The sequence below is a fragment of the Arthrobacter sp. AFG20 genome, from assembly GCF_002892795.1.
GTDB lineage: Bacteria > Actinomycetota > Actinomycetes > Actinomycetales > Micrococcaceae > Arthrobacter.
Window position 1 is genome coordinate 1 of the sequence record NZ_PJMC01000009.1, and the last position, 196,845, is coordinate 196,845.

Below are 196,845 nucleotides of genomic sequence, written 5' to 3' on the forward strand. Positions count from 1 at the left end.
ACCCCCGCATCCGCATGGCGCTGGATGCGGGGGTGTACTTCTGCGATCCGCACTCGCCCTGGCAGCGTGGAACCAACGAGAACACCAACCGACTGCTGCGCCACTGGTTCGAAAAAGGCACAGACCTCTCGGGCTACACCGCGGAGGACCTCGAAACCATCGCCGGGAAACTCAACAACCGGCCCCGCCCAACGCTGAACCTCGAAACACCCAAACAACGCATGCGCCAACTCATCGCCGCCGCAGCGTGACCATCATGTTGCAACGACCCATTGACTTTGAGGCTCCGGATTGGGCGATAAGTGACCCCGCGTTGCTGTGTCAGGCGGCAATCAGCGGGGAGAGCGCCAGCTCCAGGACGAAGGCGCCCGCGGCGGTGGCTGCCGGCGTCAGGACCCACAGGGACAGGATCCGCGTGACCAGCTTGCGGTGGCTGGTGGCAAACTGCTGGTTTTCCCCAGCGCCGAGCACGGCGGACGTGACCGTGTGGGTGGTGGAAACGGGCCAGTGCAGCCCGATGGCACCAATAAACAGCAAGAGCGCACTGAAGCCCTGGGCCACCACACCGCGCAGCGGATCTATCCGGGTGAGCCGGTAGCCAATGGTGTGCGAGATGCGCCAGCCGCCAAACAGCGTGCCCACCGTGATCATGACCGCGGACAGCAGCGCCACCCACATTGGAAGCGAGCCGCCGTCGGAATAGCCTGCGGCCAGCAGCGCCAGGATGAGCACTGCGCTGACCCGCTGGCCGTCCTGCAGCCCGTGGCCAAAGGCCACCGCGCCGGCGGCGATGGACTGGGCCGCCCGGAACCGCTTATTGACCACGCTCGGCTGGGTGTAGCGCGCAGCCCAGGTGACGGGAAACACCAGCAGGTACGCGGCGACGAAGGCGATGACAGGAGAGAGGGCCAGGGGGAGGACCACCTGAAAGAGGAGAGACTGGTCCACCCCGCCCACGGAGTTGCCGCCCACCACCGCGCTGGCGGTTCCGGCGCCCGCCAGTCCGCCCACCAGGGCATGGGTGGAGGAGGAGGGAACGCCCCGCCACCACAGGAAAATGCCCCAGGCGCACGCGCTTGCGAGGCCGGCGGCGATGATGGTCAGGCCGCTGTTCCCGGGAGGGAGGGCCACCCAGTTCTGGCTGATCGCTACGGCCAGCCCGGCGCTGAGAAAGGCGCCGATGAGGTTGAAGAGGGCGGCCAGCAGGACGGCGATGGTGGGGGTCAGGGCGCGCGTCCGCACGGCCAGGGCGACGGACGTGGACACATCCCGGAAGCCGTTGATGAAGGCAAATGCCGCACTGAGGAGCACCACCAGGGCGAAGATGAACAGCGTCACCTCAGGATTCCTTGACGATGATGCTGCCCACCTGGGTGGCGATGCGGCGCATGTCCTTGGTGACGTCGACCAGCTGGTTGGCGATGTCCCTGTTGCGGGCGTACTGGGCTGATTTCATTTCCGTGAGCATGTCCGCAACCCAGACGCGGTGCGTGCGTTCGGCCCGCTTGGCCAGGCGCAGCACCTCGATCCAGTAGTCCTCGAGGTCGTCGAGGTTGTTCAGCCGGCGCATCGCGTCAGCCGTCAGCTCCGCCTGGCGGCTGATGATCTCCAGCTGGTCGGCCGCGCGCTTCGGCAGCCGGTCCAGGTTATAGAGCGCCACCAGCTCGGCCGCGGCGTCCAGCTTCTCGATGGCTTCGTTCAGGCTCTGCGAGAGGGCATACATGTCCTCGCGGGGGAGTGGATTCACAAAGCTGGTGCGCATGTGCGTCAGGAGGGCGAAGTGCAGCTCGGCAGACTTCGCCTCATGGTTGTGCATATCCTCCACCAACCGGTGGTGCTCGGAGGACGGTGCCCCCAGGATTTCCGCCATGGTGGCGCTGGCAAAAACGATCTGCCGGGCCAGCTGCGAAAGAAGGTTCAGGCCTGCGGGCTCCTGGGGAAAAAGGCGCAGCTTCATGAGTACCGGTCTCCGGAGGATTTGTCAGGGCGGGACGCTGCGGGAGTTCTTGACTTGACGTCCGAGCCGCAGCTAGTCAGTACTTTACCGGCACCTGCGTTGGGGCATAAAAATGGTGCCGAACCGGATACGCCTCTCGGCGGTAGGCCGCTCTAGGCGGCTAAATGTTGAAGCCCGGGGGTTTCGCGGTTCGGCACCGATTTCAGTCTTCTACTTTGGCTGGGCCAAGTCAACATTGACAGATTGGGCCCGATGGGTCAGTCAAGCTCTCCCAGCCGCCAGGCGTTGGCGGCGTGTTCCAGGTCCTCTGCTGTCTTGACAAGCAGGTGGGAGTTGCGCGTCAGTTTGCGCGCGTGGCTCTCGTTCGAATGCTCCGCGCCGTCCGCGAGCGTGGCCTGGCCGAGCGCCACCACGCGGCAAAAAGCGGCAGAGCGCTCCAGCGCAACGTCGAACTCGCCGTCGAAGGCCCCGGACAGGATCGCGTCCGCCATGGTCTTCATTTCATCGGCGCCCGGCGGCTCAGCCGCTCCGGCCACCACATGGGAGACCTGGGCGGTGTCCTTGCCGGCCTTGAAATAAACGGAGATGCGCTCGGGATCCTGCACCGTTGCCGCGCGGAGGGCGTACAGCCGCCACAGCGCGCCGGGCAGCGAGCGGGCCGGGCTTTCCGCCCACATCTCCGCTATTGCCTCAAGGCCCTGCTCGTCGGCCAGCTTCACCAGCCGTTTGGTGATGACGGGATCATCGCTGTCCCGCCCGTGGCGCACCAGGGCCTGGGCGGCCAGGTGCGCAGCTTCCGAGACGCGCGCCGGATCGGCGCCGCCTGCGAAAGGTTCGAAATCAATGGGCGCAAAAGGCTTCGGTTTGTGGTGCCGCTCCGCCCCGCCCGGGCCGCTGGTTCCTGCGTTCTGGCTCATGGTCCCACGCTACTCCTGCAGGGAACCGGAATCGAGCGTCCGTTCAGCGCCTGCTTTTCCCGGAAACGGCATCCATCGGGCACCTGAAGCCCTTGCTGGCCGCCGGCAAAGACACGTTCGACGGCGGCGGCGGGGCGCCGTGCTGAAGTCGCCACCGTCTGGGGTACAGTATTAAACGTTCAGAAATGGACTGGAACTGTTTCGCGTTTGCAGGCTTTTGTGGCCCGCATTCCGGCAGGCAGTTTGGGCCTTTAGCTCAGTTGGTAGAGCATCGGACTTTTAATCCGTGGGTCGTGGGTTCGATCCCCACAGGGCCCACTCTTTTAGCGAAGAGTGGAAAATCCCCGGCTTCCTGGCAACAGGAATCCGGGGATTTTTTATTTGCGGGAGTCCATACGACAAACGGGGCCATGGGAGAAAAGGTGGCTAGCTCGCTGCCGGCAGGGCGTCCTCCGTGGCCACAATGCCTTGACCCTCCCGGGCAGGGCAGCCCAGGGGGCCGGTTGCCGCTTCCGGGCTGGCTCCGTTCGTGCCGGCCTGCGCTTCCGCGACTGCCGTCACGTCGAGCCCGAACAGTGTTTCAAGGGCCGAGGTGTACTCGTCCTGCCGGCCGGCCGCCGCCAGTTCGCGCCCCCGCGAGGTTGGCACATGCAGGAGCTGCCGCACCACCCGCCGCAGGGCGAATTCCACCGCTTCCGCCGTAGCCGTGCAGCCGTGCTGGTTCTTCACCCGCGTCACTTCTTCAGCCAGTACCGACTGCATGTGTCCACGCAGCGCTACAATCGCCGGATCCAGAAGCCGCGCCTGCCGGTCCTCCTCAAACCTCAGGGCGGCCCGCCGGACAAGCTCACCGGCCTGGCGGACGACGTCGGTTTGTTCATGCGGCGAGGCCAGCCGCACATGCTCCAGCGTGATGAGGTCAAGCCCCGGCAGTTCGCCTACTTCCGGTTCGAAGTCACGGCTGAGGGCGAGGTCGACGACGACGAGCGGGGCGGCAGCGCCCTGCCGGAAGCTCCAAAAGTCCTCGGAGCTGAGCCGGGGGCCGCGGCCGCTGCAGCCGATCACCACGTCCGCTCCGCGGACGGCAGCGGGCAGATCGTCGGCGGTCAGGCCCCTGGCGCCCCGGGCTGACGCGAAGGCCTCGGCCCGTCCGGACCAGGAAAACACGGACACCGCAGCACACGCCCTTGCCGCCAGGAGCGCAAGGGTAGAACCGGCGTAGGCCCCGGTGCCGATGACCACCACTGACAGTCCGGAGAGGTCCTGGCGTCGCAGCTTTGAGAGGGCCAGGTCCAGCGCAACGGACACCATGGAGCGGCCGGCGCCAGCCAGGGCCGTCAGTGATCCAACTTCGCGGGCGGCACGGGAGGCCGCCTGGAAAAGCCGGACCAGTGCTCCGCTGGCCGTTCCGTCATCCTGTGCGGAGGCCAGCGAGCGGCGCAGCTGGCCGGCGATTTCGCGTTCGCCCACCACTGCCGAGTCAAGGCCGGCGCCCACCGAGAAGAGATGTTCAGTCATGGCGGTGCCGGTCAGGCAGTCAAGGGCCCGGTCGAGTTCGTAAGGGGAAACACTTGAACATGCGCTGATGACACGCAGCACGCGCTTCCTGGTGATGTCCGGATCCGCGGCCGGAGCGACGTCGCAATACACTTCGAACCGGTTGCATGTGGCGAGCACGACTGCTCCGGCAACGCCGTCCACGTCCGCAATAACGCCCGAAGTAATACGGATGGGTCCCGAACCGAGCCGGGCCAGGAACTCCAGGCCGGATCCCCGGCCTTCCTCGCCACCAACCGGTTCGGTACCCCCGTCTCCGGACCGGGGAAATGAGCCCCGGGACGGTGTACGGGCATGATGGGAAACCACAAGAGCAAACTGCCGTTCTGTCGGGGGCAATCCTTCCATGGACCCCCCTGCACCCTGCAACAATTCGGCCCCCTTCTGCCGCAACGTTCCCCACCCTGTCCTGCCGCGCCACTTGGTTGCCGTCCCGGGTGGTGGCCGCCGCTTAGAGGACACCGCCGGTTGTCGCTGGGGCCAGGCGCCGTTGCCTGGCCCCAGAGCCAAGAGACCTTGCAGAAAGGGTGGGGTACCCACCTTGGGAAATTCTTGGCGGGCGGGGCGGCCCGCATTCTGAAACGATGTAGCTGAGAGGAATGTAGCCGAGAGATATACCAGGGGAAATGTGTGCCGTGAAAGGGGCTTTGCATGGCCGTGACTATGAACGATGTTGCCCGCGCAGCCGGAGTTTCCCTGAAAACCGTGTCGAACGTGCTCAACAACTATGAGTTCATCAAGCCGGCCACCCGGCAGAAAGTGCTGGACGCCATCGCCGAGCTGGGGTATGAGGCCAACCTGACGGCGCGGAGCTTGAGGTCCGGAAAGTCCCGCATGCTGGGCCTGGTGGTGTCGGACCTCTCCGTGCCGTATTACGCAGAGCTCGCTTCCCGGCTTATGACGGTGGCAGCCGCCCGGGATTACCGCGTCCTGGTGGAGCAGTCTGCGGCGACCAGGGCCAACGAGCTCACTGCTCTGCAGGGATCCCTCAGCCAGCTGACGGACGGGCTCCTGTTCACGCCGCTGGTGCTCGACGCGGACGCCATAGCCGCAGCCCGCCGCGGCACCAAGCCCCTCGTGATGCTGGGCGAGCACATCGACGACCCGCGGTTCGACCAGGTCACCATGAAGAATGTTGGCGCGGCCAAGGCCATGACGGCCCACCTGCTCGCGGGAGGCCGGCGTCGTATCGCGGTGATCGGTGCTTCCCCCGGGGACGGTGCCGGTTCGCCTGGCCTTCGGCTGGCCGGATACCGGGAGGCGCTGGCCGAGGCGGGAGTCGCCTTTGATCCGGCCCTGATTGTGCCGGCGGAATGGCGCCGTGACGGGGGCGCGTCGGCGGTGGCGAGGCTGCTCGACGGGGGCCAGCCGTTCGACGCCGTCTTTGGACTGAATGACGCCCTGGCCCTGGGCGCGATGCACGAACTGCTGCTCCGCGGGGTGAGGGTGCCCGAGGACGCAGCCGTGGCCGGGTTCGACGACATCGATGAGGCGCGGTTCTCGTCCCCGTCGCTGACAACTGTTGCTCCCGGCATGAACGAGATCGCCGAGCGGTGCGTGCAGCTGCTGATCGACCGGATCGAGGGGAGCGAGAAGGCCGATTCCGGTGTGCATGTGGAAGCACAATTTGAACTGCGGATCCGTGCCTCGGCCCCGGCAGACCGGGTTTCGCAGTTGCCGCAAACGGGTACCTCACCGGCATCGGCATCGGCAGCGGAAGGAAAGGTGGATCCATGATTGCCCTGCTCATCATCGACATGCAGAACGCATACTTCGAAGCGCCGGAACTGGCAGCCCAGCGGGAGCGGCTGGTCACCTCATGCAACAGGCTGCTGGAGGGCTTCACCTCCAGGGGACACAAGGCGCTGCTGGTTGGCACCGAGCACGAGCGGGATAAATCAACGTGGACGCTGAACATGCTGGATGACGACCAGGGCTTCATTTTCCGCGGCAGCGAGCAGGCGGAGGCGGTGCCCGGCCTCGCCACCGACGGCCTGCCGCAGCTGAACAAGACGCGGGACAGCGCCTTCATGGGCACCAACCTGCTGTCCCGGTTACGGAACTGGGGTGCCGACGAAGTGGTGCTGGCCGGCGTCTCCACGCACAACTGCATCGCCCAGACCGGAGCGGACGCTTTCGCGTACAACATCCGGGTTACGTATGCAGAGGACGCCATGGCGTCAGAGGACAGCCAGGACGCTGCGGACATGCTGCGCATCCTGTCCACCACGTACCGCCAGCCTGTCCAGACGAACGATGAGATCCTCGCCCGGCTCAGCCGAGACCATAGCGGAGGCCATTGAGAGGTGCGGCCGTTGAGGGCCCGGCCTGCCACTCCTGAAACGTGCTGGAAACGAACGGGGCCTAGTCTGGGTCCCACGCCGACCCGCGGCCGTTGAAGGGAACCTCATGCATCTGCTGCCTCGTGAGCAGGAAAAGCTCATGATCGTGGTCGCCGCCGACCTCGCCCGCAGGCGCCAGGGGCGCGGGCTCAAACTGAACTATCCGGAAGCCGTAGCGATCATCAGCTATGAGCTGATCGAGGGTGCCCGGGATGGCCGCACCGTGGCCGAGCTCATGAGCTACGGCACCACGCTGCTCGGCCGCGACGACGTCATGGAGGGCGTGCCGGAGATGATCCACGATGTCCAGATCGAGGCCACCTTTCCTGACGGCACCAAGCTCGTCACCGTCCACAATCCCATCCGATAGGGGCGCCATGATTCCCGGAGAGTACGTCCTGCGTCCCGGACCACTGGTCATTAACGCGGGCCGCGAGGCGGTCGACGTCGTTGTTCTCAACACCGGTGACCGTCCCGTACAGGTGGGCTCGCACTACCACTTCGCTGAGGCGAACCCGGCGCTGGAATTCGACCGCGACGCCGCCTATGGGCGGCGCCTGGACATTCCCGCCGGCACCGCAGCACGGTTCGAACCGGGTGACGGGAAGACTGTCCGGCTGATCAGGCTGGCCGGAAGCCGGGAGGTCTACGGACTGAGCAACGCGGTGAACGGCAGTCTCGGCGACGGCGCTGGCCAGGGCGGTACTTACCGGGACGGGGAAGACCTATGAGTTTCGAGTTATCCCGCAGGCAGTACGCGGACCTTTACGGCCCGACGACGGGCGACGCCATCCGTCTCGCCGACACCGATCTGTTCCTCGAGATCGAAAAGGACCTCACGAACTACGGCGAGGAAGTGGTCTTCGGCGGCGGCAAGGTTATCCGGGACGGCATGGGCCAGAATGGCCAAGCCACCCGGGACGGGGACGTCCACGGGGGAGCCGTTCCGGACACCGTCATCACCAACGTGGTGGTGCTGGACTACACCGGCATCTACAAGGCGGACGTGGCACTGAAGGACGGCCACATCTTTCGAATCGGCAAGGCCGGAAATCCACAGATCGCCGACGGCGTGGACATCATCATCGGTGCCAGCACCGAAATCATCGCAGGGGAGCGGAAGATCCTCACCGCAGGCGGTGTGGACACCCACATCCACTTCATCTCCCCGGACCAGGTGCCCACCGCCCTCACCAGCGGCGTGACCACCATGGTCGGCGGCGGCACCGGTCCGGCCGAAGGCACGAAGGCCACCACCGTCACACCCGGAAAGTGGCACATTCAGCGCATGCTGCAGGCAGCGGAGGGGCTGCCCATCAACATCGGGCTGTTCGGCAAGGGCCACGCTTCCGCCGTCGAGCCCCTCGCAGAGCAGATCCGTGCCGGTGCTATCGGGCTCAAGGTCCACGAGGACTGGGGCTCCACCACGTCCTCGATCGACACCTCACTGAAGGTGGCGGACCAGTATGACGTCCAGGTGGCCATCCACACGGACACGCTGAACGAGTGCGGCTTCGTGGAGGACACCATCCGCGCCATCGATGGGCGGGTCATCCACACGTTCCACACCGAAGGCGCCGGGGGAGGGCACGCACCGGACATCATCAAGATCGCCGGACTGCCGAACGTACTTCCCGCCTCAACAAACCCCACCCTGCCCTACACACAAAACACCATCGAAGAGCATCTGGACATGCTCATGGTGTGCCACCACCTCAACCCGGACATCCCCGAGGACGTGGCCTTCGCCGATTCCCGTATCCGGGCCGAAACCATTGCGGCGGAGGACGTCCTGCAGGACCTCGGCATCTTCGCTATCACGTCGTCGGACTCCCAGGCCATGGGGCGCGTCGGCGAGGTGATCACCCGCACCTGGCAGGTGGCGGACAAGATGAAGAAGCAGCGCGGCGTCCTGAAGGACCCTGCCGGCGCCGCCCACGGTGCTGACTCCGGCTCCGGCACGGAGAGCGACAACTTCCGGTTGAAGCGCTACGTGGCGAAGTACACCATCAACCCGGCCATCGCCCAGGGCATGGCTGATTCCATCGGCTCCGTCGAGGAGGGCAAGTTCGCCGACCTGGTGCTCTGGGATCCGGCATTCTTCGGCGTGAAGCCCGAACTGGTCCTCAAGGGGGGCCAGATCGCATACGCCCTGATGGGCGACGCCAACGCATCCATCCCCACACCGCAGCCGCGGACCATGCGGCCCATGTTCGCCGCGTTCGGCAAAGCCGTCCAGCAGTGTTCCATCACTTTCCTGTCGCAGGCGGCCATCGATGCCGGGGTGCCGGAAGAACTGGGGCTCCAAAAGAACATCCGTCCCGTGTCGGGGATCCGCACGCTGTCCAAGGCCGACCTCAAGTACAACGACGCCACGCCTGACATCCAGGTGGACCCGGAAACGTACGCGGTGACTGTGGACGGCGAAGAGGTCACCTGCGAACCGTCGGACGTGCTGCCCATGGCGCAGCGGTACTTCCTCTTCTAGGAGATTTAGATGATCATCGAGAAAGTCCTCGGCAACCTGCGCGACCAGCCTGCCGAATCCTTCTCCGGCCTGCACCGGGAGAAGGTGGTGCTGCCGAGCGCCCAACTGGTCAAACGGATTCAGCGCGTTACCACCGACCACGGCAACGAGATCGGCATCAGGCTCCCTGCGGGATCGGCCGACCTCCGCGACGGTGACGTGCTGCACGTGGCCGAAACCAACGTGATCGTGGTCTCCGTGCTGCCCACCGACGTCCTGGTGATCGCACCACGGACCATCCACGAGATGGGTGTGGTGGCGCACTCTCTCGGCAACCGGCACCTGCAGGCGCAGTTTTTCGACGCGTCGTCCGAGTACGGCGCCGAGGTCATGGTGTGCCAGTACGACCACACCGTCGAGGACTATCTCAAACACGTTGGAGCACCCTACGACCGTCAGGAACGCGTCATGCCAGTACCTTTCCGTCATGCTGAACACACGCACTAGCTACCAGCTGGCGCTTCGGCAGCTTACTGATTCCGCGCTTCCTACGGGGGCTTTTGCTCACTCGTTGGGGTTTGAGACCTATATCGAGCGGGGGGTCGTTCATGATGAGGGCTCCTTTGGGGTGTGGCTGGCTGCGTTCCTTTCTCAGCAGCTGACCTATTCGGATGCCTTAGCTATCCGGTTTCTGTATGAGGGGCGCGATGTCCTGGAGCTCGATGGGTTGCTTTCCGCGCAGCTTTTGCCGCGGCAGATGCGGGAGGCCAGCGTCAAGATGGGGAGCCGGATGCTCGAAATAGGCACCGAGGTGTTTCCCTCGCGCGCGCTGTCGGATTACCGGGCGGTGGTGAGCGGAGGCCGGGCCGCCGGCCATCAGCCGCTGGCGTTCGCCGTCGTCGCCCGTTCACTGGGGGTTCCGCAGGCGGAGGCAACCGCCGCTTACCTATTCGCCGCCGTCACGTCGCTGACGCAGAACGCCGTCCGGGCCATCCCGCTCGGGCAGAACGCCGGCCAGCGGGTGCTGCGGAACGCGCACGACGGCGTTGCTGCCGCCGTCGAGCGGGCCGTCCGCCTCACGCCGGACGACTTCGGGGCCGTCAGCCCCGGACTGGAAATTTCGCAGATGAGGCACGAGCACCAACGTGCCCGCATGTTCATGAGCTAACAGGAGGACAGCGTGACTGAACCAATCAAGATCGGCATCGGCGGCCCCGTCGGCGCCGGAAAGACCCAGCTGGTGGAACGGATCACGCGCCACATGAGCGCGGAAATCTCCATGGCGGCCATCACCAACGACATCTACACGATCGAGGACGCCAAGATCCTTGCCGCCAACGGCATCCTGCCTGAGGACCGCATCATCGGCGTCGAAACCGGCGGCTGCCCGCACACCGCCATCCGCGAGGACACGTCCATGAACACGGCCGCTATCGAGGAGCTGAAGCAGCGGCACCCGGACCTGCAGGTGATCTTCGTGGAGTCCGGCGGCGACAACCTCTCCGCCACCTTCAGCCCCGAGCTGGTGGACTTCTCGATCTACATCATCGACGTCGCGCAGGGCGAGAAGATTCCCCGCAAGGCCGGCCAGGGCATGATCAAGTCCGACCTCTTCATCATCAACAAGACAGACCTCGCCCCGCACGTCGGCGCCGACCTCGCCGTCATGGAACGCGACTCCAAGGAATTCCGCGGTGCCAAGCCGTTCTGCTTCACCAACCTCAAAACCGACGAAGGCCTCGAGCACGTCATTGAATGGATCCGGCGCGATGTCCTGATGGTCGACTTGGCGACATGAGCACGACCCCGTTGGCGGTCCCTCAAGGTGACGTAACCGCTGAGGCGGCGAGGCCGGATTTTGGGGCCGCGGCGTGGTGGGCACCGCGAAGCGGGCACGGCCCCAAATCCGGCGAAGCCGCCGGACGCACCCCCGCACCGATGGGGGAGCTCGCCCTGCGCATCGAGCATCGCGGGGGCAGGTCCGTGGCCTCGCACCAGTTCCATCGGGGCGCCTTGCGGGTACTGCGGCCGCATTACCTGGATGACTCCGGCCAGGTTTGCTACGTCGTCGTCAATCCTGGCGGGGCTTATTTGGGGGCCGACCTTTACGTTCTGGACGTGGAGGTGGGTGACGGGGCCGACCTGCTGCTCAGTACGCAGTCCGCGACGAAGATCTACCGGACCCCGGAATCGTTTGCCGAGCAGCGCATGACAGTCCGGCTGGGGGAGGGCTCGCGGCTGGAGCTGGCGCCGGACCAAGTCATCGCCTACCGGGAGGCCAGCTACCGGCAGAACACCCACATCACTGTACGGCCGACGTCGAGCCTGGTGATGGCGGAGGTGATCACGCCGGGGTGGTCCCCGGACGGGGCCTCCTTCCGGTACGAGGAGCTGCGGCTCCGCAACGAGATCCACGTGGAGACGGGCGAGGGCACCCGGCTGCTGACCCTGGACAACCTGCTGATCCGCCCGCCCCTCGACGACATCACCGGCACGGGCTTCATGGAGGGGTACAGCCACCTGGGTTCGCTGGTGGTGGCGGACGCGCGGGTGGACCAGGCGCTCGCCGACGAGTTGCACCAGCTTACGGAAAAGTTCGACGCCTACACAGGGGTCTCGCTCAGTGCCACAATGGACGGCATCACGGCACTGGTGCTCCGGTCCCTGTCGAACAGCACCGAAAAACTCAATACGCTACTGGGTGGCTGCAGTGGCCTTCTCCGTCAACGCTGGTACGGCCAGGCGCCCCTGAACCTGAGGAAGTACTGATGACTACCTTGACCCAGTTCGCCGCCATGTACCGGGAGCGGGAGCAGTTGCCGCTCCGGACGCGGCTGCTGGCCACCTTTTCCGCGGTGGGCATCCTGCACCTTGCCGCCGCCGTTCTTCTGGTCGCCGGCACTGCAGCGTCGGGGCAGCCGCTGGCGCTCGGACTGGTGCTTACGGCGTACCTGGCCGGCATCAAGCACAGCTATGACTGGGACCATATCGCCGCGATCGACAACTCCACCCGGAAGTTCGTGGCCCAGCGGCAGGATCCCACCAGTGTGGGATTCGCCTTCAGCCTGGGCCACAGTTCAGTGGTGATCCTGGCCGGCGCCCTGGTGGTCTCCGGGGTGTCGCTGGTGGGCAGGTTCATGACCGAGGGCAGCACCGGAAACCTGGTCCTTGGGTTGATCGGCAGCGGGGTGTCCGGCCTCTTCCTGCTGGCCATGGGGCTCTTCAACGGGTCGGCGTTCCTCGGTGCCGCCCGGTCCTACCGCAGGGTCCGCGGCGGCGGTGCGGTGCTGCCGGAGGAGCTCGAAGCCAAGGGCTTTGTGGCCCGCCTTCTGGCCCGGCCGCTGTCAAAGGTGCGGCGGCCCAGGAACGTGTACGTGATCGGGTTCCTGTTCGGGCTCGGTTTTGATACCGCCACCACCATTGGGCTCCTGGTGATGACGACGGCGGCCTCCTTGGCGGGCGTGTCGCCCGTTGCGCTGCTGGCACTTCCGCTCGCGTTCACCGCCGCCATGACCCTGTGCGACACCACGAATGGCGTTGCCATGATGCGCATGTACAAGTCGGCCATCCACGATCCCCTGCGCAAACTTGGGTTCAACGCCGTCATCACCGGGCTCTCGGCCCTCTCAGCGCTTTTCGTTGCCTTGATAACCCTCGCCGGCTTCTGCAATGCGGCGTTCGCGCTGAAGGACCCGCTCACCGGTTGGCTCGGGACCATCGATCTGGGCGATGCCGGGCTGCTGCTCGTGGCTGCATTCCTGGCGCTGTGGGGCATGGCAACGCTGAGGGCACGCCGGCGTGCTGTTTCCCAGGTCGGGCCCTAGCCGCGCAAGTCTCGACTAGTTGCCGAGCCTGGCCCGAAGCCCGCCGATGACAACGTCCAGGCCGAAATCGAAGGCGTGCCCGCCCCGTTCCTCCGATGGCCCGGCATTGGCGAGCGCTCGCTTCAGCGTGGGATAGCCCTCCGCCGGCGGGTCCCACACCACTTCCGGCGCCGCCAGGTCCAGGGCCGCGCCGAGGGCGAAGCTGTCGATGGTGGAGATGGCGGCCACCACGTCACGCCCGCGGAATCCCGCGCCCTCCAAGGCCAGGGCCAGATCCTCGTAGAGGCCGATGACCGCCGGGTCCGTGATGGACTGCAGTACCAGCAGCGGCGCAAGCCGTGGATGGCGGGCAAAGGCGTCCCGGTACGCGCGGATGAGGACGCGCAGGGCGGCCTCCCAGTCGCTGTGGTCTACGGGAGAGTACGGCTCCTCCGTGATGATCCGGTGGCGAAGCAGTTCCAGGATCTCGTCCCGGCCACTGACGTGGTTGTAGATGGAGGACTGGCTCACGCCAATCTTTTTCGCCAGTTTCGGAAAGCTGAAGTCGCCGCCCTCATCGACCAGTTCCAGCGCGGCCGTGGTCAGGGCCTCCACGGATATCAGCGGGAGGAGCGGGCGCCCCATGGAATCTCCTGTCTGCAGCTCTGGAACATCGGAACCCAGCCTAGTCTCCGGTTCCCGTTGTGGCCGCTTTGAACAAACCTATTGTGCTCCGCGCCACACACCCTCATACTAAAACGAAAGCCTTTCGTTTAGTCGGGCTTCCCAGAAAGGACGGACCAGTGCCGGATATCCAAACCAGACCTCCGGCGTCGTCTGCGGACGGCGCCCTCAAGCGCAATGCCCTGGGCACGGGCGGCATTGCTTTCCTCGTCATTTCGGCGGCAGCGCCGCTGACCGTCATGGCGGGCGTTGCCCCGGTGGCCATCAACGTCGGCGGCATCGGCGCCCCGGCCGGCTACCTCCTGGCAGGCATCGTGCTCACCCTCTTCGCCGTCGGCTTCATGGCCATGACCCGGCACGTTAAGGCAGCAGGCGGCTTCTACACCTACATCTCGCTGGCCATGGGCAAGACCATGGGTCTCGCCTCGGCCATCCTGGCGATCGTCTCCTACAACTGCCTCCAGATCGGCGTCTATGGCCTCTTCGCCGTCCAGACCCACGACATGCTCAAGGTGGTCTTCGGGCTCGAGGTGCCCTGGCCGGCGATAGCCCTGGCCGCCGTGGCCGCCGTCTGGTTCCTCGGCTACCGGGGCATCGACGTCGGCGCCAAGGTGCTGGGCGTGCTGCTCGTGGCCGAGACCGGCATCCTTGCCGTGATGGGGGCGGGCATCCTCGGCAGCGGCGGAGCGCACGGAATCAGCGTGGGCTCCTTCAGCCCCGAGAATGCCTTCGGGCCGGGCGTCCTGGCCATCCTCGGCATCTGCTTCGCTGCCTTCATGGGCTTCGAGTCCACCGTCCTGTACCGCTCCGAGGCCCGCGACCCGGACAGGTCGGTGCCGCGCGCCACGTACATCGCAGTCGGCTTCATGTCTGTGTTCTACGCCTTCATCGTGTGGGCCGTGGTACAGGCCTACGGCGAAGACCGTGCCGTGGAAGCGGCCGGGGAGCTGGCTGGCGGCATGTTCTTCCAGACCATCAACCACTATGTGGGTCCCTGGGCCGAGGTGGCGATGTACATGCTGATCGTCACCAGCGTCTACGCTTCCCAGTTGGCCTTCCACAACGCGATCAACCGCTACGTCTACATGCTGGCGCGCGACGGCGTGCTGCCGGCCTTCCTGGGGCGGACCCACTCGAAGTTCAAATCACCGCACCGGGCCGGACAGCTGCAGACGATCCTGGCCGCCGTGGTCATCACCATTTGTGCCATCCTGAACGCCGATCCGTACCAGCAGCTGCTGATCTGGGTGAACACTCCGGGGATCTTCGGCATCGTCGGGTTGCAGGGCTTGGTGTCGGTGGCCGCATTCCTCTATCTGCGCCGGAATCCCGACGCCGTCACGCACCGGCTGATGGTCCCGCTCACTTTGGCGTCGGCCATCCTGCTCTTCGGCGTGGTGCTGCTGATCGGGTTCAACATCGAACTGCTCACCTTCGCCGACGCACTGACCAACACCATCCTCATCCTGGTGACGCCCATCGTCTTTATCGCCGGACTCCTGGCCGCCCGCTGGGTGCGCCGCAACCGGCCGGAAACCTTCGCCCAGATTGGAAGCTTCGAAACCCATGAATCCTGATGTGATCATCCTTGCCGGCCGCATCCACACAATGGACGGCATGCCGTCAGGGAGCCCGCCGCAGGCCGTTGCCGTCCGGGACGGCGTCATCGCCGCCGTGGGAAGCCGTGCGGATGCGGCCGCGTGGACGGCAGCGGAGGTCATCGACTTCGGTGACGCCGTGCTGACCCCCGGCCTGGTGGACTGCCACGTCCATCCTGTTTTTGGACTGGAGCTGACCCGCGGCTGCGACCTGTCCGGCGCCGCGGACCTGGCAGCGGTGCGCGCACTTTTGCGTGCCGAGGCGGCGGAAACAGCGCCAGGGGAGTGGGTGCGGGCCTGGGGCCTGGACCCCAACGTGTTCGGATCCGCCGCCGCCCACCGCGGGCTCATTGACGACGCTGTCTCCGGACGGCCGTGCCTCATCCGGCTCTTCGACGGGCATTCCGCGCTGGCCAGTTCCCGCGCCCTCGACATCGCCGGGGTCACCGGTCCACGCTCCTTCGACCAGGCCGCCGAGGTGGTTTGCGACGGAAGCGGCAGGCCGACGGGGCTCCTGCTGGAGGCGGCCGCCGTCGACCTCGTTGCGCGGGTGATGCCTGCCGAGTCCTTCGCCGAACGGAAGGCGCGGCTGGCGGAACTGCTCACGCAGTTCTCACGGTCCGGGCTGACCGGGGCACACGTGATGGACTGCGGCGACGATTCGCTGGAGCTTTACCGGGCGCTCGAAGAAGAGACCGACGGTGGCCTACCGCTGCGCCTGCGGATCTCGCCGTGGTGCATGCCCGGCTCCGGTGAGCCGGACTGGCGCGGCCTGGCCGAGCAGATCGGCGTCGGCGGGCGGCGCTGGCAGGTGGCCGGCATCAAGCTGTTCGTCGACGGCACGATAGACAACGGCACGGCCTGGCTGTTTGAACCCGATGCTTACGGTGAATCGATGGCGCCGTTCTGGCCCCGGCCCGAGGAATATGCCGAGGCCGTGCGCTATTTCGCCGGCCGCGGTATTCCCACGGCCACGCACGCAATCGGCGACGCCGGGGTGGCCGCGGTCCTAGACGCCTTCGAGTCCCTGCCTCCGGGCACAGGGGCTAGTCCGGCGTTGCCGGGAGTGCACCGGATCGAACACCTCGAGACCGTTCCGGATGAGCTGATCGGAAGGTTCTCCCGCTCCGGCCTCATCGCGAGCATGCAGCCGACCCATTGCACGCACTACTCCCGCGCCGACCACTCGGACAACTGGTCCACCCGGCTCGGCACGGAAAGGGCCAACAACGCTTGGCGGTGTGCGGACCTCCGTGCTGCGGGTACCGTCCTGGGGCTCGGCTCCGACTGGCCGATCGCCCCCTTCGAACCGCTGCCCATCCTGGCGGACGCGCAATTACGACGGCGGTCGGGCCGCCCGGGTGAACAGCCCATTGTTCCCGGCCAGGCCCTCACCGCCCGTCAGGCGCTCGAAGGCTACACCTCGCACGCCGCCCGGGCCGCGGGGGAGTGGGACGTCTCCGGCTCCATTACGGTGGGAAAACGGGCGGACTTCACGGTGTTCGATGTGGATCCGCTGGCGGCTGCTCCTGATGACCTCGCATCGGCCCGGGTCCTGGCGACATTCGTGGACGGGCAGGCGCAGCACTCGGCGGTAGGGACGGGAATGGTACAGCTGTCCTAAGCCACGGCTGTCATAGGCCAGGGCTGTCTCAGGAGGTGATGGGCTCAAGCCGCTTGCGCAGCAGGCAGAACTCATTGCCCTCAGGATCGGCCAGGACGTGCCATTGCTCGTCGCCGGTCTGCCCGACGTCGGCGGGACGGGCGCCGAGGGCGAGCAATCGCTCCAGCTCGGCGTCCTGGTCCCGGTCGACAGGGTTAACGTCGATGTGCAGGGGCAGCTTTCCGGTTCGCGGGTCGCTGCTGGGGCTCAGGATGATGGTGGGCTGCAGGCCGCCGAACCCGGCGTCGGGCGGGCCGATCTCTATCGCACCATCCTCCCGGTCGAGCTCGACGTAGCCGAGGACCTCACTCCAGAACCGCGCGAGCAGTTCGGGGTCGGCGCAGTTGAGGACAAGTTCGCTGATACGGCATGCCATGAACCTCAGTGTACGGAGACGCTCGGCGCGGATGCGGTAATTTCCGGACCCGCGTGTGGCGGCGCGGGACTGGGCCAGCCTTGTAGCCACGGCATTCGCAGGACTGGCCCTGGGCTACCCGCGCGGTCCCTTAGGCGACGGCGGCGGGCGCTACCTCCGCGTGTGCCGCCGCCTCCTCAGGCAGGTCCGCAAGGAGCTCGGCCGCCGTGGGCGGATTGGCTCCGGGGCGGCGCACGGTGATCGCGGCGGCCTTCGAGGCGGTGCGTCCCAGTGTTTCCAGTACGGCAGGTGCCAGGCCGTCGGTTCCGCGCGCCAGCAGTCCGTAAATCAGCGCCGCCATGTAGGAGTCGCCGGCGCCGATGGTGTCGGCCACTGCGGACCGGACGGCCGGCACCACCAGCTGCAGCTCCGGAGTGGCAAGCAGCGACCCCTCGGAACCGCGCGTGACCACCGCCAGCCCGGCACCCAGCGCCAGGATCCGTGCTGCGGTGTCCTCGAGCTGGAGGTCAGGGTACAACCAGTGGGCGTCCTCGTCGCTGAGCTTGACCACGTCGGTGAGCGGGACCAGCTCTTCGAAGATGGTCCGGGCCTCAGCCTGGCTGCCGAGGAGTGCGGGGCGGATGTTGGGGTCGTAGGTGATCACGCATTCGCGGTGTGCCTGCTCCAGGAGGGTCCTGACTGCTGCCGCCCCCGGAGCCAGGAAGGTCGCGATTGAGCCGGTGTGGAGCACCTTTGGAAGGGACGGCGGGGCCACCGGCGGCAGTTCCCAGTGGATGTCGAAGTCGTAGGTTGCGGAGCCGTCTGCGGCCAGCGTCGCGGTGGCGCTGGCCGTCCGTCCCGGTGTCCTGGAGCCGGGCAGGAGCGTAACGCCGGCGCGCTGCAGGTGCGCTTCGATGGCCCGCCCGCGGTCGTCGTCGCCGATGGAGGTGAGCAGCGCGGTCCGGATGCCGAGCAGGCCCAGCCCATAGGCAACGTTCGACGGCGATCCGCCCGGGTGCTCAACCGCACCTTCGGCAGAGGCGACGACGTCCACCAGTGCTTCACCGATGACGATGACTTCCGGCGTTGCTGCGCGGGGGGCTGCGTCAGCAGTTCCTGCGTTGGCGGTTCCGGGGTTGGAGGTTGGGATCACGGTGGGCCTTTCATGGGGCCGTCCGCGGGCCGAAGCCGGCCCGCGGACGGAGGTGGTGACGTGCTGGTTCTGTGGTGGCGCTGTTTTGGTGAGGCGGGGTTATGGGTAGAGCTGCTGGTCAGGCTGTGGCGGCGCCGGTCATGATGGCCACGGCGTCGGTCATGCTGTGTGACTGCGGGGTGATGGTGGCTGCGCACTTGCCGAGCCGCTGGATGTGGATGCGGTCCGCGACATCGAAGACGTGGGGCATGTTGTGGCTGATCAGGATGACCGGCAGGCCGCGGTCCCGGAGATCGCGGACCAGCTGCAGGACTTGGTTCGACTCCCGGACACCGAGGGCGGCAGTGGGCTCGTCGAGGACAACCACCTTGGAGCCGAACGCGGCGGCGCGGGCCACGGCGACCGCCTGGCGCTGGCCGCCGGAGAGGTTTTCCACGGGGACTGTCACGTCCTGGAGTGTGGAGATGCCGAGCCGGGTCAGTTCCTCCTTGGCCTTGCGGCGCATGCCCTTGGTGTCCAGGACGCGGAAGATCTTTCCCAGCGGGCCGGGCAGCCGTTCTTCGCGGCCCAGGAAGAGGTTGGAGGCAACATCGAGCGCGGGGGAGACGGCGAGGTTCTGGTAGACGGTTTCGATGCCGTGTACCCGTGCGTCCTGGGGACGTTTGAAATGGACGGTCTGTCCGGAGACCTTCAGTTCGCCGGAGTCCGGGACCTCGGCGCCGGTGAGGCACTTGATGAGCGTGGACTTTCCTGCGCCGTTGTCGCCGATGATCGCCAGGACTTCGCCCGGGTACAGGTCGAGGCTGACGCCGTCCAGGCCCACGACGCGTCCGAAGGTCTTGACGAGGTTCCTGGCCTGCAGGATCGGCTGGCGGACTTCGGTCTTGGCCGGCTGGAATTCTGTGGCGGTCATGATTTCACCTTTCGGATCCACTGGTCGATGGACACAGCGAGGATGATGAGGACGCCCACGGCGAGGGTCTGGTAGAGCACGTCGAGGCCGGCGAGGGACAGGCCGTTGCGGAACACCCCGACGATCAGTGCGCCGAGGAGGGAGCCCCAGATGGAGCCGCGTCCGCCGAAGAGGCTGGTTCCGCCGATGACGACGGCGGTGATGGAGTCGAGGTTCAGGTCCACGCCGGCGTTGGGGCTGGCTGCGTTCGTGCGGCCGATCTGGATCCACGCACCAATGGCCAGCACGGCCCCGGCTGCGAGGTAAACGCTCATCAGGACCCGGTTCACCGGGATGCCGGCCAGGCGGGCGGCTTCCTTGTCATCGCCCACCGCGTAGACGTGACGGCCCCAGGCGGTCTTGCCGAGGATGAACGCGACCGCGATGTAGAGCAGGAGCATCATGACCACGCCGGTGGAGATCCGTACGGGTCCGACCGGGAACGTGCTGCCCATCCACGTCAGCAGGCCGGGCATGGCCGAGCCGCGGACAGTGGAGCCGCCGGAGTAGAGAAGCGTCACGGCAATGAAGATGTTCAGCGTTCCGAGCGTGACGATGAACGGGGGGAGTCGGAACCTGGTGACCAGGAAACCGTTCAGCGCCCCCGCTGCCAGACCCACGATGAGGCCGAGGAGGAGAGCGAGCGGAGCGGGTGTCCCGCTGCCGACGGCCAGCTGTGCCACCACCATGGAGGCGAGAATCATGACAGCACCCACGGAGAGGTCGATGCCGGCGGTGAGGATGATGAGGGTCTGGGCGATTGCGAGGGTTCCCACCACCGAGACCTGCTGGGTGATCAGGGACAGGTTCTCGACCCTCAGGAACCTCTCATTGAGGAGCCCGAAGACTACCACCGCAACAAGCAGGACAATGGCCGGGCTGAGTGCGGGATAGCGGTGGAGGATGTTGCGGATTCGGCTGAGCGGGGTCTGACGGTCGAGGAATTCCTCGGCCGGGTCGGCATGCCCTGCGGCGGGCGGTCCGGCGGTCTGTTGCTGGGTCACTGTTGCTCCTGAACTTCAAGGTCCTGCTGGGGCTGGTTCGGCTGGGGCTGGTGCGGCGGCTGCTGCTTCTGCAGCTAATTCTCCTGCTGTGAACCGCGGGAGAGTACTGAATTTTCAGCGCCCTCCCGCGGTGCGTGGTCCATGCTGGTTACTTGCCCCAGCAGATCTTGGAGGCCTCGGACGTCGTGATGCTCTTGACGCCGTCGGCGGCCTTATCCGTGACGAGCTCGACGCCGGTGTTGTAGAAGTCCAGGCCTTCGGAGTTGGCAGGCTTCTTGCCGGTCTTGGCCAGCTCAACGATGGCCTTGACGCCCAGTTCCGCCATCTTCACGGGGTACTGCTGGGCAGTGGCGCCGATGACGCCGGCCTTGACGTTGTTGACGCCCGAGCAGCCGCCGTCCACCGAGACCACCAGAACGTCCTTTTCCTTGCCCGCGGACTTCAGGGCTTCGAAGGCGCCGGCCGCGGCAGGTTCGTTGATGGTGTAAACAACGTTGACGTTCGGGTTCTTGGCCAGGAGGGTCTCCATGGCGGTCCGGCCGCCGTCCTCGGCGCCCTGGGTGGCTTGGCTGCCCACGATTTCGTAGTCGCCGCCCTTGCCGCCGGTGTACTTGCCGGTCTTGGCCTCATCACCGTTCTTCTTCTTGTCCGCGGTGTCGATGCCGAGGCCGGTGAGGAAGCCCTGGTCCCGGTTGTAGTCGACCGATACGACCTTGTCGTCGAACAGGTCCAGCAGCGCGATGGTGGCCTTCTTTCCGGCAAGCTGCACGGCGGTCCACTTGCCAATCAGCTCACCGGCGGCGAAGTTGTCGGTGGCGAAAGTGATGTCGGCGGCGTCAGCGGGGTCCGGCGGGGTGTCCAGGGCGATGACGAACAGTCCGGCGTCCTTGGCCTTCTTCAGCGCATCGACGACCGAAGGGCCGTTGGGCGTGATGAGGATGCCCTTGTCGCCCTTGGAGATGGCGTTTTCGATCGCCTGGATCTGCGTCTCTTCGTCGCCGTCGGCCTTGCCTGCCGCGAGCTTCAGGTCCACGCCATCGGTTTCGGCGGCCTTCTTGGCGCCGTCCTGCATGGAAACGAAGAACGGGTTCGAGGTGGTCTTGACGATCAGGGACACACCGACCTTCTCCGCCGAAGAGCTTCCGGCTGACGATGTAGTCGGCGAACTGCCGCCGCAAGCGGTGAGGCTGAGCGTGCCGAGGGTCAGGACTGCACCGATGGCAAGCAAGCGGTGGGTGACTGTCCGCGGGGCTTTGGAACTCAACATTGAATCTCCTGGTTTCGTGGCACTTCTGGTGCCTGACAACGATGTCATGCATCATGTAATCAAGATCACAAGGTACAGTCAAGAGAAATTCGATGATGAAGGACCAATTAATGACAACGATGTCTAATCGTTACCAGCCTGATGCGACAAAGAACCGGCCCACGATGCGCCACGTAGCGGCACTGGCCGGCGTCGGCATCAAGACCGTCTCCCGGGTGATGAACGATGAACCGGGGGTGTCAGAGGCGACCCGCCAGCGCGTACTGGGCGCCTCGCAGCAGCTCAACTACCAGCTGGACATGGCAGCGGGGAGCCTTCGCCGGGCCGGCCGCCGGACCCTTTCCATCGGCCTCCTGCTGCCAAGCGTGTCCAACCCCTTCAGTGGTGAGATTCACCGCGCCCTGGAGGACTCCCTGGCCGCCCGAGGCATTGCGGTCTTCGCCGCCAGCCTCGATGACGACCCCGAAAGGGAGAAAGCCCTGGTTGCCGCCTTCCTGGGCAGGCGCGTGGACGGCCTGGTCCTGACCCCTATCGCGAAGAGCCAGTCCTATGTCATCCCGGAGCACTCACGCGATCTGCCCATGGTCTTCATCGACCGCGAACCCGTGGGCATCGAGGCGGACGCAGTGGTGACGGATAACGCGGTCGGATCGGCCCTGGCCGCCAGTCACCTGATTGCACAGGGCCACACGAAGCTCGCCTATCTCGGTGACCGCACAGATATCCAGACCGCCCGCGAACGCCGGCGCGGCTTCATCGAAGAAGTCGGCAGGGAAGGCATCGCGACCTCCTCAGTTCCGGTGCTCGAAGGCCTCCACGACGAGGATTCGGCGAGGCGGGCCGCCCTTCAGTTGTTGACGTCGGAGGACCCGCCCACGGCCATCTTCTCCAGCCAGAACCTCGTCACGTTCGGCGTTATGCGGGCGCTGAAAGAGCTTGGCGCCAGCAAGCGCGTTGCCCTCGTCGGCTTCGACGACTTCACTTTGGCCGACATGATGGAGCCAGGTGTGACCGTAATTGCCCAGCACCCCGAGCGGATCGGAAAGCTCGCCGCCGAACGCCTGCTGGCGCGGATCGACGGCGACCACAGCGCGGCGCAGACCTACGTCGTCCCCTCAGAGCTCATAACCCGCGGGTCCGGCGAGCTGCGCCCGCCGGACTGAACAGCCCGCCGGAATGAACCAAACCACCAAACCCTCAAAACCCACCCCGACAGGAGAACCATGACCAAGACGCTCTACGCCGAATTCACCGTCAAGCCCGGCAGCGAAGCCCGGGTTGCCGAAATGATGCGCGAACTCACCGAGCAGGTGCGCCGTGAGCCCGGCAACCAGCTGTTCCTGCCGTACACCCGGGAAAGCAACCCCCGGGAGTACTTCGTTTTCGAGGTGTATCGCGACGATGCAGCCTTCCAGGAACACATCACCGCGGACTACGGCGCCCGGTTCAACGGGGAGCTCGCGGACCATATTGAGGAGGACGGTTCGGTGCTGACCTGGCTGCAGCCGGTCCACTAAACCGGCGCCGCCCACGAATAAGGCCGGTGTCCGCAGGTTCTGCGGACACCGGCCTTCCGTTTACCCGCCGTTACTTCCCGTTCTTGGTGGGCACTTGCGCTGCCTGGAACATGGACTGGCTGAGCGGTGTGACGGTCAGCGACTTCAGCCGGGCGGTGCCGCCTTCGGCGAAGAGCGCCACCTGGTTGGCACCCTGTTCGGGGAAGACCTGGTCCGTGATGGTCCGCAGGCCGTTCTGGGCGAACACCTCCACAGAGGACCGGTCCACATAGATGCGCAGCGTCACGTTGCCGCTGGCGTCCACGGTCACGGGGGCGGAGTCAACTGAGGCGAAGAGCGGGTGGAAGTCAGTGCTGCCGGAGTTGCTTCGGTCTACGTACAGCTCTCCGGAGGCCTTGTCGTACCCGATGACTGTCGACTTGCTGCCGTTCCCCAGCACGGTGATTCCGGCCTTGGTTGCTGAACCGGGGGCGAAGGTTACATCGATCCGCTGCACGTCACCTGCGGCCGCAGTCGGCAGCGTGTGGGTTCCCGCAGGAATGTTCCGCGCCCGCTTTTCGGCGTAGCTTTCCTTTGTGCCGAGGCTATTCACTTGCTGGACGGCCTTTTGCGTGAGGCGTGGACCGCTGGCCGTCTGCGTCAGCGCCACTTCGCGCGGCAAGGACATCGCGCTGCGCCAGGGTGAAGTAGGAATGTTGTTGGCGTAGTCCCAGTTGTTCATCCAGCCGAGCATGATCCGCTTGTTCTGCGGCATGTTGTTGAAGGACACGGACGCGTAGTAGTCCCGGCCGTAGTCGAGCCAGTCGTAGGTCTGGACCCGCGGCGTGGCTGGCCGCGGCGAGGCGACGAACTCGTCCGCCAGGATGTGGCCCCAGCCGAAGCGGTTGTTGTCCACCACCCGGATGCTGGCCTGCCGCCCCCTGAACTCGGAAACGTTCCACGACGCCCAGTCCAGGACCTCGCTGTTAGCCCCGGTGGCCGACCTGACCACCTTGCCGTCCACCACGAGGTTGACGGTGGTCTCATCGGAACGGGGCACTGCGGCCTGGTCCGTCAGCATGACGTGGTCCAGAGTGAGGTGTCCCCAGCCGCCAGTGGCCTGGTCCACGATCCGGAGCTGTGCCTGCTGCCCGGCGAACTCGGATACGTCCCAGCCCTTCCAGTTCAGGGCTCCAGCGTCATCGCCCGCGAGGCTGCGGACCACGTTGCCGTTCACTAGCAGCTGGGCTTCCAGCGTCTGCCCGGAGTCGGCCGTGCGGTGCCCGCCGCCCACCAGCATGCTCATGAAGTTCCGGTTTACCGTGAACGACGCCGACGTCAGGGTTCCCTGCCTGTCGTCGCTGGGCGCGCCCCCCGTATCGAACGTGTTGATCCGTTTGGTGCCGATATAGTAGTCGCCGCCGGAGGTTGCCGGCTGGAACGCCGGTGCCAGATCCCCGGTTCCTGTCCACCCCGCGTCGGCCAGCGTGGAGCCGTCCGGTACCTCAAAGCCGTTGAATAACAGGTCCCCGGGCGGCGGGGTGTTGTCCAGCTTGTCCGAGGCCCGGGGATGCTGTCCGCCGCCCACCAGGAAGTTGAGGTAATCGCTGTCCACGGTGAACTGCGGCGAGGTCATCGACCCCACCGGCCAGTCGCCGTCGTTGAATGAATTGATCAGGCCGGCGCCGGCAAAGCCGGTGACGCCGTTCTGCCCGGTGAGGGTGCCGGCCGCGGGCGCCCCGGCGAATGGCCCGTCCTTCCAGTTGCCGGGTTCGTTGTTCACCGTCCAGCCGTTGTACGTGCCGTCATTGAAGCCTGCCAGGGGAGTGCCTGCGGGCAGCGCGTCACTGGCCTTCGTGGTCTCCGAGGTGAAGTTGGTGCCGTCAAAATTGCCGACGAAGTACTGCCCGGCCGAGCCTCCGGCCACGCCTCCCGGGTTGATGTTGACCACCATCACCCACTTGACGTTCGCGGGGTCGCCGTCGACCGCAAGGGGGAACAGGTCGGGGCATTCCCAGAGGCCGCCCGTGGCGTTCGCCGGGCCGAACTCGCTGAGCTGCGCCCAGTCCTTGAGGTTGCCGGACTTGTACAGCACCACCTTGTGCTCGGTGGCCTCGACGGCGGTCATCACCCAGTAGCCGCCTCCGCCGGGGGAGGCGTACCAGAACACCTTCGGATCGCGGAAGTTCGCCGAATTGCGGTTGAGCACCGGGTTGCCGCTGTACTTGGTCCATGTCTTGCCCTCATCCAGGCTGTACGCAAGGGATTGGGCCTGCAGCCCCTTGTGCGGCGAAGCATCCTTGTAGGCGCTGGTGAAGATGGCCACCAGCGGAGGGTTCTCTGCCGTGCCGAGGCCGGAGCTGTTGTTCTTGTCTACCACCACGCTGCCGGAGAAGATGTCCTGCTGGTCGTCAGTGGCGATGGCCAGGGGCTGCTCCTTCCAGTGCACCAGGTCTGTTGACGTGGCGTGTCCCCAGGACATGTTGCCCCACTGGTTGCCGGACGGATTGTGCTGGTAATAGAGGTGGTAGACGCCCTTGTAGAACACCATCCCGTTGGGATCGTTCATCCAGTTCTGCTGCGGCGTGTAATGGTAGGCCGGCCGGAACTGCTCGTCGCCGGAGGTCCCGGCCGCCGCAGCTGTTCCCGTTCCGGCCAGTACCGCGGCCAGGCTGAGACCCGCCACGGTCAGTGCAGTACAAAGCTGGAGTCTGCCGAATTTTCTCTGGTGCATAGTGCTGGTATCGCCCTTCATCGCGCGTGCCTTCTGCCCTCCCCCCTAATGCTGGACAGGTAGACAACGTTGTCAGTGACTGGAACGCTAGGGGATGTCCACAGGACAAGTCAACGGATTCGACAGCCGCAAATCGGCCTGGTGTGCTGACCCCCTGTGAGCCTTGTAGTCCCTTTGGATCACTGGGCAAGGCGTGGCTGTCATGACCGGTCGAGGTGCGCCGCCCCGGCGCCGTTAGCGGTGATGCGCCGTGGCACAAGGCTGAGACACCGTTGTCAGTCGCTGTGAGGACTGCGTCGCAGGAGCCTAGGGCAGCCTTCGGCCCTCAGAGGTACTTGGGGCACCGTTGCTAGGGTGGGATCATGAAACGCAGCCACCTCGCCATGACCATGCTTCCTTTTGTTGTCCTGCTGGCGGGCTGCGCCCAGGCCGGGGAAGCAGCGCAGAATGCGGCGAGTTCGGCGGTCTCCCAGGCTGCGAACGCGGCCGCCGAGCAGGTGAAGGGACAGATCTGCACCATCATCGAGGACGGCCTGGTCAGCGCCTCGGACAAGGCGGCGCTCGCGGGCCTTGTGGCCGGCGCCGAGGCCGCTGGCGTGCCCGCCGAAATCACCGGGCCCCTCAATGCGATCGCGCAGGCCGGCGACCAGGTTCCCGGCGATTCTGTCCGCGAGCTTCAGAAGGCCTGCGCTGCCGCTTGAGGCGTGGCCGGGTTGAGGCTTTGCCGCGGGCTGAGCGGCGGTAACGACACGGCACCCCGCGAGGCTGATCCCGAGTAAGCCCCACGACACCCACCAGGCCCTCTGCCCGGGACCGCCAACGTAGCCTGCAATAATCGGAACCAGCAGTTGCGGGGGCGCTAGAAGTGGCCGGCCGCGACGGGCAGCAGCGTTAGTTTCGGGCCGATTACAGCAGACGAGGCGGATATATGAAGGCTCCCAGCCAGCAGCACGCGACTTCCCCTGAAACCTCCTCCCCTGAGCCCTCGCCACCCGAAGCGCCGGCGGGCAACGGAACACCGGTAACCAACACCGCGGTCAGTCCCGAGCTGCTGCGGTGGTTGGCGGAGGCGTACGGCGTTGGCACGTCCTACCAGGGGTGGGACGGGCAGCCGCATGACGTAGCGGCCGGCACCCTCGTCCGTGTCCTGGCGGCGCTGGGAGTCGATGCCCGCACCGACCAGCTGATCGAGCACGAACTGGCCGAGGCGGAACTGGCACCCTGGCGCCGGATGCTACCGCCCGCCGTCGTAATTCAGGAAGGCACGCCGGGGCAGGTGAGCGTCCATGTTCCGCACGGTTCGCCCGTCCGGATGTGGGCTGTCACCGAGGACGGGCGCGAGTTGGAGGCCGTCCAGGAGGACGTTTGGGTGGAACCCCGCGAGGTGGACGGCATTCTGACCGGCCGGGCCACCTTCGCCGTTCCTCAGAACACGGGCCTGGGGTGGCACACCCTGCGTGCCGAGGCGGCCGGAGTGGCTGCAGAGGCCACGCTGGTCGTGACTCCCGCCAGGCTGTCCACGGCGGCCGACCTTGAGCAGCGCCGGGGCTGGGGGCTGGCGACGCAGCTTTACTCCGTCCGTTCCAAGCGGTCGTGGGGTGTGGGCGATTTTGCCGACCTGGCCGAGCTCGCAGCGGTGGCCGGAGCGCGGGGCGCTGACTACATTCTGGTGAATCCGCTGCACGCGGCCGATCCCGTGCCTCCCCTGGAGCCGTCCCCGTACTCACCGTCGACCCGACGCTTCTTCAACCCGCTGTACCTGCGGATCGAGGCCATTCCGGAACTGGCGTACCTGAAGCCGAAGAAGCAGTCCCTCGTCCAGAGCCTCATGAAGCAGGCGCGGAAGCTGAACAAGGATGCCATCAGGCTTGACCGGGACAAGGTCTACTCGGCCAAGCTGGCCGCGCTGGAGCTGGTTTTTGGCGTCCGCCGGTCGCCGTCGCGGCAGCTCGCGTTTGAGGACTACTGCCGCCGGGCCGGCGCCGGCCTGGATGACTTCGCCCTCTGGTGCGCGATCCGTGAGGATCTCGACGCCGATGATCCGTTCTGGGCCGACCCAACGGCTGCGCTCGGCTCGCCGTTGGCGGAGAAGCTGCGGGGCGAGCTGGCCGAACGGATTGAGTTCCACCGCTGGCTGCAGTGGCTCTGCGACGAGCAGCTGGAATCCGCGCAGCAGGCAGCGCGCAACGCCGGCATGCGCCTGGGCGTGGTGAACGACCTTGCCGTCGGCGTGGACCTGCAGAGCTCCGATGCCTGGACGCTGCACGGCGTCCTCGCCCCCGGCGTCAGCGTCGGCGCACCGCCGGACATGTACAACCAGCTGGGGCAGGACTGGCACCAGCCGCCATGGCACCCCACCCGCCTCGCCGAGGCCGGCTACAAGCCGTTCCGGGAGATGCTCGCGACGGTGCTCCGGCATTCGGGCGGCATCCGGGTGGACCACATCCTCGGCTTCTTCCGGCTCTGGTGGGTGCCGGCAGGGAACTCGCCGGTGGACGGCGCCTACGTCCGTTTCGACCACGACGCCATGATCGGCATCCTCGCCCTGGAGGCGCACCGTGCCGGCGCTGTGGTGATCGGCGAGGACCTGGGCACCTTCGAGCCGTGGGTCCGTGATTACCTCGCGGCGCGGGGCATCCTGGGCACCTCGATCCTGTGGTTTGAGAACGACGGCGACGACCCGCTGCCGCCCGAAGAGTACCGGCTGCAGGCCCTTTCCAGCGTGAACACCCACGACCTGCCGCCCACCGCCGGCTACCTTGCCGGCGACCACGTGACATTGCGGAACGCGCTGGGGCTGCTGGAGCGTTCTGCGGAGGAGGAGCGCCTGGAGCACAATGCCAAGCTGGAGAAGATGATGGACCTGCTCCGGCAGCGCGGCCTCCTTTCGGCCAGCGACGCCGGCTCAGAACAGGAACGGATCGAGGCGCTGCACCGACTGCTCGCGCAGACCCCGTCCGTCCTTCTCGGGGTGGCCCTCGTGGACGCGGTCGGTGAACGCAGGGTGCAGAATCAGCCCGGAACGACCTCGGCCCAGTACCCCAACTGGCAGGTGCCCCTGGCCAACTCCGACGGCGACTCCGTGCTGATCGACAGCCTTGAGGCTGACGACAGGTTCAACTCCCTGCTCGCTGCGGTCGAGGAGGCCATGCGGGCCTGAGCCTGAGCCGCCCTGCGGGGCGGCCTAGCCGGCCGTGATGACGTGCGTGCTGTGGCTGTACCGGAAGGTGAGCGGGCCGCCGTCGTGATTCAGCACGATATTGGACCCGTTCGGCGCGCCGTCCTGGCCGTAGTTCTCATCCCAGGAGCCGTTGATGGCCGCCTTGAATTCGTACTGCCCGGCCGGAAGGTCTGCCGTGAGTTTCCACTGGCGGTCGGCCGGATCAAAGGCCATGAACGCCGCCTCGCACGCCGGCTGCCAGTCATCCGGGCAGCCCATCTCGCTGTTCAGGCTTCCCGCCACAGTGACCGAGTCGGGCTGCGGCACGGCGCCCACCGCGACCGTCCGGACATTACTCACCACGTTCGATCCGTCCAGCCTTGCCCGGTACCGCACCTCGGTGCCGTCGGCGAGGCCCAGGGCGGCCAGGTCGTCCATCACCGTGTACGCCGGGGACGAATCATCGCCGGCACCGATGGCTGTCCACGCCCCGCCCGCGACGCTGCGCTCAAACCGCACCACGTGGCTGGCCTTCTCCGGGTCCACTGTGGCACCCACTTCCACGTTCCCCTGGACGGTGCTGCCCTCGGCCGGCTGCTGGATGGTCAGCACCGGGTCCGGTACCACAGCGGACCGGGAGGCGCTGACAGACGTGCGGCCGGCGTTGTTCAGGACGACGGCACGGTACTCCACGGCAGTGCCGGCATTCAGCCCCGAAACGTCGTGGAAGACCCGGTAGGGTGCGGTGTCATCGGTGCCCACGCGCCCCCACTTGCCGCCCGGCGTCCTGGCCTCAAAGGTGACCTCGTAGAACGAGTTGCCGTCGACGTCGGCCGTCACCTGGATGCGGCCGTTATCCCCGGCGGACGTGGCGGTAGCGGCAGCCGAAACTGGAGCCTGCAGCGCGACGGCGGGCGCTGTCTTCTCGCGGGGGATCCGGCCTGAGGACTGGTAAACGACGGCGGAAAGCGGCGGTACCGTGACGGTCAACTTGCCGTCGGTTGAGGTCCTGGAGTTTCCGGCGGCGTCGCCGTAGATGAGGCTGTAATTGCGTTTGGCGATGTAGGTGGGAACAGCGGCGGTCTGCGGTTCCTCGCTGTTGTTCAGTGCCACCACGTACTCGCGCTGGTCCTTGGCGTCGGTGCGCGAAAACGCGTAGATGCCGGGGCCGTCCGAAGCGTACCGGTGCTGGTGGGCGCCGTCGCGCAGGGCGGGGTGCTCCTTGGTCAGCTCCGCAAGTTCGCGGATCTTGGCGTAGAGGGGATGCCCGGTGGTGAAGTTGTCGGTGGCGTGGGTGGCGTCCGTGCCGAGCAGGTCGTCGTCGAGATAGTCGGGCACTTTGCTGGCGAACAGGGTCTGGCGGGCGTCCTGGTCCCCGCCGGGCCCGGTGAAGCCCTGCTCGTCGCCGTAGTAGACCACCGGGTTTCCGCGGGAAAAGTACATGAGTTCGTGGGCGAGTTCGTCGCGGGCCACGCGTTCGGCGTCGTCCGCGTCCGGGTTGTCGGTGCTGATGAAGCTGCCGATCCGGCCCATGTCGTGGTTCCCCAGGAAGGTGGGCAGTTGGTAGACGTTGGAATCCGCATCCGTGTACCAGTCGTCAGCGGCGAAGAAGGTTTCCAGCTGTTTCGCGTTCTGGCTTTTAGAGGCGAAATTGCGTGCCGCATCCTGGAACGGGAAGTCGAGGACCGCCTGCATCCTGTTGCGGGTAGTGAACTGGCTCGTGTTGCTCTTGGAGGTGTCGAAGACCTCGCCGAACATGAAGAACTCGTCCTTGCCGTGCTCCTTGGCGTAGGCGAGGACGTCCGGCCCGAACTGCTGCCAGAATTCGTCATTGACGTGCTTCATCGTGTCGATGCGGAACCCGTCCACGCCGAAGTCCCGGATCCAGGTCTCGTAGATGTCCGTCATGCCGGCCACGACCGTCGGGTGTTCGGTGAACAGGTCGTCAAGGCCGAAGAAATCACCATAGAAGGAGTTCTCGCCGGTGAAGGTGGTGTCGCCGCGGTTGTGGTACAGCGTCGGGTCATTGAGCCAGGCCGGAACCTTGAGGTTCTGTTCCGCCGGATCAAGCACCGGCGTGTACGGGAAGGAGGTCCCGGCGTCGAGCTTCGGGAAGTCCGCGCGGCCGGCGAAGTCCCGGTCATCGAAGGCAACGCCTGAGGCGGTGCGGTACGGCTCCTTGTCCTTGGAGACGTAGCCGGTGCGGGCGCCCTCCTTGTAGCCGATCACGTCCGCGGTGTGGTTGGTGATGATGTCGAAGTACACCTTCATGCCGCGCGAGTGCGCCTCGTCGATCAGCGCTTTCAGCTCGCCGTTGGTACCCAGGTGCGGATCGATCTGGGTGAAGTCCGTGACCCAGTAGCCGTGGTATCCGGCGGAATTGTCTTCGGGCTGGACCGCCTTGTTCTTGAAGCTCGGTGTCAGCCAGATCGCCGTGGTCCCGAGCCCCCGGATGTAGTCGATCTTGTCCAACAGGCCGTTCAGGTCTCCGCCGTTGTAGAAGCCCTTGCGGGCGGGGTCGAAGCCGGAGACCATCGGATCCGGTCCCAGGCCGCCCTGGTCGTTGCCGGTGTCGCCATTGCTGAATCTGTCCGCCATGACGAAGTAGAAGTTTTCGCCGGTTACGGGAGTGCGGAGCGAATGGGCCGCTGTTCCCGGTTTGGTGCCCGACGGCGGACCCGGAGTTTTGGTGGCGGCTGCGGCTTGGGCGGGTGTTTGGGTGGGCAGGGCTGCTGTGGTTGGCATGGCGTGCGCGGGTACGGCCGACGCAGCCAGCAGGACGGCTGTGCCCGCTGCCGCCAGAGTTGTTCGGGCGAACTTGGTGGGAACGCCGGCGCGGCGCGGGGAATGCAGGCGAGGGACGGTGAGCATGTTGGACCTTCCGCGAAGCAACGCTGCTTGTCCGGGCGGGGATGCCCGGAATCCGTTAGGATGCCGACGCACCAAGGCAAGCTCATCCACCTGCCACAGCTCCTGTGATGAAGCCGTATTGGAAATGACTAATCTTGTATTGGTTTTGTCGATTGCCGTTTAGCTTGCCACAATCAGGGCCGTGGGGGAACCCGCAACGAGGCGGTCAGTGGGGCCGTGCGGAAGGCCGGTCTGGGGGTCCAGGCGGAAGGTGGTGATGTCGTGGGAGCGCTCGTGGGCTACGTGAAGCGATTCGCCGTGGACCAGGTGGTGACGGGGCCAGTCGCCGCCACTGGAGAAATCGCGGACCGGGCTAAGCAGGCTGCCCTCTGCCGACGGCGTCACCTCCAAGACGCTGATCCGGTTGGATCCCCGTACGCCTACATAGGCGAACCGCCCGTCCGCCGACAAGGCGATTTCGGCCGCAGAGTCACCGTCCTTGGCGCCGTCGGAGGTGGCGGGACCCTGGCCGGCCAGTTCGAACTTTCCTGATGACGAGGCGGCCCGGGCCGCAAAGACCTCGATGGAATACTCGGAGACCACGAAAACCGTTCCGTCGGAGTGCTGCACCAGGTGGCGGGGACCGCTGTCCTTCGGTAGCACCACCTCGTGGTCCAGCGCCAGACCGGTCGCGGGTACGTGGTTCCACACCCGGAGGAGGTCGTGGCCGAGGTCTGTGGTCATGATGCGGCCGTCTGCGAGTACCAGGCTGGCGTGGGCCCGGCTGGGGCGATCGTCCCGGTGCGGATCGCTGGATGGTGCCGCCGGAAGGCGGCGGGCGATGCCGCCGTCGTCCGCCAGTTCGTACAGCAACACCTGGCCGTCGCCCCAGCAGGCAACGATCAGGAACCTGCCCTGCGGATCGACGGTGACGTGGCAGGCCGCTTCGCCTGCCGGCCAGGGCTCGCCGACGGCTTCGAGGCCGAACTCTCCCCGCCGCCGGTATGCCTGAACGGTTTTGGCGTTCTCTCCGACGGCGTAAACCACTGGCAGTTGCCGGTGCACGGCAACGAACGACGGCGAGTCCGCCTTTGCCGCCGTACCTCGCCATGTGAGCGTCCCATCAGCGTTGGCCGATACGGCCCCGACCCCTGCCCCGTGGCCGCCGCTGTCCGCGGTGTACGAGCCGGTCCAGATGAGCGTGGGGGCTTCGCTGTGCGTCATTGTCCCATCCTGCCAATAATTGCCGATTGGGTGTCGGATAACATGGATTTTTGCAGAGCCAGTTCCAGGACTGGGAACGTTTGAAACTACGGGAGGTGAGAACAATTCACGCAATTCCAGCTTGGGTTCTTCCTGCCCGCCGCCGTACGGACCAACAAGGTTAGTCGGACATATGCACGGAGCGCCCATCATTCAGCCGAAGGACGCATCCATGCCTGTTCAATCATTGCTCTCCCGCTCCACCGTCGTCGGCAGGCTGCGCGCCGCCGGCTGTGTTTTTGCCGAAGATGAAGCGGACCTCCTCCTTTCCGCTGGCCTCACCCCCAACGAGCTGACTAACGCCGTGCAGCGGCGGGTCGAGGGGTTTCCGCTCGAGCATATTCTCGGCTGGGCAGAGTTTTGCAGTCTGCGGATCCGGGTCGGGGCCGGAGTATTTGTGCCGCGGCGCCGGACGGAACTGCTGGTCCGCGAGGCAGCTGCACTTCTAGGTGCCGCGGGGGTAGGGTCCGCGGAGAGATCGCCATCGACCGCGCCAGTTGTTGTTGACCTGTGCTGCGGCTCCGGAGCCGTAGGCGCCGCGTTGGCGGCACTGGTCCCGGGGATTGAGGTGCACGCTTCCGACGTCGACCCTGCCGCGGTGCGCTATGCCCGCCTCAACGTCCTGCCCGTGGGCGGTATGGTCCATGAGGGTGACCTGTACGCCGCGCTGCCTGCCCGGCTTCAAAGCATCGTTGACATTCTGGTGGTCAACGCGCCGTATGTACCCACTGCTTCCATCAGCAGCATGCCTCATGAGGCACGAGTTCACGAGCCACGGGCGTCGCTCGACGGAGGACCCGACGGCCTCGACATCCAGCGTCGAGTGATCGCGGAAGCGTCGGCCTGGCTTAAGCAGGGAGGGCACCTTCTTATCGAAACGAGCAGGCTGCAGGCTCCGCATACAGCCGCGGCCATGGTGAGTGCGGGCATGAGTCCTCGAATCTCCACGTCAGCCGAACTGGACGCGACAGCGGTGATTGGGAAGCTGCTCTAGGCCGCGAAGCGGTTGTAACTCGGGGAGGGGTGGAACAGTACCGCCACCATGGCAGGCCCCCGGTTGGACGCTGTACAGCAGGGGGGCCGCCTTCAGATTAGGCGTCGCCAGCACTGGGGACGCCAGCCCGGACCCAAACTTGTTGCCGGCATCGAAGCCGGCGGCAGCACCGCCGTCGGACGAAGATGTGTCCGCAACGGCGGCGCCGGATCCGGCAGAAGCCGGTCGCCCGGAAGCGGGGACGCTACCAAGCAGGGCAGCACGCAGGCCGGGCACTGCTGCCCGGCCTGGCATACCGTCCGCGCCTTCCCCGATGGCTTCCATAGGAAGACATTGTCAGAGGGCTCTGACATTTTTGGTTCTTACCCACACCGCCCAGGATGCAGGCTCAAGCGGTCAACCTGAAGCTACCGCTTGTCCGGATTGACATTCGTGGGAGCCCCGGCGGGAGTCGCTCCGCCTTCGTCGGACCAGTCCTGGCCGGTGCTGTCGTTGAGTGCCGGATCGGATTCAACATCGGAGGTTCCAAGGTTTACCGTTTCCGGGTGCGTGCTGTGGGCGGGCACGTGCCCGCTGTCTGCCGATGTGCCCGCTGCTGACGCAGTGCCGGCAGAAGCGGTGCCAGCGTCACCCGGCCTCGGCGCATCCCGGTGCATGGCCGAGCCGAGCACGGTTCCTGCCCGGCGCGCCGCTTCAGCCAGTTGGTCACCAACTTCTGGAGCCTTTTCCTTGACGGCTTCGGTTGCTGCCGTGACCTTGTCCTGGACCGGCTTGCTGTCCCAGATACCTGCGGCGCGTGCTTTGAGCTTGTCGTACGCTGCCCGGCCGGACCTGGATCCGAGCACATAGCCTGCAGCGATTCCGGCGCCGAAGAGAAGTTTGGATTTCATGGTGATCTCCTGCTCTTGAGGGGGATCTGTACGATTTGGTTCGGCCCGTAGGGCCTGGGGTAGGAAACCGGCCCCGGGAGGTTTCCCGGAGCCGGTTCCGGCGCTGCCCTGTCTAGCGGGCCGAGCGCTTGGTAATCATGCCGTAAACCAGCAGCACAATAAGTGCGCCTCCGATCGCCAGCAGCCAGGTGGACAGCGAGAAGAACTCGTTGATACCGACGTTAAAGAGCGCGCTGCCGATGAAGCCGCCGAGAATTGCGCCAACTACACCAAGCAGAAGCGTGATGAAAATGCCGCCGCCCTGCCGGCCGGGGAGGATGGCCTTAGCAATGGCTCCAGCAATGAGGCCAAGAATCAGAAATGCGAAAAAACCCATCTTTTATCGTTCCTTCTTCATCTAGAGGAGTTACCCGGATTGCCGGGTACGCTTCGTCCTTCTGCTCAATACTAATCATGCTTACTATTTGTTTGCCAGTCGCTATCCGGTGGAGGGCTGCCGGCAGTGCAGGACGGGGGCCGGGCGCTAGTGGCCCTGGACGTCGGAATTTACCCCCGACTCCGGGCCTTCGTCGAGGGTGCTTATGGCAGTCAGGTCCTCCTCATCCAGGGCGAAGCCGAAGACGTCGATGTTCTCCTTCATCCGCTGGGGATCGGAGGACTTGGGGATGGCCACCAACCCCTGCTGTACGTGCCAGCGCAACACCACCTGGCTCACCGTTTTGCCGTGTTTGCCGGCGATTCGCGTTAGGACGGGCGCCGACAGCAGCCCGGAGCCCGCACCTAGCGGGCTGTACGATTCTGTGGCGATCCCGTGCCGCTCGTTGTAGGCGCAGTCCGCGGAGCGGTTTACCGAGGGGTTGAGCTGAATCTGGTTGACGGCCGGCACCACGTCGGTCTCCCACATGAGCTGTTCAAGATGAGCGGGCTTGAAGTTCGATACGCCGATCGACCGGACTTTCCCTTCGCCCTGCAGCCGTTCAAAGGTCTTCCAGGTGGAGATGAATTCTCCGCGGCGGGGGAGCGGCCAGTGGATCAGCAGCAAGTCCACATAGTCCAGGTTGAGCCGCTTCAGCGAGCCCTCGAGGCCTGCCACAGCCAGATCCCCACCCTGGAATTCGCCGTCCAGCTTGGTGGTGATGAAAAACTCCGTCCGGTCCAAGCCGCTGTCACGGATCCCGGATCCGACGCCGGCCTCGTTCCCGTAGCGCACGGCGGTATCGATATGCCGGTACCCGGCTTCAGCAGCCCGTACGACGGCGTCACTGACCTCCCGGTCGTTCAGCGGCCAGGTGCCCAGGCCGATCTGAGGTATCCGGTTGCCGTCATTCAGCGTGATGACTGGTGCTTGTGCCATGCGGAAGAGTCTTTCCTATCGGGGGCAGTTTGCCCAGACCCCGGTGCTTCCTCGGGCTATCTTCCGAGGTCAGCCGGGAAATGCTCGTGGACCTCCTGTTGTTACGATGAGCGCAAGGAGGCATATGCAGGTCTTGCTCGCTAGGCGTGCTCTGGTGGACGTAGCCGTTGCCATGGCTGGTTTCGTTGTGTCCGGCAGCTGGATCCTGACCGCTGCAGGTGCTGAAGTGGCGTACTTCCTTGCCGCCATGGGTGCCGGACTGGCGGTGGTAGGAAATGCCGCAGCCTCTGTCCTCAGCCGCAAGCCCATGCTGACGACGGCCGCGGACCGCGTTACCCTGATTCGCGCTGTGTTGATTTCGTGTTGCGCGGGGATAACGGTTCCCGCGTTGTTCGGCGGAACCGGCCCCGGCCTGCCGGTGGTGGTGCTGGGTGCGGCGGCTTTCGTTCTTGACGCAGTGGACGGGGCCGTTGCGCGGCGATTTGCCTGCGAGAGCCCGGCGGGAGGCCGGCTGGATGTCCAGACCGATGCGGCGCTGGTCCTTGTACTGTCATGCGCGGCTGTACCCATCGTTGGTCCCTGGGTCCTGGCCATCGGACTCATGTGGTACGCCTTCGTAGCCGCCGGATGGTTCCGGCCGGAACTGAAGCGAACGCTGCCTGTTAAGAGGACGCGCAAGGTTATTGGTGCCTACCAGCCCTGCGCCTTGCTGCTGGCACTCACGCCGGGGGTGCCCGGTGGAATCAGTGCTGCTGCCGTTGTCCTGGCGCTTGTTGCGTTGCTGGCTTCGTTCGGCCGGGACGTCGTCGAACTGGAGCACGGCCACCGGAAGTGGACCGGCCGGCACTCCAGTACCGAACTGGTGAACTGACAGCGTCGGCTGAACTGACTCTTCCGCCACTTCTCGCAGGGCTTGGTTGCTCTGGACTAACCGCGGCCCCGCTGGTAATCCTTGGAGTGGCCCGGCAGGAGAATATCCTGGCCCTTCCAACAGCTAAGGATCCAGACCATGAGCGAAACGCCCGCAGATCCGGAGCAGAACCCGACTGACCAGAACGAGGACCAGGGCCAGCCCAAGGACGCTTCGCCCGAGGGCTTCCCCTTCGACCCCAACCAGGATCCGCCCCCGGAGGAACCCGCAGTTCCCCACCAGGACAACCCCGGACCGCCCACCGGCCCGGACGGCGAACCCGACGAGCCGGCTCTGGAGGATCCACAGCGTCCGCCCGCTCGGTAGCACCTGCTGACCCTAATGCCCAGCTCGCTCCGGGGGCCGGTCTGTGCTGATGCCCAGCCGGAGCTCGCAATTCTATTCATTCGCCCATTGGGCCGGTGTGGTGCGTTTCATAGCCTTGGGGGAGGAACTTTGACCAGCCCTCCGACCCAAGGATGACATTCAACGATGAAACGCATCGCACTGCTTCGGGAACGCCAGACACCCGCCGCTTCGACCGGAACCCACTGCCCGGCGTCGGGCATGTGGGCCCCTGCCGACTCGCCGGACGAGGCGCACGCCTTCTTTGAGGGACAGGTATTTCCCTCGTTCCACGGGACTCCCACCGTGTGGCACCGGAGAGCTGCCAGCCAGGATTAAGCAAGTAATGCGGCGCCGGCTGAACCTCAGCCGGCGCCGCATTACTGGTTCCGCTATCGCCCGGTCAGTTCCGCTACCCCTCAGTCAGTCCCGCTCCAGGCGGAACCCGAGCTTGAGGGTAACCTGCCAGTCCGCCACCTGGCCGTTCTCGAGGTGGCCGCGGACCTCCTTGACTTCGAACCAGTCCAGGTTGCGCAGCGTCTTCGCCGCGTCGGAAATGCCGTTGCGGACGGCCGCGTCGACGCCTTCGGTCGAGGTTCCGACAATTTCAGAAATGCTGTAGGTGTTATTAGACAACTTCGCTCCTCGTGATCGCCATCGATACCCGGCTGCGGGCCGTTCCTGCAGAGTATCGGACGCGGCGCCCCGGGACTAGGCTTCCAGCACGTAGCTTCTGAGGTCGCTAAGGGTCTGCTGCATGTGGGCGTCCATGGCATTGCGGGCCTGCTGCGGGTCGCGGGCGGCGAGTGCCTCGTAAATTTTCTGGTGGTGCCCGATCGCGTGCTCCTGGATGTCCGGCACCTTGGAAGTTTCGGTCCGCCCCTGCTCGAGGACGCGGTGCAGTGGTTCGAAGAGGACTGCCACAAAGACGTTCTCGGACGCTTGCAGTATCTGGTCGTGGAAAGCCAGGTCGGCGGCAACGAAGCTCACCACGTCATTGCCATGGTGTGCCTTCCGCATGTCCGCCACGCAGTCCCGAAGGCTATCAAGCTCGGTGTCGGTAATGCGCTGGGCTGCCAGCTCGCAGGCGCCAGTTTCCAGCATCCGGCGCAATTCAATCAGCTGAACCGCGGCGGCCGGCCCGTTCTGCCCCTCGGAAGCGGCCCGCAGCACAGCCTCGAGCGACGACCAGCGGTTCAACGGGTTCACGAACGTGCCGCGGCCCCGTTCCACGCTAAGGATGCGTTGCGCCTCCAAGGTCTTCATCGCCTCCCGCACCGTCATGCGGCTGACGTCATGCCGTGCACTGAGTTCAAGTTCTCCCGGCACGCTGCTGCCCGGGGGGAATTCTCCGGAGATAATGCGGTCAAGGAGTTCGTCGGCGACGACGCCCACCAATGATTTGCGTGCCATTTCTTCCGTTCAGCGTGTGGGCCTCTACGGCCGGAGATATCTGGACAAAGTGTACTTGCGTACGTGCTGTGCCTTATGCCACACTAGCATCAAACGACAGATGTCTGACATCTGACAAACTATCGTCCCCGCAGTTTCGACACAACGGAGTGCACAGTGCCCCTCGAATCCGACGTCCTGGCCGCCTTTCCAGCCGAGCTCCAGATCCCTGCCCGGCAGGTGGCCGACGCTGTTGCGGCCACGGCGGCCAGGTCCCCGCGCGTCCTCGTGGTGCTCGACGACGATCCCACCGGCACGCAGTCGGTGGCGGATCTTCCTGTGCTCACCCGCTGGGAAGTCGAGGACTTCCAGTGGGCTCTCCATCAGGGTAAGCCCGCAGTGTACGTGCTGACGAACACCCGCAGCCTCGACCCTGCAGAAGCGGCTGAACGCAACGAAGAGGTGGTGCGCAACGCCCTCGCCGCTGCCCGCAACAGTGAAGGTGAAGTAAAGCTCGGCTTCGTGAGCCGCAGCGACTCGACCCTCCGCGGACACTTCCCCCTGGAACCGGACGTCATTGCCGCGACGGTGGCGGCCGAAAGCGGCGACTCAACGGACGGCGTCGTGATGGTTCCGGCATTTCCCGACGCCGGCCGCGTCACCATTGGCGGTGTGCACTACACGCGCGGACCGGAGGCCGGCCACCTGACCCCGGTTGCGGAGACCGAATTCGCCAGGGACGCCACCTTCGGCTTCGTCAATTCCGAGATGGCCAGGTACGTGGAAGAGAAGTCGCAGGGCCGGTTTGCCGCAGACTCCGTGATTGTGTTGGACCTGAACATTATCCGCGCCGGTTCCGCTACCGGGCAGGCCGAGGTGTCGGCCAAGGCGATCGCTGACGCGATCGAGCCGGCCACCCAGTCCACGCCCATCGTGGTGGACATCGTCACGGAAAACGACATGCGAGCCCTGGCCCTGGGGCTGGAGGAGGCCGAGCGCCGCGGCAAGAAGCTGCTCTATCGGGTGGGCCCGCCGTTCATGCGCGCGCGGATCGGTCAAGACATCAGGCCTGAACTCAGCGGCGAGGAAGCGTACGCGGGCAACACCCCGTCCGAGGCCGGTGGCCTGATCGTCGTCGGCTCCCATGTGGGCGTGACCACCCGGCAGCTTAAGGTGCTCACGGACCGGCACAGCAGTGCGCGCATTGTGGAAATCGACGTCGAAAAGCTCCTCGGTGACGAGGCGGCCGCCTACCTCGACCAGACCGTGGACGCCGTTGTGGAGGCACTGCGGAGCGGCGACGTCATCGTCCACACGAGCCGACTGCTCATCAAGACCGACGACCCGGCCGAAAGCCTGCGGATCGCGCGTACCGTGTCCGCCGCCGTCGTCGCCGTGGTGAACCGGACGCTGAAAACCTTCCCGCCTCGGTTTGTCATCGCCAAGGGCGGCATCACGTCCTCGGATGTTGCCGCGCACGGGCTGGAGATCCGGCATGCGATCGTCCGCGGGCCCATGCTGCCGGGCATCGTGAGCCTGTGGGAACCGGTCGACGGCCCGGCCAAGGGCATCCCGTACATCGTTTTTGCCGGCAATGTCGGTGATGACGAGTCGCTCGCCCAGGTCACCAGCAAGCTCAGCAACACTTTCTAAACATTTCAACGGAGAAACAAAATGACCTCGAATTACACAGTCACCGTCCTCGGACTCGGTGCCATGGGACTGCCCATGGCCACCCGCCTCGCCAGCCAGCTGACCGTCCACGGCTTCGACATCGCCGAGCCGCGCCTGCGCCTCGCCGAGGAATCCGGCGTGAAAACCTTCGCTTCCGCCCGGGACGCAGCCCGGGACGCCGACGCCCTGCTGCTCGCCGTGCGCAACAGTGAACAGCTCGACGACGTCCTGTTCGGCGGGAACGGCGTCGCCTCGGTGCTGAAGCCGGGCGCCGTCGTCATCCTGACCAGCACCGTGGGCACGGAGGCCATCCCGTCCACCGTCGCCCGCCTGGCCGAGTTCGGCGTCGGGCTCGTGGACGCCCCTCTGTCCGGCGGCCCGAAGCGTGCGGGTGAAGGCGACCTGCTCATCGTCGTCGGAGCAGAACCCGCAGCGCGGGAATCAGCCCGGCCGGTTCTGGAGCTGCTCGCCTCCACGCTGACCGTCGTCGGCGACAAGCCCGGTGACGGGCAGGCGCTGAAGACCGTCAACCAGCTGCTGTGCGGTATCCACATCGCAGCCGCCGCTGAAGCTATGGCGCTGGCCGATGCCCTTGGCCTTGACCAGGCAAAGACTCTGGCCGCCCTCGAGGCCGGCGCTGCGGGCTCCTTCATGCTGTCCAACCGCGGCCCGCGCATCCTGGAGGCCTACACCGCGGAGGGTGCCGAGGTGCTCAGCCGCCTGGACATCTTCGTCAAGGACATGGGTATCGTGGGCAAGGCCACGCGCAGTGCTGGCCTGGCGACCCCCGTTGCCGCCGCCGCCGAGCAGCTGTACCTGCTGGGCCAGGCCCACGGGCTCGCCGCAGCGGACGACTCCGCCGTCATCAAGGTGGTCGCCCCCACCAAGCGCACCGCCGGGGAAGGCTGATGCGGGCACAGCTCGACGAGCTGGTGGTCTCCGCCCTCAAACGGGGGTCGGCCGTGCCGGCGTTCACCTGCTACGACTTCACCACGGCCCTGGCTGTGGTGAGCGCCGCGGAGGAAGCAAAGCGCGGGGTCATCCTGCTGGTGGCGCCCAAGACTGCCGGCACAGCCAATGGACTCCGGCTCATCTCCGCGCTCCGGGGCCTGGCCGACGCCGCATCCGTGCCGGTGGCCGTGCAGCTCGACCACGCCTCCGACCTTGAGGTCATCTCGGCCGCCGTCGCGTCCGGTGCGGACTCCGTCCTGGCGGACGGTTCGGCGCTTCCCTATGAAGAGAACATCGCCTTGGTGAATGCAGTGCGCTCCGCGCTGGAGGCGGAGGGCCATGCCGGCGTGGTCCTGGAAGCTGAACTCGGCGGCCTGGCCGGCGACGAGGACAAGGCCTTCGGCGCCGAGGGTGGTGGGGCCGGCAATGAGGTTGCCGGCCTCACCGACTCCGCCCGGGTGGAGGACTTCGTGGCACGGACAGGCGCGCAGCTGCTCGCCGTGGCCGTGGGCAACGTCCACGGCAAGTACAAGGGCGAGCCGCGGTTGCGCTGGGATGTCCTGCAGGATATTGCCGTGCGGACGCACATCCCGCTGGTGCTCCATGGCGCTTCCGGCATTCCGGCGGACGAACTGGCCAAGGCCCCGGCCATGAACGTGGGCAAGGTCAACTTCAACACCGAACTCCGCACCGGTGTCCTCGCCACGCTCGAGGAGCAGATTCCCGCGCACCGGGCCGACGGCGAGAACCTGCAGGGGCTGCTGGCCCGCTGGAACGCCGCCGCCAAGGACTTCAGTACCGGCACGTTCGCGACTCTTAGCCGCTGAGGTGGAGTTTTTGTCCACGTATCGCGAGTTCGGGAGCCTTTAGGGGCCGATACGTGGACAAAAACTCCAAGCCGTTACATGCAGGACTCGCTCAGTCGATCAGGAAGACGCGGATTACCACGCGGTCCGGATGACGTTCGCCGGTCCCGACGGCAAGCCGTGTATTGAGCCAGTCCCATTCCGGCGCGGCCGCGGTGAGGCGCGGCCAACAGCGAAAATAGATGCTGGCTGCGTCAACGGCCTCGCCGCGGTTGAGTCGCTCGATGTCCTGGGCGCTCCCGTGGCGCAGCGCTGAGTTGTGCACGAAGATGCGGTCTCCGTCCCCGGTTTCCAGGACGTAGCGCGCGTCCAGCTCCGTCAGTGTCGGGGTATGGAGAAGCTGGTAGTCGGCGCCGCCCGGCAGGACCCGCCCATTCAGGGTCGGGCCGCTCACTGTGCCGCCCGTGATGGGGATGACCCGTCGGTGGCCTTCCGGGGTGGGTCCGACGTCGATCGCGTCCCCGACGGCGACAGAGAGTTCGGCAAGGAAGGTCAGCCCCGGGGCTTCCGGTGTCTCCTGGGTGCCCTGTGCTTTCTGGGCATCCACCGGTGCGGTCACAGAATGCCTGCCGTCAGCCGGCTCGGATGATCATGGCCGAAGAGGATGGTTTGCCGGGCAACCATGGTCTCGGCGGAATCGTAGGCCAGCCTGCCGGTGTTGAGGTTCCGGTCCCAGCGCGGATGGCAGCTGGAGGTGACCTGGACGCGCAGTCTGTCCCCGGGACTGAAGGTATAGGCGGTCTGCCAGAGGCTGACCGTGTATTCGTAGGCCCTGCCGGGCTCGATCAGCGACGGCTCTTGACCCGGCTGGAACAGGCCGGTGCCGGCATGGCTGTCCCGCCAGGAGGCCCGCACAATTCCGTCGGCAAGGTTCAGTGAGGTTCCGTCGGGAGACACCCGGCACAGCCTCACCACAAAATCAGTATCGACGGCGGTGGAAGCGGCGAAGAACGTGGCGCTGACTTCGCCGAACACCGTAACCGGCTCGTCGAACTCCTCCGTCGTGAAGGTGAGGACGTCGGCCCGGGCCTCCACGGCGTGCTGCTTTGCCGGCCCGGCGGGAAACGCCCCGTGGATCATGGTGGCCCCGCCTACCGTGGGCACGGGATCCAGGGGATCGTAGTCGTACTCCACGGAACCGCTGGACGCGGGCGCGTTCAGGAGGGATCCTTCTGCACCCAGGAACCAATTGCGGTGGCTGCCAGGTGAGGGCATCTCCTCAAAGCCGCGCCACTGGTTCTCGCCCATGAAGTACAGCAGGACGGCGGGGATATGGCCGATGTGTTCCGGCTGGTCCTTGAGCACGGCATCGAACCATGCCCTCTGGAGCCCGGAAAGATCACCGAGGCCGTTCATCACGGCCGCTGCGGCGTTCAGGCCGAAGTTCACATCGGCATAGCCACCGGTGAAATTCGTGTGCGTCCACGGACCCATGATGAGTCGGGGCACAGGCGCGGCGCCAGTCCGGCTGTGCTCGAGCTGCATGGCGTATTGCGAGAGCGTGCTGGGGGAGAAGATGTCGAACCAGCCGCCGATGTGCAGGGTGGGCAGAGGTACCGGCTTTGCGGAAGTGTCGTCCCACAAGTGGGTGAAGCTGTTGCCCGGAGTTTCACCGGCAGACGGGAGGATATGGCGGTTCATGAAGGTGCCAAGCCTGGGTGAGAGGTCGCGCAGGGGGAGGACGTTGAAGGCGGTGCCGTCTGAAAAGGACCGGTCCAGGTCCAGCCAGGACTGGAATTCCTTGCCCTGCCGTTCAGGGTCGTCCGCAAATTCCCGGGCCAGCTCGTTGGCCGATGCGGAGGCGTGGCCCCAACTGAAGCGGCAGCCGAGTTCCACGGCGCCGCCACGGTACAGCGAACCGTTGTTGGCGTTGGCACCGGCCGAGATGCCCGGTGCAAGGGCGGCAAGGCCGGCAGGGGCCAGGGATGCGGCCCGCCACTGGGTTTCGGCGAAGTACGAACGGCCCCACATCCCGACGGACCCGTTGGAGTACGGCAGCCGTGCTGCCCACTCGACAGTCGCGGCGCCGTCGGACGCTTCATGGACTGACGGGTCAAATTCCCCGTCGGAGCCAAAGCGTCCGCGGCAGTCCTGCATGATCACCACGTAGCCGGCCGCCGCAACGGTGGTGGGGTTGAAGTAGGCGGAATTGACGGCGAGATCGCGCCCGTAGGGTGTCCTGGTGAGCAGGACCGGACAGGGCTCCCCGTCCGCAGGGCGATAGACCGTGGAACGCAGGACCGTGCCATCGGGCAGCAGGGTTTCGACGTCTTGTTCGATCAGTACGGGGCGGGCTGGCACGGAAGTGTTCCTCACTGTGGTTTGGTATGGCAATGCAGGAGAAGAGTGGCCGGGCGGGTGTCCGGCCACTCCCTTTCTGCCCCGGGATGGATCCCGGGATGGGATCTAGGCGTTGGCGGATGCTTTGGTTCCGGTTGCCTTGGTTCCAAGGTCTTCGGTGGATACGTTGTAGGTTTCCTTGACCCAGATGGCGGTCACGGCCGCCGAGGCAAGGCAGCACGCTGCGGTGAACGCGGCCACGGGAATCCAGCCGGTGGGGCCGGGCTGCACGATGGCGGCCGCGATGGCCGGTGCGAAGCCGGTGACAACGAGGCCCAGCTGCGAGGCTGTGGCGGCTCCGGAGTAGCGGATCTTCGTGGGGAACATTTCAGCCGTCATGGCAGGACCGAGCGGGTTGACCATGCCATACCCCACGGTCATGAAGAGGATGCCGCTCGCAAAGATCAGTGGCACCGACGTGGTGCTGATGGACCAGAAGAAGGCAAACGCCGCGGCGGCGCAGATCAGGTTTCCGGTGATGAAGACCGGCTTGCGTCCGATTCTGTCCGCGAGGATGCCGGCGGAGGGCTGGGCGATGACCGCCAGGCCTGCCGTGAGGATGGTGACCCCCAACATGGCCGGTGCCGGGATGCCGAACTTGCTGGTGGCGTAGGCCAGGCCAAATGCGGCGAAAACCGACGACACCACGCTCCAGAGCCCGAAAAAGATGACCTTGATGATGGTCGTCCAGTGGTCGCGGAGAACCACCTTGATGGGAAGCTCGGTTTCGGTTTCGGCTTCCTTCGCGGCCTCGAACACCTCGGATTCCGGAAGGCGCATGCGGATGTAAAGTCCGACGCCGACCACCAGGATGCTGGCGAGGAACGGCAGGCGCCAGCCCCAGCTGAGCAGGTCTTCCTGGGGCAACATCGAAACGGCAAGGAACGCCAGGGAAGCAAGCATGATCCCGGCAGCCGCGCCGGTGTTGACCCAGCTGCTGTAGAAAGCCCGCTTGTTGCTGGGGGCGTGTTCCATGGTCATGGTGACAGCGCCAACGGATTCACCGGCGGCGGAGGCTCCCTGCAGAGCCCTGAGGACCACAAGCAGGATGGGGGCTGCGGCGCCGATGGCAGCGGTGGGCGGCAGGCAGCCGATGAGGAAGGTGGCCACGCCCATCACCACGAGCGTCAGCACCAGCATCTGGCGGCGCCCGATGCGGTCACCGTAGTGCCCGATCACGCTGGCAGCCAGCGGGCGAACAACGTAGCCGATGCCGATGGTGGCCATGGACAGGATGGTGCCCAGGGCAGGGTCGATCCCCGGGAAGAAGATCTTGTTGAAGATCAGCGCGGACGCTGAACCGTAGATGAAGAAGTCGTAGTACTCAAGGGTGCTGCCGATGAAACTGGCAACGGCGGCACGGCGCGCGTGCTTGGTTCCATGGTGGGTGGGGCGGACCTGTTCCGCGGACGGCGTCAACGGCGTCGGCGGATCGATGGGACCAGCGGTCATTGCGGATCTCCTAGTGAGGCAGGAAGGAAAACTGGGGGTGGCTCGCATGCTGAGCAGGGCGACGGGGTCGGCTGTGGCCTCCGTCACGATCTGAATCAATGTTATGCACTCCGGCGCACGCTCGTCAATATAAGTGCATGATTAATATTCCGGCGGGTCTCGGCTGGCATGATGGAGGCGTGATGAGCGAACCCCAGATTGCCGGCCCCGGCATGGATCCGGACATGGCCATCGATTTTCCGCGGCCGCTGAAGGGGCCCTCGAGTCAGCATCAGCTGGTGACTTTGCTGGTTGACTACTGGTTCACTAGCGACGCATGGCTGCCGTCCCGGCTCATTGCCGCCTTGGCAGCGGATCTCGGCATCACCGCCTCCGCCACGGCCACGGCGCTGAGCCGGCTGGCTTCCCGGGGCGTTCTGGAGCAGTCGAGCGCAGGGCGCACGTCGCGTTACCGCATCACCGAAGGTGCGCGAAAGCGCGTTCGTGGCGGGCTGGAGCAGGTTTCGGTGTTCGGTGAGGAGTCCCGACACTGGGACGGCAGTTGGACGGTGATCGCCTTTTCCGTCCCCGAAGCGTCACGCGACGTCCGTGAGCTATTCCGGTCGCGGCTGCGGTGGCGCGGATTCGCGCCACTGTTCGGAGCCGTGTGGGTCTCGCCGCGGGACCATTCGGAAGAACTGGAGCGTACCTGCAAGGCTTTCGGCGTCGACGACTACGCCATTTTCCGGACGGCCGATTCCAGTCTCCGCGGCAAGCGGCTCATCGATGCCTGGTCGCCGCAGGAGTTCCGGGAACAGTATCAGCCCTTCATTGACAGGTTCGGGCCATGGCTCGAGCGTCTCAACGCCGGGACCGTAACCCCAGCCGAGGCCTTGAGGGTGAGGACAGAACTGATGGATGCCTGGCGGGCCTTCCCGTGGAGCGACCCCGACCTTCCTGCCGAACTGCTGCCTGCGGCGTGGCCTCGGACCGAAGCGCGCGAAATCCTGGTCCGCCTGTATGAGGGCCTGGCGCCGGCCGCACTCGCCTACGTCGAGGAGGCCGTGGCAAGCGAAGCCCCGGAGCTGGCAGGCTCGGCCAGGGTGATGCCTGTGCGCTCCGGCAGTTACTGAGCGCCTCCGCCCGCGTTTTTGCACACGTATCGTGACTTCGGAGGCCTTTAGGGGCCGATACGTGGACAAAAACTCCAAGCCGCCACATGAGGGCCAAGTTGGCGCACAATGGAAACTACAACGACGTAAGCGAGTTCCAGTGGTGGGGGCGCCATGAAGAATTCCACGGAGCCTGCAGCGGGGACGGACATTGCCGGGCCCGCCCGGGACCTGGCCATCGATTTCGCGCGCTTTGTCTGCCTCGCCCTCGTGGTGGTGGGGCACTGCATGATGACCAGTCCAGTGCTGCATCCCGACGGCACTGTGACCACGGAAAACACCCTGGCGGAGCAGGACTGGTTCGAGCCGGTCATCTGGATCTTCATGGTGATGCCGCTGTTCTTTGTGGCCGGCGGCATTACCGGGGCGCAGTCCTGGCGGCGCATGCAGGCGCGCGGCGGCAGCGGCTTTGAGTTCGTCCAGTCCCGGCTGCTGCGCCTGGTCCGCCCGGCGGCAGCCCTGCTGGCAGTCATGTTCGTCGGCCTGTCAGGGGCGCTGCTGGCCGGCGTGGACCCGCAGGTGGTGCAGCTGCTGGCCAGCGGGGCCGGCATGCCGCTGTGGTTCCTCGCGGCCTATTTGGCGGCCCAATTGAACATTCCGCTCCTGGTGGGGCTGCACCGGCGTGCCCCGTGGCTGACTCTGCTGGGCCTGGTGGCGCTGGTGGTGACGGTTGACTGCTTCCGCGGGGCTTTCCCGACGCTCGCCTACATCAACATGGTTTTCGTATGGTGCGCCGCGCAGCAACTCGGGTTCTTTATGGCGGACGGCTGGCTGGACCGGTGGAGCAGGTCGCAGCTGGCGGGGCTTATCGCCGCGAGCAACCTGCTGATGGTCGTCCTGGTAATGCTGGGCCTGTACCGGGACAACATGCTGGTGAACCTGAACCCGCCCAACCTCAGCCTGTTCCTGCTGGGTATCTCGCAGACGGCGGTGCTGCAGCTTTCCCGGCCGTTGCTGAACGCACTCGCCGAAGTGCGCTGGATCCGCGCCGTGATGGCCGTTGCCGGCCGGCACGCCATGACGGTCTATCTTTGGCACCTGCCGTTGCTGGCCGCCATGACCGGGCTGCTCCTGCTGACCGACTTTCCCAAGCCCGCCTCGGGCAGCGCGGAATGGTGGTGGTCGCGCCCGCTGGTTTTTGTAGGGGTGGTCCTCCTCCTGCTGCCGGCGGTCCTCCTGTTCGGGCGGCTTGAGGAACGGCCGACGCCGGCCATGCACTCGCGCGGCCGGGCACCGGCCGCCGTGGTGACCGCCGTCGTCGTCGTTTTTGTCCCGATGGCTGACGCCGCCGTCAACGGCCTGACGCTGGGACTCCTTGGCGGAGGTGCCGCCTGCTTTGCGATGGCGGTGCTGCTGCTGGGGCGCGTTCCCGCCCGCGGCACTCCACCATTGCCAGCACAGCCATTAAGTGCCAATGTCGAACCATGACGGAGAACACGGCAGCCACCGAGGACCATTTCACCGCGGACGTCACCACCTTCCGCAACGATGCGCTCCACCGCTACGAACTGCACGTGGGCGGGAAGCTGGCGGTGGAAGTCAGGTTCGAAGACAAGCCTGGGCACGTGGACTTCATCCACACCCAGACGTCCGAGCAGTTCCAGGGCCACGGCCTGGCCAAGGTGCTCATCCACTTTGCCCTCGACGATGTTGTGGCGTCGGGTAAACGGATCATTCCGCATTGCCCGTTTACAGCCCGCTACCTGCGCAAACACGAGATATACACGCAGTGCATCGACTGGCCCGAGGCGGCCGCGCCCAAGCTGCTGGGCACCTGAAGCGCCCCCACGCCGTAGGGTCCCCATGTGCCGTGAACCGCGGTACTTGTGACCGCGCGGACATTTCCGTACGATCGGGCAGGGCTATGCAGTTGGCCTTCAGGCTCTCTATTTTGGGGATCTCTTTGAACAACGACTGCGTGTATCGGGGCGATGACTGACGCCGCGATGAATGAAGAAGCTATGCCTGAAGACGTAGCCGCCGGTCCCATGGCGGACGAGGAACTGTGCCGTCTTCTGGACGGATGCCTGAACGAGGCCGTGGACCCGGCTGCAGCCTTCGCGCCGCTGCCGGATGCGGAATTAGCCCGGCTGGCGGACGGGCTGTACCGGCATTTGGACACGCCCAGCCCTGCTTTCGGCGCGCGCTTCTGGTACGTCCAGGTCACCGAGGAGCTCCGGCTGCGCCACCTTGGCTCGTCCCACTCGGCCACCATTGTTCCAGGCGCCACTGCTCCGGCCGGCCCCGTGGCAAGTGAGGTCCCCGCCGGGTAGGTGCGGGTGCTTAAGGGTCCGGTCGCGCTGGGTGGGAATTACGACGGCGGGGACTGCTTTGCGCCGGTCCGTTGCCAATGCGTCCGTTGCCATTGCCACGCGTGCCAGAAAAGCAGGCCCAGGGCTCCGACGAGCCCGGCGAAAAGTATCTGCGGCGCGAACGTGATCCACATGTAGCTGACGGGCATGACCTGCGGCTCGGTGCCTGAATTCAGTGATTCCTGCGCGAGCGTGAAGACTCCGAACGGCGACACCAGCAGGATCGCCACGAGAACCCACAGCGCCGCGATGAAGGGGTTCACGGCCAGGCGGCTCCGTTGCCCGAACTCCGCCGCCTCGTAGGCTCCAGCGCCCGGTTGTACCGGCCCGAAGCCCGGCTTTGCAAATTCTTGCCTGCCCTCGCCCGCCAGTGAAGGGGCCAGGCGGCCGTCGCCGGCAGGCCTCATGCGCCCGTATCCGGTGGGATTTCCCTGCGGATCGACTTCCCGAAAATTTATCGGATCATGCTCACTGCCGGACATGCCCCCTGCTTCCTGCTGCGGTCGGCGCCTCGTGCCAGAAACTCTACCCCGCCCGAACCGCCGTGAAATTACATCACGGAAGTTTGACTAAAAGGTTCACCTAAGTAAGGCTGTCCTTGCTTGGTGCCGTTGCTGGTGCCGGGTGCATATCCCACCGAAAAAAGGATGAACTATGACGCTGCTGCCCGACGTGGACGAGCCACGCACGGACTTCGAGGCCGGCACCGGAGTTGAGGCCCGAAACCCGTACGCCCAAGACGCCGGCCCGGCTGCTTCCAGCCTGGACTTCGGGGCCGGCATCGAACTCGCCCTTGCCGCCAGCAACCAGCTGTTCAACGCCCGGAATGCACCGCGCTACGTGGCCCAGGTGCTGCAGGGTGTCAACGCCGTGGCCACCAAACTCGAGCGGACCTCGCAGCCGTTCACCGGCGTCGGCCCGGCCGAGATGAAGCGCCGCGTGGAGGCAGTGGACCTGGAGCGGCCGCTGCCGGATACGGCGGCGGCCCTCGAGGAGCTGCAGCACACCTACCTGCGCGACGCCGTGTACTTCCACGACGCAAAGTACGCCGCCCACCTGAACTGCCCGGTGGTCATTCCCGCCCTCGTGGGCGAGGCGGTGCTCTCGGCAGTGAATTCGTCGATGGACACCTGGGACCAGAGCGCAGGCGCCACCATGATCGAGCGCCGCCTCATCGACTGGACGGCAGAGCGGTTCGGACTCGGGAACGAGGCCGACGGCGTGTTCACGTCCGGCGGCAGCCAGTCCAACCTGCAGGCACTGCTCATTGCCCGCAACCATGCGGTGGCCCGGCTGCGGCAGGACCCGGCCAACGAGGGGCTGCGCTTGCCGCTCCTGCTGGACAAACTGCGGATCTTCACGTCAGCGGACAGCCATTTCAGCATCCAGAAGTCTGCCTCCATGCTGGGACTGGGGTTTGATGCCGTCGTGTCCGTCGCCTGCGCCGCGGACCACCGGATGGATCCGGCCGCCCTCGCCGGCGCGCTGGCCACGGCCGACAATGACGGACTGGTTCCCATGGCGGTTGTGGGTACGGCCGGGACCACGGACTTCGGCGCCGTGGATCCGCTGGCCGACCTCGCCGCCCTGGCCGGAGCCCACGGCGCCTGGTTCCACGTTGACGCCGCGTACGGCGGCGGGCTCATGGTCTCCAACCGCCACCGCCATCTCCTGGACGGCATCCGGCTGGCGGACTCCGTCACGGTGGATTTCCACAAGACCTTCTTCCAGCCGGTCAGCTCCAGCGCGCTGCTGGTCCGCGAGGGTGCAATGCTGCGCCACGTCACCTACTACGCCGACTACCTGAACCCGGAAACCGCTGCCCGCGCCGAGATCCCCAACCAGGTGGACAAGAGCATCCAGACCACGCGCCGGTTCGACGCCCTCAAGTTGTGGCTCACGCTCCGGATCATGGGCGCCGCTGCCGTTGGCGCGCTGCTCGACGAGGCGATCGACCTGGCGGCCCGGGTGGGCTCGGTACTCGCTGTCGACAATGACTTCGAGCTGGCGGCTGAACCCCAGCTGAGCACGCTGGTTTTCCGGTACCGTCCTGTCCTGGCAGACGGAACAAGGCTGTCTGAGGACGCTGCCGACGAGCTGAATCCGGCCATCCGCGCGGCCGTGTTCACGTCCGGCCAGGCTGTCGTGGCGGGCACTAAGGTCGCCGGACGGCACTACCTGAAGTTCACGCTGCTCAACGCCGAGGCAACTCTCGAGGACATCGGCGAGATTATCGGCCTGCTTCGAGGCTCCGGCGAAAGCCTGCTCGCAGCCGGTCTCCGGGGTGCCGGCTCCGCGGCACGGACGGAGGCCCACGCATGAGCACGGCATCATCCAGCACCCCTGCATGGAGCACCTCAGGCAACGGCCGCGTTTACGACTTCGCCGGGATCGGCGTCGGGCCCTTCAACCTGGGGCTCGCCGCGCTGAGCGAACCGGTTGAAGGCCTGGACGGCGTGTTCCTCGAGCGCCGCGAATCCTTCGACTGGCATCCCGGCATGATGCTGGAGCCTGCCCACCTGCAGGTGCCGTTCATGGCGGACCTCGTGACGCTGGCGGATCCGACCTCACCGTACTCGTTCCTGAACTTCCTCAAGCAGACCGGGCGGCTCTACCGCTTCTACATCCGCGAAAACTTCTACCCCTTGCGGGCCGAGTACAACCAGTACTGCCAGTGGGTCGCGGGCCAATTGCGTTCGGTCCGGTTTGGCGCGGACGTCACCGAGGTGACTTACGACGACGGCGTGTACACGGTTGCGGTTGACGGCCCGGCCGGGCCGGAGGTGCTGCGTGCGCGCCGGCTGGTGCTCGGCACCGGAACATCGCCCTACGTCCCGGGATCATGCCGCGCGATCCTGGGGGCCGGGGGAGCGGTCCTCCACAACGCGGACTACCTGGCGCGGAAGAGCGAACTCCAGCAGCGGGGCAGCATCACCATCGTCGGCAGCGGGCAGAGTGCGGCAGAGATCTACTACGAACTGCTTCAGGACATCGACGTGCACGGGTACCAGCTCAACTGGGTCACGCGCTCAGGCAGGTTCTTCCCGCTGGAGTACACCAAGCTCACCCTGGAGATGACCTCGCCGGAGTACGTCGACTATTTTCACGGCCTCCCTCAGGAGCGTCGCGACTCACTCATCAGGAGCCAGAAGAACCTCTACAAGGGCATTAACTCCGAGCTCATCGACGCGATCTACGACCTGCTGTACACCAAGAGCCTCTCCGGCATGGTGGACACCCGGCTGCTCACGCATTCCACCGTGACCGGTGCCAGCTGGAACGCCTCTGCCGGGTCCCACACCCTGGAGCTGTCCCACGGGGAGCAGGGCACGGACTACTCGCTGGAGACGGAGGCGGTGGTCCTGGCCACCGGATACGCGTACCGTGAGCCGTCGTTCCTGGCCGGCGTGCAGGAGCGCATTGCCCGGGACAGCGCCGGAAGGTTCGCCGTCCAGCGCAACTACAGCACCAGCGTCGAACCCGGCGAGATCTTCGTGCAGAACGCCGAACTCCACACCCACGGCTTCGTCACGCCGGACCTCGGCATGGCCGCCTACCGGAACTCGTGCATCCTCCGGGACATCCTGGGACGCGAGGCCTATCCGGTGGAGCGCAGCATCGCTTTCCAGGAGTTCGGCGCGCCCTCGGATGCAGACATCGCGTCGCCCGCCGGAGCAACTGCCCGCGCCGGAGTAACTGCACAGGCGGAGGTGCCCGCATGAGCTTCACGTTCCGCTGCGTCGACGCGGCCGCCGACGCGCCACTCATCCATAACTGGGTCACCCGCCCGTACGCCTCCTTCTGGGGGATGCTGAGCGTGACGCTCGAGGACGTCGTGGAGGAGTATTCCAAAATCCAGTCCAGCGGACACCATCACGCGCTGCTGGGGATCGACGACGGCGTCCCCGCCTTCCTGATGGAGGAGTACCTGCCGGAGTCGTCGCCGCTCAACTGCGTCTACGCCGTCCAGCCCGGCGACATCGGCATGCACCTGCTGGTCGCCCCGCCGCAGGGAACGCCCCGACCGGGGTTCACGGCCGGCGTCATGGAGTCCGTCCTGGACCGGCTCTTCCAAAAGCCCGGCGTGGAGCGCGTGGTGGTGGAGCCCGACGCCAGAAACACCAAGATCCACACCCTCAACACGCGGCTGGGCTTTGAGCCCGCCGGTGAGGTGACCCTTCCGGACAAGCAGGCCCTCCTGAGCTTCTGCACGCGCGAGTCATTCCACTCCGCACGCGCCGCCCGTTCCTTAACCCCAAAACGCCAGCCAACCCAGGGAGCATCACTGTGACCGCCCTTGAACTTGAAACTGCCCTGACCGCAGACAGCGCGGCAGCCCACCTCACACCCGAACGCTGGGCTGCTGCCAACAGGCACCTGGTCCGCAAAGCGCTCGCCGAGTTCTCGCACGAGCGGATCCTGGTTCCGGAGCCGGTGGGTGACAATGACAGGAACAGCGAACGCGGGTACCGGGTGCGCAGCGACGACGGCACCGTTGAATACCGCTTCTCCGCCCGGATCCTGCAGCTGGACCACTGGTCCGTCGACGCGGCTTCCATTACCTGCAGCCGCGACGGCCAAGCCGCCCCGCTGGACGCGCTGAGCTTCATCACCGAGCTCTCCGGAACCCTGGGCATCCGTCAGGAGATGCTTCCGATCTACCTTGAGGAGATCAGCAGCACGCTCTCCAGCCATGCCTTCAAGCAGTGGGTGGGCCAGCCGTCGTCGGCCGAACTGGCGGCCGGCGTGACCGGCGGAGCGGACGCAGCCAGGGACTTCCAGGCGATTGAACGCAGCATGACCGAGGGGCATCCCTGTTTTGTGGCCAACAATGGCAGGCTGGGTTTCGGGATCGGTGACTACCGTGCCTTTGCCCCGGAGGCTGGAGCCCCGGTGCAGCTCGAATGGATCGCGGTGCACCACAGCAAAGCGGTTTTCACCTCCAGCGCGGGCCTGGACTACGCCGCCCACTTCGAAACCGAACTCGGCGCCGGCGCGGCGGCTTTCTTCGACGCCGGGCTCGGTGCCTTTGGCCTCGACCCGGCTGAGTACTTCCTGATGCCAGTCCACCCGTGGCAGTGGGAGAACAAGCTGACGGTCACGTTCGCGGCGGAGATCGCCCAGCGGCACATCGTCCACCTCGGAACTGGGGCCGACAGTTACCAGGCCCAGCAGTCCATCCGCACGTTCTTCAACACCACCGCGCCGGATAAGACGTATGTCAAGACAGCCATGTCCGTCCTCAATATGGGGTTCATGCGCGGGCTGTCGCCGCAGTATATGAAGGCAACGCCGGCGATCAATGACTGGCTTCAGGACCTGATCGCCGGCGACGAGGCACTGCAGGGCCGCGGGCTCACCATGATCCGCGAAGTGGCAGCCATTGGTTACCATAACGGCTACTACGAGGCAGCCGCTGCTGAGGGCTCGTCGTACCGCAAGATGCTGTCCGCCCTGTGGCGGGAGAGCCCGCTGCCGCTGCTCAAGGACGGGCAGCAGCTGGCTACCATGGCCTCGCTCCTGCATGTCGACGCCGAGGGCAAACCCATGGTGTCCGCGCTGATCGAGCAGTCCGGGCTGGAACCGGGGGCGTGGCTGCGGCAGTACTTCGAGGTGTACCTCGTGCCGCTGGTGCACTGCCTCTACCGCTACGAGCTCGCGTTCATGCCCCACGGCGAGAACGTGATCCTGGTCCTCGAGAACGGTGTGCCGGTCCGAGCCGTCATGAAGGACATCGCCGAGGAGATTGTGGTGATGGGGGACAAGCTCGACCTCCCCGAAGCGGTTTCCCGGATCAAGGTGGACATTCCCGACGGCGACAAGGTCTTGTCCATCTTCACCGATGTCTTCGACTGTATCTTCCGCTTCCTCGCCGCCCTGCTGGAGGAAGACGGCATGCTCAGCGGCGAGGAGTTCTGGCGCACGGCGGCAGCAGCGGTTCGCGACTACCAGGGTGAACACCCGGAACTGGCTGACCAGTTTGCCCGCCACGATTTGTTCGCCCCGGACTTCGAGCTGTCCTGCCTGAACCGGCTGCAGCTGCGCAACAACCAGCAGATGCTGGACCTGGCTGACCCGTCCGGGGGCCTGCAGAAGGCGGGTAGGCTCGCGAATCCGCTGGCCAAATTCGCCTGAACTCCGCCATCAAGCAGCACCGATTCATCGGTGCTGCGGGCTTAGGCTGTTGCCATGACGCCCAACACCGCCAGACCCACAGCCCTCGTCACCGGCGCCACCGCGGGACTGGGGGCCGAATTCGCCCGCCAGCTCGCCGAAAAGGGGAACAACCTCGTGCTCGTGGCGCGCGACAAGGCACGGCTGCAGGCTACGGCCGACGAGTTGCAGCGGCGGTACGGAACCACAGCTGAGGTGCTGACCGCGGACCTGACCGACGACGGCGGCGTGGCCGCCGTCGTCGGACGCCTTTCCGACCCCTCACGGCCGGTGGACCTGCTGGTGAACAACGCCGGAATCGGGCTGCTGCACAACTTCGACGAGAACCCGATCGAGGACGAGAGGAAGCACCTGAAGCTGCACGTGCAGACGGCCATGGAGCTCAGCCACGCCGCCCTTCAGGGCATGCTGGCCCGCGGTTCCGGCCGGATCATCAACGTGGCCAGCGTGGCGGCTTTCCTTCCCCGCGGTTCCTACTCGGCAGCGAAGGCCTGGCTGCTCAGCTTCAGCCGCTGGGCGAACCTTGCCTACTCGCCCCGCGGCGTGAAGGTAACAGCCGTCTGCCCCGGATTTGTCCACACCGAGTTCCATGACCGGATGGGGATGGACAAGTCCGTGGCCCCTGGCTGGACGTGGCTGCGGCCGGGGCGCGTGGTCCGGGAAGCGCTGGCGGACAATGAGCGCGGGAAGGCTGTTTCCATCCCGACCAAGCGCTACAAGGTGCTGGCCGCCGTCGTCCGCGTGGTGCCGGACAGGTTTACGGCCGGGCCGCCGCGCCGGCCGCATGAGCCGGGCGCCGGTTCCGGCGCGAGCGGATAAGCAGCACCACGAGGATTCCGACGCCGGCCCCCACCACGGTCTCGACGGCGCGTTCGACGATGAGCACCTGCGGGTCCGCCGGTGCCGCCAGCTGGGTCATCAGCAGGATCACCGGAGTGAACCAGACCATCGCCAGCCCGTAGTGCCGGGTCATGAACAGCTCGGTGCCGAACTGGAAGACGATCACCAGCAGCGCCAGCACCGCGGCCTCCGCTCCCGGGAAAAAGTGCAGCGGAGCCCAAGGCCCGGGCAGAAGTACGACGGCGACCAGCACCAGCCCGAGGAACGTCCCCATGATCCTGTGGATGCCGCGGTGGACGCTGCTGGGCAGGTCCGCGCCGGCGAGGGGAACCGCCGCGGCGGCCATCGCCCAGTGCGGGTGGCCACTTCCGGTCAGGACGCCGATGGTGCCGGCGGCGCCGACGGCCAGCACGTAGCGGGAAGCGTGCAGGGCTGCCCGGCGGCGCAGTGCTCCCCGCAGCCGGGCGGACGGCCGCGCCGCGCCGCGCCGCCATGCCCTGCCGCGGACCCAGCCGCCGAATCCCACGAGCAGGGAGAAGGCGGCGGACCCGGCGGCGATGAGCAACGCAACGTACCAGGGTACGGCGGTGGGAACTGAGGCGCAGGCGCCCAGGGCAAGGATCCCGAAGAAGGGGCCGTTGGGCCGGAGATGGACCTTGTCCGAATAGACGGAACCCACGCCGGCCAGAAGGGCTTCGATGCCAACGAGCCACCATGAGTGCAGGCCGTTGACCGAGAGGAACACGCCCACGGTCACGCCCGACAGCAGGACCAGTGCCGCCTGGAGCTGGTGTTTGAGCCGGAGCTGGTGCGGCTCCGAGCGGCCGTACATACCGGTGAGCGCGCCGAACACGGCGTAAATGGTGAGCTCCGGCCTGCCGGCGAGCAGAAGGACGAGGGAGGGGACGGCCACGCTGATGGCCACACGCCATGCGGAGAGGTGGTCGTTGTTGGCGGGGCCCAGGCTGTGGAGCTGCCGCAGGTGGTGCACTACAGACTGCACGGCACGTCCCTCTTCACCCTACGAAGGTAGCACCGCCGCAAAGATCTCACCGCGGGCTGCGTCACAAAGTGAGACAGGCAACAGGGCCGGTTCGACTGGGCAGCGCGAAGGCCAGGGCAGCGCGAAGGCCCGTCCGGTACGCCCTCGGAAGGGGCACACCGGACGGGCCTTCAGTCGCGCCAGCCTTCGGCGCCAACAGCCTGCAGCATCAGGCTCGGGCGGGCACCTTCAGTTCGTCGTCGCGGTTCAGTTCGTCGTCGAGGTCCTTACCCAGGTCCCGGTTCAGTTCATCGACGGTCTCGAACGGCAGTTCGTCGAGGTCAAGCAGCGGGTTCTCGTCCTGGGTGGCCACAAGTTCACGGGCCTCCGCCGGGGTGTCCACGCTGGGCATCGAGCCGGGCAGCGGGCGCTGGGCGGATTCCTTGAGGAAGTAGATGGCCACGGCACCAACGGCCGAGGTAGCCATCAGGTAGTAGGCAGGCATCATGTCGTTGCCGGTGGCGTTGATGAGGGCATCCACGATGAACGGCGTGGTGCCGCCGAAGATTGCCACGGAGAAGTTGTAGGCAATGCCCATGGCGCCGTAGCGGCTGGCCGTGGGGAACTGCGCCGGCAGTGCCGAAGCGAGGTTCGCAACGTAGAAGGTCACGGGGAACGCGATCAGCGACAGGCCGGCAAGGGTTGACCAGATGCTGCCGATGCCGATCAGCATGAACGCCGGGGCAGCCAGGACCACTGTGCTGACGGCACCGATCCAGAGAACCGGGCGGCGGCCGATGCGGTCGGAGAGCTTGCCGGTCAGCGGAATGCAAAGGCTCATGACCACGAGTACCGGGATGGTCAGCAGCGTGCCGTGGACGGGGTCGTAACCCTTGGACTCGGTGAGGTACGTGGGCATGTAGGACGTCAGCGCATAGCCGGCCGTGTTCGCCGCGGCCACGAGGATCATGGCCACGACGATTGAGCGCCAGTAAGCCTTGACGATGCCCACAGGGCCCTTTGCCGCAGCGTCATCACCGGCGGCAGCATCCTTGGCGAGTTCCTCCTGGGCGTCCAGCGTGGCCTGGAACTGGGGCGACTCCTCAATCTTGCTTCGGAAGTACACGGCGATCAGGCCCAGGGGACCCGCGATCAGGAACGGCAGGCGCCAGCCCCAGTCCTCCATGGCGGCCTGGCCCATGGTCAGCTGCAGCACAGACACCAGCGCGGCGCCCAAGGCGAAGCCGAGGTAACTGCCCATGTCCAGGAAGCTGGCGAAGAAGCCACGGCGCTTGTCAGGCGAGTACTCGCTCACAAAAGTGGTGGCGCCGGCGTATTCGCCGCCGGTGGAGAAACCCTGCACTAGCTTGAGCACCACCAGGAGGGCCGCTGCCCACATGCCGATCTGCGCGTAGCCGGGCAGCAGGCCGACGGCGAAGGTGCTCGCCGCCATCAGCATCAGCGTGGCCGCCAGGACCTTCTGGCGGCCGACCTTGTCGCCGAGCCAGCCGAACACGACGCCGCCGAGCGGGCGGGCGATGAAGGTGGCAGCGAACGTGCCCAGGAGGAACAGCGTCTGCACGCTCTTGTCCGCTTCCGGCAGGAACACCGGCCCCATGGTGGTGATGAGGTAGCCGAACACGCCGACGTCGTACCACTCCATGGTGTTACCCACGATCGTGCCGCCGAGGGCCTTCTTGAGCATGGGCTGGTCAACGACGTTAACGTCGGATACCTTGAGCCGGCGCCGCGCGAGCAGCTTTGGTTTCTTCGCACCCCGGGGTGCGGCCTGGTCAGTTCCGCTGGCGTTCCTGGCGCCTGCTGAAGAGTCGGTCGTGCTTCGGTCTGTGGGCATTTGGGCAACTCCTGTGGAGGTCATTTGCTTGCGACTTGTAGCTGCCCCGCTCCGGGCAGGCCTTCAATTTTACGGGATTTCCATGGATTTCGAGAGTTCGGTGCCGTATGATCCTCCGGTTTAGGGGGCCAAACGGGACTGAAGTCAGATTTGTTTTGGCCGATTTGGCCCCGCCATCATGCGGATTTTCCGCGGCGCCAGCGATCGTTATCAAACATTTTTGTGGAACTGTGCTTTTCAAGCCCGATTTTGCGCCGAATCCGGCCTTCCAGGCACCCCGATTCCGGTCCGCCGGGCGGGTGTAAACGGCGGCGGAGGGTCGTTGATTGAACCGTTCAGCCGCGGTACTCGTCTGATTGGTTAGGTCCAGGTTCAGGACCCGGGACGACGGACCGGGAGGGCGGGACTGAGCGTTCATAACTTCCAGACGGTTCATAACTTCCAGACAGGGTGTTCGCCATGGACTACGAGATCAGCGGTCTGCCGATGCATGTGTTGCTCGTCCACGCCACGGTGGTCTTCGTTCCGCTCGCGGCCCTTTGCACGCTGCTGAGCCTTCTCTGGCCGGCCGCCCGACGGCGTTTGGGGATTGTCACGCCACTGGTTGCCCTGATGGCTCTGATCCTGGTGCCGGTCACTGCGGCGGCCGGCGCGTGGCTCTTGGACCGTGTTGATGTCACACCGCGGATCAGTGCCCACATGCAGCTCGCCGGGATGCTCCTGCCGTGGGTGGTGGGCGTGTTCCTCGTGGCCCTGGCCCAGTGGCTGTGGTTCCGCTACGGCACCGCGCAGGCAGAGGGAATGAGGCGGCGAATGGGCACCGTCGGGTCCCGTATCGCGGGGATTGTCGCCGTCGTGGTCGCCCTGGTGCTCTGCGGTGGTGCCGTAGCCTCCGTGGCGATCGTCGGGGAAGCGGGATCCCGGGCGGTGTGGGAAGGATCCTTCCGGACCGGGGCCGACGACTGAACGGGGCCGATGCCTCAGTAGTCTCTTCCCGGACGGCGTGATTCTGCCTAAGGTGGACCCATGGGAACACTGATCTTCGAGTAATGGACGCGCCATGGCGGCCATAGCCCGCTGTTAGGCCAGCCGCTTTTGGCCGCTGCGCCCGGCAATCGCCGCCGCAACCAACTCCGCCTATTCAGGTTTCTGGCTTCGCAATGATTCGTCGCTGGAGAAGCTCTTTTCTGCTATCCGGTGCCGGCGGAATCATGGATCTCATATGGGGACACTTCATTTCATCGCGGAAAGGAAGAACAAATGACCGACTCCCACAACGGAAGCAGCATCAAGCCGGATGTCGCTGCGCATCTGGCGGAATCGATGGACAGGCCGGCTCTGCCCACTCCCGAGACCCTGGCCGTGACAGCGGCAATGGGCGGGGCAAAGCAGTGGCCGGATGGCAACGGCAAACGGCGCCACCCCAAGGAACACGGCGCAAGCCCCGGCCGCGGGGGACAGGGTGCTGCTGTGACGGCAATCCACCGGACCGGCCGTCCGCAGATGCCGCACTCGTCCTGATCATCTGGCAATACGAAACAGCCTGGCGACGCCCGAATGCGGGCGACGCCAGGCGGTTTCATGTGGCTGGCTTGAGCTGGCATGACGGGTCCGTCAGTGCCACGGGGATTCCAGCACCACCTCCGCCGGTTCCTTGTCCAGCCGCCAGCCGCGCCATACCGGGTGGCGAAGCTTGCCGCTCCCGGTCCACTCGCCGAAGGTCACCTCCCCCACCAGGGCCGGGTTTACCCAGCGCGCGTCCGCCGCGTCCGCCGAGGGAACGTCTTCGAACGGCGATGCCTTCTGCGCCAGACCCTCCATCTTTTTCCGCAGTTCCTCCAGTTCACGCATGCTGAAGCCACTTCCCACACGGCCCACATACCGCAGTGTCTTGCCGTCCGGAATACCCACCAGCAGTGATCCCACGGTGTTGGACCGGTCGCCCCTGCCCGGACGCCAGCCGCCCACCACCACTTCCTGGGTCTGTTCGATCTTGAGCTTGATCCACGTGTGCGTCCGTTGCCCGCTCACATAGCGGCTGTCCGCGCGCTTGGCCATCACGCCTTCCAAGCCCAGCTCGCGGGCGCTTTCCAGGATGTGCTCCACCTTCTCGTCCAGGGTCTCCGACAGCTCCACCGGACACCCGCGAGGCTCGAAGAAGTCGGCGAGACGTTCCCGCCGCTTCCTCAGGGGCAACCTGCGCAGGTCATCGCCGTCGTCGGCCAGCAGGTCAAACAGCATCATTCGAACCGGGATGGTGGCACGGGCCCGCTTCACGTCGCCCGGCCTGGTCAGCTTCATCCTTCCCTGCAGGAGCCCGAAGTCGGGCCGCCCGGAAGGCCCGACGGCGAAGATCTCGCCGTCCGCGATGAAGTCCTGCGGGGGCCAGCAGCTCCTGTCCGTGAATTCGGGATAGCTGGCCGACATGTCGTTGCCGTTGCGGCTCAGGAGCCTGATTCGATCGCCGTCCGCCACCACGAGCGCGCGGATCCCGTCCCATTTGAGTTCGAAGAGCCAGTCGCTGCCGTGCAGGTCCGCCGGGGTGCCCGCCGAGGCGAGCATGGGAGCAGGGTCCTCCTGGAGGCTGTCCCTTCGGGGGGTTGCTGCCGGCCTCGAGGTGGCCGTGCGGGCCGGGTTCGCCGGTTCTTTGGCGCCGGCCGCTTCCTTGGTGCTGCCCGGCTTTTTCCGTGTTCCGGGGACCCTGTCCATCAGATGGATGAGCCACTGTGACTCCTCGCCGTGGCCCTTCCCGGTATGGATCAGGGCGAACCTCCTGGTGCCGCCAAGCCCGCCGCCCTCACGGCCCGTCAGTGTGGCGATGACTTCCTTGCCGTTGACCCATTTTTCGAGCTCATAGACACCCTTGTCCCAGATGCTGACGCTGCCCGCCCCGTACTCGCCCTTGGGGATGTCGCCCTCAAAGTCGGCATAGTCCATGGGGTGGTCTTCGGTCTGTACCGCCAGATGATTCTTGTCCCCTGACTCCGGCACGCCCTTCGGCAGCGCCCAGGAGACGAGCACGCCCTCGTGCTCCAGCCGGAAGTCGAAGTGGAGCCGGCTGGCGTGGTGCTCCTGGATGACGAAGATCTCCTTGCCCGCCTGTGCCCCAACGGCGTTGGCCTTTGCCTCGTGGTGCTCTTCCGCGGTGAACGGCTCCGGTGTCTTGCCCTGGTCGCGCAGGGAGCGGTACTTGTTCAGCCGGGGGTCCGCGTGCCCGCCGCCGCGCGGTCCGGCGGTTTTCGGGGGTGTGGAGCCCGGGTGGGCAGTGTTGGCGTTGCCGGCGCCGTCAGCCCGGCCGCCGCCGGTGTGGCCTGCGCCGGCGTGCCCGGTGGCCGCACTGACCGGGGCGAAGGGATCTTTGCCGGCCGCCACCCGGCGCATGACCTCCTCATAGTCCAGGTGTTTCAGCGACGGCGAACGCAACTCCCGCCAGGTCCGCGGAGCCGCCACGGTGGGGTGCAGGCGCCCGCGGAGCGAATAGGGAACGATGGTGGTCTTCGCGGCGTTGTTCTGGCTCCAGTCCACCAGGACCTTGCCCGTCCTGAGGGTCTTCTTCATGTCGCTGACCGCCAGGTCCGGATGGTCGGCTTCCAGGGCCCTGGCCAGTTCACGGGCGAAGGCGGAGACCTCATCCGAGGTCTGTGTCCCGTTCAGGACGGCGTACAGATGGATCCCCTTGCTGCCGCTGGTGACCGGAATGGGATCAAGCCCCACGTCCTGCAGGATGGTCCGCGCCAGCTTGGCCACCTCCACGCATTCGGGCAGTCCTGCGCCTTCCCCGGGATCGAGGTCCAGGACCAGCCGGTCGGGAGGCAGGGCGCTGCCGTGGGAGTCCACCGTCCACTGTGGCACGTGGATCTCCAGCGAGGCGATCTGTGCCAGCCAGGTGAGGGTGGCCGGATCGTTGACCAGCGGATAGTAGTTGGTGTTGGTCTTGTGCGTGATGGCGGCGCGGGGCACCCAGCCCGGGGCAGACTCGTCGAGGTTCTTCTGGAAAAACATCTCACCGGGCTGGTCGGCGGTTCCTACTCCGTGCACCCACCTCTTGCGGGTTGCCGGGCGGTTCCTGGCGGCGGGGATCAGAACCGGGGCCACAGCGGCGTAATAGGCGATGACGTCCGCCTTGGTGGTGCCGGTGGCGGGATACATCACCTTGTCGAGGTTGGTCAGGGTCAGTTCGCGGCCGCCGACCCGCACGCGTTCCTTACCTCCGGCCATGGGGCTTCACCTCCGGCCCTGTGTGCTGTTGACTTGTCCCATGAGAGCGATCTGGAAAGGCGCCATTGCGTTCGGGCTGGTCAACGTCCCGGTGAAGGTCTACAGCGCCACGGAGGACCACGACATCAGTCTCCATCAGGTGCACAACGCCGACGGCGGCCGGATCCGCTACCAGCGCCGCTGTGAGGTCTGCAGCGAGGTCGTTGACTACTCCGACATTGAGAAGGCGTACGAGGACGACGGCCGGACAGTGATCCTCACCAAGGAGGAGCTCAAGGCCATTCCCGCGGAGAACAGCCACGAGATCGAAGTGGTGCAGTTCGTGCCCTCGGACCAGCTGGACCCGATCATGTTCGAGAAGAGCTATTACCTGGAGCCGGACTCCAAGTCTCCCAAGGCCTACATGCTGCTGCGCAGGGCGCTGGAGGACACCGAGCGCGTGGCGGTGGTGCAGTTCGCGCTGCGGGACAAGACGCGGCTGGGTGCCTTGCGGATTCGCGACGACGTCCTGATGCTCCAGGCGCTGCTGTGGGCGGACGAAGTCCGGGAAGCAGCGTTTCCGGCCTTGGACACCTCTATCCGCATTTCCGCGCAGGAACGTGAGATGTCCGCCGCGCTGGTGGAGTCCATGGCCTCCGACTTCGAGCCCGAGCAGTTCACCGACGACTACCAGGCACAGCTTCGCCAGCTTATCGAGGCGAAGCTGGAAAAGGGCGACGCGCTGGACACGGAAGAGACGTTCGGTGCTGAGGCCGAGGGTGGCAACGGCGAAGTGATCGACCTGATGGAGGCCCTGAAGCGCAGCCTCGACAAGAAGCGCGCGGGAGGGGCGGCCGCACAAGGGTCGAGTGAGGACGAGTCGGCTGAAGACGAGCCGGCCGAACCCGCCAAGCGCGGTGGCCGCAGCAAGACCGCGGGTGCTTCGAAGACGAGTACTGCTTCTAAGACCGGCACTGCTTCCAAGACCGGCGCTGCTTCCAAATCCAGCACGGCATCGAAGACCGGGACAGCGACGAAGACCGGCACCGCCTCCAAGACCAGTGCCGCAGCCAAATCCGGCACGGCGTCGAAGACTGGCACCGCGGCCAAGTCCACCGCGAAGACCGCGCGGAAAGGCGCCTGAAAGGACGGGCGCTCCGCCGCGTGGCCGCACCTGCACCCGCTCAGGAATTCCTGAGCGCAGAGACGAGTTCGCTCTTTTTCTTGCCTGAATACCCTTTAAGGCCGATTTCCTTGGCTTTGGCCTTGAGCTGATCAACGGTCCAGTCCTCGTAGTCGCCGGACTTGCCGCCCTTGCGGCCTACCTCGGAGCGTCCCTTCTTGGCTGCCGCGTTGGAGACGCGGGCCGCTTTCTGTTTAGAGGCCCCCTCGTCGCGGAGCTCTTCGTAGAGTTCGGGATCTTTGAGGCTCGGGTTCTTCTTCTCTGGCATGGCTACCTCCGTGAGGGAAAGATCGGTCGCAAGTGAACGATCGGGGATCAGGTCAGCGCGGGACCAGGTCAGTGGGCTCCCGGACTTTCCACTTCGCCCCGGTTCACAGCGGCACGCCAGGCGCCCGTCTCGATGCCCCGGGTTTCGATGAACTCCTTGAACCGTGCCAGGTCGGAGGACACCTGCTGCTCATCAACGTGGGCGGCGGCTCCGGCCCTCTCCAGCAGGCTCTCCGGTTCCCATTCGAGTTCAACGTTCACGCGACAGAGATCCTCGCCCAGGTTCTCGAAGGTGACTCTGCCGGCATTGCGGGGCTTGTCTTTGCTGACCCAGGCGATGCACCGGTCCGGCGTCTGTTCCAGGATCTGCGCATCGTATTCGCGCTTGACGCCCGCCACGCTGGTGCGGAAATGGAGGGAGGTTTCGTCGATCTGTTCGACGGACTCGACGCCCTTCATGAATCGCGGGAACGATTCGAACTGTGTCCACTGGTTGTAGGCGGTGCTGACTGGTACCTCGACGTCCACGCTTTCCTGCAAGGTTTCCACTCTGTCATCCTCCTTCAGCCCGGCAGTTCCGCCGGTCATCAATGGCTGGCCACAGTTCCAAGCTAGTAGGGCGCAGAATCAAAAACAAGAAACTACTAAGGTTGCTTACTTAGCCAGAATAGCCCGCTGATCAGGCGTGATGTCCCCCTCGTCACCCACCAGCGGCAGAACCATCCGGAAACGGCTACGGCCGGCCTCCGCCGGCCGTCCCTTAAGGGGACTGCGGCGGAAACCGGCCGTAAAAGCGTTGGTGCCTATTCGGCGTCGTGATCCGTTTCCAGGATCTGAACCAGGCGCTCGAGGGCGGCGTCGGCGCCGTCACCCTCGGCCCGCAGCACCACAACGTCGCCGTGTGATGCGCCAAGGCTCATGAGGGAAAGGATGCTGGCGGCGTCCATGGCCTCGTCGGCAGGCTCCCCTTCGCGGGCGATGGTGATGTCGAGGTCAAACTCGCCAGCGGCCTCGGCGAAGATGGCGGCGGGGCGGGCGTGCAGGCCTACGCGGCTGGCGACGGTTGCGTTACGTTCGGACATTTCTGCTCCTTGCAATTGCAGTGTGGGGGGGGTTGGAGTGCTGACGGACAGCGGGATCAGACAGTTACAGGGACGGTCTCCACCGTATCAACGGCCTTGCGGGCAGCCCAGCGTTTGAGGGCCACCACGATGAACGCCGTGACCACGGTTCCGGCCAGGATGGAGACGATGAACATCAGCACGTTGCCGATGGCGAAGAACACGAAGATGCCGCCATGGGGTGCCTGGGACGTGACGCCGAACGCCATGGTGAGTGCGCCGGTGAGTGCGCCGCCTACCATGCTGGCGGGGATGACGCGCAGCGGATCGGCCGCTGCGAACGGAATGGCACCCTCGGAGATGAAGGAGGCGCCCAGCAGCCAGGCCGCCTTGCCATTTTCGCGCTCGGCCAGGCTGAAGACCTTCTTGTCCAGGACCGTGGCCAGGGCCATCGCCAGTGGCGGGACCATGCCTGCGGCCATCACGGTGGCCATGATCTGCCAGGGGGCCTGGTTGGTGGCGCTGCCCGCGCCGAGGCCGGCGACGGCGAAGGCGTAAGCAACCTTGTTGACGGGGCCGCCCAGGTCGAAGCACATCATGAGGCCGAGGATGATGCCAAGGACTACGGCCGAGGCGCCGGACATGCCGGAGAGCCACGTGTTCAGCCCGACGGTGATGGCGGCAATCGGTCCGCCCAGGAACAGGAACATCGCGCCGGAGGCGATGATGGAGGCCAGCAGCGGAATGATGACGACGGGCATCAGGCCACGGAGCCAGCGCGGCACTGACCATGTTCCGATCAGGTGGGCGATGTAGCCGGCGAGCAGGCCGCCGACGATACCGCCGAGGAAGCCGGCGCCCATGAAGCCGGACACAGCACCGGCAACGAAGCCCGGTGCAATACCCGGACGGTCGGCGATGGCGTAGGCAATGTAGCCGGCGAGGGCGGGAACCAGGAAGCCCATCGAGAGGGCACCGATCTTGAAGAACACGGTGCCGAGGTACAGCGCGAGGTTGCCGTCGGGAAGATTGACCAGGGAGTTGTTGGCCAGGATGTCATTGGCCTTGGTGCCCAGTGCGATGTCGAAACCGGCGAGCAGGAAGCCCAGCGCGATCAGCAGGCCGCCGCCGGCCACGAACGGGATCATGTAGCTGACGCCGGTGAGCAGTGCCTTCTTCAACTTCTGGCCGATGTGCTCACCCTTTTCGGTGGCTTCCTTTTCGGCCTGCTCCTCCGCACCGAAGTGCGGAACCCGGCGGGCCCGCGGGTTGTCTGCCGCATCCAAGGCTTCCTGGACCATCTTGGCGGGCTCGTCGATGCCGCGCTTGACCGGTGCGTTGATGACCGGCTTGCCGGCGAAGCGCTCCTTGCCGCGAACGTCCACGTCGACGGCGAAGATTACGGCGTCGGCAGCGGCGATGACTGCGGGGTCCAGCGGCTTGGCGCCCGAGGAGCCCTGGGTTTCGACCTGCAGGTCCACGCCCACTTCCTTGGCTGCGGCCACGAGGGAGTCTGCGGCCATATAGGTGTGCGCGATGCCGGTGGGGCAGGCGGTAACGGCGACTAGGCGCCGCGGCCCGCCGGAAGCAGCGCCGGCTGTGGCGCCGCCGGCGGCAGCACCCGGGGAAGCGGCGGCGGTCTCTGCGGGTGCAGCGGCGGCAGCAGGCTTGTCCGCCAGCGCATTGTCCACGAGCTGCACGATTTCTTCCCGCGAGGTGGCCGCGCGGAGCGAAGCGGTGAAGTCCTTCTTGATCAGGGAGCGGGCGAGCTTGGACAGCAGCTTCAGGTGCTCCTGGTCGGCGCCGGCCGGTGCAGCGATGAAGAAGATGAGGTCGGCGGGGCCGTCCTTGGCGCCGAAGTCGACGGGCTGGGACAGGCGTGCCATGGCAAGAGTCGGTTCGGTCACGGCAGCCGAGCGGCAGTGCGGGATGGCGATGCCGCCGGGCACGCCGGTAGCTGTCTTCTGCTCGCGGGCGAAGGCGTCGGTGAAGAGGCCTTCAACTTCGCTCGCACGTCCGTTGTCGGCGACACGGCCGGCCAGGTGCCGGATCACGTCCTCGGGCGAATTGCCCAGGTTCTGGTCAAGCTCGACCAGGTCCGCGGTGATGAGCTGAGTCACTGTCAATCCTTCCGGAGGGCCGTGATGGTTACGGCGTCGGGGGTTGTTTGGTGGACTGCCGGAACGGTGGAGCCCGGCAGGGAAGCGGCGGCGGCGCCATGCGCCACAGCCTGGCGGAGGCAGTCAGCCGGGGCGGCGCCCTGGCTGGCGGCCAGCAGGTAGCCGGCCAGCGACGAGTCACCCGCGCCGACCGTACTGACTGCGGTGACCGGCGGGTGCGTGGCCAGCCACGCGCCGTCGGCCGTCACGAGGACAGCGCCCTTTGAACCAAGCGTTGCCAACACGGCCCCCACACCGGAACGCACGACGGCGGCAGCTGCCGCGGCGGCAGCGTACGGATCCGCTTCGAGTTCCTCAGCCGTGCTTGCCGAGGAAAAACCTGCTGCTGCGGCCAGTTCCGCCAGCTCCTCGGCATTGGGTTTAAGCAGGTCCGGTTTTCCGGACGCCGCGTCTGCTGTGTCGCCGGCGACGGCCGCTGCCAGGGGAGCGCCGGAGGAATCGACAGCAATCTTCGGAACGCCGGCCCCCGCATCGGCATTGCGCAGCCGCCGGGTGACCGTAGCGTAGAAGTCGGCTGGGACGCCGGGCGGAAGCGAACCCGCCAGGACCACCCAGCTGGCGCCCTGCGAGCGTTCCAGAAGGAGGTCGATGAGGGCCTCCTGCGCTTCGTCGCTGAGGACCGGTCCAGGCTCATTGATCTTGGTGGTGACGCCCCCGGGCTCAGTGAGCGCCACATTGGTGCGCAGCGGTTCATGGATGGGCAGGGCAGCGAAAGGCACCTTGGCATCCCGCAGGCCCGCAAGGACGGGATCTGACTCTCCGCCGGGCAGCACCGCCAGTGTCTCGAGGCCGGAGGTCACGAGGGCGCGGGAAACATTGACTCCCTTGCCGCCGGACTCCTGGCGGACGGAAACAGCGCGCTGGACTTCGCCCCGCTCGAGCGGGCCGGGCAGCGCCACCGTCCGGTCCAGGCTGGGGTTGGCAGTGAGGGTGACAATCATGCGACTACCACCTCCACGCCGGCCTCAGCGAGGGCCGCAGCTAGTTCGGAGCCGGGTTTGCGGTCAGTGATCACGGTATCCAGATCTTTCAACGAGGCGAACTGGACGAGCGTTTCCGCTTCCAGCTTGGACGAATCGGCAAGCACCACAATGCGGCGTGCCGAATGGACGAAGGCAGCCTTGACGGCGGCTTCTTCAGGGTCTGGTGTGCTGAGGCCGAAACGGGCGTGGATGCCATTGGTCCCCACGAAGGCGATGTCCGGTCGCAGCTTGCCGGCCGCTTCCACGGTCCCCTGGCCTACCGCGGCCTGCGTGAGCCCGCGGACCCGGCCGCCCAGAATCTGCAGGGCGATGCCGGGTGTGCTGGCCAGCTTGGCGGCGATGGGAACGGCGTGGGTGATGACCAGCAGCTCCTGGGCGGGATCGGCCGGCTTGGGCGGCGCCGCGGCGCCGCGGCGGGCGAGGAGGTCGGCGAGGACTTCGGTGGTGGAACCGGCGTCCAGGAGGATGCTGCTGGAGGGTCCCTTTGGGAGGAAGCCGAGAGCGGCCTCGGCGATGCGGAGCTTCTGCGCTTGCCGCTGGATGGTCCGCTCGAGGATGCTCTCCTCCGTGGTGCTGAAACGGTCTGCGGAAACGGCCCCGCCGTGGACGCGGCGCACCGTGCCGGCCGATTCCAGGGCAGCCAGGTCCCGTCGGACGGTTTCGGTGGTGATGCGGAAGCGCTCGGCGAGGTCGGTCACGCTGGCGCGGCCGCTGGCTGCAACGAGCCCGGCGATCTGCTGCTGACGCTCCTCGGCAAACACATACCCTCCATTGCGTACTGACTGCACTGCGTTTCACTGCAGTGCGTCTTACCTGCACCTGTCGATTCCAGATCTGTCACCGTGACCGCTGTCACAGATCTGCAAGTACTTGACTTTATCTTCGTTCATGTTGGTTTGTCAATGAAAAACCACAGGAAACCAAAAGCGCCGGCCCGACCCGAAGGTCCGGTCCGGCGCTGCCCCGTGAATTCACTGCTGCCCGTTCGTTTCCGCGCCGCGCTAAAGGCCGTTGTCGCGGCTTTCGTTCCGGGTGATCCTCTCGCCCGTGTTCGGATCCACGACGGAGCGCGTCTCGCTGACGCGGCGGCTCCTGCCCGGGGAAGCGATGACCAGCGAGGCGATGAGGCCGATGACGCCGACGGCCATCAGGATGTAGCCGATCAGTGTCAGATCCACATTGGGGATAAGGCCTGGCGTGATGGCCCAGGCGAGGATGGCGCCGAGGGCCATAAGGAAGATGGAGGAACCGATTCTCATGACTTGCTCCTTGCGTTCGCGGACTTCTCGCAACCTTGGTTCGTGCGGTTGGCGGTGCCTCATTTGCTAAGCATGCTGTCAAGCGTCAGGCTACATCCCGGTAACTCCGGTTTCAATCAAATCCGCAGGTCAGCGGCGGGCGGGCTTTTCGAGGACTCGCTAGGCTGATCGGATGGAGACGGTTGTATGGTCCAAGCCGGAGGAGGAGCGTGCCGGCACCCCGCTGCTGGTAATGATGCACGGCTACGGCACCGACGAATCCAGGATGGTTAATCTCTTCGACCATCTGCCCAAGGAATTCACCTGCGCCGCGCTGCGGGCGCCCATGCCAATCGCCAACGGCTACGGCTGGTTCCTGCTGGACTATTTCCTGACCAACGATTTCGCCGACGTCATCGCGGCCGCCAATTCCGTGTTCTCCTGGATCGACTCAGCCAAGCCACCCCACACCAGCGTGAGCCTGCTGGGCTATTCCCAGGGGATGGCCATGGCGAGCACGCTCCTGCGCCTGCGGCCGCAGGGTTTCCCGGCAGTGGTGGGGCTTTCCGGGTTCGTTCTGGACAACGACCTGCTGGCGCTCAGCGAGTCCCTTGACGAGCGGCCCCCATTCTTCTGGGGGAGGGACAAGGCCGACCTCGTGATCAACGGTGACGCAACGGCCTTCACCGAGGAATGGCTGAACACGCACACCCGGCTCACAGCGCGCACTTATCCCGGCATGGGCCACGCCATGTCCAAGGCTGAGATGGTGGACGTCAGTGCGTTCCTGCGGCACTACGTCCTGGGCTGAATCCGGGCTTCGGCCGAGGTGGAATTAAAAACAGTTGCGGGGTAAAACTGCAAGCGCTTACACTCTTCTTCGGCCGGAACCCGGCCGGCAGGCGTCCATCCGGGGGTGGCGGCTGACAGTGCACCACTGAAGAGTGTTTGAAAGGGCAGGACCGGGCCATGCATCCTTGCGCCACCCATCCCGCGGGGATATTCCGCTGGCTTGCCCTGAACCGCCCGCGCCCCCATCATGGACGTAGGCAAAAAATCGTGCGCCCGCGCATGGAAACGTTCTGCCTGGCCCGCAACGCCGCGGCGCAAGTGGCGGAACCGCGCGAATTCGCGCGCCGGACATAACCCGGCCGGTACCTGACCAAACCGGCCGCGCAAACAGTGGGACGCCGTTGGTGGCCAGGGCAACGCAGCCCGGTCGCAGGATGCGCCAGCCTGTTGTTGAAGTTGCAGAATCACCGTAACTGGATCCGCCAAGCCCGCTGTTCCCCGAACGGCAGGTTCTGCCAGCGCACCAAACTCTTAGGTCACCGGCGACCACGTTCCTCGTAATTCCCAACACAATGCTGTCCGACCCCCCGAAAGGACACGGAACAAAGCATGACCGAAACCCTGAATACCAGCGCTGGCAGCCGGCCGAACAGCTGGACCGGCGCCGCCGCCATCCTCTTCGACTTGGACGGCGTGCTCACGCCCACCGCCGTGGTCCACGAGCGCGCCTGGCAGGAGTTGTTCGACGGGTACCTCGAAACCGTCCCCGAAAAGGACGGGTACCGGGAGAGCGACTACTTCGACCACATCGACGGCAAGCCAAGGTTCGACGGCGTCCGGGACTTCCTGACGTCCCGCGGCATCAGCCTTCCCGAGGGCCCCGCCGATGACGATCCGGACAACATCACAGTCCAGGGCCTCGGCAACCGGAAGAACAGGATCTTCAATGACATTGTCAGCGCCGGGGTGGAGCCCTATGCGGGGTCGGTGCGTTTCCTGGAAGCCGCACTGGACCGCGGACTGAAGGTCGCCGTCGTCTCCTCCTCAAGGAACGCCCCTTCGGTGCTGCGTTCGGCGGGGCTGGCGGACCGGTTCCCGGTGGTCGTGGACGGCGTCGTGGCCGCTGAGGAAGGGCTCCCCGGCAAACCGGACCCCGCAACCTACGAGTATGCCGCCCGGCTCCTGGAGCTGCCCAGCGAGCAGTGCGTCGTCGTCGAGGACGCCGTGTCCGGCGTGCAGGCGGGCAGCGCCGGCAGTTTCCATTCGGTCATCGGCGTGGACCGCGGTGCCGGGCGGCAGACGCTGCTCGACGCCGGCGCCACCCTTGTGGTCAGCGACCTCGAGGAACTTCTCTAGTCCCGCAGCCCAGGGCCGCAACCTGGCTCCCGCCAACCCCGACATAACTCAGCACCATTTTCGACCGTCTAAGGAACGCCTCTCATGGCACTCATCAACGCTGACCGCGTCCGCTTCCCCAATGATCCCTGGAAGCTCGTGGAAACGAGCCACGCACCCGGCGACGCCGGGACGCTCGAAACACTTTTCGCGCTCGGCAACGGCCACCTCGGTGTCCGGGGTGCCCACTGGGCCCCGGCGGATGCCGCGCTGCCCGGCAGCTTCATCAACGGGTTCCACGAGATCTGGGACATCAAGCACGCCGAGAATGCCTTTGGCTTCGCACGCACGGGCCAGCGCATCCTCTACATTCCGGATGCCAACAACTTCACCGTGGTCATCGACGGCGAAATGCTCAGCCTTTCCGAATCCACCGTCCTGGACTACCGCCGGTCCGTGGACTTCGCCACCGGCATCTATGAGTGCCGCATCGTGTGGCAGTGCCGTTCCGGCGCCACGGTGACCACGGTGGAGCGCCGGGCAGTGGGCTTCGAAGCGCGCGGCAGCCTGGGCATCTCCCTGGAGGTTTCGGCCGACCGGGCAGTCTCCGCGGACGTCACCTCGTCCGTCATCAACCGGCAGGACCAGCCGGTGGAGGACCACTCCACCCATGACCCGCGGCGCGCGGGCCGGCACGCAGGCCGGGTCCTGCTGCCCCTCAGGATGGAGGGCGGCGGCGGTTCGCTGCGTCTGTCGTGGGAGGCCGCGGAGTCGAAGCAGCGGGTGGGGATCGCCATCGACCACTGGACGTCCGCCGGCCACCAGCCGTTCGATACCCTCGTGGACCAGGACGACAGCAGCGTCCGTTATGTGTTGGCGATCGCCGCCGAGGAGCCGTTCCGGCTCGAAAAGAGCGTCAGCTACGCCGTGGCCCGGGGTACCCGGACGGGACTGCCCGGTGCCGCCGACGCGGAAGCGGGGGAGGACCCGGCGGACGCGGCTGAAGCCGGGCTGAAGCCCGTCGGCGACGTCTTCGCCGAAAGCGAGGCGCACTACCGCAGCTACTGGGCCAGCGCCGACATCCAGGTGGGCGGGCAGCCTGACCTCCAGCAGGCCATCCGCTGGAACCTCTTCCAGCTTGCGCAGGCCACCGCAAGGGCCGGCGTCGCCGGCATCCCGGCCAAGGGTGTCACCGGCTCGGGCTACGACGGACACTACTTCTGGGACCAGGAGGTCTACCTCCTCCCGTACCTGACATATTCAAACCCCGACGGCGCGCGCCAGGTTCTGGAATTCCGTCACGAGATGCTCCCGGACGCCAAGATCCGGGCCAAGGAGCTGAGCGTGGACGGTGCGCTTTTCCCCTGGCGCACCATCAACGGCCTGGAAGCAAGCGCGTACTACGCCGCCGGCACTGCTCAGTTCCACATCGCCGCTGCCGTTGCTTTCGCCACCAACAGGTACGTCTGGGCCAGCGGGGATTCCGAGTTCCGCGCCGGGATGGGTGCCGACCTCCTGATCGAAACCGCCCGCATGTGGGTATCCTTGGGCTTCTTCGGCAAGGACGGCGCGTTCCACATCCACGGCGTGACGGGGCCGGACGAGTACACCGCGGTGGTGAATGACAACCTCTATACGAACGTCATGGCACGGTTTAACCTGCGGGCCGCCGCCGCGCTGAACCACCCGGCAGTGGACGACGCCGAGCGGGAGCTGTGGGAGGCGGCCGCGGAGCGGATCCAGCTTCCGTTCGATGAGCATTTCCAGGTGTACTCGCAGGACAACGACTTCATGACCCTTGAGCCGTGGGACTGGACGACGCCGCGCTCCAAGTACCCGCTGCTGCTGAACTTCCATCCGCTGGTGATCTATCGCCACCAGGTGCTGAAGCAGGCGGACACGGTGCTGGCCATGTTCCTGCAGTGGCAGGAGTTCACGGCCGAGGAAAAGCGCCGCGCCTTCGATTTCTACGATCCCATCACCACGGGGGACTCCACGCTGTCGGCGTGCGTCCAAGGGATCATGGCCGCCGAGGTGGGTTACCGCAAGGCTGCCCTGGAGCACTTCACGAATGCCGTGTTCATTGACCTGGACAACTCCCACGGCAACACCATCGACGGCGTCCACATCGCCTCGACCGGTGGAGTGTGGAGCTCACTGGTGTGCGGCTTCGCGGGGCTCCGCGACCAGGGGCCCGTGCCGTTCTTTGATCCGCGGCTGCCCGGGGAATGGGACACCCTGCGCTTCCAGCTGAGGCTGCAGGGCCGCCCGCTCCTGGTGGAACTCGATCAGGACGCCATCACTCTGACGGTCCTCGAGGGCGAAGCGCTGGACGTCGACGTACGCGGGGTCCGGTTCGCAGTGGCTTCCCAGCCAGTGCGCGTTCCCCTGGATCCCGTACACGTGCCGGAGCCCTCGATGTTCCCGAGCGGGCCGCCGACGGCGAGCCTCCCGGTGGTGCGCGCACGCGAGTGAGGCGGGGGAGGGCCGCACGGCAATCTTCGGCCGAGCCTCTGCCGGGTGGAACGTGCCGGCCGGGATAGGCTCTAGCCATGGGGAACACACCGGCCCGGCCGGGGCGGCGCAATGTGGCGCTGATCGGCGCAAACTTTGGCCTTGCCCTGCATCCGGTGGACAGGAACGGCGTCCATATTCCCGGCGAACCCGCCAGTTGCTTTGCTTCGTTCTGGGTGGCTGACTGGTCCCGGTGGGGAACCGGAACGGTCCTGATGGTGGCCACGCTCCAGGGCTGGCGCAGCTACGGCTCCAACGAATTCTTCGCCTCGGCCCTCGCCACCGAACTGACGCGCTTCTTTCCGGAGGCCGCGCGCTTTCCGCTCGCCGGGGTCAGCCACACCCAGGACGAGTTCGACGTCGAACTGGACCTTGAACGCGGGTTCCGGGCGACCGGGCGGCGGGCCGCCCTCGAGATCTCCGGTGTGCTGGACCGGCGGCAGTTCTCCGCGCCGGACTTCCAGTTGGGCCCCGCCAGCGCTGCGATGAGCAACGTCTACCATCCGTGCAGCGGCGGCAAACTCTCCGAGTTCGGCGTCGAATGGCCCGGCGCCCCCACCGTCTACCCCGGACCGCGCGGGCCCTCCTCCTCCGCATACATGGCCGTGGCCGAATCCTGGGCGATGTGACGGCCCGGCCAGGCGCCGCGGTGATCAGCATGCTTGGTATCTTTGGGTGTGGCCTAGTGTTAAGGCTAGACGGCGGTCTCAGGCTGCCGGTGGTTCCGAGGTAGAGGTGATGATGGCCAAGCGACGCAACCCCGCGATGAGAATCGCGCAGGAAACAGCCCATAACGCCGTGTTCGATGCTCACGGCAATCCCAAGCCCGGGGTTCACAACGTGCTGCTGCGGGCCGTGGAGATCCAGCGCCCGCTGGTGGTCGCGTACATCCGCCGGCTCCAGCGCCGCAATCCGCGGGCATCCGCCGCCCAACTCGCGGACATCCTTGAACGCGACTATCTCCGGGCCGTGACCGGCGGGGGAGCGCTGGTGGGGGCCACCGCCGTCGTTCCTGGAGTCGGCACTGTGGCGTCGCTGGGCCTTTCCGCCGCCGCCACGGTTGGCTTCCTCGAGGCGACAGCACTCTACGCCACCTCGCTGGCCGAACTTCACGGGGTCCGGATGACCGACCCGGAAAAGGCCAGCACCCTGGTAATGGCCGTGATGCTCGGCGAGGAGGGGACCGCGCTGCTTGGTTCGCTCAGCGGCCAGGCCATGGGCCGGGGCAAGGGTGCCAGCCAGGCCTGGGGAAACGTGCTGGCGGGCAGGATGTCGCAGTCCGGTGCCGGTTTCATCCGCGAGCGCATCCAGAAGGCCTTCCTGCGGAACCTGCTCAGGAGGCAGGGAACCGCCCTGTTCGGACGTGCGCTGCCGTTCGGCATCGGAGCGGTGGTGGGGGGCGCGGGAAACCTCATGATGGGCCGCACCGTCGTGGCGAACGCAAAAGAGGCCTTTGGGCCGATGCCGGACACTGTGCCGGGGGAGCTCAGGCCTGTGGAAACGGCAGGCCCCTCGTTGGAACCCGGCACAACGGAACGTGGCACAACGGAAGGTAGTACGGGTGGATCTGAACGCTGACCTCGGGGAGTCCTTCGGCTCCTGGACCATGGGCGATGACGCGGCCATGTTCGAGCTCATCACCAGCGCCAACGTGGCCTGCGGCTTCCATGCCGGGGACCCCGTAACGATGCTGGACAGCTGCCGCGCCGCCTATGAACTGGACGTCACGGTCGGCGCGCATGTTGGCTACCGGGACCTCGCCGGCTTCGGACGCCGCTCCCTGGACATGTCCTTCGACGAGCTGTTCGGCGACGTCCTGTACCAGCTCGGTGCACTGGACGGGGTTGCGCACGCAGTGGGCGCCACGGTGGACTACGTCAAGCCGCACGGCGCCCTTTACAACCGGGCGTTCCATGACGCGGAGCAGGCTGCCGCGCTGGTGGCAGCCATCCAGGCCTACGATCCCGGCTTGCCCATACTGGGGCTTCCGGGGTCCGAGCTGCTGAAGCAGGCCCAGGACGCGGGGCATCCTGTTTTCCGGGAGGCGTTTGTGGACCGCGCCTACCTGCCAGACGGCACGCTGGTGCCGCGCTCGCAGGAAGGTGCCGTGCTGCACGACGTCGGGCCGATCGTTGAGCGGGCAGTTCGCTTGGCGCTCAAGGGCGAGGTAGTGGCGGTGGACGGGACGGTGGTCCGGGTCGACCCCGATTCGCTGTGCATCCACGGTGACACCCCCGGCGCCGTGGAAATGGCTGCCGCCGTCCGGGCAGGTCTTGAGGAAAACGGGGTCGAACTGGCGCCGTTCGCCTAAGGGCGCGCCCTTGACCTACCGCGCTTGCCGGCGTGCTTCGATCCGCCGCTCAAGGAGCCGTGCTGTTACCGGCGGATCCACGGCCGGTGGCACAACGCTGCGCAGAGCGGGCACCAGCCCGGCCGGTTTGGCGGGGGTGAAGAGCCAGGCGGTGAAGAAGCTCCCCAGGTCCCGGCCGGAAAGTTCCTGGGCCAGGCCCATAAAGTCTGCGCTGGAGACATTGCCGCCGGCATGGGCATGCGTCCACTCACGGAGGATGTCGAAAAACACGTCATCGCCCACGAGGACGCGCAGTGCCTGAAGGGTCATTGCGCCGCGGACGTACACCGGGGGGTCGAACAGTGCCGCGGTGCCGGGATCGCCGATCTTCACGGCCCAGAACGGTGCCTCGGCGGGGATCGCCGCGGCGTAGAAGTCAAACAGCTGCTTGGGGGTTTCCCGGCCCTCGTGTTCACTCCAGAGCCATTCGGTGTAGCTCGCGAATCCCTCATTCAGCCAAATGTCCTGCCAGCCTTTGACCGCCATGTCATCGCCCACCCACTGGTGCGCCAGTTCATGGACTACCACTGAGTCACCTCCCTGCCGGTCCTTGAAGAAGTTCTTGGCGTAGATGGGCCGGGTCTGGTTCTCCAACGCGAATCCGAGGTCATTCAGGTCATCCACAACTCCACCGGATGCTTTGAAGGGATACCGGCCGAAGTATCCCGACAGGAAGTCGATAATTTCGGGCTGCCTCTTGAAGGACGCCTCGACACGCTCCCCCAGCGGCGGAGGACTGTCCGTGCCAGCTGTCCACCGGACCGTGTTGGCCGGACTTCCCAGGGGTGGCGCCGAAGCAGCCCAACCATCCAATGTGTTCCCGTCATCCTCAAAGGATGTGGTGCCCTCTCCGGTCGAGACTGTGATGTCGTCGACGAACACGCCGTCGAACGGCACGACTTTGTCACTCATGTAGGTGATGGCTACGTCCACGCTCTTCCCGGCGAAGCGGCCCAGGTTGAACGCCCACGGTTCCCAGCCTGAGCTTGGCCCGGTAGCGGCCCACCACTGTCCCGTACTGCCGGATGCGGTGCACGTCCCGTCGCCCTTGTCGGTCAGATAATGCTTCAGGAACGGGTGAAGCGCCAGCCGGTCGGGGCATGCAATTCCCGGGCTGTCCGTGGTGTGTCCGTTGCCGTCCCGCAGCGTGGTCCAGCCCGCGGCGCCAGTAAGCCGTGCTTCCACGAAGGCGAAGTCGAACTGCGGTTCTATATCCCGTTGGAGCCCGAACGAGAGGGTGGCGCCAGACTGCGGCACCTTGATGGTTCTCGTGAGGCGCGTGTAGGAGTTCACACTGGTGTGGGACCAGGCGAAGTTCCGACCCGTTCTGGCCGTCACCACGGGCTTGAAGAGGTCGGGATCTATGGCATCAACGTAACTGATCCGGTCCTTCTTGTACCGGTTCAGCTGGAACTCGCCGACGCTTGCGGTGGCCAGGTAGGTGGCCATGGGTTCTGCCGCATACCAGGTCCACGTCGCTTTGCCTTCCTCGGACTCCACGTCGCGCAGCACGCCGTTGGCTACCACTTCCAGCCCCTCGGGAACAGTGATTTTGAAGGTGAAGGACGCCTTGTCCAACGGGTGGTCGTTGGCGGGGAACCAGGTGGCAGCAACGTGCGGCTGACCAATGACCAGCGAACCGTCGTCGGTCCGGAGGAATCCCGAAACCCCGAACTGGTCAACGATCGGTTTCGGTATGCCGTCGTAGTGCACGACGGCATCAAACTCCCGGCCGTCCCTGATTCCCTTCCCGGGAGTCACTGTGAGCTCCGCACCGCTGCGGCTGAAGGCGGCGCTCCTGTGGTTGACCTCGATTCCGTGGACAGCCAGCCCCTCCAGGTCCAGGTTGAACGACGAGAGGTTCTGGGTGGCCCGGGCGCGTATGGTGGCGGAGCCTGCGAGGAGCCCGGTAGCCGGGTCGTAGCTGAGCTCCAGCAGGTAATGCCCGACGTCGTAGCCGCCGTTGCCGTCCCGCGGATAGTACGGATCGCCCAAGCCAGGCGCACCCGGTCCAAAACCCGTGTCGCCGGTATTTGCAATGACCGACGTCGTGCCGCCAGTTGCCGCACCGGCAGGCGCAGGCAGGGCAAGTTGCGACGGGAGGGCGACGGTGAGGGCGAGGGCCGAAGGGAGAAGGGCGGAAAGGAAACGACGGGCAGTTAGCAGGCTCATGGCGCCTCATCCGAGTATCCCCAACAATCGCCGCGGTGCCGGATCCGTGGGCTCCATCAGGTGGGCCGAACGGATGGGACGGGCAGGAGACCCGGCGGCGCGATTGACACCAAAGGTGGCCCGGGGAGATCAGGCCTGTCAAGAGCCTTTTAGTGCACCCGGAGGATGTGTGTTCGGGCGCAGCCCGTCAGCCGAACGTCAGGTGGGCCAGCGTGAAGATGGCGAGCCCGGCGAGCGAGCCCACCACTGTGCCGTTGATCCGGATGAACTGCAGGTCCTTGCCCACCTGGAGTTCGATCTTCTGCGACGTTTCCTCGGCGTCCCAGCGGGCCACCGTCTCCGTTATCACCCCGGCAATGTCTGACCGGTAGGTGCGGACCAAATAGCCGGCGGCATCGCCGATCCAGGCGTTGACCTTGCCGGCCAGCTCTTCGTCGTTGACCAGCCGCGTGCCGAAGTCGCGGACGGCCGCCTTGAACTTCACCGTCAGTTCGCTGTCCGGATCGTCGACGGCGGAGAGCAGCGCGCCCTTGATGGTCGCCCAGGTACGGGACGCCAGTTCCCGGACCTCCGGGTCGCCGAGCACGTGCGCCTTGATGCCCTCGGCACGGGCGATCATGGCGGGATCGTGCTGCAAATCCTGGGCCAGGTCCGTCAGGTACTTGTCGATGGACAGCCGGACCTGGTGCTGCTGGTCGTCCTGGACCGCGCGGGTGAATTTCAGCAGCTCGATGTAGACCTTGTCCCCCACGAGGCCGTCCACGAAGCTGGGCACCCACTGCGGGGACCGCTCCGTGACGAGCTGACTGACCATCTGGTGGTTGGCTGCCACCCAGTCCGCTGCCCGGTCCACGAGGAGGTCCACCAGCTTGTGGTGGTGCCCGTCAGCGAAAATCCGCTCAGCCATGCGTCCCACGGGCGGTCCCCACGGCGGAGCCAGGAGGTGCTTGCGGACCATTCCCTCGATGACGGCCTGGACGTCGTCGTCGTTCAGCACCTTGAACGTGCCGCGGATGACGGCGGCGCCTTCCTTGGCTACGCGCTCGGCGCCGCCCGGCCCTGACAGCCAGCTGCCAACCTTGCCGGAGATGTTGATGCTGGCCAGCTTGTCCTGGACCACCTGTTCGGAGAGGAAGTTGGTCTCCACGAACTCGCCCAGGGACGCGCCGATCTGGTCCTTGCGGCGCGGAATGATGGCGGTATGGGGGATCTTCAGCCCCATGGGATAGCGGAACAGGGCCGTCACTGCGAACCAGTCGGCCAGGGCGCCCACCATGCCGCCTTCCGCCGCGGCCCGGACGTACTCCAGCCACGGGTACTGCTTTTGCAGGGCGAACGCGACGACGAACACCACAGCCATGGCAATGAGGAGGCACAGCGCCACCAGTTTCATCTTCCGGAGTGCAGCCGCCTTTTCGGCGTCGCCCGCTGTGAGCTGCCGTACGAAGGCGGAAGGCGCCGGGGCACGCCCGTCCTCTCCCGGACGATGACGGGTGGCCTCGCCCGGGGGAGACGCCAGCTGGGTGGTTGGCTCAGAGTTCACCTGCATGTGCCAAGCCTAGCCCCGCTTTGGCGGCCGCGTTCGGCTAACGTGTGACCATGACAGCCGACGAGTCAGCCCCAACCCGTCCCCTGGTCTACGCCCACCGGGGTGCCAGCGCGGATTTCGCTGAGCACACCAGGGCGGCCTATCTCCGGGCGCTCGCCGACGGCGCGGACGGCGTGGAGTGCGATGTGCACCTCACCCGGGATCAGCACGTTGTCCTGCTGCATGATTCCAACCTGGACCGGACCTCGGACGGCACAGGTCCTGTGGCCGAACGGACCGTGGACCAGCTGCGGCTGCTGGATTTTTCGGCCTGGAAGGGCGTGCGGATCCCCGAGGCCTACGGGCCCAGGTCCGAACAGTTCCTCACCCTGCCGGACCTGCTGGACGTGCTCCGGGCTGCCGGGCGGGACGTCGGGCTGGCCATCGAGCTGAAGCATCCCAGCCCCTACCAGCTGAGGCTGGAGGACAGGGTGCTGCAGGTGCTTCGGGCGGAAGGATGGGACGCCGGGACATCGACGCTGGACAACATCCGGGTGACCTTCATGAGCTTCAGCCCCGACTCGGTCAGGCACCTGCGCAAGGCCGTCCCCGCGGAGTTCGTCTGCCAGCTTGTGGACGACGTGAACGTCACCGGGATCCGCGAGGAACTTGGCCTGGGGCCTTTCACGGGCAGCGCCGTCGCCAACGTGATGAAGGCCGCACAGCTGGAGGGGGAACGGATTCTCGACGGCGGCGAAGCGGGCATGGCCGGGCCGGGCATCGACTACGTGCGCCGGCATCCCGACACCGTGCGGCGCTGGCGGGATGCCGGCCGCCGCTTCCGGGTCTGGACTGTGGACTCTGAGACTGACGTGGCGCTGTGCAGGGGGCTGGGCATCCAGGAGATCACCACCAACCGGCCGGCGCAGGTGCTGGCCCAGCTCCGGCAGCCAGCGCTGGCAGCAAGCTCCGGCGCCACTCAATCGCCGCCGCGGCTGTGATTGAGTGGTGGCATGCCCATCACCTGGCCCCCGAAACTCCTGCGTTCCCCTGCGGTCCGTGTTGCCCTGTCCGTCAGCATCGCCACCGGCCTGTACGGGGTTTCCTTCGGCGCGCTCTCGGTGACCTCGGGCCTGGATTTCTGGCAGACCATGGCACTGAGCTTCCTGCTTTTTAGCGGCGGCTCCCAGTTTGCGTTCATCGGGGTGGTCGCCGGCGGCGGCTCGGGTCTCGCGGCCATGGGGGCCGCCACCCTGCTGGGGATGCGCAACGGGATCTATGGCATGCAGCTCAATGTGCTGCTCCGGCCGCGGGGGTGGCGCCGGTATGCCGCCGCCCAGCTGACCATTGACGAGTCCACGGCCACAAGTACCGGGCAGTCGGATCCTGCCGAGCAGCAAAGGGGCTTCTGGGCTGCGGGCATCGGGATCTTCGTACTTTGGAACCTTTTCACCGCGGTGGGTGCCCTGGCCGGAAGCGCGCTGGGAGATCCGAAGCAGTGGGGGCTCGACGGCGCAGCCGTCGCGGCGTTCCTCGGCCTGCTGTGGCCGCGGCTGAAGGGCAGGGAACCGGTGGCGATCGCCGTCGTCTGTGCCTTGGCAACCGTGCTGGCCGTTCCGTTCGTCCCGGCGGGAGTCCCCATCCTGACTGCCGCAGTGGTGGCCGCCGTTATCGGCTGGCTCAGCCACGGCCGCAAGGACGAAGGGCTTGAACCGGACATCGACCCCTACACGGATCGCCATTCCGCCCATCACACTGGCAGCGGCACCAGCGCCCGCAACGGCATCAATGACACCAACGCCGGAGGGGCCAAATGAGTCTGTGGATGTGGTTGCTGCTGGCCTGCCTCTTCGCCTACGCATGGAAGCTGGTGGGCTACCTTCTGCCGGCCAGCCTGCTGCAGAACCCCCGAATGTCCCGGATCGCAGGAACCATGACCATCGGGTTGCTGGCGTCCCTGACGATTGTTAACACCCTGGCTACCGGCCAGGCCCTGGTGCTCGATGCCCGGCTGGGCGCCCTGGCTGCCGCCGCTGCGGCCCTGTTCCTGCGGGCGCCCTTCCTGGTTGTTGTGCTGGCGGGGGCCGGAGCCGCTGCATTGCTCCGGCTGGCCGGCTGGAACTGAAACAGCGAGCAACTCCGCGCAGACGGCCGCAGCAGTCCCGAGTGATGCGCATCACAGCCGTTGTATGCTCTAAAGGTAGAGGAGTTGTGAATATGAAGGCCGTCAGTAGACTGTCCCGCACCCGTGCCACGGACGCGCCGTTCGAAATGAAAGCGCCGGTGGACGTAGTCCTCGAGCACCTGCGGCAGGTGGGGCCCGCAGTGGCCTGCCTGCGGAACGAATCCTCGCGGCTGGCCGGCTGGGGCGAGGAACTTGCCCGCCGCCTGGTCTCCGGGAACCGTCTGGTCACGGCCGGAAGTGCCGGTTCGGCGGCCGAGGTGCAGCAATTTACCGCTGAACTGCTGGGGCGCCATGCCAGTGAACGCCAGCCGTTTTCAGTGATCGCCCTGCGCCCGGGCGCGGCAGCAGCAGGGGCTGCATCCGTCAGTGCCGTCGAGATCGCACAAGGGCACGCGGAAGAGGTTGCCAGCCAGGTGCGGGCCCACATCCGTTCCGACGACGTTCTCCTGGCGGTCTCGGCCAGCGGGCACCGGCATGCACTGCTGGAGGCGACGGCGGCGGCGCGGGCTGCCGGAGCCACCGTTTGGGCTGTCACGGGCCCGGCCCCCAACCCGCTGGCCCAGGCCGCCGATGAAGCAATTTGCATCAACGCCCCCAAGCCCCAGGTGCGGGAGGCGCAACTGATCGCGCTGCAGGCGATGAGCGAATGCCTGGCTGCCGCCTTGCACGCGTTGGCCGCCCGGCCTGAGCCGCGCCGGTGACCCCCGAAGCCCGGCCGGTGACCCCGAAGCGCCGGCCGGTGACCCCGAGCGCCGGGATAGGCCTCTTTAGCAGGGCTGGGCGCAGGTAGCGGGTTTGGCCTTAGGCAACTCCGCGGGCGTCCGGGGAAGCAGGCACGGACCGCCTGGCGAGCTCTTCGGTGGCGAGGTCGTACCAGTCCTGTGCGCCGTACACGGGAGTCGGCGTATCGAGGTTGCGGTAGAGCGCGTCCACCAGGATGCCGAGTTCGTCCGTGCTGGCAGCCATCAGAGTTGTTTCAGGATCCGTTGAATGGTTCATGAAGTGTGCGAGCTGTGAGCGGTTCATGATGACACAACCGGCTTGAGTTGACCACATGCAAGGAATGACATGGTGTGCTCCGTATATGAAAATGCCCGAGGCTGACTTCCTAACCCGCTGGTGTGCATAGCTTACTGTGCTGGCCCGGTGTACGGAATATGATGAGTCTTCTTCCGGCGCCGATCCTTCCGGCACTCCCCCCTGCTCGAACCTGCCAGCTACTCGAACTGCTCGAACTGCGACGCCGGGAGCGGCACCTGCGGAGGCAGCGGCCTGGTGGGACGTTCCGCACGGATGGCGTCCTCGACAAGGGCGGCCGGCCGGCGCCAGGCGTCGGAGCCAGGTTCCATAGTGTCGACCACTCCGATCAGCATCGCCAGGAGCCGCACCATGTCCGTCAGTGAGATGTCCACCCGCAGCGTGCCCTGGTCCTGGCCGCGTCCAAGGAGAACTCCAACGGACTCAATCAGGCTTCCGGTAATGCCGGTGAGCAAATCCCGCCGCCCGGCCACGGCGCCGAGCAGGTTGGCGTTGTCACTGGCAGCGGTCATCACGGCGTCGATAACCCGGAACAGGCCCTCGGCCGCATCGGTGCCAGCGAGGGCGACATCGATAACCGGGTCCACGTTGAGCCTCAGTTGGCGATTGAGGGCCGCCAAAACCAACTGCTCTTTGTCCGAGAAATTCCGGAACAGCGTCGCCGGACCCACTCCCGCAGTGGCGGCAATGGTCTGCAGCGGAACATCCGGGCCGTACTGCCGGAAACACTCGCGGGCGGCATTAATGATCTTGTCCACATTGCGTGCAGCGTCCGCACGAAGGGGCTTGCGCTCTACGGCGAGGTTCATGAAATCAAGGTTAGCAACGCAGTGTCAGCCTGACTCCGTTACCCGTTGGTAGCGCCGAATATGACACAGCACACGGTCGGGGTGGCAGATCCCGTCATGCCAGACTGGACCCATGTTGCTTGCATTTTCAGTCGCCCCTTCCGGAATTCCCGCTGATCCAGCCTACGCCGCGGCGGGTGCCGGGGATGCCTCCGTGCACGACGCCGTGGCTGCCGCCGTCAAGATTGTTCGGGAATCCGGGCTGCCCAACAAGACGGACTCCATGTTCACCACTATCGAAGGTGAATGGGATGAGGTGTTCGACGTCGTCAGGCGCGCCACCGAGGCCGTAGGGAAATTCGGCAGCAGGGTGTCCCTGGTGATCAAGGCCGACATCCGGCCCGGCTATTCCGGTGAGCTCACCGCGAAGGTCGAGCGCCTGGAGGGCGCCCTGATCCAAGGCGACTGACAGCCAGGACGTTTGGCCGCGGCAGCCTAGCCCGGCCGGGCGCTTGCTGGAAGACTGTGCCCATGTTTGAGCACAAGCCGCGGCCCGAGTGGGCGGCCGTCGAAGAGTACCTGTCAGGCGTCGTCGTCCACCCCGGCGATGCCGTCCAGCGCGCCGTCCGGTCCGCGGAAGAGGCCGGGATGCCGCCGATCGAGGTGACACCGAACGCCGGAAAGCTGTTGAAGCTGCTGGTGACGGTCTGCGGTGCCCGCAGGGTGCTGGAGATCGGCACGCTGGCTGGCTTCAGCACCATCTGGATGGCCCAGGGGATGCCCGACGACGGCCGGCTGGTGACGTGCGAATACCTCCCTAAACACGCCGAAGTGGCCCGCGCCAATGTGGACGCGGCCGGCGTGGGCCACAAGGTGGAGATCCGGATAGGCGCGGCGCTGGACACGCTCGCGGCCCTCGAAGCCGAAGGAACCGAGCCGTTCGACTTCGTCTTCATCGATGCGGACAAGGAAAACAACCCGCAGTACCTGGAGTGGGCAGTGCGGCTGGGCAGGGCGGGAACCAGCATCGTAATGGACAACGTCGTGTGGGAGGGGGTGGCGCTGGACCCGTCCCTGGACGAAGTCAACGCCCCCGGTATCATCGGCGCGCTGAAGATGATGGGGGAGGACAGCCGGCTGGACGCCACCGTCATCCAGACCGTCGGGTCCAAGGGCTGGGACGGCTTCGCGCTGGCTGTGGTGCGTTAGGCCGTACACAAGTAAGCACCGCCCGCGTACTGGATGTACGAGGGCGGTGCCTATTTTTGGTGGTGGTACTTCAGCAGTTAGCTGAGGGCGCTCATGATGTTCCAGCCACCGCCGACCCTGACTCGGTTCGGGAACGTTCCGGCGCCGTTACCCATGTAGGACCAGAGAACTCCGCTGGTGTCCCGGGCTACAAGGTCGTCGCGTCCGTCTCCGTTAAGGTCTGCGGCTCCGCTGATGGCGTTCATGGCGTTCCAGCCTGCACCGGCGCTGACCCGCGTCGGGAATGCGCCAGCAGCGTTGCCCAGGTAGGACCACAGAATCCCTCGGGAGTCCCGGGCAACCAGATCAGCCTTGCCGTCACGGTTGAGGTCGCCAGCAGCGCTGATGGCCATGCCGTTCCAACCCCCGCCGGCCCTGATACGGGACGGGAAGGTGCCCGCATTGTTGCCGGCGTAGCTCCAGAGGACACCGCCGGAGTCAATTGCCAGCAGGTCATTCCGCCCGTCGCCGTTGAGGTCAGCGGCGGCGCTGATGCTCTTCATGGAGTTCCAGCCTGCGCCGACCCGAATCCTCGTCGGGAAAGTGCCGGAGCCGCTTCCGCGGTAAGTCCAGAGAACACCGCTGGAGTCCCGTGCTACGAGGTCAGCACGCCCGTCGCCGGTGAGGTCTCCGGTGGCGCTGATGGAGTTCATGGAGTTCCAGCCGGCCCCGACCCTGGTGCGGGTCGGGAAGGTACCCGAGCCGTTGCCGAGGTAGGTCCAGAGGACGCCGCTGGAGTCTCGTGTAACCAGGTCGGCCCGTCCGTCGCCGTTGAAGTCCTGCGGGACGCTTGTGACACCGGTGCCCGTACCGATGCGCACGTTACGGCTGGTAATAGCAACGTTGCCAGCGGCATCGCTGGCACGGACGCCGAAGGTGTAGAACCCGTTGACCTGTGCGTCCCAGGTCTTCGGCGAGGCGCAGGTGGTGTCCCAGGCCTGGTTGGTGGGCTGCAGCCGGCATTCGAACCTGGCCTGGGGGTCAGTGCTGCTGAAGCTCAGCGACGGCGTGTTGTCCAGGCTGGGCGTGGACGGGAATGGTGCCGTTACCGCAACAGCCGGAGCCGTGGTGTCCACGGTGAAGTTGAGGGTCCCGGAATTCAGTCCGCCCGCAACAGCCTGCACGGTGTGCCTGCCTTGGGCCAGCGGCGCCAGCTTCAGGGAGTAGGTGGAACCGGTGAGGGTGGCAGCCCGCGGGGCGCCATTGTCCACGATCAGCTGAACAGGGCCCGCGGTGCCGGCAGGAAGGGTGCCGGTAATCGTGGGCGCCGTCACGTTGGTGATGTTGTCGGAGTTGGAGCGGCCGCTGTCGCTGGCTGCCGCCAGGTCCGGCGTATTGGGACCGCCGACGGAGTCGGTTGCGATGAGGCCCTGGACGAAGAAGTTGCTCTGGGTGACGGTGTCGATGCCCGGTCCACCGGCGTCAGGGCCGGCGACCGTCACGGAGTTGACGCCTGAGGGAGCACCGGTGACAGGCCGTGCGGTGTTGATGTCGCCGAGCGTGCCGGCTACGGCGCCAACCTGCGTGAGGAACGTTGCCGTGGTCCCCCTGCCAAAGTCGCCGAGGAAGGCTGCGCCGACCCCCGCCCAGTCGCAAGCAACCGTGTCAGTGGGCGCGCAAGCACCGGCGTCGGTCGTCTGGTTGATTCGTCCGCCTCCGTCAGCCGTGATCGTCTCAACGCCGTACGGGTGGGTGATGGTGTACTGCGCGTTGGGCCGCAGGCCATCAAAACGGAACCGAAGGCGGGCGAAGCCCATCTGCTCGCCAGGCACGACCGGGCCGTTGACATGTGCCGCTTCCAAGGCCGCCTCGTAGCTGCCGATCGTTCCTACATCCGCGGACGCGGAGAACCAGAAAGCTTCCTCGGGGAAGTTGCCCGGGTACGAGGCCGGCTGGTCCGGGTTCGGAGGTTCAGACAGGCAGCCCTTGCCGGCCTCGTAGCAGAGCTGCAGCCGGACTGTGCCATCCGAATACCAGGTGGGGAACCCTGTGGAGTCAACCGGACCCATCCCGGCGGTTTCCGCGTTCGCCGGCATAGCGCCGAGGGGTGACAGGGCGGCGGCGAGCAGTGCGCCGGCAACAGCCGGTGCAAAGCGGCCGAGAGTGGTGGTGGACTTGCGGTGCGCTGTCCTGGAGCGATTGGCTCCGTCAGGCATCTTGGGCCGTACAGATTGCGAGAACATTGAGACTCCTTGTGGACACTCGATTTGTGGCCCCCAGTACCTTCAAGGCCAGGCCGGAAAGTCGATTCCCAACCACGACAACAGTGGATGCTGCACCTTGGATAAAAGTCGGATATAGCCGGTGGATGCAGGGGTTTGCGCGAGCCAAAGCTCGCGTACAGACCCGGCTGCGGCCGGGACGGTGCGGACTTCCGGTGGAGCACCGGGATTAGACCATCGATTTGAGGGGGCCCAATTGGGGGTGCCCCCTTAGAACCCCCACCCTTCCCAGCCCGGTCCGGTTTTTTCCAACCCCGCCGCGACATCCTCGAAGCATCCCAACCGGTCTCGAACCCAATCGGAAGGAGGCCCGGTAATGACCGTGTCCAGACGAAATGTTTTGCTGCTGGGTGGCCTCGGCGCCGTCGGAGCGGGTGTGCTTTCGCTCCCGCGCGGCGAGGTGGAGGCCAAGTCCGTCAGCCGGCTGAGCAGCGCGGAGATGCCCAAGCCGTTCCAGTCGGCTTTCGTGAAACCTCCGGAGTTGGCGCCGGACCGGACGGGGGTGGACCCCGCTGACGGCAAACCTGTCAACTACTACACCGTGACGGAGATGGCCGCTATGGCGTCCATCCTGCCGCGGCTCAAAACTCCAATTCTGGGCTACAACGGGATTTTCCCCGGTCCCACGATCGGCCTGGACCAGGGCACCAAGGCGGTGGTGCGGGTCCGGAACAAGCTCCCCGCAACCCACCCGAACGATGGCCACGTGCTCGCCACGTCCACGCACCTGCACGGGTCAGCCTCGCTGCCACAGTTCGACGGGTACGCCAGTGATGTCACGCATCCCGGATTCTTCAAGGACTACCACTACCCGAACTTCCAGCCCGCCCGCACGCTCTGGTACCACGATCACGGCGTGCACTTCACGGCGCAGAACGCGTACTCCGGCCTGGCCGGGCAGTACCACATGCACGACCCGATGGAGCGGCAGCTGCTGCCGCAGGGCGACTTCGACGTGCCGCTCGTCATTTCCGACGCGATGTTCGCGGCCAACGGCGCTTTGGGGTACGAGGACAACACCCACTCAGGCCTGTGGGGAGACGTCATCCTGGTCAACGGCAAGCCGTGGCCGGTCATGAAGGTCCAGAAGCGCATCTACCGCTTCCGGGTTCTGAACTGCAGCATTTCCCGCTCAGTACGGCTGACGCTGAGCACGGGCGATCCGCTGATCATCGTTGGCACGGACGGCGGCCTGGTGCCGACGCCACAAAAGGTGGCCAACTACCGCCATGCCGGGGCAGAGCGTTACGAGGTGCTCATCGATTTCCGCAAGTACAAGACCGGCCAGCGAATTGAGCTGCGCAACCTGTCCAACCCGAACAACGTTGACTACGACTTCACCAACAAGGTGATGGCCTTCGACGTCACGGACGAACCCGTCAACACCAGCGACCCGACCTGGAATGCGGTGCCGGCGCAGCTGGCACCCGCGAACGAGGTCATGGCGATGACCGAGAAGCAGGCCACCAAGGTCCGGAAGTTCCGGGTCAAGCGGAACGACGTCACCAACATGTGGACCATCGACGACGACAGCTGGCAGGACGTCATAGCCAGCGGCTACAAGAAGGTCGCTGCGGACGTTGACCTGGACGCCGTCGAGGTGTGGGAAATCGAGAACAGGTCCGGCGGCTGGTTCCACCCGGTTCACATCCACCTCGTGGATTTCAAGATCCTCAGCCGCAACGGCCGGGCGCCGCTTCCCCAGGAGCTCGGGCCCAAGGACGTCGTTTACGTTGGCGAAGGCGAGACGGTCCGCCTGCTCATGAAGTTCGGTCCGCACCGGGGCCGCTACATGGTGCACTGCCACAACCTGCCGCATGAGGACCACGACATGATGGTTCAGTTCCGGGTGGGGCTGAAGGAAGATGACAACGATCCCAACGATCCCATGACGGCGGCGCTGCCCCAATGGGACGGCTAGCGGCGCACAGGGCCGACCCAAAGTCCCGGGCGGTCCCCGAAAGCGTAGCCGCCACCGAGAGGCCTGCCGGATCCCCCCGGCAGGGCTTTCGGGGGAGGACACTCACGACGGCGGTGCTGCTCGCCGCTGTCCTTCTGGCCTCGCGCCTCTGGCTGGTGGAGCCCGTGACGGTCAGCTCGGAAAGCATGGAGCCGGCACTGCCCAAGGGCAGCACGGTGCTGATGTTCAAACCCGGGCCGGCGCTCGGTGCGCCCAAGGCCGGAGACCTGGTGGTGTTCACGAGTCCGGAGGACGGGAGCCCTGCTGTCAAACGGGCCATTGCCTTCGGAGGCCAGACCGTTGCCATCGAGGATTCGGTGCTGGTGGTGGACGGGGTTCCGCAGGCCGAGCCGGGCATCGACCACAGCCGCATCGACGGCACCTACTTTGGTCCGGTCACGGTGCCGGCCGGGCACGTCTTTGTCCTGGGTGACAACCGGGCGGGCTCCATCGATTCACGGGCCTACGGAAGCGTGCCATTGGAGGCGCTACAGGCAACGGTACTCTGGCCCGCCGGCCGCTAGGGTGCATGCCCGTGCCGCGAAGACCCCTGCCCGAAAGGTAAGTATGCTGGGAATCATCCTGGCCGGCTGCCCAGCCGGCCGGGCCTGGACATGCATCGGTGACGGCAGCGGAGGAAGACATGAAAGCATCCGAGACTCTGGCCAGCAATCTTCAGAAGGTCCTCACTGACCTGATCGAGCTGCACGTTCAGGGCAAGCAGGCGCACTGGAACCTGGTGGGCACCAACTTCCGCGATCTGCATCTGCAGCTCGATGAAATCGTGGACAGCGCCCGGCTGCTTGCCGACCAGACGGCCGAGCGCATGCGTTCGCTGCATGCACTTCCGGACGGCCGGAGCGCCACCGTCTCGTCGGGCACCAGGCTGGAGCAGTTTCCTGCCGGCCTGACCGTCACTAAAGACACCGCCAAGCTCATTACCGCGAGGCTGGAACAAACGGTCAAGACCATCCGCGATGTCCACGATGACGTGGATGAAGAAGATCCTACTAGCGCAGACCTCCTGCACGCGGCCATCACCCGGCTGGAGCAGCTGGCCTGGATGGTGAACGCGGAAGTGATGCCGGCCTCGGCGTCGGTGACCGCGCCGGGACAGGATTAGCAGCGCCATGACCCGGTGCCCCCGACCGTCAGCGGACGCTGCATGAACACTCCGCACCGCCAGTGGCAGCCTGTCCGCTTCAGCCAGGCGCCGTCACCGGAAGACGCCTTCGAAGCTGCGCCGAAAGTCGAAGCTGCGCCGGACGCGGAACGTCTCCCTGAAGCCGAACCTGTGCTGGACGTTGAGGGACTGTTGGACAGGGTTGCTTCGGCTGTGGGGGACGTCCCTGCCCTGCTGGCCATCGCCCAGCACGCCGGCCGTTCCGCGCCGAAGCCCGGTGACGGGCGGACAGCCCGGCTCTGGGAACTGCTGGCCTCCGTGGCCGCGGTGGACGTGGCCGCCGCGCGGGTTCTGGAGCCGCACCTGGACGCCGGCGCCATCCTGTCCCAAGCGGGAACGCCGGGATCCTTCACCGGGTCGTGGGGTGTCTACGCAGCCGAGGGCCCGGGTACACGGCTGACGGCCGCGCCGGCTTCCGCCACAGCTGCCGGGCGCCCTCCCGCCGGGACAGAACCGGTCGGGACATCCGGGGGCGTACGGCTGACCGGCTCCAAGCCCTGGTGCTCGCTGGCCCAGTTCGTGGACCACGCCGTGGTGACCGCGCACACCGAGGCCGGCGGCCGGGCCGCCTTTGCCGTTGATCTCAGGGCCGCCGGCGTCACGTGCGATGTGCCGGAATGGACCAGCCGCGGACTGCGCGAAATCCCCAGCGGAACTGTCCACTTTGACGGGGTGGCGGCTGTGCCGCTCGGCGGTGACGGCTGGTACTTCCAACGCCCCGGCTTTGCGTGGGGTGGCATGGGCGTTGCCGCGTGCTGGCTCGGCGGCGCCGTGGCGCTCGGCCGGCACTTCGAGGCCGCGCTCCAGCGGGGAGCGAGGTCCCAGCGCGAGCCGGACCAGGTGGCGCTCGCTGCCCTGGGTGAAGTGGACCGGATCCTGACCTCCACTGTCCAGTACCTCGCGCGGGCTGCTGAGGCCGTGGACGCCGCCGAGGCCGGCGGCGGCGCCCAAGCGGACCCGAATTCCGGTGCGGAAGCGGCCGACGGCGGCACTGTTGGCGGGTGGAGCCAGGCCACCACTGGCGCCGTTGGTGGGTGGAGCGAGACGCTCCGTGTCCGGGGAACCGTTGCTGCCGCCGTCGAACGCGTGCAGCTCCTGGTGAGCCAGAACCTGGGGCCCGGGCCGCTTGCCTTCGATGAACGGTACGGCAAATGCATGGCGGACCTGTCCCTCTACGTGCGGCAGCACCACGCAACGCGCGACGACGCCCAGTTGGGCGCACTCACCCTCCAGGGGGAGCACGCATGGTGACGTTCTCGCACGCGGATGCCGGCACCGATGAAGCGGCCTGGGAAGGCAGCGGGCTGGACATGATCGGCGAACTGCCGCTGGATTCAGCCGAGCTGGCTCGGATGGAGTTCGTCGTCCTCGTTGCCCATCCGGACGATGAATCCCTCGGCGCCGGAGGCTTGCTGGCCCGGCTCACGTTAGCCGGTGCGCATGTTGAGGTGCTGCTGTGTTCGGCGGGGGAGGCGTCCCACCCGGGTTCGCCCACCACCACGCCGGAGCAGCTGGCCGCGGTCCGCCGTGAGGAGTTTGCGGCTGCCATGAGCGCGTTCGGGCTGGCGGACCACTGGGAGTTCCTGAACCTCCCGGACAGCCGGCTGGCCCAACACGGGGATGTCATCGCCGAACGCCTGGCGGACGTTGTTGGGCGCCGTGTTGCTGGAAGGCCAGATGCCGACGGCGGGCTGGTCATTGTTGCCCCGTACCGCGGAGACGGGCACATCGACCACGACACCCTGGGGGCCCTCGCGGCGGAGACCGCCGAAGCCGGAGGCCACGGGCTGCTGGAGTACCCCATCTGGTACTGGCTGTGGGCCACGCCTGAGGACACGGCCTGGCGGAAGTGGCTGAGGCTGCCCCTGAGCCCCGCTGAGCAGCGGGCCAAACGCGCCGCCCTGCACACCCATGCCTCCCAGCTGCAGCCGCTCTCTGACCGGCCGGGCGACGAGGTCCTGCTGTCGGAGCAGTTTCTTGCGCACTTTTCCCGGCCCTTCGAGGTGTTCGCTTGGCGGCCGCCGGTCACCGGCCGGCGGAGCGCCCGGGACGCCGAGCCCGTCTTTGACGCCCTGCACCGCAGCGCCGAGGACCCGTGGGGGTACCAGGACAGCTGGTACGAGCAGCGTAAGCGTAGCCTGACGCTCGCCGCTCTCCCTGAACAGAAGTACGACGCCGGCCTGGAAACCGGCTGCTCGATCGGCACCCTGAGTGAGGAGCTGGCCAAGCGGTGCGGGCGGCTCCTGGCCGTGGATGCCAGCGGCACCGCCGTGGGGCGGGCCGCCGAACGGCTCGCCCGGTATCCGGAAGCTGAAGCCCGGCAGCTGACCCTCCCGGAACAGTGGCCGGAGGGCAGCTTCGACCTGATCGTGGTCTCGGAGATGGGCTACTACCTCGCGGCCGCGGAATTGGCGGCGCTGATCACCAGGATCTCGGCCTCCCTGGCCCCGGGCGGAACGCTGTTGCTCTGCCATTGGCGGCATCCGGTTTCCGGCTGGGAGCTGGACGGCGACGCCGTCCACTCGTTGGCCCGGAGCCAGCTGCAGTGGCCGTCCGCCGGCATTTACCGGGAGCGGGACTTTGTGCTTGAAACTTTCATCGCGCCAGAGGCCGCCGGTGACGCGGGGCTGGAGCCCGCCGGTGACCCGTGGCCGGAGACCTTGCATGATGCCGGATAGTTCCCGGCCGGTCATCAGCCGGGTGGAGGTGGTGATGCCCGTGCATGACGAGGAGCACCACCTTGGCCCCGCCCTTGCTGCGCTCCGGGCCTCGGCCGAAACTCTGCTGCAACAGCGACCCTCGGCTGCTGTGGGAATCACTGTGGTCCTGGACCGCTGCACCGACCGTTCACCGGAGATCGCCGCACGCTTCGCTGAGTCAACCGCCGGACTAAACACCTGCGTGCGGGTATTGCACCGGCGGTTCCGCAACGCGGGTGCCAGCAGGGCGTCCGGGGTGGCAGCGGGGTTGCTGGACGCCGACAATTTCGAAAGCACCTGGCTGGCAAATACCGACGCCGATTCCCGCGTTCCGGCGGACTGGCTCGTGCGCCAGTTGGCGTTTGCGGACGCTGGCTGGGACGTGGTGCTGGGTTCCGTGGAGCCGGACTCCGCGGGGATGGATCCTGAGCTCCTGCGCAGCTGGCGGCTGCGGCACCCCCTGGAGGAAAGGCACGGCAATGTCTATGGCGCCAACCTCGGCGTGCGCGCCTCGGCTTACCGCCAGGTTGGCGGATTTCCACCGCTGCGCTCCTCCGAGGACAGTGCCCTGGTGGAACAGCTGCGGCGGAGGGGCTTCGCCGTCATGGCCACGGACCGCACACGTGTGCTGACTTCCGGACGGACCGTCGCCCGGGCGCCGCACGGTTTTGGTGCCTACCTCCGTGCCCTGGGCGTGGAGACGGCTGCCGGGCTCCGGAGCAGCTAAAAGCTCTGCCGGGACCCCGGGCAGCAACCTGTGGCGGCAGCTGCCCGGGGGTCACCCCCAGGTCGGTCAGTGGCTGCTGCCATCGCCGCGGCGGGCGGTGGCCCCGCCGCTGCCGTTCCGGCGGTCATCCTGGCCCTTGCCGTGCTGGTCGCTGCCGTCCTTGCCGTTGCCCTGCTCGCTGTACTTCTCGCGCAGTTCGCGTCCCAGGCGGATGTCTTCCTCTTCCTTATCCTGGAGCTTGTCGCTCTTTTTCGTGTCCCGGGGCGGGAGTTGGAGCGTGTCCTCAGCCTCGATGCCGGCCTGCAGCTGCCGGCCACGCTCCATCTCGGCGTCGAACTCGGCGCCAAAGAGCAGGGACATGTTGAGGATCCAGAGCCAGAGCAGCATGACGATCACTCCGCCGATGGCGCCGTACGTCTTGTTGTAGTTGCTGAAGTTACCCACGTAGAAGCCAAAGCCCACCGAGGCCAGCACGAAGATAAACAGGGCGATGAGGGAGCCAAGGCTCATCCAGCGGAACTTCGGCTGGCGGACGTTTGGAGTGAAGTAATAGAGGATGGCAATGACGACGATCACCAGCGCGACGATGACCGGCCACTTGGCGATGTTCCACACGGTCAGGAACACTCCGCCCAAGCCCATGACATTGCCGACAGCTTCGGCCACCGGGCCGCTGATGACCAGCATTGCGGCGAGCAGCGCAACGATGATCAGAGAGACGAGCGTGACGCCGAGCATGGTGCCGCGAAGCTTAACGAAGCCCCGGCCCTCGTCGATCTCGTAAATCCGGTTCATCGCGCGGCCAAAGGCCGTCACATACCCGGATGCGGACCAGAGGGCTGTCGCGAGACCGATGACCAGTGTGAAGCCGGCCGCCGGTGAGGTGGTCAGCTCCTGGATAGGCCCGCGGATCATCTCCACCGCTTGCCCGGGAGCGACGCCCTGGACAATTTCCAGGAGTGCCGACGTCGTCTTTTCCGCCTGTCCAAAGATGCCGAGCAGCGAAACGAGGGCGAGCAGGGCGGGGAAGAGCGAGAAGATCGCGTAGTAGGTAAGTCCGGCCGCGAGGTCGGGGCATTGGTCCCCAGTAAATTCACGCAGGGTCTTGCGGGCAATGTACTTCCACGATGGCTTGTCCACATCGGTGGGGCTGTCCGGCTTTCGCCTGTCATCCGGGGCGGGCGCGCTGCCCGCCTTTGCTGTGCTGGTTTCCGGGGCTTCTTTCGTAGCCATTGGGCATCCTTTCGTTCGCGGGCGGGGCCATGTTCCGGAAGTCACGGAACGTTTCCTGCCGCTGTCAGGGGTTTGGGCTCTTGGGTTGGGCAACAGGTCGCATCGGGCGTCAGTCGCTACTGTCCGGGGGCTCTTGGTGGGTTGCGGCGGTCCAGGGTTAACGGGTCGGTGCCCAGCGGATCATCCGCCGGCTGCTTTCCGTCCAGCGGATCGTCCGCCATCCGGGTGTCTGACTGAGGGGTCTCGGCCAGCTGGCTCGAGGCCAGTGGATTGGGATCTTGGCCCGGGCCTCCGCTGCCTGGGCCGCCACCGGCGTGTTTCGGTCCTGTGCTTTCCGCGTCATCGGCCGGGCCGGCCACTGCACCGTCCGACGTTTGGTTCTCCGTCATGGTTGATACCTCTCCGTCTCGGTTGTTGAGTAGAACCGGCAATCACTCGCCATAAAATAGTAAGCATGATTACTATTGGATAGTAAGTACCCTGATGGCCGCTAGTTCAACCGGCCGCCTGCTCCGGCAACGTTGCCCGGCTCAGGTGACCGGCCCCTGCCGGATAGTCACGAGCTGGAAAAGAGAGAGGTGGATCCACGGTGGACCCAAGTGCCTGGATTTGGATCGTCGTTGTAATTGTCGTCATTGCACTCGTTGTGGTGCTTCTGATGTCCAGCCGCAAGCGCAGGGAGGCGTTCCGGCAGAAGCGCGATGAGCAGAACCGCCAGCACGCAGGCGAGATCCGCAGGAAGGCGGAGAATGCCGATCTTGAGGCGCGCGAAAACGAGGCGCGGGCCATGCATGCCAAGGCTGATGCTGAGAAAGCTCAGGTAGAGGCTGCCCGGCTTCGCCAGGAGGCCGAGCAAAAGCAGTCGGCTGCCCAGGACCTCAGGACGGATGCCGAGAAGCACCAGTACAAGGCGAACGCCCTTGACCCGGATGTGGACGAGGACGGCAACAGGCGCAACGATGCACGGGCGGATGCCGGAACTGATGATGATCGGGCGGCCGATGCGCGGGACGCTGACAGCCGGGATGCTGACGGCCGGCCTCGGCATGGGTGAGCGGGATGCTGGTGGCGGCCGGGCTGATGACTCACGCGTGGATGGCGCGCGTGACGCCCGCCCGGATACCGACGTATTAGCGACGGCGGGTGAGGCCGAGGAGGCTGCGCCGAGGCTTTAGCGGGGGAGACGCCGGCACGCCGGCGCCCTTGCCCATGCCCTCTATCACCTCGCGAATGGCTTCCAGCGACGACGTTTGCGGCTCCCAGCCGAGCTCGTTCCGGATCCGCTGGGTGTCCATGATCGGCGCGCCCGCCGCCATCTCCACCCACCCCGAGTCCGTCTGCTGAAGCCGCAGCTGCCAAGTGGCGCCAACGAAGGCGTGCAGCGCGCGGACCGGGACCCGGAGGATCCTCTTGGCGGAAAAGAGCCTGGCCAAGTTTTGCGGCGTGACCACCGGCTCGGCCGCCACATTGAACGCTCCGCTGGCCCGGCGCTCGAGCACGCGCCAGTACGCCTCAGCGACGTCGTCGGCATGCACTGCCTGAAAGATCAGCTCGTCGGGAATCGGCAATATCGGCAACACCGGCCGCCGCGGGACGAACCTCGGGTGGACCCACCCCAGGAAGTACCTGCCGATTTCGCTTCCCGCTTTAGCCTGGAAGATGAGTCCGGGGCGCAGCCTGGCGACGGCAACAGAGGGATTATCCGCTGCGAACCTGTCCAGCAGCTTTTCCTGCTCTGCCTTATGCCGGCTGTAATGTGAGCCGTCCATGCCTCCTGCCGGCCACGATTCGTCCACGCGGCGGTCCTTTTGCGACTTGCTGTACGCGCCAACAGAAGAGGCGCAAACCACGTGCCCCACTCCTGCTTCCCGGGCAGCGGCCAGCACGTTTGCAGTGCCGGTGACATTGGTGCGGTGCAGGAGGGGAAGGTCCCGGTTCGGCTGGATCTGCCAAGCCAGATGCACCGCCGCGTCGGCCCCGGCAAAGGCTTTGACCAGGTCCTGCACCACGCCCTCGCTGCCTACGTCCAGGGCGTGCCACTCGACGCCGGCATAGGGCGGCTGTGAACTGTCAGGCGTGCGGCGGCTGATGCCCACCAATTCCAGCCCGCCGGGGTGTTCCTGCCTGGCCTTCTGAAGCCTGCGCAGGAGTGCCGTCCCCGCATTGCCGCTTGCTCCCGTGATCGCGATACGCATGAAATGCCCTCCGTTCGTTGCGGTGGAACGTGCGGCCCAGGCCGGCTCATGTCGCGCCCTGGCCGTGGTGCTTCTGTTGAGCCTATCGCCTCGGACCATTGTGTAATAAGCACGCTTATGATTTCCTTCTTCTAAGTCTTGCCGAAGGCTTTCTCGAGCTCCCGATCGAAGGAATCCCCGACAATGCCAGAAACTCCACCCTCTTTGTCCCCGACCAGCCCGGCACATGCAGCACCCCAGCCTGCAACGCAAGCGGGGCGCCTGCACGATGCCTTCCAGAACCAGCTGGTGCTCAATTACTTGGACCTGGCGGAGTCGCTTGCCTCACGGTTCGCCGCCCGCGGACGGGAGCGCTCAGACCTGGTCCAGGTGGCATACCTGGGCCTCGTCAAGGCTGCCCGGGGCTTCGATGCGGAGAAGGGCGAAAGTTTCCCTGCCTATGCGGCGCCCACCATCAGCGGTGAACTCAAGCGCTTCTTGCGGGACCGGTGCTGGACGGTGCGGCCGCCGCGGCATGTCCAGGATGTCCGGACGCAGGTACTGCACACGGCACCGGACCTGGCCCAGTCCCTGGGGCGGACTCCGTCCGCACAGGAACTGGCCAGCGCACTGGGCGTCAGCCCGGCCGACGTCCGGGAAGCCCAGGCAGCAGGCAGCAGCATGCATCCGGACTCGCTGGACAGTCCCGATCCGTGGGGCGGACCGACGATGGGCGAGGGGCTTGTCTCGCCGGGCCAACCGATCGAACACCTCGAGGAACTCGTATGCCTCAATGAGGCCATCCAGGAGCTGGACCCTGACGACCGGGAGATGCTGTACCGGAGGTACTTCCGGGAGGAGACCCAGACGGAACTGGGCAAACGGTTCGGCATCTCCCAGATGCAGGTGTCCCGTCGCCTGTCCCGCATCCTGGTCTGGCTTCAGCACCGGATGCTCGACGAGGAGGACCGGAGCTCCGGAGCGGACGGTGGCGGAACCGGCACCGGCAGGGCCGGCAGCTACAGAACCAGCGCAGATCAGGCGAGCGGGAGCTGCCCGACAGCCGCCAAGACATCCTCCACCGAAACCGCCAGCAGGGCCGGATCCGGGGTGACCGCGAAGGTGTCGCCGCGGCGCGCCTGAGCGTCAGTCAGCACAATGTGGGGCCCAGGGGGTGGGCCCCACACCTCAGCCGGGGCGGGACCGAAAAGCACCACCGAAGGCCGGGCATACGCAGAGGCCAGGTGCGCCGCACCCGTGTCCGCGGAGACCACCAGCCGAGCCTCCGTGATGGCAGCCATGAATTCGGCCAGCCGCAGCTTTCCCGCCAGGACCTGGTCCTCCGGCAGCCCGGCTAGCCGCGCAACGTCCAGTGCCCGTGGCCGTTCCGCCGAGCTGCCGGTGAACACTACCTGGTGACCATCCTCCGAGAGGGTACGGGCCACTTCTGCAAAGCGGTCCTCCGGCCACAGCCGGCTGCCATAGGCGGCCCCAACGTGGAGTACCGTGGCGCCCGGGCAGGGGCTTGGAACGGCAGGCGGGAGGAGACGGTAGTCGTCCGGCTGGGCTTCGATGCCGTGCCACTGCAGCAGCCTGGTCCACCGTTCGCGCTCGTGGATCTCGTCGACCCACGACGGGCCGGGCCGGGCCGACGTCCGGTGTCCTACGAGGGTCCTGGGCCGGATCGCGGCCAGCCGCTCCTCGCTTTCAGGTCCACTGCCGTGCAGATTGACCGCAACGTCCACTAGGCCGGCTTCGATAGGAATCGGAACATCCAAGCCATGGGTGGGAAGCAGTTCGTAGCCGCCCACCAACTCCAGGGCGTCCTCCAGCCAGCCCTGCGCCGCGTACAGCAGGCGGTGGTTCGGATAGGCGCGGCGCAGGGCGCGTAGCGCCGGCACAGCAACTAGCAGGTCCCCGAGCTTCAGGGCCCGCAGGACCAGCAGGACAGGTTGTTCGTGCTTGCCGTCGGATGCTTCCACAGCCGCCTTCCTCCACTTTACGCGCCCTGCTCGGACGTCTGCCGAGGAGTCTAGCCGAGAAGAAGTAGGCGGTCTGTTGTTTAGGTTTCCGCTGGTCGGGGAACGAAGTGGTTATGGCAAGTAACGCTTCTACGCTCAGGGCTGTGCTGTTCGACCGGGACGGGACGCTTGTGGTTGACGTGCCCTACAACGGAGATCCGCAGTTGGTCAAGCCTTTTCCCGGTGCACGGAAAGTTCTCGACGAAGTGCGCAGCCGGGGACTCGCCACCGGCGTGCTGAGCAACCAGTCGGGAATTGCCCGTGGCCTCCTGACGGCGGAGGAGGTTGACCGCGTGAACGCGCGGGTTGAGGACCTGCTGGGCCCCTTTGACGTCTGGGAAGTCTGCCCGCACGGGAGCGGGGACGCGTGCCAGTGCCGGAAACCGGCGCCGGGCATGATCCGCAGCGCATGCCACCGTCTTGGCATCGACCCGTCAGAGGTGGCGTTCATCGGTGACATCGGCAGCGACGTCGAGGCGGCCGCGGCCGCCGGTGCACGCGGCGTCCTCGTTCCTACTCCGCAGACCCGGGCCGAAGAAGTTGAGGCCGCCCCTGAGGTTGCCGCAGACCTCGAGCAGGCTGTCGCACTCTTGTTTCGGGAACCGGTGTTTCGGGGACCTGTGCCCCAAGGAGCGCTGCTGAAAGGACCCGCATGAGCAGAGTCCTCGTGGCCCGGCTGGACAGCGTCGGTGACGTCCTTTTGGCAGGCCCGGCAGTCAGGGCAGTGGCGAACGGACGGCGGGCTGACGGCGGCAGCCCCAACGACGTCGTCGTGCTTTGCGGGCCACAGGGCCAGTCGGCCGCCTCGCTGCTGCCGAGCGTCGCGGATGTTTTTGCCTGGGATAGCCCGTGGATCAGCAATCCCGCCCCTCAAGTGACAGGTCCCCACCTGGACTCGCTGGTGGGCTTTGTTCGAAACTCCCGCATCACCGAGGCGGTCATCCTCACTTCCTTCCACCAGTCGCCGCTGCCCCTGGCGCTCCTCCTGCGGCTCGCCGGCGTGGAGCGCATCACCGGGGCTTCCACCGACTACGCGGGCTCCCTCCTGGACGTCCGGCTGAAACCCGGCGAGGACTTTCCGGAGGACCAGCCGGAGGCCGTGCGGGCGCTGGGCATCGCCCGCGCGGCGGGGTTCCGGCTCAGGACCGGAGACGACGGAAAGCTCATGGTCAAGGATCCTCCGGCAGTCCGGCACCTGGTGGGGGACGGGCCCTACGTCGTGGTCCATCCCGGAGCCACGGTGCCGGCCCGGGCCTGGCCGCCGCTTCACCATGCGGCGGCCGCGGAGCTGCTGGAGGGCGCCGGCCACAGGGTGGTCGTGACCGGCGGGCCGGGTGAAACAGCCCTTACCGCAACGGTGGCCGGCCCTTCAGCCATCGACCTCGGCGGGCGGACTGACCTTTCCACCCTGTCCGGGGTCCTTGCCAACGCTGACGTTGTGGTCACCGGAAACACCGGACCTGCGCATCTGGCCGCCGCCGTCGGAACCCCTGTGGTGAGCCTGTTTTCGCCCGTTGTGCCGGCTGTCCGCTGGGCGCCGTACGGTGTTCCGCTGGAACTGCTTGGAGACCAGAATGCACCATGCAGGCTGAGCCGCGCACGCATCTGTCCGGTACCGGGACATCCCTGCCTTAGCTCGGTCTCGCCCGAACAGGTGGTGGAAGCGGTCGAACGCCTGCTGAGCGGTGTCTCCTCGCTCAGCACACGGAGGAAGGTCCGGAAACAATGAGAATTCTGCTTTGGCACGTGCACGGGTCGTGGACGGACGCGTTTGTCCGCGGCCGGCACGAGTACCTGCTGCCACTCCTGCCGGAGGGCGGTCCGTGGGGGCTGGGGCGGGCGGGCCGGAACTGGCCCTCCTCCGTGCGGGAGGTTGCGCTCGCGGAGCTGGACGCCGGCAGCATTGACGCCGTGGTGCTACAGCGTCCGGAGGAAGCCGGGGAGGTCACGCGCGTCCTGGGCCGCCGGCCCGGCGTCGATCTTCCCGCCGTGTACGTGGAACACAACACGCCCAAGGGCGATGTTCCTTTCACCATCCATCCGCTCGGGGACCAGCGCGACATCCCGATCGTCCACGTGACCCATTTCAACGAGCTGTTCTGGGACAGCGGCCGCGCCCCGACCAAGGTCATCGAGCACGGCATCGCGGACCCCGGCTACCTCTATACGGGGGAGGTCCCGGAACTGGGCGTCGTGGTCAATGAACCCGTGCGTCGCGGACGCGTGACGGGGACGGACCTGTTGCCCCGCTTCGCCACCGCGGCTCCGCTCCAGGTCTTCGGCATGGGCGGCGACGGGCTGGCGGAGGCCACAGGCATTCCGGCGCCGCGCCTCACCGTCCGGGGCGACCTGAAAACCGCTCAGCTCCACCGTGAACTGGCGCGCTGCCGGGCATACCTGCACCCGCTCCGCTGGACCTCCCTGGGGCTGGCACTGCTGGAAGCGATGCACCTCGGCATGCCGGTCCTGGCGCTGGCCACCACCGAGGCGGCGCGGGCCGTCCCGCCTGAGGCAGGCTGCATCTCCACAGACGTGGAGGAGCTGCGCCGGTGTGCCCGGCTGCTGGTCAACGACCCCGAGGAGGCCCGGCGGCGGGGCAAGGCGGCGCGGGAGGCCGCCCTCGAGCGCTACGGACTTGAGCGGTTCCTGGCGGACTGGGATGAGGTGCTGGCGGACCTGGCCCCGACAGATCTGGGGGACGGTCCGCAGCGGGGGTCTGAGGAGGTGGCTGCATCCGAGGAGGCAGCTTCAGAGGGGTCCGGGCCGGATGCCCTGTCCGCGGCGCGAGAAAGGAATACCCATTGAAGATCTCAATGATTTCGGAACACGCCAGTCCTTTGGCAGCGCTCGGCGGAGTGGACGCAGGAGGCCAGAACGTGCACGTGGCCGCGCTTTCATCGGCGCTGGCCCAGCGGGGCCACCGTGTGACGGTCTACACCAGGCGCGACGCGCCGGATCTGCCTGCGAGGGTGCGGGTGCATCCCCGGCTGGAGGTGGTGCACGTGGATGCCGGGCCAGCCGAACATGTGCCGAAGGACGAGCTCCTCCCTTACATGGGTGCCCTGGCGGATGGCGTTGTCCAGGACTGGGGTGACTCGCCGCCGCATGTGGTGCACGGTCACTTCTGGATGTCTGGCGTCGCCGCGCTGGACGCCGCACGGCGGGAGCCCGGCGGTTTCCGTGTGCCCGTGGTGCAGACCTTTCACGCGCTGGGCACCGTCAAGCGCCGCCACCAGGGTGCCGCCGACACCAGCCCGGGCGAGAGACGCTTCCTCGAACCGTCCGTGGGCCGGTCGGCTGACCGAATCGTGGCCACGTGCTCTGACGAGGTCTTCGAACTGCGGGCAATGGGAATTGATACCCGCAGGGTTTCCATCGCCCCCTGCGGGGTGGACCTCGACCTCTTCTCCAGTGACGGGCCCGCCGACGATCCGGCCCGTTCGCACCGGATCCTTTCCGTGGGGCGGCTTGTTCCGCGCAAGGGCGTTGATCTGGTGATCCGTGCGCTGCCGTACCTGCTCAAGGAAGGGTTCAACGACGTCGAGCTGCTGATCGTGGGTGGCGGGGAGGACGCGGGCGGGCAGGATCCGGAGGCGCGCCGGCTGCTGGACCTGGCCCGGGACCTCGGCGTGGCGGATCATGTGGAGCTCCGGGGCCAGGTGGCCCGGGAGGCCATGCCCGGAATCTTCCGGAGTGCGGACGCTGTGGTCTGCACTCCTTGGTACGAGCCCTTCGGCATTGTTCCACTGGAAGCCATGGCCTGCGGTGTTCCCGTAGTCGCCGCTGCAGTGGGAGGCCTGACAGACAGCGTGGTGGACCGCGGAACCGGCCTGCATGTACCGCCGAAGGACCCCGAAGCCATCGCAGAAGCCGTCGGCACCCTGCTGGCCAACCCCGAACTCAGGGCCAAGCTCGGGCGGGCCGGCGAGCGGCGGGCGAAGGCCCGCTACTCCTGGAGCAGGGTCGCCGCCGAAACCGAAAAGGCCTACCAGTTGGCCATCGCAGGCACTGCGGACGCAGGCCGGCTGGAACCGATGGAAGGAGCGGCACTGTGACTGCTGAATCCCTGCGGGAGGCCGAACTTCCTGCCCTGAACCAGGTTGGCATCTCCCCGGACCCTCTCCCCTCCCAAGACCAGTTCTCCTCCCGGGAGACGGCCGGCCAGGACACCGGTGCGGGCTCGCGGGAGGCGGTGCGGATCCATCTGGAAAACGTTCTGCCTGCCCTGCGGTCCCTGGAACGCCAGGCCGACCGGCTGGCCGAATGGGGCGTGGAGCTGGCCCAGCGTTTGCTCAGCGGGCAGAAGCTGCTTGCTGCCGGGAACGGCGGGTCCGCTGCCGAAGCACAGCACTTGACCGCGGAGCTCGTGGGCAGGTTCGACGGCGAGCGGATGCCCTTTTCCGCGATCTCCCTGCACGCGGAAAGTTCGGCCGTCACGGCCATCGCCAATGACTACGGATACGAGGAACTCTTCGCCCGGCAGGTCCGCGCCCACGGCAGGTCCGGGGACATCCTCGTGCTGCTGTCCACGAGCGGCCAGAGCCCCAACCTGCTCCGTGCAGCCGAGGCGGCGGCCAGACTGAACGTAACCACGTGGGCCCTGACCGGGCCGGCGCCCAATCCCTTGGCGTCCTGCTGTGATCAGGCTGTGGCCATCGATGCCATCTCCGCCAATGCGCAGGAAGGGCACCTGATCGCCCTCCATGCCATTTGCCGGGCCTTTGAAGCCGAGGTGGCCCGCAAAGGCCAGGTCAATGCCGGGCCGGAGGTTGATCGCGGATGATGATCACAGTGGTGGGTGACGTATTGCTGGACGTCGACATGTCCGGTGAGGCAACGCGTTTGTGCCCCGACGCGCCGGTACCGGTGGTGGACGTGTCGGACGTCCGGCGCCGGGCTGGCGGGGCCGGGCTCGTGGCCCGGATGCTGGCTCAGGATGGCCACCGCGTCACCCTGGTGACGGTGCTTTCCGACGACGACGCTTCCCTCGAACTGGAAGGCGCGCTCGCCGGGGTGCGGGTTGTCTCCGGGCCCTCTGGAGCGAGGACCCCCGTGAAGACCCGGGTTCGGGCGGGCCGCCAGCCCGTGGTGCGGGTGGATGAGGGGTGCGAGCAGCCAGAGGTGCCGGCGGCGACCGCGGTCATGATCAGGGCGCTCGAACGGGCCGAAGTGATCATCGTGGCCGACTACGGACGCGGCCTTGCCGCCAACCAGGAGGTCCGCGACGTGCTGGCCGCCCGGGCGGGCCAGATTCCGATCGTCTGGGACCCGCATCCTTCCGGCGCCGTTCCAGTGCCCGGGGTGGCCGTGGTGACCCCCAATCTGTCCGAGGCCGCCAAGGCCACAGACGCTGGCACCGGAACGCCTGCGGCGATTGCCGCCGTCGGCAGTATGCTGCTGGACCGCTGGCAGAGCCAGTCGGTCCTCGTGACCATGGGGGAGCAGGGTGGCTTGCTGTCCCAGCGCAATGCTTCACCCGTAACCATCCCGGCCCCTCCCACCGAGGTCGCCGATCCCTGCGGCGCTGGCGACCGGCTCGCCGCCAGCCTGGCTGTGCATCTGGCCGAGGGCTGCAGCCTCAGCGACGCCGCGGAACTCGCAATTAATGAAGCGGCCGCCTTCCTCGGCGCCGGTGGAGTGGCTTCCCTGCCGGACCGCCACCGGCCGGTCTGGCATCACAGTCGCGACGAGGACGCCTTGGACCTGGCCCGGCGCGTGCGCGCCAACGGAGGAACCGTCGTTGCCACCGGAGGCTGCTTCGACCTGCTGCACGCCGGCCATGCGCGTACTCTGGCGGCTGCCAGGGACCTTGGTGACTGCCTGATCGTGTGCCTGAACTCGGACGAGTCAGTACGCCGGATCAAGGGTGAGCAGCGGCCCATTGTGAGCCAGCAGGACCGGGCGGAACTTCTGCTGGCACTCGAGTGCGTGGACGCTGTTCTGGTTTTCGGGGAGGACACCCCCGAACCCTGCCTGGAGACGCTGCGCCCGGACATCTGGGTGAAGGGTGGCGACTACCGCGCCTCGGATTTGCCCGAAGCGGGGCTGGTCAAGAGCTGGGGAGGACGCTGCATGACGGTGCCGTTCCACCAGGCCCGATCCACGTCTGTCCTCGCGGACGCCTTGGCGAAGGTCAGCTGATTCGGCGGACATCCGCTGGACCGCGAAGGTCAGTTGAACGGCAACACAACCTTGAAGAAGACCCGAACGAAAGGAACACCATGACTGAATCGACTTTCCGGCCCGGCCGGGTCCTGGTAACCGGCGGTGCCTCCGGTCTGGGGGCCGCCGTCGTCGATGCTGTGCTGAAGGCCGGGGGAACCCCGGTGGTGCTGGACCGGGACATCCGGAACGTCTCCGCGGTGAAGGCCTTTGAAGTGGACGTCTCGGACCGCATTGCGGTGGCGGAGGCAGTGCAGCAGGCCGCGGAAACCCTGGACGGGCTGGACGCCGTGGTCACGGCGGCCGGCATCGACCGGTGCGGCAAGCTGGAGGACGTGGCCGCGGATGAATGGGAACGCGTCATCGGCGTCAACCTGATGGGCACGGTTTCGGTCGTCCGGGCGGCCCTTCCCTACCTGAAGGAGTCCCGCGGCCGGGTGGTCACCATCGCGTCCACGCTTGGCAAACGGGCACTGCCGGAGGCCACGGCCTACTGCGCCTCAAAATTCGGGGTAGTGGGCTTCAGCCACTCGCTGGCGGCGGAGACGGGCGGCGAGATTGGCGTGACCACCATGATTCCTGGCGGCATGAAGACGCGCTTCTTCGACGACCGGGCCGAGCAGTACAAGCCGCAGGACGACTCACGCCTGAACGACCCTGGCAACGTGGCGCAGGCAATTCTGTTCGTGCTCTCCCAGCCCACCGGCTGCGAGGTCCGCGAAATGCTTATCTGCCACGAAGAAGAGGGGTCGTGGCCGTGAGTTGGAGCACGTCCTCGTAGACCTCGGCGGGTTCGACGGCCTTCACAGTGGACTCGTCATGGGGACACCGGGGGGCCGTCCACCCGACCTGGGTCACATCCACGCCGCACACCTCGCAGCGCGTGGCCCAGCCCAAGTGGATCCGGTGCAGGCTGCGGCCCAGCGGTGCGGCATTGATGGCGTTGCCCGTCCAGTAGATGCCCACCGTGGGTGTGCCCAGTGCCTGGGCGAGGTGGCGTGGTCCGCTGTCGTTGGCCAGCACGACGGAGCTGCCCGCGAGCAGTGCCGCGAGCTCACCCAGGCTGAGCTTGCCGGCCAGTGATTCTATGGCCGGTCGGACAGCCTTGGACTGGTCTGTGTGGGCATCTTCGACGGCGAGTTCCACCACCGTTTCAGCCAGTTCCTTTTCACTGCTGTCGCCGACCACAAGAACCCGGAAGCCGTCGTCGCTGGCCTTCCGCGCCACCGCGGCGAATCGTTCGGCGGGCCAGCGCCGGCGCGGATCCGTCGCGCCCGGATGAATCACGAGCGTCGGGTAGTTTCCGGGCCCGCCGTTCCCTATAGGCAGGTCCTGTGCGGGCTGCTGGCCGAACTCAGGCAGCGCCTGGAGTCTGGCTTCGAGCTCGCGGGGAGGTGCCCCGGCAAACCCTGCCACCTCGAGGGCCCGGAGCGGTTCGTGCTGGTAATACAGGTACGGCACGGTACGCTCCAGCGGAGCCGCGTCCGGGGTCCTGGTGCCCACGGTGTGCCGGGCTCCGAGCCGGAGCAGGAAGGGATTTGAGTAGCGCCCGCCGCCGTGCAGCTGGACGGCAAGGTCGAAGTTCCTGGCGCGCATTTCGGTGAAGAACTTTTCCAGTTCGTCGTCGTCTTCTGGCCCGGGGCGGACACCTTCGGAAAAAGGCAGGATCACCGTCTCATCCACAGGTCCCATGGTCTGGGACAGCAGCTCAGCATGAACTGGTGTGCCGAGCAGGGTGACGCTGGCACCCGGATAAGCGGCCTTCAGGGCTGCTATCGCGGGAAGGGCAAACATCAGGTCACCCAGCCCGCCGCCGCGTAGAACGGCGATCCGGGAGACAACGCTGAAGGGTTCCAAAACCGGGCCTATACCTTGCCCCGTGATGCGTGCTCCGCCGAAGTCTGCGTTGATGAGTTCCATGGTGTCAGCCCTCTCGGCTCCGTCGTTCAGGTCGGGATGCATTCCTCAGGATGGGTTATGTGGAGCCACCCTACGGTGCATCGGCACTGTATTGCCAGCTCCGAAAACCCTGCCAGTCAGCCCAGTGGGGCCGGGCCTGCCGACCGTTGAAAACTCCTGCCGCAGCCGGGTGTAAACCCTTCGACGCCGGGGTACGGTCACCTCAGAGAGGGCAGGATTCGACGCCCCGCAGGCACGGGCCAACCCCAATTGAGGAGCCACATGCAATCGACCATCACCAGCGAGCTGGCCAATGCGGAAGACATGCTCACCATCCTGAACCCGAGAACCGGGGAAACCGTCGGCACCCTTTCCGTTGCCGGCGCAGATGACGTGGCGGGAGCCGTGGCGGCTGCCCGCACGGCCCAGGCAGGCTGGGCGGCCACGCCGCCGGGAGAGCGGGGCAAGCTGCTGCGCGAGGCCGCCAGGGCCCTGGAGGCAGCGGCCGGCGAGCTTGCGGAACTGAACGCCCAGGAGACCGGCCGTCCGGTGGAGGAGGCCCTTGCCGGCATTGCTGCCGGTGTTTCCACGCTGGAGCAGTACGCGGAGCTAGGTCCGGTACACCGGGGTCACAGCCTTCGGGGCAACGTGCTCGCGGCTGATTACACCGTCGCCGAACCCCGTGGTGTGGCCGTCTTGCTGACGCCATGGAACGATCCGGTCGCCGTGGCCTGCGGACTCATCGGCGCCGCTTTGGTCACCGGGAACACGGCCATTCATAAACCGAGCGAGCGCTGCCCCCACCTGGGAAAGCTGCTGGGCGAGGTGCTGGCGCCGGTCTTTCCGCCCAACGTGCTGGCCACGCTCACCGGAGGGGCCGACGTCGGGACCCTCCTCACGCAGCAGCCGGACGTAGACATGTTCGCCCACGTGGGCTCGAGCGCCACCGGTGACCGGATTGCGCGGGCGGCCGTGCTGACGGGTGCGTATGTGATTAGGGAAAACGGCGGGAACGATCCCCTGCTGGTGGACGCGGACGTGGACCCCGGCTGGGCCGCCGAGCAGGCGGCGATCGGGGCCTTCAGCAACAGCGGGCAGATCTGCACGTCGGTGGAGCGGATCTACGTCCACCGGTCCATAGCCGAACCGTTCTGCCGGGCGCTCGCCGGGCAGGCCCGGGACCGGAACGCCGAACGCCGGCTCGCACCGCTCGTGGACACCCGGATGCGGGACACGGTCCACCGGCACGTGGCCGAGGCGCTGCAGCTGGGTGCACGGGCCGTGGAGGGAGGCACGGTCCCGGACGGGCCAGGCGCCTTCTACCCGGCCACGGTCCTCGTGGACTGCACCGACACCATGGACGTCATGGCCGAGGAAACGTTCGGCCCTGTCGCCCCGGTGCGTGTGGTGGACAGCTTCGAGGAAGGGCTCACGCTCGCCGCGGCCGGCCGGTACGGACTTGCCGCAACCGTTCTGACCGGCACCATCGCCCACGCCCAGCAAGCTGTCGCTTCGCTGCCGGTGGGAACTGTCAAGGTCAACGAGGTGTTCGGTGGCGCACCCGGTGGAGCCGCCCAGCCCAGGGGCGAAAGCGGGCACGGGTTTGGCTACGGACCCGAACTCCTGGATGAATTCAGCCGGGTCAAGGTGGTTCACATTGCTGCGCCGCCTGCGCCGGCAGCTCGTGACATCAATGGGGCAGCGTCATGACCGCCGAACCGGTGCTTTCCGAGCAGCGCGGCCTCGCGGCGTGGCTACCCCGGAGGCTGGCCCAGGAGCATCCTGCCGTCACCGTGGTGGGCGACTTCATGCTCGACGGCTGGTGGACCGGCACGATCGACAGGATGTGCCGCGAGGCCCCGGCTCCCGTGGTGGACATCGCCCGGCGTGACTTTGCCCCCGGTGGTGCCGCCAACACGGCCATGAACCTGGCCGCACTCGGCGCCCGTGTCAGTGTGGCAGGAATCATCGGAGCGGACGACGCCGGCGCGGAACTTCGGCGCCAGTTGGTCGCCGCTGGGGTGGACACCACGCTGCTCGCAGAACACCCGGACATGGCCACCCCCACGAAGATCCGGATCAGCAGCGGCGGCCAGGTCCTCCTGCGCCTCGACGACACCGCCGCAAGTGTCCCGACCGACGCCCTGGCGACGTTCGAGGCGGCGGTTCCCGCCGCCGTCGGACACCAGAACGCGGTGGTGATCTGCGACTACGGAACGGGCGTCCTCGCAGAACCGGTTCGAGGCCGGCTCATCGAATCGCTCGCGGGGCGGGGGCAGGGCACGCTTGTGGTGGTGGACGCGCACGATCCACGCCCCTGGGCTGGACTCGAGCCGGACCTGGTCACGCCCAACGCGCAGGAGGCCGCCCGGATGCTTGACCTCCGGCTGGGCAGCGGGCCCGAGCGCGCGGCGGTGGTGACCGAGCACGCCGGCGAGCTGCTGCAGGCGACGGGAGCACGCGCCGTCGTGGTCACACTGGACCGGGACGGGACGGTCCTCATTCCGGCCGCCGGAAACCCGCACCGGACGTGGGCACGGCCTGCCACCGAAAAGCAAGCCTCCGGTGCTGGCGACACGTTCGTGGCTGCCCTGACCCTGGCGCGTGCTGCGTCGCTGCCGCTGTCGGCCAGCTTGGACCTGGCGCAGGCCGCTGCGGACGTGGTGGTCCACCATCCCGGGACGTCGGTGTGCGGCACGGACGAGCTGGGCCGCTACCTGGAAAGCTTCGGGGACGCCGCCGTGACGGCAGAGGAACTGGAGCGGCACATCCGGGCCCACCGCAATGACGGCCAGCGCGTGGTGCTGACCAACGGCTGTTTCGACGTCCTGCACCGCGGGCACACTCGTTACCTGAACCAGGCCAAACAGCTCGGCGACATCCTGGTGGTGGCGCTCAACAGTGACGACTCCGTTCGGAAGCTCAAGGGGCCGGGCCGTCCCATCAACAGCGTGGCGGATCGGGCGGCCGTGATCGCCGCCCTGAGCTGCGTGGATTACGTGACCGTTTTCGACACCCCGACGCCGATTCCCCTGATCGGGCAGCTGCGGCCGGAAATCTACGCCAAGGGCGGGGACTACACGCCGGAGATGCTGGCCGAAACCGAGGCCGTGGAGGCGTACGGCGGCACGGTCACCATCCTCGACTATGTAGCCGAGCGTTCCACCACGGCGATGGTCCAGCGCATCCGCAACGGTGAGGGCGCCCCTGTCCCGGAGGGGTAAAACCACGGGCTGCGTCGGGCGCCCGCCGCTGATCAAGCTCTGACCCGGTACGCCCCACTACCCCATCAACTAGGCTTGAAGCATGACGGAAGCGGCGGAGAACTGATGGCACGGCGCATCAAGTCAGGCGGGAAGTCGGCTTCCAAGGCGGGCAGCAAAACGGGCGTCAGAAGAGGCGCCACAACGGCCGCCGACGTGCTGGAAGTTCCCAATGGAGCGCGTGCGGACGGCCCCGTCGAGGGCGTCTACTACATCGACACTGGCGACTGCGAGCTCATCGCCGACCAGGATAACTCCACGGGCTGGCTCCTGCGCATCAACGGCGTGATGAGTTCCCACATCGACCTTGCCGATCCGCTGTTCCTCGACTTCGAGTACATGCGCTGGATGTCCGCCCTCATCGAATCCCGATGGCGCCCTGAAGCCAAGCCCAGGCTGCGGGGGCTGCACCTGGGCGGCGGAGCCTGCTCGCTGGCCCGCTACTTCCACGCGTCCTACCCGGACGCCCGCCAGGTGGTGGTGGAACTGGACGGAAAGCTCGCCGAGTACGTCCGCGCCTGGTTCGACCTTCCCAAGGCCCCGCTGCTGCGGCTGCGCGTCGGCGAGGCCCGTGCCGTGACCGAGACCCTCACCCCGGACACCCGTGACTTCATCATCCGGGACGTCTTCGCCGGCGCGGTGACACCGGTTGCGCTGACCACGGCCGAGTTCAACGAACATGTCCGCCGCGTGCTCGCCCCCGGCGGAATTTACGTGGTTAATTCGGGCGACGGCCCTGACCTGAAGAATGCCCGAGAGGACGCGGCCACCATCGCGGCCGCCTTCGAACACACCACCATCATCGCGGACCCCGCCATGCTGAAGGGGCGCCGCTACGGCAACATGGTGATGGCCGGCAGCGACCTGCCGTTCGACGACGATCCACAGCTCGCGCGGCGGCTCCTAGGTGGGGCAGTGCCCGCTCACATTTGGAACGACACGAAGGTGCGTGCCTTCGCAGCTGGAGCCCAGGTGCGCCACGACCCTGCGCCCCGCGTAGATGCCAGACTCAGCACAGATGCTGAACCCGGCACGGACCCCGCAATCACCGCCGGCCCCGGCGCCCGTCAGTCAGTCAGCGGCTGACCCGCCGCGTCCCTGCCCGAGCAGCCACTCCCGGTGCGCGGCAGTTTGTTCGCGCAGCGCCGTCACCACGGCGGCGACGGCGGGCCGGCGCATGGATTCCGGGCGCAGGACCATCCAGTAGGGCAGCCGTTCGGCGATGGCCCAGGGCAGCAGGCGCACCAGGTCCTCGTGCCTGTCGGCCATGAAACACGGGAGGAAGCCCACCCCGGCTCCTGCCCGGGTGGCCTCGACGTGCACAAACACGTTGGTGGAGCTGACGCCGTCGCGCATTGCCGGCACCAGCCTGCGCGGTGCATCAAGATCGTCCACCTGCAGCATGGAGTCCACGAAGTACACGAGCGGATGGGCGGTCAGGGCCTCCACCGACTCCGGCGTTCCGTTGGCCTCGATGTACGAGCGGGACGCGTACATCCCGAGTTCGTACTCGCCCAGCCGGAACGCTTCGGCCCGGTGGACCTGCGGCTCGCCCACCACCACCTCGATGTCCAGTCCCGAGCGCTGCTGGAGCGCCCGGCGGGTGACGGTGACGATCTCGACGCTGAGCCCCGGGTGATCCCTTCTCAGCCGGGCCACCGCCGGAGCGGCGATGTACGCGCTGAAGCCGTCGGTCGCCGTCATGCGTACGACGCCGGTAATCGGGTCAGGCGCGCGGCCTGAAGGTCCCAGCGCACGCACCGCCGTTTCCACCTGCTCAGCCACCAGCGCTGCCTGGACGCCGAGTTCGGTCAGCTCCCAGCCCCCGGAGGCCCGGGCGAGAACACGGCCGCCCAGCGCCTTTTCCAGTGCGGCGATCCGGCGTGAAACGGTGGTGTGGTTCAGGCCCAGGACCTGGGCCGCCGTCGTGAATTTCGCCGAGCGGGAGACGGCGAGCAGCACCAGAAGGTCGTCCGGGTTGGCATCCATATCTGCAATTCTGCACGAAACCAGTGCCTGATTAGTCATTGAACCGTGTTCGGTCTGCAGGAATACTCGGTAAATCGGAAGTGCTGCACGAGGCGGCACGTGTCAGCGTGGACACTTGGAGGAACAGACTGTGGACGCACAAGGTCCGGACGTGGAAAAAAACCTGAACGGCCGCAAGGCTCTGGTGACCGGCGGTGCCAGCGGCATCGGCGCGGCGTGCGTGAGGGAGCTGGCCGCCAGGGGAGCCAAAGTGGTGGTGGCCGACGTCGATGAGGCCGGCGCCGCGGCCCTCGCCGATGAGGTGGGCGGCACGTCCTGGGCTGTCGACCTCCTGGACGTTGAGGCGCTGGCCGCGCTGAGCTTGGACTGCGACATCCTGGTGAACAACGCCGGCATCCAGCGCATCAGCCCCATCGAGGACTTCGATCCCGTGGCGTTCCGGCGGATCCTGGCGCTCATGCTCGAGGCGCCCTTCCTGCTGATCCGTGCCGCGCTGCCGCACATGTACGCCAATGGCTTTGGGCGCATCATTAACCTGTCGTCAGTGCACGGTCTCCGGGCCTCCCCATTCAAGAGCGCCTACGTCTCTGCGAAGCACGGGCTCGAGGGGCTAAGCAAGGTGACGGCCCTTGAAGGCGGCGAGCACGGGGTCACGTCCAACTGCATCAATCCCGGCTATGTGCGCACGCCGCTGGTGGAGAAGCAGATCGCGGACCAGGCTCGAGTCCACGGCATTCCGGAGTCCGAGGTCCTGGCGAAGGTGATGCTCACCGAGTCGGCGGTGAAGCGGCTCGTGGAACCTGAGGAGGTGGCCTCGCTGGTTGCCTGGCTGTCATCCGACGCCGCCGGAATGGTCACGGGTGCCAGCTACACCATGGACGGCGGGTGGTCCGCGCGGTAGTCCGGCGTGGGCCCACCACCGTCGCGGACAGCCCACTAGCTTTTGGAACCGGTCAGGGCGAGGGTTCCGCCGAGCCCGATCATCATCACCCCGCCAGTAGTGGTGACTGTTGCCACCCGGCGGGGTGAGCGGGCGAACCACTGCCTCGCAGTTCCGGCGGCCAGGGCCCAGACGCTGTCAGAAACGAGGGCGATGGCCAGGAACGTGGCGCCGAGCAGGGCGAGCTGGGCGGGAATGGCGCCGGAAGCATGGTCCACGAACTGGGGGAGGACCGCCACGAAGAACACCACGGACTTGGGATTCGTGGCCCCGACAATGAAGCCTTCGCGCAGAATCCGCCGGGTGGTCGCGGGCCTCGAAGGATCAGGGGCCGCAGGGCCGCCCCGGCGGTGGAGAACCGCCTGGATTCCCAGATAGATGAGGTAGGCCGCGCCGGCAAACTTCACCACCGTGAACAGCAGCACCGACTCAGCCAGCACCACGCCGAGGCCCAACGCCACGGCCGCGATCTGCAGCAGTTCCCCGGCCGCGTTGCCGAGGACGCTCAGCAGTCCGCCTCGCCGCCCCAGCGCCAGCGACCGTCCGATGACGAACAGGACACTGGGACCCGGGACGGCGATGAGTAATGCGGAGACCAAGGAAAAGGCCAGGAGATTCTGCAGCGGCAGCATGCCTGATGGTAACGCCGGCGGCGTATACCCAACCAGCCATGTGGGCCCGTCTTCCGTTTCCGGATGACGGGCCCACGTGGCTCGCTTTGCCTTAGGCCTCTACTTCACGAACTCGTTGGTGTAGGTATCCTCCAGCTTGATGTCCTTGTCGCCGATTTCCGGGTTGGCCACGCGCTGGGTCTTCAGGACGGCTTTGACGCCTTCTTCGGTGAAGGTGCCGTCCTTGCTTAGCGTCTCTTTCAGCTCAGCAATAACCTTGGCATACAGGGCCTTATCCCCGCCCGCGAACTTCTCGGGCATCTTCGCTGCGATCTCTTCGCCGGAATGTCCGTCGATGAACTCAAGCGTGCGCTTGATCGCCTTCGCGAGCTTGCCCGCCGTCTCCTTGTTCTGTTCCAACCAGTCGGCCTTGGCGTAGAGGCTGGAGGAAGGCCAGGCGTCGGTCTCGAAAACTTCCTTCAGTCCCTCGGCTGTGCGGACGTCCTCGAGGACCGGCAGGTCGTGCCCGATCCGCTTGCTAAGCACGGAGACGTCCGGCTCCAGCATCACGGCCGCGTCAACCTGGCCCTGCTCCATGGCGGCCACGGCCGAGGAACCGGCACCGATGGCGGACACGGCGGCATCCGTCTGCTGCAGGCCGTTCTTGGCGAGCAGGAACTTGATGAACATGTCTGTGGAGGACCCGGGGGACGTCACCCCCACATTCTTGCCCTTGAGGTCGGCGATGGACTTGATCTTGCCTTCATTCTTCGGTGCCACGAGCAGTGCAAGGCCGGACGACCTGCCCATATCAACGAAGGCCTTGACGCTCTGGTTCTTAGCCTGCATTTGGATCGTGTGCTCGTAGTAACCGCTCGTCACGTTGGTGCTGCCGCCGATCATGGCAGTCAGTGCCTTCGAGCCGCCCTGCAGGTCCTGCAGTTCGACGTTCACGCCTTCCTCCTGGTAATAGCCCAGCTCCTGGGCGAGGGTGGTCGGGAGGTAAGTGAGGAGGGTCTGGCCGCCGATGCCGATGGTTACCTTGGCACCGCCAGCACCGCCGGAAGCGCCTGGGCTGCCGGTCTGTCCGGGTGGCGCCGCGGATGGCGCACCGCAGGCCGAGAGGGCCAAGGCTACGGAAGCGATGAGGGTGAGCGGCCTGACAAGGCGGCGGTGCCTGTGCTGGCCTTCGTTGTGTTTCATCATGGTGTCCCTTCAGGCAGTGAGGTTGGTTAGGACGACTGGGCCGGGCGCCACCGAAGGAGGTGCCGCTCCAGGCGGTTAACAAGGAGGTCGATAATCAGGACCACGATCATCAGGATGAACATCCCGGCAAAGACGCCCTTCGTGTCGAAGACGCCTTGGGCCTGGGCGATCGCATAGCCGACGCCGGCGGAAGCGCCGAGATACTCGCCCACCACGGCGCCGGTGATGGCGAAACCGACACTGATATGCAGGCTGGAAAAGATCCAGGTCAGTGCGCTGGGGATGAACACGTGGCGCAGGAGCTGCTTCTCCGATGCTCCGAGCATCCGGGCATTGTCCACCAGGACGCGGTCCACACTCTTGACACCCTCGAGGGTGTTGAAGAAGACGATGAAGAACACCAGGGTGAAGCCGAATGCGACCTTGGACCAGATGCCCAACCCGAACCAAAGCAGGAAAATCGGCGCCAGAACAACGCGGGGGAGGGCGTTGAACATCTGCAGGAATGGATCCAGCAGCCGCTCAAGAAAACGCACGCGGGCCAAGACGAACCCCAGGAGGAGCCCGGCGGCGGCGCCCACCAGAAAGGCGAGGATGGCTTCCTGCATCGTGATCCACAAGTGCGGGAAGACAAACCCTGATGACACCCACAGCCAGACCGTCTGGAAGATGTCGGACGGAAGCGGAAAGAAAAACTCATCAACGATCCCGGTCCGCACGGATAGTTCCCAGGCGCCAAGGACTGCAGCAGTGAGGATCAGCTGTGCCGTCCGCATGGCAAGCGGCGAGATGTCACCCCTGCCCCTCCGGCGGCGCGGGCCGCCGGCGTCCAAGGCTGAAGACAGCCCGTTCTTTTTTGATCCCACGAGCGTCATGCGACTTCGCCTTCTTCTGCCATGGCCGTTTCATAGGTTTTGGAGACTTCGATCTTCAACCTGCCCCAGATTTCCCGGTGGAGGGCAACGAACTGCGGGTCGTCCCGGATGTCGAGCAGGTCGCGTGGACGCGGGATGTCAATTTCGTAGCTGCCCACCACGGTGCTTCCCGGCCCCGCCCCAAGGATCACCACCTCGTCGGAGAGGGCGATGGCCTCATCGAGGTCGTGCGTGATGAAGACGACTGCCTTGCCCGATTCCTGCCAGAGCTGGAGCAGTTCGTTCTCCATGATCTGGCGGGTCTGCACGTCCAGCGCCGAGAACGGCTCGTCCATGAGGAGGATATCGGGATTGACGATCCAGGCCTGGGCGACGGCGGTGCGCTTGCGCATGCCGCCGCTGAGCTGGTGCGGATAGCGGTCCGCGAAATTCTTCAGGCCCACCTTCTCGAGCCAGCGCCGGGCCTCTGAATGTGCCTCCGCCTTCGACACGCCAGCCATGGTCAGGCCCAGGCTCACGTTGTCGATTACGGTCTTCCACGGCAGGAGGGGATCCTGTTGAAACATGTAGGATGCCCGGCGGTTCACGCCGCTGACAGCTTCGCCGAAGCTCTTCACCTCACCCACGCTGGGGCTCAGGAGGCCCGCCGCCATGTTCAGGATGGTTGACTTTCCCGAGCCGGTGGGGCCGACGATCGAGACAAAGCGGCCGGGTTCTACCTTGAGATTGATGTCGCGCACGGCAAAGTAAGTTTCACCCCCTGGCGTGGGGAACTGCTTAGTGCATCCGGTGAGTTCCACCGCGTACTTCTTCGGGTCTGCCTGTGCAGCTGGCATCATTGCACTCTTCCCGGCCGACGCTGGCCGATTCTGGTCGCTGCTGATTCTTACTGGTGGAACATTTGTGCGTCCCTCCACTCACCCCCACCGGCTTGACGATTCGGAAGAGTGGCCACATCGTGGGTTCACCATCATGATGTGGACCTGATGCTAGCAGTAACCTCTGTCACACTCAATGCACGATGGGCTGCGGGCGCCGGCGGGGCGGCCCGGCGCCCGCGGCAACCGCACCCTCTTACACTTTCTCCATGAGTTCCAACGATTCCTCGGGGACGCCCCTGCTGGTCCTTCGAAAGATCACGGGCATCCTGGATGTCTTTTCGCTTGAGCGGCCGGAGCTGTCGCTTGCCGAGATCCGCGCGGCCACCTCAGTCCCGCACTCGACTGTCCAGCGACTCGTTGCAAACATGGTTCAAGAGGGCATCCTGGACCGGCACGGAGACAAATTCAGAGTGGGGGTCCGGATGGCACACTGGGCTGCTCCTGCCACGCAGGGCCTTGACTTCCTTGAGCTGCTGAGCCCTGTCCTGCGCAGGCTGAGGGATGAGCTCGGTGAAACAGCCTGCATATTCCGGGAATCGCAGGGCAAGCGGGTGTGCATTGCGCTTGCTGAAACACGGCGGATGCTCAGAAGGGTGGTGCAGGTGGGCGAAATTATGCCGCTGCACGTCGGTGCGGCCGGCCGCGTACTCCTGGCATGGAACCCGGACGTGGCAGAGCGGGTGTACCGGTCCGGGCTCCAGACGATGACAGAGCAGACCATCACAGACGCCGCCGACCTGGAAGCTTCCGTCATGAAGGCGAGGGCGGACGGGTTTGCCATAACCACCGGCGAACGCGTCTCGGGTGCGAGCGGTATCTCGGCGCCGATCTTTGGGCCCCAGGCCGAACTGTACGGTGCCCTCACGGTCATGGGGCCGGCGATGCGGATGCCGTACGACGTGTGCGCCTCGTGGGTGGAGACCGTTCTGGCTGCTGCGGAAGAATCGACGCGGGTGATCGGAGGAACAATCCCGCGGGAGGGGCTACCCATATCGTGGATTTAGGTCCACAATATGGATAAAACCGGGATGCCGGGTCAGCCAGCTCAAGAGGCTCCGCTGACCGGATCCCAATCCTTGAACCGCGAACGCTGCCACAGAGTTCCTGCGTGGCAGAACAGGAGCCCAAATGGCGAACGTATCCGGAACGACCACACAAGGGGCCGGTGTCTCCGCGCCGCCAACTGGTCAGCAGGGGGCCGCCCCACTGGCGGGCGTCAGGGTCGTTGAACTTGGATCCCTGATTGCCGGGCCCTTCGCAGGCCGGCAGCTTGCCGATTTCGGTGCGGAAGTGATCAAGATCGAGTCCCCTGACAGGCCGGATCCGATGCGTGAATGGGGCCGCAGCCGACTCAAGGACCACACGCTCTGGTGGTCGGTGCAGTCCCGCGGCAAGAAGTGCGTGACGCTTGACCTCAAGGCGCCACGGGGGCGGGAACTCTTTCTTGAGCTGTGCCGTGAGGCGGATGTCATCCTCGAGAACTTCAGGCCGGGAACGCTTGAAAACCTTGGGCTGGCGCCTGAGGAGCTGTGGAAAGTGAATCCGGGGCTCATCATCGCCAGGGTCTCGGGCTATGGCCAGACCGGGCCCGACGCGCAGAAGCCCGGGTATGCCTCCGTGGCGGAAGCCCGCGGTGGCCTCAGGTACCTCAACGGTTATCCCGATCAGGCGCCGCCGCGAAGCGGCATCTCCCTCGGCGACAGCCTGGCGTCCCTGTACGCCCTGCAGGGCATCCTCATGGCCCTTTATTGGCGGGACGCCCGAGGCGGAACGGGCCAGGTGGTGGATGTGTCCCTCGTTGAAGCCTGCTTCTCCCTGCTGGAGAGTGCGGTGCCGGACTACGCGGCAAGCGGGGTGGTCCCCGGGCCCAGCGGCTCTGGCCTGAAGGGGATAGCCCCGTCCAACATATTCCGGTCCAGCGACGGCAAATGGGTGGTAATCGCCGCCAACCAAGATTCCGTGTTTGTGCGCCTGGCAGCGGCGATGGGAAGGCCGGAACTCGCCAGTGATGCGCGGTACAGCAATCATGCGGCACGGGGCGCCCACCAGGAGGAGCTGGAATCGCTGATCGCCGAGTGGGCAGGAGGCTTCAGCCACGAGGAACTCACCGCGCTGCTGGACCGCCACTCCGTACCCAACAGTCCGGTGAGCAGCATCGAGGACATCTTCGACGACCCCCAGCTGCGAGCCCGGGAGATGCTCGTGGACGTTCCCGATGAGCGGCTGGGCAGCGTTATCCAACCCGGCATCGTGCCAAAACTTACGCGAAGCGCCGGCGGGATCGGCTGGAGTGGTCCCCTCCAGCCCGGTTCGCACAACCGGGATGTGTACGGAGGGCTGCTGAGGCTTTCGGACGAGGAACTGCAGCACGCCAAGGAGCAGGGGGCCATCTGATGAATGCCGATCCACAACGGGCCGTTTCCATCGTGGATGTGAGTCCCCGGGACGGGCTGCAAAATGAGAAGGTGCCGGTGAGTACCGAAAACAAGCTGCGGCTCATCAATGAACTCATCGCCCTGGGCGCCCGCCGCATTGAAGCGGTCAGCTTCGTGAACCCGCGAAAAGTCCCTCAGATGGCCGACGCGGATGCCGTCATGGCTGGCGTGCCCCGGGACGCCGGCGCGAGCTACATCGGGCTCGTCCTGAACACGAGGGGCGCCGCGCGCGCTGTTGACGCCCGAGTTGACGAGATGAACTACGTGCTGCCGGTGACTGACGCCTTTGCCGCCGCCAACCAGAACACCACCGTGGCGGCGGCACTCGACGCCTTGGAAGAGGTGTCCTCGATTGCGGCCACGGCGTCGATCCCCCTTACGGTGACCGCCGCCGTCGCCTTTGGCTGCCCATACCAGGGTGACGTCCCCAAGGAGCAGACGCTCGCCGCCATCCGCGGTGCCTTGGAGCGCGGGAAGCTAGCGGAAGTGGCGCTTGCGGACACCATCGGATGTGCCGTGCCATGGCAGGTCGGCGAGGTGTTTGCCGACTTGGGCCAGGAGACTGATGTCCCGCTTCGCGCGCATCTGCACGAGACACGGCACACGGCGCTCGCGAACACCTATGCCGCCATGGCGGCAGGCGTAAGAACATTCGACAGCGCGGTGGGCGGCCTGGGCGGCTGCCCCTTCGCCCCCGGCGCCGCCGGCAATATCTCCACCGAGGACCTGGTGTGGATGCTGGGCCGCGGCGGGTTCAAGACGTCCATCGATCCGGTGCGTGCCATGGAACTGGGCCGCTGGATCTGTTCCCTGGTGGAGGTGTCACCGCGCTCAGGACTCGCCGGGGCCGGTGCATTTCCGGGTGCGGCCTGAGCTTTCATCCAGTCGGGTTGCCGGAGGCCCGGATGTACTCCTCCACGGCCGACTCCGGCACGCGGTAGGACTTGCCGAACCGGTCCGCCGCGAGCGTTCCGGCCCGGACCATCCGGTAAACGGTCATTTTCGAAAGTCGCAGGGCCGCGGCGACCTCCGCAATGGTGAGATAGGCAGTTGGCAGGTTGGCGATGGACATGGAATCGGCTCCTGTTGGTCGTCGGCTGGACTGGCGGGATGACCCGCCTAGTCCGGCCGCCTCAGTTGCCGGTGGTCGTAGAAGTACACCCGGTCCGAGGAACGGATCCCGATCGACCGGCCGTTCTTGACCACCACGGTGCCTTCCCGCCTGCCGTTGAACGGATCGTCGCCCAGCAGAACGTCGCCGATCCTGTAGGGAACAGCGGCCGTGCGCGCCCGCTGCAGCGTCTGGGCCAGGAAGCCGGACAACCGCCCGGATTGAATATTCGCTGCCGGCACCCCGGCCTGGATTTCCAACATGAGGACCACTCCTTCACAGTGTGACCAATAGTCGAATCACTGGTGGCGCGGGGCCGGTACATCATCCGGGGTCTATACCCCAGCCGGCTGGCACCGTGTAGTCCACTCTAGGGAGCAATCACATGCGTCACACGGGTAACATCTACCTCATTTATCACACGACGCACTCGTGTAACAGGCGCTGACTACCTGTCTTTCTCCATTTTTACTACTTGTTTTCGCGTATTCCAGCCTGGCACGGCATTTCCACAGAAATCCTACTCAGTTTTGGCGACCACGGGCAGCCGTGAGGTCTCGTCCTCAAGGTGGGCCCGGCGTCGTCCGTTGCCCCTGACCCAAAGCCTGTAGGCGGCCACCAGCAGTCCCAGCCACACAGCTCCCACGTACAGCGCCACGCGCGTGTCCTCAAAGAAGCCAAGCACCGCGATCACCAGCACCATGAAGCCGATGGTGAGAACAGACGCCGTCGGCCACCACGGGGAGGGGAAGTCTGACGCCGGCAGGCCCTTCCGGGCTATCTCGCGTTTCATGGCCACGTGGGAGGCGAGAATCATGACCCACACCCAGACCGTGGCGAAGGTGGCGATGGAGGCGATGAGCAGGAAGACATCTTCCGGGATGAGCGCATTCAGCACCACTCCCACCAGCAGGATTCCGGTCATCATCACCACGGTCATCCACGGCACGCCGTGCCGCGACACCCGTCCGAAGCTCTGCGGGGCGTGGCCCTGCTTGGCCAGACCGAAGAGGATCCGCCCGGCGCCGAAGATGTCGCTGTTGATGGCGGACAGTGCGGCGGTTATCACCACGGCGTTGAGGATATGGGGTGCGGCGGGGATGCCGAGGCCGCTGAAGATCTGGACGAACGGACTGCCGTTGCTGCCGATCTCATTCCACGGAAAGAGGCTCATCAGCACTCCGAGGGTCAGCACATAGAACAGCAGGACGCGGACCGGCACCGTATTGACGGCCTTCGGGATTACTTTCTTGGGGTCGGCAGCCTCGCCGGCGGTGATGCCGATGGTTTCAATCCCGCCGAAGGCGAACATGACGACGGCGAACGAGGCCAGGAGCCCCTCGAAGCCGTTCGGGAACAGGCCGCCGTGCTCCACAAGGTTGCCCAGGCCCGGGGCGGCCGAGCCGTCGCCGTTCTGGAAGCCGAACGCGAGGATGGCCGCCCCGCCCGCGATCATGGCGATAATTGCTGCAACCTTGACCAACGTGAACCAGAATTCGAGTTCACCGAAGACCTTCACGCTCAGCAGATTCAGCGCCGCGAGAAGGAAGATGATGGCCAGAATCCAGACCCACCGCTCCACGGACGGGAACCAGAAGCCCATGTAGATGCTGAAGGCGGTGACGTCGGCGATGGCCACGATCGCCATTTCGAAGACGTAGGTCCAGCCGGTCACGAATCCGGCCAGCGGGCCAAGATAGCGGCTGGCGTACTGCCCGAAGGACCCCGAGACCGGATGCCGCACGGCCATTTCCCCCAGGGCGCGCATCACCATAAACACGGCGGCGCCGCCGATCATGTAGGCGAACAGCACGGCGGGGCCGGCTTTTTGGATGGCCGAGGCCGAACCGTAGAACAGGCCGGTGCCGATGGCGGAGCCAAGCGCCATGAAGCGGATGTGGCGGACGTTGAGTCCGCGGTTCAGAACGGTCTCGACGGCGGTTCCGACGGCGGTGCGCGCCGTTCCGGTCCCGCTTACGGGCGCCAATTCATCTCTTGTTTGGGCTTGTTGCATGCCAATACCTTCTCGTCATTGGGAGGGGGATCGCTATCCAGCAGACCACGTCTGCGGGGGCTGTGATGAGGCTCACGGGGTCTTGGTGTCTTCGATTTCAGACTGTGCGGCCTCACACCCTGCGCTCGGAATTTGTGACGAACTGGCAGCAGATGCCCTCAATCCCAGTTTGGGGGCGTTACCTGCCAGTTCGCGCTTTGCGTTTTCCCAACGCTTCAGCGGTAGCCGCTGGCATCTGCCGGCAGCCCGGCCTCCTGGATCTCCTCCAGATAACGCCAGCAGTCTGGCCGGGAGCCGTCGACGTCGTTGAAGCCGTACTCCTGCGCAAGCCCGCCGGACGAGAAGGAGCCGCCGGTCCGGCGGTGCACGTCAGGGTCGGCAGCGAGGGCGGCGACCGCCCGGCCCACAAAGCGCGGGCTTTCGGAGATGGCGGCGAAGTGCGCATTCGTGGCAGCCGCCTCGCGCCAATTGGCTTCGGTCACGCCGTAGTGTTCGAGCATCATCTCCGAGCGCATCCAGCCCGGCGTCAGCGCGACGGCCGTGCAACCGTACGGCTTCAGCTCCTCGGCCTGGCTGAAGGCGAGCCGCAGGACAGCGGACTTGGCGAGATCGTAAAACGCGGAGAGTCGGTAATGCGCTGCGTTGTACTCCCGCGTTCCGTCCGTCATTTCCACTACCAGTCCTCCCGGCCGCCGGATGAGCAGCGGCAGCGCGAAATGGCTCGTGACCAGGTGCGTGTCGACGGCGCCGTGCAGCATCCGCAGACCGCCGTCCAGGTCGTGTTCCCAGAGGGGTGTGTTCCACTGGATGAGGTTTTCGCCGCCCCAAATGTCATTCACCAGGATGTCCAGCCGGCCGTGCTCGTGGTCGATTCGGCGGACCAGCGCTTCCACCTCCGGGGCGTTGAAATGGTCCACCGCCACTGCGATGCCGGTCCCGCCGGCCGCGCTCACCATGGCTGCCGTTTCATCGATGGTTTCCGGGCGACGATAGTCGGACGTCTGGCCCTTGGTAGTGCGCCCGGTGCAGTAGACCACCGCCCCGGCCTCGCCCAGGGCCACGGCCGTTCCGCGACCTGCCCCTCGTGTGGCCCCGGCGACCAGGGCTACCTTGCCCTTCAGCGGAAATTCCATGGACAAACGCTACCCGGTGTGCGGGAAAAGCGGGATGATGGGACCGGCGCAGGCGATGTCCGGTATTCCAGACAGCGCTGCTTCTGAAGGAGGGCTACAGCGAGCGGGCTGGGCGCAAGCTTAAGTACGGGATACCGGACACTGTTCGGCCAAACCCCGAAGAGACAGATATCCCGAACAGACAGCCAAACGACGAGGCCTGGAGGACACATGGCAGGCACGATGGCCGCAACGGCGGCAAAACGGCCGGAATCAGCGGTTAAAGCGAAAGTTCCCGCCGCCGAAAACACCCTGCGGATCCTCAAACTGTTGGCTTCCAAGCGGGGGCCGATGGCGGCGTCGAACATTGCCACGGCACTGGGGCTGCCCCGCTCAAGTGTCTACCACCTCCTGGGCGTCATGGAGGCGAACGGCTTTGTCCTGCACCTGCACGAGGAGCAGCGCTACGGACTCGGGATCAGCGCCTTCGAGCTCAGTTCCGCGTACTCACGGCAGGAACCGCTGTCCAGACTGGGGCGGCCCATGCTCGCCTCTCTCGTTGATGTCCTTGGCGAAAGCGCACACCTGGCGGTCCTGCATGGCCGGGATGTGCTCTACATCGTGGAGGAGCGCGCCAAGAACCGGCCATCCCTGGTGACCGACGTCGGTGTCCGGCTGCCCAGCCACCTCACCGCCAGCGGGCGGGCCATCCTTGCCGCGCTGCCCAAGTCCCAGGTCCGTGCGCTCTATCCGAATGCCGCCGCCTTCACTGCCCGGCACGAGGTGGAGGGCGCGATCATGAAGTACTCGGCCCTCTCATCGCACCTGGACCAGGTGCGGCAGCGTGGCTACGCCACGGAGCACGGGGAAGTGACACCCGGCTTTGGCTCCATCGCCGCCGCGGTCACGGATCATCTTGGATGGCCGACGGCGGCAGTCGCCGTCACGTTCCTCGAGGACAAGCTGCCGGAGGACCAGTGGCCGGTGCTCGCCGCCCGCGTGCAAAAGGTTGCCGATGAACTTTCGGTGCGCATCCACGGCCGCCCCGGGAAATAGCCAGCAGCCCAAGTAGGTAGCAGCACAGGCGTTCGGGCCCGCGAGAGCGCCCTGAACTGCTACCTAGTTGGGTCTGGGATACCGGACAGCACCGGCCGGAAACCCCTGTCTGGCCAGCTCAGAAGGGGCTTTAGTTGATACAGAAGCACTTCCGCTCAAACCAAGAATTCCGCAACACGCAACAGCGACTCACCACACACCCGCAAGACGAAGGAGCCACCATGGCACCCGCCGATTTCACCACCGGTGCCCGCCCGGTCAAAGCAGCCCGCGGCACCGAGCTCACCGCCAAGTCCTGGCAGACCGAGGCGCCCCTGCGCATGCTCATGAACAACCTCGACCCCGAGGTCGCCGAACGCCCCGATGACCTGGTGGTCTATGGCGGAACCGGCCGGGCCGTGCGCTCCTGGGCCGCGTTCGACGCCATCACCCGCACCCTGGAAACCATGGACAAGGACGAGACCCTGCTGGTCCAGTCCGGCAAGCCGGTGGGCGTCTTCCGCACCAACGAATGGGCGCCGCGCGTGCTGCTGGCCAACTCCAACCTCGTCGGCGACTGGGCCACGTGGCCAGAATTCCGCCGGCTCGAGGCCGAGGGCCTGATGATGTACGGGCAGATGACGGCCGGGTCCTGGATCTACATCGGCACCCAGGGCATCCTGCAGGGCACCTTCGAGACGTTCGCCGCGATCGCCCGCAAGCTCACCGGGGACGAGAACGGCACCCTCGCCGGCACCCTGACGCTGACCGGCGGCTGCGGCGGCATGGGCGGCGCCCAGCCGCTCGCCGTCACCCTGAACGAGGGCGCCTGCCTGATTGTCGACGTCGACGAGACCCGCCTCCGCCGCCGCGCCGGCAAGCGCTACCTCGATGAGGTGGAGACCGACCTCGACGCCGCGATCGCCAAGGTCCTGAAGGCCAAGGAGGAGCGCCGCGGCTGGTCCGTGGGCTACGTGGGCAACGCCGCCGAGGTCTTCCCCGAACTCCTACGCCGGCACAAAGCCGGGGAGCTGACCATCGACATCGTCACCGACCAGACCTCCGCCCACGACCCCCTGAGCTACCTGCCGGAGGGCATCTCCGTGGACGAATGGCACCGCGAGGCCGAGGCTGACCCGGAGGGCTTCACCAAGAAGGCCCAGGCATCGATGGCCAAGCACGTCCAGGCCATGGTGGAGTTCCAGGACGCCGGCGCCGAGGTGTTCGACTACGGAAACTCCATCCGCGACGAGGCCCGCAAGGGCGGCTACAGCCGTGCCTTCGAATTCCCCGGGTTCGTCCCGGCCTACATCCGCCCGCTGTTCTGCGAGGGCCTGGGCCCGTTCCGCTGGGTCGCCCTCTCCGGCGACCCCGAGGACATCGCCGTCACCGACAAAGCCATCAAGGAACTCTTCCCGGAGAACCGGCACCTGCACCGCTGGATCGACGCCGCGGCCGAGCGCGTCGAATTCGAAGGCCTGCCGGCGCGCATCTGCTGGCTGGGCTACGGTGAACGCGCCAAGGCCGGGCTGCTCTTCAACCAGCTGGTCAAGGAAGGCAAGGTCAAGGCGCCCATCGTCATCGGCCGCGACCATCTGGACTCCGGCTCTGTCGCCTCCCCGTACCGGGAGACCGAAGCTATGGCTGACGGCTCGGACGCCATCGCCGACTGGCCCCTGCTTAACGCCCTCCTCAACACCGCCTCCGGCGCCACCTGGGTTTCCCTCCACCACGGCGGGGGTGTAGGCATCGGCCGCTCCATCCACGCCGGGCAGGTCTCCGTTGCCGACGGCACCGATCTCGCCGCCCAGAAGCTTGAGCGGCTCCTCACCAACGATCCCGGCATGGGCGTGATCCGGCACGTCGACGCCGGCTACGACCGCGCCGTCGACGTCGCCAAGGAGCGCGGCGTCCGCATCCCCATGAACGAGTCTTCAGAAGCAAAGAAGTAGGAAACGCAATGACCACGATTACCCACGAACCGCTCACTGTCACCCTCGGTGCCAGCGGTGCCACGCCCGAGGACCTCGTCGCCGTCGCACGCCATGACGCCAAGGTGACAATCTCCCCGGACGCCCTGGACACCGTCGCCAAGGTCCGCGCACACATTGACGAACTGGCCCACAGTGACGTGCCCGCGTATGGCATCTCCACGGGCTTCGGCGCGCTGGCCAACCGCCACATCCCCGGCGAGCTGCGCACCCAGCTGCAGAAGTCGTTGATCCGCAGCCACGCCGCCGGCATGGGCCCCGCGGTGGAACGCGAAGTGGTCCGCGGCATCATGTTCCTGCGCGCCAAGACCCTCGCCTCGGGCCGCACCGGCGTGAGGCCCGTGGTCCTGCAGACCATGGTGGACGTGCTCAACGCCGGCATCACCCCGGTGGTCCGGGAGTTCGGTTCGCTGGGCTGCTCCGGCGACCTCGCACCGCTGTCCCACTGCGCCCTGGTCCTCATGGGCGAAGGCGAAGCGACCGGACCCGACGGCGAACTGTACGGCGGCGCCGGCCAAAGGACGGTTGCCGAACTGCTCGCCGCGCACGGCATCGAGCCGGTGACACTTGCCGAGAAGGAAGGCCTGGCGCTGGTCAACGGCACCGAGGGCATGCTGGGCATGCTCCTGATGGCCATCGCGGACCTGCGGCAGCTGCTGACGACGGCGGACATCACCGCCGCGCTCAGCGTCGAGGCGCTGCTCGGCACCGACCAGGTGTTCCTGCCCGAGCTGCACGCCGCCCTCCGGCCGCACCCCGGTCAGGCGGCCAGCGCCGACAATATGCTCCGGGTCCTGTCCGACTCGGCCATCGTGGCCTCGCACCGCGTGGGCGATTCCCGCGTCCAGGATGCATACTCCCTGCGCTGCGCACCCCAGGTTGCGGGCGCCGTCCGGGACACGGTCGACCATGCCGAGCTGGTGGCTTCCCGTGAACTCGCGGCCGCCATCGACAACCCCGTGGTCCTGCCCGACGGCCGGGTCAGCTCCAACGGCAACTTCCACGGCGCCCCGGTGGCGTACGTGCTCGACTACCTGGCCATCGCCGTCGCGGACCTCAGCTCCATCGCCGAACGGCGCACGGACCGCATGCTGGACCCGGCCCGCTCGCACGGCCTGCCGGCGTTCCTGGCCGCGGACCCGGGCGTGGACTCGGGCCTCATGATCGCCCAATACACCCAGGCCGGACTGGTCTCCGACAACAAGCGGCTCGCGGTTCCCGCGTCCGTGGACTCCATCCCGAGCTCCGCCATGCAGGAGGACCACGTGTCCATGGGCTGGCACGCTGCCCGCAAGCTCCGGAAGGCCGTGGAGAACCTGCGCCGGGTGCTCGCGATCGAACTGGTCACCTCGGCACGGGCGATTGACATGCGCACCCAGCTTTCCGGCGGCCAACTGACGCCGGGACCTGCCGGGGCGGCCGTCCTCGAAACGCTGCGGACCGTCGTCGGCGGGCCGGGCACGGACCGGTTCCTCTCGCCCGAGCTCGAGGCCGCCGACCGGCTGGTTGGCTCCGGTGCGGTGCGGACGGCGGCCGAATCCGCCGTCGGAAATCTCGCCTAACGGTGAACAACGTGCACCGCCGGCAACCATTTGCCGGCGGTGCCGAAATACTCTGCAACGCGCCGCATACGGGACGAAGAGTGTAGTAGAACTGAAGGTGTAGTGAAAGTCACATCAAAGAGGCTGTGACGGAAGAACATCCACAAAGGGGTAGAAGTTCAAATGAAAGCACGCGGGACAGTCCTGTCCAGACGCATCGCACACGCAGCTACGGTTTCCAACTGGGGATCGCTGCACGTGGGCGAGCGGGTCGAGATCATCAAGCAGGCGCATGTCATTGCGGCAGGTGAGGTGGAGGAAGTCTCACGCAGCGGAAACGTGTTGTGGCTGGTCTGCGGCGGAGCGCATGAGTCGCAGCTCTTTATGAGGTCCGACGGCGTGCAGGTGCGCCGGATGTAGTCCGGCTGAAGCCGCGCGCGGCAGGCCGCGCACCGGAAATCAAAAAGCCCCCGACCTTGGATCATTCGGCCCTTCGGCCAGAATGAGCCCAGGATCGGGGGCTTTTTCGCGTGTTAGGCCGCGATGTCCTCGTGTGTTTCACCGAAGGGAACAGACTCGTCGAGGGCCACCGTGTAGCGGCCTGGCTCGAGGCGCGTGACCTTGATGCCGCAGGTGCCTTCCTGGGCAGCCGTTTCGATCAGCGTCTCCACCGCGCTTTCCAGGCCGTCGTGGACCTGGGCGGCACTGGTGAATGCCAGGTTGATGGACCGGGCATCCGCGGAGCGTGCGTCGCTCGTAGGAGCGGTTGGGCGCTCCATAGTTGCTGTGCTCATGTACTGACTTTCTGTGGTTCTTGCCGGGGGGCAATAGACCATTCTACCGGGAATGGGCCCAAAGGTAAGATGACTGTCGTTTGACAAGCAGGTTGACGATAGTTGTCTCATCAACCATTCCTCGACGCCGGCGCCGTTATGGAGCCCCTTTGGGCCTCCAAAAAAGCCGACACTGGCGCGCTCTTACCGCTAGTGTGGGTCAGGTCTGAGAGGCCGACGGCGCAGGAGGCGACCGTGTTTGAAGGTGCCAGCATAATGTTCGCCGCGGCGGGTGTAGCCGTCTTTGTTGCCGCCATCCTGCCCAAGGCGCTGCGTAACGCTCCGATCTCCATGCCCATGGTGTTCCTGGGCTCCGGGGCGGCCGCCTTCGGCCTGCTTCCCAACCTTCCGGACCCGAACCCCGTCCAGCACCCCGAGTTGACGCTGCATCTGACCGAAATCTGCGTGATCATCTCGCTGATGGGAGCCGGTCTGGCACTCGACCGTTCGGTCGGGCGGCGGAACTGGGCGACCACCTGGCGGATGCTCGGCATTGCCATGCCCCTGTGCATGCTGGGCCTCACGCTCCTCGGACTATGGCTGCTGGGCCTGGGACTCGCCGCCGCGCTCCTCGTGGCCGCCGCACTCGCACCCACCGATCCGGTCCTGGCCTCCGAGGTGCAGGTGGGCGAGCCGGCCGACGAGGAGGAGGGCACCGACCAGGAGGACGAGGTCAGGTTCGCGCTGACCTCGGAGGCGGGGCTGAATGACGGGCTGGCCTTTCCCTTTGTGTACCTGGCCATTGCCATGAGCCTTGTGGGGACGGCGCCGTCGGCCTGGTTTCCGGAGTGGTTCGGCGTGAACGTCCTGTGGCGCATCGGAATGGGCGTCCTGCTGGGCTACGGCACGGGCAAGGCGCTGGCACGGCTTTTCTTCTCCGCCCGGCACGACAGCATCCGGCTGTCCAACCACTCCGAGGGATTCGTTGCGCTCGCCGCCACCTTCCTGGCATACGGTGTCACCGAAATGATCGAGGGCTACGGATTCATCGCGGTGTTCGTATGTGCCGTGACCATCAGGGCGGCGGAGCGCACCCACGGTTACCACCGCATTCTTCACTCCTACGTGGAACAGTTGGAGCGGCTGCTGACAGTGGTCATCCTGGTCCTCCTGGGCGGAGCGATCGCGCGGGGCCTGCTGGCCGACGTCGGCTGGGTTGAGGTGGGCGTTGCGCTGGCCTTCCTGGTCCTGGTGCGTCCGCTGTCCGGCTGGCTGGCACTGGCCCGCGGCAAGACCGGTCCCCGGGAACGGATCGCCATTTCCTTCTTCGGCATCCGGGGCATCGGGTCCCTGTATTACCTGGCCTACGCGCTGGGCCAGGGCGGCTTCGAGGACCGGGCGGAGTACCTGTGGGGCATCGTCGGACTCGTCGTGGCCATGTCCGTGGTGCTGCACGGAGCCACCACGGCGCCGGTCATGCAACGCCTGGACCGGCTGCGCGAACGCAGGGCCGCCGAGAAATTCGGCGACGAGGGAAAGGCGCCGCACACGCCGGTCTGATGCCGGGGAACGAATCACGATCCCGGACCGTGAAGATTCTGTGTTCACTCCGGTGGTGTGGTGAGCTTGGATCATGGCAGGCAAAAGGTTGATATCCCGTATGGCTCTTGGCCTGGCAAAGTTGCTGGGGTTCGTGTTTGTCAGCTGCCTCTGCGGGGTCCTTGCGGCCAGCTTCCTGGTGCCCGGGGCCGCCATCGCCGGCACCTCGGTCAGCAGGTCCATTTCCTACTTCAACAGCCTGCCCACCGAGCTCGCGGTGCCCGCACCGTCGCAGACCACCCGCATGCTGACGGCGGACGGCAAACTGATCGCCACGTTCTATTCCGAGAACCGCGTCCGCGTGCCCCTGAAGCAGATGTCCCCGTTCATCCGGAAGGCCGTCGTCGCCATCGAGGACAGCCGCTTTTATGAACACAGCGGCGTCGACACGCAGGGCATCCTGCGCGCACTGACCAGCAACCTGACCCGCGGCGACCGGCAGGGTGCCTCCACCCTCACCCAGCAGTACGTCACGAACATTGTGAACGAGTCCCTGATTTCCGAGGGCCGTGAGGACCAGGTGGTCCTCAGCGGGCAGAAGACCATGGGGGACAAGCTGCGCGAGATGCGGCTCGCGATGGCACTGGAAAAGAAGTTCACCAAGGACCAGATCCTCGAGGGCTACCTCAACATCGTCTTCTTCAACCGCAGCGCCTACGGCATCGAGGCGGCGTCCCAGTATTTCTTCAGCGTTCCGGCCAGCAAGCTGACCCTGCCCCAGTCGGCGCTGCTCGCGGGCCTGGTCAACAGCCCCAGCTTTTACGATCCTGTCACCAACCCCAAAAACTCGCTGGCACGCCGCAACCAGGTCCTCGGCGAAATGCTCAAGCAGAAGATGGTCTCCAAGAAGGAGCATGACGCCGCGGTGGCCTCCGGCGTCGGTTTGAAGGTGAGGCCTTCGCGGCAGGGCTGCGCCGCGGCCACCATGGCCCCGTACTTCTGTGACTACGTGACCCGCCTCTTCCTCAGCAACCCGGCCTACGGCGCGGACACCGATGCCCGCGAAAAGCGGCTCTTCCGCGGCGGGCTGACCATCACCACCACCCTGGACAGCCGGCTGCAGGCCAAGGCGCAGGCGCAGGTGAACGCCACTGCGGGCGCCAATCCGGACAGATGGGGCGCCTCGCTGGTCACCGTGCAGCCGGGCACTGGCAAGGTCCTGGCGATGGCCCAGAACACGGTGTACCTGCCCCAGCCCGGGAAGTTCGACACCCAGCTGAACTTCAACGTGGACGCCAAGGACGCGATCGGAAACGATCTCAACGGCGCCGGCGGGTTCCAGCCGGGCTCCACCATGAAGCCCTTCACCTTCGCCGAGTGGCTGCACCAGGGCAAGACCATGACCACGGTACTGGACGCCTCGAAACGCGAGTACCCGCTGGGCTTCCGCTGGAGGTCCTCCTGCGGCAAGGTGGCGGGCGGCTACAGCACGAAGCAGCGCAGGGCAGGACTCGAAACGGCTGACGACCTGCAGAACGCCTCGGAGGGCTACTACCGGAAGATGCCGGCCGACTACGGGCTCTACAACTCCATTAACACGGCCACCTTCGCCGAAGCTGCACAGCTGGACTTCTGCGGGATCCAGAACATGGTCAACGCCGTCGGGCTCCGCAGCGGGCTGGACGGAACGCCGGTGAACATGCACCAGCTGGGCAACCTCCTCGGCGGCACCGGGGTGGCGCCCTTGACCATGGCCAACGCCTTTGCCACCTTCGCCGCCGACGGCCGGTACTGCGTGCCGGTGGCCTTGGCCGGGGTGGCGGACATGGCGGGTAAGAAGCTTCCGGCGGAGGCCCAGAAATGCAGCGACACCGTGGACAAGAACGTGGTCCGGGGCGTGAACAAGGCGCTTCAGGACATGCTCAACAAGGGCTCCGGCATTTACATCAACCCCAAGGTGCAGAAGAGTGTGCCCGTGGCGGCCAAAACGGGCACCAACAACAGCAACAGCGCCACCTGGGTACTGGGCTACACCACCGGCCTCGCCACGGCCTCATTCTTTGGGGACGCCCTGGAGGGCCAGCAGCGACCTGGCCGGAATCTCACCGTCAACGGCAAGCACTACGACCGCATTGACGGCTACATGATCGCAGGCCCGCAGTGGGCGAACTACATGCTCCAGGTGGCGCGGCTCTATCCTGCGGCCGCCTTCCCCAAGCCGCCGGAGTCGATCGTCAGCAAGCCCGCGGCCAAGCCCAAGGCACCAGCCCGGGCAAACCCCAAGCCGTCGCCCAAGCCCAAGGATTAGCCGGGCGGATAAGGGGCTGCTTAGCCCAGCAGGATGCTGACCAGCCGGGCGGCTACCCGGGCCGTCCGGTTGTCGATGTCGAAGGCAGGGTTCAGCTCGGCGACGTCAGCGTGCAGCAGCTTGCCGCTCGCCACCACCTGGCGGCAGACGGCACTGATCACCGGCAGCGGAACGCCGTATGCGGCCGGGGCGCTGACTCCGGGAGCCACCGCTGCCGGCAGCACGTCAAGGTCTATGGTCAGGTACAGGACGTCGATCCCGCTGAGGAAATCCGCCACAAAGGCCTCCGCGGCCCCGGCGGTGCAGTCCTCATCCAGCAGATACTTCACCCCCAGCTCTTTGGCGGTGCTGAACAGCGCCCGTGTGTTGTTGGGTTCGGAAATTCCGACGACGGCGTACTTCAGTTCGCGCCCCGCGGCCGCTTCCGCGCGGGCCATCTGAAGGAACGGAGTCCCCGAGCTGGGGGCGGCCTCATCCCTGAGGTCGAAGTGGGCATCGAGGTTAAGCACGCCCAGCCGCTGGCCGTCGCGGACCGCCCGGGACCCTGCCACGCCGAGGTAGCTCGCGTACGCGGTTTCGTGGCCGCCGCCCAGCAGCAAGGTGAGGTGGCCGCCGTCGAGCAGTGCAGCAACGGCGAGGCCCGCGCGGGCCTGGCCGGCCTCCAGTTCGCCGTCGCGGACCGTCACGTCGCCGGCGTCGGCGACTGGCCGCTCCGAGTGGTGGGCGAGCGGGCCCAGCGCACTGCGGATGGCCGCCGGGGCGGCCGCAGCTCCGGTCCTGCCCTTGTTCCGGCGCACGCCCTCATCACTGCAGAAGCCAAGGATCACGGCGGAGCGCTGCGTGGAGCTGCTCAGGGCAGTGTTATCGGTGGCAGGCGATACGGCCTGCCACCACCGGCGGTGGGCTTCGCCGTCGCCGTCGTAGCGGCCCGTCCAGGGGCGGGGTTGAACGTCAACGGAGAGCGCGGGAAAGTCCATGCTTCAAGCTCACAGCACGGACACCGCCAAAGCCAGCGCCGCCGCCGTCGTGATGTCTGAAATACCGGAAAGGACAGACCCGCCAGGACTGTCCGCTACTACATGCCCAGCGACTGCTCGATCGTGCCGATGGCGAAGAACAGGACGAAGGCGGCCGCGACGGCCCACATCAGCGGGTGCACTTCGCGGGCACGGCCCTGGAAGGTGCGGATGAGGACGTAGGAGATGAATCCGGCGCCCAGGCCGTTGGCGATCGAGTAGGTGAACGGCATCAGCGTGAACGTGAGGAAGGCGGGCAGGGCGATGCCCCAGTCCTGCCAGTGGATCTTGCTGATCTGGGCCACCATCATGAAGCCGACCACCACCAGGGCGGGGGCCACGGCCTCGAACGGCACCAGGTTGATCAGCGGGGTGAAGAACATGGCCACCAGGAACAGCAGGCCGGTCACGATCGAGGCCAGGCCGGTCCGCGCACCTTCACCGATGCCCGCACCGGACTCGACGTAGATCTGGTTGGAGGAGACGGACGCACCGCCGCCGACGATGGCGCCGAGGGCATCCACCTGCAGGACGCGGTCAACGTTGGGGATGTTGCCGTCCTTGTCCACGGTGCCGGCCTCGTTGGCCAGGCCAACCATGGTGCCCATCGCGTCGAAGAAGATGCTGAGCAGGATCACGAAGGCGAGCAGCGCTGCGGCCACAACGCCCAGATGGCCGAAGGCGCCGATCGGGTTGGCCTTGCCGATCAGGGAGAGATCGGGAGCGGCCCATTCGGTGAACTTGGGGGCAACCAAGGACCAGCCCTGCGGGTTGAAGTTCTTGCCGTCGAAGCTGGGGCCGATGTGGAGAGTGAACTCGAGGATGACCGCCAGGATGGTGGAGGCGACGATGCCGATCAGGATGGCACCCTTGACGTTGCGCACCAGCAGGGCGATGGTCAGGATCAGGCCGAAGACGAACACCAGGGTTGGCCAGCCCAGCAGCTTGCCGTCAAAGCCCAGACCCACCGGAACCGTGGTCCCGGCCGCGTCCGGAACGCGCCGTACGAAGCCGGCGTTGACGAGACCGATGAGGGCGATGAACAGGCCGATGCCCACCACGATTGCGGTCTTGAGCCCGTCCGGAACGGCCCGGAACACGGCGGTCCGGAATCCGGTCAGGACCAGGATCATCATGGTGACGCCGGAGAGGACCACGAGTCCCATCATGTCCGGCCAGGTCAGCCCCGGATTGGTGGCCACCGTCACGGCCACGAAGGCGTTAACGCCCAGGCCCGTGGCCATGGCAAACGGGTGCTTGGCCCACGCGCCCATGAGGATGGTCAGGATGCCGGCAACAAAGGCGGTGACGGCAGCAACCGCCTGGAAACCGAGCGTGGCGCCGGAGGAGTCCGCAACGGACAGGATCAGGGGGTTCAGCACCACGATGTAGCTCATGGCAAAGAAGGTGGCGAAACCGCCCCGGATCTCACGGGAGAAGTTGGACCCCCGTTCGGAAATCTTGAAGTACCGGTCCAGTGCAGAGCCCTGCTTGAGCATTAGTCCTCCGGGGAGAGTGTGGGGGTACTTGAATCCTAGTAGGTTGCCGGGTGCCTACCCAGCAAATTCGCCTAGTCTGTAAGGAAGTCAACACTAGGAGTAGTCCGCCCATGCGTTTCACCCGCCAGTTGCTGTCCGCCCTCCTTGGCGCGCTCGCGCTCGTCGCCCTGCTCCTTACGGCGGGACCCGCTTCCGCGCACGACGCCGCTGAATCCAGCAGCCCGGCCGACGGCGCCACGGTGACAACAGCTCCCGCCAAGGTCTCGATAACCTTCAACAACACCCCGCTGGGGCTCGGCTCGCAGGTCAAGGTGACTGATGCGGCCGGAACAGACTGGGCCGACGGCAAGGTGGAGATCGTGGACAACGTCGCCTCGCAGCCGTTGCGGGAAGGCGCACCTGCCGGGAAGTATTCGGTCGTGTGGCGGGTGGTGAGCTCGGACTCCCATCCGATCGAGGGGACGTTTTCCTTTACTGCCACGGCGGCTGCGTCGGGGGCAACGGCGGTGCCGGTTCCGACTGTTGGCACGCCGCAGCCGGGGGCAACCCAGGCAACGGGGACAGCCCCGGATTCCTCGGAACCTTTCCCGTGGAGCATCGTGGTGTTCGCAGCCGTGGCCCTCGGCCTGCTCATCACCCTGGGTGTGCTGGCCCGCCGGCGGCTCGGCATCAGTGACGAAGCCGACGGCGACGGGAACTAGCGACCGCTTCAGGCAGCCGTGGCCTCCGGAGACCGTCAGAGTGCGCCGGCGGGCAGTGCCGGGAAACTTCCGGTCAGGACCGAGGGCACGCTGTCCGGGTAGACCTTCGCCGAGATGGCCTGGCCCACCACCTTGGCCTGGCGCAGGACTTCCTTGGGCGTGGGCGTGATGAGCTCGCCGACTCCCACCAGGTAGATGCCGATGGCGCGCATGGCCGCGACGAGGTTGGCTCCAATGGAGATGCCGAGGTCCGTGAGCATGCGCCGCAGCTGGCTGTGGGCACAGCGGGTGAGCACGATGTGGTCGGCCAGCAGCACGCCGTCCGGGGTATGCACGGCCCAGCGGTGTAGGGAGGCTTCCGCCCCCGGACCGATCTTGTCGAGCAACACGGCAGACGTGTCGCTGCGGATGTCCAGCTGGTGACTTGACGCGTAGTTGCGCAGGTGCCGGAGGATTTCGTTCCGCTCCTGGAGCGACGCGGCCTCGGCATCGTCGCACCGCTGCGGCGCAGTTTTCTGGAACGGCTGGCCGCCGCTCGGGGATTCCAGCCTGCTGACGATGATTGAATCAACGCCCCGGCGCCGGAGTTCCGTGGCGATTGCCAAACCGGGAAGTCCGGTACCGATGACCACAGTGGTGGTCCGCTCTGTGCCGCTGAGACCAGGCATGCGTGACACTACAACTTCCTCCTCGAGAATTCGAAGCGCAGGGCATCATTGCCCGTGCACCGTCCACTGCCCCAGCAAGCAGACACAAGCCATGCCCGGATGTGCGGTGGGGCACAATCCGGACCGATGGTGCCTCGACATTACAGAATTTTCTGCTTGGTGGATACCCCGCCCGAAACATTGGTTTGCCGGGCTTTGCATGGAGTTGCCAGCGCACCCCGGGCAGTGCCGAAAGGGCACCCGGAAGGAGCAGGAAACAGCCTTCCGAAAGGCCCCGGAAAGCGGCCCAGGGCCCGCTTGCTAAGAGATCGCGGACCGAGAATAGTTGGACTTAAGCGCAGGCTGTACGTAACCGGGAACCGGACGGCCTGCCGGTGCCGGCTCGACAGTCTGCTTCTGGCAGAATAGCCGCATCATCAGGCAGTATCGCGAGGAGGCGGACCGAATGGACGCACACGAGTTGCATCCCGACCCGGCACGGGATGGCGGTGCCCGGCATGCGAGACCCGAAGGAATCGTGGTCGGCGTCGATGGTTCGGACCACGGCCAGTGCGCCCTCGTGTGGGCTGCCCGTGAAGCCGAACGCCGCCGCAGTCCGCTCCATATTGTCACCGCGTACTCGGTCCCCATTTTTGCCGCCTCCGGACTCGACGGTGGCTATGCCACCGTGGACGACTCGGTGATCCGCGAGGGCGCGGAGGCCATACTGCAGCATGCAGTGGACAAGGTGGCCGGCTACAACATCAACGTCAGCGCCTCGGTCGAGAACGGCGACGCTTCGGGCGTACTGCTCGACCTGTCCGAAACCGCCGAGCTGCTGGTCTTCGGTACGCGCGGCCGGGGTGGTTTTGTAGGGCGGCTCCTCGGCTCCGTGAGCAGCGCGCTTCCCGCCCACGCCAAATGCCCCACTGTGACGGTTCCGCTGATCTGCTCCGACCGCTTGGGCGAGACTACCCAGGACAAGCACATCCGGGCGGAACAGGCCAAGGCCGGCCATGGCCCCGTAGAAAAGGCTGTCGTGGTGGGAGTGGACGGGTCCGAGCAGGCCCGCGTCGCGGTCCTGGAAGCTGCGGAGCAGGCCGAACGCCTGGGTGCGCCGCTGCGCGTGATCTGCGCCGTGCCGCAATACAGCGGATCCCTTGCTTGGGTTCCGGCCCCGCTGGACCGGGAAGCGCTGTTCGCCGACATCCAGGTCCAGCTGAAAGCCGGGGTGGCCTGGCTGCAGAGCCATTTCCCGCGGCTGGCCATTGAGACCCGGCTGCTGGATGGGTCGCCCGTGGATGTGCTAGTGGAGGCCAGCCGGCATGTTGAGCTGATAGTCGTGGGCACCCGCGGCCGCGGCGGCTTCACCGGCATGCTTTTGGGATCGACGTCGGACGGCGTCCTCCACCATGCCAAGAGCCCCGTGATGGTGGTGCCGGACCGGGAGGACCCCCGGCTCGCAGACCGCGCCAGCTTCGGACCCATGCTCGGCGCCTCGTAGCGCATGACCGGCCTGGTGCTCGGCCTCGGGGACCTCAGCGCCTCCATGCTGCCGCAGGTTGGCGGCAAGGCCGCCAACCTCGGCGAGTTGCTCACCGCCGGCCTCCCGGTGCCGGACGGCTTTTGCCTGACCACGGAGGCCTACGTCCAGGCCGTAGAGCCGCTGGGGCTCGCAGAGGTGCACAGCGCCCTCCAGGACACACCGGCCAATGACCTCGAAGCCCTCGCGGGCCTGGCCGGCAGGGCCCGCAGCCTGATTACCTCGGCAGAACTGCCGACGGCGATCGCCGGGGAGATACTCACGGCTTACAGGGCGCTGGACGGCGTTCCGGTGGCGGTGAGGTCCTCGGCCACGGCCGAGGACCTTCCCTTCGCCAGCTTTGCCGGCCAGCAGGACACGTACCTGAACGTCATAGATGCCGTGGCGCTGCTGGACGCCGTCCGGAAGTGCTGGGCCTCGCTGTGGACGGACCGGGCAGTGGCCTACCGCGCCAGCCGGAACATTGATCCCGCAACGGTGGCCCTCGCCGTCGTCGTCCAACAGATGGTGGATGCCGAGGCGGCCGGCGTGATGTTCACTGCGAACCCGGTCACCGGCAGGCGCCGGGAAGCTGTGATCGACGCCAGCCCCGGGCTTGGCGAGGCAGTCGTGTCGGGCGCGGTCAATCCGGACCATTTCGTGGTGGACACCGCAACCGGTTCCATCCTGCAGCGCCGGCTCGGGGACAAACGGACGGCTGTCCGGCCGCTGCCTGCGGGAGGCACCGAATTCGTGGAGCAGACGGCAGGCGGCCCGGGCGCGCAGAACCAGCCGTGCCTGACCGACGCGCAGATCCGGGAACTCACGGCGCTGGGCAGCAAGGCGGAGGCCCACTACGGCGCCCCGCAGGACACCGAGTGGGCGCTCGACGGCGACGGAAAGGTTTGGCTGACCCAGTCCCGGCCCATCACCACGCTTTACCCGCTGCCGGAGAAGGTCACCCTCCCGGAGAAAGAGCAGGAACCGCCCGGCCCGGGGGAGGACCTGCGTGTCTACCTGTGCTTCAGCCTCGCCCAGGGCCTTACCCGGCCGCTGACCCCGATGGGACTTGCCGCCCTCCGGCGGATCGGCTCATCAGTTGCTGCCGCGGCAGGCTTCGACGTTCCGGATCCCCGCAGCGGGCCGCCGCCGTACGTCGAAGCCGGACAGCGCATCTTTATCGACCTGACCGCAGCCGCCCGGAGCACCGTGGGCCGCCGGATCATTCCCAAGGTCTTTGACGTCATGGAGGCACGCTCCGCAAAAGTCCTGCGCAGCGTGTTCGACGACCCGCGCCTGTCCATCACCCGCCGCGCGCCCTGGGACCTCCTCCGGCACGTGGTCCCCATAGCTGCCCGGGCCCGCGTGCCGGAAGCAGCGATCCGGGCGCTGGTCCGTCCCGAGGCGGCCCTCAAACGCCTGAACCGCTTCACCACGGAGTTCAACGCGACGCTGGAACTGCCCCAGGGTGCTTCCCCCCGTGCGCGGCTTGACCACGCCGAGGGGATCCTGTCGCGGCTCTTTCCGAATCTTCCGGCCGTGCTCCCGCTGGCCGGCCTGGGCTTCGCCATGCTCGGCCTCGCCGGGAAACTTCTTGGTGCCGGCAAACTCTTTGGTGCCGGCGTGGGCGGTGCCCGGGACGGCGGCGGGGGAAGCAGAAACACAGACCTGCAGCCTGTGCTCCGCGGCCTGCCCAACAATGTGACCACCGAGATGGACCTCGAGCTGTGGCACGTCGCCGCGGCGATCAAGTCCGACGCGGAATCAGTGGCCGTGTTCACCGCTCATCCGCCTGAGGTGCTGGCGAAGCGCTTCGCCGCGGGCGGATTGCCGGCTGCGGCCCAGACCGGCGTGGCAGGGTTCCTGGGGCGGTACGGGCACCGGGCTGTCGCCGAGATCGACGTCGGCATGCCCCGCTGGCGGGACGACCCCACCCATATTCTTGGCGTCCTGGCCAACTACCTCCGGCTGGAGGACCCGGAACGGGCCCCTGACCGCCAGTTCAGCCAGGCAGCAGCCGAATCGGATGCACAGATTGAGCGGCTGGTGGCCGAGGCCCGTTCGAGGGGGCGCCTCCGCGCCGTGGCCGTCCGGGCGGCGCTCCGGCGGGCGCGGCTCTTCGCCGGGCTGCGCGAACTTCCCAAGTTCCAGATCGTCCTGGCGCTGGCGGAGGTCCGGAAGCAGCTGGCCGAAGTCGGCGCCGTTCTGGCGGAACAGAAACGGCTCGCCCGGGCGGAGGACATCTTCTTCCTGGACTTCGCCGAAGCCCACCGGGCGCTGGATGGTGCGGACATGCAGGATCTCGTGGCACAGCGGCAGGGGGCCTATTACCTGGAACTGGAGCGGCGCCATATCCCGCGGATGCTGCTCTCGGACGGTACGGAACCCGAAACGCTGCTTACCGGCGTCGGAACCGCCGCCGGGGCGCTGTCCGGGAGCCCGGCGTCGGCGGGGATGGTGACGGCGCCCGCACGTGTCATTCTCGAGCCCGTGGGCGCCCACCTGGAACCGGGGGAAGTCCTTGTGGCGCCGTCCACCGATCCGGGCTGGACCCCGCTGTTCCTCACGGCAGGCGGCCTGGTGATGGAGATGGGCGGCCCCAACTCCCACGGCGCCGTGGTGGCCCGCGAGTACGGCATCCCCGCCGTAGTGGGCGTCGCTGACGCCACCTCGCTGCTCAGGACTGGCCAGGAAGTGACGGTCGACGGCGGTGCGGGCACCGTGGTGCCCGGCGCCTGAGGGCGGCGGCTCTTGGAGTTCGGGGCTACTGATGCGCTGCCTTGGGGTCGGGGCTACTGCCGGTCCTGTGCCGGCTTCCCGCGTCGGATGTGCCGGACCACGAGCCAGACCACGAAGAGGGCCAGGGCGGCATAGACGGCGTAGTTGAGGTAGCGGGAGTACTGCTCCACCGCCGTGTACTGCCGGCCCAGCAGTACGCCGAAGCCGATCAGCGCGCCGTTCCAGATGCCGCTGCCGGCAATGGTGAAAATGCTGAAGGTGCCCAGGTGCATCCTCTCAGCGCCCGCCGGCAACGAAATGAGGCTCCGCACGCCGGGCAGCAGCCGGCCAAAGAAAATCGCCGACCTGCCGTGGCGGCGGAACCAGACGTCCGCGCGCTCGAAGTCCTCCCGGTCCACCAGCGGCAGCTTGGACAGCCAGCGGATCGAACGCTCCAGCCCCACCTTCGCGCCCAGGAGATACAGCGCAAGGGCGCCCAAATAGGCCCCCAGCGTGCTGGTTACGAAGACCAGGACCAGGTTGAGGGACCCCTGCCGGGTCAGGAACCCGGCCAGCGGAAGAATCACTTCGCTTGGAATCGGCGGAAACACCGTCTCGAGGAAGGTAAAGAGTCCCACACCCCATTCCCCGAGCGAATCGATCGCTTGGGCGGCGAAGCCCACAATGCCTGTCAGTTCGTCGGCCGGATTGGACGTGGCACCGGGAAGGCGCATAAGCGGAGGCTCCTGGAAACTGGAAAACGGCGTCCCACCCAGTCTGGCCCACCAGCCGGTACAGGCAAAGCGGACAAACCGGCCGGGGGCTGCCACGAGGGATGCCGAGGCGTACCCTGAGGGTATGAGCTGCGACGTCGGAGCGGAGTTGACATGACTGCCATCTGGCTGCGGTGGACGCCTGCCGTGGCCGTACCTGCTGTTATAGCTGCCGGAGTCCTGGCAGGGTCCTTGCCGGCAAGCGCCCGGGACCCGTTGCCAGAGAAGACGCCTGCCCAGGTGCTGGCGATGATCGGACAGCACCAGACCAAGTCCTTCTCCGGCACGGTGGAGCAGTCGTCCGAACTCGGCCTGCCCGATGTCCCCCAGGTAGGGCCCACCCCGGGTGCAGGGACGGGTTCCCTAGCCGAGCTGCTAACCGGGCCGCACAGCGCCCGCGTCTACGTTGACGGGCCAACCAAGGCCCGCATCCAGGTGATGGACCGGATGGCCGAACGCGACGCCGTCCGGCAGGGCAATGAGCTGTGGCTGTACAACTCCAAGGACAACACGGCCACGCATGTCACGCTTCCCGCCGCTGCGTCGAAGGAATCCCGCAGCCATGACGTGCCGGCAGGCGTGACAACCCCGGAGGAACTGGCCGCGAAGATGCTTGAGAAGCTGGACGGCAGCACCGACGTGGCGGTAGCCGAAGACACCGAGGTGGCGGGCAGGGCGGCATACAACCTGGTCCTCACGCCGCGGTCGGCAATGACCCTGGTGGGATCCGTGGCCGTGGCCGTGGATGGTGAGAACGGCCTGCCGCTGAGCGTGGAAGTGCGGGCACGCGGGCAACAGGAGCCTGCATTCCGGACCGCTTTCTCCAACCTGACGCTTGGGGCTCCCGATGCGGCTTTGTTCAACTTCTCGCCGCCGCCGGGTGCCTCGGTGAAGGAACTTGCGGTGCCGGCAAAGCCCAACGGCATGAAGGGCCAAGTCGACAAGAACCGAACCGGCAAGGATCTGGCTGACAAGAACCCGGCCGGCAGGAACACAGACAATAAGGACCTGCGCGGGCACGCCCCCACCGTCACCGGCTCCGGGTGGGAACGGATCGTCGGCATTCCGGCCCCATCCGCTTCCGCGCCCTCCGAGTCCGGCGAGTCCGGAAAGCAATCAGTCGACAGGCTGCTCAATGATCCCCTGCTTCGCCAGGCGACCGTGACCGTCCAGGGCGGGCGGGCCATCTCCACATCACTGGTTAATGTCCTGCTGACCGACGACGGCCGGACGTTCGTTGGTTCCGTGCCCCTGGAGCGGCTCCAGGCCGCCGCTGCCGCGAGGTGACAGCCGCTGGCCGCGCCCTTGCGCTCGAGACAAAAGGGCTGAGCAAGCGGTTCGGCCACCAGTTGGCGGTCAACAGCGTCGACCTGGCCGTGCCCCGCGGCTTGGTCTTCGGCTTTCTCGGGCCCAACGGATCCGGCAAGACCACCACCATCCGCATGATGCTCGGTCTCGCCGCGCCGACCGCGGGCGAGGTCAGGGTCCTGGGGATGGACATGCCGCGGCAGCTGGATGAGGTCCTGCCCAGGGTCGGTGCGCTGGTGGAGGGGCCGGCTTTCTATCCCTTCCTCTCAGGTGCGGCAAATCTGCACCGCTTTGATGCAGCAGACCGCCACGCCGCACCGTCCACCCGCCGCGCGCGGGTGGCTGAAGCACTGGAACGCGTGGGGCTTTCCCATGCCGCCCGAAAGAAGGTGCGGGCCTACTCCCTTGGCATGAAGCAACGGCTGGGAATCGCCAACGCGCTGCTGGCAAGGCGCGAATTGCTGGTGCTGGACGAACCGACCAACGGGCTGGATCCGCAGGGCACGCGGGAGGTGCGGAACCTGGTCCGGTCCCTCGCCGCCGACGGCGCCACCGTGTTCGTCTCCAGCCACCTGCTGGCTGAAGTGGAGCAGATCTGCACCCATGCGGCCATCATGAGCGCCGGAAGGCTAGTGGCCCAGGGGCCCCTGGCCGAACTCCGTGAGTCAGGCACCGCCCAGCTCCGCCTCGTGACGCCCGACGCCGGTACGGCCTCGGGCGTTTTGGTGCGGTTCGGTCTATCCCCGGTTGTGAGTCATCCAGACGGAGCGGACGCCGTCATTACCTCCAGCCTGCCCATTGGGGCAGGGTTTGACGGCACCGCGGGGCTCCCAGCCGCCAACGGACGCGTGGCACCGGAGGCGATCGTCGCTGCCCTCGTGGCAGACGGTGCGCGGGTGCGCGGGTTCACGGTGGAGCGTGGCAGCCTGGAAGACCGTTTTGTGGCTTTGACGGGGGAGGGCTTCGATGTCGCACAGTGATCGGACGGCGGCACAGGAACCTGAAGCGCAGGAGCCGTCGGCGCAGGAACCGAATGGACACGGGCAGGCAGTGCACCGGCTCACCGTGCGGGACAGCCCGACGCCGGGTACCAGGCGCAGGCCGTCCAGCGGTTCGCTGCTTGCCTCGGAGCTGAAGCAGCTGTTCCGCCGCCGGAGGACCCAGGCCATGCTCCTGGCGCTGGCCGCCATCCCGGTGGTGATCGCCGTCGTCGTCCGCGTTTCCTCAGCTGTTCCCCCGGGGAGGGGGCCGGCGTTCCTGGACCGGATCAGCCAGAACGGCCTGTTCGTGGCCGTCACCGCGATGCTGGTTTCCGTTCCGCTGTTCCTTCCGCTGACCATCGGCGTGGTCGCGGGGGACACAATTGCCGGGGAAGCCGGACTGGGCACGCTGCGGTACCTGCTGGTGGCCCCGGCCGGCAGGGTGCGCCTGCTGCTGGTGAAGTATGCCGGGGCCGCTGTGTTTTGTATTTCCGCCCCCCTGGCTGTGGCGCTGGCCGGCGCGGGCATCGGCTGGGTGCTCTTCCCGGTGGGACCGGTGGCGCTGCTCTCGGGCGACCTCGTGGAGCCGGACGAGGCGCTGGTCAGGATGCTGCTGATCGCCGCCTATCAGGCCGTGTCCCTGCTTGGTTTGTCGGCCATCGGACTGTTTCTGTCCACGCTGACCGACGTGCCTGTCGGGGCCATGGCCGCAACGATCGTCCTGTCGGTCGTTTCCCAGGTGCTCGACCAACTGCCCCAGCTGGAGTGGCTGCACCCGTGGCTGTTCACGCACAACTGGTTCGGCTTTGCAGACCTGCTTCGCCAGCCCATCGGCTGGGATTCCTTCGGTGATAATGCGCTCTTGCAGGCGGGCTACATCGCAGTGTTCGGCGCACTCGCGTACGGCAGATTCGTGAGCAAGGACGTGCTGTCCTAGGGGTTTCCCTGAGCAGGGGTTTTCCGTTCGGAGGTTAGTGGCCGGCCGAGTTAGTACCGCGCAGCGACCGGGTGGAGCTGCATGCCGGCCATCATGCCCAGGTCCGTCACGGTGATGCCCGCAGACGGGTTGAGTGCCTGAACTACCTTGCCGCCGCCGAGGTAGATGGCCACGTGGTAGAAACCGGGCGCCGATCCCCACACCAGCAGATCACCGGGCTGCGCCTGGGACAGGGGCACGTGGACGGGCGCCTGCGCGAACTGCTCCGCAGCCGTGCGCGGCAGTTGCTTCCCAATGGCCGCGAACGCGTTCTGGACCAGGCCCGAACAGTCGAAGCCGTACGCGCCAGTGCCGCCATATTGATAGAAGTACGGGGACCCCACCTTGCCCATCGCCACGGAAATGGCCGCCTGGTTGGAACCGCCGGGAGACGGTGCCGGTTGAACCGGTGCAGGCGCTGGCGCGGGCTGCGCGGGAGTGGGCCGTACTGGCGCAGGCTGTGCTGGCGCGGGAGCCGGGCGGGCCGGCGCAGGTGCCGGGCGGGCCGGCGCAGGTGCCGGGCGGGCTGGCGCGGGAGCTGCAGGAGCCGGGGCCGCAGGTGCCGGAGCTGCCGGAGTTGCCTGTGAAGGAGCGGCCTGGGCCGGCGTCCGGGACGGCACGGAAGCAGACTGCTCCGGCGCGGCAGCACTCGCCCTGCCTGCCGCCGCAGCGTTCGCCGCCGGTGCCTGGTCTGCGTCCGCAGCATTCGCTGCCGCTGCCTTGTCTGCGGCCACCTGGGCCGCGGCGGCACGTTCAGCTGCCGCAGTTACGGCGGCGAGACGGGCCTGCTGGCGCTGGCGTTCCAGGCCGTCCACGCGGGCGGACTCAAGCGCCGCCGTCGTGTTCCGCAGCGAGGCAAGCTGCCCCACGAGGACAGTCCGCTGCGCCTTCGCGTCCGCCACTTCCTTCACCTGGGCCGCATTAGCCTGATCGGCCTGTGCCTTGAGCGTCTCGGCAGTTTTCGCGGCGTCGTCTGCAGCGCGGCGGGCGTCGGCGGCAGCAGCGGTGAGGGATTCGGCGGCTGCGGCGGTGGTTTCTGCTGCGGCGAAGGCTCTGCTCCGGCCCGCGGTGAGGGCCTGCAGCGTTGCGGCCTTGGCGAGGACGTCGCCCGTGCCCGCGACCAGGCCGCTCAGCTCCGGGTTGAGGCCACCGTTCCGGTACAGGTCCCCGGCCAGCTGCCCTACGGCCTTGCGGCTCTTGGACTGTTCCTTGTCCGCGGCAGCCGCCCTGGCCGTGGCCACCGCGGCAAAGTCCGACCTGGTGTCCAGCTCCACCAGGGCATTGCTATAGGCGTTGTTGGCTTCGAGCGTATGTGCGAACGTGACTTCCTGGGCCGTCGCGGCGTCGGCCAGGATGCCCTCAATGTCGGCAACCTTTGCCGCCGTCGCACTTTCACTTGACTTGGCGGCAGCGATGTCCGAGGGGGAGGGGATTTCCGGCGAGGCCGGTACCGTCAGGGCTGTTGCCCCGAAGGCCGATGTTGGCGGGCTGACGGCGACCGCCCGGTCAGCGGTCGCAGGTGCCGCGAGGGTTCCAAAGAGGACGACGGCGCTGCACAGGACTGCCGCTGTGCGGCCGGGGCCGGTCAAACTCATTCATAACCTCGCAAGTCAGGCGGGGCGAACGAGTCGGGAGGCAGCACGGAAGTGCTCCTCTGAAGATGCCCAGCCCTCTGAGGTTAGGGCCGGATCGCCACATTGGCAACAGCAGTCACATCAATAACATAAACAACACCAGTGTCATTTGGGCGGAGATGCGGCGGGCGTGTCGCAGGGAAGGTCCCGTCGGGAACGGTGCTTCAAGGCGCGGCAGCGAGATGAAACGCCGTCAGGCGTGCTGAGGTGATTCGTGCTCGTAGTGGCTGGCCGGTTCGAGTTGGAAGGTGCAGTGCTCGGTATCGAAATGCGAGCCCAGGCAGGTCGTAAGTTTGTCCAGGACCTGGTCCGCGCCCTTCGCGCTCAGCATCTCGTCCTCCACCACCACGTGAGCGGAAAACACCGGCACGCCGGACGTGATGGTCCAGATGTGGATGTCATGTACGGCAACCACGCCGGCCACCGAGAGGATGTGTTCGCGGATCATACTGACTTCCACGCCTCTCGGGGTGGCCTCCAGCAGGACATCGACCACCTCGCGGAGCAGGTGCCAGGCCCTCGGCAGGATCATCAGCGCGATGATCACGGAGGCGATGGTGTCTGCCGCCAGATAACCGGTGAACTTTATGACCAGCGCCGCGGCGATCACGGCGAATGAGCCGAGGAGATCGCCCAGCACCTCAAGGTAGGCGCCGCGGACGTTCAGGCTTTCCTGCTGGGCCTTGCGCAGGATCAGCAGCGAGACGAGGTTGGCGGCCGCACCGAGGATGGCGGCGTACAGCATGATGTCGGTGTGCACCTCGGGTGCGGAGCCAATGCGGCGGATGGCTTCGGTAAAGATGACAGCCGCTACGACTACCAGGATCAGGGCGTTGGCTAGGGCGGCCAGGACTTCCGCGCGTTGGTAGCCGTAGGTCCGTAGATCGCTGGCCGGCAGCGCTGCGATCCATGCTGCCATCAGGGCGATGAAGACGCCGGCTGCGTCAGAGAGCATGTGGCCCGCATCGGCCAGCAGGGCTAGCGAGCCGGAGAGCAGGGAACCGACCAGTTGGATGAGCATCACGGAGAGGGTGATGGCCAGAACCGCAATCAACCTGCCGCGGTGCCTACCCGTTGCCGTGAGGCCGTGGGTGTGGTTGTGGTCGTGTCCCATGACTACAAGGCTAGTCCCACCCGAGTTCGTGAAGCCGCTGGTCGTCGATTCCAAAGTGGTGCGCAATCTCGTGGATCACCGTCACCGCCACCTCCTCCACCACGTCCTCGCGCGAGGAGCAGATGTCCAGGATGGGCTGACGGTAAATGGTGATGCGGTCCGGAAGCGATCCGGCATCCCACCAGGAATCACGCTCGGTCAGGGGAACGCCCTCGTACAGTCCCAGGAGCACAGTGTCCGGGTCCTCTCCGGGCTGCCGGACGTAGTCGTCATCGATGAACACCGCCACGTTGTCCATGGCCCGGGACACGTCGGCCGGAAGCTGGTCCAGGGCGTCGCTGACGGCGGCTTCGAAGTCGGCTTCGGACATCTCGAACCCAGACGGGTCGCCGGCGCCGTCCGGCACGATCGGGAGGCCGGGCGGCAGGTTTGCGGGCATATCCAAACTTTAGCGGGACCTCCGCCGGGTCAGCCCGACGCCGAGAAGGCAGATGGCGCCGCCCACGAGTCCCCAGACAGTCGGGATCTCGCTGAGCACCAGCCAGGAGATCAGGACGGTGGTGCCGGGAACCAGATAGGTGGTGGCGGCCAGCTTCCCGGCATCGATCAGGGACAGCGCGTACGCCCAGGTGGTGAAGGCGATGGCGGTGGGGAAGATGCCGAGGTAGACCAGGCCGAGGGTGGCCGGCAGCTGGGCCGCCTGCAGCTCCGTCACAAGCTGGCCACCGAAGGGCAGGCAGCAGACGAGGCCCACCATAATGCCGAACCACGTGGCCTGCCCGGCCGGAAACTTCCGCAGCACGGGCTTCTGGATGATGACGCTGACGGCGGCGAGTGCAGCAGCGAGGAGGCAAAGCAACACGCCGGCCACGTCCGCCGTCGAACGCGTCCCCGACCCCAAAGCGATGACCGCGACGCCGCCGAACGCCACAAGGCTGCCGATGATCAACCAGCGCGGAAAACCCTCCTTGAGGATGATGCCTGCCATCACCGCCACCAGGATGGGGTTCACGTTGATGAGCAGCGCGCTGGTTCCGGCGTCGAGGGAATGCTCCGCGGCGTTGAGCGCCACGTTGTAGCCGCCGAACCACATGACGCCGTAGGCGAGAATCGGCCACCACTCGCGGCCCCGCGGGAGCGCCCGCAACTTGGGCAGCACCAACGCGCCGAGCACGACGGCGGCGATCGCCAGCCGCCCCAGTGTCAGGGCGCCGGGGGAGAAGCTTGGGCCGACGGCGCGGATGCCCACGAAGGCGGAGGCCCAGAGCACCACCGTCACCACGACGGCGGCGACGCCGAGCGCGTTCATGGAGCGTGCGGGTTTCTCGGGAGCGGGTCCTTCCGGCGCCGGTCCATCAGGGGAGGGGCCGTCGGGGGAGTGGGGCTGGAGGGGGCTGGTGCCGGCGGTGGATGCCATGATGCCAATCTAGCTGCGTTCCCTGCACCGTGGCTGGCGGAAATCGGCCATGTCTAGCCAAGAAACCGCCAATGTGGCGGGCTTGGATTTGCTTGCCGTTTGCGTGTCCATCGGGCCGATTTTGGATATTCCGGGGAGAGGCTCTATAGTTTTACAGGTCCAGTTCGGAGGAACGCGAAGGGACAAGAACGAAAGGCTTCGGCCCTTTATTTTTGCCCTTGTTCTACCAAATTGAGTCCAGGCCCCCATCGTCTAGCGGCCTAGGACACCGCCCTTTCACGGCGGCGGCACGGGTTCGAATCCCGTTGGGGGTACGCAAGGAAGTGGTCAAAGCAGGCAAAAAAGTCTGGTAGGCTGGAGTCCTTGAAAAAACGCGGTAGCAATACTGCGGAAGCAAGAAATAGCAAGGCCCTGTAGCGCAGTTGGTTAGCGCGCCGCCCTGTCACGGCGGAGGTCGCGGGTTCAAGTCCCGTCAGGGTCGCTTTGTTTGCCGGAGGAAATTCCGGCATTCATGGTGACATGTCACCTAGGCTCTGTAGCTCAGTTGGTAGAGCGTTCGACTGAAAATCGAAAGGTCACCGGATCGACGCCGGTCGGAGCCACCAGCTAGAACCCCGCTGTTCCATTAGGAACAGCGGGGTTTTTTCGTTCCCCCGGGTTTCCCTGTCTTTGGGGTTCCCTTCCGCAGGTCCTGCGGCCTTTTCGGCAACGCTCCCTCAGGTCCTGCGGCCTTTCCCGCAACGCTTCCTCAGGTCCTGCGGCCTTTCCCGCAACGCTTCCTCAGGTCCTGCGGCCTTTTCGCCAACGCTTCCTCAGGTCCTGCGGCCTTTTCGCCAACGCTTCCTCAGGTCCTGCGGCCTTTTCGCCAACGCTTCCTCAGGTCCTGCGGCCTTTCCCGCAACGCTTCCTCAGGTCCTGCGGCCTTTTCGCCAACGCTTCCTCCGCTTCCCCGCCAGAGGTGGGGAAGCCGTCCTCCGGTGCGTCACTGCACCCAACGACTGTCCGGCGGCGCCGGCGTCCGGGGAGCCGCAGGGAAGCCGGCATATCAGCCCGGTCCCCACTGAAGATCTAACCCTGGCTCCCAATGCGCCAGCGGTCGTGGGGCACTTTGGGGGCAGCGGCGTCGTAAATCACGACGGCGGCCGGCCTGTTCCGCGTCAAGTCCCCCGTTTTTGGTCGGCCCGAGCCCGCTGTCGGTGTGAGCAACGCCATTGATGACGCAACTATGAAGACAGGTTTGATTCCCGTCCTGAAGTGGGGCACGCGCGCGCAAACGAGATGTAAGCGCTTGCACGTCAGGGTGTCTGGCCGAGGATGACGACCGAAAACCGTGTTGAACTCGGCTGACAACGTTGTCTAGCGTGGAGTGTGGGCCGCGAAATGTATGACGTTTCGGATCGCCCACCGCGGGGTCCCACCCAAACCCCGCTTCTCCCTCGACACAACGGCGTCCTCGATGACGCATGCCGTGTCAGCGGGGTCTCCGGAGTTCGGGGGCAAGGGCAGCTGCCCGTCTTCCACGAACGTAACTCCGCGAGAAGAGCAAAAAATGCACAAGCACCCCAACACCCCCCGGATGCTGCGGTGGCGCCCCGCCGCCGCAGCTCTGGTGGCAACTGTCGCCGCCACGGCGTTCCTCGCCGTGCCTTCGGCGCAGGCAAATGAGCCGTCGGATCCGCCGGCGAGTACCCAGATGCCGACGCCGACACCGGGCTTCCCCCTGCCGACGCCCCACACTCAGACGGCCCACGATCCGGCGTCGGACTTCACCTCAAAGTGGACCCGTGCGGATGCCAAGCAGATCATGGCGCAGAGCGACTCCAAGGTTAAGCCGGGCCAGAACTCCATGAGCCCCGACGTCACCATGCCGGAGATCCCCGAGGACTTCCCTGCCATGAACGACGACGTATGGGTCTGGGACACCTGGTCGCTGACCGACGAGAACGCGAACCAAATCAGCTACAAGGGTTACGACGTGATCTTCTCGCTGGTCGCTGACCGGCACGCAGGCTACGGCTTCGACCAGCGCCACTGGAACGCCCGCATCGGCTACTTCTTCCGCAAGACCAACGCCGACCCGGCCAAGGACAAGTGGAACTACGGCGGACACCTGTTCCTGGACAACACGTCCATCGGCAACACGGAATGGTCCGGCTCCACGCGCCTGATGCAGGGCAACCACGTGAACGTCTTCTACACGGCCACCACGTTCTACGACGTCAAGGAGCGCAACGCCGGCGGCGGCGGCATCGCCCCGGACGCCGCCATCGCCAAAGCGCTCGGCAACATCCACGCCGACAAGAACGGCGTGACCTTCGACGGCTTCCAGCACACCAAGCTGCTTGAGCCGGACGGAAAGCTCTACCAGAACAAGGCGCAGAACCCGGGCTTCGCATTCCGCGACCCGTACACCTTCGCTGACCCGGCACACCCCGGAAAGACTTTCATGGTGTTCGAAGGCAACACCGGCGGCAAGCGCGGAGACTACCGCTGCAAGGACGAGGACCTGGGTTACGCCAAGGGTGACCCCAATGCGGAGAACCTCGCCGAGGTCAACAGCAAGGGAGCCTACTACCAGACCGCCAACGTTGGCCTGGCCGTGGCAGACAACAAGGATCTGACCAAGTGGCACTTCCTGCCGCCGGTCCTGTCCGCCAACTGCGTCAACGACCAGACCGAGCGTCCGCAGATCTTCATCCAGAATGAAGGCGGCAAGAACAAGTACTACCTGTTCACCATCAGCCACCAGTTCACCTACGCTGCAGGCATGCGCGGACCCGACGGCGTCTACGGCTTCGTGGGCAACGGCGTCCGCTCCGATTACCAGCCGATGAACAACAGCGGCCTGGCCCTCGGCTCCCCGACGGACCTGAACCTGCCGTCCGAGTCCCCGGAAGCGCCGACGCCGAACCAGAACGGCCGCCAGTTCCAGGCCTACTCGCACTACGTGCAGCCGGGCGGCCTGGTCCAGTCCTTCATCGACAACGTGAACGGCGTCCGCGGCGGCTCCCTGTCGCCCACCGTGAAGATCAACTTCCGCGACGGCGTGTCCAAGGTTGACCGCAGCTTCGGCAAGAACGGCCTCGGCCCGTTCGGTTATCTGCCCACCAACGTCCACGTTGGCGGCAACGGCCTCTACAAGTAAGCCGTCACTGAAGCAATCATCGGGAGGCGCCCGGACCTGGTGAGTATTTCCGGGTCCGGGCGCCTTTTGCTCAACCTGAGTCCCTGTATATACAGAGCCGTTTTGAGGCACGACTGCAAAAAAGCACCTGGCCTGTCAACTTGGAAAGTGGTGTGCCGGCCGGGCTAGACTCGCACGCCGGGGGACGGGCAGGCGTTCTTCGGCTGCCCAGCTAGGCCGCCTAAGGTGGCAAAACCACTCCAGGAATGGAAACTGTGAAATATCTTGCCCGCCCGCTGTACGCCGCTGCCCTTTTTGCCGTAGTGGCACTTACCGCCTGCTCCGCGCCTGCCTCCGGCAGTGCGCCGTCGGAGTCTGCAACAACCACGACGGCGGACAGCAGCGCCGCTCCTACCGCGTCCGCGAGTGCGGCGTCCGGTCCCTTTGGCGGCTACGCCTCGGCGGCTGAGGCCTGCGCCGCCATCTCGACGCAAGCCACGGGGGCGTCCCTGCTGCCCCTCTCCGCCGCACAGGGCAAGACAGCAGAACTGGAGCACAAGAAAGCGGAGCTTGCGGAGACGGCACAGCGGGTGCCGGAGGCGCTGAAGGCGGACTTCTCGCGGTTCAACAAGGTGGCACTGGCAGGGCTCTCCGACCAGAGCGTGTATTCCAACGGCGAGTTCGAGGCCGCCATGGCCCCCGTTACCGGGTGGCTGTCTGCGAACTGCCACTAAGGCTCCATGGGGATTGCGCTGCGCCGGGGCCCGCGGGGAACGCGGTGCGCGCGGCCCCTGACGTTGTCCGGCCTAGGGGATAGGGTTGTGTTCAACAGAAGGGGAGTGCTGATGGAATACCAGAATCCACAAACCGCCGCCGTTCGTGTGGACCCTGCCCTGACGCCGGCTGCAGCCGGCGGGCGGACCGTGATCTCCGAGACCGCCGTGGCCAAAGTCGCCGGGATCGCGGCCCGCGCCGTGCCCGGTGTGTACTCCCTGGGGACAGGGTCCTCACGGGCACTCGGTGCCATCAGGGACGCGGTGGGCAGCTCCGATCACGCCGCAGGCGTGCACGCCGAGGTCGGCGAAACCCAGGTGGCGGTGGACATCACCCTGGTGGCGGTCTATGGCGCTCCGCTGCATGCCCTGGCCAACCAGGTGCGGGCAAGCGTTTACACTGCCGTCGAGAAACTGGTGGGCCTGCAGGTCATCGAGGTGAACGTCGAGATCAACGACGTCTACATTGCACCGCCGGTGAAGCCGACAGGTGCTGGCGCCGTCGCTGAGAGGGAGGCGGTCCTGTGAGCCCCACTGTCGTTGGAATCGCAGTCGGCGCCTTCGTAGCGTTCATGTCACTACAGTTCGGTCTCTGGGGCTTCCTGATTTCCCTGCTGTTCATGGGAATCGGTGCGCTTCTGGGCCGCGCCGCAGAAGGGAAACTGGACCTCCGCAGCGTCATCGACGCCATCAGCGGCCGGCGCTCATCCTCATGAACCAGGCAGCCGATACGAGCCAGGCAGCCGAAGCCACGCCCAGCGGGCAGTACAGCGGACACAACAGGATCAGCACGCAGGCGCTCACGAGCTTGGCCAAGGCTGCCGCTGCCGATGCCCTGGGCATTCATGCCCATGATGTCCGCGCGGACTGGTCGGACGACGGCGGCCTGCTGGCTTTGTCGCTCGTCGCCCCCATCCGGATCCCCAGCCTCACTGCAGTCCTCCGCGACCCGGGACGTGTCCCTGCGCTGGGCGGCTCCATCTGGGACAGGACCGTGCACGCCAAAACCGACATCTTGACCAAGGTCACCGAACTCAGCGGTGCGAGTCTGAGCAGGGTGGACATCCGCATCAGCGGTGCCCACGTCACGGAAGAGGGCAGGGTGCGGTGAGTTCCGTCGTCGAACAGCAGCATGATTCCGCCGGCGACCCGGCGCAGGGCAGCTCGGGTGCGGCGCACGCCTCAGCCATCGACATGCGCCGCGTCCTGCACCGCGAGACCCACGCCTCACGAGCCGTGGCAGCTGTCATCGCCGGTTCACTGGTCATCGTGCTATGTCTTTACGCACTCCTGGAATCCGCGGTGCGCGCCATCGGCCAGCCGCCCTGGCTCATCGATCCGCAGACGGCAGCCGAACGGATCGTGGCGCTCCCGTCCGGACTGCCGCCGCTGCTGCTGGGTGCTGCCGGAGCCGTGACCGCTGCCGTAGGTCTCTTCTTTTTCCTATGCGCGGTCCTGCCCGGGCGCCGGGCCAGGCATCTGCTGTCTGACCGGCGGATTGCTGTGGTGGTTGATGATGAAGTCATCGCGGCGGCCCTTGCCCGAAGCGCGCGCCTGGCAGCCAATGTCACGCAGGAACAGGTCATGGTGGTGGTTTCCCGGCGCCAGGTAGTGGTCAACGTCCGCCCCACGTCCGGCGTGCCGGTCAGCGAAAACGCCATCCTGCAGGCGGTGGAGGAGGAACTGGAGGCGATGGGACCGTCTCCCATGCCGCAGGTGACCATCAATCTGTCGACCTCCGGGGTGGTGGGCGCGTGAACGGCACACCAAGGCTTCTCAACCGGATCCTTCTCGGCATTCTTGGCTTTAAGCTGCTGGTGATCGGCGTGCTGCTCGTACTCCTGGCGGCCGTCCCCTCCGTGGCGGCATGGTGGCACTCCTGGTCCAGAAGCGTGTCGGACAGCGTCACGGCGGCCTTCGAAGGCACACAGTTCCCCGGCCGGCAGGGGAGCTGGCTGTGGGTAGTCCTGGCCCTCGCAGTGGTGCTGCTGATCGGCCTCATGGTTGCGTGGATCGCGCAGCAGGGCAAGGGCCGCACCGACCTCCTGCTGGCAGCGGAGGATCCGGGCGGCGTTCCCGGGGACATCAGGATCGGCGGGGGAGTGGCCGAGCAGGCACTGAAGAACGCCCTGGCCGACCGTCCCGATCTCGCCGGTGCGACGGTCTCGATCTACGACGTCAAGGGCCAGCCGGCACTGAAGCTCCGGCTGCACCCAAGGCCGGGTGTGGCTCCGCAGGCCGTCGCCGCCGAAGCGGCGGACCTGGTCGACGCGCTGAGCGCCGTGGTGGGCCAGCGGACACCGGTTCTGGTGCACATCGCGGCCGGCGCGCGGACCCGCTTCAGCCGCGCCGAGCGGGTCCGCTAGCTCCGTTATCCAGAGCTCTGACTAGCCGGAAACCGGTTAGCCAGAGACCATCGGGCCGCTTATCCCGCCACCAGGTATGCCGCACTGTTGGGCACAACCACGGCTTCATCAGCGCCTGATTCTGCAGCGCTCGACAGTGCCACCCGGTAACCGTCGGGGATCGGCGTTGGATCCGCCCCGGTGTTGGCGACCACCAGGACATCACGGTTGTGAAACGCCAGGACGCCCAGTTCGGGTTCGTGGTTGTCCGCCCAGCAGAAGGTTCCGGATCCCAAACAATGGTTCCGGCGTGCGGTGAGCGCGGCGCGGTACAGCTCCAGCGTGGAGCCTTTGACGCCGTCCTGCCGGTCTGCGGCCAGCTCTTCGAAGGATGCGGGCTGCGGCAGCCAGGGCGCGGCCGGGTCCTGAACGGTGGACGCCTCTGCGAAGCCGTACCCGGGCGCTGCGGATTTCCAGGGCAGGGGCACCCGGCAGCCGTCGCGCCCGCGCTCAATGCCGTGGGTCCGGAAGAACGTCGGGTCCTGCCGGGCTTCGGCGGGCAGCGTGGTGTGCTCGGGGAGGCCCAGCTCCTCGCCCTGATAGATGTACGCGGAGCCGGGGAGGGCCAGGGACACCAGCGTGGCCGCCCTCGCGCGGGCCAGCCCCAGGGGTGCATCGGGCTGCTCGTCCTCGGCGGCAATCCCCTTCGGGAAGGTGGTGGGGTCCTGCAAACCGAAACGGCTCGGATGGCGCACCGTGTCATGGTTGCTCAGGACCCACGTGGACGGTGCGCCCACGGACGCGGCAGCCTCGAGGGAATCCTCGATGGCCACGGCCATCCGCCGGGCGTCCCAGCCAGCCAGCAGGAAATCGAAGTTGAAGGCCTGCTGCATCTCGTCCGGCCGGATGTACCGCGCCAGCCGCTCCGCCGGTTCAACCCACGCCTCGGCCACCAGCATGCGGTCGCCGTCGTAGCCGGCCAGGACCCGGTTCCAATCCCGGTAAATGTCATGCACGCCGTCCTGGTCAAAGAACGGCGACGGGGGATACAGCGGCGATACGGGCTCGTGTTCCGTGCCCTCGGCGGTGTCCCCGACAGTATCACCGGCCGGAGAGGCGTGTGCCGTATGCGGTTCAACTGCCTCTGTGTGGGCGCCCGGGGGATCCGTCACATGGGCGGCTTCGGCGGAGCCTTCCACCATGGCAGCCACGCCTTCCCAGTCGGGGAGGCCGGCCGCCTTCACCATCCCGTGGGCCACGTCCACTCGGAATCCGTCCACGCCCCGGTCCAGCCAGAAACGGAGCACTGAACGCATTTCCTCCCAGACCTCGGGGTTCTCCCAGTTGAGGTCCGGCTGCTTCGTGTCGAACAGGTGCAGGTACCAGTCGCCGGGGGAGCCGTCCGCGTTCGTGGTCCGCGTCCAGGCCGGTCCGCCGAAGATGGATTTCCAGTTGTTTGGCGCAAGGTTACCGTCGCCGGAGCCTGGAACCTCGTCCTTTCCCGGCCGGAACATGTACCGCTCCCTGGCGGCCGAGCCGGGTTCCGCCGCGAGGGCCTCCTGGAACCACACATGTTCATCGGATGTGTGGTTGGGGACCAGGTCGACGATCACCTTCAGCCCTCGGGCGTGGGCGTCCCCCAGCATGGCGTCGAAGTCGGCCAGCGTACCAAAAGCCGGGTCCACCTGCCGGTAATCGGCGACGTCATAACCGCCGTCCGCCTGCGGGGACCGGTAGAACGGCGAGAGCCAGACGGCGTCGACCCCGAGCTGCTGCAGGTAGGGCAGGCGTGCCGTGACACCGGGCAGGTCGCCCATGCCGTCACCGTTCCCGTCGGAGAAGGAACGTGGATAGATCTGATAGACAGCTGCGTGGGCCCACCACGCCGTTGTCTCGGAAGCCGGCGTGCTGATCGGGCGGTGACTCATAGTTGCCTCTCCGGTAACAATTAGGTGTAAACGCTTGCATTTCTTCGGGCAACGTTACTAGTGTGACAGTCACCACATCAACCGCACGATTGATTTTCATGTCACTCAGCGAGGAGTCTCCAGCCAATGAAAACCCCTAAGTTCTTACTCCCGGTTGCCACCGCCGGTGTGCTCGCCCTGACCCTGTCTGCCTGTGGCGGCGGCGGGGGCGGCACCACAGGCGGCGGTGCCGGGGGAGGCGACGCCGCCAACGGCTTGGACGGCCGCGGTCCCATCACCTACGTTCAGGGCAAGGACAACAGCAACGTGGTCCGCCCGCTGATCGAGAAGTGGAACGCAGCCCACCCGAACGAGAAGGTGACCTTCAAGGAGCAGACGGACCAGGCCGACCAGCAGCACGACGACATCGTGCAGCACTTCCAGGCCAAGGATCCCGGCTATGACGTCGTGGACGTTGACGTCGTGTGGACCGCAGAGTTCGCGGCCAAGGGATGGCTCCAGCCGCTGAAGGACAAGATGGCCTTCGATACCAGCGCCATGCTGAAGCCGACCGTCGACGCCGCCTCGTACAAGGGAACGCTGTACGCGGCCCCGCAGACCTCCGACGGCGCCCTGCTGTACTACCGCAAGGACCTTGTTCCCACCCCGCCGAAGACGTGGGACGAGATGATGGGAATGTGCTCCATCGCCAAGCAGAACAACATGGGCTGCTACGGCGGGCAGTTCAGCAAGTATGAAGGCCTGACCGTCAACGCTTCGGAGGCCATCAACTCCGCCGGCGGCGCCGTTCTGGATCCGGACGGCAAGCCCAGCCTGAACACCGCGGAGGCCAAGACGGGCCTGGAGAACCTGGCCAAGGCCTACGCCGACGGCAACATCCCCAAGGAGGGCATCACCTTCCAGGAGGAGCAGAGCCGCCAGGCGTTCCAGAGCGGAAAGCTGCTCTTCCTGCGCAACTGGCCCTATGTCTACAACCTGGCAACCACTGAAGGTTCCTCGGCAGTGAAGGACAAGCTGGGCATCGCCCCGATCCCGGGCAAGGACGGCCCCGGTGCGTCCACGCTGGGTGGCCACAGCATGGCTGTGAGCGTCTACTCCAAGAACAAGGCAACGGCCCTGGACTTCCTGAAGTTCATGACGTCCGAAGAGACGGAGAAGTTCTACGCCACCCAGGGGTCGCTGGCTCCGGTGCTGGGCAGCCTTTACACTGACGCCGCGCTGGTGAAGAAGCTCCCCTACCTGCCCGTACTGAAGACCTCCATCGAGAACGCCGTGCCGCGTCCGGTCAGCCCGTTCTACCCGGCGGTCACCAAGGCAATCCAGGAAAATGCGTATTCAGCCATCAAGGGCGAGAAGCCCGTGGACACCGCACTTTCTGACATGCAGAAGTCCATCGAATCCGCCGGTTCAGGATCGTAGTTCTGCCATGGCAACCGAAGTAGGCCCGACGCCGGTCAAGGCACCGGCGTCGGGCGGCGCCCCGATCCACCACGGCCCCAAGGGCGTGGGTGAGGATAACAAGATTCTGAGTCAGGGGAAATGGGCCTCGTGGCTCCTTGCCCCGACTATCATCGCCCTTGCCGTGGTGATCGTTTACCCGATCATCAGCGCAATCGTGATGTCCTTCCAGAAGGATGCCGGCCTGGATCCGGCCACCGGTCTCTTTACCGCAGGCGGTCCGGCAGGCGTCCAAAACTACGTCAACTGGCTCGCCCAGCAGTGTTCTGCTCCGGCAGGCGGAACGGTGGCGTGCCCGCCGGGTACGCTGGGTGCGCAGTTCTGGTCGGCCACGGCAACTACGTTCTTCTTCACCGTGGTTACCGTGACCTTCGAGACCGTCCTGGGCTTCTGGATGGCAATGATCATGGCCCGCACCTTCAAGGGCCGGAGCATGGTCCGTGCTGCTGTACTGGTGCCGTGGGCAATCCCCACCGCCGTCACCGCGAAGCTCTGGTTCTTCATCTTCGCCTTCGAAGGCATCGCCAACAAGCTATTCAACACCTCGATCCTGTGGACAGGCAGCGAATGGCCGGCGAAGTGGGCAGTGGTCATCGCGGACGTCTGGAAGACGACCCCCTTCATGGCCCTGCTGATCCTCGCTGGACTCCAGATGATCCCGGCCGAGGTTTATGAGGCCGCCAAGGTCGACGGTGCCAGCGCCTGGCAGCGCTTCCGGCTGATTACATTGCCGCTGGTGAAGCCGGCCCTGATGGTTGCCATCCTGTTCCGCACCCTGGACGCGCTGCGCATGTTCGACCTCCCGTACATCCTGACGGGTGGCGCGAACAACACCACCACGCTGTCCATCCTGGTGATCAACCAGATCAGGCAAGGGTTTAACGCCGCCGCGGCGTTGTCGACCATCACCTTCATCATCATCTTTCTTGTCGCGTTCATCTTTGTCCGGTTCCTCGGCGCAAATGTTGTTGAACAGAGCGGCGCCACCGGTAAGGGGAAGAAATGACCGCCGCGACATCCTCCGCCACAAGCCTGCGCGCGGAGCAGGACCGAGGCCGCCGCAAGGCCCAGAACAGCGAGAAGTGGGCCCAGGGCAGGACCTACATCAGTGCCGCCGTCATCCTGATCTGGTGCCTCGCGCCGGCGTACTGGATGGTGGTGACGGCGTTCCGCGAGGTGGGCTTCACTTACGACACCTCGATCCTGCCCAGCCATGTCACGCTGGACAACTTCAACACCGCGTTCGACACTTCCTTCGGCAACCGGTTCGGCCAGGCGCTGCTCAACAGCGTCTTCATCGGCGGCGTCGTCACGCTGGTGTCGCTGATCATCGGTGTGTTCGCGGCGTACGCGCTCGCGCGGCTGAACTTCCGGTTCAAGTACATGGTGCTCGGCTTCATTCTGGGCGCATCCATGTTCCCGGGCGTCGCCCTGATCACTCCGCTGTTCCAGTTGTTCACCAACATCGGCTGGATGGGGAGCTACCAGGCACTGATCATCCCGAACATTTCGTTCGTCCTGCCGCTGACGGTGTACACCATGACCTCCTTCTTCCGGGAGATGCCGTGGGAGCTGGAGGAGTCGGCCCGGGTGGACGGCTGCACGCAGGGACAGGCCTTCCGAAAGGTCATCATGCCCCTCGCGGCACCGGCCATCTTCACCACCGCGATCCTGGCGTTCATCTCCTCGTGGAATGAATTCCTGATCGCCAGCCAGCTGTCCAGCGATGCCACGCAGCCGGTAACGGTGGCCATCGCCAACTTCGCGGGGGCCCAGCCGAACCAGGTCCCGTACACGGCCATCATGGCGGCAGGCACCATCGTCACCATTCCGCTGGTCATCCTGGTGCTGGTGTTCCAGCGCAAGATTGTGGCCGGCCTGACGGCGGGTGCTGTCAAGTGACGCACGGAGCAGCACCACAGGGCAGGAAGCCGGAACCGGTCGCGCCCAAGCGCGTCCGTTCCGGCGAGGACTTCGACATCATCATCGGATTCCTTGGCTTCTGGGCCGTGGTGCTGCTCGTCGTCACCGTCTGGATGGAGGTGACCGGACAGCCCGCTGTCTTCTGGGCGCTCGGACTGCTGGCCACACTGCTGGCACTGTATGGCATGGTCAGGCTCCGCAGGCGCCTCCCCGCGCGCACGGCCACGCGCCGCACGTAATACCTGCAGGACTAAAATGGACACTTGCCGCCGGGAGAACAGCACGGCGGACACCTGCATGAGGGCTTAGAGAGGACATCGTGGCGCGCACTACTGAAAGGGCACAGCGCGGTGGCCACTCAGGGGTCAGTATCGAAGACGTGGCCGCGGCCGCAGGTGTTTCCACCGCAACCGTGTCCCGCGCCGTGCGCGGCCTGCCCCGCGTCTCCCCGGCCACCCGGGAAAAAATCCTTGAGGTGGCCGCGGCGCTGGGCTACGTTGCCTCATCCTCCGCGTCCGGCCTTGCCACCGGACGCACCAAGACCATCGGCGTGCTGGCCCCGTTCGTGAGCCGGTGGTTCTTCTCGAAGGCCATCGAGGGCGCGGACCGCGAACTCCATGCCCGGCAGTACAACCTTTCACTCTTCAACCTGGGCGGCCACGGCAGTCACCGCGAGCGGCTCTTCAGCAAGACCATGGTCTACAAACAGATCGACGCCCTCCTGGTCCTGTGTATGGCGCTGACCCGGGACGAGCTGGAGCACCTGCAAAAGATCGACATCCCGCTGGTGGTGGTGGGCGGCCACGTGGAGGAATGTGCCTACATCGGCATCGACGACTACGCGGCAGCCTCCACCGCCGTCAGGCACCTGATCGAACTCGGCCACCGGGACATCGCGCTGCTGCACGGCGACGATGAAACCGACCTCAACTTCGATGTTCCCCGGGTCCGCATCCTGGCCTTCCAGGACGTCATGACAGCTGCCGGCCTGGAAGTCCGCCCCGAGTGGGACGAGTGGGGCGACTTCACCGTCCGCAGCGGCCAGGAGGCGTTCCGGCGGCTGTGGGCCCAGCCAGGCGAGAAACCGACCGCCATCTTCTGCGCCTCAGATGAAATGGCCATGGGGGTCATTTTCGAAGCGAACCGCGTCGGCGTCCGGGTGCCGCAGGACCTGTCCGTGATCGGCATCGACGACCACGATTTTTCCGACGCCATCGGCCTCACCACGGTGGGGCAGCGGCCCGACGAGCAGGCCGAGCTTGGCACCAAGATGCTGCTCGACGAACTCCTGGGGATCCCCGGTTCGGTGCGGTCCTCGGTCGCGCCGCACCGCCTGATCGTCAGACGCACGACGGCGCCGCCCCGGTCCTCATAGCAGCGCACCTGACGTCTTTGAAGGGCCGGGTGCCTGGCGGGGAAGTGTGCGGGTTACGAGGCCCGGGCCAGTTGGCGGATGGGGATCCAGCGGGAAGCCAGCCGGCGGTAGGCGGCGGCCGCGCCCGTCATGTCTCCCTCCGCGAGGCATTCGATGCCCAGCCGCACGTCCATGGGGGAGTCGTCCGGGTAGACCTTGTCCGCCACTGCGCCGTAGTCCAGTTCCACCATCGAGTCGGCATGGAAGAGCTCCAGCCATTCGGTGAGCTGCGTGAGGTCGTCCAGCATGTCAAGGTCAGGCGCCGCGAGGGCCAGGTTCGCCACGGCATAGCGCACCCGGTCGAGGGCGTCGGAGATGGGCGCCCACACACGCACGGTGAGGATCCTGCCGCCGGCCTCCACGACGTCCTGCGGGTCGGACTCGAGGAACAGCGAGAACCAGCTGAAGGGGATGCCCCAGGTGGAGGCGCGGGTGTGCACCCGGGTGATGCCGTCCCGCGCGTTGACCAGGTCGATGCGTTCCTGGTGCCTGTCCCGCTGCTCCTCGGGGATCAGCAGCTCGGCCAGAGGCCCGTGAATGCCCTCGATCAGCGCGTTGGCCGCCAAGCCGGCACGAAGCACCAGTTGGCTCGGGCAGTAAAGCAGCCCGACGCCGTCGGACGTTTCCTCTTCTGCGCTTTCCTTGTCGGCATCCTCCACGGGGACACCCGGGGCGCGGGTGACGCGCACCAGGTCGGTCCGGCCGGTGGGAAACGGATCGCCGCCCGGCCGGGTGATCCGCCCCAGCGAAGCCAGCAGTTCCGCGTTTTCGACGGCGGCGCGGGACACCGCCCGTTCACCGGCTGACTTGATGGCGGCCTGCTGATCCTCGGGAAACGCGTCCAGCGGCTCATAGACGCGCAGCGTGGAGGAAAACGGGAGCCCGGCCTGGCCCCGGTAGAGGTTGCCCGTCATGAATGCCTGCCTGTCATCAGCCGTCAGCCTCCATCAGTCGGTCAGTTCCACAATCACCGGCGCGTGGTCGGAGGCGCCCTTGCCCTTGCGTTCCTCGCGGTCGATCGACGCGCCGGAAACGCGCGAGGCGAGGGCCGGCGAGGCGAGCACGAAGTCGATCCGCATGCCCTCCTTTTTGGGGAAGCGCAGCTGGGTGTAGTCCCAGTACGTGTAGACGCCCGGGCCCGGGGTGTGGGGGCGCACGACGTCGGAGTAGCCCACCGACTCGAACGCGTGGAACGCGGCCCGCTCAGGTTCGCTGACGTGGGTGTAGCCCTGGGTGAGGAACAGGTCGATGTCCCAGACGTCGTCGTCCGTAGGGGCGATGTTCCAGTCGCCCATCAGTGCGACTTGCTTGGACGGGTCCTCGGAGATCCACCCGGCCGCGTGGTTCTTCAGGGAATCAAGCCACTTGAGCTTGTAGGGCATGTGCTCGTCGTCGAGGGAGCGGCCGTTGGGGACGTAGAGGCTCCATACCCGGACCCCGCCGCAGGTGGCGGCCATGGCACGTGCTTCCTGGACGGGATCCTTGCCCGCCTTGCCGAAATGCGGCTGGTCGGTGAAGCCGCGTTCGACGTCGTCCAGGCCCACCCGCGAGGCGATGGCCACACCGTTCCACTGGTTGACGCCGAAGTGTGCCACCTCGTAGCCCATGCGCTCGAAGAGCTCCCACGGAAAGTTGTCGTCCTTGCACTTGGTTTCCTGGATGGCCAGGACGTCACAGTCGGAACGCTGCAGCCACGCCTCCACACGGTCGGCACGGGCACGCAGCGAGTTCACATTCCAGGTAGCTATCTTCACAGTCCTAACTTACCGAACTTGGATGCGGATGGGGGTTGCCCGGCACCCGGTATGGCAGCGCACCCCGCGCTGGGGACTCTGGAATTTAGTAGGAAGTCCGAGTAGATTCAGCACCAAAGATGACCGGGGTCATGCAAAGGAGCATCCATGGTTCACGAACTATCCCACTACATTGGCGGCCGGCGGGTGGACGGCACCTCCGGCCGGCACGGCGACGTCTATGATCCCTGCACCGGGGAGGTCCAGGCCAAGGTGCCGCTGGCGGGCGCGGAAGAAGTCCGGAACGCCATCGCGAACGCCGAAAAAGCCCAGCCGGAGTGGGGCGCGATGAACGCCCAGCGGCGCGGCCGCATCCTGCTCAAATTCGTGGACCTCGTGAACGAGAACATGGACGAGCTTGCTGCCCTCCTGTCCTCGGAACACGGGAAGACCCTCGCCGATGCCCGGGGCGACATCCAGCGCGGCATCGAGGTGGTGGAGTTCGCCGCCGGCGCCCCGCACCTGCTCAAGGGCGAATTCTCCGACGACGCCGGCGCGGGCATCGACGTGCACTCCATGCGCCAGCCGCTGGGCGTGGTGGCGGGCATTACGCCCTTCAACTTCCCCGCGATGATTCCGCTGTGGAAGTCCGGGCCGGCACTCGCGGCAGGCAACGCGTTCATCCTCAAGCCGTCCGAACGTGATCCGTCCGTGCCGCTGCGCCTGGCTGAGCTCTACTCCGAGGCAGGGGTCCCGGACGGCGTCTTCAACGTGGTCAACGGCGACAAGGAAGCCGTGGACGCGCTGCTCGAGGACGAGCGCGTGCAGGCCATCGGCTTCGTCGGCTCCACTCCGATCGCCCAGTACATCTACGCAACGGCGGCGGCCCACGGCAAGCGGGCGCAGTGCTTCGGCGGCGCCAAGAACCACATGGTGATCATGCCGGACGCGGACTTGGACATGGCCGCCGATGCCCTGATCGGGGCCGGCTACGGGTCGGCCGGTGAACGCTGCATGGCAGTTTCCGTGGCCGTTCCCGTGGGGGAGGAGACAGCGAACAAGCTGGTGGCACGGCTGCAGGAGCGGATCAAGTCCCTCAAAGTGGGCCACAGCCTGGCCCAGGACTCCGACTTCGGGCCGGTGGTGACCCCCGCGGCCAAGGAGCGGATCGAGGGCTACATCAAGTCCGGCGAGGAGGACGGCGCCTCGCTCCTGGTGGACGGCCGCGGCCTGGCCGTGGACGGCTACGGCGGTGGCTTCTGGGTGGGACCCACGCTGTTCGACAACGTCACCAAGGACATGAAGATCTACCGCGAGGAGATCTTCGGCCCCGTGCTCAGCGTCGTCCGCGCGTCCGACTACGACGAGGCGCTGGGGCTCTGCAGCGAGAACGAGTTCGGGAACGGCGTGGCCATCTTCACCCGAGACGGCGACGCGGCCCGGGATTTCGCCAGCCGCGTGCAGGTGGGCATGGTGGGCATCAACGTCCCCATCCCGGTGCCCATTGCCTACTACACCTTCGGCGGCTGGAAGGCGTCCGGGTTCGGTGACCTCAACCAGCACGGCGCCGACGCCTTCCGCTTCTACACCAAGACCAAGACCGTGACCTCGCGCTGGCCCTCCGGTATCCGGCAGGGTGCCAGCTTCATCATGCCGGAAGGAAGCTGATGACTGAACCTGAACAGCAGGTGCTGTTCGAACAACGGGGCAAGCTGGGGGTGGTCACGCTCAACCGGCCCAAGGCAGTCAACGCGCTCACGGCCGGCATGGTCACCGCCGTCCTGGAAAGGCTCACTGCCTGGGCGGACGACGATACCGTGGCCACCGTGCTGGTCCAGGGCGCCGGCGACCGCGGCCTGTGCGCGGGTGGGGACATCGTGGCCATTTACCGGGACATTCTCGCCGGCGGTGACGAAACGGCCGGCTTCTGGGCGGACGAATACCGGATGAACTCGCTCATCGAGCGGTTTCCCAAGCCTTATGTGGCGTTCATGGACGGCCTGGTGCTGGGCGGCGGCGTGGGCATCTCCGCGCACGGCTCCCTGCGCATCGTCACCGAACGGACCCGGACCGGGATGCCGGAGACCACCATCGGGTTCGTGCCCGACGTCGGCGGCACCCTCCTGCTGTCACGCTCCCCGGGGGAGGCGGGCACCCACGCCGCCCTCACCGGCGCCCACCTGAGCGGCGCCGATGCGCTTTTCCTGGGGCTGGCCGATCACTTTGTCCCGTCCGGCAGCCTCGCGGACCTCGCGGCGGCGCTGGAAAACGAAAGTGCGGAAGCCGCCGTCGTACGCTTAGCCGAAAAGGCACCCGCCTCGGCGCTGGAGGCGCAGCGGGACTGGATCGACGCCTGCTATTCAGCGGACGACGCCGAGGAAATCGTCCGGCGGCTGCGTGCCGCGGGCGGGGAAGCAGCGACGGCCGCCGACACCATCGAGGCGAAGTCGCCCACCGCCGTCAAGGTGACCCTGGCCTCGCTCCGCCGGTCGCGCGGGCTGACGCTCGACCAGGCGCTCGCCGAGGAATACCGCGTGGGACTGCGCTGCCTCGCCGGACCGGACTTCCGGGAGGGGATCCGGGCGCAGGTGGTGGACAAGGACCGCAACCCCCAGTGGCAGCCGGCCACGCTGCCGGAGGTGCACAAGGACGACGTCGAGCGGTACTTTGCGCCGTTGGGGGACCGGGAACTGGTTTTGTGGGAAAGGGAGTCGGACCATGCCTGATGAAGCAACCGTGCCTGAAGCAGCGAAACCGCGCGTTGCCTTCCTCGGGCTCGGCCACATGGGCGGTCCCATGGCGGTCAACCTGGTCAAGGCAGGCTACGAGGTAATCGGCTTCGACGTGGTGCCGGCCGCGCTGGCCGCCGCGCGCGAGCACGGCATCCCCGTCGCCGCGAGTGCCGCTGAAACCATGCCCGGAGCGGACATCGTGCTCACGATGTTCCCGAGCGGGCAGCATGTGCTGGACGCGTACCGCGGCGGGGACGGACAACCCGGATTGCTGGAGGCAGCGGCGCCGAACACCATGTTCCTGGACTGCTCCACCATCAACGTGGACGAGGCACGGGAAGCCGCCCGGCTGGCCCTCGACGCCGGTCACCGCTCCGTGGACGCGCCGGTTTCCGGCGGCGTGGTCGGTGCGGAGGCCGGCACGCTGACGTTCATGGTCGGTGCGCTGCCGGAGGACTTCGAGACAGTGCGGCCGCTGTTCGATGTCATGGGGAAGCGCGCGGTGCTGTGCGGAGAGCACGGCTCCGGCCAGGCAGCGAAGGTCTGCAACAACCTCATCCTGGGCGTCTCGATGATCGCCGTCAGCGAGGCGTTCGTGCTCGGGGAGAAGCTGGGCCTGACGCACCAGGCCCTGTTCGACGTTGCGTCCGCGGCGTCAGGGCAGTGCTGGGCACTCACCACCAACTGTCCCGTCCCGGGGCCGGTGCCCACCAGCCCGGCCAACCGCGACTATCAGCCGGGGTTCGCCGGAGCCCTGATGGCCAAGGACCTGCGCCTGGCACTGAACGCCCTTCAGTCCACAGGCGTTGCCGCCCGGATGGGCCCGCTGGCCTCCGAGATTTACGACGCCTTTGCCGTGGAAGGCGGGGCTGGCCGGGATTTCTCCGGCATCATCACGGATATCCGGGACAAGTCAGGACAGTAGGCTTAGTTTCAGGACGTACCAACCACGTGAGGGGCATGGATGACGCACGAGTACGGGAACATTCTGGTGGAGCGCCGCGGGCGCGTTGGACTCGTCACCCTGAACAGGCCCGAGGCGCTGAATGCCCTGGACAGGACCACCCTGGAGGAACTCGTGGCGGCGGTTTCGGCCATGGACGCGGATCCCGGCGTTGGCGCCGTCGTGATTACCGGTTCGGGGAAGGCCTTCGCTGCCGGCGCTGACATCAAGGAGATGGCGGACAAAGGCTACCTGGAGATGTACGACGCCGACTGGTTCCGCGGGTGGGAGGATCTCACCAGGCTGCGGATCCCGCTGATTGCGGCCGTGTCCGGTTTCGCGCTGGGCGGCGGCTGCGAGCTGGCCATGATGTGTGACTTCATCATCGCCGGCGACAATGCCAAGTTCGGCCAGCCCGAGATCAACCTCGGCGTCGTGCCGGGCATGGGCGGGTCCCAGCGGCTCACCCGCGCCGTAGGCAAGGCCAAGGCGATGGACATGATCCTGACCGGCCGGTTCATCGACGCGGCCGAGGCGGAGCGCTCGGGCCTGGTGGCACGGGTGGTGCCTGCCGCGGACACCGTGGAGGAGGCGCTGAAGGCCGCGGAGGTCATCGCGTCCAAGTCGAAGCCGGCCGCCATGCTGGCCAAGGAAGCCGTTAACGCGGCCTTCGAAACGGGTCTGGCGCAGGGCGTGCTGTTTGAACGGCGGCTGTTCCATTCGCTCTTCGCCTCCGAGGACCAGAAGGAAGGCATGGCTGCTTTCGTGGAGAAGCGCCAGCCGGAGTTCAGGCACCGGTGAGCACTCGGCTGACCGGGGAGCGCACCGTAAAGGGGAGTTCCCTGCGCGTTGTCCCGTCAGCCATGGTCTCGCTGGCCGGCTTTGTCCTGTTCGCGCTGGACCAGAGCCTATTGGGGTATGCCCTGCTCGCCGCAGCGCTCGTGGTCGCGGCCGTCGTGGACCGGCTGCTGTTCCGCGACCTCGCGCTGATTGCTGCCGGGGTGGCCATCATCAGTGCTGTGCCGATCACCACTGACGTCAGCACCTCCCACATGCTCGTCATGGGCTCGGCCATGATCGCCGCCGTGGGGATCCCCTATGCCGTGTCGCGCTTCGTCACCAAAGAGCATGCGGTGGTGTTTCCGGTGCGGACCGGGCAGAAATGGACGCGTGCGGAGAGATGGTACCTGCCCGCCGTCGTCGTGATTGGCTACGCCTTGCTGCCCGTCTACATGATCCGGACCGGGGTCTACTCGAACTGGCCCGCGGTGCACGACCCCGAGGGCATCGCCCGGCTCTTCCTCGGCACCAACGCCCTGGGCATCTGGGACGAGCTGTTCTTCATCTGCACCTGCTTCGCACTGCTGCGCCGCCACCTGCCCGACTGGCAGGCCAACCTGCTCCAGGCGGTCCTGTTCACGTCGTTCCTGTGGGAACTGGGGTTCAGGTCCTGGGCGCCGTTGTTCATCTACCCGTTCGCCCTGCTGCAGGCCCGCATCTTCACGGTGACCAAGTCGCTGTCGTACATCGTGAGCGTGCATCTGCTCTTCGACTTCGTGCTGTTCCTGGTATTGCTCCACGCGCACAACCGGACGTGGATCGACATCTTCCTGTACTGACTCCCGAGTCCATTCCACACGCCACCTCCAGAGTTTTTGTACAGATATCGGCCTCAAAAGGCACTTTTGCTCGCGATATGTGGACAAAAACTCCACAGCGGAATCCTGAAATGGCCGCCGGGATTTCACCTGCAGTTAATCGCGATGCCCTAGCCTTGCACTTCAGGCAAAAGTGTTTATTCAGGCAAACGTCCGAAAAGGGGAACGATCGTGGCCGACATCGCTGCTGTACTGGGACGGCTCACCGCGGCCGAGCTTGAGGAAATCCACGCCACGGGCCCGCAGGGGCACCTGAGCCGCAGGATCGTGGAGGCGCTGGACCGGGCTGCCGGCGGTCCGGGCGGCGGCCGCGGCTACTACGTGCCGGCCGGAAGTGTCAGCGGAACGGGCAGCCCGCACGTTGTGCTGAGGAGCGACGTGGCGGCCTGGCTTTTCGGGCATGCCGCGCCGGCCGCCGTCGCCGACCCCGCCTAGCCTGCGGCTTGTGCTGCCGGCGCCAGAGCGGATGCCGGCGCGGCGCCGGGGCCCGCGTTGGAGCCGTTGCCGTCCGCTCCGCCGTTAGGTTGCCGCAGGACGCCAACGTCGAGGATGGTGCCCAGCAGGCCACGGGCCGCTTCGAGGACCTCGCGTACTTCGGGTGACGTCAGTTCGTAGAACAGGCGGCCGTCCTTCCGGGACGGAACGATCAGCCGCTGGCGCCGCAGGATGCCGAGGTGCTGGGAGAGGTTGGAGGCCTCAAGTCCGGTGCAGTCCCGCAAGTTGCTCACGGTCTCGGGGCCGTTGACCAGCATCTCCAGGACCAGGATGCGTGCAGGGTGGCCCATGGACTTGAACAGGTCGGCCTTTACCCCGGTGTGGAGCACGCCGTCGGGCATGTCGCCCATTCTGGATTCCTTCCACTGATACCTGCCACGTGCTTCTCGGCCGGGCCGGCCCGCCAAACTCGGTGCCCCCAAAGGCGTATAGACCCAAGTATAGAGACAGAACGGTCTGTCCCCGACGAGCGGGGGAGAACTTTTGCTGGCGGACCGGGCACGCGAGGTGTTGCGGCCGCGGACCGCCCTTGCCAACAGCCCGGAACTAGTTCACAATTTCATAAATTCCTCAATCACCACCCCGGCTCATCCGCGGGAGCGGTAAGGAGAAAAACCTCAGCTGCTTCCGGCGACGACGGCGTCCCGGACGCCGTGTTCCCGTAACCAGGAGGGCTAAATGGCTGGCATGTTCGAACTCTTCATCGACGCAGAGGATTCCTTCAGATTCCAGCTCACCGCCCCGGACGGCACCGTGATGGCCGTATCCCGCCCTTTCCCCAGCAAGGCTGCCGCGGCAGAAGGCATCGCTGCCGTTCGACCCGTCTCCATGCGCACGCCCCTCCAGTGCCAAAGGATGGCCGGGTAGGGCGGCAGGGGACCGCGGTGAGCCTTCCGAAAACCGTACGGGCGTACTCGAGCGCTCTCGGGCCGGCTGATTGTGTTGCCGGCACGTTCCATTACGACGCCATTTCGGGGCGGCTTGAATGGTCCGATGAGCTGTACACGCTCCACGGTTACCGCCGCGGCGAGATCGTGCCCACCGTGGAGCTTCTCTACGCCCACAAGCACCCGGATGACAGGGACCGCTGCCACGACATGTTCATGGCGGCCTGCGATGCCGGCGGATTCTTCTGCAGCTACCACCGCATCCTTGATGCCCGCATGCGGGAACACCGTGTCCTCACCGCCGGCGAGGCGCTCGTGGAGGAGGGCAGGCTCATTGCCGTTGAGGGATTCATCGTGGACCTGACCAGCACGCTGCACTGGGAAACGGAACAGGCGGCGCGGGAAGCGGTTGCAGGTGCCCTTGGCACGCGGAGCACCATCGAACAGGCCAAGGGCATCCTGATGGGCATCCTCCGGATTGGGTCCGAGGCCGCCTTCAACCTGCTGGCCACGTACAGCCAGGACACCAACATCAAGGTGGCCAGCACGGCCGCCGACCTCGTGCAGCTGGCCAACAACCCGCAGCAGGCCGCATTGCTCGACACGTTCGTCCAGGAGCTCCAGCGGGACACGGACGGCCGGGCCATCCGTGAAGCCGAGCAGTCGGTGAAACCGGTCAGTCCGTAAAGTCCCCGGCGCCGCGGCGGAAATCGCCCAAAATCCGGATGAGCTGGTTCACGTCGTCGTCGCCGAAACCGGACTGGCCGAAAATCTCGGCGTTGAGCACCGCCGTCGCTCTTTTTGCCAGCGTGCGGCCCCCAGCCGTGAGCTCGATCAGTGTGGTGCGCCCGTCCGTGGGATGGGGTGAGCGGACCACCAGTCCCGCTGTCTGGAGGCGGTCGACGGCGTTGGTCACCGAGGTGGGGTGGACCTGCAGCAGGGCGCTCGCCTTGTTCATGGGCAAGGCGCCGCTCCTGGCGAAGCTGAGCAGCGCCAGCAGTTCGTAGCGGGCGAAGGTCAGCCCGAACGGCTTCAGGGCCCCCTCGATGCGGGCCAGCAGGATCTGCTGGGTGCGCATGATTGCCGTGATGGCAGCCATTGGTGCGGCGACGTCACTCCAGCCGTGGCTCTCCCAGTTGCGCTGTGCATCGGCAATCGGGTCACGGGGCAGCGGAGGGCTCACGGCTCAGCCCTGGCTTTTTAGGCCCGGGAAATCCGTTTCGGAGTATTCCCTGCCCAGACCGAGGGGGACGCCGGCCGCCCCGTGTTGGGTGCCGGCCGCGTGGCGCAGCTCCTCGCTGTGCCTCAGCTCTACCCGGCGGATTTTTCCCGAAATGGTTTTCGGCAGCTCGGCGAACTCAAGCCTGCGGATGCGCTTGAACGGCGCCAGGTGGTCGCGGCAGTAGCGCAGGATTTCCTCGGCGAGCTCGGGTCCCGGTTCGTGGCCGGCAGCGAGCACCACAAATGCCTTGGGCACGGACAGCTTCAGCGGGTCGGGGGAGGGGACGACGGCGGCCTCCGCCACCGCCGGGTGCTCGATGAGCACGCTCTCCAGCTCGAACGGGGAGAGCCGGTAGTCGGAGGACTTGAAGACGTCGTCGTCCCGGCCCACGTACGTTATGACGCCGTGCTCGTCCCGGCTGGCCATGTCGCCCGTGTGGTAATAGCCGCCGCGGAACGCCTCCGCCGTCTTCTCCGGGTCGCCGTAATACGACTTCATCAGCCCGGCCGGGCGGGGATCCAGGCGCAGGCAGAGCTCGCCGTCGTCCGCTTCCTCTCCCGTCACGGGATCGATGAGGACCACGTCGTACCCCGGCAGGGGCTGGCCCATGGCGCCAATCTTGACGGGCTGGGCGGGGGTGTTGGCCACCTGCACCGTGGTCTCGGTCTGGCCGAAGCCGTCGCGGATGGTCTGGCCCCAGGCGCGCTGGACTTGGCCGATGACCTCCGCGTTGAGCGGCTCGCCAGCGGAAACAACCTTGGTGGGCGGGTTTTTGAGGAGGCTCAGGTCGGCCTGGATGAGCATCCGCCAGACGGTGGGCGGAGCGCAGAAGCTGGTGACCTTCTCCTGGTCCATCTGCTCCATCAGGGCCCTGGCATCGAAGCGTTCGTAGTTGTAGACGAACACGCAGGCCTCCGCAATCCACGGGGCGAACAGGTTGGACCAGGCGTGTTTTGCCCAGCCCGGAGAGGCCACGTTGAGGTGCACGTCGCCCGGCTCCAGGCCTATCCAGTACATCGTGGACAGGTGGCCCACCGGGTAGGACGTGTGCGTGTGTTCCACGAGCTTGGCCTTGGAGGTGGTGCCCGAGGTGAAGTAGAGGAGCAGGGTTTCGTCCGCCAGAGTGGGTGCGTCAGGGGTGAAGTCGCTGGGGGAGGCGGTGGAATCCGCGTACTGCAGCGCCTCCGCAGTGGCGGCACCGTCGCCGGGGCTTGCGCTGCCGCTCGTGCCGGCGTCGGGAATTCCGATAAGCCGGTAGCGGCCTGGCACCTCGGTAAACTTGCCGAGGTTTGAACTGCCGACGGCGGCCCAGCCCGCTTCCCCGCGCTCTACCCGGTCCTTCAGGTCGGCGGGACCCATGAGGGTGGTGGTGGGGATCAGCACGATGCCAAGCTTGATGCCGGCCAGCACGAGTTCCCACAGTTCCACCTGGTTGCCCAGCATGATGATCATGCGGTCGCCGCGCTTCACACCCTGGCTGCGGAGCCAGTTGGCCACCTGGTTGGACCGGACCGACAGTTCGGCGAAGCTGCGTCGGGTGGCCGCGCCGTCCTGTTCGACGATCACAAGCGCCGGGTTGGCGCCGCTGGCAGGATCGGCGGCTATGGCGTCAAACCAGTCGAGTGCGAAGTTGAACTCCGCGGGCCGCGGCCATTCGAAGCTGGCCCTCGCCTGGCGGTAGTCCTGGCGCAAAGCGAGCAGCTGGTCGCGTGCGGCTCGGAAGTCGTCGGTGGCTGTCATGGGGGCCTTTCGCCTGGGGATTCACGTCCTAGTGATCCACATCACTGTGCAATATACTAGGACATCCAACGGTTTGGAAGAGCGAAGGGACCTATGCCCGTGCAGCCACAAGGACGTGACAACGGACAGCCCGCAACGGCAGGGAAAACGGGGAGTATGGCGCCGCCGTTTGCCGATGCGGATCTCATGTATGTTGCGGACCTGCTTCCGCCGGCCGAGCGGATCCGCTATCTCGAAATCCGGGACTTCCTGCAGTCCAGGGTCCGGGCCCAGTCCATCGAATACTGGAACCGGGAAGAGTTCCCGTTTGGGTTGCTCGCGGAGCTGGGGAAGCACGGACTTGGCGGGCTGCAGACGGACGGGACATCCACGCTCTTCAAGGGGCTCATGTACGTTGAGGTGGCCCGCGCCGACGTCTCCCTGTCGGCACTGGTGGGCATCCACAACGAACTGATCGTCGGCATGATCCACGCCCTGGGGTCGGAGGAGCAGAAGCAGCGGTGGCTGCCGGGACTGACCGCCTTCACGCAGCTGGGAGCCTTCGCATTGACCGAGCCGGAGCACGGCTCGGACATCGCCGGCGGGCTGGCTACCACGGCCCGGCTGGAGGACGGCGAGTGGGTCATCGACGGGGCCAAGCGGTGGATAGGCGCCGGAACCATCGCCGACTTTGCGCTTGTGTGGGCCCGGGACGCGGCCGACCAGCAGATCAAGGGCTTCATTGTTGAAACGGACCGCCCCGGCTACACGGCCACCAAGATCAGCAACAAGATCGGGCTCCGGATCATGCAGAACGCCGATATCCAGCTGGACGGCGTCCGCATTCCGGAGACCAACATGCTGCCCGGCGCCACGGATTTCACCAAGGCCAACGAACTGCTCAGGGATTCCCGGGCCTGGGTGGGCTGGCAGGCAGCGGGGATTCAGCTCGCGGCCTTTGACGTTGCCCGCTCCTATTCGCTGCAGCGCCGCCAGTTCGGCAAGGAGCTGGCACGCTTCCAGCTCATCCAGCAGCAGCTCGCCGAGATCCTCGGCAATGCATCGGCCTCGCTGGCCCTGATGGCACAACTGGCCCGAATCCAGGAGGAGGGCAGGCTGGAAATGGCCCAGGCGGCCATGGCCAAGGCCACCACCACCCGGCTGGCCCGTGCCTCTGTGGCGATGGGACGCTCGCTGCTGGGCGGCAACGGCATCAGCAGCGACTTCGAGATGGGGAAACTCTTCGGAGACGCCGAGATCCTCTACACCTACGAGGGCAGCTACGAAATCAATTCCCTGATTGTGGCCCGGGCCGTGACAGGAAAATCGGCCTTCGTCTAGGGGCAGTTCTAAGCGGCCAGCGCGGCAGCTTTCCGCGCTGCTGCCTCCAGTTGCTCCACGTAGGCGGCCTGCTCGGCCGTGCCACGCTGTGGAAGGTTGGGGTCACTCGGGCCCTGCCCGGCGGAGCCGTCGATGAGTTCGCGGATGATGTCCGCGTGTCCCAGGTGCTGCGCCGTCTCGGCACACATGTGTACCAGCATCTGGTGCAGGGTCACGTTCCTACGTTCCTCCCGCCACCAGGGCACAACGCCGGGAGCGTCCAGGGGCAACGCTTCGATGGTGGCATCGGTGTGCGCCGCCGAGAAGTGGTGCAGCTCGACGATCTCGGCACGCGTCTGCTCCGGGGTGGCCCACATGTCTGCGTCCGGTTCGGCCCCGTCGGCGAACCAGGGCAGCACCCGGCCACTGGGCCGGCCGAACACCTCGCCGAAGTAGTCCAGTTCCACGCTGGCCACGTGCTTGACCAGGCCCAGGAGATTGGTGCCGGTGGGCGTCATCGGCCGGCGGACGTCGTACTCACCCAGGCCGTCGAGCTTGGCGAGGAGCTGGGCGCGCCGCGTCCGGAGGTAATGGTGCAGGGTCGCTTTTTCATCCATGGCGGCACTCTACCGGGCAGCCCGGCAAAGACGGCGGGCATTTCTGCAAATCAGCCGGGCTGAAAACCAAAAACTCCCCTGTGCGTGCGAGGCACGGACAGGGGAGTCTTTGGAAAGCCGTTACAGCGGGCGAATGTTCTCTGCCTGCGGACCCTTGGGGCCCTGGGTCACCTCGAACTCGACCTTCTGGTTTTCATCCAGGGAGCGGTAACCGCTGCTGGCAATTGCTGAGTAGTGTGCGAATACATCTGCTGATCCATCATCCGGAGCGATGAAGCCGAAGCCCTTTTCGGCGTTGAACCATTTAACTGTGCCTGTTGCCATTGCTACTTCCTTTGTAACCCTTTTTCTGGTCCTGCTCCGACAGCAGGCAGACGCGGAAATTGTTCTCCGCTGTCTCCAACCTATGGGCCATCCGCCGGGCGTGCAATAGTTGCCGTCATCAGGAGTCCCACCTGTAACTGGAGATTCAGTCTCCGAACCTCGTTCGGAGAGGCTGTTTCCCCCCGTCTAGGCTGTGCTGCCCGGCTCCTGGCCGGTGTCCTCCCACTGCACGTCGAGATTGCGGAAAACCGGGGGTCCGTCACACAGGGCCGCCATCTGCGCGGCGAAGTCGGACGTCTCAGGCCGGTTGGAATTCTCCATCGCCGACTCGTAGGAGTCGAATTCCACGATGGTGAAGTATGTCCCGGGACGGTCGCGGTCCGCCGTGGCGGTGATGCGGCGAAACGTGGGTGTGGTGGTTCCCTCGGTTCTCGACGGGCGGCCCAGCGCTTCGACCTCCTCGATACGTGAGGTCTGGAATTCAATGATTTGCACAAACCCGGCCATGACTGCTCCTTGACGGCGGTGGTGACTGATGCCGCTCACGGTAGACCCGGCGCCGGGCCCGCGCAACCGTTATGCGGCTGCTAGCGCATCCCCTCCCGGCGGATGGCGGTGGCGATGGCCGCGGCCCTCGTTTCCACACCCAGTTTGGCGTAGATGTGGGCGAGATGGGTCTTGACGGTGGCCTCCGAAATGAACAGCCGCTGCCCCAGCTCCCTGTTGCTGAGCCCCTCGGTAAGGAGGCTCAGCAGCTCGGCCTCCCGCGGCGTCAGCACCTCGTCAGGGTTGCGCAGCTGCTGGAACAGGCGGGAGGCCACCGGCGGGCTCATGACACTTTTGCCCTGGACGGCGCCCCGGACGGCGGCGAAGATCTCCTCGGGCGCGGCGTCCTTGAGGAGGTAGCCCATGGCCCCGGCATCCACTGCCCGGACAATGTCGGCGTCAGAATCGTACGTGGTGAACACCAGCACGGCCTGCCTGCGGTTGCGCTCGCGGAGCTTCCGGATCGCCTCGATCCCGTCCATGCCCGGGCCCATGGCCAGGTCCATCACCACGACGTCTGGGGCGTGCCCTTCCACAGCCGCCAGGGCTTCCTCGCCCGAGGACGCCTCCGCCACCACCTCTATGTCCGGCTGCGTCCCCAGCAGGGCCTTCAGCCCGCTGCGGACCACGAGATGGTCGTCAACGAGGAGCACGGTGATGACGCTCATTCGTCCCCCTTTACCGGCAGCTGGGCCGCCACAACAGTTCCCTCGCCCGGGGCGCTTTCCAGCGAGAAGGTGCCGCCCAGCTGCTCCACCCGCTGCCGCATGGCCCGCAGTCCGTATCCACCGGCGTCCGACGGCGGGGCTACCGCCGCCCGATCGAAGCCCGTGCCGTCGTCGTAAATGTCCAGCGTGACCGCATCCGGCAGGAAGCCGAGGGTGATGGTGGTGGTCTCCGCGGAGGCGTGCAGCTTGATGTTCGCGGTGGCGCTCTGCACCATCCTGAGAAGGGCATGGCGGACCTCGCCGGCCACTTCCCGGGGTTCGCCGGTGACCAGCAGTCTGGCGTCCGGCACGTACTGCGACGCGGCCTGGAGCAGGGCGTCCGGCAGCGGGGAGGCGTCGAGGCCGGGGGAAGCCAGTTCGTGGACCAGGCTGCGGGTGTCGGAGAGGTTCCGGCGCAACAGTTCGCTGGCCTGCCGAAGATCCTGCCGGGACGCCGGCTCCGGCCAGGCACGGTTCGCGGCCTCGAGCAGGAGCAGGCTGCTGGCGAGGCCCTGGGTCACGGTGTCGTGGATCTCCCGGGAGACGCGCTCACGCTCCGCGATGGTGCCCGCCCGGCGCTCGCTCGCCGCCAGTTGCCGCTGGGCGAGTGAGACTTCGTGATGCAGTCGCCGCTGCTCGGCGGCGTCGTGCTCGATGCGGTCGTAGATCAGCGTCAGCAGGACGCCGACGGCGAGCGGTCCCAGGAGCATCGCCAGATCAGTGCCGTCGCTGAGCCGGAACAAGCCCGCGGCGGTTGCTGCCGCCGTCGCCCCCGCCGCCGCGTAGGCGACCGCCCCGGTGAAGGCGATGCGGCACAGGAAGAACAGCGCAAACGAGCACCAGGCGAAGCTGGGGGCGGAGACCACCAGGACGGCCCAGACGGCGACCAGGACGAACATCCACAGTGCCCAGGGGCGCCGGTGCTGGGCGAGCACGGCGATGACGGCGTACAGGGCGCAGGCGGCGGCCGCCAGCGCGAGGACAAGCAGGTTGTCCTGGGCGCTGTGCCGCATCACGTATCGCACCACGGAAGCCACGATGAGCACGGCGAATCCCAGATGGACCGCGGCGTCGATCCGTCCCAGCCGGCTGCCCGGAACATGGCCGGTGCGTGCGGGAAGTAGTTCCGGTGCAGTGGGGGCGGTGGAGGGCATGGGCGGGTCCGGTTCCGGTGGGAGACGTGCTAGAAACCATGCTATTGCCCACACCGTTGCTGGTCTCTCAGCCTTTTGGCTGATACCGCCAGCCGGAAGTACGAGCCGGTCTCAACTGATGGCCTGATGCGCCCGCGGCGGCACAGGTTCACCATGGAAATGTAGCCGTTTGGCTGCCCGGAAACATGGGCTGCGCCCCGCTTATCGAAGGAGAACCACCGTGAAGAAGTCCCAGAAGATTTTTGCCGCCGCGGCGGCCGGAGCGCTCGCCATCACCGCCGGTGCCGCCGCCGTCACCAATTCGGGATCAGGGCCTTCCCCCGCAGCGGCTTCGGTCCAGCCCGCGGCGGCTGTGCCCGCCGCGGATGTCCAGCCAGGTGCGGACAACGTCGTCGCCCAGAACCGGATCACCGTTGGCGCCTCGGCGAAGGCAGTGGGCGCAGCCCTCGCCAAGTGCCAGGCGGACAAGTTGCCGTTCGTCACGGTGGCCCTGGTGGACCGGTTCGGCACCGTCCAGGCCGTGCTGCGTGGCGACAACGCCGCCGAGCACACCATCGAGTCTGCCAAGCGCAAGGCGTACACGGCCGCAGCGTTCGGCAGCCCAACCAGTGAACTCGCCAAGCGCATCTCCGGCAACGGGCCGAGCATCGCTGACCTTCCCGGCACTCTGTTCCTCCCGGGCGGTGTCCCGCTGAAGGTGAACGGTGTCTCCGTGGCGGGCATCGGCGTTGGTGGCGCCCCCGACGGAAAGCTGGACGAAGCCTGCGCCGAGGCCGGCGCCGCCGTGATCGCCGCCAAGTAGGTTGCGGACTGTGGTTGGAGACGGATACGACGGCGGCCGGCCGGCGGCCGCTCTTCCGCTCGCGGGCCTGGCAGTGCTGGTGGCGTCCCTGCTGGCGGGGTGCGCCGGCGGCTCCTCTGCCGGGGGTCCGGCCCCAGCCAGTTCGAGCCATGGAAGTTCGGGAAGCCCGACGACGGCGGGCGGTTCCGTAGTGACCGGAACTGTGCGGCCGCCGTCGTCCGCTCCCGCCGCTTCACGTCCCTCCCTGTCCCCGGCTGAGCAGCAGACGCTGGACCGGCGGCTGGTCCTGGCCGCGAAAGCCAACGACGTGGCGCTCGTGGCCCAGCTGATCCGGGAAGGCGGGAACGTCAACGCCAAGGACTCCATCCAGGATTCGGCCTTCCTGTACGCGGGCGCCGAGGGCTTCAACGAGATTCTCCGGCTTACCCTGGCCCACGGTGCGGACGTCAGGAGCACCAACCGTTTCGGCGGTACCGCCCTGATCCCGGCCAGCGAGCACGGACATGTGGAGACAGTACGGATCCTCATCGCCGCCGGCGTCCCCGTCAATCACGTCAACAAGCTCGGCTGGACCGCGATGCAGGAAGCCATCCTCCTGAACAACGGAGGTCCGAGGCAGCAGGAGGTGGTGCGGCAGCTGCTGGACGCCGGGGCGGACCCCAACATCCGCGACCCGCAGGGCCGGACGGCTGTGGAGAATGCCGAGCGGCTGGGCTTCGCGGAGATCGCCCGGCTTATCGGGTCGCGGAGCTGACGGTGTCGAACTGGCCCGGCTTTGGTACCGTCAGCCGCCAGGGTTTGGCCGTTTCACCAAGCCCACGGCGTCAAAGCTGGGCCGGTTCGGCGAACTCCTCGGCAACGGTGAACTCGGCCTCCGTCTTCCTACGGATTTCCTCCACGGTGACGCAGGGGGCGAGGCGGGTGAGCGTGAGCTCGCGTCCGCCGTCGTCCTTTTTGTGGAGGTCGAAGACGGCGAGGTCGCTGATGATGCGGTCCACGACGCTCACGCCGGTCAGGGGCAGGGTGCACTCAGTGACGATCTTGGGAGTGCCGTCTTTGGCGTTGTGTTCGGTGAGGACCACGACGCGCGGTGTGCCGGCGACGAGGTCCATGGCGCCGCCCATGCCTTTGACCATTTTGCCCGGGATGGTCCAGTTGGCGAGGTCGCCGTTGCCGGAGACCTGCATGGCCCCGAGGATGGCGACCTTGACGTGGCCGCCGCGGATCATGCCGAAGGAGGTGGCGGAGTCGAAGATGCTGCCGCCGGGAAGCACGGTGACGGTCTGCTTGCCGGCGTTGATGAGGTCGGCGTCCTCCTCGCCCTCGTAGGGGAACGGGCCCATGCCGAGCAGCCCGTTCTCGCTCTGCAGGACCACACGGACGCCGTCGGGCAGGTTGTTAGCCACCAGCGTGGGGATGCCGATGCCGAGGTTGACATAGTCGCCGTCGTTCAGTTCTTCTGCCGCGATTGCGGCCATCTCATTCCGGGTCCAGGCCACGGGAATCTCCTTGGGGTCTAAAAGTCGGGTCAAAAAGGGGGCTTAGGTGTCCGTTCGCGCTTTAGGCGCTGATCCGCTCGACGACGGGGCGGACGGTGCGCTGTTCGATGTCCTTGATCCTGTTGCTGGCCTGGACCAGGTGCTGGACGTAGACGCCGGGCGTGACGATGTGGTTCGGGTCCAGCGCGCCGGGTTCGACGATGACCTCTGTCTCGGCGACGGTGACGGCCCCGGCGGTGGCGACCACCGGATTGAAGTTCCGGGCGGTGTGGCGGTAGATGAGGTTGCCGTCCGTGTCGGCCGTGTGGGCGTGGACCAGCGCGACGTCGGCGAGGATGGCGCGCTCCCGGACGTATGTTTCGCCGTCGAACACCTCGTGCGGCTTGCCTTCGGCCACCAGGGTGCCCACGCCGGTTTTGGTGTAGAACGCGGGGATGCCGGCGCCGCCGGCGCGCAGCCGCTCGGCCAGGGTGCCCTGCGGGGTGAACTCCACCTCCAGGACGCCGGCGAGGTACTGCTCCGCGAACAGTTTGTTTTCGCCGACGTAGGAGGCGATGACCTTGCGGACCTGCCCGGCCTCGATCAGGATGCCCAGGCCCTTGCCGTCAACGCCCATGTTGTTGGACACCACGGTCAGATCCTTGACGCCTGAAGCGCGCACGGCCTCGATCAGGTCAGCGGGGATGCCGCTCAATCCGAATCCGCCCACGGCAAGGGTGATCCCGTCCCGCAGGACATCGTGCAGGGCCTCGGCGGCACCGGATTTCAGTTTGGACATCGCATCTCCTCGTTGAGCTGACTCGGGGTCCACTTTATGGACGCTGGTTCTGATTGTGGAGCGTAGGCGGGCCTCTATGGCAGTGTCAAGGTCTCACGTGCTTTGTGGGATCGCGCTTTTATACTGTGGACGCTAGGCTGGTGAGTGTCCACAATATGGATCATTAGGGGAGAAGCCGTGAATCAGGCACCGGTCCAAGGCGCGCAGGTCGTCAGCCGCATCGCAGGCCTCCTGCGCATCGTGGGACGCAAGCCGGAAGGAAGCCCGCTCGTGGAGCTTGTGCGGGACTCGGGCTTGACGCGTCCTACCGTGCACCGCCTGCTCACGTCACTCGCGGCCGAGGGCCTCCTCGACCACGACCCCCTGAGCGGCAACTGGGTGCTCGGACCCGAGGCCCTGCTGATGGGATCGGTGGCGGCGGCGCGCTTTCCCCTGGAGGACTTGGCGAGGCCCAGCCTGCGCCGGCTTGCCGAGGAAAGCGGTGAGAGCGCTTTCTTCTCGATCCGGCGGGGCGCCGAGACCGTGTGCCTGCTGCGGGAGGAGGGTAGCTTTCCTGTCCGCTCCTTCGTGCTGCACGAGGGTGTTCGGTTCCCGCTGGGCGTGGCTTCGGCCGGAACGGCCATTATGGCGTTCCTGCCCGAAGCAGAGCAGGAGCAGATCCTGGCCGACTGGGCTCCCCATGCAGGCCAGTACGCGCGGGGCCACCCGGAGGACGTGGTCCGGAAGAGCCTGCAGGAGACCCGCCGCCGGGGCTACTCGGTGAACCCCGGGTTGGTGCTCGAGGGCAGCTGGGGGATGGGCGCAGCGGTCTTCGACCAGGCAGGCCGGCCGTCGTGGGCGTTGTCCCTGACGGGCATTGAACCGCGATTCCGTGATGGCCGGCAGGAGATGCTGGGGCGGCTCCTGCTGGAGGAGGCTCACCGGCTCACCGTCCGGCTCGGCGCGGGACAGCGCAAGCGGGGGAACTAGCGGCAGCACATGGCCCTGGCGTAGCGATCGGCACTGGTTGCCGCACCCGCCTGCCGGGAACCGGTGCAAACTGTTGTGGTGCCTGCAGTGCCGTGCCTACCCTTGCACAACGGCGCGGGACAGCAGCAAAGGAGCCGGAGCCATGAGCACCAGGGTCTACTTTGAGGAATACGGCGGACCGCAGGTCCTGAGGGTGGGTACGGAGCAGCTGCCCGAGCCGGGTGACGGATTGGTCCGGGTGGAATTCCGGGCGGTCAGCGTCAACCCCGTGGACTGGAAACTCGTAGCCGGCTATCTGAAAAAGTGGACGCCCCTGGACTTTCCGGCGGTGCCTGGCTGCGAGGCGGCCGGCGTCGTGACGGCCGTCGGGCCCGCTTTCGAGGGGTTTGCGGTGGGCGACGAGGTCATTTGGAACGGACTGCTGGGCGGCTACCGGACGGAGGCCGTGGTGCCGGCGGAGCAGCTGAGCCCCTTGCCGGCGGGCGTGGACTTCGAACAGGCAGCGTGCATCCCGGTGGCAGGTGGCACGGCATATTCGGCCCTGAAGCAGCTCGCGGTGGGAGCCGGGGACACGGTGCTGATCCATGGAGCCGCGGGAGGGGTTGGCTCCGCCGCGGTCCAGATCGCGCAGGCCTTCGGCGCACGCGTGATCGGTACGGCGTCGGAGGCCAACCAGGAGTACCTCAGCGAACTGGGGGCCGAACCCGTGACGTACGGCCGCGGCCTGGCCGAACGGGTGCGTTCCCTGGCCGACGACGCCGGAACGGTCACCGCTGTCCTGGACACCGTGGGGAGCGAGGATTCGCTGGCAGCTACAGCCGAGCTGCTCCAAGGCGCCGGCCGGGCGGTGACCACCGTTCCGGGCGAGCAGTCATCAGCAGCCGGGCTGGCGGCCCTACAGCAGCTGGAAGGCCGGGTGGCGGAAGCGGGGACACTCGCCGCGGAGGGTCAGATCACCTTCACCATTGCGCACCGGATGCCACTGATCGAGGCCGCCGAAGCGCTGGAAATCAGCCGCGGCGGCCACGGCCGCGGGAAGATCCTGCTGCTGCCCTAGGCGGGGCCGGAAGAGGCCTGGGCCTAGAGACCTGCCCTGGCCTCTTCCGGCCCCTCGTGCTTCCACCAGGTGTCGAAGATGCTGACCGGCACTGTGCGCTTGTGCCGGGTCCGCAGGTACTTCTGCTCGATCAGCTCTGCCGCGCTGTCGGAGACATCGCGCCCCTCGAGGTAGTCGTCGATCTGGTCGTAGCTCAGGCCCAGTTCGTCCTCGTCGGTGCGGCCGGGCCTGTCGTCCAGGAGGTCGGCCGTGGGCACCTTCTTCCACACCCGCTCCGGGGCGCCGAGGTGCTTCAGCAGGGCCCGGTTCTGCCGCTTGTTCAGGCCGAACAGCGGCAGGATGTCGGCTCCGCCGTCGCCGTACTTGGTGAAGAACCCGGTGACGGACTCAGCGCCGTGGTCGGTGCCGATGACGAGGTAGTTGTGCTCCCCGGCCAGGGCGTACTGGGCGATCATGCGCGTGCGGGCCTTGGTGTTGCCCTTGTGGAAGTCGGAGATTCCGTTGCCGACCGTCTTCTCGAACTCGTCCTCGAAGCCGTCCACAGCGGCGGAAATGTTGAAGGTCCATTCCTTGGAGGCCTTGATGAAGTCCAGGGCTGATTGCGCGTCCTCCTCGTCGTGCTGGACGCCGTAGGGGAGGCGGACAGCCACGAACTGCGCGTCCGTACCCTCTGACTGCAGCTCTTCGACGGCGAGCTGCGCGAGGCGCCCGGCGAGCGACGAGTCGAGGCCGCCGGAGATGCCCAAAACAAAGCCTTTGGTGCCGGTGGCCTTGAGGTACTCCTTGAGGAAAGTGACGCGTTTGCGCACCTCCTCTGCGGGATCGATCTGGGGCTGGACGCCCATTTCTGCAATGATCTTGGCCTGGAGTTCGCGCATGTGACCCAGCCTAGTCAGCGGGGTCGGCAAGGCTCAACTGTTTCCGCCGAAGTCCCCGTGGTGTCTACCGCGCAGCCGGTGCCGGACCGGTGGAGCCCCGGACCGTCAGATGTGTCGGCATGGCGGAACGGCTCCGCGTCCCGCCGCCCGCCAGCGGGTTCAGCCGGGCCAGCAGCATGGACACGGCCACCCGGCCGGCCTGTTCGATCGGGGACGCCATGGTGGACAGCGGCGGATTGCAGAAGTCGGCGCCGAAGATGTCGTCGCAGCCCAACACCGCAGAGTGCTGCCAGGCCATGGATCGTGGGTGGACGGTCCACTGTTACCGGTCGCGACGTGGCCACGGCGCTCCTCTCTGAACGTGCGAGCCCTGTGAAAGGGCGGCTCCCTAAACGTGTGACGGCGGCAGGTCCGTCGCACGAGAATGCCATAGGTTGTCAAAGCTTTGGCAATCGGTTGTCATTCACATGCCACTTGGCCTAGACTGGCTCCGACACTGTTGTGAACTGCGTCACCGCGCTCAAGCCGGGAACGGACTGCCGCGCGGCGGCCGCGAAACCAGGAGACCCCGCGTGAGCAAAACCCCAACCACCGTCTGGCCGCTATCGGGATTCGGCGACGAGATCGATCCGGACCCCGCCATTCAGGCCGCCGTACTGCTTGCCCTGGGGGCTAGCCACATCGAGGTCCGCAGCGCCTGGGGCACCAACGTCTCCGAACTGGACGCCGGGCAGGTTGCCCGGCTCAAGGAAATCCTGGACAGCAAGGGCCTGAGGGTGTCCGCCGTAGCCAGCCCCATCGGCAAAGTGGACGTAACCTTGCCGGTGGACCACGAACTGGACCGGCTCCGCCAGATCATCTCCGTGGCCAAGGGCCTGGAGACGAAGTACATCCGCATCTTCTCGTTCTTCCGCGCCGAGGGCCGTACGGCCGAAGATATCCGCGCGGACGTTATGGAACGCATGGGTGTGCTGGCAGCGCTAGCCGAGGAGTCCGGCGTCGTACTTCTGCATGAGAACGAAAAGGGCATTTACGGTGACACGCCCGAGCGTGTCCTGGACATCATGACCACGGTGGACTCGCCGGCGCTCCGCGTCGCCTGGGACAACGCCAACTTCGTCCAGGTGGGCGTCAAGCCCTACACCGAGGGCTACGCCATGCTTCGCCCCTACCTTGAGTACTTCCAGGTCAAGGACGCCCTCGCGGGCACCGGCAAAGTGGTGCCCGCCGGCGAAGGTGACGGCGAACTGGACGCCACCATTGCCGCCCTCAAGGCGGACGGCTTCACCGGCTTCGCTTCGCTGGAACCCCACCTGGCAAGCGCCCATGAACTCGGCGGCTTCTCCGGTCCTGTGGCCTTCGGCGTCGCGGCCCGCGCCTTCGCCGCGCTCGCCGTGAAAAACGGAGTTGAACTCTCTTGAGCACGACGGCGGCGGTCATCGGTTGCGGCGACGTCTCCTCCGTACACTTTGAGGCGCTGGCAAAGCTCGACGGCGCCACGCTGGTAGCGGTCTGCGATGCGGATCCGCAGCGGCTGGCTGCCGCCATGGACGCCTATGGTGTCCCCGGCTTCGCCGACCACCTGAGCCTCATCGACGCCGTCGGGCCGGACGTGGTGCACATCTGCACCCCGCACGACCAGCACGCCTCGGTGGCCGCGGACTGCCTGGAACGCGGGGTCAATGTCATTGTGGAAAAACCACTGGCTCACACCCTGGCGGAGGGCGCGCGGCTGGTTAAGGCTGCCTCTGCCGGCAGGGCGAAGATCGCCGTTTGCTTCCAGAACCGGTACAACGCAACGTCGCAGGCCATGCATGCCCTGCTGTCATCCGGCGAACTGGGGGCGGTGGAGGGCGCGTCCGCAACGGTGCTGTGGCAGCGCTCCGCCGAGTACTACCAAAACCGGCCGTGGCGGGGGACCTGGGCCGGCGGTGGAGGCGGGCTGATGATGAACCAGGCGATCCACACGGTGGACCTGCTTCAATGGCTGATGGGGGACGTTGTGGCGGTAAGCGGCAGCGCTTCCACGCGCTTCCTGGGCGGAACCATCGAGGTGGAGGACACCGCAGAGTTCGTCGCCGAACATGCCGGCGGTGCCCGGAGTGCCTTCTACGCCACCCTGGCCAACGCGTACAACGCGCCGGTGACACTCGACGTGGTCACGGAGAAGGCAGTCCTGAGCCTGCGGGGTGACCTGACAGTTACGTATGTGGACGGACGCGTTGATGTTGTTCCGGAGCGCCGGAGCGATTCCGGCGGCCGCTCCTACTGGGGCGTTTCGCACGAGCTGCTGATCAAGGACTTCTACAGCCGCCTGGAGGACGCCGATCCGTTCTGGATCAGCCCGGCGGAAGCCGAAAAGTCGCTGGTCATCATCAAAGACGTCTACCGACAGAGCTACCCGGAGTCCGCCGCAACGGTCTCCTGAACCGGACCAGATCCGCGCCGGCAGGAACAACGCCGGGCGGACCGATGCCGGCTGTTGGAGATCCAGCGGCAGCAGAACGAAGAGCCCGGCGTCCCCGCCTGAGGGCAACGGGCCAAACCGAAAGGACCACCATGGCCAAAATTGGCGTACAAGCAATGATGCTGAGGGACAGCTTCGCTGGAATCGGGGCGTTCGAGACGCTCCGCAAGGTCAGCGCGATCGGCTACAACGCCGTCGAGATCTCCCAGATCCCCATGACCCCGGACAACGTCGCCGAGCTGGACCGTTCCCGGAACGAACTGGGCATGGACATCGCGGCGCTGTCCGTCGCGATGGAGACCCCCAAGGGGCGTCCGGGCGATTCCCTGGCGGAGCACTTCGACAAGATCGTGGAGGATGCCAGGCGCCTGGACTCCAAGCTCCTGCGGATCGGCATGCTGCCCTTCCCGGCCATGAAGTCGATCGGGGCTGTGGTTGATTTTGCCAAGCAAGCCAACGAATACGCGGAGCGCCTGCAGGAGCAGGGCCTGAGCCTTTACTACCACAACCACCACATCGAGTTCGCGAAGTTCGGCGGCAAATACATGCTGGACATCATTGCCGAGAACTCCCCGGCCATGGGCATGGAAATCGACGTGCACTGGGTGCAGCGCGGCGGCCTGGACCCGGTCCGAACGCTGGAAAAATACGCCGGCCGCACTGCCATGGTGCACCTGAAGGACTACCGGATCGGCGAATTGCCGGAATCCTCCTTCGGGCTCCTGGACTCGGGCGACGTTGCGGGCTTCATGGCCGCGTTCAAGGACGTTGTCCAGTTCGCCGAAGTGGGCGAAGGCAACCTGGACTTCGCCGCCATCATTCCGGCCGCGCAGGCCGCCGGTGCCGAGTACATGCTCGTCGAGCAGGACGAACTGTACGGCCGCACCGTCTGGGAAGCACTGCAGACTTCGTACGACAACCTGCTGGCCCTGGGCCACGCAGGTCTTTTCTAATCCGCAACCACTGACGACGGAGATTCATTCATGAGCACCAAAGTACGCCTTGGCATCATCGGCCTGGGCCAGCAGGGCGGCGCCTACGCCAGGTTCATCACGGACGGCATGGTCCCGAACATGGTGATCGGCGCCATCTGCGATCACGACCCCGCTAAGAAGAACGTTGCCTCGGCGACCTACCCGGACGCGCCGTTCTATGACGACTACATCGCCATGCTGGAAAGCGGCGACGTCGACGCCGTCGTCACCTGCGTGCCGCACTTCCTGCACCCGGAAATGGGCATCGAGGCGCTCAAGCGCAACATCCACGCACTGGTGGAGAAGCCGGCTGGCGTTTACACCAAGCAGGTCAGGGAGCTCAACGAGTTTGCCGCGGGCAAGCCGGACCTGTCCTTCGCCATCATGTTTAACCAGCGCAACAACCCGCTGTACCAGAAGCTCAAGGAGATCGTCGACAACGGTGAGATCGGTGCCATCCGCCGCACCAACTGGATCATCACCAACTGGTGGCGGCCGCAGGGTTACTACAACTCCAGCGAATGGCGCGCCACCTGGGGCGGCGAAGGCGGTGGCGTGCTGGTCAACCAGGCACCGCACCAGCTGGACCTGTGGCAGTGGATCTGCGGCGTGCCCAAGTCCGTCTACTCCAAGGTTGCCTACGGCTTCCGCCGCGACATCGCCGTCGAAGACGAAGTCACTGCGGTGGTGGACTACGGCAACGGTGCCACGGGCGTTTTCGTCACGGCCACGCACGACCTCACCGGCACCGACCGCTTCGAGATCCTGGGCGACCAGGGCAAGATCGTCGTCGAAAACTCAAAGACCGCCACCGTCACCCGCCTGAAGAAGCCCGAGCGTGAACTCAGCGACGGCATGGGCATGGACGACGTCCGCAAGCTCTTCATGGGCGAGCTGAACCCGGAGGAGTACTACACCACCGAGGTCATCGAATTCGAGTCGGCCTGGGGCGCGCAGCACTCCGGCGTGCTGGAGAACTTCGCGGCCAACATCCTGGACGGCACGCCGCTGCTGGCACCGGGCTCGGACGGCATCAAGGGTGTCCGGCTCGCCAATGCCATCCATCTCTCCAGCTGGACCGGCACCGAAGTGGGCCTGGACTTCGACGAGGACGTGTTCCTCGCGGAGCTGAACAAACGCATCGCGGACGAAGGCAAGTTCCCCGAGCGAGCCTAGGCCGGCGCCGTCCGGCTGCCCGGCAACCGCTGGCCATCCGGAAGGCGGGTTCCTCGTTAGGATGGGGCAGTGACTGAACCCAAGACACCGGAAGCTGCCGCACCCACAGGTCCGGCAAGGAAGCGCGCCCGGGACGGCAAGTCCAACGCCACCATCTACGACATTGCCAGGGTTGCCGGCGTCAACCCGTCCACCGTCTCGCGGGCGCTCAGCAAGCCTGGCCGGGTCAGCGCCAAGACGCAGAAGCTCATTGAGGACGCCGCGGCGGAACTGAACTACCAGGTGAATCCCTTCGCCCGCGCCCTGCCGACAGGCCGTACCAACACCTTCGGGCTCATCGTTGCGGACATCACCAACCCGACGTTCTTCGACATCATCCGCGGCGCCGAAACGACGGCCACCCTCCGCGACTACACCCTGGTGCTGGCCGAGTCCGCCGAATCCGCCGTCACCGAGCTCACCGCAGCCCGCCGGATGATGACCACCGCGGACGGACTCATCCTCGCCAGCCCCCGCATGGACGACGACGAGATCCGCGCGCTTGCCCGCGACAAGCCCGTGGTGGTGATCAACCGCGAGGTCGACGGCGTGCCCTGCGTGGTCCCCGACGTCAACAAGGGCATCAGCGAGGCGGTCCGCAGCCTGGCGGCCAACGGCCACAGGAAGGTCGCCTTTGTGGCCGGGCCGCCGCAGTCCTGGATGTCCGCCCGCCGCTGGGAAGGCGTCCAGGCAGCCTGCGAATGGTCCCGGCTCGACGCCGTCCGGATCGAGTCCGGCAAGCCAACGGTCGACGGCGGCAGGCAAGTGGCGCGCGACGTCCGGGACAGCGGCGCCACGGCCGTGCTGACGTACAACGACCTCCTGGCCATCGGGCTCATGCAGGAACTCCAGGCCGCCGGCGTCGTGGTGCCGGACCAGATCAGCATCGTCGGCTTCGATGACATCTTCGGCGCCGACTTCACCACGCCGCCGCTCACCACAGTGCGTTCGCCACTGGGGGAGTGCGGATCGGGCGCCACCACGCTCCTTCTCGACCTGCTGAACGGCGACGGCGAACCCGCTACCGTCCTGCGCGTGGAGACGGAACTCGTGCTGCGTGGCTCGAGCGGAAGGCTGCTTCCCGCGCACTGACCGCAACCCGCGTGGCAATTCTTGGCAACCGGTTGACAATCGGCTCGGTGAAGCCTGACCATTGAGCTATGTCACAGTCGATTGCCGCCAACCCAGACAGGCTCCTGCCCGCAGACCCGGGAACGCGCAGCATTGCGCGCGACCTCCTGCAGCGCGTCCAGGACCTCCCCATCATTTCCCCGCACGGGCACGTTGACGCCGCAGTCATCGAGCAGAACACGCCCTTCCCCGACCCGGCAGCGCTGCTGGTCAGCCCGGACCACTATGTCACCCGCCTCATCCACGCCAGCGGCGTCCCGCTGGACCGGCTGCGCGGTTCGAATGGCTCGGAGCCGGACTCACGCACCGTGTGGCGCGAGTTCTGCAAGGCCTGGCCGTTGTTCGAAGGCACCGCCTCCGGCTACTGGCTCCGCACCCAGTTCAGCAGCGTCTTCGGCCTTGACCAGGAGATCAGTGCCGGGACCGCCGACGCCAGCTACGACGCGATCTCCGCCAAGCTGCTGGAACCCGGCTTCCGTCCGCGCCAGCTCTTCAAGGACTTCAACATTGAGGTGCTCGCCACCACCGATGATCCGCTGGACAGCCTCGCCAGCCACAAGGCGATCGCCGAGGACCCCACGTTCCACGGCCGCGTCCTGCCGACGTTCCGCCCGGACGCCTACCTGAACATCGCACACCCAACATGGTCCGCAAACGTGGACCGCCTCATTGCAGCAGCGGGCGACGGCGCCACCGGCTATGCCGGCTACATCACCGCCCTGGAAAACCGGCGCCGCTACTTCGTCGAGCATGGCGCGGTGTCTGCAGACCACGGCGTCCGGACCCCTGCCACGCTGAAGCTCGACGCTGGCGACGCGGCCAGGCTGTTTGACCTCGCCCGCTCGGGCCAGGCCACGGCGCGGGACCGCGACGCGTTCGAGGCGCACATGATGTACCAGATGGCGCGGATGTCCGTGGCGGACGGCCTGGTGATGACCATCCATCCGGGCTCGTACCGGAACCACCACGATCCGACGTTCGAAAAGTTCGGCCCCGACGCGGGCCACGACATCCCGTTCGCCATCAACTACACCGAAGCGGTCCGCCCTCTGCTGCAGGACTTCGGCACCGCCGAGGACTTCCACCTGGTGCTATTCACCCTGGACGAGACGGTGTTCTCCCGCGAACTCGCGCCACTGGCCGGCTTCTACCCGTCCGTCTACCTCGGCGCCCCGTGGTGGTTCCTGGACGCCCCGGACGCGATGCTGCGCTTCCGTTCCGCCGTCACCGAGACCGCCGGGTTCTCCCGCTCCTCGGGCTTCGTCGACGACACCCGCGCCTTCTGCTCCATCCCCGCCCGCCACGATGCCTCCCGCCGCATCGAGGCCTCCTTCCTGGCCCGGCTGGTGGCCGAGCACCGCGTCAGCGAGAACCGGGCCCACGAACTCATCGTGGACATCGTGGACGGATCGCCGCGAAGGGTCTTCAAGCTGTGAGCGTCGGACTGCAGGCTGAAACGGCAGCTGCCGTGGACCTCCCCAGGCTCAACCGCACCCTCCAGCCGGCCGCCAAGGCCCCGATCCGCATCGTGCACCTGGGGCTGGGCGCCTTCCACCGCTCGCACCAGGCCTGGTACACCCACCGGGCGGGCGACGCCGCGGCCTGGGGGATTGCCGCCTTCACCGGACGCCGCCCCGACGCCGCGTTGGCCCTGGCCGAACAGGACGGGCTCTTCACGCTGGTGGAACGTGCCGATGGCGGCGACACTTTCGACGTGGTCGGCAGCATCGTGGAGGCCGCGGACGGCGCCGACGTGCAGCGGCTCGCTACGTTGGTTGCCGCTCCCGCCACCGCCGTGGTCACCCTGACCATCACCGAAGCGGCGTACCGGCTCGGCGCCGACGGCCATCTCGACCGGACCGCGTCCGACGTCGTTGCCGACCTTGCGCTGCTGGCCTCCGGCAGCGGAAACCCGACGACGCCGCTGGGCCGCCTGGTCTTTGCCCTCGCCGCCCGCCGGGCTGCCGGCGCGGGTCCGCTCGCCGTGGTCTGCTGCGACAACCTCTCCAGCAACGGCACCGTGGCCCATCATGCCGTGGCGGGTATCGCCGGGGCATGGGACCCCTCGCTCGCGCGGTGGATTGACGACAACGTCAGCTTCGTCAGCACCTCGGTGGACCGGATCACGCCACGGACTACGGGTGCAGACCTGGCGGCTGTCGAAGCGTCCTGCGGCTACCATGACACCTCGCCGGTGGTGGCGGAGCCCTTCGCCAACTGGGTGCTCAGCGGGGACTTCCCGGCCGGGCGGCCGCGCTGGGAAGACGCCGGCGCCCTGTTCGTGGCGGACATCGAGCCGTACGAGAACCGCAAACTCTGGCTCCTAAACGGCGCGCACTCGCTGCTGGCCTACGCCGGACAGCTGCGCGGCCACACCACCGTGGCCGAGGCCTTGGCCGACCCGCTGTGCCTGCGGGCCGTTGAAACATTCTGGGACGAGGCGGAAGCCAACCTCTCCGGGCAGGGCGGAACTACTGCGGACCTGCAGATCCCGGCCTACCGCTCAGCGTTGCTGGCGCGCTTCAGCAACGCCCGGATTGCCCACCACCTCGCACAGATCGCGATGGACGGCAGCACCAAGCTGCGGATGCGCGCCGTCCCGGTGCTGCAGGCCGAGCGTGCCGCGGGCAGGTCCGGTGCGGCCGCCGCGCTCATGATTGCGGCCTGGATGGACTACAGCGCAGCCTCCGCCGCATTCCAGGACCCTCTCGCCGACCAGGTGGCCGCAGCCAACCGGCTCAGCGGAACGGAGCGGGTCCGTGCCCTGTTGGGGCTGGTGGATCCGGTGCTGGCCGGGGACGCCGCCGTCGTCGGGCTGGTGGAAGACCTGTGCGGAACGTTCGGGGAGCCGGCTGTCTCCCCGTAACGTCCTCCGCGCATGCGCTGCTGCCCGGCTCTCCGACCACGGGGGCCGGGCAGCAGTGTTTCATAAAACTTTCAACAAATTTATGGCAACCGCTTGCCAAAGTGTTGCCAAGTCATTAGGATTACAGCAAGAGCTACAAACCGGCATCCCGGAATTCGCACCCGCCGGACGCCCCAGACTTTCAGCAGCACACCCCAAGCATTTTTCACATTTTTTCCGCCGGCTCCATGGGGGCGGCACCGGGTAAAGGAGCCCAATCATGAAAAAGCTGAACAAGCTAAGCATCCTCGGCTACGGCGCCGGGGATGCGGCCAACAACCTCGCCTTCACCACCGCCACCATGTTCCTGCTGGTGTACTACACGGACGTTGCGGGCATCTCCGCCGCTGCGGCAGGTACCCTGCTGCTGGTCGTCAGGATCTTTGACGCGTTCGCCGATGTCTTCGCCGGCCGCATGGTAGACCGCACCTTCAGCAAGCGCTTCGGAAAGTTCCGTCCGTTCATCATGTTCGGCTCCATCCCGCTGCTGCTCCTGAGCGTTGCAACCTTCTCCGTTCCGCAGCTGGGCGAGTCCGGAACCCTGCTGTACGCCTACGTGACGTACGCGGCGCTTGGCCTGGCCTACAGCCTGGTCAACATTCCCTACGGCTCCCTCGCCGGTGCCATGACTCAGGACCCGGGGGAGCGCGCCAAGCTGGGATCGGCCCGGATGGTGGGCGGGCTCCTGGTGGGTTCGGCCCTCGGCATCTTCGTGGCACCGCTCATCAAGCCGGGAGCCGACCTGCAGGCAACCTTCACCACCATCACCTTGGTGTTCGTCGGCATCGGCGCGGCGCTGTACTTCTTCACTGTGATGACCGCCAAGGAACGCGTCCACCGCGCCGTCCCGAACGTCTCGGTCAAGCAGAGCATGGAAACCCTGAAGGGCAACAAGCCCCTCCTGATGCTGTGCATCAGCTCCTTCTTCTTCCTCTCCGGCTACCTCGCACTGACCTCCGTGCAGCTGTACTACCTGCGCGACGTCCTCGGCCGCCTTGACCTGTACCCGGTGCTGTCCATCATCCAGCTGGCCTTCACCTTCGTGCTGGCCGCGTTCATGCCCAGACTGGTCCGCGCCATCGGCAAGAAGCGCGTCTACATCTACTCCTCCCTGCTCACCGTCATCGGCGGCGCCATCATCTTCTTCACCCCGGCCAGCCAGGTCTGGATCGGCTTCTCCGGCCTCGTGATCAGCCTGGTGGGCGTCCTCGCCGTCAACATCGTGGTGTGGGCACTGGAAGCGGACACCGTGGAGTACGGCGAGTGGAAGACCGGTGTCCGCACCGAAGGCATCACGTACGCACTGTTCTCTTTCACCCGCAAGACCGGACAGGCCGTGGGTGGCGCCCTCGCTGCCTACGCCCTTGCCCTGGGCGGCTACAGGTCCGGCGGCGCGCAGACCGCTGACGCCATCTTCGGAATCCAGCTCGCCGCCGGCGCCATCCCGGCCGTGCTGACCATCCTGGCCGTCCTGGTCATGTCCAAGTACAAGCTCACGGACGCCATGCACGCCCAGATCCTTACCGAGATCCGGGCCCGCCGCAGCAGTGAAGAAGGCGGAGCCGAAGGATCGGCTGCCGCTTCCTCGGAGGCAGCAACCTCAGAGGCAGCCGCCAAGCCGCTCGCGCCCAACCCCAACTAAGCTCCCTCTCAAGCCTCGAACCAGTCCCTCCGAAAGGACCTGCTGTGAAAATCATTGCCGCGGAAGTCTTCGTGACAAGCCCGTCCCGTAACTTCGTGACCCTGCGGATCACCACGGAGGACGGGGTGACCGGCATCGGTGACGCGACCCTGAACGGGCGTGAGCTCGCCGTGGCTGCTTATTTGAAGGAGCATGTCGCGCAGCTGCTGATCGGGAAGGACCCGCACCGGATCGAGGACACCTGGCAGTTCCTGTACCGGTCCTCGTACTGGCGCCGCGGCCCGGTGACGATGGCGGCGATCGCTGCGGTGGACATGGCGTTGTGGGACATCAAGGGCAAGCTGGCCGGCATGCCGGTGTACCAGCTGCTCGGCGGGGCGTCCCGCAACGGGCTGCGCGCCTACGGCCACGCCTCCGGCTCCGATATCCCGTCGTTGTTCGATTCGGTCCGGGAGCACCTGGAACTCGGGTACAAGTCGGTGCGGATCCAGACCGCCGTGCCCGGGATCAAGGCCGTGTACGGGGTGGCCGCGC

General features: G+C 66.4%; 189 protein-coding genes, 4 tRNA genes and 2 pseudogenes. 120 read left to right on the plus strand and 75 right to left on the minus strand.

The window, feature by feature from the left end; all coding sequences use genetic code 11:
- Positions 1 to 251 (plus strand): IS30 family transposase (locus CXZ05_RS11920; RefSeq protein WP_146033092.1); only part of this gene is annotated, 251 nt, incomplete at its 5' end.
- A 70-nt stretch (positions 252 to 321) separates the two neighbouring features.
- Here the strand turns inward: CXZ05_RS11920 and CXZ05_RS11925 are convergent.
- The 3 genes from CXZ05_RS11925 to CXZ05_RS11935 all read right to left on the minus strand — a co-directional run bounded on the left by CXZ05_RS11925 (position 322) and on the right by CXZ05_RS11935 (position 2,874).
- A complete protein-coding gene (locus CXZ05_RS11925) occupies positions 322 to 1,338 on the minus strand; it encodes an inorganic phosphate transporter (protein ID WP_102972821.1) in 1,017 nt (338 codons plus the stop codon).
- Between the two features lies 1 nt (position 1,339).
- A complete protein-coding gene (locus tag CXZ05_RS11930; protein WP_102972822.1) occupies positions 1,340 to 1,957 on the minus strand; it encodes a DUF47 domain-containing protein in 618 nt (205 codons plus the stop codon).
- A gap of 257 nt (positions 1,958 to 2,214) precedes the next feature.
- Positions 2,215 to 2,874: a hypothetical protein gene (locus tag CXZ05_RS11935; protein ID WP_102972823.1), complete on the minus strand. Its 660-nt coding sequence runs from the start codon at positions 2,872 to 2,874 to the stop codon at positions 2,215 to 2,217.
- A gap of 245 nt (positions 2,875 to 3,119) precedes the next feature.
- Between CXZ05_RS11935 and CXZ05_RS11940 the strand changes: the two genes are divergently transcribed.
- Positions 3,120 to 3,192 (plus strand) — tRNA-Lys (locus tag CXZ05_RS11940).
- 108 nt (positions 3,193 to 3,300) lie between these two features.
- Here CXZ05_RS11940 and CXZ05_RS11945 read toward each other — a convergent pair.
- The gene (locus CXZ05_RS11945; protein ID WP_374754656.1) at positions 3,301 to 4,638 is read right to left on the minus strand and encodes a glutamyl-tRNA reductase; all 1,338 of its coding nucleotides are present in this window, start codon (positions 4,636 to 4,638) and stop codon (positions 3,301 to 3,303) included.
- A 444-nt stretch (positions 4,639 to 5,082) separates the two neighbouring features.
- Between CXZ05_RS11945 and CXZ05_RS11950 the strand changes: the two genes are divergently transcribed.
- The 10 genes from CXZ05_RS11950 to CXZ05_RS11995 all read left to right on the plus strand — a co-directional run bounded on the left by CXZ05_RS11950 (position 5,083) and on the right by CXZ05_RS11995 (position 13,064).
- Positions 5,083 to 6,168 (plus strand): LacI family DNA-binding transcriptional regulator, encoded by a 1,086-nt coding sequence (locus CXZ05_RS11950; RefSeq protein ID WP_258006555.1) that lies wholly within the window; start codon positions 5,083 to 5,085, stop codon positions 6,166 to 6,168.
- Complete coding sequence (locus CXZ05_RS11955; RefSeq protein ID WP_102972825.1) at positions 6,165 to 6,734, plus strand: cysteine hydrolase family protein; 570 nt, start codon at positions 6,165 to 6,167, stop codon at positions 6,732 to 6,734. The genes CXZ05_RS11950 and CXZ05_RS11955 overlap by 4 nt, the downstream gene beginning before the upstream one ends.
- 106 nt (positions 6,735 to 6,840) lie before the next feature.
- Positions 6,841 to 7,143, plus strand: coding sequence for an urease subunit gamma (locus CXZ05_RS11960; protein WP_102972826.1), 303 nt, complete (start codon positions 6,841 to 6,843; stop codon positions 7,141 to 7,143).
- 7 nt (positions 7,144 to 7,150) lie between these two features.
- Entirely contained in the window at positions 7,151 to 7,504 is a 354-nt protein-coding gene (locus tag CXZ05_RS11965; protein WP_102972827.1) for an urease subunit beta, read from the plus strand.
- Positions 7,501 to 9,261: an urease subunit alpha gene (ureC, locus tag CXZ05_RS11970; RefSeq protein WP_102972828.1), complete on the plus strand. Its 1,761-nt coding sequence runs from the start codon at positions 7,501 to 7,503 to the stop codon at positions 9,259 to 9,261. The genes CXZ05_RS11965 and ureC overlap by 4 nt, the downstream gene beginning before the upstream one ends.
- A gap of 9 nt (positions 9,262 to 9,270) precedes the next feature.
- The gene (gene ureE / locus CXZ05_RS11975; RefSeq protein ID WP_102972829.1) at positions 9,271 to 9,747 is read left to right on the plus strand and encodes an urease accessory protein UreE; all 477 of its coding nucleotides are present in this window, start codon (positions 9,271 to 9,273) and stop codon (positions 9,745 to 9,747) included.
- Positions 9,728 to 10,408 carry an urease accessory protein UreF gene (locus CXZ05_RS11980; RefSeq protein WP_102972984.1) on the plus strand — a complete coding sequence of 227 codons (681 nt, stop codon included), beginning with the start codon at positions 9,728 to 9,730 and terminating at the stop codon, positions 10,406 to 10,408. The genes ureE and CXZ05_RS11980 overlap by 20 nt, the downstream gene beginning before the upstream one ends.
- A 12-nt stretch (positions 10,409 to 10,420) precedes the next feature.
- Positions 10,421 to 11,038: an urease accessory protein UreG gene (ureG, locus tag CXZ05_RS11985; RefSeq protein WP_102972830.1), complete on the plus strand. Its 618-nt coding sequence runs from the start codon at positions 10,421 to 10,423 to the stop codon at positions 11,036 to 11,038.
- A gap of 140 nt (positions 11,039 to 11,178) precedes the next feature.
- A complete protein-coding gene (locus CXZ05_RS11990) occupies positions 11,179 to 12,009 on the plus strand; it encodes an urease accessory protein UreD (RefSeq protein ID WP_258006569.1) in 831 nt (276 codons plus the stop codon).
- The gene (locus CXZ05_RS11995; protein ID WP_102972831.1) at positions 12,009 to 13,064 is read left to right on the plus strand and encodes a HoxN/HupN/NixA family nickel/cobalt transporter; all 1,056 of its coding nucleotides are present in this window, start codon (positions 12,009 to 12,011) and stop codon (positions 13,062 to 13,064) included. Before CXZ05_RS11990 ends, CXZ05_RS11995 begins: the two co-directional genes overlap by 1 nt.
- A 15-nt stretch (positions 13,065 to 13,079) precedes the next feature.
- Here CXZ05_RS11995 and CXZ05_RS12000 read toward each other — a convergent pair whose 3' ends face one another.
- On the minus strand, positions 13,080 to 13,688 hold the full coding sequence (locus tag CXZ05_RS12000; protein ID WP_102972832.1) for a TetR/AcrR family transcriptional regulator: 609 nt from the start codon (positions 13,686 to 13,688) through the stop codon (positions 13,080 to 13,082).
- A 158-nt stretch (positions 13,689 to 13,846) separates the two neighbouring features.
- Between CXZ05_RS12000 and CXZ05_RS12005 the strand changes: the two genes are divergently transcribed.
- A complete protein-coding gene (locus tag CXZ05_RS12005) occupies positions 13,847 to 15,304 on the plus strand; it encodes an APC family permease (protein WP_102972833.1) in 1,458 nt (485 codons plus the stop codon).
- Entirely contained in the window at positions 15,294 to 16,949 is a 1,656-nt protein-coding gene (locus CXZ05_RS12010) for an amidohydrolase (RefSeq protein WP_102972834.1), read from the plus strand. Before CXZ05_RS12005 ends, CXZ05_RS12010 begins: the two co-directional genes overlap by 11 nt.
- 28 nt (positions 16,950 to 16,977) lie before the next feature.
- Here the strand turns inward: CXZ05_RS12010 and CXZ05_RS12015 are convergent, their stop codons facing one another.
- The 5 genes from CXZ05_RS12015 to CXZ05_RS12035 form a co-directional block, all read right to left on the minus strand.
- Positions 16,978 to 17,364, minus strand: coding sequence for a VOC family protein (locus tag CXZ05_RS12015; RefSeq protein ID WP_102972835.1), 387 nt, complete (start codon positions 17,362 to 17,364; stop codon positions 16,978 to 16,980).
- A gap of 130 nt (positions 17,365 to 17,494) precedes the next feature.
- Positions 17,495 to 18,496 (minus strand): carbohydrate kinase, encoded by a 1,002-nt coding sequence (locus CXZ05_RS12020; RefSeq protein ID WP_374754655.1) that lies wholly within the window; start codon positions 18,494 to 18,496, stop codon positions 17,495 to 17,497.
- Between the two features lie 118 nt (positions 18,497 to 18,614).
- On the minus strand, positions 18,615 to 19,409 hold the full coding sequence (locus tag CXZ05_RS12025; protein ID WP_102972836.1) for an ATP-binding cassette domain-containing protein: 795 nt from the start codon (positions 19,407 to 19,409) through the stop codon (positions 18,615 to 18,617).
- The gene (locus CXZ05_RS12030; RefSeq protein WP_102972837.1) at positions 19,406 to 20,452 is read right to left on the minus strand and encodes an ABC transporter permease; all 1,047 of its coding nucleotides are present in this window, start codon (positions 20,450 to 20,452) and stop codon (positions 19,406 to 19,408) included. The genes CXZ05_RS12025 and CXZ05_RS12030 overlap by 4 nt, the downstream gene beginning before the upstream one ends.
- 148 nt (positions 20,453 to 20,600) lie before the next feature.
- A complete protein-coding gene (locus CXZ05_RS12035) occupies positions 20,601 to 21,719 on the minus strand; it encodes a substrate-binding domain-containing protein (RefSeq protein ID WP_102972838.1) in 1,119 nt (372 codons plus the stop codon).
- Between the two features lie 164 nt (positions 21,720 to 21,883).
- Here CXZ05_RS12035 and CXZ05_RS12040 point away from each other — a divergent pair, with 164 nt between their 5' ends.
- Both CXZ05_RS12040 and CXZ05_RS12045 read left to right on the plus strand, forming a co-directional pair.
- Positions 21,884 to 22,882, plus strand: coding sequence for a LacI family DNA-binding transcriptional regulator (locus tag CXZ05_RS12040; protein WP_102972839.1), 999 nt, complete (start codon positions 21,884 to 21,886; stop codon positions 22,880 to 22,882).
- A 60-nt stretch (positions 22,883 to 22,942) separates the two neighbouring features.
- Positions 22,943 to 23,236, plus strand: coding sequence for a putative quinol monooxygenase (locus CXZ05_RS12045; RefSeq protein ID WP_102972840.1), 294 nt, complete (start codon positions 22,943 to 22,945; stop codon positions 23,234 to 23,236).
- 70 nt (positions 23,237 to 23,306) lie between these two features.
- On the opposite strand, the gene CXZ05_RS12050 is transcribed toward CXZ05_RS12045, so the two are convergent.
- Positions 23,307 to 25,949, minus strand: a complete 2,643-nt coding sequence (locus tag CXZ05_RS12050) for a GH32 C-terminal domain-containing protein (RefSeq protein ID WP_374754657.1) — start codon at positions 25,947 to 25,949, stop codon at positions 23,307 to 23,309.
- Between the two features lie 362 nt (positions 25,950 to 26,311).
- Here CXZ05_RS12050 and CXZ05_RS12055 point away from each other — a divergent pair, with 362 nt between their 5' ends.
- Together CXZ05_RS12055 and malQ are read left to right on the plus strand one after the other, a co-directional pair.
- Positions 26,312 to 26,650 (plus strand): hypothetical protein, encoded by a 339-nt coding sequence (locus CXZ05_RS12055; RefSeq protein ID WP_102972842.1) that lies wholly within the window; start codon positions 26,312 to 26,314, stop codon positions 26,648 to 26,650.
- Between the two features lie 227 nt (positions 26,651 to 26,877).
- Positions 26,878 to 29,109, plus strand: a complete 2,232-nt coding sequence (malQ, locus tag CXZ05_RS12060) for a 4-alpha-glucanotransferase (protein WP_219726550.1) — start codon at positions 26,878 to 26,880, stop codon at positions 29,107 to 29,109.
- A gap of 24 nt (positions 29,110 to 29,133) precedes the next feature.
- On the opposite strand, the gene CXZ05_RS12065 is transcribed toward malQ, so the two are convergent.
- Together CXZ05_RS12065 and CXZ05_RS12070 are read right to left on the minus strand one after the other, a co-directional pair.
- Positions 29,134 to 31,980 (minus strand): alpha-amylase family glycosyl hydrolase, encoded by a 2,847-nt coding sequence (locus CXZ05_RS12065; protein ID WP_102972843.1) that lies wholly within the window; start codon positions 31,978 to 31,980, stop codon positions 29,134 to 29,136.
- A 159-nt stretch (positions 31,981 to 32,139) separates the two neighbouring features.
- Complete coding sequence (locus tag CXZ05_RS12070) at positions 32,140 to 33,183, minus strand: beta-propeller fold lactonase family protein (protein ID WP_102972844.1); 1,044 nt, start codon at positions 33,181 to 33,183, stop codon at positions 32,140 to 32,142.
- A 211-nt stretch (positions 33,184 to 33,394) separates the two neighbouring features.
- Between CXZ05_RS12070 and CXZ05_RS12075 the strand changes: the two genes are divergently transcribed.
- Entirely contained in the window at positions 33,395 to 34,216 is an 822-nt protein-coding gene (locus CXZ05_RS12075; RefSeq protein ID WP_102972845.1) for a putative protein N(5)-glutamine methyltransferase, read from the plus strand.
- Between the two features lie 407 nt (positions 34,217 to 34,623).
- Here the strand turns inward: CXZ05_RS12075 and CXZ05_RS12080 are convergent, their stop codons facing one another.
- The 3 genes from CXZ05_RS12080 to CXZ05_RS12090 all read right to left on the minus strand — a co-directional run bounded on the left by CXZ05_RS12080 (position 34,624) and on the right by CXZ05_RS12090 (position 36,460).
- On the minus strand, positions 34,624 to 35,106 hold the full coding sequence (locus CXZ05_RS12080) for a hypothetical protein (protein WP_102972846.1): 483 nt from the start codon (positions 35,104 to 35,106) through the stop codon (positions 34,624 to 34,626).
- Positions 35,107 to 35,218: 112 nt separating this feature from the next.
- A complete protein-coding gene (locus tag CXZ05_RS12085; RefSeq protein WP_102972847.1) occupies positions 35,219 to 35,482 on the minus strand; it encodes a GlsB/YeaQ/YmgE family stress response membrane protein in 264 nt (87 codons plus the stop codon).
- Positions 35,483 to 35,629: 147 nt separating this feature from the next.
- Positions 35,630 to 36,460 (minus strand): aldo/keto reductase, encoded by an 831-nt coding sequence (locus CXZ05_RS12090; RefSeq protein ID WP_102972848.1) that lies wholly within the window; start codon positions 36,458 to 36,460, stop codon positions 35,630 to 35,632.
- 154 nt (positions 36,461 to 36,614) lie between these two features.
- On the opposite strand from CXZ05_RS12090, the gene CXZ05_RS12095 reads away from it, so the two are divergent.
- The 3 genes from CXZ05_RS12095 (at position 36,615) to CXZ05_RS12105 (ending at position 38,054) form a co-directional block, all read left to right on the plus strand.
- Positions 36,615 to 37,331 carry a CDP-alcohol phosphatidyltransferase family protein gene (locus CXZ05_RS12095; protein WP_258006556.1) on the plus strand — a complete coding sequence of 239 codons (717 nt, stop codon included), beginning with the start codon at positions 36,615 to 36,617 and terminating at the stop codon, positions 37,329 to 37,331.
- A gap of 138 nt (positions 37,332 to 37,469) precedes the next feature.
- Positions 37,470 to 37,697, plus strand: coding sequence for a hypothetical protein (locus CXZ05_RS12100; protein WP_102972850.1), 228 nt, complete (start codon positions 37,470 to 37,472; stop codon positions 37,695 to 37,697).
- A 165-nt stretch (positions 37,698 to 37,862) separates the two neighbouring features.
- On the plus strand, positions 37,863 to 38,054 hold the full coding sequence (locus CXZ05_RS12105) for a hypothetical protein (RefSeq protein WP_102972851.1): 192 nt from the start codon (positions 37,863 to 37,865) through the stop codon (positions 38,052 to 38,054).
- Positions 38,055 to 38,138: 84 nt separating this feature from the next.
- Here CXZ05_RS12105 and CXZ05_RS12110 read toward each other — a convergent pair whose 3' ends face one another.
- Entirely contained in the window at positions 38,139 to 38,351 is a 213-nt protein-coding gene (locus CXZ05_RS12110; protein WP_102972852.1) for a dodecin, read from the minus strand.
- A 75-nt stretch (positions 38,352 to 38,426) separates the two neighbouring features.
- Positions 38,427 to 39,128, minus strand: a complete 702-nt coding sequence (locus tag CXZ05_RS12115; protein WP_102972853.1) for a FadR/GntR family transcriptional regulator — start codon at positions 39,126 to 39,128, stop codon at positions 38,427 to 38,429.
- Positions 39,129 to 39,284: 156 nt separating this feature from the next.
- On the opposite strand from CXZ05_RS12115, the gene CXZ05_RS12120 reads away from it, so the two are divergent.
- From CXZ05_RS12120 to CXZ05_RS12130, 3 genes are read left to right on the plus strand one after another with little or no spacing between them, the layout of a single operon-like run.
- Entirely contained in the window at positions 39,285 to 40,760 is a 1,476-nt protein-coding gene (locus CXZ05_RS12120; RefSeq protein ID WP_102972854.1) for a four-carbon acid sugar kinase family protein, read from the plus strand.
- Between the two features lie 21 nt (positions 40,761 to 40,781).
- On the plus strand, positions 40,782 to 41,690 hold the full coding sequence (locus CXZ05_RS12125; RefSeq protein ID WP_102972855.1) for an NAD(P)-dependent oxidoreductase: 909 nt from the start codon (positions 40,782 to 40,784) through the stop codon (positions 41,688 to 41,690).
- Positions 41,690 to 42,559 carry a class II fructose-bisphosphate aldolase gene (locus tag CXZ05_RS12130; RefSeq protein WP_102972856.1) on the plus strand — a complete coding sequence of 290 codons (870 nt, stop codon included), beginning with the start codon at positions 41,690 to 41,692 and terminating at the stop codon, positions 42,557 to 42,559. Before CXZ05_RS12125 ends, CXZ05_RS12130 begins: the two co-directional genes overlap by 1 nt.
- Before the next feature lie 91 nt (positions 42,560 to 42,650).
- Here CXZ05_RS12130 and CXZ05_RS12135 read toward each other — a convergent pair whose 3' ends face one another.
- From CXZ05_RS12135 to CXZ05_RS12145, 3 genes are all read right to left on the minus strand, one after another.
- Positions 42,651 to 43,157, minus strand: coding sequence for a DUF3237 domain-containing protein (locus CXZ05_RS12135; protein WP_258006557.1), 507 nt, complete (start codon positions 43,155 to 43,157; stop codon positions 42,651 to 42,653).
- Positions 43,154 to 44,899: a CocE/NonD family hydrolase gene (locus CXZ05_RS12140; protein ID WP_102972857.1), complete on the minus strand. Its 1,746-nt coding sequence runs from the start codon at positions 44,897 to 44,899 to the stop codon at positions 43,154 to 43,156. The genes CXZ05_RS12135 and CXZ05_RS12140 overlap by 4 nt, the downstream gene beginning before the upstream one ends.
- A 105-nt stretch (positions 44,900 to 45,004) precedes the next feature.
- Positions 45,005 to 46,390 (minus strand): MFS transporter, encoded by a 1,386-nt coding sequence (locus CXZ05_RS12145; protein ID WP_102972858.1) that lies wholly within the window; start codon positions 46,388 to 46,390, stop codon positions 45,005 to 45,007.
- Positions 46,391 to 46,572: 182 nt separating this feature from the next.
- Between CXZ05_RS12145 and CXZ05_RS12150 the strand changes: the two genes are divergently transcribed.
- The 4 genes from CXZ05_RS12150 to CXZ05_RS12165 all read left to right on the plus strand — a co-directional run bounded on the left by CXZ05_RS12150 (position 46,573) and on the right by CXZ05_RS12165 (position 49,814).
- On the plus strand, positions 46,573 to 47,502 hold the full coding sequence (locus tag CXZ05_RS12150) for a PaaX family transcriptional regulator C-terminal domain-containing protein (protein ID WP_102972859.1): 930 nt from the start codon (positions 46,573 to 46,575) through the stop codon (positions 47,500 to 47,502).
- A 153-nt stretch (positions 47,503 to 47,655) separates the two neighbouring features.
- Positions 47,656 to 48,969 (plus strand): acyltransferase, encoded by a 1,314-nt coding sequence (locus CXZ05_RS12155; RefSeq protein ID WP_258006558.1) that lies wholly within the window; start codon positions 47,656 to 47,658, stop codon positions 48,967 to 48,969.
- Positions 48,966 to 49,319, plus strand: coding sequence for a GNAT family N-acetyltransferase (locus CXZ05_RS12160; RefSeq protein WP_102972860.1), 354 nt, complete (start codon positions 48,966 to 48,968; stop codon positions 49,317 to 49,319). The genes CXZ05_RS12155 and CXZ05_RS12160 overlap by 4 nt, the downstream gene beginning before the upstream one ends.
- A gap of 183 nt (positions 49,320 to 49,502) precedes the next feature.
- The gene (locus tag CXZ05_RS12165; protein WP_102972861.1) at positions 49,503 to 49,814 is read left to right on the plus strand and encodes a hypothetical protein; all 312 of its coding nucleotides are present in this window, start codon (positions 49,503 to 49,505) and stop codon (positions 49,812 to 49,814) included.
- A 38-nt stretch (positions 49,815 to 49,852) separates the two neighbouring features.
- On the opposite strand, the gene CXZ05_RS12170 is transcribed toward CXZ05_RS12165, so the two are convergent.
- Positions 49,853 to 50,335 (minus strand): DUF3329 domain-containing protein, encoded by a 483-nt coding sequence (locus tag CXZ05_RS12170; RefSeq protein ID WP_102972862.1) that lies wholly within the window; start codon positions 50,333 to 50,335, stop codon positions 49,853 to 49,855.
- A gap of 172 nt (positions 50,336 to 50,507) precedes the next feature.
- On the opposite strand from CXZ05_RS12170, the gene CXZ05_RS12175 reads away from it, so the two are divergent.
- Genes CXZ05_RS12175 through CXZ05_RS12195 form a run of 5 tightly spaced genes read left to right on the plus strand, consistent with a single transcriptional unit; the run spans position 50,508 to position 56,846 of the window.
- Positions 50,508 to 52,175, plus strand: coding sequence for a pyridoxal-dependent decarboxylase (locus tag CXZ05_RS12175; RefSeq protein ID WP_258006559.1), 1,668 nt, complete (start codon positions 50,508 to 50,510; stop codon positions 52,173 to 52,175).
- Complete coding sequence (locus tag CXZ05_RS12180) at positions 52,172 to 53,575, plus strand: lysine N(6)-hydroxylase/L-ornithine N(5)-oxygenase family protein (protein ID WP_102972863.1); 1,404 nt, start codon at positions 52,172 to 52,174, stop codon at positions 53,573 to 53,575. Before CXZ05_RS12175 ends, CXZ05_RS12180 begins: the two co-directional genes overlap by 4 nt.
- Entirely contained in the window at positions 53,572 to 54,144 is a 573-nt protein-coding gene (locus tag CXZ05_RS12185; protein WP_102972864.1) for a GNAT family N-acetyltransferase, read from the plus strand. Before CXZ05_RS12180 ends, CXZ05_RS12185 begins: the two co-directional genes overlap by 4 nt.
- Positions 54,135 to 55,988, plus strand: a complete 1,854-nt coding sequence (locus tag CXZ05_RS12190) for an IucA/IucC family siderophore biosynthesis protein (RefSeq protein ID WP_374754658.1) — start codon at positions 54,135 to 54,137, stop codon at positions 55,986 to 55,988. Before CXZ05_RS12185 ends, CXZ05_RS12190 begins: the two co-directional genes overlap by 10 nt.
- Positions 55,989 to 56,042: 54 nt before the next feature.
- Positions 56,043 to 56,846: an SDR family oxidoreductase gene (locus CXZ05_RS12195; protein ID WP_102972866.1), complete on the plus strand. Its 804-nt coding sequence runs from the start codon at positions 56,043 to 56,045 to the stop codon at positions 56,844 to 56,846.
- Here the strand turns inward: CXZ05_RS12195 and CXZ05_RS12200 are convergent.
- Both CXZ05_RS12200 and CXZ05_RS12205 read right to left on the minus strand, forming a co-directional pair.
- On the minus strand, positions 56,785 to 57,870 hold the full coding sequence (locus CXZ05_RS12200; RefSeq protein ID WP_102972867.1) for an FUSC family protein: 1,086 nt from the start codon (positions 57,868 to 57,870) through the stop codon (positions 56,785 to 56,787). The two genes, CXZ05_RS12195 and CXZ05_RS12200, sit on opposite strands and share 62 nt — an antisense overlap.
- 208 nt (positions 57,871 to 58,078) lie before the next feature.
- On the minus strand, positions 58,079 to 59,704 hold the full coding sequence (locus CXZ05_RS12205; RefSeq protein WP_102972868.1) for an MFS transporter: 1,626 nt from the start codon (positions 59,702 to 59,704) through the stop codon (positions 58,079 to 58,081).
- A gap of 459 nt (positions 59,705 to 60,163) precedes the next feature.
- On the opposite strand from CXZ05_RS12205, the gene CXZ05_RS12210 reads away from it, so the two are divergent.
- Together CXZ05_RS12210 and CXZ05_RS12215 are read left to right on the plus strand one after the other, a co-directional pair.
- Positions 60,164 to 60,670 (plus strand): DUF2231 domain-containing protein, encoded by a 507-nt coding sequence (locus CXZ05_RS12210; RefSeq protein ID WP_102972991.1) that lies wholly within the window; start codon positions 60,164 to 60,166, stop codon positions 60,668 to 60,670.
- 294 nt (positions 60,671 to 60,964) lie between these two features.
- Positions 60,965 to 61,225, plus strand: a complete 261-nt coding sequence (locus tag CXZ05_RS12215; RefSeq protein ID WP_102972869.1) for a hypothetical protein — start codon at positions 60,965 to 60,967, stop codon at positions 61,223 to 61,225.
- A 93-nt stretch (positions 61,226 to 61,318) separates the two neighbouring features.
- Here the strand turns inward: CXZ05_RS12215 and CXZ05_RS12220 are convergent, their stop codons facing one another.
- Complete coding sequence (locus CXZ05_RS12220) at positions 61,319 to 63,922, minus strand: ATP-dependent DNA ligase (protein WP_102972870.1); 2,604 nt, start codon at positions 63,920 to 63,922, stop codon at positions 61,319 to 61,321.
- Between the two features lie 40 nt (positions 63,923 to 63,962).
- Between CXZ05_RS12220 and CXZ05_RS12225 the strand changes: the two genes are divergently transcribed.
- Positions 63,963 to 65,045 (plus strand): Ku protein, encoded by a 1,083-nt coding sequence (locus tag CXZ05_RS12225; RefSeq protein WP_102972871.1) that lies wholly within the window; start codon positions 63,963 to 63,965, stop codon positions 65,043 to 65,045.
- A 40-nt stretch (positions 65,046 to 65,085) separates the two neighbouring features.
- Here CXZ05_RS12225 and CXZ05_RS12230 read toward each other — a convergent pair whose 3' ends face one another.
- The 7 genes from CXZ05_RS12230 to CXZ05_RS12260 all read right to left on the minus strand — a co-directional run bounded on the left by CXZ05_RS12230 (position 65,086) and on the right by CXZ05_RS12260 (position 70,834).
- Positions 65,086 to 65,352, minus strand: a complete 267-nt coding sequence (locus CXZ05_RS12230; protein WP_102972872.1) for a Rho termination factor N-terminal domain-containing protein — start codon at positions 65,350 to 65,352, stop codon at positions 65,086 to 65,088.
- A 68-nt stretch (positions 65,353 to 65,420) separates the two neighbouring features.
- The gene (locus CXZ05_RS12235) at positions 65,421 to 65,900 is read right to left on the minus strand and encodes an SRPBCC family protein (protein WP_102972992.1); all 480 of its coding nucleotides are present in this window, start codon (positions 65,898 to 65,900) and stop codon (positions 65,421 to 65,423) included.
- Positions 65,901 to 66,154: 254 nt separating this feature from the next.
- On the minus strand, positions 66,155 to 66,433 hold the full coding sequence (locus CXZ05_RS12240; RefSeq protein WP_102972873.1) for an HPr family phosphocarrier protein: 279 nt from the start codon (positions 66,431 to 66,433) through the stop codon (positions 66,155 to 66,157).
- A 56-nt stretch (positions 66,434 to 66,489) separates the two neighbouring features.
- Positions 66,490 to 68,532, minus strand: a complete 2,043-nt coding sequence (locus CXZ05_RS12245) for a fructose-specific PTS transporter subunit EIIC (RefSeq protein ID WP_102972874.1) — start codon at positions 68,530 to 68,532, stop codon at positions 66,490 to 66,492.
- 2 nt (positions 68,533 to 68,534) lie between these two features.
- A complete protein-coding gene (locus CXZ05_RS12250) occupies positions 68,535 to 69,533 on the minus strand; it encodes a 1-phosphofructokinase family hexose kinase (protein ID WP_102972875.1) in 999 nt (332 codons plus the stop codon).
- Entirely contained in the window at positions 69,530 to 70,336 is an 807-nt protein-coding gene (locus CXZ05_RS12255) for a DeoR/GlpR family DNA-binding transcription regulator (RefSeq protein WP_102972876.1), read from the minus strand. Before CXZ05_RS12255 ends, CXZ05_RS12250 begins: the two co-directional genes overlap by 4 nt.
- A gap of 240 nt (positions 70,337 to 70,576) precedes the next feature.
- Positions 70,577 to 70,834 carry a DUF6458 family protein gene (locus CXZ05_RS12260; protein WP_102972877.1) on the minus strand — a complete coding sequence of 86 codons (258 nt, stop codon included), beginning with the start codon at positions 70,832 to 70,834 and terminating at the stop codon, positions 70,577 to 70,579.
- 172 nt (positions 70,835 to 71,006) lie between these two features.
- On the opposite strand from CXZ05_RS12260, the gene CXZ05_RS12265 reads away from it, so the two are divergent.
- The 6 genes from CXZ05_RS12265 to CXZ05_RS12290 all read left to right on the plus strand — a co-directional run bounded on the left by CXZ05_RS12265 (position 71,007) and on the right by CXZ05_RS12290 (position 77,765).
- The gene (locus CXZ05_RS12265; RefSeq protein ID WP_102972878.1) at positions 71,007 to 71,624 is read left to right on the plus strand and encodes an alpha/beta hydrolase; all 618 of its coding nucleotides are present in this window, start codon (positions 71,007 to 71,009) and stop codon (positions 71,622 to 71,624) included.
- Between the two features lie 590 nt (positions 71,625 to 72,214).
- On the plus strand, positions 72,215 to 72,961 hold the full coding sequence (locus CXZ05_RS12270) for an HAD family phosphatase (RefSeq protein WP_102972879.1): 747 nt from the start codon (positions 72,215 to 72,217) through the stop codon (positions 72,959 to 72,961).
- 84 nt (positions 72,962 to 73,045) lie between these two features.
- Positions 73,046 to 75,415: a glycoside hydrolase family 65 protein gene (locus CXZ05_RS12275; protein ID WP_102972880.1), complete on the plus strand. Its 2,370-nt coding sequence runs from the start codon at positions 73,046 to 73,048 to the stop codon at positions 75,413 to 75,415.
- A gap of 77 nt (positions 75,416 to 75,492) precedes the next feature.
- Positions 75,493 to 76,083, plus strand: coding sequence for a hypothetical protein (locus CXZ05_RS12280; protein ID WP_102972881.1), 591 nt, complete (start codon positions 75,493 to 75,495; stop codon positions 76,081 to 76,083).
- Positions 76,084 to 76,195: 112 nt separating this feature from the next.
- Positions 76,196 to 77,032, plus strand: coding sequence for a hypothetical protein (locus tag CXZ05_RS12285; RefSeq protein WP_102972993.1), 837 nt, complete (start codon positions 76,196 to 76,198; stop codon positions 77,030 to 77,032).
- Positions 77,016 to 77,765 (plus strand): LamB/YcsF family protein, encoded by a 750-nt coding sequence (locus CXZ05_RS12290; RefSeq protein WP_102972882.1) that lies wholly within the window; start codon positions 77,016 to 77,018, stop codon positions 77,763 to 77,765. The genes CXZ05_RS12285 and CXZ05_RS12290 overlap by 17 nt, the downstream gene beginning before the upstream one ends.
- Positions 77,766 to 77,780: 15 nt before the next feature.
- Here the strand turns inward: CXZ05_RS12290 and CXZ05_RS12295 are convergent, their stop codons facing one another.
- Both CXZ05_RS12295 and CXZ05_RS12300 read right to left on the minus strand, forming a co-directional pair.
- Entirely contained in the window at positions 77,781 to 79,976 is a 2,196-nt protein-coding gene (locus CXZ05_RS12295; protein ID WP_102972883.1) for a M1 family metallopeptidase, read from the minus strand.
- A 187-nt stretch (positions 79,977 to 80,163) separates the two neighbouring features.
- Entirely contained in the window at positions 80,164 to 81,525 is a 1,362-nt protein-coding gene (locus CXZ05_RS12300; RefSeq protein ID WP_102972884.1) for a DUF445 domain-containing protein, read from the minus strand.
- Positions 81,526 to 81,575: 50 nt separating this feature from the next.
- Between CXZ05_RS12300 and CXZ05_RS12305 the strand changes: the two genes are divergently transcribed.
- The 4 genes from CXZ05_RS12305 (at position 81,576) to CXZ05_RS12320 (ending at position 84,390) form a co-directional block, all read left to right on the plus strand.
- Positions 81,576 to 82,505 (plus strand): glycerophosphodiester phosphodiesterase family protein, encoded by a 930-nt coding sequence (locus CXZ05_RS12305; protein ID WP_102972994.1) that lies wholly within the window; start codon positions 81,576 to 81,578, stop codon positions 82,503 to 82,505.
- 12 nt (positions 82,506 to 82,517) lie between these two features.
- A complete protein-coding gene (locus CXZ05_RS12310; protein WP_102972885.1) occupies positions 82,518 to 83,321 on the plus strand; it encodes an AzlC family ABC transporter permease in 804 nt (267 codons plus the stop codon).
- Positions 83,318 to 83,629: an AzlD domain-containing protein gene (locus tag CXZ05_RS12315; RefSeq protein ID WP_102972886.1), complete on the plus strand. Its 312-nt coding sequence runs from the start codon at positions 83,318 to 83,320 to the stop codon at positions 83,627 to 83,629. The genes CXZ05_RS12310 and CXZ05_RS12315 overlap by 4 nt, the downstream gene beginning before the upstream one ends.
- Positions 83,630 to 83,721: 92 nt before the next feature.
- A complete protein-coding gene (locus CXZ05_RS12320) occupies positions 83,722 to 84,390 on the plus strand; it encodes an SIS domain-containing protein (RefSeq protein WP_180987375.1) in 669 nt (222 codons plus the stop codon).
- 100 nt (positions 84,391 to 84,490) lie between these two features.
- Here the strand turns inward: CXZ05_RS12320 and CXZ05_RS12325 are convergent, their stop codons facing one another.
- A complete protein-coding gene (locus tag CXZ05_RS12325; protein WP_258006560.1) occupies positions 84,491 to 84,655 on the minus strand; it encodes a hypothetical protein in 165 nt (54 codons plus the stop codon).
- Between the two features lie 251 nt (positions 84,656 to 84,906).
- Positions 84,907 to 85,536 (minus strand): TetR/AcrR family transcriptional regulator, encoded by a 630-nt coding sequence (locus tag CXZ05_RS12330; RefSeq protein WP_102972889.1) that lies wholly within the window; start codon positions 85,534 to 85,536, stop codon positions 84,907 to 84,909.
- 112 nt (positions 85,537 to 85,648) lie between these two features.
- On the opposite strand from CXZ05_RS12330, the gene CXZ05_RS12335 reads away from it, so the two are divergent.
- Positions 85,649 to 85,984, plus strand: a complete 336-nt coding sequence (locus CXZ05_RS12335) for a thiamine-binding protein (RefSeq protein WP_102972890.1) — start codon at positions 85,649 to 85,651, stop codon at positions 85,982 to 85,984.
- 62 nt (positions 85,985 to 86,046) lie between these two features.
- The gene (locus tag CXZ05_RS12340; protein WP_102972891.1) at positions 86,047 to 86,724 is read left to right on the plus strand and encodes an O-methyltransferase; all 678 of its coding nucleotides are present in this window, start codon (positions 86,047 to 86,049) and stop codon (positions 86,722 to 86,724) included.
- Positions 86,725 to 86,801: 77 nt separating this feature from the next.
- Here CXZ05_RS12340 and CXZ05_RS12345 read toward each other — a convergent pair whose 3' ends face one another.
- Positions 86,802 to 88,946, minus strand: coding sequence for a VCBS repeat-containing protein (locus CXZ05_RS12345; protein WP_146033094.1), 2,145 nt, complete (start codon positions 88,944 to 88,946; stop codon positions 86,802 to 86,804).
- 355 nt (positions 88,947 to 89,301) lie between these two features.
- Between CXZ05_RS12345 and CXZ05_RS12350 the strand changes: the two genes are divergently transcribed.
- The 6 genes from CXZ05_RS12350 to CXZ05_RS12375 all read left to right on the plus strand — a co-directional run bounded on the left by CXZ05_RS12350 (position 89,302) and on the right by CXZ05_RS12375 (position 95,554).
- A complete protein-coding gene (locus tag CXZ05_RS12350; RefSeq protein WP_102972893.1) occupies positions 89,302 to 90,906 on the plus strand; it encodes a multicopper oxidase family protein in 1,605 nt (534 codons plus the stop codon).
- A 113-nt stretch (positions 90,907 to 91,019) separates the two neighbouring features.
- Positions 91,020 to 91,469, plus strand: coding sequence for a signal peptidase I (gene lepB / locus CXZ05_RS12355; protein ID WP_102972894.1), 450 nt, complete (start codon positions 91,020 to 91,022; stop codon positions 91,467 to 91,469).
- 119 nt (positions 91,470 to 91,588) lie between these two features.
- Positions 91,589 to 92,068 carry a Dps family protein gene (locus CXZ05_RS12360; RefSeq protein WP_102972895.1) on the plus strand — a complete coding sequence of 160 codons (480 nt, stop codon included), beginning with the start codon at positions 91,589 to 91,591 and terminating at the stop codon, positions 92,066 to 92,068.
- 42 nt (positions 92,069 to 92,110) lie between these two features.
- Positions 92,111 to 93,379 carry an acyl-CoA dehydrogenase family protein gene (locus tag CXZ05_RS12365; protein ID WP_258006562.1) on the plus strand — a complete coding sequence of 423 codons (1,269 nt, stop codon included), beginning with the start codon at positions 92,111 to 92,113 and terminating at the stop codon, positions 93,377 to 93,379.
- A complete protein-coding gene (locus CXZ05_RS12370) occupies positions 93,373 to 94,806 on the plus strand; it encodes a bifunctional PIG-L family deacetylase/class I SAM-dependent methyltransferase (RefSeq protein WP_102972896.1) in 1,434 nt (477 codons plus the stop codon). The genes CXZ05_RS12365 and CXZ05_RS12370 overlap by 7 nt, the downstream gene beginning before the upstream one ends.
- Positions 94,793 to 95,554: a glycosyltransferase family 2 protein gene (locus CXZ05_RS12375; protein ID WP_219726551.1), complete on the plus strand. Its 762-nt coding sequence runs from the start codon at positions 94,793 to 94,795 to the stop codon at positions 95,552 to 95,554. Before CXZ05_RS12370 ends, CXZ05_RS12375 begins: the two co-directional genes overlap by 14 nt.
- 66 nt (positions 95,555 to 95,620) lie before the next feature.
- On the opposite strand, the gene CXZ05_RS12380 is transcribed toward CXZ05_RS12375, so the two are convergent.
- Entirely contained in the window at positions 95,621 to 96,787 is a 1,167-nt protein-coding gene (locus CXZ05_RS12380) for a YihY/virulence factor BrkB family protein (RefSeq protein ID WP_102972897.1), read from the minus strand.
- Between the two features lie 116 nt (positions 96,788 to 96,903).
- Positions 96,904 to 97,176: a hypothetical protein gene (locus CXZ05_RS12385; RefSeq protein ID WP_102972898.1), complete on the minus strand. Its 273-nt coding sequence runs from the start codon at positions 97,174 to 97,176 to the stop codon at positions 96,904 to 96,906.
- Positions 97,177 to 97,376: 200 nt separating this feature from the next.
- Between CXZ05_RS12385 and CXZ05_RS12390 the strand changes: the two genes are divergently transcribed.
- Positions 97,377 to 97,841 carry a hypothetical protein gene (locus CXZ05_RS12390; protein ID WP_102972899.1) on the plus strand — a complete coding sequence of 155 codons (465 nt, stop codon included), beginning with the start codon at positions 97,377 to 97,379 and terminating at the stop codon, positions 97,839 to 97,841.
- Between the two features lie 76 nt (positions 97,842 to 97,917).
- Here CXZ05_RS12390 and CXZ05_RS12395 read toward each other — a convergent pair whose 3' ends face one another.
- Complete coding sequence (locus CXZ05_RS12395; RefSeq protein ID WP_102972900.1) at positions 97,918 to 98,982, minus strand: NAD-dependent epimerase/dehydratase family protein; 1,065 nt, start codon at positions 98,980 to 98,982, stop codon at positions 97,918 to 97,920.
- A gap of 183 nt (positions 98,983 to 99,165) precedes the next feature.
- Here CXZ05_RS12395 and CXZ05_RS12400 point away from each other — a divergent pair, with 183 nt between their 5' ends.
- Complete coding sequence (locus tag CXZ05_RS12400; RefSeq protein ID WP_102972901.1) at positions 99,166 to 100,104, plus strand: sigma-70 family RNA polymerase sigma factor; 939 nt, start codon at positions 99,166 to 99,168, stop codon at positions 100,102 to 100,104.
- Here the strand turns inward: CXZ05_RS12400 and CXZ05_RS12405 are convergent.
- Positions 99,999 to 100,943, minus strand: coding sequence for a glycosyltransferase family 9 protein (locus tag CXZ05_RS12405; RefSeq protein WP_102972902.1), 945 nt, complete (start codon positions 100,941 to 100,943; stop codon positions 99,999 to 100,001). The genes CXZ05_RS12400 and CXZ05_RS12405 overlap by 106 nt on opposite strands.
- A 113-nt stretch (positions 100,944 to 101,056) precedes the next feature.
- Between CXZ05_RS12405 and CXZ05_RS12410 the strand changes: the two genes are divergently transcribed.
- The 7 genes from CXZ05_RS12410 to CXZ05_RS12440 all read left to right on the plus strand — a co-directional run bounded on the left by CXZ05_RS12410 (position 101,057) and on the right by CXZ05_RS12440 (position 107,905).
- Positions 101,057 to 101,638 carry an HAD-IIIA family hydrolase gene (locus CXZ05_RS12410; protein WP_102972903.1) on the plus strand — a complete coding sequence of 194 codons (582 nt, stop codon included), beginning with the start codon at positions 101,057 to 101,059 and terminating at the stop codon, positions 101,636 to 101,638.
- The gene (locus CXZ05_RS12415) at positions 101,635 to 102,711 is read left to right on the plus strand and encodes a glycosyltransferase family 9 protein (RefSeq protein WP_102972904.1); all 1,077 of its coding nucleotides are present in this window, start codon (positions 101,635 to 101,637) and stop codon (positions 102,709 to 102,711) included. Before CXZ05_RS12410 ends, CXZ05_RS12415 begins: the two co-directional genes overlap by 4 nt.
- Positions 102,708 to 103,787, plus strand: a complete 1,080-nt coding sequence (locus tag CXZ05_RS12420; RefSeq protein WP_102972905.1) for a glycosyltransferase — start codon at positions 102,708 to 102,710, stop codon at positions 103,785 to 103,787. The genes CXZ05_RS12415 and CXZ05_RS12420 overlap by 4 nt, the downstream gene beginning before the upstream one ends.
- The gene (locus tag CXZ05_RS12425; RefSeq protein WP_102972906.1) at positions 103,784 to 105,037 is read left to right on the plus strand and encodes a glycosyltransferase; all 1,254 of its coding nucleotides are present in this window, start codon (positions 103,784 to 103,786) and stop codon (positions 105,035 to 105,037) included. The genes CXZ05_RS12420 and CXZ05_RS12425 overlap by 4 nt, the downstream gene beginning before the upstream one ends.
- 137 nt (positions 105,038 to 105,174) lie before the next feature.
- Entirely contained in the window at positions 105,175 to 105,765 is a 591-nt protein-coding gene (locus CXZ05_RS12430) for an SIS domain-containing protein (protein WP_258006570.1), read from the plus strand.
- A complete protein-coding gene (gene rfaE2 / locus CXZ05_RS12435; RefSeq protein ID WP_102972907.1) occupies positions 105,762 to 107,123 on the plus strand; it encodes a D-glycero-beta-D-manno-heptose 1-phosphate adenylyltransferase in 1,362 nt (453 codons plus the stop codon). Before CXZ05_RS12430 ends, rfaE2 (CXZ05_RS12435) begins: the two co-directional genes overlap by 4 nt.
- Before the next feature lie 80 nt (positions 107,124 to 107,203).
- Entirely contained in the window at positions 107,204 to 107,905 is a 702-nt protein-coding gene (locus CXZ05_RS12440; protein WP_102972908.1) for an SDR family oxidoreductase, read from the plus strand.
- On the opposite strand, the gene CXZ05_RS12445 is transcribed toward CXZ05_RS12440, so the two are convergent.
- Positions 107,871 to 109,064, minus strand: a complete 1,194-nt coding sequence (locus CXZ05_RS12445; protein ID WP_102972998.1) for a glycosyltransferase family 9 protein — start codon at positions 109,062 to 109,064, stop codon at positions 107,871 to 107,873. The genes CXZ05_RS12440 and CXZ05_RS12445 overlap by 35 nt on opposite strands.
- A 261-nt stretch (positions 109,065 to 109,325) precedes the next feature.
- Between CXZ05_RS12445 and CXZ05_RS12450 the strand changes: the two genes are divergently transcribed.
- From CXZ05_RS12450 to CXZ05_RS12460, 3 genes are all read left to right on the plus strand, one after another.
- Positions 109,326 to 110,753 (plus strand): aldehyde dehydrogenase, encoded by a 1,428-nt coding sequence (locus tag CXZ05_RS12450; RefSeq protein WP_102972909.1) that lies wholly within the window; start codon positions 109,326 to 109,328, stop codon positions 110,751 to 110,753.
- Positions 110,750 to 112,267: a D-glycero-beta-D-manno-heptose 1-phosphate adenylyltransferase gene (rfaE2, locus tag CXZ05_RS12455; RefSeq protein ID WP_102972910.1), complete on the plus strand. Its 1,518-nt coding sequence runs from the start codon at positions 110,750 to 110,752 to the stop codon at positions 112,265 to 112,267. The genes CXZ05_RS12450 and rfaE2 (CXZ05_RS12455) overlap by 4 nt, the downstream gene beginning before the upstream one ends.
- Positions 112,268 to 112,372: 105 nt before the next feature.
- A complete protein-coding gene (locus CXZ05_RS12460; protein WP_258006563.1) occupies positions 112,373 to 113,392 on the plus strand; it encodes a spermidine synthase in 1,020 nt (339 codons plus the stop codon).
- On the opposite strand, the gene CXZ05_RS12465 is transcribed toward CXZ05_RS12460, so the two are convergent.
- Entirely contained in the window at positions 113,378 to 114,295 is a 918-nt protein-coding gene (locus CXZ05_RS12465; protein ID WP_102972911.1) for a LysR family transcriptional regulator, read from the minus strand. The two genes, CXZ05_RS12460 and CXZ05_RS12465, sit on opposite strands and share 15 nt — an antisense overlap.
- A 151-nt stretch (positions 114,296 to 114,446) precedes the next feature.
- Here CXZ05_RS12465 and CXZ05_RS12470 point away from each other — a divergent pair, with 151 nt between their 5' ends.
- Positions 114,447 to 115,196 (plus strand): 3-hydroxybutyrate dehydrogenase, encoded by a 750-nt coding sequence (locus tag CXZ05_RS12470; protein WP_102972999.1) that lies wholly within the window; start codon positions 114,447 to 114,449, stop codon positions 115,194 to 115,196.
- Between the two features lie 35 nt (positions 115,197 to 115,231).
- Here CXZ05_RS12470 and CXZ05_RS12475 read toward each other — a convergent pair whose 3' ends face one another.
- The 4 genes from CXZ05_RS12475 to CXZ05_RS12490 form a co-directional block, all read right to left on the minus strand.
- Positions 115,232 to 115,867: a LysE family translocator gene (locus CXZ05_RS12475; protein ID WP_102972912.1), complete on the minus strand. Its 636-nt coding sequence runs from the start codon at positions 115,865 to 115,867 to the stop codon at positions 115,232 to 115,234.
- A 99-nt stretch (positions 115,868 to 115,966) separates the two neighbouring features.
- The gene (locus CXZ05_RS12480) at positions 115,967 to 117,052 is read right to left on the minus strand and encodes an ABC transporter substrate-binding protein (RefSeq protein WP_102972913.1); all 1,086 of its coding nucleotides are present in this window, start codon (positions 117,050 to 117,052) and stop codon (positions 115,967 to 115,969) included.
- A 26-nt stretch (positions 117,053 to 117,078) separates the two neighbouring features.
- Positions 117,079 to 117,927: an ABC transporter permease gene (locus tag CXZ05_RS12485; protein WP_219726552.1), complete on the minus strand. Its 849-nt coding sequence runs from the start codon at positions 117,925 to 117,927 to the stop codon at positions 117,079 to 117,081.
- A complete protein-coding gene (locus tag CXZ05_RS12490) occupies positions 117,924 to 118,763 on the minus strand; it encodes an ABC transporter ATP-binding protein (RefSeq protein ID WP_219726553.1) in 840 nt (279 codons plus the stop codon). The genes CXZ05_RS12485 and CXZ05_RS12490 overlap by 4 nt, the downstream gene beginning before the upstream one ends.
- 251 nt (positions 118,764 to 119,014) lie before the next feature.
- Between CXZ05_RS12490 and CXZ05_RS12495 the strand changes: the two genes are divergently transcribed.
- The 3 genes from CXZ05_RS12495 (at position 119,015) to CXZ05_RS12505 (ending at position 122,116) form a co-directional block, all read left to right on the plus strand.
- Positions 119,015 to 119,812, plus strand: coding sequence for an IclR family transcriptional regulator (locus tag CXZ05_RS12495; RefSeq protein ID WP_102972915.1), 798 nt, complete (start codon positions 119,015 to 119,017; stop codon positions 119,810 to 119,812).
- Positions 119,813 to 119,936: 124 nt separating this feature from the next.
- Positions 119,937 to 121,202 carry a CaiB/BaiF CoA-transferase family protein gene (locus CXZ05_RS12500; protein ID WP_102972916.1) on the plus strand — a complete coding sequence of 422 codons (1,266 nt, stop codon included), beginning with the start codon at positions 119,937 to 119,939 and terminating at the stop codon, positions 121,200 to 121,202.
- Positions 121,202 to 122,116 (plus strand): hydroxymethylglutaryl-CoA lyase, encoded by a 915-nt coding sequence (locus CXZ05_RS12505; RefSeq protein ID WP_102972917.1) that lies wholly within the window; start codon positions 121,202 to 121,204, stop codon positions 122,114 to 122,116. The genes CXZ05_RS12500 and CXZ05_RS12505 overlap by 1 nt, the downstream gene beginning before the upstream one ends.
- Positions 122,117 to 122,120: 4 nt before the next feature.
- On the opposite strand, the gene CXZ05_RS12510 is transcribed toward CXZ05_RS12505, so the two are convergent.
- The 4 genes from CXZ05_RS12510 to CXZ05_RS12525 form a co-directional block, all read right to left on the minus strand.
- Complete coding sequence (locus CXZ05_RS12510; protein WP_102972918.1) at positions 122,121 to 122,315, minus strand: helix-turn-helix domain-containing protein; 195 nt, start codon at positions 122,313 to 122,315, stop codon at positions 122,121 to 122,123.
- A gap of 47 nt (positions 122,316 to 122,362) precedes the next feature.
- Positions 122,363 to 122,617: a hypothetical protein gene (locus tag CXZ05_RS12515; protein ID WP_102972919.1), complete on the minus strand. Its 255-nt coding sequence runs from the start codon at positions 122,615 to 122,617 to the stop codon at positions 122,363 to 122,365.
- 257 nt (positions 122,618 to 122,874) lie between these two features.
- Positions 122,875 to 124,368 carry an amino acid permease gene (locus tag CXZ05_RS12520; RefSeq protein WP_180987376.1) on the minus strand — a complete coding sequence of 498 codons (1,494 nt, stop codon included), beginning with the start codon at positions 124,366 to 124,368 and terminating at the stop codon, positions 122,875 to 122,877.
- A gap of 215 nt (positions 124,369 to 124,583) precedes the next feature.
- On the minus strand, positions 124,584 to 125,501 hold the full coding sequence (locus tag CXZ05_RS12525) for an SDR family oxidoreductase (RefSeq protein WP_102972920.1): 918 nt from the start codon (positions 125,499 to 125,501) through the stop codon (positions 124,584 to 124,586).
- Positions 125,502 to 125,711: 210 nt separating this feature from the next.
- Here CXZ05_RS12525 and CXZ05_RS12530 point away from each other — a divergent pair, with 210 nt between their 5' ends.
- The 4 genes from CXZ05_RS12530 to CXZ05_RS12545 all read left to right on the plus strand — a co-directional run bounded on the left by CXZ05_RS12530 (position 125,712) and on the right by CXZ05_RS12545 (position 130,467).
- Complete coding sequence (locus CXZ05_RS12530) at positions 125,712 to 126,536, plus strand: IclR family transcriptional regulator (protein WP_102972921.1); 825 nt, start codon at positions 125,712 to 125,714, stop codon at positions 126,534 to 126,536.
- Between the two features lie 221 nt (positions 126,537 to 126,757).
- Positions 126,758 to 128,467, plus strand: coding sequence for a urocanate hydratase (gene hutU / locus CXZ05_RS12535; RefSeq protein WP_102972922.1), 1,710 nt, complete (start codon positions 126,758 to 126,760; stop codon positions 128,465 to 128,467).
- 8 nt (positions 128,468 to 128,475) lie between these two features.
- Positions 128,476 to 130,068: a histidine ammonia-lyase gene (gene hutH / locus CXZ05_RS12540; RefSeq protein WP_102972923.1), complete on the plus strand. Its 1,593-nt coding sequence runs from the start codon at positions 128,476 to 128,478 to the stop codon at positions 130,066 to 130,068.
- A gap of 162 nt (positions 130,069 to 130,230) precedes the next feature.
- Positions 130,231 to 130,467 carry a hypothetical protein gene (locus CXZ05_RS12545; RefSeq protein ID WP_102972924.1) on the plus strand — a complete coding sequence of 79 codons (237 nt, stop codon included), beginning with the start codon at positions 130,231 to 130,233 and terminating at the stop codon, positions 130,465 to 130,467.
- Between the two features lie 113 nt (positions 130,468 to 130,580).
- On the opposite strand, the gene CXZ05_RS12550 is transcribed toward CXZ05_RS12545, so the two are convergent.
- Positions 130,581 to 130,841: a hypothetical protein gene (locus tag CXZ05_RS12550; RefSeq protein ID WP_102972925.1), complete on the minus strand. Its 261-nt coding sequence runs from the start codon at positions 130,839 to 130,841 to the stop codon at positions 130,581 to 130,583.
- Between the two features lie 234 nt (positions 130,842 to 131,075).
- Between CXZ05_RS12550 and CXZ05_RS12555 the strand changes: the two genes are divergently transcribed.
- Both CXZ05_RS12555 and CXZ05_RS12560 read left to right on the plus strand, forming a co-directional pair.
- Positions 131,076 to 132,380: a sodium:proton antiporter gene (locus tag CXZ05_RS12555; protein WP_102972926.1), complete on the plus strand. Its 1,305-nt coding sequence runs from the start codon at positions 131,076 to 131,078 to the stop codon at positions 132,378 to 132,380.
- Between the two features lie 100 nt (positions 132,381 to 132,480).
- Positions 132,481 to 134,667, plus strand: a complete 2,187-nt coding sequence (locus tag CXZ05_RS12560; RefSeq protein ID WP_102972927.1) for a transglycosylase domain-containing protein — start codon at positions 132,481 to 132,483, stop codon at positions 134,665 to 134,667.
- A gap of 20 nt (positions 134,668 to 134,687) precedes the next feature.
- Here the strand turns inward: CXZ05_RS12560 and hutG are convergent, their stop codons facing one another.
- Both hutG and CXZ05_RS12570 read right to left on the minus strand, forming a co-directional pair.
- Positions 134,688 to 135,644: a formimidoylglutamase gene (hutG, locus tag CXZ05_RS12565; protein ID WP_102972928.1), complete on the minus strand. Its 957-nt coding sequence runs from the start codon at positions 135,642 to 135,644 to the stop codon at positions 134,688 to 134,690.
- A gap of 98 nt (positions 135,645 to 135,742) precedes the next feature.
- Positions 135,743 to 137,182, minus strand: a complete 1,440-nt coding sequence (locus tag CXZ05_RS12570) for an NCS2 family permease (protein WP_102972929.1) — start codon at positions 137,180 to 137,182, stop codon at positions 135,743 to 135,745.
- Positions 137,183 to 137,292: 110 nt separating this feature from the next.
- On the opposite strand from CXZ05_RS12570, the gene CXZ05_RS12575 reads away from it, so the two are divergent.
- Positions 137,293 to 137,883 (plus strand): copper resistance CopC family protein, encoded by a 591-nt coding sequence (locus CXZ05_RS12575; protein ID WP_102972930.1) that lies wholly within the window; start codon positions 137,293 to 137,295, stop codon positions 137,881 to 137,883.
- Between the two features lie 35 nt (positions 137,884 to 137,918).
- Here CXZ05_RS12575 and CXZ05_RS12580 read toward each other — a convergent pair whose 3' ends face one another.
- Positions 137,919 to 138,551 (minus strand): FAD-dependent monooxygenase, encoded by a 633-nt coding sequence (locus CXZ05_RS12580; protein ID WP_180987379.1) that lies wholly within the window; start codon positions 138,549 to 138,551, stop codon positions 137,919 to 137,921.
- A 445-nt stretch (positions 138,552 to 138,996) separates the two neighbouring features.
- On the opposite strand from CXZ05_RS12580, the gene CXZ05_RS12585 reads away from it, so the two are divergent.
- The gene (locus CXZ05_RS12585; RefSeq protein ID WP_102972932.1) at positions 138,997 to 140,034 is read left to right on the plus strand and encodes a universal stress protein; all 1,038 of its coding nucleotides are present in this window, start codon (positions 138,997 to 138,999) and stop codon (positions 140,032 to 140,034) included.
- 3 nt (positions 140,035 to 140,037) lie between these two features.
- Complete coding sequence (locus tag CXZ05_RS12590; protein ID WP_102972933.1) at positions 140,038 to 142,791, plus strand: PEP/pyruvate-binding domain-containing protein; 2,754 nt, start codon at positions 140,038 to 140,040, stop codon at positions 142,789 to 142,791.
- Between the two features lie 53 nt (positions 142,792 to 142,844).
- On the opposite strand, the gene CXZ05_RS12595 is transcribed toward CXZ05_RS12590, so the two are convergent.
- Positions 142,845 to 143,504 (minus strand): DedA family protein, encoded by a 660-nt coding sequence (locus CXZ05_RS12595; protein ID WP_102972934.1) that lies wholly within the window; start codon positions 143,502 to 143,504, stop codon positions 142,845 to 142,847.
- A 153-nt stretch (positions 143,505 to 143,657) separates the two neighbouring features.
- Here CXZ05_RS12595 and CXZ05_RS12600 point away from each other — a divergent pair, with 153 nt between their 5' ends.
- From CXZ05_RS12600 to CXZ05_RS12610, 3 genes are all read left to right on the plus strand, one after another.
- Positions 143,658 to 144,830: a DUF2092 domain-containing protein gene (locus CXZ05_RS12600; protein ID WP_102972935.1), complete on the plus strand. Its 1,173-nt coding sequence runs from the start codon at positions 143,658 to 143,660 to the stop codon at positions 144,828 to 144,830.
- On the plus strand, positions 144,827 to 145,831 hold the full coding sequence (locus CXZ05_RS12605; protein WP_102972936.1) for an ABC transporter ATP-binding protein: 1,005 nt from the start codon (positions 144,827 to 144,829) through the stop codon (positions 145,829 to 145,831). The genes CXZ05_RS12600 and CXZ05_RS12605 overlap by 4 nt, the downstream gene beginning before the upstream one ends.
- Before the next feature lie 70 nt (positions 145,832 to 145,901).
- Positions 145,902 to 146,768 carry an ABC transporter permease gene (locus CXZ05_RS12610; RefSeq protein ID WP_258006571.1) on the plus strand — a complete coding sequence of 289 codons (867 nt, stop codon included), beginning with the start codon at positions 145,902 to 145,904 and terminating at the stop codon, positions 146,766 to 146,768.
- Positions 146,769 to 146,818: 50 nt separating this feature from the next.
- Here CXZ05_RS12610 and CXZ05_RS12615 read toward each other — a convergent pair whose 3' ends face one another.
- The 4 genes from CXZ05_RS12615 to CXZ05_RS12630 form a co-directional block, all read right to left on the minus strand.
- Complete coding sequence (locus CXZ05_RS12615) at positions 146,819 to 148,402, minus strand: C40 family peptidase (protein WP_102972937.1); 1,584 nt, start codon at positions 148,400 to 148,402, stop codon at positions 146,819 to 146,821.
- Positions 148,403 to 148,634: 232 nt separating this feature from the next.
- Positions 148,635 to 149,555, minus strand: coding sequence for a cation diffusion facilitator family transporter (locus CXZ05_RS12620; RefSeq protein ID WP_102972938.1), 921 nt, complete (start codon positions 149,553 to 149,555; stop codon positions 148,635 to 148,637).
- Between the two features lie 10 nt (positions 149,556 to 149,565).
- Positions 149,566 to 149,994: a metallopeptidase family protein gene (locus tag CXZ05_RS12625; RefSeq protein WP_102972939.1), complete on the minus strand. Its 429-nt coding sequence runs from the start codon at positions 149,992 to 149,994 to the stop codon at positions 149,566 to 149,568.
- A gap of 9 nt (positions 149,995 to 150,003) precedes the next feature.
- Positions 150,004 to 150,972 (minus strand): DMT family transporter, encoded by a 969-nt coding sequence (locus CXZ05_RS12630; RefSeq protein ID WP_102972940.1) that lies wholly within the window; start codon positions 150,970 to 150,972, stop codon positions 150,004 to 150,006.
- A 241-nt stretch (positions 150,973 to 151,213) separates the two neighbouring features.
- Here CXZ05_RS12630 and CXZ05_RS12635 point away from each other — a divergent pair.
- The 10 genes from CXZ05_RS12635 (at position 151,214) to CXZ05_RS12680 (ending at position 157,235) form a co-directional block, all read left to right on the plus strand.
- Positions 151,214 to 151,286 (plus strand) — tRNA-Glu (locus CXZ05_RS12635).
- Positions 151,287 to 151,379: 93 nt separating this feature from the next.
- A tRNA-Asp gene (locus tag CXZ05_RS12640) sits at positions 151,380 to 151,453 on the plus strand.
- A gap of 48 nt (positions 151,454 to 151,501) precedes the next feature.
- Positions 151,502 to 151,577 (plus strand) — tRNA-Phe (locus CXZ05_RS12645).
- A 944-nt stretch (positions 151,578 to 152,521) separates the two neighbouring features.
- The gene (locus tag CXZ05_RS12650; protein ID WP_102972941.1) at positions 152,522 to 154,117 is read left to right on the plus strand and encodes a glycoside hydrolase family 68 protein; all 1,596 of its coding nucleotides are present in this window, start codon (positions 152,522 to 152,524) and stop codon (positions 154,115 to 154,117) included.
- Positions 154,118 to 154,362: 245 nt separating this feature from the next.
- Positions 154,363 to 154,830, plus strand: coding sequence for a hypothetical protein (locus tag CXZ05_RS12655; RefSeq protein WP_258006564.1), 468 nt, complete (start codon positions 154,363 to 154,365; stop codon positions 154,828 to 154,830).
- Positions 154,831 to 154,941: 111 nt separating this feature from the next.
- A complete protein-coding gene (locus tag CXZ05_RS12660) occupies positions 154,942 to 155,397 on the plus strand; it encodes an Asp23/Gls24 family envelope stress response protein (protein WP_102973003.1) in 456 nt (151 codons plus the stop codon).
- Positions 155,394 to 155,585 carry a DUF2273 domain-containing protein gene (locus CXZ05_RS12665; protein ID WP_003799126.1) on the plus strand — a complete coding sequence of 64 codons (192 nt, stop codon included), beginning with the start codon at positions 155,394 to 155,396 and terminating at the stop codon, positions 155,583 to 155,585. The genes CXZ05_RS12660 and CXZ05_RS12665 overlap by 4 nt, the downstream gene beginning before the upstream one ends.
- Positions 155,582 to 155,980, plus strand: coding sequence for a hypothetical protein (locus CXZ05_RS12670; protein ID WP_102972943.1), 399 nt, complete (start codon positions 155,582 to 155,584; stop codon positions 155,978 to 155,980). Before CXZ05_RS12665 ends, CXZ05_RS12670 begins: the two co-directional genes overlap by 4 nt.
- Positions 155,977 to 156,627 (plus strand): DUF6286 domain-containing protein, encoded by a 651-nt coding sequence (locus CXZ05_RS12675; RefSeq protein WP_102972944.1) that lies wholly within the window; start codon positions 155,977 to 155,979, stop codon positions 156,625 to 156,627. The genes CXZ05_RS12670 and CXZ05_RS12675 overlap by 4 nt, the downstream gene beginning before the upstream one ends.
- Entirely contained in the window at positions 156,624 to 157,235 is a 612-nt protein-coding gene (locus tag CXZ05_RS12680) for a hypothetical protein (protein WP_102972945.1), read from the plus strand. The genes CXZ05_RS12675 and CXZ05_RS12680 overlap by 4 nt, the downstream gene beginning before the upstream one ends.
- Before the next feature lie 59 nt (positions 157,236 to 157,294).
- On the opposite strand, the gene CXZ05_RS12685 is transcribed toward CXZ05_RS12680, so the two are convergent.
- Positions 157,295 to 159,142, minus strand: coding sequence for a glycoside hydrolase family 13 protein (locus tag CXZ05_RS12685; protein WP_102972946.1), 1,848 nt, complete (start codon positions 159,140 to 159,142; stop codon positions 157,295 to 157,297).
- Positions 159,143 to 159,268: 126 nt separating this feature from the next.
- On the opposite strand from CXZ05_RS12685, the gene CXZ05_RS12690 reads away from it, so the two are divergent.
- From CXZ05_RS12690 to CXZ05_RS12710, 5 genes are all read left to right on the plus strand, one after another.
- On the plus strand, positions 159,269 to 160,561 hold the full coding sequence (locus CXZ05_RS12690) for an ABC transporter substrate-binding protein (protein WP_102972947.1): 1,293 nt from the start codon (positions 159,269 to 159,271) through the stop codon (positions 160,559 to 160,561).
- A gap of 7 nt (positions 160,562 to 160,568) precedes the next feature.
- On the plus strand, positions 160,569 to 161,606 hold the full coding sequence (locus tag CXZ05_RS12695; protein ID WP_102972948.1) for a carbohydrate ABC transporter permease: 1,038 nt from the start codon (positions 160,569 to 160,571) through the stop codon (positions 161,604 to 161,606).
- Positions 161,603 to 162,502: a carbohydrate ABC transporter permease gene (locus CXZ05_RS12700; RefSeq protein ID WP_102972949.1), complete on the plus strand. Its 900-nt coding sequence runs from the start codon at positions 161,603 to 161,605 to the stop codon at positions 162,500 to 162,502. The genes CXZ05_RS12695 and CXZ05_RS12700 overlap by 4 nt, the downstream gene beginning before the upstream one ends.
- Complete coding sequence (locus CXZ05_RS12705) at positions 162,499 to 162,762, plus strand: hypothetical protein (protein ID WP_102972950.1); 264 nt, start codon at positions 162,499 to 162,501, stop codon at positions 162,760 to 162,762. The genes CXZ05_RS12700 and CXZ05_RS12705 overlap by 4 nt, the downstream gene beginning before the upstream one ends.
- A gap of 80 nt (positions 162,763 to 162,842) precedes the next feature.
- Positions 162,843 to 163,898: a LacI family DNA-binding transcriptional regulator gene (locus tag CXZ05_RS12710; RefSeq protein ID WP_102972951.1), complete on the plus strand. Its 1,056-nt coding sequence runs from the start codon at positions 162,843 to 162,845 to the stop codon at positions 163,896 to 163,898.
- 53 nt (positions 163,899 to 163,951) lie between these two features.
- Here the strand turns inward: CXZ05_RS12710 and CXZ05_RS12715 are convergent, their stop codons facing one another.
- Together CXZ05_RS12715 and CXZ05_RS12720 are read right to left on the minus strand one after the other, a co-directional pair.
- Positions 163,952 to 164,851, minus strand: a complete 900-nt coding sequence (locus CXZ05_RS12715) for a hypothetical protein (RefSeq protein ID WP_102972952.1) — start codon at positions 164,849 to 164,851, stop codon at positions 163,952 to 163,954.
- A 33-nt stretch (positions 164,852 to 164,884) separates the two neighbouring features.
- Entirely contained in the window at positions 164,885 to 165,691 is an 807-nt protein-coding gene (locus tag CXZ05_RS12720) for an exodeoxyribonuclease III (RefSeq protein WP_102972953.1), read from the minus strand.
- Between the two features lie 147 nt (positions 165,692 to 165,838).
- Here CXZ05_RS12720 and CXZ05_RS12725 point away from each other — a divergent pair, with 147 nt between their 5' ends.
- The 6 genes from CXZ05_RS12725 to CXZ05_RS12750 all read left to right on the plus strand — a co-directional run bounded on the left by CXZ05_RS12725 (position 165,839) and on the right by CXZ05_RS12750 (position 171,438).
- Positions 165,839 to 167,338, plus strand: coding sequence for a CoA-acylating methylmalonate-semialdehyde dehydrogenase (locus CXZ05_RS12725; protein ID WP_102972954.1), 1,500 nt, complete (start codon positions 165,839 to 165,841; stop codon positions 167,336 to 167,338).
- On the plus strand, positions 167,338 to 168,396 hold the full coding sequence (locus CXZ05_RS12730) for an enoyl-CoA hydratase/isomerase family protein (protein WP_102972955.1): 1,059 nt from the start codon (positions 167,338 to 167,340) through the stop codon (positions 168,394 to 168,396). Before CXZ05_RS12725 ends, CXZ05_RS12730 begins: the two co-directional genes overlap by 1 nt.
- Positions 168,389 to 169,327 (plus strand): 3-hydroxyisobutyrate dehydrogenase, encoded by a 939-nt coding sequence (mmsB, locus tag CXZ05_RS12735; RefSeq protein WP_102972956.1) that lies wholly within the window; start codon positions 168,389 to 168,391, stop codon positions 169,325 to 169,327. Before CXZ05_RS12730 ends, mmsB begins: the two co-directional genes overlap by 8 nt.
- A 39-nt stretch (positions 169,328 to 169,366) precedes the next feature.
- Positions 169,367 to 170,146: an enoyl-CoA hydratase gene (locus tag CXZ05_RS12740; RefSeq protein WP_102972957.1), complete on the plus strand. Its 780-nt coding sequence runs from the start codon at positions 169,367 to 169,369 to the stop codon at positions 170,144 to 170,146.
- Positions 170,143 to 170,964 carry a type II CAAX prenyl endopeptidase Rce1 family protein gene (locus CXZ05_RS12745; RefSeq protein WP_102972958.1) on the plus strand — a complete coding sequence of 274 codons (822 nt, stop codon included), beginning with the start codon at positions 170,143 to 170,145 and terminating at the stop codon, positions 170,962 to 170,964. Before CXZ05_RS12740 ends, CXZ05_RS12745 begins: the two co-directional genes overlap by 4 nt.
- A gap of 210 nt (positions 170,965 to 171,174) precedes the next feature.
- A complete protein-coding gene (locus CXZ05_RS12750; protein WP_102972959.1) occupies positions 171,175 to 171,438 on the plus strand; it encodes a hypothetical protein in 264 nt (87 codons plus the stop codon).
- On the opposite strand, the gene CXZ05_RS12755 is transcribed toward CXZ05_RS12750, so the two are convergent.
- Positions 171,435 to 171,848 carry a helix-turn-helix transcriptional regulator gene (locus CXZ05_RS12755; protein WP_102972960.1) on the minus strand — a complete coding sequence of 138 codons (414 nt, stop codon included), beginning with the start codon at positions 171,846 to 171,848 and terminating at the stop codon, positions 171,435 to 171,437. The two genes, CXZ05_RS12750 and CXZ05_RS12755, sit on opposite strands and share 4 nt — an antisense overlap.
- A 328-nt stretch (positions 171,849 to 172,176) precedes the next feature.
- Here CXZ05_RS12755 and CXZ05_RS12760 point away from each other — a divergent pair, with 328 nt between their 5' ends.
- On the plus strand, positions 172,177 to 172,365 hold the full coding sequence (locus CXZ05_RS12760; protein WP_102972961.1) for a DUF1508 domain-containing protein: 189 nt from the start codon (positions 172,177 to 172,179) through the stop codon (positions 172,363 to 172,365).
- Between the two features lie 17 nt (positions 172,366 to 172,382).
- Positions 172,383 to 173,072: a PAS and ANTAR domain-containing protein gene (locus tag CXZ05_RS12765; protein WP_102972962.1), complete on the plus strand. Its 690-nt coding sequence runs from the start codon at positions 172,383 to 172,385 to the stop codon at positions 173,070 to 173,072.
- Here the strand turns inward: CXZ05_RS12765 and CXZ05_RS12770 are convergent.
- Positions 173,062 to 173,568 carry a MarR family winged helix-turn-helix transcriptional regulator gene (locus CXZ05_RS12770; protein ID WP_102972963.1) on the minus strand — a complete coding sequence of 169 codons (507 nt, stop codon included), beginning with the start codon at positions 173,566 to 173,568 and terminating at the stop codon, positions 173,062 to 173,064. The two genes, CXZ05_RS12765 and CXZ05_RS12770, sit on opposite strands and share 11 nt — an antisense overlap.
- A 3-nt stretch (positions 173,569 to 173,571) precedes the next feature.
- Positions 173,572 to 175,347, minus strand: coding sequence for an AMP-binding protein (locus CXZ05_RS12775; protein ID WP_102972964.1), 1,776 nt, complete (start codon positions 175,345 to 175,347; stop codon positions 173,572 to 173,574).
- 156 nt (positions 175,348 to 175,503) lie between these two features.
- Between CXZ05_RS12775 and CXZ05_RS12780 the strand changes: the two genes are divergently transcribed.
- Positions 175,504 to 176,667 carry an acyl-CoA dehydrogenase family protein gene (locus CXZ05_RS12780; protein ID WP_102972965.1) on the plus strand — a complete coding sequence of 388 codons (1,164 nt, stop codon included), beginning with the start codon at positions 175,504 to 175,506 and terminating at the stop codon, positions 176,665 to 176,667.
- Positions 176,668 to 176,675: 8 nt separating this feature from the next.
- On the opposite strand, the gene CXZ05_RS12785 is transcribed toward CXZ05_RS12780, so the two are convergent.
- From CXZ05_RS12785 to CXZ05_RS12805, 5 genes are all read right to left on the minus strand, one after another.
- Positions 176,676 to 177,263, minus strand: a complete 588-nt coding sequence (locus tag CXZ05_RS12785; protein WP_102972966.1) for a DinB family protein — start codon at positions 177,261 to 177,263, stop codon at positions 176,676 to 176,678.
- Between the two features lie 120 nt (positions 177,264 to 177,383).
- Positions 177,384 to 177,587: a cold-shock protein gene (locus CXZ05_RS12790; RefSeq protein WP_003799085.1), complete on the minus strand. Its 204-nt coding sequence runs from the start codon at positions 177,585 to 177,587 to the stop codon at positions 177,384 to 177,386.
- A gap of 186 nt (positions 177,588 to 177,773) precedes the next feature.
- A complete protein-coding gene (locus CXZ05_RS12795) occupies positions 177,774 to 178,094 on the minus strand; it encodes a putative quinol monooxygenase (protein WP_102972967.1) in 321 nt (106 codons plus the stop codon).
- Between the two features lie 80 nt (positions 178,095 to 178,174).
- The gene (locus tag CXZ05_RS12800; RefSeq protein ID WP_102972968.1) at positions 178,175 to 178,801 is read right to left on the minus strand and encodes a response regulator transcription factor; all 627 of its coding nucleotides are present in this window, start codon (positions 178,799 to 178,801) and stop codon (positions 178,175 to 178,177) included.
- Positions 178,798 to 179,994, minus strand: a complete 1,197-nt coding sequence (locus tag CXZ05_RS12805) for a sensor histidine kinase (protein WP_102972969.1) — start codon at positions 179,992 to 179,994, stop codon at positions 178,798 to 178,800. Before CXZ05_RS12805 ends, CXZ05_RS12800 begins: the two co-directional genes overlap by 4 nt.
- 220 nt (positions 179,995 to 180,214) lie before the next feature.
- On the opposite strand from CXZ05_RS12805, the gene CXZ05_RS12810 reads away from it, so the two are divergent.
- The gene (locus CXZ05_RS12810) at positions 180,215 to 180,796 is read left to right on the plus strand and encodes a heme-binding protein (RefSeq protein ID WP_102972970.1); all 582 of its coding nucleotides are present in this window, start codon (positions 180,215 to 180,217) and stop codon (positions 180,794 to 180,796) included.
- Positions 180,797 to 180,806: 10 nt separating this feature from the next.
- A complete protein-coding gene (locus CXZ05_RS12815; RefSeq protein ID WP_258006565.1) occupies positions 180,807 to 181,550 on the plus strand; it encodes an ankyrin repeat domain-containing protein in 744 nt (247 codons plus the stop codon).
- Between the two features lie 70 nt (positions 181,551 to 181,620).
- Here CXZ05_RS12815 and CXZ05_RS12820 read toward each other — a convergent pair whose 3' ends face one another.
- Complete coding sequence (locus CXZ05_RS12820) at positions 181,621 to 182,295, minus strand: CoA transferase subunit B (protein ID WP_102972972.1); 675 nt, start codon at positions 182,293 to 182,295, stop codon at positions 181,621 to 181,623.
- Positions 182,296 to 182,356: 61 nt separating this feature from the next.
- A complete protein-coding gene (locus tag CXZ05_RS12825; RefSeq protein WP_102972973.1) occupies positions 182,357 to 183,073 on the minus strand; it encodes a CoA transferase subunit A in 717 nt (238 codons plus the stop codon).
- A gap of 177 nt (positions 183,074 to 183,250) precedes the next feature.
- On the opposite strand from CXZ05_RS12825, the gene CXZ05_RS12830 reads away from it, so the two are divergent.
- Both CXZ05_RS12830 and CXZ05_RS12835 read left to right on the plus strand, forming a co-directional pair.
- Positions 183,251 to 184,042, plus strand: a complete 792-nt coding sequence (locus CXZ05_RS12830) for an IclR family transcriptional regulator (protein ID WP_102972974.1) — start codon at positions 183,251 to 183,253, stop codon at positions 184,040 to 184,042.
- 142 nt (positions 184,043 to 184,184) lie between these two features.
- Positions 184,185 to 185,099: an NADP-dependent oxidoreductase gene (locus CXZ05_RS12835; RefSeq protein ID WP_102972975.1), complete on the plus strand. Its 915-nt coding sequence runs from the start codon at positions 184,185 to 184,187 to the stop codon at positions 185,097 to 185,099.
- Positions 185,100 to 185,122: 23 nt separating this feature from the next.
- On the opposite strand, the gene nadE is transcribed toward CXZ05_RS12835, so the two are convergent.
- Positions 185,123 to 185,977: an ammonia-dependent NAD(+) synthetase gene (nadE, locus tag CXZ05_RS12840; RefSeq protein WP_102972976.1), complete on the minus strand. Its 855-nt coding sequence runs from the start codon at positions 185,975 to 185,977 to the stop codon at positions 185,123 to 185,125.
- A gap of 64 nt (positions 185,978 to 186,041) precedes the next feature.
- Positions 186,042 to 186,257, minus strand: a pseudogene (locus CXZ05_RS12845) (substrate-binding domain-containing protein); the annotation flags it as partial.
- 292 nt (positions 186,258 to 186,549) lie between these two features.
- Here CXZ05_RS12845 and CXZ05_RS12850 point away from each other — a divergent pair.
- The 9 genes and pseudogenes from CXZ05_RS12850 to CXZ05_RS12895 form a co-directional block, all read left to right on the plus strand.
- Positions 186,550 to 187,398 (plus strand): sugar phosphate isomerase/epimerase, encoded by an 849-nt coding sequence (locus CXZ05_RS12850; protein ID WP_258006566.1) that lies wholly within the window; start codon positions 186,550 to 186,552, stop codon positions 187,396 to 187,398.
- Positions 187,395 to 188,405 (plus strand): Gfo/Idh/MocA family protein, encoded by a 1,011-nt coding sequence (locus CXZ05_RS12855; protein WP_102972978.1) that lies wholly within the window; start codon positions 187,395 to 187,397, stop codon positions 188,403 to 188,405. Before CXZ05_RS12850 ends, CXZ05_RS12855 begins: the two co-directional genes overlap by 4 nt.
- A 131-nt stretch (positions 188,406 to 188,536) precedes the next feature.
- Complete coding sequence (locus CXZ05_RS12865; RefSeq protein ID WP_258006567.1) at positions 188,537 to 189,397, plus strand: sugar phosphate isomerase/epimerase; 861 nt, start codon at positions 188,537 to 188,539, stop codon at positions 189,395 to 189,397.
- A gap of 30 nt (positions 189,398 to 189,427) precedes the next feature.
- Complete coding sequence (locus tag CXZ05_RS12870; RefSeq protein ID WP_102972980.1) at positions 189,428 to 190,594, plus strand: Gfo/Idh/MocA family protein; 1,167 nt, start codon at positions 189,428 to 189,430, stop codon at positions 190,592 to 190,594.
- A 69-nt stretch (positions 190,595 to 190,663) separates the two neighbouring features.
- A complete protein-coding gene (locus tag CXZ05_RS12875; RefSeq protein ID WP_102972981.1) occupies positions 190,664 to 191,725 on the plus strand; it encodes a LacI family DNA-binding transcriptional regulator in 1,062 nt (353 codons plus the stop codon).
- A gap of 68 nt (positions 191,726 to 191,793) precedes the next feature.
- The gene (uxaC, locus tag CXZ05_RS12880; RefSeq protein WP_102972982.1) at positions 191,794 to 193,200 is read left to right on the plus strand and encodes a glucuronate isomerase; all 1,407 of its coding nucleotides are present in this window, start codon (positions 191,794 to 191,796) and stop codon (positions 193,198 to 193,200) included.
- Complete coding sequence (locus tag CXZ05_RS12885) at positions 193,197 to 194,630, plus strand: mannitol dehydrogenase family protein (RefSeq protein WP_258006568.1); 1,434 nt, start codon at positions 193,197 to 193,199, stop codon at positions 194,628 to 194,630. The genes uxaC and CXZ05_RS12885 overlap by 4 nt, the downstream gene beginning before the upstream one ends.
- A gap of 259 nt (positions 194,631 to 194,889) precedes the next feature.
- Positions 194,890 to 196,311 (plus strand): glucuronide transporter, encoded by a 1,422-nt coding sequence (gene uidB / locus CXZ05_RS12890; protein WP_102972983.1) that lies wholly within the window; start codon positions 194,890 to 194,892, stop codon positions 196,309 to 196,311.
- A gap of 44 nt (positions 196,312 to 196,355) precedes the next feature.
- Positions 196,356 to 196,845, plus strand: a pseudogene (locus CXZ05_RS12895) (bifunctional D-altronate/D-mannonate dehydratase); the annotation flags it as partial.

What these genes read in the sequence shown, in the direction of transcription:
- CXZ05_RS11955 (WP_102972825.1), top strand. Translation starts at nt 6,165, where the DNA reads ATGATTGCCCTGCTCATCATCGACATGCAGAACGCATACTTCGAAGCG.
- CXZ05_RS12240 (WP_102972873.1), bottom strand. Translation starts at nt 66,433, where the DNA reads ATGTCCGAACGTAACGCAACCGTCGCCAGCCGCGTAGGCCTGCACGCC.
- CXZ05_RS12420 (WP_102972905.1), top strand. Translation starts at nt 102,708, where the DNA reads ATGAGAATTCTGCTTTGGCACGTGCACGGGTCGTGGACGGACGCGTTT.
- CXZ05_RS12790 (WP_003799085.1), bottom strand. Translation starts at nt 177,587, where the DNA reads ATGGCAACAGGCACAGTTAAATGGTTCAACGCCGAAAAGGGCTTCGGC.
- CXZ05_RS12600 (WP_102972935.1), top strand. Translation starts at nt 143,658, where the DNA reads ATGACTGCCATCTGGCTGCGGTGGACGCCTGCCGTGGCCGTACCTGCT.
- CXZ05_RS12865 (WP_258006567.1), top strand. Translation starts at nt 188,537, where the DNA reads ATGGCCAAAATTGGCGTACAAGCAATGATGCTGAGGGACAGCTTCGCT.
- CXZ05_RS12460 (WP_258006563.1), top strand. Translation starts at nt 112,373, where the DNA reads ATGGCACGGCGCATCAAGTCAGGCGGGAAGTCGGCTTCCAAGGCGGGC.
- CXZ05_RS12690 (WP_102972947.1), top strand. Translation starts at nt 159,269, where the DNA reads ATGAAAACCCCTAAGTTCTTACTCCCGGTTGCCACCGCCGGTGTGCTC.
- CXZ05_RS12655 (WP_258006564.1), top strand. Translation starts at nt 154,363, where the DNA reads ATGGAAACTGTGAAATATCTTGCCCGCCCGCTGTACGCCGCTGCCCTT.
- CXZ05_RS12380 (WP_102972897.1), bottom strand. Translation starts at nt 96,787, where the DNA reads ATGGCTACGAAAGAAGCCCCGGAAACCAGCACAGCAAAGGCGGGCAGC.
- CXZ05_RS11965 (WP_102972827.1), top strand. Translation starts at nt 7,151, where the DNA reads ATGATTCCCGGAGAGTACGTCCTGCGTCCCGGACCACTGGTCATTAAC.
- CXZ05_RS12495 (WP_102972915.1), top strand. Translation starts at nt 119,015, where the DNA reads ATGAGTTCCAACGATTCCTCGGGGACGCCCCTGCTGGTCCTTCGAAAG.
- CXZ05_RS12580 (WP_180987379.1), bottom strand. Translation starts at nt 138,551, where the DNA reads ATGCCTGGTCTCAGCGGCACAGAGCGGACCACCACTGTGGTCATCGGT.
- malQ (WP_219726550.1), top strand. Translation starts at nt 26,878, where the DNA reads ATGAAGGCTCCCAGCCAGCAGCACGCGACTTCCCCTGAAACCTCCTCC.
- CXZ05_RS12105 (WP_102972851.1), top strand. Translation starts at nt 37,863, where the DNA reads ATGAAACGCATCGCACTGCTTCGGGAACGCCAGACACCCGCCGCTTCG.
- CXZ05_RS12075 (WP_102972845.1), top strand. Translation starts at nt 33,395, where the DNA reads ATGCCTGTTCAATCATTGCTCTCCCGCTCCACCGTCGTCGGCAGGCTG.
- CXZ05_RS12345 (WP_146033094.1), bottom strand. Translation starts at nt 88,946, where the DNA reads ATGTTCTCGCAATCTGTACGGCCCAAGATGCCTGACGGAGCCAATCGC.
- hutU (WP_102972922.1), top strand. Translation starts at nt 126,758, where the DNA reads ATGGCACCCGCCGATTTCACCACCGGTGCCCGCCCGGTCAAAGCAGCC.
- CXZ05_RS11990 (WP_258006569.1), top strand. Translation starts at nt 11,179, where the DNA reads ATGGGGGAGCTCGCCCTGCGCATCGAGCATCGCGGGGGCAGGTCCGTG.
- CXZ05_RS12400 (WP_102972901.1), top strand. Translation starts at nt 99,166, where the DNA reads ATGCCAGAAACTCCACCCTCTTTGTCCCCGACCAGCCCGGCACATGCA.
- CXZ05_RS12270 (WP_102972879.1), top strand. Translation starts at nt 72,215, where the DNA reads ATGACCGAAACCCTGAATACCAGCGCTGGCAGCCGGCCGAACAGCTGG.
- CXZ05_RS12530 (WP_102972921.1), top strand. Translation starts at nt 125,712, where the DNA reads ATGGCAGGCACGATGGCCGCAACGGCGGCAAAACGGCCGGAATCAGCG.
- CXZ05_RS12220 (WP_102972870.1), bottom strand. Translation starts at nt 63,922, where the DNA reads ATGGCCGGAGGTAAGGAACGCGTGCGGGTCGGCGGCCGCGAACTGACC.
- CXZ05_RS12545 (WP_102972924.1), top strand. Translation starts at nt 130,231, where the DNA reads ATGAAAGCACGCGGGACAGTCCTGTCCAGACGCATCGCACACGCAGCT.
- CXZ05_RS12795 (WP_102972967.1), bottom strand. Translation starts at nt 178,094, where the DNA reads ATGGCCGGGTTTGTGCAAATCATTGAATTCCAGACCTCACGTATCGAG.
- CXZ05_RS12080 (WP_102972846.1), bottom strand. Translation starts at nt 35,106, where the DNA reads ATGAAATCCAAACTTCTCTTCGGCGCCGGAATCGCTGCAGGCTATGTG.
- CXZ05_RS12445 (WP_102972998.1), bottom strand. Translation starts at nt 109,064, where the DNA reads ATGGAACTCATCAACGCAGACTTCGGCGGAGCACGCATCACGGGGCAA.
- CXZ05_RS12025 (WP_102972836.1), bottom strand. Translation starts at nt 19,409, where the DNA reads ATGACCGCCACAGAATTCCAGCCGGCCAAGACCGAAGTCCGCCAGCCG.
- uidB (WP_102972983.1), top strand. Translation starts at nt 194,890, where the DNA reads ATGAAAAAGCTGAACAAGCTAAGCATCCTCGGCTACGGCGCCGGGGAT.
- hutG (WP_102972928.1), bottom strand. Translation starts at nt 135,644, where the DNA reads ATGGACTTTCCCGCGCTCTCCGTTGACGTTCAACCCCGCCCCTGGACG.
- CXZ05_RS12715 (WP_102972952.1), bottom strand. Translation starts at nt 164,851, where the DNA reads ATGACGGGCAACCTCTACCGGGGCCAGGCCGGGCTCCCGTTTTCCTCC.
- CXZ05_RS12045 (WP_102972840.1), top strand. Translation starts at nt 22,943, where the DNA reads ATGACCAAGACGCTCTACGCCGAATTCACCGTCAAGCCCGGCAGCGAA.
- CXZ05_RS12685 (WP_102972946.1), bottom strand. Translation starts at nt 159,142, where the DNA reads ATGAGTCACCGCCCGATCAGCACGCCGGCTTCCGAGACAACGGCGTGG.
- CXZ05_RS12410 (WP_102972903.1), top strand. Translation starts at nt 101,057, where the DNA reads ATGGCAAGTAACGCTTCTACGCTCAGGGCTGTGCTGTTCGACCGGGAC.
- CXZ05_RS12525 (WP_102972920.1), bottom strand. Translation starts at nt 125,501, where the DNA reads ATGGAATTTCCGCTGAAGGGCAAGGTAGCCCTGGTCGCCGGGGCCACA.
- CXZ05_RS12295 (WP_102972883.1), bottom strand. Translation starts at nt 79,976, where the DNA reads ATGAGCCTGCTAACTGCCCGTCGTTTCCTTTCCGCCCTTCTCCCTTCG.
- CXZ05_RS12365 (WP_258006562.1), top strand. Translation starts at nt 92,111, where the DNA reads ATGAACACTCCGCACCGCCAGTGGCAGCCTGTCCGCTTCAGCCAGGCG.
- CXZ05_RS12350 (WP_102972893.1), top strand. Translation starts at nt 89,302, where the DNA reads ATGACCGTGTCCAGACGAAATGTTTTGCTGCTGGGTGGCCTCGGCGCC.
- CXZ05_RS12805 (WP_102972969.1), bottom strand. Translation starts at nt 179,994, where the DNA reads ATGCCCTCCACCGCCCCCACTGCACCGGAACTACTTCCCGCACGCACC.
- CXZ05_RS12480 (WP_102972913.1), bottom strand. Translation starts at nt 117,052, where the DNA reads ATGATGAAACACAACGAAGGCCAGCACAGGCACCGCCGCCTTGTCAGG.
- CXZ05_RS12225 (WP_102972871.1), top strand. Translation starts at nt 63,963, where the DNA reads ATGAGAGCGATCTGGAAAGGCGCCATTGCGTTCGGGCTGGTCAACGTC.
- CXZ05_RS12040 (WP_102972839.1), top strand. Translation starts at nt 21,884, where the DNA reads ATGCGCCACGTAGCGGCACTGGCCGGCGTCGGCATCAAGACCGTCTCC.
- CXZ05_RS12760 (WP_102972961.1), top strand. Translation starts at nt 172,177, where the DNA reads ATGGCTGGCATGTTCGAACTCTTCATCGACGCAGAGGATTCCTTCAGA.
- CXZ05_RS12755 (WP_102972960.1), bottom strand. Translation starts at nt 171,848, where the DNA reads ATGGGCGACATGCCCGACGGCGTGCTCCACACCGGGGTAAAGGCCGAC.
- CXZ05_RS12325 (WP_258006560.1), bottom strand. Translation starts at nt 84,655, where the DNA reads ATGGCTGCCAGCACGGACGAACTCGGCATCCTGGTGGACGCGCTCTAC.
- CXZ05_RS12330 (WP_102972889.1), bottom strand. Translation starts at nt 85,536, where the DNA reads ATGAACCTCGCCGTAGAGCGCAAGCCCCTTCGTGCGGACGCTGCACGC.
- CXZ05_RS12300 (WP_102972884.1), bottom strand. Translation starts at nt 81,525, where the DNA reads ATGCAGGTGAACTCTGAGCCAACCACCCAGCTGGCGTCTCCCCCGGGC.
- CXZ05_RS12620 (WP_102972938.1), bottom strand. Translation starts at nt 149,555, where the DNA reads ATGGGACACGACCACAACCACACCCACGGCCTCACGGCAACGGGTAGG.
- CXZ05_RS12615 (WP_102972937.1), bottom strand. Translation starts at nt 148,402, where the DNA reads ATGAGTTTGACCGGCCCCGGCCGCACAGCGGCAGTCCTGTGCAGCGCC.
- hutH (WP_102972923.1), top strand. Translation starts at nt 128,476, where the DNA reads ATGACCACGATTACCCACGAACCGCTCACTGTCACCCTCGGTGCCAGC.
- CXZ05_RS12475 (WP_102972912.1), bottom strand. Translation starts at nt 115,867, where the DNA reads ATGCTGCCGCTGCAGAATCTCCTGGCCTTTTCCTTGGTCTCCGCATTA.
- CXZ05_RS11950 (WP_258006555.1), top strand. Translation starts at nt 5,083, where the DNA reads ATGGCCGTGACTATGAACGATGTTGCCCGCGCAGCCGGAGTTTCCCTG.
- CXZ05_RS12050 (WP_374754657.1), bottom strand. Translation starts at nt 25,949, where the DNA reads ATGCACCAGAGAAAATTCGGCAGACTCCAGCTTTGTACTGCACTGACC.
- CXZ05_RS11935 (WP_102972823.1), bottom strand. Translation starts at nt 2,874, where the DNA reads ATGAGCCAGAACGCAGGAACCAGCGGCCCGGGCGGGGCGGAGCGGCAC.
- CXZ05_RS12305 (WP_102972994.1), top strand. Translation starts at nt 81,576, where the DNA reads ATGACAGCCGACGAGTCAGCCCCAACCCGTCCCCTGGTCTACGCCCAC.
- uxaC (WP_102972982.1), top strand. Translation starts at nt 191,794, where the DNA reads ATGTCACAGTCGATTGCCGCCAACCCAGACAGGCTCCTGCCCGCAGAC.
- CXZ05_RS12170 (WP_102972862.1), bottom strand. Translation starts at nt 50,335, where the DNA reads ATGTCCGGCAGTGAGCATGATCCGATAAATTTTCGGGAAGTCGATCCG.
- CXZ05_RS11930 (WP_102972822.1), bottom strand. Translation starts at nt 1,957, where the DNA reads ATGAAGCTGCGCCTTTTTCCCCAGGAGCCCGCAGGCCTGAACCTTCTT.
- nadE (WP_102972976.1), bottom strand. Translation starts at nt 185,977, where the DNA reads ATGCGCGAACTCCAGGCCAAGATCATTGCAGAAATGGGCGTCCAGCCC.
- CXZ05_RS12315 (WP_102972886.1), top strand. Translation starts at nt 83,318, where the DNA reads ATGAGTCTGTGGATGTGGTTGCTGCTGGCCTGCCTCTTCGCCTACGCA.
- CXZ05_RS12085 (WP_102972847.1), bottom strand. Translation starts at nt 35,482, where the DNA reads ATGGGTTTTTTCGCATTTCTGATTCTTGGCCTCATTGCTGGAGCCATT.
- CXZ05_RS12510 (WP_102972918.1), bottom strand. Translation starts at nt 122,315, where the DNA reads ATGTCCATCGCCAACCTGCCAACTGCCTATCTCACCATTGCGGAGGTC.
- mmsB (WP_102972956.1), top strand. Translation starts at nt 168,389, where the DNA reads ATGCCTGATGAAGCAACCGTGCCTGAAGCAGCGAAACCGCGCGTTGCC.
- CXZ05_RS12595 (WP_102972934.1), bottom strand. Translation starts at nt 143,504, where the DNA reads ATGCGCCTTCCCGGTGCCACGTCCAATCCGGCCGACGAACTGACAGGC.
- CXZ05_RS12335 (WP_102972890.1), top strand. Translation starts at nt 85,649, where the DNA reads ATGTTGCTTGCATTTTCAGTCGCCCCTTCCGGAATTCCCGCTGATCCA.
- CXZ05_RS12490 (WP_219726553.1), bottom strand. Translation starts at nt 118,763, where the DNA reads ATGCCAGCTGCACAGGCAGACCCGAAGAAGTACGCGGTGGAACTCACC.
- CXZ05_RS12230 (WP_102972872.1), bottom strand. Translation starts at nt 65,352, where the DNA reads ATGCCAGAGAAGAAGAACCCGAGCCTCAAAGATCCCGAACTCTACGAA.
- CXZ05_RS12465 (WP_102972911.1), bottom strand. Translation starts at nt 114,295, where the DNA reads ATGGATGCCAACCCGGACGACCTTCTGGTGCTGCTCGCCGTCTCCCGC.
- CXZ05_RS12195 (WP_102972866.1), top strand. Translation starts at nt 56,043, where the DNA reads ATGACGCCCAACACCGCCAGACCCACAGCCCTCGTCACCGGCGCCACC.
- CXZ05_RS12275 (WP_102972880.1), top strand. Translation starts at nt 73,046, where the DNA reads ATGGCACTCATCAACGCTGACCGCGTCCGCTTCCCCAATGATCCCTGG.
- CXZ05_RS12450 (WP_102972909.1), top strand. Translation starts at nt 109,326, where the DNA reads ATGCAATCGACCATCACCAGCGAGCTGGCCAATGCGGAAGACATGCTC.
- CXZ05_RS12215 (WP_102972869.1), top strand. Translation starts at nt 60,965, where the DNA reads ATGACCGACTCCCACAACGGAAGCAGCATCAAGCCGGATGTCGCTGCG.
- CXZ05_RS12360 (WP_102972895.1), top strand. Translation starts at nt 91,589, where the DNA reads ATGAAAGCATCCGAGACTCTGGCCAGCAATCTTCAGAAGGTCCTCACT.
- CXZ05_RS12485 (WP_219726552.1), bottom strand. Translation starts at nt 117,927, where the DNA reads ATGACGCTCGTGGGATCAAAAAAGAACGGGCTGTCTTCAGCCTTGGAC.
- CXZ05_RS12125 (WP_102972855.1), top strand. Translation starts at nt 40,782, where the DNA reads ATGACCTCGAATTACACAGTCACCGTCCTCGGACTCGGTGCCATGGGA.
- CXZ05_RS12560 (WP_102972927.1), top strand. Translation starts at nt 132,481, where the DNA reads ATGGCTCTTGGCCTGGCAAAGTTGCTGGGGTTCGTGTTTGTCAGCTGC.
- CXZ05_RS12575 (WP_102972930.1), top strand. Translation starts at nt 137,293, where the DNA reads ATGCGTTTCACCCGCCAGTTGCTGTCCGCCCTCCTTGGCGCGCTCGCG.
- CXZ05_RS12375 (WP_219726551.1), top strand. Translation starts at nt 94,793, where the DNA reads ATGATGCCGGATAGTTCCCGGCCGGTCATCAGCCGGGTGGAGGTGGTG.
- CXZ05_RS12160 (WP_102972860.1), top strand. Translation starts at nt 48,966, where the DNA reads ATGACGGAGAACACGGCAGCCACCGAGGACCATTTCACCGCGGACGTC.
- CXZ05_RS12725 (WP_102972954.1), top strand. Translation starts at nt 165,839, where the DNA reads ATGGTTCACGAACTATCCCACTACATTGGCGGCCGGCGGGTGGACGGC.
- CXZ05_RS12340 (WP_102972891.1), top strand. Translation starts at nt 86,047, where the DNA reads ATGTTTGAGCACAAGCCGCGGCCCGAGTGGGCGGCCGTCGAAGAGTAC.
- CXZ05_RS12065 (WP_102972843.1), bottom strand. Translation starts at nt 31,980, where the DNA reads ATGCTCACCGTCCCTCGCCTGCATTCCCCGCGCCGCGCCGGCGTTCCC.
- CXZ05_RS12205 (WP_102972868.1), bottom strand. Translation starts at nt 59,704, where the DNA reads ATGCCCACAGACCGAAGCACGACCGACTCTTCAGCAGGCGCCAGGAAC.
- rfaE2 (WP_102972910.1), top strand. Translation starts at nt 110,750, where the DNA reads ATGACCGCCGAACCGGTGCTTTCCGAGCAGCGCGGCCTCGCGGCGTGG.
- CXZ05_RS12035 (WP_102972838.1), bottom strand. Translation starts at nt 21,719, where the DNA reads ATGTTGAGTTCCAAAGCCCCGCGGACAGTCACCCACCGCTTGCTTGCC.
- CXZ05_RS12250 (WP_102972875.1), bottom strand. Translation starts at nt 69,533, where the DNA reads ATGATTGTCACCCTCACTGCCAACCCCAGCCTGGACCGGACGGTGGCG.
- CXZ05_RS12870 (WP_102972980.1), top strand. Translation starts at nt 189,428, where the DNA reads ATGAGCACCAAAGTACGCCTTGGCATCATCGGCCTGGGCCAGCAGGGC.
- CXZ05_RS12440 (WP_102972908.1), top strand. Translation starts at nt 107,204, where the DNA reads ATGACTGAATCGACTTTCCGGCCCGGCCGGGTCCTGGTAACCGGCGGT.
- CXZ05_RS12520 (WP_180987376.1), bottom strand. Translation starts at nt 124,368, where the DNA reads ATGCAACAAGCCCAAACAAGAGATGAATTGGCGCCCGTAAGCGGGACC.
- CXZ05_RS12100 (WP_102972850.1), top strand. Translation starts at nt 37,470, where the DNA reads ATGAGCGAAACGCCCGCAGATCCGGAGCAGAACCCGACTGACCAGAAC.
- rfaE2 (WP_102972907.1), top strand. Translation starts at nt 105,762, where the DNA reads ATGATGATCACAGTGGTGGGTGACGTATTGCTGGACGTCGACATGTCC.
- CXZ05_RS12370 (WP_102972896.1), top strand. Translation starts at nt 93,373, where the DNA reads ATGGTGACGTTCTCGCACGCGGATGCCGGCACCGATGAAGCGGCCTGG.
- CXZ05_RS12590 (WP_102972933.1), top strand. Translation starts at nt 140,038, where the DNA reads ATGACCGGCCTGGTGCTCGGCCTCGGGGACCTCAGCGCCTCCATGCTG.
- ureC (WP_102972828.1), top strand. Translation starts at nt 7,501, where the DNA reads ATGAGTTTCGAGTTATCCCGCAGGCAGTACGCGGACCTTTACGGCCCG.
- CXZ05_RS12090 (WP_102972848.1), bottom strand. Translation starts at nt 36,460, where the DNA reads ATGGCACAAGCACCAGTCATCACGCTGAATGACGGCAACCGGATACCT.
- CXZ05_RS12210 (WP_102972991.1), top strand. Translation starts at nt 60,164, where the DNA reads ATGGACTACGAGATCAGCGGTCTGCCGATGCATGTGTTGCTCGTCCAC.
- CXZ05_RS12800 (WP_102972968.1), bottom strand. Translation starts at nt 178,801, where the DNA reads ATGAGCGTCATCACCGTGCTCCTCGTTGACGACCATCTCGTGGTCCGC.
- CXZ05_RS12415 (WP_102972904.1), top strand. Translation starts at nt 101,635, where the DNA reads ATGAGCAGAGTCCTCGTGGCCCGGCTGGACAGCGTCGGTGACGTCCTT.
- CXZ05_RS12650 (WP_102972941.1), top strand. Translation starts at nt 152,522, where the DNA reads ATGCACAAGCACCCCAACACCCCCCGGATGCTGCGGTGGCGCCCCGCC.
- CXZ05_RS12740 (WP_102972957.1), top strand. Translation starts at nt 169,367, where the DNA reads ATGACGCACGAGTACGGGAACATTCTGGTGGAGCGCCGCGGGCGCGTT.
- CXZ05_RS12700 (WP_102972949.1), top strand. Translation starts at nt 161,603, where the DNA reads ATGACCGCCGCGACATCCTCCGCCACAAGCCTGCGCGCGGAGCAGGAC.
- CXZ05_RS12515 (WP_102972919.1), bottom strand. Translation starts at nt 122,617, where the DNA reads ATGTTGGAAATCCAGGCCGGGGTGCCGGCAGCGAATATTCAATCCGGG.
- CXZ05_RS12265 (WP_102972878.1), top strand. Translation starts at nt 71,007, where the DNA reads ATGGAGACGGTTGTATGGTCCAAGCCGGAGGAGGAGCGTGCCGGCACC.
- CXZ05_RS12320 (WP_180987375.1), top strand. Translation starts at nt 83,722, where the DNA reads ATGAAGGCCGTCAGTAGACTGTCCCGCACCCGTGCCACGGACGCGCCG.
- CXZ05_RS12395 (WP_102972900.1), bottom strand. Translation starts at nt 98,982, where the DNA reads ATGCGTATCGCGATCACGGGAGCAAGCGGCAATGCGGGGACGGCACTC.
- CXZ05_RS12185 (WP_102972864.1), top strand. Translation starts at nt 53,572, where the DNA reads ATGAGCTTCACGTTCCGCTGCGTCGACGCGGCCGCCGACGCGCCACTC.
- CXZ05_RS12280 (WP_102972881.1), top strand. Translation starts at nt 75,493, where the DNA reads ATGGGGAACACACCGGCCCGGCCGGGGCGGCGCAATGTGGCGCTGATC.
- CXZ05_RS12385 (WP_102972898.1), bottom strand. Translation starts at nt 97,176, where the DNA reads ATGACGGAGAACCAAACGTCGGACGGTGCAGTGGCCGGCCCGGCCGAT.
- CXZ05_RS12180 (WP_102972863.1), top strand. Translation starts at nt 52,172, where the DNA reads ATGAGCACGGCATCATCCAGCACCCCTGCATGGAGCACCTCAGGCAAC.
- CXZ05_RS12070 (WP_102972844.1), bottom strand. Translation starts at nt 33,183, where the DNA reads ATGACGCACAGCGAAGCCCCCACGCTCATCTGGACCGGCTCGTACACC.
- CXZ05_RS12000 (WP_102972832.1), bottom strand. Translation starts at nt 13,688, where the DNA reads ATGGGGCGCCCGCTCCTCCCGCTGATATCCGTGGAGGCCCTGACCACG.
- CXZ05_RS12625 (WP_102972939.1), bottom strand. Translation starts at nt 149,994, where the DNA reads ATGCCCGCAAACCTGCCGCCCGGCCTCCCGATCGTGCCGGACGGCGCC.
- CXZ05_RS12310 (WP_102972885.1), top strand. Translation starts at nt 82,518, where the DNA reads ATGCCCATCACCTGGCCCCCGAAACTCCTGCGTTCCCCTGCGGTCCGT.
- CXZ05_RS12570 (WP_102972929.1), bottom strand. Translation starts at nt 137,182, where the DNA reads ATGCTCAAGCAGGGCTCTGCACTGGACCGGTACTTCAAGATTTCCGAA.
- CXZ05_RS12730 (WP_102972955.1), top strand. Translation starts at nt 167,338, where the DNA reads ATGACTGAACCTGAACAGCAGGTGCTGTTCGAACAACGGGGCAAGCTG.
- CXZ05_RS12500 (WP_102972916.1), top strand. Translation starts at nt 119,937, where the DNA reads ATGGCGAACGTATCCGGAACGACCACACAAGGGGCCGGTGTCTCCGCG.
- CXZ05_RS12155 (WP_258006558.1), top strand. Translation starts at nt 47,656, where the DNA reads ATGAAGAATTCCACGGAGCCTGCAGCGGGGACGGACATTGCCGGGCCC.
- CXZ05_RS12505 (WP_102972917.1), top strand. Translation starts at nt 121,202, where the DNA reads ATGAATGCCGATCCACAACGGGCCGTTTCCATCGTGGATGTGAGTCCC.
- CXZ05_RS12775 (WP_102972964.1), bottom strand. Translation starts at nt 175,347, where the DNA reads ATGACAGCCACCGACGACTTCCGAGCCGCACGCGACCAGCTGCTCGCT.
- CXZ05_RS12785 (WP_102972966.1), bottom strand. Translation starts at nt 177,263, where the DNA reads ATGGATGAAAAAGCGACCCTGCACCATTACCTCCGGACGCGGCGCGCC.
- CXZ05_RS12165 (WP_102972861.1), top strand. Translation starts at nt 49,503, where the DNA reads ATGCCTGAAGACGTAGCCGCCGGTCCCATGGCGGACGAGGAACTGTGC.
- CXZ05_RS11995 (WP_102972831.1), top strand. Translation starts at nt 12,009, where the DNA reads ATGACTACCTTGACCCAGTTCGCCGCCATGTACCGGGAGCGGGAGCAG.
- CXZ05_RS11960 (WP_102972826.1), top strand. Translation starts at nt 6,841, where the DNA reads ATGCATCTGCTGCCTCGTGAGCAGGAAAAGCTCATGATCGTGGTCGCC.
- CXZ05_RS12285 (WP_102972993.1), top strand. Translation starts at nt 76,196, where the DNA reads ATGGCCAAGCGACGCAACCCCGCGATGAGAATCGCGCAGGAAACAGCC.
- CXZ05_RS12630 (WP_102972940.1), bottom strand. Translation starts at nt 150,972, where the DNA reads ATGGCATCCACCGCCGGCACCAGCCCCCTCCAGCCCCACTCCCCCGAC.
- CXZ05_RS12010 (WP_102972834.1), top strand. Translation starts at nt 15,294, where the DNA reads ATGAATCCTGATGTGATCATCCTTGCCGGCCGCATCCACACAATGGAC.
- CXZ05_RS12130 (WP_102972856.1), top strand. Translation starts at nt 41,690, where the DNA reads ATGCGGGCACAGCTCGACGAGCTGGTGGTCTCCGCCCTCAAACGGGGG.
- CXZ05_RS12175 (WP_258006559.1), top strand. Translation starts at nt 50,508, where the DNA reads ATGACGCTGCTGCCCGACGTGGACGAGCCACGCACGGACTTCGAGGCC.
- CXZ05_RS12115 (WP_102972853.1), bottom strand. Translation starts at nt 39,128, where the DNA reads ATGGCACGCAAATCATTGGTGGGCGTCGTCGCCGACGAACTCCTTGAC.
- CXZ05_RS12780 (WP_102972965.1), top strand. Translation starts at nt 175,504, where the DNA reads ATGGCGCCGCCGTTTGCCGATGCGGATCTCATGTATGTTGCGGACCTG.
- CXZ05_RS12260 (WP_102972877.1), bottom strand. Translation starts at nt 70,834, where the DNA reads ATGAGAATCGGTTCCTCCATCTTCCTTATGGCCCTCGGCGCCATCCTC.
- CXZ05_RS12835 (WP_102972975.1), top strand. Translation starts at nt 184,185, where the DNA reads ATGAGCACCAGGGTCTACTTTGAGGAATACGGCGGACCGCAGGTCCTG.
- CXZ05_RS12670 (WP_102972943.1), top strand. Translation starts at nt 155,582, where the DNA reads ATGAACCAGGCAGCCGATACGAGCCAGGCAGCCGAAGCCACGCCCAGC.
- CXZ05_RS12695 (WP_102972948.1), top strand. Translation starts at nt 160,569, where the DNA reads ATGGCAACCGAAGTAGGCCCGACGCCGGTCAAGGCACCGGCGTCGGGC.
- CXZ05_RS12550 (WP_102972925.1), bottom strand. Translation starts at nt 130,841, where the DNA reads ATGAGCACAGCAACTATGGAGCGCCCAACCGCTCCTACGAGCGACGCA.
- CXZ05_RS12145 (WP_102972858.1), bottom strand. Translation starts at nt 46,390, where the DNA reads ATGACCGCTGGTCCCATCGATCCGCCGACGCCGTTGACGCCGTCCGCG.
- CXZ05_RS12825 (WP_102972973.1), bottom strand. Translation starts at nt 183,073, where the DNA reads ATGTCCAAACTGAAATCCGGTGCCGCCGAGGCCCTGCACGATGTCCTG.
- CXZ05_RS12660 (WP_102973003.1), top strand. Translation starts at nt 154,942, where the DNA reads ATGGAATACCAGAATCCACAAACCGCCGCCGTTCGTGTGGACCCTGCC.
- CXZ05_RS12015 (WP_102972835.1), bottom strand. Translation starts at nt 17,364, where the DNA reads ATGGCATGCCGTATCAGCGAACTTGTCCTCAACTGCGCCGACCCCGAA.
- CXZ05_RS11980 (WP_102972984.1), top strand. Translation starts at nt 9,728, where the DNA reads ATGCTGAACACACGCACTAGCTACCAGCTGGCGCTTCGGCAGCTTACT.
- ureE (WP_102972829.1), top strand. Translation starts at nt 9,271, where the DNA reads ATGATCATCGAGAAAGTCCTCGGCAACCTGCGCGACCAGCCTGCCGAA.
- CXZ05_RS12150 (WP_102972859.1), top strand. Translation starts at nt 46,573, where the DNA reads ATGAGCGAACCCCAGATTGCCGGCCCCGGCATGGATCCGGACATGGCC.
- CXZ05_RS12585 (WP_102972932.1), top strand. Translation starts at nt 138,997, where the DNA reads ATGGACGCACACGAGTTGCATCCCGACCCGGCACGGGATGGCGGTGCC.
- CXZ05_RS12055 (WP_102972842.1), top strand. Translation starts at nt 26,312, where the DNA reads ATGAAACGCAGCCACCTCGCCATGACCATGCTTCCTTTTGTTGTCCTG.